A 225,484-nucleotide genomic window follows, 5' to 3' on the forward strand; every position below is an offset into this window, starting at 1 on the left:
GCTCACCGCCAGGCCATCCACGCCCAGGTGGTAGCTGAGCCCGAACTCCTTGAACCAGGACACCCGGTACTCGAGCTGGAACTCCGGGCCGCCCGGCTCGAAGCGCATGTACGCCCACACGCCGAACACGAGGTCCACCAGCATGGCGATGAGCGTGACGGTGCGAATCTGTCCCGACTCGCCCGCCGGCAGCATCAACACCAGCACCGCGAAGATGAGGGGCAGGAAGACGACGAGGTTGAGCAGGTGGGTGTCGAAGAAGCTCATTGCAGCACCTGGATGAGGGCGTAGGCGACTCCGCCCAGCAGGGCGAGGGCCATCACTGCGGCGTAGGCCTGGGCGTCGCCCGACTGGACGTAGCGCAGCGCGCTGCCCACTCGCGCCGTCACCCACGCCGTGCCGCGGACCGCCACGGTGTCGATGAGGAGCGCGTCCACCACGCGGAAGAGGATGAAGCTCATGAACTTCACCGGCCGGATGATGGCCAGCTCGTACAGCTCATCCACGTAGAACTTGTTCTGCGCCGTGCGGCGCACCGCCCGGGCGAACGCGGGAACCGGCTGGCCCACGCGCGCCGGGAAGAAGCGCAGGTAGAGGAAGCCCGCCAGCGCGCCGCCAGAGACGGCGACGAGCCACGCGAAGACGTAGTCGCCCATGGCGGGGACGCTGGTGTCCAGTTCCACCGTCTTGCCCGACGCCACGATGCGGTTCATCGCCGCGAACACCGGGCTCAGGAAGTTCTCGAACACCGGCTGGGGCCGGCCGTCGCCCGGCGCCTTCATCAGCGGCCACGCGTACACCGCGGACACCACGCTGAGCACCGCCAGCACCACCAGGGGCAGCGTCATCTGCCACGCGCTCTCGTGAGCGTGCGCCAGCTTCGCCTCCTTGGAGCGCTGACCCTCGAAGGTCAGCAGGTACACGCGCGTCATGTAGAACGCGGTGCAGGCGGCGATGAGCAGGCCCAGGTAGTAGACGACGCTGGACACCCAGTGCAGCCCTTCCAGGTGGTTGTGGTGCACGCCGTGGAAGATGGCGTCCTTCGAGAAGAAGCCGGACAGCGGGATGATGCCGGTGATGGCCAGCGTGGCGACGAAGAACGTGCCCCACGTCCACTTCATCTCGTGGCGCAGGCCACCCAGCTTCTTGATGTCCGTCTCGTCCCCGTTGCCGTGCATCACGCTGCCGGCGCCCAGGAAGAGGCAGGCCTTGAAGAACGCGTGCGTGACGAGGTGGAGCACCGCCGCCCAGAACACGCCCATGCCCACGCCCATGAACATGATGCCCAGCTGGGACACCGTGGAGTAGGCGAGCACCTTCTTGATGTCGTCCTGCGCGAAGGCGATGAGCGCCGCGAGCAGCGAGGTCAGCGCGCCGATGATGGCCACCGTGGCCATGGCCGTGGGGCTGAGCACCAGCAGCGCGGACATGCGGCTGAACAGGTAGATGCCGGCGGTGACCATCGTCGCCGCGTGGATGAGGGCGGAGACGGGCGTCGGGCCCGCCATCGCGTCCGGCAGCCAGACGTAGAGGGGCAGCTGCGCGCTCTTGCCCGCGGCTCCCAGCAGGAACAGCAGCATCGCCGCCGTCATCACCCCGCCGAACGTGTAGCCCTCCAACGGGCCCGCGGCGATGGGGGTGGACAGCGTCACCTTGCCGCCGCCCTCGGGCAGCGCCTCGGCCATCTTCTGCAGGCCCAGGAAGGTGACGGGGCCCTTGTCCTGGAGCGCGGACGCGTAGCGCTGGCTGCTGCTGCCCGCCACCGTGTAGTCGCGCTCGTCGGCCTGCTTGTTGAAGGCGCCCACCAGGAGCACCATCAGGAACGTGGCGATGAGGAACGCGAAGTCACCGATGCGGTTGGTGACGAACGCCTTGCGGCCCGCCCACGCCTTGGCCGGGTCCGTGTACCAGAAGCCGATGAGCAGGTAGCTGGCCATGCCCACGCCTTCCCAGCCCACGAAGAGCAGGACCAGGTTGTCGGCCAGCACCAGCGTCAGCATCGCCGCGACGAACAGGTTCAGGTACGCGAAGTAGCGCCAGTAGGACTCGTCGTGCTCCATGTAGCTGGTGGAGTACAGGTGGATGAGGAACCCGACGCCGGTGATGACCAGCAGCAGGGTGCCCGACAGGTGGTCCACCATCAGCCCGAAGTTCACCCGGAAGTCGCCCACGGCGAACCAGGTGCCGTAGTCGTGCGCCAGGGCGTAGCGCACGTAGTCGCGCTCGTTGCCGAACGGGTTCACGAGGAAGGACAGGAGCCGGCGGGTCTCCGGGTCCGTGGCGCTGGTGGCCCAGAAGGCCAGCACGCTGAGCACGAACGCGCCGCCTACCGCCGAGCAGGCGACCAGGTTCACGTTGGCCCGGCCCAGCATCTTGCCGAACACGCCGCAGATGAACGCGCCGAGCAGCGGCAGGGCGATGATGAGCCACAGGGAGGGCGCCATCACGTCGGGAGCGACGGGCGCCGTCGTCAGGAATTGCGAGAGGGTCATGACAGGGCTCCTGGCGGGTCCGTCAGTGCTTCATGGTCCGGATGTCTTCCACCAGGACGCTGCCTCGGCTCCGGAAGACGGCGATGACGATGGCGAGGCCAATGGCCGCTTCCGCCGCCGCGACGGCGATGACGAAGAAGGCGGAGACATGGCCAACGCTGTCTCCGTGCATTCGGGCGAACGCGAGGAAGGTCAGGTTCGCGGCGTTGAGCATCAGCTCCACGCACATGAAGATGACCAGCGCGTTGCGGCGCACCATCACGCCAAACATGCCCATGCAGAACAGGGCGGCGGCAAGCAGGAGGTAGTAGGAGATGGGGACCATGGGCCGATTCGGGGCCTCGCGGGCGACGACCTGCGCCGCCATCTAGCACAGAAAGTTGGGGGGAGTCGGCAGCGATCAGATTCGCGACTTGGCCACCACCACGGCGCCCACCATGGCCACCAGCAGCAGCAAGCTCACCGCTTCGAAGGGAAGCAGCCACTGGGTGAAGATGACCTGACCCAGGGTCGCCATGGTGCCGAAGGTCGCCTGCCCCTCCAGGCCCAGCGAGGGCGGCGGCCCGGAAGGCAGCTTCGACAGGGCGATGCCCAGCACCACCAGCAGGCCCACCGTGGAGGCGCCACCCACGATTCGCGCCAGCGTGGGCCGGCCCCGCGTGGGGGACTCGCCCAGGTTGAGCAGCATGATGACGAAGAGGAAGAGCACCATGATGGCGCCCGCGTAGACGAGCACCTGGAGCACCGCCACCGTGTGCGCCCAGAGCAGGATGTACAGGCCCGCCAGGAAGAAGAAGGTGGAGACCAGGGCCATGGCGGAGTTGATGGGGCTCCGCGCGAAGATGACCGTCCCGGCCGACAGCAGCGTCAGGAGCGCGAACGCCCCGAAGAGGATGAGCTCGATGTTCAAGACCAGTCTCCGAACGAACCCCAGGGCTTGTCGCCGAACGGGCAGCGGTGCTCGCGGATGTGGGCCTCGAACTCGTCCTTGTACCGCATCAGGAACGAGTGCGTGGGCAGCGCCGCCGCGTCACCCAGCGCGCAGATGGTGTTGCCCAGGCCGATGGGCGGGTAGGGGGCAATCGAGGATGCCACGTTGGACAGCATCTCGATGTCGCCCGGCTCGCCGCGGCCCTCTTCAATCTTGCGCAGAAGCCGCGTCTGCCACGGCGTGCCCTCGCGGCACGGCGTGCACTGGCCGCAGGACTCCTCCGCGTAGAAGCGCGCCACGCGCCACAGGCTGCGCACCATGCAGGTGGAGTCGTCCATGACGATGACGCCGCCGGAGCCCGCCATGGTCTGCTTGACCTTGAGGGCCTCGAACTCCATGGCCACGTCCAGCTCGTCCGCGCCCAGCACCGGCGCCGAGGACCCGCCCGGAATCACGGCCTTCACCTTGCGACCCGCCGGCAGGCCCCGGCCGAACTTGTCGTCGTAGATGAGCTCCGCGAGCGTGGTGAACATGGACACTTCGTAGACGCCGGGGCGGTTCACCGAACCGGACAGGCAGACCAGGCGCGTGCCGCCCGACTTGTCCGTGCCCAGCTTCGCGTACCAGTCCGAGCCCCCCGTGAAGACGTGCGGCACGCTGGCGAGTGTCTCCACGTTGTTCACCACCGTGGGGCTGCCGAACAGGCCGACCACCGCGGGGAAGGGGGGCTTGAGGCGCGGCCAGCCCTTCTTGCCTTCCAGGCTCTCCAGGAGGGCCGTCTCCTCACCGCAGATGTAGGCGCCAGCGCCACGGACCAGGTAGCAGTTGAGCTCGAAGTCCTTGCCCAGCATCTTCTTGCCGAAGATGCCCGCCTTGTAGGCCTCGTCGATGGCCGCCTGGCAGCGCTCCGCGGGGAACTTGAACTCGCCGCGCAGGTACACGTAGCAGGTGTGCACGCCCAGCGCGTACGACGCGATGGCGATGCCCTCCAGCATCATGTGCGGGTCGTCTTCCAGGATGTAGCGGTCCTTGAAGGTGCCCGGCTCGGACTCGTCGCCGTTGACGGCCAGGTACTTGGGCTTGGGGCTGTCCTTGGGGACGAAGCTCCACTTCAGGCCCGTGGGGAAGCCGGCGCCGCCGCGCCCTCGGAGGTTGGACTTCTTCACCTCGTCGATGATGGCCGCCGGCTGCATCTCCAGCGCCTTCTTGAGGCCCTCGTAGCCACCGCGCTTCTTGTAGCTGTCCAGGGTCCAGGACTGCGGCTTGCCCCAGGCCGCCGAGATGATCGGGTCGATCGTCTTTGCCGTAGCGGTCATGTGATGACGTCCTACCGGAGTAAAAGGGGTGGGCTCAGCTCAGCTTGGCCAGGATGGCGTCCAGCTTGGCGCGGGTGAGGCTCTCGTGATGATCCTCGTTGATCTGCAGGCACGGTGCGGTGCCGCAGGAGGCCAGGCACTCGGTCTCGCGCAAGGTGAACTTCTCGTTGGCTTCACCTGCCTTGAGGCCGAGCTTCTCCTCCAGGTAGGCGAGCATCTTCTCCGCTCCCCAGAGCGAGCAGGACAGGTTCGTGCAGACGTCGATGACGTACTTGCCCGGCTTCTTCAGGTGGTACATCACGTAGAAGCTGGCGACCTCGTAGGCGCGCTCCGGCGTGACTTCCAGGCTCTTGGCGACCAGCCGCAGTCCCTCGGGCGGCAACCAGCCCTTGATCTCCTGGAGCACGCGCAGCGCCGGGAGCATGCCCGCGCTTTTGCGATCAGGGGGGTAGTGGGAGATGATCTCCGCGATACCCGCGTCGAACTTCTTCTGCTCTTCAGGAGTGAACAGGGGCTCCGCCATGGCGGGGGGCTACGTATTGCTCCCATGGCCGCGTTGTCAACATAAACCCTCGACGGTACACTGGGCCGCCATCAGCAAATTGCCGAGCGATTTCAACCCCTTGTTATGACCCCGGGCCCAGAGAACAAGCGCCAGCACCCCCGGATCCCGGCCGTGCTGAAGGTGGAGTACGCGGACGGACGCCATGCGCGTGACGTCACGGAGAACCTGTCCCATGCGGGGCTCTTCGTGCAGACCGAGCAGGCCTTCACATTGGGGGAGGACGTCCGGCTCGCACTTTCTTTCCCGGGACTGCTGGATCCGGTAGAAGTCAGCGGCATCGTGGCCTGGGTCAGGCCGGCGAGCTTCGATCAGCCCGGAGGTGTCGGCGTCCGAGTGGAGCGCGCAGAAGACCGGCGGAGACTGGGTGACATCTTGAGTGCGGCAGGTCCAGACAGCCAGGAGTCCACCGGCGAGCACGAGGGGTACCGTGTGCTCATCGTCGAGGACAACCCGCACATCATCGAGATGTACAGCTACGTCCTGAAGAAGCTGGCCAGCGGGGAGCTGCACGGGAAGGTGCCCCTGGAGGTCCACTTCGCGCCGGACGGTCACCACGCGCTCCTGATGCTGCGCGAGGGCCGCTTCAGCCTCGTCATGACGGACCTGTACATGCCGGTGATGGACGGCTTCGCCCTGGTGGAGCGCATCCGCGAGGAAGAAGCGCTCCGGGCCATCCCCGTCATCGCCATCTCCGCGGGCGGCAAGGAAGCCCAGGACCGCGCCCTGCAGCTCGGCGTCGACATCTACCTGCGCAAGCCGGTGAAGTTCGTCGAGGTGCTGGAGACGGTGAAGCAGCTCTTGCGCATCAAGTAGCCGCCCCCCGGGTTCTGGCAGTCCCACGTTGAGTGAGGACGGGGGGACGTCGTAGAGTCGCCCACCCATGCCGAAGGCCGCCATCAACCGCGACGCCGTCAGTGGCGAGGCGCTGTTCATCCTCCGTAACCTGAGGGAGAACGGCCGACTTGGACGCTCGAACAAGCTGGCCGATGTGAAGGCCGCTCTCGAACCGTCCGTCTCGCTCGAGTTCGACAACTACTTCTTCTTCCTGCGCAAGTTCCACTACATCGCCATGGACCGCGAGGCCCAGCTCAAGCTCACCGACCAGGGTGAGCGCGTGGCGGGCGGGGAACTTGGGGACAAGTTCTCCACGGAGGTGGGCGAGTTCTTCGCCGAGCAGCTCGCCTCCGCCGAGGACGAGCCGCCGGTGGCCCAGGGCACCGAGGAGCCCATGCAGCTGCCGCCGCCCCCGCCAGAGCTGCTGCTGGACGAGGCGGAGGTGGTGCCCACCGGGGCCACGCAAATCGCGCCGCCTCCCTCGCCTCCGTCCATGGCGCCCATGCGGGCCGCGCGCTCGGCCATGCCCGCGCTGGAGTTGACGCCCCCGCCGGGGGCGGCGCAGGTGCCGTCGTCCGTCGGCTCGCCTTCGCCCGTGGCGCTCATCACCCCCGCGGTCCCCGAGCCTCGCCGGGAGACGTCCATCGGCCCCGCTCCCGTCGCTCCCGCGCCGCTGCCCTTCGCTCCTCCTGCGTCGTCCGTTTCCTCCATGCCCCCTCCCGCCGCCACTCCTGTCGCCGCCGCGCCCGTCGCTTCCAAGGGCACCGAGCTGGACCTGCGCTACCAGAAGTTCGACCCCATTGGCACGGGCCCCCTGGGCACCGTCTTCAAGGGTCGCTTCACGGCGCTCGGGCTGGACATCTGCCTGAAGGAGCTCAAGGACATCTTCGGCTACTTCTCCTTCCTGCAGCGTGGGGAGGTGCTCAAGCGGCTGAAGAAGGAGCTGTGCGCGCAGGCCCAGGTGCGCCACCCCGGCATCGTCCAGGTGGTGGATCAGAACGTGGACGCGAGCCGGCCCTACTTCGTGCTGGAGTTGATGAACGGCAGCCTGAAGGAGCGACTGGAGGCGGGCGGTGGCAGCGGCGTGCCGGTGCCCTTCGCGCTGCGCACCTTCCTGCAGATGGCCTACGGCCTGCGCGCCGCGCACGCCACGGGCCTGACGCACCACAACCTCAAGCCGGAGAACGTCCTCTTCGACGCGTACGGCAACGCGAAGCTCGCCGACTTCGGCCTGGGCCGCGTGGTGGAGGTGGACTCCACCAAGGGCATGCCCCAGGTCTTCGTGGGCACCGGCGGAATGCCCTACATGGCCCCGGAGCTGATGAACCGGGGCGCCAAGGAGCCGGGCCCGTCCGCGGACGTCTACGGGCTGGGCATCCTGCTCTACGAGATGCTCACCGGGCAGATTCCCGGCCGCCGCTCGCCCCTGCCCTCGGAGGTGAATCCCGAGGCGCCCAGCGGCCTGGACCAGCTCTTCGACAAGGCCACCCAGGACAAGCGCGAGCAGCGCTACCCGGACGTGGATGCGATGCTCGAGGACTTCTACAAGGCCTTCCCGGACAAGGAGTTCCTCGTCCGGGGCGACCTCGTCCTCTCCTCGGACGCGCCGCAGCCGTGATTCACCGGTGGGCGCGGGCCGCATGAGGCCCGCCCCGCCCGCGCGCGGTCGTGGCATCGTCCGGGGGACATGACCCCGACTTCTTCCGGCTGCGTGCTCGTCACCGTCACGGGCAAGGACCACCCTGGCATCACCGCCCGCCTCACCGGCCTGCTCGCGGAGGCGGGCGCGGAGCTGCTCGACGTGGAGCAGGTGGTGGTGCAGGGCCGCCTCACGCTCTGCCTGCTGGTGCGCCTGCCCGACGCGCATGGCATCCCCAGCGCGCTGCTCTTCGCCGCCCGGGAGCTGGGCGTGGACCTGGACTTCCAGGCGGTGGAATCGCCGGACGCGAGCGCCCCCGCGAAGTCCGCGCCCGCGCGCTACGTCGTCACGGCGGTGGGCCGCGCGCTGGGCGCCCGCGAGCTGCATGCGTTGTCCTCGCACCTGGCGGGGCAGGGCGCGAACCTGGAGCGCATCGTCCGGCTGACGCACACGCACCTGGGCTCGGTGGAGCTGCACGTCACCCTGCCTGACTCCGTGGAGCCGGAGGCGCTGAAGCGCTCCCTGCTGGCGCTGTCCATGCGCGACAACACCTTCGACGTGGCGCTGCAGCGCGAGAGCCTGTTTCGCCGCAGCAAGAGGATGGTGGTGATGGACATGGACTCCACGCTCATCCGCATCGAGGTCATCGACGAACTGGCGCGCGCGCACGGCGTGGGCGAGCAGGTGTCGCGCATCACCGAGCGCGCCATGCACGGGGAGATGGACTACGACGAGTCGCTGCGCCAGCGCGTGGCGCTGCTGGCGGGGCTGGACGTGGCCGTGCTGCACCAGCTCGCGGCGAACCTGCCGCTGACGGAGGGCGCACAGACGCTGGTGCGCGTGCTGCGGCGCCTGGGCTACCGCACCGCGGTCATCAGCGGAGGCTTCTCCGTGGCCGCCGAGGCGCTCAAGGCGCGCCTGGGCATCGACCATGCCTTCTCCAACGTGCTGGAGGAGGAGGGCGGGAAGCTCACCGGGCGCACCGTGGGGCCCATCGTCAACGCGCTCCGGAAGGCGGAGCTGCTGGAGCAGCTGGCGAAAGAGGAGGGCATCCTGCTCGAGCAGGTCATCGCGGTGGGCGATGGCGCCAATGACTTGCTGATGCTGGAGCGCGCGGGGCTGGGCATCGCCTTCCGCGCCAAGCCCCGGCTGCGCGAGGCGGCTGATACCTCCATCTCCGCAGGCGGCCTGGACGCCATCCTCTACCTCTTGGGGCTCACCGGTCGCGAGCTCGAGGAAGCCGGCTGACGACTACAGCCGCATCTTCGCGGCCAGCTCCCGCTGCTGCAGCTTGCCCTTCTCCAGCAGCAGCTCCAGCAGGGCGCGCAGAATCTTGGAGCTCTTCTCCTGGTTCTGCTGGAGCGTCTGCAGGCGCTGCAGGTCCTCGTCCGTCCACTCGGAGGCCGGGACGCCGCCGGCCAGGATTTCATCCAGGATGTCCGCCGCGCTGGAGGAGCCATTGGCCACGGGCGGTGCGGGCTTGTCCGCGGCACGGGGCGCGGGCGCGGTGGCGGGAGAGCCCGGCGGGACGATGTCGGCGATTCGCTTCACCACCGTGTTGCCGCTCATGTCGACGACCTTGAACTCGTCCTCCTCCTGCTGCTCCTCGTCGACGGTGGAGGGCGTGTTGGCGGACTGGCTGCGCGACGGCGCGAAGCGGCTGCTCGCCACCGGCTCCTGGTTCCGGTAGTGCCGCAGGATGGCGTGCTCGATTTCGCGCTCGCCCGCCACCATGGGCACCACGCGAGCGCGGCTGCGGGCCGCCACCTGGTCCAGCGTGGCCAGGTCCGTGGGGTCCGCCATCGCCAGCACCAGCGTCTTGCCGTTGTCCTTGAGCGACACGGGGAAGACCGCCTTCTGCTCGGCCAGGCCCACCTCCACGCGCGCCAGCGCGCTCGCGTCGCGGCTGATGTTGCCCAACTGCACCCGCTGCATCCCCAGGCCCTGGCAGATGGCCTCGGTGACGATGTCCTCGCTGGCCAGCCCCAGGTCCGCCACCACGCGCGACAGCCGCCCGCCCCACTGGTCCAGGGTGGCCATGGCGCTGCGCAGCTGGAGGTCGTCGATGACGCGGGCCTTGACGAGGATGTCACCAATACGATTGCGGGAAGGAGAAGCCATGGCTCGGGAGTCTACCGTCTGAATGCGCGGACGCTCAGTCCGCGACGCAATCGCCCGCTTCGAGGGCGAGGAGGCACCACCATGCAGCCCTTCGCGGAAACCGCCATCCAGCAGTGCCCCTACTGCGGCGAGGAGGTAGAGGTCGACGTGGACCCCATCGGCGCCAGCGCGGAGCACTACATCGAGGACTGCCCCGTGTGCTGCCGTCCCTGGACGGTGCACGTCGCCCGTGACGAGGAAGCCGTCTCCGTGTCCCTGGGCCGCGAGGACGACTGACGCCGCGGTACCCGTCCTGGAAGGCGCCTTCCCGGTGCGCAGGAGGGCAGGCAGGCGGGCTTGTGGGGACGGGCGCGGCGGGGCCGGGGGCGTTGCTTGACACGTCCCGGAGCATGGTTCTCTTGAGTCTTGTGAGGCGGCGCTGGAGTGGAGCCCCGATGGGGCCCCCGAGGCGACCGCCGACTACGACAACGTCTGTGATTCACACACCGTGCACCCTGCCCAGGGTGGCACGCACAGGAGAAGACCATGCAAAGCCGAAACCCGTTCAACTCCGCCGTGGTGGTGAACCCCCTGATGCGCGACTTCGACGCGCTCTTCCGTGAGCTGGGGCAGCCGGGCTTGTTCCGTCAGTCCGCGCGGAGCACCGAGCACGCTCCCGCGGCCGACATCCTCGAGTCCGAGGCCGGCGTCACGTTGCACCTCGACATCCCTGGCGTGGACGTGAAGGACATCCAGGTGACGGTGGAGCGCGACGTGCTCACCGTGAAGGCCGAACGCAAGGCGCAGCCGCTCGCCGAAGGCGTCAGCGTGCGTCGTCAGGAGCGCGGCCAGGGCAGCTTCACGCGCTCGTTCTCCCTTCCGGAGACCGTGGACGCCACCCAGGTGGAGGCGCGCTACGAGCAAGGCGTGCTGACGCTGACGCTGCCTCGGCGCGAGGAGTCCAAGCCCCGAGTCATCGAGGTCAAGGTCCAGAGCTGAACCGCGCGCACACCCCTCCTGGGAGGCCGCTGTCCGCCGAAAACGGCGCGGCTTCCTGCTGACTTCACCCCTGTCGAGGGCTTCCGCGAGGGGGTGGCGGAAGCCCTCCGCGCTTCAGCGCTTGGCGCTGAGCGAGATGGGCACGCGGAACAGCTCCAGCACCTGCTGTACATCCAGCGGCTTGGCGAGGCACGCGAGCGCGCCGGCCTGCTTCGACTGCTCCACCACATCGGCGGTGTGCACGGACGTCATCGTGATGAGACGCACGCCCTCCATCTGCTTGCGCTGACGAATACGACGGCACACCTCCAGGCCATCGATGTCCGGCATGTTGAGGTCGATGATCATGCCGTGCGGCTTCTGCTCGGACACCAGCAGCAGCGCCTCCACGCCACTGGTCGTCGTCTGCAACTCCACCTGCGCCGCGAACGGCTTGAACGCGCGCTTGATGGCGTCCAGCACCGCGCGCTCGTCGTCCACCACCAACAGGCGCACCGTGCCGCTGCCCAACTCCTCCGGCACCGGCATCTGGTGGGTGATGAGGAACGTGCGCAGGTCCGCCGACCGCACCCGGCGGTGACCGCCCGGCGTCCTGAAAGCCATCAGGATGCCCCGGTCAATCCACTTGCTCACCGTGGACGGATCCACCTGAAGCAAGCGACTGATGTCGTGCGTCGTGTAGAGCTGGTCCGTCATCGCCGTACTCCCCTCTTGCTGCATCATTCCGCTGCCCATGGAATCAACCACCTACCTTGAATACGGGGTTTCCTTCAACCTCTCTGCGCACTGCGTCCATCAGTCCCCCTCATCAGACCCACGGCGTTCTCCCACCGTCCACTGGCCTTGAGGCACAGCTCGACGAGCTCTCGGGCGGCGCCACGGCCGCCCGGACTCTGGGTGATGAAGTGAACCTCCTGACGCACCTCGGGAACAGCATCCGCGGGACACGCGGACAAGCCCACCCTCGAAAGAGGGGCCAGGTCATTGTGGTCGTCACCCATGTAGGCACACGCCTCCAGGGGAACGGCCAGTTGCTGGAGCAGCTCGTCCAGTGCGGCACCCTTGTCGCGGCGGCCTTGAAACACAGCCGCCAGCCCGAGCTCCCTCCCGCGAGCCTCCACGATTCCTGAGGTGCGGGCGGTGAGGATGGCGGCGGGCAGGCCCGACAACCGGGCCATGACCAGGGCGTGGCCATCCTTCACATCGAAGCGCTTCATGAGCTCCCCGCCGTCGCCGTAATACAGGCCGCCGTCGGTGAGCACCCCGTCCACGTCGAAGACAAGCAGCCGCACGCGTGCCGCGCGAGACGTCAGCTCTTCCTTTCCAGGCTTGGAAGGTGCTTCCGTCGACATGACTCGCTCGGCTCCTCCCCTCGTCGTGTCCATCAACCGGGCTCGTGTCCCAACACCCGGCGGATGTTCAGCACATTTCGTACCACGTCCTCGAACATCTGTGGATTGAGGGAGCACGGACCGTCACACAGGGCACGATCAGGGTCCTCATGGACTTCCGTGAACAATGCATCAATCCCGGCCGCCGCGGCGGCATGGGCGAGCAGTGAGACGAACCTGCGCTCGCCCCCCGTCACTCCGTCGCCGGAGCTGGGCTGCTGCACGGAATGCGTGGCGTCGAAGCACACGGCCAGGCCCGCCTCGCGCATGTGGGCGAGCCCTCGCATGTCCACCACCAGGTTGTTGTAGCCGAACGTGGACCCCCGCTCCGTGACGAGCACGTTGGGGTTGCCCGACTCGAACGCCTTGCGCGCCGAGTGGACGATGTCCCTGGGGGCTACGAACTGTCCCTTCTTCAAGTTCACGCCCTTCCCCGTGCGAGCCACGGCCTCCACCAAGTCTGTCTGCCGGCACAGGAACGCCGGTATCTGGATGATATCCACAACTTCCGAGGCAGGACCTACGTGGCTGGTTTCATGGACGTCCGTGAGGACCGGGACGCCCACTTCATCCCTGATACGCGCTAGAATACGCAGCCCTTCCCGGAGGCCAGGACCTCGGAAGGACTTCCCGCTTGTCCGGTTGGCCTTGTCGTAGGAGCACTTGAACGCGTAGGGCACGCCCAGTCGGCTGGTGATGCCCTTGAGCAAGTGAGCATGTTTCAGCGCCATCTCCTCGGACTCGATGCTGTCCGGGCCGGCGATGACGAAGAGCTTCTGCCCGGGGCCGACCTTGTAACCACACAGGTTGATGGGGAGGCTGCTGGCGCTCATGCGCGCACCTGACCGGCCGTGGCGTCACGCTGCTCGAGCGCCGCCTTGATGAAGCCGGAGAAAAGAGGGTGAGGAGCAAAGGGCTTGCTCTTGAACTCGGGATGGAACTGGCAGCCGACGAAGTACGGGTGGTCCGACAATTCAATCATCTCCACGAGGTTCAGCTCCGGATTATGCCCGGAGATGACGAGTCCCGCCTCCTGAAGCCGGCCCCGGTAGGCGTTGTTCACCTCGAAGCGGTGGCGATGACGCTCCTGGATGGTGTCCTGGCCATACAGCTGGTGTGCCCGTGAGCCGGGCTTGAGCGCGCAGGCGTAGCTGCCCAGACGCATGGTGCCGCCCTTGTCCTGCACCGTGACCTGGCTCTCCATGAGCGTCACGACGGGGTGCGGGGTGTGCTCGTTGAACTCCAGGCTGTTGGCCGCGGGGAGGCCCAGCACGCTGCGGCTGAACTCCACGACGGCCATCTGCAGGCCCAGGCAGATGCCGAAGAAGGGGATTTTCTTTTCCCGCGCGTAGCGGACCGCGGCGATTTTGCCCTCGGTGCCACGCACGCCGAAGCCGCCGGGCACGAGGATGGCGTCCACGCCCGCCAGGAGCTTCTCCGGGCCTTGCGCCTCCACGTCCTGGCTGTCCACGAAGTGCAGGTTCACCTTCACGTCGTTGGCGATGCCGCCGTGCAGCAGCGCCTCGTTGAGGCTCTTGTAGCTCTCCGTCAGGTTCACGTACTTGCCGACGATGGCGACCTGGACCTGGCCGCGCGCGGGCTCGTACACCTTGCGGATGATGTTCTCCCAGCGCTCCAGGTGCGGCGCGCGGCTCCAGATGTTGAGCACCTCCGCGAGCCGGTCATCCAGACCCTGGCGGTGCAGCTCCAGCGGCAGCTCGTAGATGCTGCGCACGTCCGGCGAGGTGAACACGTTGCCCGTGTCCACGTTGCAGAACATGGCGATCTTGTCCTTGATCTCCCGAGACACCTCGCGGTCCGTGCGACACACGAGGAAGTCGGGCTGGATGCCAATCTCCCGCAGCTTCATCACCGAGTGCTGCGTGGGCTTGGTCTTCACCTCGCCCGCCGCGCCGATGTACGGCAGGAGCGTCAGGTGCACGTAGACGGCGTTCTGGCTGCCCACGTCGTAGCGCATCTGCCGGATGGCCTCGAGGAACGGCAGCGACTCGATGTCGCCCACCGTGCCACCGACCTCGACAATCACCACGTCCGCGTCCTGGGCCGCCTGACGGACGCTCGCCTTGATTTCATCGGTGATGTGCGGAATCACCTGCACCGTCTTGCCCAGGTACTCGCCGCGGCGCTCCTTCATGATGACCGCGTGGTAGATGCGGCCCGACGTGAAGTTGTTGAGCCGGCTCATCCGAGCGTTGGTGAACCGCTCGTAGTGGCCCAGGTCCATGTCCGTCTCGCCACCATCCTCCGTGACGAAGACCTCGCCGTGCTGGAACGGGCTCATCGTGCCCGGGTCCACGTTGATGTACGGGTCCAGCTTGAGCAGCGTGACGGCGAGCCCACGGTTCTCGAGCAGGGCGCCGATGGATGCCGAAGCGAGGCCCTTGCCGAGGGAGCTGACCACTCCGCCCGTCACGAAAATGAACTTGGTTTTCTTGGAGCGCATATCCCGTTCTGCCAAGTAGGGCAGGGATGCGTCAATTATTCTGAGTAGGACGTGCGGCCGGTCGGCGCCCCGGCTGACACCTTCTCAGTTGCCGTCCCAACCACCCGGGCGAGACACGGCGAACTCCCGGACGTCGGGTTGTCCGACCCGGAAGGCGCGCAGATCGCAATTGCGGCAGCTCCACCCCTCCCAGCCGCGCTTGACGACCATGTGCAGGCAGGCGTCGTAGTTGGGGCAGTAGAGGTTGCGCTGCGCATCGACAGCCTCTTCGTCGCGCAGGGCGGTGGGCAGAGGGCTGGGGCACGGGGTGATGGACACGGCGAATCTCCCGGATGGGTACGAAAAGGGTCGGCCACTCCCCCCGGCGGGTCGGAACAGGTCGCTTACGACTCCATTCCCGGGAGAAAGTAAAAGACCCGTCCCCGCGCGAACGCGGAAACGGGCCCTTGAAACCTTCAGCGTCTGCCACCGCCGCGGTGACCCTCTTCAGGCCGCCGTGGCGGAGGTGGACGCCTGATTCTTGCTGTCAATCAAGGCATCACCTCCTTTCTTGAGGATGGAAGAGCTAATCACCGGCTTGATTCCGCGCCACTTTCCAGAGCGATAAGCGCGGGCTCGGGTGGTGGCCAGCCGTTCAGGCGGCGACGAACTGGCGCTCCACCAGCCGGCGGTAGAGGCCTTCCTGGCTCATGAGGCTCGCGTGGGTGCCGCTCTGGACGATGCGGCCGCCCTCCAGCACGAGCACCCGGTCCACGTTGGCCACGGTGGACAGGCGGTGGGCGATGATGAGCGTGGTGCGGCCCTTCATCAGTCGCTCCAGCGCGTCCTTCACCAGGTGTTCGCTCTCCGCATCCAGGGCGCTCGTCGCCTCGTCGAGGATCAGCAGGCGAGGGTCCTTCAGCACGGCGCGGGCGATGGCCACGCGCTGCTTCTGGCCTCCGGAGAGCTGGACGCCGCGCTCGCCCACCTGGGTGCCGTAGGCTTCCGGGAAGCGCTGGATGAAGTCGTGGGCGTTGGCGGCGCGCGCGGCCTCTTCCACCTGGGCGTCGGTGGCGTCCGGCTTCGCGTAGCGGATGTTGTCCGCGATGGAGCAGGAGAACAGCTGCGGCTCCTGCGCCACCATGCCGATGTTCCGGCGCAGCCACTCCGGCTCCAGCGTGGTGAGCGGGTGCCCGTCCAGGGCGACGGCGCCCCCTTGCGGGTCATAGAAGCGGGACAGCAGTGACGCGAGGGTGGACTTGCCCGCACCGGACGGACCCACCACGGCGACGACCTCGCCGGGCCGCAGCTCCAGGTCCAGGCCCTGGAGCACTGGCACGTCGGGGCGCGTGGGGTAGGAGAAGCGCACGGCGCGGAACTCCACATGTCCCTTCACCGAGGCCAGCCGCTCGCCTCCGGCGGGAATCGCGGGCTCGCGGTCCACCAGCTCGAAGACGCGCTCGGCGGCGCCGGTGGCGCGCATGACGTCCGCCCACACCTCCGTCACGGCGCTCAGCGAGAGCGCCACCAACGAGGTGTAGATGAGGAACGACGTGAGCGCGCCGGCGCTGAGCTCGCCGTCCACCACCATCCGGCCGCCGTACCAGAGCATCGCCGCGGTGGAGCCGTACATGGCGATGGAGGCGCTGCCCATGAAGAGCGCCCCCTGCCGCGCGCGCTCCTTCGCGAGCTGGAGCGCCCGGTCCACCGCCGCGCCGTAGCGTTCGACTTCATGGCTCTCCGCGGCGAAGGAGCGCACCGTGCGGATGCCGGAGAGGTCCTCCTCGGCCACCTCGCTGGAGGCCGCGAGCGCGTCCTGTGCCGCCTTGGCGAGCACGCGCACGCGACGGCCATACACCACCGCGCCAATGGCCACCGCGGGGATGAGGGCGAGCATCACCATCGTCAGGCGCGGGGACGTCAAGAAGAGCAGCACCACGCCGCCGAGCCCCTGGCAGGCGTAGCGCAGCATCATGGAGACATTGGTGGTGACGGTGCTCTGCAGGATGCTCGTGTCCGAGGCGAGCCGGCTGGTGAGCTCACCGGTGCGGCGCTCGTCGAAGAAGGCCACCTCCTGGGAGAGCAGGCTCTGGAACAGGCGCTTGCGCAGCCGCGTCACCACGCGCTCGCCCGCGTTGCTGAAGAGGTAGACGCGCAACGCCATGGCCACCGACTGCACGACGAAGACGCCGAACATCACCAGGGCGATGGTGTCGAGCCGCGAGCGATTGCGGGCGCCGAGCGCCTCGTCCACCAGGTCTCCGATGGCGCGCGGAAACACCAGCGTGGCCGCGCTGCTGACGAGCAGGAAGAACGTGCCCACGACGAGCGTGGGGACCTCCGGCTTCGCGAGGGTGAGCAGGCGACCCAGCGTCAACCGCGAGGGGAGATGGGGCTTGGAGGCGGTCGAGGTGGGGGACACGCGCGGAGACTAGCGCGGAGCCCCTCGCTTCGCACGGTCGCGGGCTGTCGGAACGGGTGGGAGGTGCTAATCCTTCGGGGCACGGAGGTAGGCCATGGAGCAGCGCGTTTTCGGCGGCACCGGGAAGCAGGTCCCCGTCCTCGGTCAGGGCACGTGGCAGATGGAGGAGGATGACCGCGAGGAGGCCATCCGCTCCCTGCGCGCGGGGTTGGACCTGGGGCTCACCCACGTCGACACCGCCGAGTTGTACGGCCACGGCCGCGTGGAGGAGTCCATCGTCTCCGAGGCCATCGCCGGACGACGCGAGGAGGTCTTCCTCGTGTCGAAGGTCATGCCCTCCAATGCCACCTACGCGGGCACGCTGACCGCGTGCGAGCGGAGCCTGAAGCGACTGCGCACCGACTGGCTCGACTGCTACCTGCTGCACTGGCCCGGCTCGCACCCGCTGGCGGAGACGGTGCGCGCCTTCGAGAAGCTGGTCGCGGACGGGAAGATTCGCTCCTGGGGCGTGAGCAACTTCGCGGTGTCGGATTTGGACGAACTGCTGACGCTCACGAAGCCCGAGCACATCGCCTGCAACCAGGTCCTCTACCACCTGGAGGAGCGGGCCATCGAACACGCCGTCCTCCCGTGGTGCGAGGAGCAGGGTGTGGCGGTGGTGGGCTACAGCCCCTTCGGCAACGGCCGCTTCCCCAAGCCCCAGAGTCCGGGAGGGCGCGTGCTGGAGGCCATCGCCCGGGCGCATGACGCCACGGCCCGACAGGTGGCGCTCCAGTTCCTCGTGAGGCGGCCCTCCCTGTTCGCCATTCCCAAGGCGAGCCGCGTGGCCCACCTGCGCGACAACGCGGCCGCCGTGTCGCTGAAGCTCTCCGCGGACGAGCTGGCGCGCATCGACGCCGCGTTCCCCAAGGGCGCCTACAGCGACGCGTTGCCCGTCATTTGAGGCCGGAGGCGAAGGCCTTGCGGAAGGCGGACACGGTGGGCTCTCCCTCGCCCACCGTCACCGTGCCCGTCTCGCCCTCCAACGCGGCTCGCATGCCCTTGCCCCGGACGAAGCGCACCGTGGCGATGCGGCGCATCACCTCGCGTCCCTGCTCCTGCGCGAGCGCGCGCAACGCGTGGCCCGTGACATTCACCGCGGCCTCCAGCGCGCGACGTCCGGGCTCGTCATCCAACCCCACCCAGTCCACCTCGAAGCGCAGCGGCCTGCCACCCAGTGCCTTCTCGCCCGGCCAGAACTGCTCGGTGAGGGCGTGCGGCAGCTTCTCCACCAACGTCGCCACGTCCTGACGCGTGGGCGTGGGGCGCACCAGTTGCGTCAGCTCGAGCAGCTTGCTGGCCTGGCCCACCGTCACCGCGACCACCGTCGCCAGGTCCACGTACGTCACCGACTCCGAGCCGAGCAGGCCCTCCTTGCCGAGCGCCAGCAGCACCGAGTCTCGCGGCGCGTAGTCCACCACCGTGCCCGTCACGGTGTGTCCGTGGGCCAGGTGCAGCGTGACGGTGACGGTGGGGACCTCCTCGCCCGTGCGGGCTCGTATCGCGAGCGTCCCGAGTTGCTCCAGCACCCGCTCCACCTTGCGCGACACCAGTCGCTGCACGCCCTCCATCTGGTGTTCCTCGTCGTCCGCCCACTTGCGTCGGCGCGGGTCGTACTTCGGCGTCGGTGCGGGCGCGGGCGTTGGCGCGGGCGTCGGTGCCGCCGCCGCGACGTGGGGATTCGCGGGGACTTCCTTCGCGGGCTCCGGGGGCGTGGCGGCGGGGGCCTCCGGCGTCTCGTCCTTCGCCTTGGTGTCGTTTCCGCCAAACAGGTCCTGGAAGATGCCCATGGCTACAGTCCTTTCTCGCGCATGACGGCTTCAACCTTCGCGACGTCTCCGGGGACATCCACCGCGACCGTGCGCCAGGAGACTCGGGCGCAACGGATGGAGATGCCGTGCTCCAGCGCGCGGAGTTGCTCCAGCTTCTCCGTCTCCTCGAGCGGCGTGGGCGCCAGCTCCGCGAGCCGCAACAAGACGTCCCGCCGGTAACCATACAGGCCGATGTGGCCCCAGCGGGGGACGGGAGTCCCGGTCTCCCGCGCGTGGGGGACGAGGCTGCGGCTGAAGTAGAGCGCGTCGCCGTTGAGCGCGAGCACCGCCTTCACCACATGCGGGCTGTCCGCTTCGTCCACCTCCAGGGGCCTGACGAGTGTGCCCATGCGCACGGTGGTGTCCGTGAAGAGTCCGGCGAGCGACTTGAGCGCCTCCGGGTCCACCAGGGGCTCGTCACCCTGGACGTTCACCCACACGTCCACGTCGGGCCGCTCGCGCGCCACCTCCGCCACCCGGTCCGTCCCCGTGGCGCAGGCGGGGCTGGTCATCACCGCGCGGCCTCCGAAGCCCTCCACGGTGGCGCGGATGCGCTCGTCGTCCGTGGCCACCCAGACCTCGTCGAAGACGCCCGCCTCCTGACAGCGGAGCCACACGTGCTCCACCATGGGCTTGCCGGCGATGAGGACGAGCGGCTTGCCGGGGAAGCGGGTGCTGGCATGACGGGCGGGGATGACGGCGATGGTGCGTGAGGAGGGCATGGCACACTCGGTCTATCAGATTCAGGACGGACGCTGGCTCCGCGGAGGCGAGTCGCCCCGCAGCCACTAGGCATCCGACTCGCCGTGCCTAGCTTGGCTGGCGACATGAAGAAGGTCATCCATATCGTCGGTGCGCGGCCCAATTTCATGAAGGTCGCGCCCATCCACCGGGCCATCGCCGCGCGCACCCCGCTCCAGCAGATCCTCATCCACACGGGGCAGCACTACGACGTCAAGATGAGCGACGTCTTCTTCTCCGACCTGGGCCTGCCCGCGCCAGACGTGCACCTGGGCATCGGCTCCGGCAGCCACGCGCAGCAGACGGCCCGGACGATGGTGGAGCTGGAGAAGGTCTTCCTGGAGCACAAGCCGGACCTCGTCTCCGTCGTGGGTGACGTGAACAGCACTGTCGCCGCCGCGCTCGTGTCGTCGAAGCTGGCGATTCCCCTGGCCCACGTCGAGGCCGGCCTGCGCAGCTACTCCCGGCACCAGCCGGAGGAAATCAACCGCGTCGTCACCGACCGGCTGGCCGACCTGCTCCTCACGCCCTCGCGCGACGCGGATGCCAACCTGCTCAAGGAAGGGCTGGAGCCGGACCGCATCCACTTCGTGGGCAACGTGATGATCGACTCACTGCTCGCCTCGAAGGAGCGGGCGGAGCAGCTGCCCGTGCTGAAGAGCCTGGGCCTTGCGCCTCATGGCTACGCGGTGTGCACGCTCCACCGGCCGTCCAACGTGGATGACCCGCGCGTGCTCGGCGGGCTGCTGTCCGCGATTGCTCACGTGGCGTCCCGAATCCCGGTCGTCTTCCCGGTACACCCGCGCACGCGGAAGATGATCTCCGAGCAGGGACTGGGCTCCGCGTTCGAGCGCAATCCGAACCTGCGCCCCGTGGACCCCATGGGCTACCTGGAGTTCCTCGCGCTGACGTCGCAGGCCCGGCTCATCCTCACCGACTCGGGCGGACTCCAGGAGGAGACCACTGCGCTGGGCGTGCCGTGCCTCACCCTGCGCGAACAGACCGAGCGCCCCATCACCGTCGAGGAAGGGACCAACGAGGTGGTGGGCACCGACCCGGACCGCATCCGCGAGGCCGCCGACCGCGCGCTCAACGGGCAGGGCAAGAAGGGAAGCGTGCCGGAGTACTGGGATGGTCGCTCGGGTGAGCGCATCGCGGACCTGTTCTCGCGCTTCCTCTCCGTCGAGCAGGGCTCGCTTCGCGCTGTCTCCGCTTGATGGAGGTGACGAGGGGCCGCGACACCTGTGTGACGGTGCCTCGTGGCCGTGCTCGTTCCGACTGTGCGTGCTTCCGCTCCATGTTAGAGCTGGGAGGTCATGCGCGGCGATGAGGACGCATCGGCGGAGGTCTCCGCCTCCGAGAAGGACCCGGCCCCCGAGGGCTTCGTCGACATCCCCTTCGTCGTCGAGCCCAACTATGCGGGCTGGCGCCTGGAGGACTACCTGGGCCAGAAGCTGCGCCGCATGCCCCGGGAGCGCCTGGCCGGAATCATCCTGCGCGGTGTCCGGTGCGACGAGCAGCGGCTGAAGCCCTCCACGCCCGTGTATCCCGGCATGGCCTTCCGACTGCGCCGCCCCGGTACCGAAGAACCCGAGACGCCCACGGAGCTCCCTGTCGTCTTCCAGGATGATTGGCTGCTCGTGCTCGACAAGCCCGCGGGACTGCCCATCCATCCCACTGCGCGCTACCACAAGGGCACCCTCGTCTCCATCCTGCGCGAGCGCTTCGGTGAGCGCTTCGCCGAGCCCGCGCACAGACTGGACCGGGAGACCAGCGGGCTCGTCGTCTGCGGACGCACCACCGAGTCGTGCCGGGTGCTGGGACGACTCTTCGTCTCGCGCGACGTGCACAAGGAGTACCTCGCCGTCTGCGAGGGCCATCCCTCCGAGGACTCCTTCGTGGTCGACGCGCCCATCGCCGAGGGCACCGAGCTCATCCGCATCGCCGTGCGCATCGACCCCGTGGAGGGCAAGCCGAGCCGCACCCGCTTCCAGGTGCTCCAGCGCTTCACTCGCGAGGGTGCGCCCTTCGCGCTGCTGCGCTGCTTTCCGGAGACAGGTCGTCAGCATCAGATTCGCATCCACCTGCACGTCGCGGGCTTCCCGCTGGTGGGCGACAAGATGTACGGGCCGGACCCCGGCTACTTTGATCGATTCAGCAAGCACAGCCTGGAGCCCGAGGCGTGGACCCGGCTGCGGCTGCCTCGACACGCGCTGCATGCCGCGCGCATCGTCTTCCCGCATCCCGGCACCGGTGTGGAGGTTGCCTTCGAGGCTCCGCTTCCCTCCGACCTCACGGACTTCATCGCGGGGGCTTCGCTGCCGCCCGCGCCTCCCGTGAAGGGCGGCGGGGAGGTTTAGCCGGGGCCCGCAACTTCCGGGCGGCTTCTGGGTTCCAGAGGGAAACACCCTCCTCGCGTCACTGACGCGTCCACCTCGGGAGCCTTTCATGCGCCGCACCGTCCTCGCCGCCACTGTCGCTTTCTTCCTCGGCGGTTTCGTCAACCAGGCCCAGGCGGAGCGTCAGCCGCGCATGCGTGACGCCATGGTCCATCTGGAGAAGGCGCTCTCCACCCTGAAGAACGCGGCCCCCGACAAGGGCGGCCACCGCGTGAAGGCCATCGGCCTCACCGAGCAGGCGCTCGGCGAGGTTCGCGAGGGCATCCAGTTCGACAACCGCCACTGACGCGCGAAGGGAGTGAGGCGCCTGCCCAGAGGTCTGTGCGCGGCGCCTCGCTGGCGTGGCGTCTCGACTGACGCCCGGAGTGACCACGGCCCTGGTCCATGGGTGAGGGGCCTCGCTGAAGCGAGGTCTCGACCGCCACCTGGAACGAGCAAGGCCCCCGACCCGAAGAGAGGGCAGGGGGCCTTGTGCTGGTACGTCCCGTCAACGCCCGGTCAGGCGGTGAGCTTGTTCGCTTCCGGCGCGGAGGGTGACAGCTCTCCGATGAGGTACTCGCCCGAGAAACACGCCGTGCAGAAGCTGCCTCGGCTGGGGTCTCCCACCGCCGTGCCCAGCCCCTCCAGCGAGATGTAGCCCAGCGTGTCCGCCGTGACGTACTTCGCGATTTCGTCCGTGCTGTGGGTCGCCGCGATGAGCTCCTGACGGCTCGGCGTGTCGATGCCGTAGAAGCAGGGCCACTTCGTCGGCGGCGAGGAGATGCGCAGATGCACCTCCAGCGCTCCCGCGGCCTTGATCATCTTCACGATTTTGCGGCTCGTGGTGCCCCGGACGATGGAGTCGTCCACCACCACCACGCGCTTGCCCTTGAGCACGTGCCGCACCGCCGACAGCTTCAGCTTCACGCCGAAGTGACGGATGGACTGCTGCGGCTCGATGAACGTGCGGCCCACGTAGTGGCTGCGGATGAGGCCCACGTCATACGGAATCCCGCTCTGCTGCGAGAAGCCGATGGCCGCCGCCACGCCCGAGTCCGGCACCGCGATGACCAGGTCCGCGTCGGGCGCCGGCTGCTCGCGCGCCAGCTGCATGCCCATCTGCTTGCGCACCTCGTACACGCTGTTGCCGAACAACACCGAGTCCGGACGCGCGAAGTACACCTGCTCGAAGATGCAGCGCCCCAGGCGCGGAGGCTCCGCGAAGGGCCTGCTGGTGCGCAGCACGCCATTCTCGATGACCAGCAGCTCGCCCGGCTCCAGCTCGCGCACCACATCCGCTTCGATGAGGTCCAACGCGGTCGTCTCGCTGGCGACCACGTACGCGCCTTCCTTCATCCGCCCCAACACCAGCGGCCGGATGCCCAGCGGGTCCCTCACCGCGACCAGCTTGTTCTGCGTGAGCACCAGCAGGCTGTAGGCGCCTTCCACCTTGCGCAGCGCCTCCACGAGCTTCTGCTCGAAGCTCACCTGCTTGGAGCGCGCCAGGAGGTGCATGATGACCTCCGTGTCCGCGTCCGACTGGAAGATGGCTCCGTCGGCCTCCAGCTTCTCCTTCAGCGCTCCCGCGTTCACCAGGTTGCCATTGTGCGCGACGGCGACCTGTCCTCCCGCGTACGCCACGAAGAGCGGCTGAGCGTTCTTGAGCTGGCTGCCACCGGCCGTCGAGTACCGCACGTGTCCGATGGCCGACTGGCCAGGCAGGCCGGCGAGCACCGGCGCGTCGAAAATATCAGCCACCAACCCCATCTGACGGTGCGCCCGAAGACCGTGGCCGTCGGAGGCGACGATGCCAGCGGACTCCTGACCGCGGTGCTGCAGGGCGTGCAGCCCCAGGTACGTCAGGTTAGAGGCCTCGGCGTGTCCCGTGATTCCGAAGATGCCGCACATGGCGCGGTGCCTTACTCCTTTCGGGCGATGAGCGGAACAGGAACGCACGCCCCTCTGGTGGGTATTCCACCCGCCACCGGAGTCGGCCCATGTGGGCACACGAGCCTCGCGGTACGAGCACCGTCCCGTTAGTCTCGCCACCGCATGGCTTCCCCGCGACGAGCCTCCTGGCGTTCCCTGTTTCCCCTGGTCCTGCTCACCGTGGGTGCCGCTTATTCATTGGGTTCATGGAACTGGTGTGGCACCTGGGCAGAGCGCGCGCCCGTGCTGCTGTCTCAGGTGAAAACAGAAGGTGCGTTGCGCGCGGGCGCGGCGAAGGTGCCGCTCGTGCCGCCGTTTCCGGTGGTGGTCGCGGGGTACTCGCCTCCGCGTCCGGATGCGAGCCAGTCCGACCCGCCGCTCCATGCTCGCGCGGTGGTGCTGGAGTCGGGGAACACGCGGGTGGGGTTGGTGTCGCTCGAGTTGCTGCTCGTCACGGATGCGGTGACCGCCAAGGTGCGCGAGCGAGCGCTCGCCGCCGGACTGCAGGACGTGCTGGTGCTGGCCACGCACACGCACTCCTCGCTGGGAGGTTATGACAGCCGCCTGGTGTCACAGCTCGTCGGGACGGGGCGCTACCGGGAGGACTCGCTGGAGGCCGTCGTCGCCGCCGCGAGCGCCGCGCTGCAACAGGCCGCCGCCGCGCTCACCGACGTGACGCTGGAGCTGGGCGAGGCGAAGGAGCCCTCCTTCGTCTACACGCGCAGCGGTGGCACCGCGCCGGATGGCTCCTTGACTCGCGCGGTGCTGCGCGGCGCCTCGGCCCCGGTGGCGGAGTTGCTCTTCTTCGCCGCGCACCCCGCGATGGTGCCCCGGCAGCGCGCGTACGTGGACCCGGACTACCCGGGGCGACTCAGCTCGCTGCGCGAGTCCGAGGGCAGCGGCGTGACGCTGCTGTTGCAAGGCGCGGTCGGCAACGCCTCGGTGGCCTTCTCCGAAGGGCAGGGGCTGGAGCGTGTGTCCGCCTTTGCTCGGGCCTTGTCCGACCTCGCGGGCAAGGTGCCCATGGCTTCCGTGGGGCCTTCGGTCCGGCTGTCATTGGTGCGCGCGGAAGCGGTGATGCCTCGGCCGGATGCGTCGCGGCTGGTGCCGTCATTCACTCGCGCCGCGGGCGACAACCTGCTGTGCGGTTCCTCCGAGCGCGTGGCGGAAGTGGCGGCGTTGGTGCTGGGGCCGCTGGAGCTGGTGACGGTGCCGGGTGAGCCCACCGTCGACGCGGGCGCGGTGCTGGTGGGACGCACCGGGGCCTCGGGGGTGCTGGGGCTCGCGGGTGGATACGTGGGCTATGTGGAGACGCCGGAGTTGGTGCGCGTGAGCGGTGGTGAGTCGCGACGGCAGTACTTCGGTCCCTCGCTGCTGGAGCGACTGGGTGAAGCGGCGGAGCTTGCCGCCAGCACCGCGGGCTTCACGCGCTGACTTTGCCCGCGGTGGTTGGATGCACGGGCCTTGTCGGCGGCCTGTCGGGACGGTCCTGAACGTCCTTTGCTGGACGGCGGGGCGAGCGTGATGGCGTCGCCAGGGCCGCATGGCGGAAACTGGCGCTCCCTTCTTCACCGTGGAGCGCCCCATGAGCCCATCGGATCCTCGCATCACCCTGGAAGTGCGCGGTCACCTCGCCCTCATCGGCATCCACCGGCCGGAGAAGCGCAATGCGTTCGACGTCGGCATGTTGCGGGGACTGTCGTCCGCGGTGACCGAGGCGGACCGTCATCCGGACGTGCGGTGCATGGTCATCTTCGCGGTGGGCGACCACTTCTCCGCGGGCCTGGACCTGGCGAGCGTCGCGCCCGCCCTCTCCAGTGGCGAGCCGCTCTACTCCGAGGGCGCCATCGACCCGTGGGGCATCCAGGGAGCGCTGAGGACCAAGCCGCTCATCGTCGCCGTCCAGGGCCTGTGTCTCACGCTGTCCATCGAACTCATCCTCGCGGCGGACATCGCGGTGGCCTCCGAGGACGCACGCTTCGGACAGATTGAAATCAAGCGCGGCATCTTCCCGTTCGGCGGCGCCACCCTGCGCTTCCCGCAGCGGGCCGGATGGGGCAATGCCATGCGCTGGCTGCTCACGGGCGACGAGTTCGACGCGCGCGAGGCCTACCGGATGGGACTGGTGCAGGAAGTCGTCGAGCGCGGCCGTCACCTGGAGCGCGCGCTGGCCCTGGCGGAGACGGTGTCGAAGCAGGCGCCGCTGGGGGTCCAGGCGACGCTCGCGTCCGCGCGACAGGCGGTGCACGAGGGGCCCGAGGCGGCGGCGCGCGCGCTGCTGCCCCAACTGCTGCGGCTGGCGGGAACGGAGGACGCCGCCGAGGGCGTCCAGTCCTTCCTCGAGCGCCGCGAGGCCCGCTTCACCGGCAAGTGAGGCGGCCCCGGGTGCGGTCCGTCAGAACTTCTCGAACTTGGAGTCCTCTTTGCGCTTCTTGAAGAACAGGGCGGTGCGGCCCAGGAGCTGGGCCTGGTCGGCGCCCGTCCCCTCGGCGATGCGCGCGGAGGCTTCCTGGCGCGTCTCCGGACCGTCGTTGATCTTCACCTTGATGAGCTCGTGGTCATGCAGCGCCTGCTCGACGGCGGCGATGACGCCCTCGGTGACGCCGGATTGACCGACGATGACCACCGGCTCCAGGTGGTGTCCGAGCGCGCGCAGATGGCGGCGTTGCTTCCCGGTGAGCGGCACGTTGCTATCTCCTTCGACTCGTCCGGCGGGGCCCCAGGCCCCTCCCGGACGGGGGGCGCACCCTACTTCTTCTGGGCCGCCATGCGAATCTCCCGCTGCGCGTCGATGTGGTCTGGCTGAAGCTCCACTGTCCGCTTGAAGTGCTTGAGCGAGCCCGGAACGTCCCCCGACAGCTTCGCAATCACCCCGAGGAAGTAGTGCGCGGGCGCACAGCGCTCATTGCGCTTGATGGCGTTCTGGATTTCCCGGAACGCCTCCGGCTGCGCCGCCTTCTTGTCCGCCGCCGTGAAGAACCGCGCATAGCCCCGCCATGCGTAGAACTCGGCCTCCTCCGCGTTGAGCTGGATGGCTTCGTTCAACATCTTCACGGCCTCGGGGAACTTGCGCGCCTTCACGAGAATGCACGCCTTCTGGAAGAGCTCTTCCGCCTGGAGGATGGCGTTGATGTCGACTTCCGCTCCCGCGCCGCCGCTCTTGACCTCCTCCAGATAGGACGCACGGCTCTTGTCGTCGGACAGCATCCGGTAGGCATCGCCGATGTAGGCGAACACCTCGGCCTTGAGCTTCTCCAGCTCCGGAGGCGCGCCCTGCGGCAGCGTGTCCGGGTGGTAGAGCTTGGCGAGCCGGAAGTAGGCGACCTTCACGGCACTCGAGTCCGCTTGCTCCGAGAGCCCCAGCCGCTGGAAGTGGTTCTGCTGCTTGAGCGCCATGACGAGCTGGCGCAGCGACGGAATCTCGTCCGAGCCCGGGGCATTGGCGGTGACGGTGGGCGGCGCCGGACGGGCCGTGCCTGGGCCCGCCGTGGGCGCCGCTGAACCGACGACCGGAGGACCCGCGGGACGGGGCGCGGCTCCTGGGGGATTGCCGGGACGCGCGGCCCCAGCGGCGGCGGTGCCCACGCCGGGAGGATTGCCGGGACGGGCGGCTCCGGCCGGGGCTGCTCCAACGCCTGGAGGATTGCCGGGGCGAGCGGCTCCAGCCGGGGCTGCTCCAACGCCTGGAGGATTGCCGGGACGGGCGGCTCCAGCAGGGGCCGCTCCAACGCCGGGAGGATTGCCAGGAGTCGCCGCTCCCGAAGGGGCGGTGCCGACGCCGGGAGGATTGCCAGGGCGGGCTGCTCCAGCCGGGGCCGCTCCAACACCTGGAGGGTTTCCGGGACGAGGTGCCTGGGCCGCCGTGGGTGCGGGACCGGTCGGGGCGGCTTGTGGACTCGCGGCAGCAGGACCGGGGTGCGCCCCGGCTCCTGGCTGCGGGGCCACGGCGGCGAAGGACACGGCGTCCAGCTCTCGCAGCAGGAACGCGAGGCGCAGCAGGTGGTCGGCGTCCTGCGGGAAGTCGGTGAGGAGCTGGTTCACCGAGCGCACGCCGTCGATGACGGTGAGGGCCCGGACTTCATGCGGGGTGAGGCGCAGCTCGCTCGCGGCGACCATGCCCCCCGACTTCATGATGGGCAGTTGGAGCACCGGCATGAGCCGGCGCTTGAGCTCCGTGGACGGCATGCGGCGCACGGTGTCGCTGAGCACGGCCCACCGGTTTCCGAGCGGCATGGCCTTGTTGCCAGCCAGCTCGCGGACCTCGAAGGTGAACGTGCCCGCCTCGGTGCGCAGGGCCTTGAACAGGATGCTGGCGGCGCGCTGCGCCAGGATGGCGAAGGCGCTGGCGGGTTGCAGCAGTCCCAGACCAAAGAGCGCGGCGAGCAGGTCTCCACCGAAGCGGTCCTTCGCGGACTCGGCCTGCTGGAGCTGCTCGGGCGTGAGCAGTCGCCCCCCCATCAGCGACGTGCCCAGCGCATCCTCGGGATGGGTCGAGTCGACGAACTCCGGGTTGCCCTTGCGGAAGTGAATCAGGGCGACGCGGTCCGAGAGCGTCAGCGTGAGCAGTCCCGTCTGCTCCGCCATGGCGACGCGCCCGTAGAGGTTCAGCGGCGAGGTCTGCTCGAGCTGTCCCTGGGCTGGCACCGCGTAGGGGGCGGCCTCCGTTGTGACGGCCGCGACGGGGCGCGCGCCAGCAGCGGGAACTCCTGCCTGCGGAGCGGCTCCCATGGGAGCCTGCTGCGCTCCGGGAGTCGCGGAGGCCTGCTGCGCTGGTGCCACGGGGCGTGCGCCCGTCGCGGGCACGCCTGCATGCGGAGCGACTCCGGGCGCTTGCGGTGCACCGGCGGGACGGGTGCCCGCGGTGGGAACTCCCGCCTGCGGAGCGACTCCGGGCGCTTGCGGTACTCCAGGCGCAGTGGCCATGGGAGGCCGCCCGGGGGCCGTTGCGACGCCGGGCGGGACTCCCGGGGCAGGACGCGCGGCGACGTTCGGCGCTCCGGGGGCGGCGGCACCCGGAACTCCGGGGCGTGCTCCCTGTTGCGCGCCAACGCCTGGGTTGCCTGGGGCGCGAGGATCTCCAGGCCGCGTCCCGGGCCCTGCCATCGGAGCCGACCCAGGCGTGCTTCTCGCGACCGCACCGGGTCCCGCCATATGCGCGGTGCCCGGACCGGCCATCGGCATTCCGCCAGGATTCGCACCCGGGCCCGCCATCGGCATTCCACCGGGATTCGCACCAGGGCCGGCCATGTGCGCGGTGCCCGGACCGGCCATCGGCATTCCACTGGGATGCGCACCCGGACCGGCCATGGGCATTCCACCGGGGTTCGCACCGGGGCTTGCCATGGGCGCGCTCGGTGCCTGCTGGGGCGCGTCGGGCGCTCCGTCACCCCAGAGCTCCCGGGGGAAGGTGTCGCGGGCTTCGGGGAATCGCCAGGGGAAGGCGAAGTTGCGCCCGTCCTCGGAGACCTGGAGCTTCCCCTTGATGGAGCCGCTGTCGATGAGCAGCTCGATGGTCGGCAGGGTGAGGGGCCCCCACAAGGTGCCCCTGTCGTTGCGAACCCAATATTGACGGACGTCACCCTCCGCCATGTGCGGTTCTACTCCGTTCGAGCTGCGAGAAGATGGAACCCTACCGCTCTCCCCGGAAGGGTCAAAGCAGACGACGGGGCAGAGTGCTCATACAGGGCGTCAGGGCGTGGCGCCGTCGAGGGTGGCCAGCCCCAGCACGGACAGGCACGCCGCGTCCGCCTGCTGCTCGGCCGGGGGGTCGAAGCAGAACACCTCACTGTCGAAGACCTTGCACAGCCCCGCCGGCGTGGACGCACAGGCCGACTTCGAGAACGCGGTGGTGCACCCGTAGCCACACACCGGCCCGGACTCGCTGTTGCGGCACTCGGGCGCGGGCAAGGTGCGCTTCCAGGCGCAGAGCGCGGCCGGAGACGGGTCGAAGCAGGTGATGCGACCACTCGCCATCTTGCACACCCCCGCGGGCGTCTTGTTGCAACGCACCCCCTCCGGGACGTTCAGGCAGTTGTAGCCGCACGTCAGCTCCACGCTGTTGCTGCGGCAGTCCGCGCGGGGCGTGTCCTTGCCGTAGACGGCGAAGACGATGGCCGGCGGGTCGAAGCACTCCACCTCGCCGCTGCGACCTCGGCACACCCCGGCCGGAGACTTCGCGCACTTCACCCGACCCGGCTGCGTCGCGCAGTTGTAGCCACACGCCACCACGCCATCGATGGCCTTGCACTCGGGGTCCGGCAGCGAGGCGCCGTACGCCTTCACCACGTAGGCCGGCGGGTCGAAGCACACCGCCTGGCCGTCCACCACCTGACAGCGCCCCTGAGGCGTCTGCGCACACCGGGCCCGGTTCGAGTCCGACTTGCACCCATAACCACAGGCCACCTGGCTGTTCATGGAGCGGCAGGAGGGGGCGTTGGGGTCCTGCGACGGCGGTGCCGAGGCCAGCGTGAGCGCCAGCAAGGTGACGAGGGAGGCGAGCATGGTGACCTCGGGAGCAGGGGAGTGTCGCGGAGGCATTGACGCCCAAGGCGCGCGGTGACGCAAGAAGCGGGCGGGCGCGACGGCGCTTCGGGCGCGTGGTACCCAGGCGCCGTTCGAGCCGAGGGAGACACCCGGGTGGATTTCATGGTGGACGTCAGTGCGCAGCAACTCCTCCTGCTGTGCGTCGCCGCGCTGGTCGCGGGCCTGGTGGACGCCATCGCGGGAGGTGGCGGGCTCATCACCCTGCCCGCGCTCCTGACGGTGGGGTTGCCGCCCCACGTGGCGCTGGGCACGAACAAGGGCCAGTCCGTCTTCGGCTCGTTCGCCGCGCTGGTCCGCTTCTCGCGCTCGGGGCTGGTGGACTGGAGGCTGGCGCGCGTGACGTTCCCCTTCGGCCTGGGAGGTGCGTTCGCCGGCGCCGCGCTGGTGCTGTTGGTGAAGCCGGAGGTGCTCAAGCCGCTGGTGCTCGTGCTGCTCATCGCGGTGGCCGTGTTCCTCGCGTTCCGGCGGACGCCTGCCTCCGGGGCCAGGACGGAGCCCTCACCCCGGCCGCGCGCGCTCGCCATCGGGTCGCTCATCGCGCTGGCCGTCGGCACCTACGACGGGTTCTTCGGTCCGGGGACGGGCACCTTCCTCATCGTCGGCTTCAACACGCTGCTGGGCCACGGACTGGCCCGCGCCTCCGCCGACGCGAAGGTGGTGAACTTCGCCTCCAACCTGGCGTCCATGGCCCTCTTCGCCCTCAATGGCGTGGTGCTCTGGAAGGTGGCGTTGCCCATGGCCGCCGCGCAGTTCACCGGCGCGTGGCTGGGCGCGCACCTGGCGGTGAAGGGCGGCGACACGCTGGTGCGCAAGGTGGTGCTCGCCGTGGTGCTGGCGCTGGTGCTGAAGCTGGGGCGCGACGTGGTGATGGGCTGAAGTGGGGCTCGCCCCCGATGGCTTCAGCCGATGTGCACCAGCAGCGCGTCCCCGCGCTTGCCCATCTGGGCCATGAACTTCTGGAGCTCGTCGAAGTAGGAGACCATCTCCTCCAGCGGGTCCGAGTCGTCGGGCGGCTCTTCCCACGTGCCGGGGTAGATGTCCTGGGCCTGCATCTCCACCGCGTCGTAGCGGCGGCGCAGCGTGTTCTCGGACACCTCGCGCAGCGCGGAGGCGAGCACCTTCACCTGCTCGGGCGAGAAGACGCGCGCGGTGCCTTCATCCGAGGGGATGTCGCCCACGTCCACGCCGCCGCGCACCAGGAAGTCCAGCGGCGCGCTGCCCTCCCAGGGCGTCCCGGTGAGCAGGTACTGGAGGCCGTGCCAGGCCTCGCCGATGTCCAGTTCCAGGAATGCTCCGCCCTTCGGGTCTCCGAAGTCCTCCTCGTCGTCGAGGAAGTCGTCCAGGCGCTTGGGGGCCTGAAGCAAGGCGTCGCGCTGCGCCTCCGTGACGCTGCGCAAGGTGCAGAGCATCTCCATGCGGGGGACCTCGTGTGCCGCGGAAGCGGGGGGAATCGTGAGCGGCGAGGGACCCTACCAGTCCCGGGTGATGTCGCGGAATTTCGATGCGGGGCCGGGTGCTCCATCGTTCAGCGGAGGGTCAGCAGGGCGCCCGCCACCATCAGCGCCACGCCCGCCCCCAGCTTCCACGAGAGCGGCTCGTGCAGGAGGACGACGGCGAGGAGCACGGTCAGCGGCAGGCTGAGCTTGTCGAGCGGCGCCACGCGCGAGGCCGGCCCGAGCTGGAGGGCGCGGAAGTAGGCCAGCCACGACAGGCCGGTGGCGATGCCCGACAGCGCGAGGAACAGCAGCGTCTTGCGGCTCAAGGATGGCAGGGCGGCGTGTTCTCCCCGGGCCAGGGAGATGCCCCAGGCGAAGACGAGGACGACGCAGGTGCGCAGGGCCGTGGCGAGTGTGGAGGGAACACCCTCGACGCCGACCTTCGCCAGCACGGCGGTGAGCGCCGCGAAGAGGGCGGAGAGCAAGGCATAGACCCACCACGACATGAAGACCTCCCGACCGCGAGCGCACTCTGGAACCGCGATGTTAGTCTTTCGAGCGTCGACCGCCGCGCTCTCGCAATGGTGGTCCCAGGAGAGACCACCGGATGGCACCAGGGGGTCGATGGACTGTCGCCATCGCGGGAGTCGTGCTGTCGCTCTCGCTCGCGGCGTACCTGCGGCGTGAGCTGAGTCCTCCGACGCCGCACCGCGTGGTGGAGAAGGCATCGCCGCCCGTGGAGCCGCCTTCCGACAAGGCGCTTCCCCCGCCTCCGCCGCCCAGGCCGGAGGAGCTGGGGCGCGTTCATTTCCGGGCCCTGAAGAGATGGAGTGGGCATCCGCTGCGAGGCGTGACGGTGGGCATCATGCGGGAGACGAGGCCCCGCGTCGTGCATCCGGAGCAACTGCGGACGGACGCGAACGGCATGGCCGAGTTTGTCGCTGTCCCCTCGGGGCGGTTGACCGTCTGTGCTCGCGGGGCGGGCTACATGGAGTCCTGTTTGACGAGCTCGCTCGCGGCGGGCGGTCTGCTCACCATCGACTTGAGCATGTCGGAGGAACCGGCGAGCGCTCCACTCGCAGTCCCATGAGCACGGCCCCTGAGTGGTAGCCTTCGCGCCCTACAGGCAGCGGGGGTTCCACCCATGTGTGACGTGACGTGGATGCGACGAGCACGGACGTTGCTGCGCCAGACCGCGGTGTCGTTGGGGATGGGAGTGCTGACGCTGGCTCCCAGTGCGCGAGGGGAGTTGCCGGAGCACTACACGCTCCAGCTTCAGGCTCGCACCAACATGTTGGGCAATGCATCCGGTGCCTACAACCTGAAGCCGGGCAATCTGCTCGCGGGGAGTCTTCAGGTCCCGGTGGTCTCGGATGGGAGGGTGGCGTTCCGGTTGTCGATTACTCCCGAGGGGCCCAACGCCATCTGGTGGGGAAGCGACGCCGCGGGCCATCACCGTTATCTGTTGCCGGACCTGGGCGAGGATGCGCGCGCGAGCGACCCGGGGTTCAACTCGGCGGGGCTTGTCGCGTTCGCCGTCACGGGGGCCAGTGCCGTCACGAGCAATGGCATCTATCTGCTGCGCACCGAGGCGCCGAACGACGTGCGCATCATCCGCGAGCCGCTCGGGGCGTCGGACTGGTCCAGCCTTGCGCTCAATGATTCGGGGCAGCTCGGGTTCCGAGCCAACTTCAACTTCGTCGGCCGTGGCTACGTGGTGCTGACGCCGCAGGGGGCGGGTTGGACGACGACGTATCTGGCGAAGGAGAAGACGCTCGACGACACGAGTCCCTACGAGTTCCTCTACTCGCCAGCGTTCAACGACCTGGGACAGATGGCGGGCGTGGGAGACGTGGCGCCTGGAGGGTCTGAGTACTACCAGGAGCTGCGAGTCTTCAGCGTGGATGGCACGTCCCGGCTCATCGCGCAGTCGCGGGGCCGGGATGCGGGTTCGCCCATCTACCGGTTTGCTTCGGTGCAACCCGCGTTCGACAACCTGGGCCGTGTCGCCTTCATCGCGACGGCGAGGGTCGGGGCGGGACCGAACCTCACGACTGTTTTTCTGTGGGATGGGGCGGAGCTGCGGGTGGTGGCGCAGAACGGGCAGGGAGGCATCAAGGAGGTGGAGTTCTTCCCTCCGGACATGAATGACGAGGGGCTCATCGTCTTCCGCGCCATCGACAGCAACAGTCGGCGCGCGGTGTGGGTGAGCGATGGGCGAACGCTCAAGCGGGTGGTGTCGGAGCACGACATCGTCGATTCGGACCAGGGGCCGGCGCGTGTCGACCAGGAGACGCCGAACAACCCGGTGTTCGCGGGAAGCGTGAGCATCAGTCCGAGAGGAGATGTGTCCGTCGTCGCGGGGTTGGCGCCACCGGAGAATGACCAGGAGGAGTGGGGCACCGCCATCTTCGTGGCACAGGCGTACTTCGCGCCGCCCGCGGATGGTGGCGTGGATGCGGGACCTGGCGAAGAACCGGACGCCGGCTGCGACGGAGGCGAATGCCCCGGCGAGGGAGACAGCGGAACTCCAAGCTGCGACGGAGGCGAATGTCCCGGCGAGGGAGACAGTGGCACTCCAAGCTGTGACGGCGGTGAGTGTCCTGGCGAGGGAGACAGTGGCACTCCACGCTGCGACGGCGGTGAGTGTCCTGGCGAGGGAGACGGTGGCACTCCACGCTGCGACGGCGGCGAGTGCCCCGGAGAGGGAGACAGCGGAACTCCAAGCTGTGACGGAGGTGAGTGCCCCGGCGCGGAAGACAGCGGAACTCCAAGCTGCGACGGAGGTGAGTGTCCCAGTGAGGGAGACAGTGGCACTCCGAGCTGCGACGGCGGTGAGTGTCCCGGCCAAGAAGACAGTGGCACTCCGAGCTGCGACGGCGGTGAGTGCCCCGGCGAGGGAGACAGCGGAACTCCAAGCTGTGACGGAGGTGAGTGCCCCGGCCAGGAAGACAGCGGAACCCCACGCTGTGACGGGGGCAGGTGTCCGAGTGGTCCGGACGGCGGAGCCGTGGACGCGGGCGGGGCGGGGCCCAGGCCCGACAGCGGAGGCTGCGGTTGCCAGTCGACGCCTTCCTCCGCGCTCCTGCCGTGGATGTTCCTCGGCCTGGCCTGGTTCGGAGCGCGCCGTCGAAGAGGTCCGCGCGGTCACTGAGACGCTGGGCCTCTTCTGAGGTCATGACGCCACGCCCGGGTGGGCAGCTCACCTCACCCGGGCGGCGGTGCTCCGACTCAGCAGGGCAGCCAGGGGCCGACGCCGCGGTTGCATGAGTCGTAACAGATGGAGATGGCCGCGGCGCACTGCTCGCTCGTCGCCTGACACTGCACCTCGCACCAGGAGTTGGCCTGGTAGCACTCGTCCGCGCAGGACATCTGGGCCTGGGTGGAGGCCTCGCTGTCGGTCGTCTCCGGGCTCACGGGCTCGACCTCGGGAGCGCCCACGCCACAGGCCAGAAGGGCCATCCCAGACAACGAGGCCAGGACGAACGAGCGGATGCGGCGAGCATTCATGGACAGCTCCTTGCTGTGAAAGGGGATCACGGGCTCAGCGTAGCCCGACGTCTCGGTGTGTCGCAGGAGTACCCAGACTGCTCTTGTCTCAACGGAGTTCTGGGACTGAGGCTGCAATTCCAGGACCGGAAGACGTCTCCTCGGCTGTGGCTCGAGCCCAGGTCGGGAGATGGGCTTCATCTGACAAGCATTGGCCCGGCGCCTCCGAGTGGGGCGACCGTGAATGACACAGGCTTTCGTACCCCGACAGTCCCCTCACCGAGGTGTCTCATGACGTCGTTGGTTCGCGCCCGTGTCTGGTTGTTGTCGTGTCTGCTGGGAGGGAGCGTCCTGTCCGCCTGTGACGACACTCCGAAGGGGACCCCCGATGCCGGAGTGGAACCCGGCGCCTGGGATGGGGGCGCCACGCCACTGGAGGAGCATGGCAACTGGTCGGACCGGGGGCCGTACGCGCCCTGTTCCTTGCGTGAGCAGGGGACTCCCCTGCGGTGCGACGGCCTGGGGCTCGGGAGCTTCGACCTGTCGGCTTGTGACTCGGACGCGCTGGCGCTCGTGCCTCAGGAGGGCATCTACCAGGCGGGGCAGCGTTACGAGTCGCGACTGGCGGATGGTGGGACGCAGGTGATGTTCGGCGTCGGCATCGGCTTCAAGCTGGACGGCGCGGGCGGCGGCACGCTGGCTTCGAGGCCGCTCATCACCCGGCAGACCGAGGGCGGCACCTTCTTCATCACCTCGGGCTCGCGAACGGGCACCGCGGTGTCGCGCCTGTATGCCGGTTGCCAGCGGCCCACGCCCGAGACCCTCACCGGGTGCTACGTGACGTGCAACCTCGCGGGGACGGTGAGCCAGAGCGGCACCTTCGAGGCCCATCGCATGACCTGGCCCGTGGGCGAGCCGGAGTCCTCGGGAGGCCTGACGCTCGTCTCGGAGTCGCGCGTGCTGCTCGGCCGGCCGGTGGACATCTACGTCACCAGGAACCACGCCTATGTCGTCTCCGTGTCCGACTCCCTCACCGAACAGCCCGGTGGGCTCACCGTCTTCGACGTGACTGACAAGGCGCACCCGGTCCTCAAGACGTCCATCAGCCTGCCCGGAGACAACTACTGGAACGGCGTCTGGTCGAAGGGAGATGCGCTGTACATCGCCAGCGATGTCGCGGGCGTCATCGTCTATGACATCTCCAAGCCCGCGGAGCCGGTCTTCGTGCGGGGCCTGTGGGCGGGTGACTATGGCGTCCACACCGTCCTGGTCGAGGGCGACCGGCTGTACGCCACGTCCAACGAGGGCCGGACGGAAATCTACGACCTCACCCGTCCCCTGGAGCCGGTGCTGTTGCAGAGCATCTCCCTGTCGGAGGAACTCTCCGCGGGCGGCCCCCACGACACCTTCGTGTACGAGGGGCGGCTCTACATCAGCAACGCGCAGGGGGGCTATTCCATCATGGACATCACCCGGCTCGACGACGTGAAACACCTGGGCCAGTACAGCTACCCGGATGTGTACTCCCACCACAGCGCGGTGGGCCCGTTCGCAGGTCGCACCATCGCCTTCGAGGGAGGAGAGTTCGCAGGCTCCCACCTGCGTGTGCTCGATGTCACAGACCCCGCCCACATCATCAAGATTGGTGAGCACCGCCTGCGGCCCGTGTCCTCCATCCACAACATGATTCTGAAAGGCACGCGCCTGTATATCGCCTGGTATCAGGAGGGCGTGCGAGTGCTGGACGTGGCCAATCCCACCCAGCCTCGGCAGGTGGCGCACTACAACGTCTTCCGAGAGGAGGATGCGACGCGCACGGACAGCATCTTCCAGGGTGCTTTCGGCATCCGCCTTCCGGGAGATGGCTTCATCTACGTCGTCGAGTCCGCACGCGGACTGCTCATCTTCAACGAACTCTGAGCCGCGGTGCCCCACGACGTCCCGGTGAACGAAGCCCGCACCTTCAAGACACTCCCGCCCGCAGCGGAGACAAAACAGGTTTGCGTGTCGGAAATTGACACGGCGAATATTGTGTTTGCATTTTTGATTCCCGCGACTCTTCGAGTGGCGGTGCGGGCTTGGTTGTCTTTGATTCGTGGAGGGCTCGATGCCTGGAAAAGTATCGCCGCTGGGCGCGTCGCGGCTGGGTCGGTTTGGAGTGTTTACGCGAGACGCGGGCTTGTCTGAGCTGTGGGCTCGCCAGGTCGAGGTCCGTCCGGAGGCCATCGCGTTGCAGCAGGGGATGAAGCGCGTCACGTATGACGCGCTGAACCGGCGCGCGAGTCGACTCGCGGGCGCGTTGCGGGAACTGGGGGTGGGGGAGGAGACGCCGGTCGCCGTGGGGCTGAGGCAGGGCATCGAGGCGATTGTCGCGCACGTGGCGCTCTGCAAGCTCGGCGCGACGTGTGTGCCCATCGACCTGGAGCATCCGCCGGAGCGCATCGGCTTCGTGGTGACGGACAGCGGCGCGGAGGTGCTGCTCACCGGGACGCTGGCGGACGAGGCCCGGTGTGGAGAGTGGCCCGCGACGCGGCTGTGTCTGGAGCGTGACGGTGAGCAGGTGGCGCGGCGGTCCGATGTTCTCGTGGCCCCGCTCGGGGACGGAGGGCGCCGCACCCATGTGTTGTACACGTCCGGGACGACGGGCCGGCCCAAGGGCATCGAGCTCGTCGCGCGTGGCATCCGCCGGATGGTGATTGATACGGATTATGTGTCCATCGACTCGACGGACCGCGTGGCGCAGATTTCCAACCATGCGTTCGACGCGGCGCTGTTCGAGGTCTGGGGCGCGCTGCTCAACGGCGCGTCGCTGGTGCTGCTGCCCAGGTCGAGCGTGCTGGATGCGTCCGCGTTCCGCGATGCCCTGCGGGAGACGCACATCTCCGTGCTGCTGATGACGACGGCGCTGTTCAACCTGGTGGCACAGGGTTGTCCGGACGCCTTCGGGACGCTCAAGTATCTGCTGGTGGGCGGCGAGCGAGCCAATCCCCGCACCTTCCGCGCGGTGTTGGAGCGCGCGCCTCCCGCGCACCTGCTGAACCTCTATGGCCCCACGGAGGGGACGACTGTCACCACCACGCACGAGGTGCGGCCGGGGGATGTGCTGTCGGGCTCGGTGCCCATTGGCCGGCCCATCCGGCACACCCAGGTCTTCGTGCTGGGGCCAGACCTGCGTCCGGTGGAGCCGGGGGTGATGGGGGAGCTGTGCATTGGTGGAGAAGGACTGGCGCGCGGCTACCTGAACCGACGGGAGCTGACGGAGGAGCGCTTCCCCGTCGTCCCCGAGCTGGCGCCCGGGCCCCCTCTTCGGATGTACCGGACCGGAGACCTGGCGCGGTGGCGGGAGGACGGCACGCTGGAGTTCCTGGGGCGCGCGGACCACCAGGTGAAGCTGCGCGGCCATCGCATCGAGCTGGAGGAAGTGGCCAGGCTGCTGTTGGAGAGCGGCCTGCTCTGGGATGCGGTGGTGACGCTCCAGGAACGTGAGGATGGAGAGAACTCGCTGGCGGCCTATGTCGTCCCCAAGTCGACGGGCACGGGCTCCGCGCTCCAGGATGCGCTGAGGACGCGCGTGCCGGAGTACATGGTGCCCGCGTGCATCATCGAGCTGGAGCGCCTGCCCACCACGGTGAACGGCAAGGTGGACCGGGGGGCGCTCCCGGTGGAGGTGTCTCCGCGAGGTGCCCCAGGGCTCGCGACGTCGGGCTGGGCTCCGGAGGATGCCGTGGCGTCGGAGGTGGGCGCGGTGTGGGCCGAGCTGCTGGGGCTGAAGTCGCCCTCGCTCGAGGATGACTTCCTGGGGCTGGGTGGCAACTCCCTGCTGGCGGCGCGCCTGGTAATGCGGCTGCGCGAGCTGTATGGCCTGACGCTGTCGGCGTATTCGCTCTACGAGGCGCGCACGCTGGGGGTGTTCCTGGATGTGGTGCGGCGGGCGCGTGCCGGCCAGCAGGACTCCGGGCGCGCGGCGGACGGGCCGGAGGCGTGGCGGGCGGACGCGAAACTCCCCGAGGACCTCCGGCGGGCCCCCGTGCAGCCCGCGCCTCGCGTCGTTCCGCTGGAGTCCATGGAGCTCATCTTCCTCACGGGGGCGACCGGCTTCCTGGGCGCGTTCCTCTTGAGGGACTTGCTGCGCATGACGCGTGCTCGGGTGGCCTGTCTCGTCCGCGCACGAGACGTGGACTCGGGACATGCGCGGCTGCGGCAGGCGCTGGAGAAGTATGACCTCTGGGAGGACTCGTTCGCGGAGCGACTCCGTCCGGTGCTCGGGGACCTGGGCGCGCCCTCGCTGGGCTTGTCGCCCCAGGTGTTCCAGGAGTTCGCCACGCGCGCGGAGGCGCTGTTCCACGTCGGCGCGCACGTGAACTACGTGCAGCCCTACTCCGCGCACCGGGCCGCCAACGTGGAGGGGACGACGGAGGTGCTGCGTCTGGCCATGCAGGGCCGGCCCAAGCCCGTGCACTACGTGTCCACCATCGCCGTGTTCGGCCCCACCGGTTACTTCAATGGCCGTGCGCACGTGCGCGAGGGCGAGGGGCTCGACGAGCACCTGGAGTGCCTGCGCTATGACATCGGCTACTCGGCAAGCAAGTGGGTGGCGGAGAAGCGGGTGTGGGCGGCCGCGTCGCGCGGTGTCGCGGTGAATGTCTACCGGCCGGGCTTCATCATGGGCGACAGCCACACGGGCGTCGGGAACGCCGACGACTTCGTGGCCCGCTTCATCCGTGGCTGCATCCAACTGGGGGCCTGTCCGGACCTGCCGCGTCAGCGCAAGGAGTTCGTCCCGGTGGACTTCGTCAGCCGGGCCATCCTGGGCATCGCCTCACGCGAGGGCGCGGTGGGCAAGGCGTATCACCTGGTGCCGCCGCGTCCGGAGGACTCGGTCGACATCAACGACTTCTACGCGCCGCTGGCCCGGTGCGGGTATCCCCTCCCGCGCGTGCCCTACAAGGAATGGGTGGAGCGGTTGATGCGCGCCGCGCGCGTGGCCGACAACGCGCTCTGCCCGCTGGTGCCCATGCTGTACGAGCAGGTCTACGCGGGCGAGACGACACGCTGGGAACTCTATGAGGACATGCCCGTCTACGACGCCCACAACACGTTCCACGCGCTCGAAGGGCGAGACGCCGGCTTCCGGAAGATGGATGCCGGGCTCCTGGGGCGCTACCTGGCGCACTGGCGACGTCTGGGCCTGCTCGCGGCGCCGGGCTAGCGGCAGATGCTCGACTTCATGGGGCACGGGAAGTCGAAGGTGCCCGCGACCTGGATGTTGCGGACGGTGGCGCCCGGCTTGTTCGCGGAGCTGTGCGTCGTCGCGCTGAACTTGAACGTGCCCGCGACGCCGGTGCCGTCGAACTTCGTGAGCACCAGCACGCCCGGCTTGGTCAGCATGTAGTTGATGCCCTTGAGGCTCAGCGCCACGGGAAGCTCACCGGGCTTCTCGTCGAAGGTCACGAGCGAGTACGTGCCGGGCTTGAAGGGGATGGTCGCCTTCGTGTTCTTGCCAGGCAGGATGCTGAGGCTCGCGGCCATCGCGCCGCGCCCGGGGCTCATGCAGTGCAGGGACAGGGGCCCCGCCATGGTGCCCCCGCGCGCCAGTTGCTTCTCCATGGCGGCCTGGGCCTTCTGGGAGGCCTTCGCCCTGCTGGAGGCCTTCGTGAGGAGCTGGCGCACTTCCTCGGGGGTCATCCAGTGGTCCGAGGCGGCGGCCTGGGTGCCGCCCTTGCCCGTGAAGGTGAGCGGAAGGCCCACGGTCACCCGGACCTCGCAAGTGCCCTCGCGCCTTGCGGCGAGCGCGGGCAGACTGAAGAGGAGCGCGATGGCGACGACGGCGGCGTGTCGCATGACGGCGAGCCCTGAGAAGGGGGCGACCGGGATGGCCCGGTGCCCAGTGGAGTCCAGGACTCTAGAACGTCAGGGCTCCGGTGAGGCGCTCTTCGGGGCGCTTCCATCCGGAGGCCGGTCGATTTCCTCGGCGGGGAAGTTGGCGGCGGCCTCCAGGTAGCGAGGAGGCTGGACCTTGCGGCGATCTCTCCGGTTGAGTCCCTCCGGCTCCACGAACGTCGGCTCCGCTCCGCTGCGTTGCTCCACGCGGGCCCCGTCGCAGAACTGCCATGTGGTGCCGCCGTCCAGGCCCTGGCGCGCGTAGAACACCGTCGCTTCACCCACCTTCGGGTCCGCCGTGCACCAGGTGCCGCGCGCGGTGCTCTCCCGCTGGGGCGACTCCTCCTTCCACTTCTCCTGGGTCGTCCGCACGGCCGCCGCCGCGAGGACCGCGTCGGACTCCGCCAGCCGTGTCCGCGCTTCCTTCAGCAGCTCCTGGCCCCGGCGCGAAATCTCCGGGAACGCGCCCCGGTCCTTGAAGCCGCACCGCGCCAGACCCCGAAGGTTGCTCTCGTGGATGTCCAGCACCCGGGGCAGCGAGCCCTGGGCCTCCTTCACCAGCTCCACCTGCTGCGCGTGCTCGGGCGCCTCCGGCGTGGCGAGCTTCTCCGTGCCGGTGACGAAGCGCGCCAGCAGGCCGTTGACCGCGGTCAGCTCATCCGACAACCAGCGCGGCTCGGCGTCACAGGGGTCGGACTTGGCGCCGCCATAGTCCCGGTAGTCCGCTCGGGACATTCCCAACGAGTAGTGCTGCACCGGGGGCGCGGGCCGTGACGCGCACGCCGACAGTGCCGTGCCCAGGGCCGCGAGCAGGACTCTCCGACGAAATGACTTCATGGCGCTCCACTCTGCCATGTGGTTTGCGTCCAAACAAACCAGGACGGAGACTGGAGCGCCGGCCGTACTGCGAGTGTACGGGAGTGATTAGTACGGGCAGATGATGGGGCCGCCGCGCGAGCAATGGGCGCGCCGCTCGCGAAGGGGGGCCGCTACTCGACGATGACCAGCTTCGCGTTGTTCTCCACGGTGGTGCCTTCCTTGGCGAACAGCTCGGTCACCTTGCCCGCCTTGGGGCTCTTGAGCTCGTTCTCCATCTTCATGGCCTCCACCACGACGAGGCCCTGGCCTTCCTTCACCTCGTCGCCCACCTTCACCAGCACCTTCACCACCTTGCCGGGCATGGGCGCGGTGACGAGCTGCTTGCCCTCCACGGAGAAGGCCGCCGTGCCCGCGCGCAGCCGCAGCCGACGCTCGTCCGCCACGTCGAAGCGGCTCACCTGCCCGCGCAGGAGCACGCCGACCTCGTCGCCGCTCTCCTCGAACTCGGCGCTGTAGGACTGGCCGTCCACCAGCATGCTCATGGTGCCGTGCTCGAGCGCCAGCGCGTCCACCTGATACGTGACGCCGTTGACGGTCAGCTTGTACCTGTCGCCCCCCAGGGCCTCCAGGTCCACCGGCACCGCTTCCTTCTGTCCCTGCTGCTTCGTGAAATAGCGCATGGAAGTCTCGTGAGCTCGGAGGTGGGGTTACCGGCGGCGGGAGCGCAGCGCCAGGCGCCACGGGCTGATGCGACCACTGCTCGCGTCGGCCGCGCCCGCCTTGCCACCGGGCATCGTCCTGGCGCGCTTCGCGTCACGCTGGTGCGCGTACACCGCGCTGGCCAACAGGGCCATCTCGCTCAGCTTCGGGTCCTCCACGCCTTGCAGCGTCGTGTGCTCGCGGCCGAGGAAGCCCGTGTCGTAGTCACCCTCGATGAACTCGGGGTGCGCGAGAATCGCCTTGAGGTAGCGGATGTTGGTGGTGATGCCCTTCACCACGTACTCGGACAGCGCGCGCTGGGCCCGGGCAATCGCCTCGCGCCGCGTGGGAGCCCACACGGACAGCTTGGAAATCATCGGGTCGTAGAAGTTGGGCACCGTGTAGCCGGGGAACACGCCCGAATCGTCACGGACGTTGGGGCCGCCCGGCACGCGCAGGTACGTAATCTTTCCCGGGCTGGGCATGAAGTTGCGCGACGGGTCCTCCGCGTACACGCGCACTTCAATCGAGTGGCCGCGCGGCGTGGGCGCCTCCAGGAGCGGCAGCTTCTCGCCCTCGGCGACCTTGATTTGCAGCGCGACGAGGTCCAGCCCCGTCACCCACTCCGTCACCGGGTGCTCCACCTGGAGGCGGGTGTTCATCTCCAGGAAGTAGAAGTTGCGGTGCACGTCGACCAGGAACTCCACCGTGCCGGCGCCCACGTAGTTGACGGCCTTGGCCGCCTTCACCGCGACCTCGCCCATCTGCGCGCGAAGCTCCGGCGTCAGGATGGGGCTGGGTGTCTCCTCGACGACCTTCTGGTGGCGCCGCTGCGCCGAGCACTCGCGCTCGTTCAGGTGGATGACGTTGCCGTGCGTGTCGGCGAACACCTGGATTTCGACGTGGTGTGGCTTCTCGAGATACTTCTCGATGTAGACGGCGTCGTTGCCGAAGGAGTTGAGCGCCTCGCTCTTGGCGGAGCGCCACGCGGACTCGAAGTCGCCCATGCCTTCCACCCGGCGCATGCCCTTGCCACCGCCACCGCCGGCGGCCTTGAGCATGATGGGGAAGCCAATCTTCTGCGCGTACTCGCGGGCCTCGGCCTCGGTGGCGATGGGCTCGGTGGTGCCGGGGACGACGGGCACGCCGACCTTGATCATGTTGGCGCGGGCGCGGGTCTTCTCGCCCATGGCGTCCATGGCGGCGGCGGGCGGGCCGATGAAGGTGATGCCGGCGGCCTCGCAGGCGCGCACGAAGGAGGCGTTCTCGGAGAGGAAGCCATAGCCGGGGTGGATGGCGTCCGCGCCGGCGGCCTTGGCGGCGTCGAGGATGCGCTGCTGGACCAGGTAGCTCTCGCGGGAGGGCGGCGGCCCGACGAAGAAGGCCTGGTCCGCGGTGCGAACGTGCAGGGCGGAGCGGTCTGCTTCCGAGTACACCGCCACCGTGGCGATGCCGAGTTCCTTGCAGGTGCGCATCACCCGGATGGCGATCTCGCCGCGATTGGCGACGAGCACTTTGCGGATCTTGGGCATGGCCGCCCGTCTACCACGGGCCGACCCGGTTTGCCTGGGTTGGATGGCGTTCACGCCCCTGTCAGGGGCGTGGTCATCCGATGCCCGTGACGACCTACTTCCGGGCGCTGCGGTACTGCTCCATATAGGCGCGCGCCTGGGTCAGCTTGGCCTCGACGAACCGGTCATCCTCGTCCGGCTCCGGGGGCTTGGCCGGAGGGGCGTTCGGCTCGCCACCGAAGTCCACCGCCGCGGCCAGGAGGTTGCGCGCGGTGTTGCCACCTCCCAGCATCCGCGCCAACAAGCCCGTCTCCACGTCCAGCCAACGAGCGGCCTGGCGCATGACGTCCAGCACCTCACCCTCCACGGCCTTGGCGGGCCGGCCCGGGCCGCTGACACACGTGCGGGCGTAGCTGTGCTCCCGGTCCACGAAGATGCCCAGCACGCGCTCCCGGAAGTCCTGGGACAGCGCCTGGGACATGGCGTCGAGCTGCTCCTCCAGGAAGGGCTGCTCGGACTTGCGGGCCTTGCGACCGGGGGCGGGGGGCAGGGCCACCTCGGCGGCGTGCCAGCCGCCATCGGCCAGTCCCTCCGGGGGTGACTCCACCCACTTCACCTCGGGCGTGGGCAGTTCCACGGCCTCGCAGACGCGTTTGAGCGTCTGGCGCACGGCGGTGAGGTTTCCTTCGACGTCGGCGAGAAAGAGAAGAAGTCGGCGGTGGGGCAAATGGGGGTTCCTTTCCTGGCCACCTGAAAGCCCGCGCGGCGCACGAGAATTTCCCGAGCGCCGCGAGCCTGCCTGCTCTCCATCCGGGGGAGAGCAGGCGTCCAGGGGCCTGAAAGGAGCCTACAGCGGGATGTTCCCGTGCTTTCGCGGCGGGTTTTCCTGACGCTTGTCTTTCAACATCTCCAGCGCCCGGATGACCTTGGTGCGGGTCTCCTCGGGGCGGATGACCTCGTCGATGTAGCCCAGCTCCGCCGCCTTGAAGGGGTTGGCGAACTTCTCGCGGTAGTCATTCACCAGCTTCGTGCGCTCGGCGGCGGCGTCCTTCGCCTTGAGCAACTCGTTGCGGAAGATGATGTTGACCGCGCCCTCGGGCCCCATGACGGCGATTTCCGCGGTGGGGTAGGCGTAGTTGATGTCCGCGCGGATGTGCTTGGACGCCATGACGTCGTACGCGCCGCCGTACGCCTTGCGGGTGATGATGGTGATTTTGGGGACGGTGGCCTCGGCGAAGGCGTACAGCAGCTTGGCGCCGTGGGTGATGATGCCGCCCCACTCCTGGTCGGTGCCGGGCAGGAAGCCGGGCACGTCCACGAAGGTAATCAGCGGGATGTTGAAGCAGTCGCAGAAGCGCACGGCCTTCACGCTGGCGTCGATGTCCAGCACGCCGGCGAGGAACGCGGGCTGGTTGGCGACGATGCCCACGCTCTTGCCGTTCATCCGCGCGAAGCCCACGACGATGTTGCGCGCGAAGTGCTCCTGCACCTCGAAGAAGTGCTTGTTGTCGACGACGGCCTTGATGATGTCCTTGATGTCGTAGGGCTTGTTGGGGTTGCTCGGGACAATCGTCTTGAGCGACTCCTCGGCCCGGAACGGGTCGTCGTCACACGGCTGGGCCGGCGGGTCCTCCTGGTTGTTGGAGGGCAGGAAGGAGAGCAGCTCGCGCGTCATGACGATGGCGGCCTGCTCCGTCTCCGCGGCGAAGTGCGCCACGCCGGACTTCTGGTTGTGCGTCAGCGCGCCGCCCAGCGACTCCTTCGACACCTCCTCGTGCGTCACCGTCTTGATGACGTCCGGGCCGGTGATGAACATGTACGAGGTGTCCTTCACCATCATGATGAAGTCGGTGATGGCCGGCGAGTACACCGCGCCGCCCGCGCACGGCCCCATGATGAGCGAAATCTGGGGCACCACGCCGGAGGCCAGGGTGTTGCGCAGGAAGATATCCGCGTAGCCGGCGAGGCTCTCCACGCCTTCCTGGATGCGCGCGCCGCCGGAGTCGTTCAGACCGATGACCGGCGCGCCCACGCGGGTGGCCATGTCCATGATCTTGCAGATTTTCTGGGCATAGGCGCCGGACAGCGAGCCGCCAAAGACGGTGAAGTCCTGGGCGAACACGAAGACCTGGCGGCCCTCGACGGTGCCGTAGCCGGTGACGACGCCGTCACCCGGAATCTTCTTGTCGCCCATGCCGAAGTCGGTGGAGCGATGGGTGACGAACTTGTCCAGCTCGCAGAAGGAGCCGGGGTCGAGGAGCAGGTCGATGCGCTCGCGGGCCGTGAGCTTGCCGGCCTCGTGCTGTTTGGCGATGCGGTCGGCACCGCCACCCAGCTCGGCCTGCTGCTCCATCTGCTGGAGGCGTGCGCGGAGGGGGTCCTTCTCGGAGGTCTCGTCCATGGGCCGCCCTCTAGCACGATTGAGCGGCTCGCGCGCTGTCCGGCTTCGCGTCAAGCCGCTCTGCGAGAGGGGTCCATCTTCACCGGGGGCGCCAGGGCGGGGAGCAGGGCGTCCACTGTTGGCAAATCCAGGCCGAAGCGTTGGCGAACGTCAACAAGGGGGACCTCCCACAGCTCGCGCCAGGGGGTGCCGAACACGGGCCGCGCCAGTCGTCCCAGCACCCAGCCCCGGGTGAGGGCCTGCATGCGCGCGTCGCGCTCGGAGAAGGCGTAGAGCAGGGTGTTGGCGAGGCCCCCGGTGAGGATGCCCAACGCGAAGGGGCTGCCCAGTTGCGCCAGGCTGAAGGCCTGCACGCCCAGCTCTCCGGCCACGTCGGTGCGAAAGCCGGTGAGCACGTGCCAGATGTCGTGCGACTCCAGCAGGTGGGCCCGGACGTAGTCCTCGTCGGTGTGGGCTTCTCGGTAAGGCAGGGCGTTCGGGTCCAGGCCGTTCTGGGTGAGGTGGTCGGCGAACGCGCGGCCGAGGGTGCCTTCGGGCAGCGTGCGCAGCGTGGCGAGTGGAAGCATTCCGACGCGGGGGCGCTCGACGAAGGCGCGCGCGGCGGTGGGGGATTGCATCAGCCGCTCCACGACGCGGCGCATGGCCATGGGCGGTGCGAGGACTCGGGCCAGGTCGATGATGTCCTGGAGACGATTCGGGTCCTGGAGCACTCGCACCATTCTCCAGGCTTCGCGTGCGAGCGTGAGGGGGTTGCGCATGGGTCCTCCGGGGGAAGGCGGACTCGGCCAGGGACCGAGCGGAGGAACGGTAGCCGGCGTTTCGCGCGGCGGGAGCGTGCGTGGTGGTGGGGTGCTCGTCGGTGGACATCCGGGGGCCTGGAGGCCCGGGAGCGGACACTCAGGAGGCAGACGGGCGAACGAGTCATTCCCGGCACCGTGCGCGCATCGGGTGCGGGACGGACCTTGAAGGAGGCGAGCAGGGGGCGCAGGCCGTGGGAGTGCCCTCGCGGTGCTGGCGCCCTTCGCGAGGAGGCGATGATGCGCGAGTCACGGGGTGCATTGAAGGTGGGCTCGCTGCGAGGCATCCCCATCCGGGTCCACTACTCGCTGCTGCTCGTCCTGCCGTTGCTGGCGTATCTGTTCGGCGGAGCGTTCCGGCGGGCGGCGGAGGTGGCCGAGGTCCCTCCGGAGCAACTGATGGGCTCGCCCATGTTGTGGGGGTTGGGCGTGGCGGTGGGGCTGTTCGCGTCGGTCTTCGTGCACGAGCTGGCGCACACGTTCTATGCGCTGGCGCGGGGCGGACAGGTCCGCTCGATTACGCTGATGATGGTGGGCGGGGTGTCGGAGCTGTCGGAGGCGCCGCCCCGGCCTCGGGACGAAGCCTTGATGGCGCTGGTGGGTCCGCTGACGAGTCTGGCGCTGGCGGGATTGTTCGGCCTTGCGACGTGGGGCGTAGAGGGGACGACCTCGTTCAACCTCCAGTTCGCGTGTTTCTATCTGGCGAGCCTCAACCTGTTCCTGGGGTTGTTCAATTTGCTGCCGGCGTTCCCGATGGATGGCGGGCGGATTCTGCGGGCGGTGTTGTCGGGGCGGATGGGGCCGGTGCGGGCGACGCGGGTGGCGTCGCTGGTGGGGCGTGGGTTCGCGGTGCTCTTCGCGTTGTGGGGCGTGGTGTCGTTCAACCCGTTCCTGTTCGTCATCGCCTTCTTCATCTTCATGGGGGCGGAGGGCGAGTCGCGGCAGGTGCGGATGAAGGCCCTGTTGGAGCGGGTATCTGTGTCGGAGTTGATGTCGCCGCGCGGGGCGGGGGTGGAGGCAGGGGCGTTGCTGGAGCAGGCGCTGTGGGATTTGCGCCGCGAGCGGCAGACGGCGCTGCCGGTGACGGAGGACGGGCGGCCGGTGGGGCTGGTGGACGTGGAGGCGGTGCGCGCGGTGTCGGAGGCGGACCGAATCCATCGCCTGACGCGCGAGGTGATGCGGCCCGTGCAGGTGGTGCGGTTGGACGAGGATGGATGGCGGGCCGTGCGACAGCTGGCGGAGAACTCGGCGCAGCTGCTCGCGGTGGTGGATGCAGACGGGCGGCTGGTGGGGACGCTCGACGTCGATGACGTGCAGCGGGGGATGATGCTGCTGCAGACGCGCGAGGAGCGTGCCGAGCGCGATGCGCGGCGCTGGCGGCAGGAGCGGCCGGCGTGACGGAAGGTCGAGCCTCCGAGGTGTTTGTGATTCGGAGGCTCGACGTGCCTTGGGGGGCGGTGGGGCTCAGTCGATGTTGAAGTAAACGTCGTCGATTTCGCCGTGGTACTGGTCGTTGTTGTTGCCGACGCTCTTGGCGCCCACGTTGACGGGCTGGCCCACGGGGTTGATGTCGTAGGTTGCTGGGAGCAGTGCGCTGCCTCGCGCGACGTTGTCGACGAGGATGGTGAGCGTGGTGCTGGTGCGCTGGCAGGCGACCTTGTGCCAGGTGCCGTCGGCGACGCCCACGGACGACTTGACGATGATGACGTCGGCGCCGCCCGTGGTACGCACGACGCAGCTGGGTTTGCCGAGCACGGCGTCATCGAGCTGGAGCTTCCACTGGGCCGTGTTCGCGAGGCCCTTCTGTACGAGGTTGGAGCCGTGGACGGAGGAGAGGTCCGCGAGGGTGAGGCGCACCCGGGCGCCGAAGGTGAAGAGGGCGGTGCCGGGATTGAGGCTGGCTGAGTCGGGGGTGGTGACGTTCGCGAGCGGGCAGCCCGTGCCGTCACACACGGAGGGGAACTTGATGCCCAGGCCGTCGAAGCCCGTCACGGGGACGACGGTGGCGCCGTTCGCCGTCTGCACGGTGCCGGTGCGTCCCTTGCCACTGTCGTCCACCACGGTGGCGACGGGGTTGGTCACCGCGTCGAACTTGTAGCGCAGCTTCTGGCTCACCGCGCCGGCCGCCACGGGGGCCAGCACCAACATCGCGAGCGCGGTCCGCTTCGCCATCCGTCGAGGCTGTGTCGTCAGGGTCATGAGGTGTTCTCGTTGTCCTGTTGGAGTGTGGGTACGACGAGGCGAGGATAGCCTCGCGCACCGGCACACTCGACGCGGGCGCGGTGCAGCGAATGAGGTGCCGCTGTCACCGACGTCAGCATCATCGTCACCATTGGCACTGCCCCGGATTCACGCCGTCCACGCGCATCGCCGTTCTTGTGAGGGTGCCGTACGATGGGCGGGAAAGGCCGCCGCTGAATGAAGGGCGGCGCCCGACGTCCAGAGCCCTGAGGAGCGTTCATGTCCGATGACAGCTGGAGGGGTGGCACGCGCTGGTGGGACCCGAGGGTCATCCTGGGCTGCGTCCTGCTGAGCACGGGGGCCTGGGGGCAGTCCGCCGAAGCGGGGAGGACGGAGGCCGGAGGGCTGGGCCCATCCGGCGCTCCCGATGCCGGGCAGACCGTTTCGGGCGGCCTGGGCCCATCCGAGCCCGCCGACGCGGGGCAGGCCGCTTCGGCCGCACCAGGCCCCGCGGAGACTCCCGACGCCGGGCCGTCGGATGCAAGGCGGGTGGAGGTGACGCTGCATGGCGTGTCCGTCACCGTGACGGCGTCATCGGTGCTGGTGGAAGGGAGGGAGCCCGGTCGCTATGGGCCGGCCAACCTGCTGGACGAGGACCCCGGCACCGTCTGGGCGGAAGGGGCGAAGGGCAGCGGAGCCGGGGAGTGGGTGGAGCTGAGCTTCCCACCGGACACGCCGGTGCATTCCTTCCTGGTGACGCCGGGCAACCCGAAGTCCGCGAAGCTCTACAAGGCCAACGCGCGTCCGAGGAAGGCGCGGCTGGAGTTGAAGCTCGCCGAGGGGCGCAAGCTGGACTACGTGCTGGACTTCCCCCGCGACTTCCCGGCGGGCGGGGCCATCTACGTCCATTACCGGCGCCAGTTCGCCGTGAAGTCCGCGCGGCTGACGGTGCTGACGGTATGGCCTGGGAGTAGGTACCGCGACCTGTGCCTGGGTGGCTTCGTCCCGGTGTTCCGAGGGCCCGAAGAGCGCTTCTTGCCGACGTTCCTGGGGACGCACCGCGAGCTGGCGCCCACCTTGGCGGAGTTCATGGCCAAGCCGAACCTGGTGTTCAAGCTTCTACCGCCTGAAAAAAGCGGGGTACCGGCTCGGCTGCGCGCCTACTCGCGGGTGCCCCACAACGGGCCGCTGCCCCCGCCCGAGGAGGAGTTCAACATGCATCACCTTACGAGCGGGTGGAGTCGCTTTAGCCAAGACCTTGCCGGGAATACCGCCGGCGCGAGCGTGCAGAATGAGCTGTTCCGTCTCGTCCCGGCGCCCGGCGCAAAGGGCTATGTGTTCGACCCCATCGCTCCTCCGAAGAGACCGGACTCGTTCTCCAACTTCCGGGTCCACTGGGCACGTGTCGAGGACGGGTGGTACGTCGTAGGGGTGGATGTGCTGTACCGGGAGCAGACCGCCGATGATTGAGTCTCTAGCGGTCCGGGGGCAGGGTTACTTGGGTGCGCCGGCCGAGGGGGGAGGGGGCTTGTCCTTCTTCCCTGCTGACTTGGAGGGAGCCTGCTTCTTGGGCTTGGGGGATGGAGGTGGCGGGAGGGGCGCATCCTCGGGGAAAAGCGCATTCCAGTCCCGGCCACCCAGCTTCGACACGAAGGCTTCCATGTTGGCCCGGGTTGTCTCGGCGAGCATGTAGTCGAACCTGAAGCCGCACGCGCCGAAGTCACAGGGCTCAAGGCCATCCTTCAGGTACCTCGCGTGCCTTCCATTGATCTGCAGGGTGTGTTGGGCCTTCGCCCAGGCGTCCTTTGTCTCCGTGAGCTTCGTCCGCAGGTTCTCCAGGCCTGTTTCGATGGCCATTTTGAAGGTCTTTTCCAGTGTCTTCTCGAAAGCCCTGGCTTCCTTCGGCACTGGGGGCGGGCCCTCGACGGCTTTCTGGACATCCTCCTCGGGGAGCAGCGCGGCGAGCACCTTTTGTCGCGTGTAACTCTTCAAGAGCGCGAAGTTCTCGGGGGTCTCGTACTTCTTGTTCAGGAAGACCTTCAAGAAGGTCGCTCGCACCTCCTTGTCGAAGTCCTTGTAGGAACGGCTCTCATCCAGGAGCTTCTCGACCGCCACCACGAAAAGTGGGTCGGGTGCGGGCTGTGGAACGACGGCCTTCGGGTCGGGCGCTGCGGGTGATGCGGCGGCCCCGGGCTCCGGTGGTGGTGTCTCGGTGAGGGGAGGGGGAGGCGGGGGCGGGGTGAATGCCACGATGATTGCGTCGCTAGCAGGCCGGGCGAAGACACTGGGACACTTGCCGATGAACTCCGTCATCTTCGGGCCGATGGCCGTCTCGACGTCCTGCACCGTGAGCTTCTCGCAACAGCTCGCCTTGCGAGACGGGCAGTGCGCACGCTTGGACAGCATGGCCATCCGCATGAAGTCACGGAAATCATCGGGCGAGCGGAAGACCTGACACCCCTCGGAGAAGTCGTTCACCTCGCGTCCCCGTCTCCAGGAGCCGTTCTCTCCGTCGACTGAGTAGTGGATGTTGGTGGCGCCGGCGGTGCCGAAGACGACAAGCACCTCGCACTCCGTCAGTCGCAGGGTCCTGGGTGGAGGAGGGGGCGCCGGCTCGGCGGGAAGTCCCGGAGCGTTGGTGAGGACCGGAGGCGTGGGGACCACGGTTGACGCAGGGGGCATGGCGGGAGGGGGCGCCGGCTCGGCGGGAAGTCCCGGAGCGCTGGTGAGGACCGGGGGCGTGGAGACCACGGTTGACGCAGGGGGCTTGGCGGGAGGAGGAGGTGGGGCCTGGAAGACGAGTTGGAGGCCCACCTTCATGGGCGCCTCGTCATCCTCCACCACCTCCAGGCGGGACACCTGATTGTCTTCCGCCTCGAAGTTCTGCGTCTCCGCGCCGCTGGCGTCCTCGAGCCGGATGAGCCTCTCGCTGGCGTCAATCTTTCGCTTCACCTTCAACGCTTCGGAGCCGTTGACCCACGCGTCGAGCGTCTCCCAAGCCTGCTTCTTCCGCTGCTCCGCCACTGGCGCCTCGTAGTGCTCGACGGTCCATGCCTTGAGCTTCTTCGCCACCGCCAGCGCCAGTGCCGCCTTCTGCTTGCCCGTCTTCTTCGGCAGCTTCTTGCCCAGCTCCTCCTCGATTCTCTCCCGCGCCTCCGTCTGGACTTCGGGTTCCTTCCGGATGAGCTCTGCTCGAATCCCTTCGTCTGTCCCCTTGTCGTGCGCGGCCTGCGCGGCGTTCAGGAAGTCGGAGACGGGAAAGCGCCGCCGGGCGGGGATGGAGGGCGCGGCGAACTGGAGCGCGGCGTAGGAGGTGGGCGGGTTGCTCGCGCCCTTGTGGAGACCCACCCGGTAATACCCGGTGTAGATGCCGGGGGCGATGGCCCCCACGTCGTTCGGGAGCAGGGTGGAGTTGTCGAAGTCGGGGAGCGTGTTGCCCTTGTCGTCCTTCAGGGCGGGCTTGTCCTTGTCATAGCCGGGCTCGGTGGTGATGGGCAGGACGGCCACCCGCCAGTGCTTGCACTGCGGACACGAGACATCCACGCCGGGATGGGGCCAGTGCTTCGGGACCGGCCACTCCGTCTCCGCGAGCACGGCATCCACATACGCCTGCGCGTCCTTCAGGTTCTCCGCGCGGAGCCCCTCGGCTTCGAGGACGGTCTTCTCTCCTTCCTTCAACAGGGCCGGGTCGTAGAGCACGACGAGCAGGTCGTCGAACCGGTTGGACAGGGAGCGCTCCCGGCGCAGGCCCACGAGCTGGAGCGTGAGCGGGTTCGTCCGCGCCAACTCCAGCTCCTCGTCATCCTGCAGGTGGAACCGTTGGTTGCCCGGGTCGAGCTCCTTCTGGTTCCGCAGGCTCTCGCTCGCGAACTGCTTCAGCAGGCCCACCGCGCAGTCCGGGCACTTCGTCTCACTCAGCGTCGCATGATGCGCCCGGCGCTCCGGCGCCGTCGCCACGGCCGCCTTCTTGGGCTTGTCCTGCTTCGGAGCGGCCTGCGTGGGCGCGTCCTTCGCGGTCTCCTTCTTCACGGCCTTGGCTGCCATCGGTACCTCTCACGCAAAGGGGTTCAGCTCCCGTGCAGCTCCTCGAGCCGCCGCAGGGTCTCCACGTCCAGGTGGCCGGTGACTTCCAGGCCGCCGCGGTGCTGGAAGGCGCGAATGGCGCTGCGAAGCCCCAGCGTCATCTTCCCCGTCGGCTCCAGCGCATAGCCCAGGTTGATGAGCCGGGACTCCGCGCCGCGGACACCGTGGTCAGGGGTGTCCCTCATGGGACGCAGGGTGCCCAGCGCGAGTTCCCAGGACAGGCCCTCGCACTCCAGCTCCACCTGGCTGACGGTGAAGGGGACCTTCGCCTCGAGGAAGCCCTCGTCATCCGTACTGCCTTCGATGACCTCCTGCTCGAAGGTGAGCAGGTAGGGCATTCCGGAGCGCGGTGCCCCCTCCGCGTCCTTCAGGGCGAGCCGCAGGTGCCGCTCCCCCACCTTGAGGGTGAAGCGGTGGGCCCTTCCGGTGGAGACGTTGGGCTTGTTCTTCGGGGCGCTCACCTCCGGAATGACGACGGTGTCCCCCGGGTAGAGCACGTTGGGGTTGGGGCGCTTCTCGCGCAGCTCCGCGTTGTCCGGGTGTTCGTAGAGGCGCTTGAAGTCCGCGAAGCCATGGCGTCGCGCGATGAGCAGGAGGCATTCGCCCTGCGTGACGATGTGGGTGGTGGGCATCTCCCCCTCCTCGAGCCTTGTCGAATGGTAGTTCATCTCCAACTGCTTCCGTCCAGGTCGGGGAAGGAGACCTGGCACTGCCCCGGATTCACGCCGTCCACGCGGGCGTAGCCGTTCTTGTTGAGGGTGCCCTCTCGAGTGGTGCCGTCCGGCAGCGTCACCATGTAGTGCGCGTTGGGGACGGGCTTGCCCCCTTCGTCCGTCAACTCGATGACCAGCCATGTCGGCTCCTCGATGGACGCCTCCGCGGACTTCTGGATGAACGTATCCGGCCAGGGTGGGGGCACGAGCACGGGGCGCTCCACCTCCAGCGCCACCAGCTCGCCGCGGGTGAAGGCGTCGGCGAGCCGCTGCTTGAGGCGCCGCTCGTACTGGCCGCGCTCCAGTCGGGACTGCCCCAGTGGCGGGCCGCCGCCGAGCGCCTCGTCCATGGCATGCAGCGTGCGCGCCGTGGGCGTCGTCAGCCAGTGGTCGAGAGCGGACGTGACGAAGACGTCCGGCACCTGGTTCCGTTGCGCCTCGCGGCTGGCGGATGGGACGACGACCCAGTCCGAGCCTCGGGCCGGAAACGTCCACCGGCGTTCCCTACTTGGTTGCGACATGACAGCGACCCCCCATCCGCCGGAGGGTACTTGCTGGGACTGACCTGAGGCACCCCTCACTTGATACCGAAGGCTTCGCGGAAAACGGGCTGCTCGCGAATCAGTGGTCGCAACGGGGCCTCAGGCATCATGGCAGGCTGGCCGCAGGGACCACGCCCCGCGTCGCCAGTGAAAGCGACAAGACCCTCTCGGCATGCAGGTCGTCCCCGACGAGTCCGTCGAGGAAGGCATGCACCTTCTTTTCATTGATGGGGGGAGTTCTCACCCGGTACGTGGTGTCGAGGGTGCCCTGCTTTTCGCTCGAACCGGCCGACCTGCGGCGTCCTCGCCAGCTTGCCAAATGAGGGGATGCCTCAGATCGTGCCCTACTACGGGCATCCCATTGCGCCACCGGGGCCCCAGCTTTTCACGGACCCCTGAGCCGTGACCCGAGGTCGGCGAGAGCGAATGAAGTACTTCCGAGTCGAGCAAGACCTGTCGTCGCGCTACTCAGGCGAGCTGAACGCCACGCATCGGTGGGGACTCCCGGGCGTGGAGCCCTGCCCGTTGTGCGGCCTGAGCGGCGCAACGCTGGGTCTCGAATACCCGTGCGTTGACCTGTCGAGTCTTCCACCTGCGGAGCAGGAGCGGTTGTCTGACCCGTCTCCTGTCCCCTTGGATGAACTCAAGCGGTTGCGTGAGCTGGTGCGCCCGCTGGCTCCCGTGAATGCGGTGCTCGATGCCGGAACGGAGCTGGGGCCATTGACGGGAACAGGCTCGGGAAGCTTCGGCCCGTTCTTCCTGCCCGCAAGCTGGTCCCTGTGCATTCGAGAGGACGCGCTGGTCCGGCTCCGCGAGGCGGGCGCTCGGGGGCTCCAGGGGAGCGAGGTCTCGGTGCGCTTCAGGACGAAGAGCCCACCGATGCTGCTGAACCTGCAACTGGATGTGCAGGGCCGGTTTCATCCCGACGCTTTGACCTGGACGCGAAAGCCGCCGTGTCCTCGATGCGGCATCAGTGACGCGGAGGGGCCCCTTCCAGCGCCCATCGCTCTCGACGCGGCGACGCTTCCAGTGGACGTGGACCTGTTCCGGCTGGCGGATGCCCCGGGCATCATCATCGCCACGGAGCAACTGGTGGATGCGGCAACACGGTTGTCGCTGGACGGCGCCGTGTTCCGGGGCGTGGAGGCGCGTTAGCCGCCGTCCCTGCCGCGCATTACTTCGACTCCGGCAGCGTCCAGTCGAAGACGAAGCGGTGGGCGCCTCCAGGCGCGCTGTCCATCCAGCCCGTGATTCGCTCACTGCGCGCCAGCAGCGGGCCCAGCTCCGAGCTGACAGCGAAGAGCGCGGCGAGCTGCTCGTCCGACAGCACGTCCGACAGCGACACCTGGGAGAGTCCCCGCGCGAGCAGCTTCGGGTCCAACGTGAACTCCGCCGCGCGCTCCTGCTTCGCCGTCGTCTCCGGCAGCGCCGCCATCGTCGCCTGCATCACCGTCTCGTCGTTGCCCACCACCAGGTGCTTGCCCTTCTGTCGCACGAGCACGCTGCCGCCCTTCACCGTGAGCGCCCAGCCGTCCTCCAGCGCCTTCGCCCCGGGCAACGTGCCCAGCGGCGCCAGCGCGCTCTTCACCGCCGCCGCGTTCTTCACCTCCGCCGCCAACGCCTGCTTCACGGCGAAGAAGCGCGCCTCCCGCGTCCGCAGCGAACCACGCACCTGCACGTTGCTCATGTTCACCAACATGTTCCCCGTGAGCTGCTTCGCCACGGCGTCCGCCGAGGCCTGCACCTGCTCCTTGGGACATGTCGGGCAGAGGGCCTGGATGCTCGCGCGCAGCGAGCCCACGGCCTGCGACACTCCCGCCGGCGCCACCGCCACGCGCGAGAACAGCAACCCCTCCGGCTTCATCGCCCCATAGGGACTGTTGCTCTTGGCCTGGAACGGCGGCAGCGGCAGCTTCATCGCCGTGCCATCCACCTTCAGCCCGCTCGCCGTGCCATCCAACCCCACCACCGTCCCGCCCGTGGCGAGGAACGCGACCCCAGCGACCTTGCTCAGTCGCGCATCCGGCGCGGGCGCCTTGCCCACCAGCTTCACGGACTCCTTCAACAACACGGCGCCACCTTCATCCGTGGCCCCGAAGGCGCAGACCTCCTGCCCCTTGAGCGCGTAGCCCATCGCCCCGCCCGCGGCGCGCGTCGTGCTCACCGTCGTCACACCCTTCGACGTGACGGGCTTCGCCTCCGCGCCTCCCGCCTCCGTCATGGCCTCCGCCGCCTTCTGCTGGAACACCTTCGCGTCCGACACCCGCATGCAGGACACGCGGCCGTCCTCGCGCAGCGACACCGTGGCCGGCCCCGTCGCATCCAGGCCCACCGCCGTGAGCGTCTCCGGACGCGTGGGGTCGATGGTGAGGAAGGGGTGCAGCTCCGCGCGCCACGCCGAGGGACGCAGCAGCGCGGCGTGCGTGCCCGCGCGCTCCAGGAAGGCGGAGAGCCCCGTCAACGCATCCAGCTTGGGAACGTGGACGACCGTCTGGGCCGACGCGGCGGAGCGAGGAGCAGGAGCAGCCGCCAGCGTGGCGGCGAGGACGAGCGAGGAGAACATGTCCCCCGTGAGAACAGCGCTCCTCCACCCCTGTCAAGACACTCGCGCGCTCACGCGGGCCGGAACAGGGCGGGCCCCCAGCCTAACGGCCAGTGGTGGACGATGGCCCCCCTGGTGACGGTGCGTTTCCGGCGTGCCTGCTCGCCTGGCTTGATGTCGCGGCGGGCCCCGCTAACGTGGGCTCATGTCCCTTCGTTGGCGCGTGGGTGTCGTCGGCTGGCTGAGCATCATCGTGGCTCAAGGGTGCGCTCATTCGACTCCGACCGAGGTGTCGTCCTCCGCGAGTCCCAGGGCCTCCACGACTTCCCTCGTGCCCGCTTCAGCGCGCATCGAGAGTCTGGGCCTGGGGCTCAGTGAGTCCACGAAAGGACGCCGCGAGGACCAGAACTGCGCCGACTTCGTGCTCACGGAACCGCAGGTCCGCGCTTTCTTCGCGCAGTCGCGCGAAGTCACCTGGCGGGAGATTCACGACTCGGAGGACCTGGGCTTCGCGCCCTGTCTCGTCACCGGGCGGCTCGTCTTCGAGGACGGGCAGCAGGTTCGCTTCGCAATCAACCCGTTCCTGGTCGCGACCCTGAGCTACTCGGATGACAGCACTCGCTTGCTGGCCTGCGAGGGCGCCTGTGCCCAGAGCGTGCTCGGTCCTCCGTGAGTCAGCCTGGAAGTCGCTCGGGTCGCTCGTCCACTGGAGCCTCTTCGTAAAGCGCCGGTGGAGCAGAGGCGCGAAAGCCAGTCCGCCCCGCTGCTCCACCGGTCCCCCCTCCCGTCCTCTTCGTCGAGCGAAGACGGGAATGTCTCGTGTGCTGCGCTACAGCCGGCCGATGTTGGCCCACTCCGTCATCCGCTCCGCCAGGTCCTCGGCGTTGCGGCGCAGGTGCGCCAGCTGGAGCATCTGGTCATCCGACTCCGCCAGCGTCATGCGCCGCATCAGCAGATCCGCGAAACGCACCACCTGCGCGATGCTGATGCAGTCGGCGTCCTCCGCCGCCCCGGCGAAGCGCGCGACCTCCGCGTCCACCTCCAACTGCTCGTCCAGCAGCGCCTTCACCAGCGCCGAGCGCGACACCGGCGTCTCGAACTCCTCCGGATTGCGAAGCTGACGCCGCCAGGGCTGCGACTCCCAGCGGACACGCACGGGGTCTCGGAGGACCCGGTTTCGTATCGGCTGAGCGCTCATCATCCCCTGCATGCCGGGCCTGGCCGGCGACCAGAAGCTGAGTTCCATCAGTGCCCCCTCTCCACTACGGGGTCTGTCCACAAGCGTGACCGAGTTCATCGTCTCCAGCCGTCCCTTCCCGTTCCAACCCACCCACCGCATCCCTATTACGGCCGAGGGCTCAAAACTTGATTGGAGCCACGGCGCCAAAGGGTTGCGTTCGCACGCCACGGGTGCGTTGACACAGGGCGGTGAGCCCGGGACAGTCCGCGCGCCATGCCGACCTATCCCTCCTCCCCCCGAGAGGCCTTCCACCTGTTGCGCGCCCTGTCGGAGGACCTGGGGCACCCGGAGCGGCGCGCCCGGGCCCGGGTGGAGCTGCGCGAGCTGGCGGAGCTGTCGCGCGAGCAGCCCGAGTCGGCCCCCCTGCGGCTGGTGACGGTGACGGTGGTGGCGGGCGCGTCCCAGGAGCGCCTGGAGCTCTTCCTGCTCCCCTCCATCTTCGCGCCCGAATCCTGGGCCTATACCTTCATGGAAGGGCTGCTCAGCGTTCCCTTGGACGAGTACGCCGGCAAGCGACTGGTGGAGGTGGGCGCGGGCTCGGGGTGGATCTGCATCGCGCTGGCGAAGTTCACCCGGCTGGCGCACATCCACGGCGCGGACCTCAACCCGCACTCGCCCGTCGTGGCGCGTTGCAACGCGTGGCTCAACGGCGACGAGTCGCTCGTGTCCCGCCTCTCCTTCGCGGAGAGCGACCTGCTGCGCGGCGTGCCCGCGGAGCCCGCGTGGGACTTCGTGGTGGGCTGCATCCCCCAGGTGCTGCGCACGGAGGAGCTGCCCGGCGAGCTGTCTCAGGCGGATGAGCAGGCGCTATACGACCTCTCCAACTACTGCACGTTGCAGAACGTGTACGAGGACCACTTCGGCCTGGGGCTCATCGCCCGGCTGCTCGACGAGGCCCCGGAGCGACTGGCGCCCACGGGCAAGCTGCTGCTCAACCTGGCGGGCCGTCCGGGTCGCCCCATCATCGAGCGCATGTTCACCCGGCGCGGCTTCACCACGCGGGTGCGGGTGGCTCGGCGGGTGCGGCAGGCGGCGGACACGGACATCCGTCCGCTGGTGGCGCTGGAGCAGCGCACGGGGCGCGAGTTCGAGTTCTTCATGGAGGCTCGCAGTCCGGAGCCGCTGCGCGCGGCCACGGCGCTGGGCTGGCTCCAGTCCGGGAACGCGGTGTGGCACGAGGTGGCCGTCTGGGAGGCGCACCTGTCGCGCCCGCGCGAGACGCTGGCCCTGCGTCAGTCCCTGCGCGAGCTGGGCATCCCAACGCTTCAGGAAGAGCTGGACCTGGGCGCCGCGTCGCCCGAGCAGCTCGGCTTTGTCTCCGCGCTGTCGCAGCGGCTGGCGAAGGGGCCGCTGTTGCCGTACGCGCACGAGGCCGGAGATGTGTCGTTCCGAGGCCAGGTGGTGCGCTACCTGGAGCGCTACTTCGGCCTGCGGCTCGCGGAGGAGGAGCTGTTCGTCGCGCCCGAGCGGGAGCAGGCGGTGTACTCGCTGCTGCTCGCCACGTGTGACGTGGGCGACGAGGTGCTGGTGTCGCGCAACCTCCATCCGCTCTACGCGCGGGCGTTGGAGAAGGCGGGCGTGCGCGCCACGGTGACTCACACGACGCTGGAGGAGATTCGCCGGCTGTTGTCCGCGTTCGACGTGAAGATGGTGCTGCTCACGGTGGAGAAGGGCGAGCGCACCAACCTCTCCGTGCTGCGCGACATCATCGCGGAGGCGGCGCGGCGGGGTATCTGGGTGGTGCTGGACGAGAGCGCCTTCTTCAACATCACCGGTGAGGTGGAGCCGCTCACGCTGTTCGAGTTCCTGGCGCGAGAGCCGTATTCGCCCAACCTCGTCGTGCTCTACGGCCTGGTGAAGAACGCGGTGTGGCCGGACCTGGAGCTGACGCTGCTGCTCCCCGTGCCGGAGCCGCTGCGCGGAGACCTGGAGGTGGCGGCGGAGGTGACGTACTCGCGCATCAGCACGCTGGCGCAGTGGTTCTATGAGCGCACGTTCGCGGACCTGCTGTCGTTCCGCATCTCCTTCGCGGAGCCGGAGCCGCCCGGGCCGCGCCGCGCGCCGGTGGCTCCGTTGCCGCGCTCCTCGCGCGTCCATGCGCTGGCGGGCTTCCCCGCCTTCGCGCCCAAGGTGTTCCGCGAGGACGACGCGGAGCTGGTGCGGTTGGACTACGGAGAGAATGAAGGCCCGTTGCCGCAGCCGCTGGTGGAGGGGCTCATCGCCGCCGCCGCCGCGCCGCGCGAGACGGGCGCGCAGACGGGATTGTCCGAGGCGGTGGCGGCCTTCCTCCTGGAGACGCGCGCCGCGCGGTATTCGCCCGAAGAGCTGGTCATGGCGCCGGGCGTCTGGCCGCTCATCCATCACCTGGGTGTGGCCCTGCGCAAACGTCTGGGGCGAGCCCCTCGCGTCTTCGTGGTGACGCCCTGTTACGGCGTGCTGCCGCCGACGTTCGTCTCGGCGGGGTGCGAGGTGGAGCAGGGGACGCTGGCGGAGTTGCTGGCGCGACGAGGCCAGGGCGCGAGTGGTCCGGACGCCGTGGTCATCTCCCAGCCGTCCAACCCCACGGGCGTCTACGTGGCGCGCGAGGAGCTGGTGGCGCTGGCCAACTACGTGGTGGAGCAGCGGTGCCTGCTCGTGTCCGATGAAATCTTCGGACTGGTCAACCTCACCAGCCCCACGGCGGAGACGGTGCACAGCCCGGTGACGCTGGAGGGCGCGGTTCCCGGCGTGGGCGCGCGCACCGTGGTGCTGGGTGGTTTGTCCAAGGAGTTCGCCGCCGGAGGGCTGCGCGTGGGGTGGCTGGCCACGCGAGACAGGGCGCTGGCCGCGGCGATGAGGGAAGGGGGCCCAGGGGTGTTGCACCTCGTCACGGCTCGCGCGGCTGCGTACCTGTACGCGGCCTATGCACGCAGCCCGGATGGACAGCTCCTCTATGGAGCGCGGCACCGCTCGCTGCGGACCTTCCTGACGAAGATGCGGCGCGAGCTGGCGGAGAAGCGCGAGCTGCTGGTGCAAGCGCTGCCCGTGGACGGGCGCTCGGACACGGGAGACACGGGGGGGCTCTTCCTCGCGCCTCGCATGACGTCCTGGCTGGGACGCGAGGTGGACGGCGAGAAGCTCACGCCGGAGAACCTGCCGCGCATCGTGTACGAGCACACGCACGTGGTGCTCAACGGCGGGCCCTGGTGCTCCGACCCCGAGCGTGTGCGCGCCGTGTTCTCCATTCCCCGGGAGAAGCTGGTGAAGGCGTGCGAGCGACTGAAGGCGTTCGGCGCGAAGCTCCTCGCTGGCGACTGAGTCCTTCCGCTTCCCGTTGTGTCGAGTGGGGAGCGTCCTTCCCAGACTGGAAGGTGGCTCGCGGCGAGGGACGTGGGCGGCGACACTGCCCGCTCCTGACGCCGCGCCCGGTCCTCCCGGGTGTCGGCGGCACGGGGGGCGAGACAATGAGCGAGCCTGCGCCGCGCGCGGTCATCGAGCTGGTGGACGTGCACAAGTCCTTCGGCCCGCAGCAGGTGCTGCGCGGAGTCGACCTGGTGGTGCGCGAAGGCACGACCTGCGTGCTGATGGGCGTGTCCGGCTCCGGCAAGTCCGTGCTGATGAAGCACGTCGACGGCTTGCTGTCGCCAGACCGGGGCACCGTGCGCGTGGACGGCGAGAACCTCGCGGACCTGGACACGCAAGGCATGGCGCGCGTGCGTCGGAAGCTGGGCATCCTGTTTCAAGGAGGAGCCCTCTTCGACTCGCTCAATGTCGAGGACAACGTGGCCTTCCCCCTGCGGGAGCTCACCCGACTCCCTGAGCGCGAGGTGCGCGCGCGGGTAGGCCGCGTGCTGGCATTGGTGGGACTTGAGGACGCCGCGACGCAACTGCCCGCGGAGCTGTCCGGCGGCATGCTCAAGCGCGCCGCCTTCGCCCGCGCCATCGTCATGGAGCCGCGCATCCTCCTCTACGACGACCCCACCGCGGGGCTGGACCCGCTGAAGACGCAGTCCGTGGCGGAGGTCATCCTCACCGGCAAACACCAACTGCACGCCACGTCCCTCGTCATCTCCCCGGACGTGGCCACCGCGTTCCAGGTGGGCGACAGCCTGGCCCTGCTGCACGAGGGCCGCATCGTCGAGCACACGACACCCGAGGCCTTCCGGGACTCGCGCCACCCCGCCGTTCGCGCCTTCCTTCACGACTGGCTCGCGCGCCGCTCCCGACATGCGGGCCCCTCCAGCGCGGACGCCCCCATCCCTGGCTGACGCGCTCTGTTCGCTGCTGAACCCGAATGCCTGTTCAAGCGGGGACAGAGACCCAGCCCCTTCGCTGGATGGGCCGGAGCATGGGTTGTCCCGCATGGTTGGTAATCCCGGTTCCGGGGGGCTGCCTGGAGCACGGTGGATTCGACTCACATCTCGGGGGGTGTCATGCCCAATCTGCTCGACCTGCCTCGGCAGGCGTTGATGGACCTTCGTTCTCGCTTGAGCCACCTGCCACTGATGTCCCAGCTGCCGCTGCGCAACGTGGTGCCGGACAGCCTGTCGCTGTCGAGTCCCACTCCGCAAGACTCGGCGCTGGCGGACCCGGCACGGGTGTTGGCCTGGCAGAAGGCGTGTGAGCGTTATGTGAAGCCCGGCCAGGTGGTGATGGACGTGTGCTCGGGGACGGGGCTGCGCACCTTCCTGGCGGCGAGCCGACATCCCCGGCGGCTGTACGCGGTGGATGGCTCGCGACTGCTGGACACCGCGCAGTGGGTGGCGAGGCGCAACGGGCTGGAGCACATCGACTTCGTGCGCTCGCACCCGTGGAACTTCCAGGCCCCGGAGAAGGTGGACGTGCTGCTGCACGACCTCCTGGGCGAGGCCCTCTTCGACGCGGGCCTGGTGCCGAGGATGTTGGACCTGCGCTCCCGGCTGCTGCGGCCCGGCGGGCGCATCCTGCCCAACCGCTTCGAGGTCTTCATCGAGCCGGTGCAGCTTCGCGACGAGGCGTGCCTGCCCTTCATCTGGAGCCAGCGCTTCCCCAGCGTGGACTACAGCTGCCTGCAGACGCTGCGCGAGGCGATGAACCCGTCGTACTTCACGCGCGTCGTCCGCTCGTACGAGGTGGACCACCTGCTGTGTGACCCGGAGCCCGCGTTCGCCTTCGACCTGGAGACGATGGCGGCGGATGGGCTGCCGCACCGCGTGCGCTTCGAGCGCCCCGTGATGGAGGAGGGGCGCGTGGATGGCTTCTGCCTCTTCTACAAGGTGGCCTTCGACGCGGAGCTGTCCTTCACGGTGTCGCCGCTGCGCGGACAGAACCCCGCGGGCATGACGCTGCTGCGCGTGGACCCCCGTGAGTTCGCTCGCTACGAGACACTCGCCTTCGAGCTGGAGCTGGTGGACCCCGGGGATGTGCGCACCTGGCGCTGGCACTTCTGCTGAGGGCCCAGGCAGGCATTGCTCTCGGGTGGACAGCCCACCCGACGCGAGGGCTTCGCCCCGAAGGGGCCGTGCCTAGTTTGCTCCACGGCATGCGCTCCTTTCGTGGGTTCTTCTTCCTGGCGAGTCTGTTGGGCTTCTCCTTCTCCGCGCTGGCACAGGGGGCTTCCGAGCGTCCTCGCACCGTGGCGGGTGTCTGTGGCAGCGCCAACTGGGTGTGCGTGGCCGAGTGCATCGAGCCCGAATGCGTGGACCGGTGTCTGCGCGAGGGCTGTGAGCAGGCGTTGGACCGACTCAAGTCCTGCACCTTGAAGGCGGGGTGTGCGGAAGACGACACCCAGTGCGCGGCGCGCACGTGCGGCCCCACGTGTCAGCGTGCCTTCGAGCCCGCGCCTCCGAGTCCGGAGAAGGAGCTGAAGGACCCCTGCCAGGGCCAGACGGGCTCGACGAAAACCGTGCCCGGCAAGCTGGTGGGAGAGTGGCGGCTGACCGCGGCCAGCCTGCCCGAAATCACGGACGGAGGCTTCACGCGCATCGAGCCCCAGCCCCGCGCCGACTATGCGCGCACGCTGCGAATCACTCCCGAGGGGTGCTTCGTGCTGCGCACCGCGCTGAAGGACGCGACGCTGGGACAGGGCAACGCGCTGGTCGTTCGCGCCTGGGGCATGGTGGAGGTACTGGGTGAGCACCACGTGAAGCTCCTGGCCCGGGACGGCCAGGCCGTGGGGCCGGTCTGCGGCGCCAAACGGGTCATCCCCCTGGCACGCTCGAAGGTGAAGTTCCGGGGCGGCTCGTACCGGTGGGACTTCGAGCAGGGCGCGCTCACGCTGACGCTGGATGATGCGACGAAGCAGACCTTCCAGTTCGAGCGCGAAGAGGGCGTGGCGCCGTAGCGCCCCTGAAAGTCCACCCACCACGCGAGTCCAACCTGCGCCATCATGGCGTGTCCCGGAGTCCTGGGACGCGGTCTGAGCGCACAGGGAGGCACGCGAGGCGATGGCGACACAGGAGCGGATGGCGAGCGTGGATGCGCTGTGGTTCCACATGGAGGAGCCCGCCAATCTGATGATGATTACGGCGGTCCTCTTCTTCGAGGGCCGGGTGGACTTCGAGCGCCTGCGCACGGAGACCCGCACGCGACTGGTGGACCGCTACCCGCGCTTCCGACAGCGCGTGGTGCTGGGACGGTTGGGCCTTCCTCAGTGGGAAGATGCGCCGGACTTCGACCTCGACGCGCACCTGCTGCGCCTGCCTGTCCCCGCGCCCGGAGACCGCGCAGCGCAAGAGGCGCTGGTGAGCGAGTGGATGAGCACGCCGTTGGAGCGCTCGCGGCCCCTGTGGCAGTTCCACGTGCTCGAGGGCGCGCAGGGCGGAGACATCCTGCTGGCGCGGCTGCACCACTGCATCTCCGACGGCATCGCCCTGGCGCGCCTGTTGTTGTCGCTCACGGATGGCGACGCGACGAACACCGAGCCTCCGCGCGAGCACACGCGGGCTTCGTCGGGCGGGCTTGCGCGGTGGGTGCGCGGCGCGCGCGCGGCGGCGGGGACGGCGCGGACGGTGTTGCGCAAGGGCGCGGAGCTGGCGGCCGAGCCCATCCTGGCCGGAGACCTGCTGCGACAGGGGGCGCTCAGCGCGGCGGCGCTCGGCAAGCTGATGGTGATTACTCCGGACCCGCGCACGCCGCTGCGAGGGCCGCTGGGGACACAGAAGCGCGCGGCGTGGTCCTCGCCCATTCCGTTGGAGCGCGTGAAGGTCGTGGGCCGTGCGCTGGGCGGCACGGTGAATGACGTGCTGCTGGCGGTGCTGACGGGCGCGCTGCGGCGCTACCTGGAGGCTCGCAACGTTCCTCCCGAGGACCTGCATGCGCTGGTGCCCGTGAACCTGCGGCCGATGGATGAGCCGGTGCCTCGCGAGCTGGGCAATCGCTTCGGTCTGGTGTTCCTGCGCCTGCCCGTACACATCGAGGACCCGCGTCGTCGGCTGCACGAGTTGTCGCGGCGCATGGGCCTGGTGAAGAAGTCACCGGAGGCGGTGGTGACCTTCGGCGCGCTGGGGTTGTTGGGGTACACGCCGGCCCCGGTGGAGCGGGCGGTGGTGGATGCCTTCGGCACGAAGGCCTCGCTGGTGGCGACGAATGTGCCCGGCCCCCGACAGCCGGTGTCCCTGGCGGGCGTGACGCTGCGAGAGCTGACGTTCTGGGTGCCGCAGGCGGGGCACCTCGGGCTGGGCGTGAGTCTCTTCAGCTACGCGGGCCAGGTGACGGTGGGCGTGGCCGCGGATGTCCTCCGCGTCCCCGACCCGCATGTGCTCATCCAGAACTTCCACGAGGAGCTGGATTCGCTGAGCGAGGCCGCCGCCCAGCAGGCGTGAGCCGGTGGGCTACACCAGCCCGTGCTCCTCCAGCTTGTTGTAGAGCGTCCGACGGCTGATGCCGAGCAGCCGCGCCGCCAGCGTGCGGTTGTCTCCCGCGCGCTTCAGCGCATCCACCATGGCCTGTCGCTCCGTGTCCTTGCGCTGGGACTCCAGCGTGCGTCCAGACTCGGCGCCCGCGGGCTGCGCGCTCGAAGTCGTAGGCAGGGCCGTGGTGCCCTGGGAAGGCGTGAGGACGGGGGCGGAGAGTCCGGGCTGGCGAGCCAGCTCGCGCGAGACGTCTTCACCCGTCAGCGTCTGTCCATCCGAGAGCACCACCAGCCGCTCCAGGAAGTTCTGGAGCTGGCGCACGTTGCCCGGCCAGGGCTGGGCTTGAATCACCGCGAGCCCGTCGGCGGTGAGCGTGAAGGGCGGCTTCCCGTTCGTCCGCGCATGGACGTCCAGGAAGTGTCGCGCCAGGGGTTCGATGTCCTCGGGCCGCTCGCGCAGGGCGGGCAGCCAGAGCGGCACCACGTTGAGTCGGTAGAAGAGGTCCTCGCGGAAGCGCCCCGCCTTCACCAGGTCCTCGAGCGGCTGGTGCGTGGCGGCCACGAAGCGAACGTCCACCTTCACCGTCTGCGTGCCGCCCAGTCGCTCCAGCTCGCGCTCCTGGATGACTCGCAGCAGCTTCACCTGCACGGCGGGCGAGATGTCTCCCACTTCGTCCAGGAACAGCGTGCCCCCGTGGGCCAGCTCCACGCGGCCCGGCTTGCGCGTGGCCGCCCCGGTGAAGGCACCCTTCTCGTAGCCGAACAGCTCGCTCTCCAGCAGCGTGTCCGGGAGCGCCGCGCAGTGCAGCTTCACGAAGGGGCCCGCATGTCGCGGACTGCCGTCATGCACCGCCTTCGCCGCCAGCTCCTTGCCGGTGCCCGACTCGCCCCGCAGCAGCACGGTGGCCATGCCCGTGGCTGCCTTCGCCAGCAAGGCCTGGGCCTCCGCCATCTTCTGGCTGCCACCGACGAAGGCGCTGGGGGTCCGCAGCGGCTCGTGCGCCGCCTCGCCCTGCGCTCGCAGCAGCGCCTTGCGGATGGTGAAGAGAATCTCTTCCCGGTCGAAGGGCTTGAGCACGAAGTCCGCCGCGCCCGCCTTCATCGCCTCCACCGCCAGCGGCACGGTGCCGTGCGCGGTGAGCAGGATGACGGGGACGTCGGGCCAGCCCTTCGCCACCTCGTTCAAGAGCTGCATCCCGTCCATGCCCGGCATGCGCACGTCGCTCACCACCACGTCCACGGGCTTGCGCTCCAGCATGGCGAGCGCTTCCTTCCCGTCGCGCGCCGCGTGCGTCGTCAGCCCCGCCTGGGACAGCAGCGCTCCCAGCACCTTGGCCACCGCCGGGTCGTCGTCCACCAGCAGCACGGTCCCCTTCAACGCCTCGCTCACGCGGCTTCTCCTTCAGTCCCACTCCCGACCTGCCGGACTTCCATCGGCAGGCTCAGGCGCACCACCGTACCGTGCCCCTCGCGGCTTGTCAGACTCACCGTGCCGCCATGTGCCTCCACCACCCGCCGCACGAAGGCCAGGCCAAGCCCGCTGCCCGCGGCCTTGGTGGTGAAGAAGTCGTCGAAGGCGCGCTCGCGGGTGCGCACGTCCATGCCTTCGCCCGTGTCCTCCACCTCCACCGCCACGCCGGGGCCGTCCCGCAGGGTGCGCACCGTGAGGGTTCCACCTCCGGGCATGGCCTCGACGCCATTGCGCACCAGGTTCTCCACGGCGTTGGCCAGCAGGTCGGCGTCTCCGGAGCAGGGTGGCAGGCCCGCCTCCAGCTCGCGGACGATGGAGACCTGACCTGGACTCGCGAAGGCCTGGAGCGACAGGACGCCCTCCACCAGCCGCCCCAGGTCCACGGGGTGGGGGAGGGGTTCGACGCGTGCCAGCCGCTGGTACGTGTCCACCACGCGGCCCAGCCGCTCCACCTGCTCCAGCATCAGGTCCAGGAACTCACCGTGGCTGGCCCACGACTGGCCCCGCGCGTGCTCTTCCTTGAGGTACTGCGCGGCGCCCTTCAGCGCGGCGATGGGGTTCTTCAAGTCGTGCGCCATCTGCGCGGAGAAGCGGCCCAGCGTGGCCAGGCGCTCCATGCGCTCGGCGCGCGTGACGAACGCGGTGACACCTCGGCGCGTGGCGGCCAGCAGCGCGAAGGTGATGGCCGTGGTGAACACGACGAGGGCGCCGACCTGCGCGGCGAAGAGGCGGAAGACGGTGAGGTACGCCAGCACGCCCACGCCCGCGAGGGCCGCCGCGTGCAGGGCCATGCGCGGAGCGCCTTCTCCCTGGTCTCGACCGAAGAGTCCGAAGCGCAGCGACGCCGTGGCCATCACCGGCAGGCCCAGGAGCGTGCCCAGGCTGCCCAGGCGAGGCACCTGCCGCAGGCCCAGCTCCACCGCGAGCTCCGTCAGCAGCAGGGCCACCACCAGCGTCAGGCCGAGCACCATCAGCCCCGCGCGGGCCCGCTCGTCGGAGTGACGTGCTTCGCGCAGGTGGAAGCCGAGCAGCGCGAAGCCGGCACTGAGCGGCGGTGCCACCAGCACGGTGACGAAGATGCCGAAGCGCAACGTCAACAGCCGCGCCGCCAGCGAGGGCGCCCCCAGCGACGCGAGCATCGTCATCGCCAGGGCGCCGAAGATGGCGTAGGTGCCGAACATGGCCCAGGCCGAGCGGCGACGTCGTCCCACGAAGGCGAGGGCGAAGTGCAGGGTGCACGGCACCGTCATCAGCGCGGCGGCGAAGCCCACCAGCCTCCATCCCGGCTCGCCCGAACGCTCGAGCGCGAAGCCGGTGAAGTTCCAGGTGGAGAGCGCGATGGACAGCAGGGACAGGGGCAGCGCCAACGGGCTGCGCCCCACGCGCGCGAGCGCCAGTCCCGCGAGCGCGAGCTGCCCGGCGCAGGCGATGATGCTGATCCACATCCCGCTCGTCATGACGCTCTGTCTCGTGCCCGTGTCACGGACGTCAGCATAGTCCGGGATGGCGGTCGGCTCGGAGCGGGCAGGCGTCCTGGCTCCGAGTCGATTCCGTGTTCGTCACGGGTGCGGGGCCACCCGAGCACGTCCTGGCTCCTGGTCGCGGAGCCCGCGCCCACACGTCATGCCCGAGACGCCGAGCACGTCCTGCGGCAGGGCTTCCCACTCGATGCCCGTATTGATGAGGAGAATGTCATGGTGAATGACGAGAACCCCCTTCGTACCGCGTCCGCTCTCGCCCAGGCAGGCAGGACGGCCGAGGCCATCGCTTGCCTGGAATCCGCGCTGGCTCGGACTCGGCCGGACAAGGAAAGGCCCGCCAATGCATCCATCCTGGCTCGAACAGCGGGCCTCCTCTGCGAGGAAGTCGGAAGGCTTTCGCAGGCAGCGCTCTACTACGAAGAAGCAGTTGCTACCGCGGAAGGCGAGCCACTCCTGCTGCTCGCCCTGGCGGACGTCCGCTGGCGGTCAGGTCAAGCGGACAGCGCGCGTTCGTGCCTGGCAAGAGCCGAGTCCATGGCTCAGTCCTCCGCTGATGCCGATGCCGTGAAAATGGTCGCCAACCTCCGCGCGCGGTGGGCGAACGAGGACCGTTGAGCAGCTCTCGCTCCTCCGGTCTCCCTGCCTGTTTTGTCAGGCACTCTCAGAGCATGCCGAGCCGGCGCGCGTTGGCCGGGTCCACCGCCGCGGCTTCCCAGCGCCGCGCGGCCACTTCGCGCTCCGCCTCGGGGGCGTCCGCGTAGTAGCCGAGCGTGTCGTTGAGCGCGCGGCTCAGCTCCTCGATGGCGGCGAGGCGCACGTCGAGCTCACGGTGGCGCAGCGCGGTGATGAGCCAGTCCGCGCGGCGGCGGCTGCGGTTCTCCAGCCACCACGTCGCCCACTGCTTCGGGCTGAGGCCCAGCGGCATGCGCGTCACTTCACGCAGCGCCTCCGCCGCGGCCTGGGCGCACATCTCGTCGTCGCTGCTCGTGAGCTGGATGAGGCCCTCGACGGCCTCGCGGTCATGCAGGCTGCCCAGCGCCCTCGCGGCCAGCGCACGACGCATCATGTCCCGGCTGGTGAGCTCCTGGCGCAGCTCACGCAGCGCCGCGTCCAGGCGGGGCAACTGCTTGAGCGCGGCGGCGGCCACGCGCGCGGCGCTGGAGATGTCCGGCTCCAGGTCGAACAGCCCGCGCAGCACGCCATCCACCAGCTCCACGTAGGGCAGGTTGCCCGCCGTGAGCAGCGCGAAGTAGCGCGTGTCCGCGTCCTGCGAATCCAGCAGCGGCGACAGGGCCTGCGCCGCCGGACGCCCCAGGCGCGACAGCGCGGCGGGAATCGGTCCCAGCTCGTCCGCCTCGGGCAGCTCGACGACGGGCAGCCGGCTCCAGGCAGTGGGGCCGGGGAAGTGCTGGGCGAGCACGCGGGCGCTGGCCTCGGGCGAGCGCGCCAGCTCCACCATCGCGTTGGAGCGCTGCGCGGCGTCCGGGCCGGTGAGTCGGCGCAGCAGCGGCGCGAAGTCCGGAGGCGGGCGCTCCTCCTGCGACTGCGCGCGAGGCGGCAACGCGGCGGCGCGGCCCATGGTGCCGGAGGTGCCTCGGCCGAAGAAGGGGCCCCAGCCCAGTCCCGCCACCACCGCGGGCGCGGGAACCGGAGCGGCGGCGACCGGCACGTCCACGTCGATGGAGATGTCCTCTTCCGGCGCGCGCGGCTCCGCGGTGACGCGCTGCTTGCGGAACAGGATGAGCTCCTGGAAGGCCGAGGACAGGTCCTGGCAGAACAGGATGTAGTCCGACAGCCGGCGCTGGCTCATCGGCTTCTGGCCGCAATCCCCGTAGAGGATGGCCACCAGCCGACCCTTCACCTCCACCGGGTACAGGAACACGGTGCGCGGCGTCTGCCGACCGAACAGCTCCAGGTAGTGTCGGGTGAGCGCGTCCGGAGGCAACGGGCCCGCGTAGCTTCCCCGCGTCACGGCCACGGTGCGGAAGACGCTGCTCGCGTCGAGCGGCACGGACACCTGGGCGAGCCCTTCACCCGTCATGCCCTCGCCACGACCGTCCCAGCCCACCGCCGCGCCACGCAGCACGGCGAAGGCCGCCACATAGTCGAACGTGCGCCGGCCGAAGCGCAGCGCCACATCCATCAGCCGGTCGCGGTCCTTGGTGGACTCCTTCAGCGCCGCGCGCGCCTGGGCCAGCGTCCAGTCCGGAACGTCCTGGCTGGAGGGCGAGGCGGGCGGCCGTGCTTCCGGCTCGGCCTGACGAGGACGCGCCTGCGCCGGAGCGGACGGCTTGCCCGGGTTGGGGAAGACGATGAACGCGGGCTCATTCGAGCGCGGCGGCTGGAGCGGAACGGGGGCGTCCGGACGCGTTCCCGACAGCGGAGAGCCGAAGCGGAGCGTGGGCGGCGGAAGAGCGTCGGCTGCGGACTGCTGCGCGGGAGGGCCCGGTGGCCAGACCTGGGGCGCCGTACCGGGCTGCGCGGGCGGCGCCGGGGGCCACACCTGAGGGGCTCCCGTCTGCGCTCCAGCGGGATTCGTCGCCGGGCGGGTAGCGGGCTGCGCGCCAGTGGGCGGCGCCGTCGCGGGACGGGTCGAGGGCTGCGAGGTGTCGGCGGGGCGCGTCGCGAACTGCGCGACGTCTGCGGGACGAGAGGCGGGCTGCGCGCCATCGGCGAGACGCGAACCAGGCTGCGCGACGTCTGCGGGACGAGAGGCGGGCTTCGCGCTGTCAGCGGGACGAGAGGCGGGCTGCGCGCCGTCGGCGGGGCGAGAGGCGGGCTGCGCGCCGTCGGCGGGGCGAGAGGCGGGCTGGGCGCCGTCGGCGGGACGCGCGGGCTGCGCGGTCGGAGGCGCCGCGACGGACGGGGCCGCTGGTGTCGTGGTGGAGGCGACACGCGTCGAGGGCGTGGTCTCCGTGGTTCGGGTCGGCGGCGCGACAGGGGCCGTCGCCGGGGCGCCTCGCGGCCCCGGTGCTCCGGCGGGCGGCGTCGCGGTGAGGACGGGCGGCTGGGCCGGTGCGCCGACGGATGGCCGGGTCGGTGCGCCCATGGGGGGCGTCGCGGTGAGGACGGGGGGCTGGGCCGGACGTGTGTCGGGCCTCGACGGCGTCGCCGTGGCGGGGTGCTCGGCCGCCGGCATGTTCAGGCGCAGGGGCGCCCGGACGAACGCGGGAGGCGGTGCGGCCGCCGTGTCGGGCGGAGGCGGCGGCGGAGGCCGCTGGGACGCGGGCGGCGCCTTCGGCGTGGGCCTCGCCTCGGTGGTCAGGGGCTCTCGCGCCACCGAACGGGCCAGCCGCTCCACCATCTCCACCGTGAGGGACTCATCCGGCGGAGGAGGCGGCGGGGGCGTGACGGGAAGCTGCTTCTCGGGGTCCAGCGCGGCGACGAGCTGGACGAAGCGCGGTGCCAGGGGCTGGCGGTAGATGGTGGAAATCCACTCGCGGATTCGCACCTCGGCGGCCACCCACAGCTCGAGCGGCCTGCCCAACAGGAAGCCGACCTCGTCGAGCTCCTTCTTCGGCACCGGATACGCGCAGGCGACGTGCAGCGTCTGCCCATCCAGGGAGAGCGGCACCACGCTGAGCCGCTCGGCGATTTTCGGCGGGATGAAGGAGGCGACCTCGGCGTTCGGCTCGAAGTCGACCAGGTTCACCGGTCTGAAGCCGGCGACGTCCCCGAGCAGCGCGAGTACATCCGTCTCGCTCACCAGGCCCTGCTCCAGCAACACCGTGTCCAGGTGCCCGCCCTGAGCCTGCTGTATTCGCAACAACTCTCCCGCCTTCTCCTGGGAAAGGAGCGTGCGGGAGACGAGAAGCTGGGCGAGGCGGGCGGGCATGTAGGCGCGGCATCTTACGGCCGCGGCCGCAAGGCACAATGAAGCGGTGAATCAGCTGGGTTGAACGACGAAAGTGGACGTCAGCTTGTCATGGAGCGTCTGCCCACGGCGATCAAAGAGCGCCATCCAGAATCCGCCCAGGAACAGGACGAAGGAGACGCTGGCGAGCAGCGCCCGCACGATGGCCCGACCCGGAGCGGGCGCCAGTCCATGCGTGTCCACCAGGCGGAGGCCCAGGAGCAGCCGGCCCAGCGTGCGTCCATTCCAGAGAAAGGCCGCCACCGCGCAGTACACGAGCGCCAGGATCAGCACCAGGAAAAAGCCCGGCAGCAACACCGTGTGCAGCGCGCGCAGCCACGCGACGAAGCCGTCCAGGCCCGTCAGCCCGGCCACGGGCGCCTTCGTCCCCGTCACCGACGAGGCGAGGGTGATGTAGAGCGCCGCCACGCCAGCGATGGCCGCCGTGTCGATGGTGAACGAGAGCAGCCGGCGCCACAGCGACGCGGGACGGGCATGCACTTCCGCGACACCCGGCTGAGACGGAGTCCGGACTGACGGGGGACGCGGCTTCTCCGCGCGAGGCGCGCTCTCCGCCATCACGGGAAGCCCTGGCAGGGTATCCACGGACTCCAGCGGAGGAAGGCTGACGGGGGCCGCGGCCGGGGACTCCATCCGGGGAAGGCCCGGGGCGGGGGCCGCCGACTCCATCCGAGGCAGGCCCGGCGCGGGAGCCGGAGCCGCCGTCCGAGGCAGGCCGGGGGCCGGAGAGGCCACACCAGGCAGGGGGTGCGCCGCCAGTGCGCGCGCCGCCGGCGGCGTGCCGTACGCGGGCGTCAGGGGAGACATGGAGGGCTGCGCCGGAGGAGGCGGGGGCGGCACGTCCGCAGCGAACGCGCCACCACCCTGTGCCCACGCGGGCTGGGCGGCCGGCGGAGGAGGTGCGGCGACAGCCGGGTGGGCGGGCGCGGGCCGGGCGGCGGGCGTCATGCCCGGAGGCGTGGGGCGCTTGACGCCTGGCTGCTGCTGAGGCGCGGCGACACGGGGCGCGGCGGGAGGCGGGAGCGGGCCGGCGAGGGGCGCCACGGACGGCGGCGGCGAGGGCGGGACGAAATCGGCGTCCCGGATGGTGGGCGCCTCATCGCGCTCGCCGGCTCGGCGGTCGATGCGGAGGTCACGGTCCAGCAGGCTCGGCACCGCGGGCACCGCGGGCGGACGAGCTTTGGCGGTGGCGCAGGCTGAGCACTCTCCGACGGGCGGCAGCATGGCACCGCACTTCATGCACTTGGACAACGGACTCCTCCGGGCTGACTACGGCGGGTGCCATGAAAAGACGTCCGCACGCGAGGAGCAAGAAAAGTGGCGAGCCCCCGAGGTCCCTTGGTCGAGGAACCGTCAGGGGCTCGTCAACGCAGGCGCCCACCTGTCCCCTGGGGAACGGCAAGTGTGGAACGCCTCACGCTAGGCGTGGACGCGGCGCCGTCCCACTGCCCCGACAATCAGGAGCACGACGATGGCACCTAGCACCGACATGATGATGCCTGACGGGCGCAAATCGAAGAGGCGGCCATCCCGCGTGAAGAGGGACCCAATCAAACCGCCGAGCAGCGAGCCCACCATGCCCAGCAGCGTCGTCGCCAGCAGGCCCATGCTCTGCTTGCCGGGGAGGATGGCGCGAGCGATGAGGCCCGCGATGAGGCCGATGATGATGAATGCGATGATCCCCATGAACCCTTCTCCTGTTTGTGGGGACCCGAGAGGTCCCAGACGGCACAAACGTAGGAACCGGCAACCGAAGGTGGGAACCCGTGTGGAACGGGCGCTCGACTGGCCCCCTGCTAACCAAGCTCACCGTCGAGGTGCATCATCACCGCCAGGGCGGCCAGGGCGGCCGTCTCCGTGCGGAGGATGCGCGAGCCCAGCGTGACGGGCCGGGCGCCGAGCGCCTTCAGCGCCTCCACTTCCTCGCGCGCCAGTCCGCCCTCGGGGCCCACCACGAGTGCCACCGGCGTGCCAGCGCCCGACGCTCGGAAGGCCTCGCCCAGTGGCACCGCGGACTCCTCCTCGTCCAGCACCAGCACCACCGTGCCCGGGGCCAGCGTCTTCGCGGCCTCGGTGAGCGTGCGAGGGACGTCCACGGTGGGCACGTCGTCGCGGCGACACTGCCTGGCGGCCTCCTCCACGATTTTCGTCCACCGCGCGGTGCGCTCCTGGGCCCGACGGGGCTCCAGCTTCACCACGCTGCGCACGGTGTCCACGGGAAGAAACGCGGTGGCGCCCAGCTCCGTGCCCTTTTGCAGCACCCACTCCAGCTTGTCGCCCTTGGGGAGCCCCTGGAGCACGCTCACGGCGCGGCGCGCGGGAGCCTGCCGCATGGTGCCCAGCCGCACGCGCACGGCTTCCGCGTCCACGCCCGTCACCTGTCCGTCGAAGGAGCGCCCCTTGCCGTCGAAGACCTCCAGCGCATCGCCCACGCCCAGCCGCAGGACATGAACGACGTAGTGGCGGCGGTCACCCGTCAGCGCCACTTCGGCGGGCGCGGGTTCCGGAATGGGGGCGAAGAGGCGGACCACGGGGTGTTCTCCAGCGGGGCGAGGTGAGTGTCTCGAGGCCCCGCGTCAAGGCGGCGACTTCAACAGCAAGCCGCCGTCCGACGCCAGGGCTCGCTGGGCTTTCCAACTTGAGGCACCATGGGTGAGCCGCGCTTTCGCGGCGAGTCCTCGGGCCCGTCGGGTGTGGGGGAGGACGCACCGACGTGACGACGGGTGGACCGGGAGCGCGAGCCCCTGGCCTTGAAGCGGAAGGAAAGGGACTCGCATTCATGGGCCGAAGCGACGAGGTCCTCGTGCCAGGCAGGGACACCGCGGTGGCCCGCTTCGCGTTGAGCCGCGCCAACGAGGAGTTGGTGCTGGCGGAGAGCTCGCTCCGGGGCGAGCGGCGGGTGGCCTGGGTTCGGCTCGCGCTGATGGCGTTGCTGTCGCTGAGCCAGGGCGGCATCGCCCACGTCACCGGGGAGCCGCTTCCGCCGCACGACTTCCAGCGCGTGCTGGCCATCGTGTTGTACGGGCTGTTCTCCGTCGTCGCGCTGCTCGTGCTGCGCCGACAGCGTCCGCACCTGCGTCATGCGCGGTGGCTGCCGGTTCCCACCACGGTGGCGGACACCAGCTTCTTCGCCTTCATGGGGTGGCATGCATGGGCGCGCACGGGCCAGTTCGACGCCGGGATGCTGGGCGCGAGCATGGGCATGGTGCTGGTCTTCTCCGTGGCGCGCTTCTCGTGGCTGCATGTGCTGCTGTCCACGACACTGTCGTCGGTGGGCTATGCGCTCGTCGCGGGCATGTCCGGGCACGGCACCTGGTCCAGCACCAGCTTCGTCGTCTTCTGCTACGTGACGCTGGGGCTGCTCATCGCGATGACGAACGCGGAGGTGGGGAGCATGTTCCTCCGGCTGCGGCGCCGTGATGGGCTTTCGCGCTTCCTGCCGAAGCAGGTGGTGGAGCGGGTGATGCAGTCGGGGGACACGTCGCTCCAGCCCGTGCAGCGCGAGGTCACCATCCTCTTCAGTGACATCCGCGACTTCACGATGTTGAGCGAGACGCTCCCTCCGAGGGAGGTGCTGGAGTTGCTCGACGAGTACTTCGGCCAGATGACCCACATCGTGATGACGCGAGGGGGCATCGTGAACAAGTTCCTGGGGGACGGGATGCTCGCGTGCTGGGGCGTGCCGGACTCGAGCGAGGACCACGCGGAGCGGGCCATGCGCGCGGCGCTGGACATGCGCGAGAAGCTGGGCGAGCTCAACGCGCGTCGGGCGTTGCAGGGCCTGTCACCGCTGCGCATCGGGATTGGGCTGCACACGGGGGTGGTGGCGGCGGGCATGCTCGGGGGCGCGGAGCAGCACGAGTACACCGTCATTGGTGACGCGGTGAACCTGGCTTCACGGGTGGAAGGGCTCACCAAGGTGCACGGCGTGGATATCCTGGTGAGCGAGAGCACCTGGCTGCGAGGAGGAGGAGACTTCACCGGCAGGCGGCTGGGCGAGACTCACGTGAAGGGACGCCGCGAGGCGGTGGTGGTGCATGCGCTGCACGGCCACGTATCGGGTGCGCCCGTCGAGGTTCCGCCGCCTCCCGCGCGCATCGCGAGCGGCTCATAGCGGACGACGCAGCGGCGCCAGTCGCGTGTGTTCACGTAGCACGAGGCTGGCGACACGCCGCTCCGGTCGTGGCGGGCTTCACTTCGCTCGACGCGGTGCCGAGGCTGGCGAATACGCCGCTCCGTCGTTGGGTGCTTCACGTCGTGCGACGCGGTGCCGAGGCCGGCGACACGCCGCTCCGTCGTTGGGTGCTTCACGTCGTGCGACGCGGTGCCGAGGCCAGAGACACGCCGTTCCGTCGTTGGGTGCTTCGCGTCGTGCGACGCGGTGCCGAGGCCGGCGAGGTGCCGCCCCGGCCGTGGTGCTTCACGCCGTGAGCGTCGCTGGCTGAGGTCCGCCTGCCGTGACGCGGGCGTGCAGTCCGCGCTTCAGCCCCATCCCGAAGAGGACGAGGGTGAGCAGGTAGACGGGCTCGATGAAGAAGAGCAGTGGGCCGCCGAGGGACAGGCCGTGGGTCTTCTTCTCGAGGACGATGTGCGCGCCGACGACGAGCGCGAAGCGCACCACCATGACGGAGACGGCGACGATGGCGACGGTGGGGCCCGGCAGGTGGCCCACTCCCAGCGCGGCGTTCAGCGTGGGAATGAGCGGCAGGCTCATGAGGATGCCCGCCGTCCACTCCAGCGAGACGGCGTAGAGCGCCACGGCGGCGACCAGCACATGCGCCGCCGACAGCTCCGTGCCACCCACGGAGAACCGCACGAGGCCGAGCGGCACGAGCAGGGCGAAGATGAACATGTACGCGCCCAGGAAATGAACCGCGCGGCTGACGCGGTTCTCGTGCAGGGGCATCCAGACGCGCAGCTTGTCGGCGAAGCTCATGGGGGCGTGGGGACAGCGGTGCTCAGGCGCGCGCCGGGGCGCCAGCCTGGGGTTGGGGCTTGATGACGTAGTCGCCGAAGAGGACCGCGACGAAGAACAGCGGACCCACCAGTGCGTGGACCAGGTTGGTGAGGAACGACGGGGACTTCTTCTCCCAGACGGCATGGCCCGCCAACTGGATGAGCCAGCCGAACACGGCGATGGCCACCACGCTCCACGTGGGCATCAGCCGGCCGATGGGGAAACAGGCCGCCATGAACGCCACCACCACGAGGCCCAGCTTCACGTCCGCGCGCAGGTACCAGATGGCCGTCAGCGCCAGCGCCACCATGCCCAGCGTCAACACACCACCGGGCAGCACGGGAACGGCCACGAGCTTCACCCAGTCCAGCATCGCGATGATGTGCAGCACGATGACGGGGATGGCGACCTTGTGAGTCAGCCGGTTGATGGGGTGCTGATGCGACGAGTAGTAATCATCGAAGAGGGCGGCGACCTGGGGCTTGAGCATGACGTCCTCCGGACGGGGGTAGGGGCTTTTTGGGAAGTTAGGTGAAGTCGTGACGGGTGTCCTGGCGGCGCACGCCAATCTCCTGGCCGAAGACGCCACGGGTCGGCTGCCCCGCACCTCTCCCACCGCGCGGGACTCAGGGCCGCTCGGTGCTCTCGCGCCAGACGCGCGGCGTCATTCCCGTCCACCGCTTGAAGGCGCGGTCGAACGTGCTCAGCTCGGAGTAGCCCAGCAGGAAGGCGACCTGGCTCACTCCCAGGTTCGCGTCGCGCAGGTACTGGAAGGCCAGCTCTCGCCGCACCGCGTCGACCTCGTCCTGGAATGACGTGCCGAGCTCCGTGAGTCGGCGCTGGAAGGTGCGGGGGCTGACGTGGAGTCCCTTGGCCACATCACTGACTTGGGGCGCCCCGTCCCGCAGCGAGGCGCGGATGACGTCGCGCACGGCCTGGACGAAGCCGGGCGCGTCCGGGGGAGCCGGGGGCGTGGGTGCGCTGACGCCACTGGCGGCGCGCTCCAGGACGGAGAGGAGGGCGGGGTCCGCGCCCACCACGCGCAGGTCGAGCGCGGTGGCGTCCAGCGAGAGGGCGTTGCGTCCTCCGCCGAACGTCGGGGTGACGCCGAAGTGCTCCACCAGCGGCGCGATGTCTGGAGGCGCGGGGTGGGCGAACGCGACGGCGCGAGGCTTCCACGGGCGCTCGGTGAGCTGGCGGCCGACGTGGGTGAAGAGGGCGAGGCCGTACTCACTGGCGTGACGGCCGTACGCGAGCGGGGCTCCGGCGATGCCGTAGGCGAAGGTGCCGCCGCCGTCCGCGTCGTCGGTGAACGACGCGAGCCACGCGGGCTCCAGCAGCGCCATGTACCGCGCGAGCGAGCGGAAGGTGTCGCGCACCGTGGGCGAGGCCCGGGCGATGTACTCGACGAGCCCGTAGTTGCCGCGCGGCACGCGCTGGGCGACGTGGAGTCCGAGGAAGGCGTCCTGGGAGAGGGCCTCCGCCGCGTCCAGGAAGGCGTGCAGGGTGGGGAGCGGGACGCTGACCTCGGGAAGGGTGCCAGCGTCGAGCGGCAGGCCGAATCGCTCCACCAGGGGCGCCGGGTCCAGGCCCGTGGCGCGCAGGTAGGCGAGCAGCGGGCCCACGAGTTGGGAGCGGACCTCGTCCGGGGGCTTGGGCGGCGGATGAGAGGGTGGGGGCTCCACGCGGCGGGGACGCTAGCGCGTTCGGAGCGTGGAGCCCAAGAGACGTTCAGCGCGGCTCGAAGGGGCCGATGAAGTCCTGCTTGCCGATGCGCACTCCATTGTGGCGGAGGATGTCGTAGGCCGTGGTGACGTGGAAATAGAAGTTCGGCAGGCCGAAGGTGAACAGGTAGTCGTCTCCCTGGAAGTCGCGCTTGTAGTCCCCCGCCGTGAGCGTGACGGTGCGCTTCTCGCTGCCCTGGAGCGTCGAGGCGTCGATGGACTTCAGGAAGGCGACGGTCTTCGCGATGCGCGCGTGCAGCTCGTCGAAGGTCTTCTCGGTGTCCGGCATGCGCGGGGCGGGCACGCCGCTCAGGCGCTCGGCGGTGGCCTTCGAGGTGTCGCTGGCGCGCTGCACCTGGGCCACGAGGTTGAGCATGTCCGGCGCCAGCTTCGCGTCGAGCAGGGTCTGCGGGTCGACGCCGTTCTCCTTCGCGTGCTGGGCCCCCTTTTCGAGCAGGGTGGAGAGCACGTTGAGGGCTCGGATGAAGACGGGAATCGACGCCTGGTACATCGAGATGGACATGGAAGGCTCCAGGCCGTCACGGGCGGACGGCGGTTCTTCGAGGCGCGACTGTCTAACGCGTCCCTCATTTTCGTGCCGGGCAGAGAAGGTGACGCGAGGTGTCGAGGTCCGTGTGGGAGTGAAGTACCCTCAAGACGGATGGACAATCTCGCTCACTCGCTGGTCGGAGCCTGGATGGCGGAGGCGGGGCTGAAGCGCTACACGCCGCTGGCCACCGCTACGCTCGTCATCGGCGCGAATCTCCCGGACGTGGATGCGGTCTTCGCCCTCGCGGGCTCGGACGCGTCGCTGTACTGGCGTCGAGGCTGGACGCATGGGGTGCTCGCGCTGTCGCTCTGGCCCTTCGTGCTCACGGGGCTGATGTTGTTGTGGGACCGCTTCGTGCGAAGGCGCCGGCGGCCAGACCTGGCTCCCGCGCGCGTGGGGCCGCTGTTGCTCTTGTCCACGGTGTCGGTGCTGAGCCATCCCGCGCTGGACTGGCTCAACACCTATGGTGTGCGGCTGCTGATGCCGTTCGACGGGACGTGGTTCTACGGAGACACGTTGTTCATCGTCGACCCGTGGGTCTGGCTGCTCGCGGGAGCGGCCGTCATCATGGCGGATGCGCGCACGCGGAAGTCCGTCGCGGGCTGGCTCGTGTTGGGCGTGGCCACCACCGCGCTCGTCACCATTCCAGGTTTCGTTCCCTGGCCCGCGAAGGTGCTCTGGGCCGTGGGTGTCGCGGCCATCCTCTGGCTGCGCTTGAAGGGCACGCAGGTGGTGTCCACCCAGCGCGTGGCCACGGTGTGCGGCGTGGGACTGGTGCTCTATCTGGGCGCCATCCTGCTGGGCTCCCAGGTCGCCGCGCCCAGGGCCCAGGAGTGGCTGAAGGCGCGGGGGCACTCCGTGGAGCGCGTCATCGCGGGGCCGGTGCCCGCGAATCCCTTCGTGCGAGACCTCATCGCCCTGGGGCCGGACCGCTACCACTTCGTTCGCGCGGACTTCCTGCGCGGCGGTGATGAGCATCTTGAAATGAGCGGGCCGACGCTTCCTCGCGAGCCGAACCCCGGGCCCGTCATCCAGGCCGCACTCGCGGCGCCGCATCTGCGTGGCCTCGCCAACTGGCTGCGTTTGCCCACGTATCAGGTGGCACAGACGGAGGCCGGGTGGCGCGTCACGATTGATGACGTGCGCTACTCGCGCTCGCAGAGCGGAGGACTCGGCTCCGCCGTCGTGGAACTCGACAAGGAATTGCGGCTCGTGAAGCGCCCGACCGTCGAGTAACCCTCCGCGCGCGCGGGCGCGTGGCCACACGCTGTCGTGCCCACTCCGCATCGAGGAGTCTCGCCACATCCCCGAAGCCGCCCACTCGCGGGTGAGGACGCCGCGCGAGCCACATCCCTGAAGGAGCCCACTCGCGGGTGAGGACGCCGCGCGAGCCACATCCCTGAAGGATCCCACTCGCCGGTGGGGGCATCGCGCGAGCCACATCCCCGAGGCGGCGCTTCGTGGGCGCCGTACGTCCAGGCTCGCGTGGTCGCCGCACGCGAGCCCTCGCTCGGGCACTTCAGCGCTTCAAATCGATGCGCACCCACTCGCCCTGCGTCGCACCGGGCAGCACGGTGAAGCCCTGGTTGCGGTATGCGGCCTCCACGTCCGCGCGCTGATGAGACAGCACGCCCGCGAGCACCAACCGGTCCTTCGCCTTGAGCGCGATGAGCGGCGCCAACTCGATGAGCGTGTTGGCGAGGATGTTGGCCAGCACCAGGTCGAACGTACCTTCCACCGCCGTCAGTTCCTTGCCGGACACGTCGATGTCGGGCGTGCCGTTGTCCGCCAGGTTCTCCTGCGCCAGCTCCACCGACGTCGGGTCGTTGTCCGTGGCGACGACGCGCCCCGCGCCCAGCTTCTTCGCCGCGATGGCGAGCACACCCGTGCCGGTGCCCACGTCCAGGACGCTCGCGCCCGGATGGTCCGCCATGAACGCATCCACCGCCGCCAGACACAGCGACGTGGTGGGGTGGTCGCCCGTGCCGAAGGCCATCTTCGGCTCAATCACCAGTCGCACCGCCCCGGCGGGGGCATTGCCCACGTCCCACGGCGGCCCCACCCACAGCCGGCCCACATGGACGGACTTGATGAGCGACTTCCACTCGTTGCTCCAGTCCTGCTGGGGCTGCTCGTCCAGGCTGAGCCGGGCCGAGGGGTAGGACTCGGCGACCTCTTCGCGGGCGGCCTCGGCCGTCTCGCGGTCCTCGAAGTAGCCAATGATGATGTTCTCGCCCACCGGCGGAGCCTTCACGCCGGGCATGGGGGGAGTCTCCCGGTCTCGTACCTCGAGGCCGAGCGCACCGGACTCGTGGAGGAGGTCCTGTACGGCCTCGGACGCTTCCTCGGGCAACTCCACGGTGAGTGACAGATAGGTCTGGGACATGCGGGCCCTTTTACCGCGCCGTGCGTAGCGTGGGAGCGCCGTGAGACACCTGTTCATCTTGTGGCCGCTGGCCTGGCTGACCGCCTGCTCCGGCCCAGAAGCGCCCGACGCCGCCGTCTGTCGGGATGTCGTCAACCGCCTCTGCGAGACGTCGGCCTGTCCCGGCGTGGCCGAGCAGCTCGCCGTGGACACCCGCTGCGAGGCCACCCTGTTGGAGCGGACCGGCTGCGGCTCGGAGGACTTCACCTTCTCCGTACCCACTCGGGAGCGGGTCCTGGACTGCCGGGTGCCACTCATCCGGGAGGGGACCACCCCGGGGCGCACGCCCACCTGTGGGGATTCGGCCCGGTTCCTCGTGGACTGTCCGGACGTGACGACCTTTTTCCGGGGGGAAGTGCCATGAAGCGGTGGGTGGCGTCGGCGTTGGTGCTGTCGGTGGGGTGTACGCCCCTGGATATGGAGCGGCGCACCGAGCGAGGCCCCGTCCTGCGCACGTACCTCCAGGAGACGCAGCTCGGGGAGCGCATGCCCTTCGCGCGCACGGAGGTGCGGTGGCCCCAGCTCTCCCTGCGTTTCTTGACGGCGGACATCTGCCGCACCGAACAACACGCCGAGTACACCGAGGACATCATCACCACCCGCTCCGCGCCAGGCGCGGCGGGGGCGGTGAGCTCGGGGGGGGTCCTCACCGCCGTGGGTGGCTTCCTGGTGCTGGGGCGCACGCTCTTCTCCAACACACCGGACAAGGACTCCATCGACCGGAGTGGCCACTACGGTGCCCCCAGTCGCGATGTGGCGACGACGTGGGGCGTGGTGCTGCTGTCACTGGGCGTGCCCGCGGTGGTGGCGGGCATCATCCAGCTCCACCGGGGCGGCGAGACGAAGGAGACGCGCAAGGCCGACGAGATGGTGGCGTTGCGTGAGGTGCCCTGTCAGCCGCAGCCCGCTGATGGCGTGGTGGAGCTGGCGGGCGGCAATGGCCCTCCGCCCGAGCCGCGTGCCACGCTGAATGGGGCGCTGGTGCTGAGCGCCGACGAGATGCGGACGATGAGCTTCTCGGGCCTGCTGTTGGACGGAGCCCCGGTGCTGCTCCATGACGAGGACCGCTCGCGGATGGAGACCTTCCGCACCTGCGCCTCGCTGCTGGCGGCGCCGGTGGACCCGGAGGCGCTGGCCCGCGAGGCCAAGACGCATCCGAACCGGCTTCGCACCAAGCGGGAGCTGGTCCGGGCCTGCACGACGCTGCCGGGGGCTCCGGCGGGTCCGTTGCTGGAGGCCATCGACTCCGCGCTCTCACTGGGGACAGGCGTCGAGCCGGAAGCGAAGCCTTCGCCTTCTCCACCCATGCCAGGCACCGACCTCTGAGTCAGCACGGGTCACCCGCGAGCCCGGAGCGAGAATGCGAAAGGGCCCACCCTCGCGAGAGAGCGGGCCCCTGAGGCTCCGATGAGTTCAGCGTGACGCGGGGCCCACCCTCGTGGAAGAGGGCGGGCCCGCGACTCACGGACCGACGACGGTGAGCACGCTCTTGTCGAAGTCGATGACCTGACGCGCCACCTCGAGCACCTGGTCCGACGTCACCGCGGCGATGTGCTCCGCGTAGTGCAGGAAGTTGTCCAGGTTCAGCCCGTAGACGGTGTCCATGGCCATCATCCCCGCGCGCGCGCCGTTTCGCTGGAGCGCGATTTCGTGCGTGCCGATGAGGTTCTGCTTCGCCCGCTCCAGCTCCTCCTCGGGGATGCGCTCGTCACGGATGCGCTTCAACTCCGCGCGGATGCCGTCCAGGGCCGCGTCCACCTTCTCGGGGCTCGTGCCCATGTACGCGGCGAAGTAGCCCGGCTCGATGCCCTCGACGCCGAAGCTGCTCACGCTGTACGCCATGGAGCGCTTGTCGCGCAGCTCCACGAAGAGCCGGCCGCCCTGCCCTGAAAGCACGCCCGACAACGTCTCCAGCGCGTGGCGCTCCGGGTCGTTGATGCGCAGCCCCCGGAAGCCCATCACCAGATGCGACTGCGCCTTGGCCAGCACGCGCTTCTCCTGGCGCGCGGCCTCCAGCGGACCCTCGGCGGTGACCTTCGGCGCGGCGGCGGCCTTGCCTCGCGAGGCCCCGAAGTACTCCCGCGCCAGCGCGAGCACCTCGTCCACCTTCACGTCACCCACCACGGTGAGCGTGAGCTGGGACGGGTCCATGTAGCGAGCGTGATACGCGCGCAGGGCCTCGGGCCCCAAAGCCTCCACGGACTCCTTCTCCCCGAGCGTCGGCAGCCGGTACGGATGTGTCCGGTACAGCGTCCGGTTGAACAGGTCGAACGCGAGGCTGGACGGCTTGTCCTCGCGGGTGAGGATGTCCTGGAGCATCAGCGCGCGCTCGCGGGCCACCTCCACCTCGGGGAACGAGGGGTTGGACAGCGTGTCCGCGAACAGGCGGAAGGCCGACTCGAAGTGGCGCGAGAGGAACTCGCCCCGCAGGTTCACCGAGTTGCGCCCGCTCAATCCGCCCATGCTGCCCGCGTAGATGTCCACGAGCTGCGAAATCTCCTCCGCGTCCCGCGTCGGCGTGCCTCGCGTCAGGCTGCGCGACAGCAGCGTGGTGAGGCCGTTGTCGGCGGACGTCTCGTAGCGCAGGCCGCCCATGAAGGCCGCGCGCATGGCGAACAGCGGCACCGCGGGCTCCACGCGCACCATGATGGTCGCGCCCGAGGGCAGCTTCTCCGTGATGATTTCGCTGGGGCCCTTCGTCTTGGCCCCCAGGCGCAACGAAGGCTCTCCCACGGAGACCTTGCTCGCCTTGCGCTCCGGAGGCGCGGCGACGGGGCCGCGTTCCACCCGGTCCAACACCGCGTGGACCTGGTCCTCCGTGAAGGTCGTGCCGTGCGGCAGAAGCCCGGTGACGGTGGCGTGGTCGAAGCGCAGGTACTTCTCCGCCGCCGCGCGCACCTGCTCCGCCGTGAGGGAGCGGATGCCCTCGTAGTAGCGCGCCTCCGCCTCCAGGCTGCCCATGCCGGACTGGTAGAAGCCCATCTTCCGGGCGATGCCCTGCACCGTCTCGCGCTGGTAGACGGCCTCCGCCTCCAGCAGCGCCTTCGCCGTGGACAGCTCGTCCGCGGCCACCGGCGTCACGCGCAGCGTGGCCAGCGCCTTCGAGGCCTCCTCCAGCGCCCGCTCGAGGTTGCCCGGCTGCAGCGTCATCGACATCGAGAACAGGCCCGGGTCCTGCGGCGTGTAGGAGAACGCGTGGATGTCGTTGACCAGGTTGTGCTTGCGCTTCACCTCGCGCGTCAGGCGGGAGGCGTCACCCTGGCCGACAATCATCGCCAGCACGTCCATCGCGGGCGTGTCCGCGTGCGAGGCCTCGGGGATGGGGAAGGCCATGTGCAGCCAGGCCTCCTTCACCTCGTCCGGGCGCAAGAGCACGCGGCGGCCGGTGGGCGTGGGCTCCTCGGGACGCTTCCCCGCGCCCTCGTACGGACGGCCCCAGTCCCCGCCGAAAATCTCGTCCACCCACCCGCGCAGCTCCGCCTCGCTCAGGTCTCCGGAGACGGAGAGCACCAGGTTCTTGGGCGTGTAGTAGCGGTGGTAGAACTCCAGCACCTTCTCCCGCGTGAAGCTCCGCACGCTCTCCGCCGTGCCGAGCACCGGCAACCGGTACGGATGCGTCTGGAACACGGTGGAGAACAAGTCGCGCGACGCGCGCCGCGAGGGCGTGTCCTGGCTGCGCTTGATTTCCTCGCACACCACCTCGATTTCGCGCGCCAGCTCCTCGGCGTCGAAGGAGGAGCGGCGCACCGCGTCCCCGAGGATGTCCAGGCCCGTCCGGGCGAACTGGCTGGCGATGACGATGTGGTAGACGGTCTGGTCGTACGACGTCCAGGCGTTGATTTCGCCGCCGTGGGCCTCCACGTCGCGGGCGATTTCGCCGGGGCCTCGCCGCTCGGTGCCCTTGAAGAGCATGTGCTCGTGCAGGTGGGCCAGGCCCGCCTGGTCGGGGCGCTCGTCGGCGCTGCCGACCTTGACCCAGACCTGGAATGCCGCGACCTTGGCGGCGTGGTTTTCGTCGAAGACGACGGTGAGCCCGTTGGGAAGCGCGTAGCGGATGGCCATATAGGAGCGTCCGAAGCTGGCACTCGCCCCCCAGGAGGGCAAGGCGAGGTGTGATGTTTCCCCCACTGGCTAACGCCCGGGGGCCCCGGCGTCGAGGGGTCCGTGCGGCCTCCCAGCGTCCAGGAGCCCGAACCGACCTGTCTCGTCACGCGTCCCTGGTAGGCCGCGCCGCCGGGCGGTAACCTGCGAATGCCCATGCCGTCACCTCCGGAAGAGGTGGATCCGCTCGCGGACCTGCGCGACAGCCTGGACCTGGAGGACACTGGCGTCCAAGCGGCCCCCCCCGCCCCCACCGCCGCTGCCCCCTCCAGGCCCCAGCCCAAGCCCCCGCCCTCGGCGCCACCGCCCGCTGCCCCGCCCCCTCTGCCCCCTCGCCGTCCGGCCGCTTCCGCGGTCTCCGCGTCGGTGGGCACGGGTGCGTCCAAGCCCGCGGCCACCCCGGCCCCGGTTTCGCGGGCGGTGCGGGTGCCCGGCAATGACCCCTTCAACGAGGCGTCCGAGCCCCGGATGCCCATGGGGGGCTCGCCAGAGGACAAGCTGGAGTACTTCCGGGCGGTGGTCCGGCAGAAGACGGAGACCCTGGCCCGCGCCCGCACGCTGTACGCGGAGCGCGACGGGGAGGTGAACGGGCTGAAGCAGTCGCTCACCCAACTGCGCAAGGAAGCGGCGGAGGCGAAGGCGCAGCTGTTGGCGGTGAAGGACTCGCCCGCGAAGCTGGTGCAGACGTCGGAGGCGCTGTCGGGCGCGGAGAAGCGCGCCGCCGAGGCTGAGGCGAAGCTCGCCGGCCTGGAGGCGGAGCTGGCCTCGTTGGAGGCGGACCGCAAGGACCTGTCGCGCGCGCTGGCGGAGGTGGAGTCGGAGATCCCCCGGCTGACGGCGGAGCTCCAGGACGAGCGCGAGTCGCGGGGCGCGGTGGCCGAGGAGCTGGTGGGCGCCAAGGAGGCGCTGTCGCTGGCGCAGGACCGCGTGGCGGAGCTGGCGGCGGAGAAGTCCGAGTCGCAGGGCGCGCTGGAGGCCGTCCAGGAGCAGTACCAGCAGGTCGTCGCGGACGTGGAGCGGCTGGGCGGCGAGCTGGAGGAGATGACGGGCGAGCGCGACTCGCTGAGCCTGCGCGCGGGGCAGTTGGAGACGGCGCTCGCGGAGGCGCAGGGCGCGCTGAGCGCGGTGGAGAGCGAGAGCGACTGGTCCAAGAGCTCGCTGGAAGAGGCGCAGGGACGCGCGCAGACGCTGGAGCAGGAGCGGGACGAGGCGCGCCGTCAGCTCGCGGTGGTGGAGGAAGGGCTGCGCACGCTCCAGGGCCAGACGGCCGAGCTGGAGAAGGCGCTGGCGCTGAAGGACGCCGAAATCGTCGGGCTGCGAGCGGCGCTCACCGCGCGCACCACGGAAGCGGCGGAGCTGCCCGTGTTGCGGCAGGCGCTGGAGGGGCGCGCCTCGGAGCTGGCGCGGCTGACGTCGCGTCTGGAGGCGGAGGAGGCGCGCGCGACGGAGCGTGCGCAGGCGCTCGAAGAGGGGCTGTCGCAGGCCGGTGAGCGGGCGTCGGTGGCGGAAGGGGAGGCGGCGGCGCTGAAGGAGGCGCTGGAGGCGCTGGAAGTCGAGCAGGTGGCGCTGCGCGACAGGATGGAGGCGGACGCGGCGGCGCTGGGCGAAGCGGCTCAGCAGGCCGAGGCCAAGGTGGCCGAGTTGACCTCGGCGCTGGAGGCGGCGCAGGTCGAGCGCGAGGCGCTGAAGAAGCAGGTCGGCGTGGCGGAGATGAAGGCGGCGACCACGGACGCCGAGCGCGTGGGACTGGCCGCGCGCGTGTCGATGCTGGAGACCGCCTCCGGGCAGCGCGAGGCGGAGCTGGCGCGGGTGCAGGGCGTGCTGGCGCAGGCGAAGGAAGACGTGTCGCTGGAGCGCGTGCGTCGCGAGGCGGCGGAAGCCGAGCGCGCGGACGCACAGGTGCGGGCCGCGGAAGAAGAAGCGCGCGCGGACTCGCTGGCGGCGGGGAAGGGCGGCACCGAGGCGGAGCTGGCGGAGCTGCGCGATGAGCTGGAGGCCACGCGCGCGGAGGCGGACAAGGCGGAGCGGCTCCAGCAGCGATTGAAGATGCTGGAGGGCGCGCTGGAGTCGGCCAAGGCGGAGGCCACCAAGGCGGCGCAGGCGGCCCAGGTCGCGCAGGCCGCGAAGCAGAAGGAGACCGAGGCGAAGCTGGCGCAGGTCGAAGCGGCGCAGGCGAGTGCCTTGAAAGAGGCCGCCGAGAAGCTGGCGCAAGCCGAGGCCGCGCAGGAGCGCAAGCTCAAGGACCTCGAAGCGAAGCTCTCCCAGGCCGAGACCGCCCAGGCCAGCGCGCTGAAGGCGGCCGCCGAGAAGCTGACGCAGACCGAGGCCGCGCAAGCGAGCGCGCTGAAGGCGGCCGCCGAGAAGCTGACGCAGACCGAGACCGCGCAAGCGAGCAAGCTCAAGGACCTCGAAGCGAAGCTGACGCAGACCGAGGCCGCGCAGGCGAGCAAGCTCAAGGACGCCGAAGCGAAGCTGACGCAGGTCGAGGCCGCGCAGACGAGCAAGCTCAAGGACGCGGACGCAGCGCGGTCCGCGACGGAAGCGAAGCTGTCTCAGGCGGAGTCTTCGCAGGCGGGCAAGCTCAAGGACCTCGAAGCGAAGCTGGCTCGGGCGGAGGCCGCGCTGGAGGAGTCGCGCGGCGCGAAGGCGGGGCAGGCGAAGGACTCGGACGCGGCGCGAGCGGCGGTGGAGGCGAAGCTGACGCGCGCGGAGTCCTCGCTCCGGACGGAGCAGGAGGCTCGCGCGGCGCTGGAAGCGAAGCTTGTCCAGCTCGAGAAGCAGGCGAGCGGAAAGCCCGCTGGCGGCTCCGGCGACTGGGAAGCCGAGCGGGAGGGGCTCAAGGCGGACGCGGCGAACCTGAAGCGAAAGCTGATGGCGGCCGAGACGGCGCTCGAAGCGGCGGCTGGCTACAAGGCGAAGATCGCGAAGCTCGAAGCGCAATTGAAGGGCCGGAAGTAAAGGTTTGCCCCTCATGCCGTTCGACGCACCAGTGGACCCGCTCACGGGGATGGCCGCGGCCCGCTTCGGGCTGTACCTGCATTTCCCCTATTGCCTCGCGAAGTGCCCGTACTGCGACTTCGCGGTGGCGGTAGCGAAGCAGGTGCCCGAGGAGCGCTATGCGAACGCGGTGCTCGCGGAGCTCGACACGCGGCTCGCGGCGTCGCCCGAGCTGCGCTCGAAGCCGCTGGAGTCCATCTTCCTGGGCGGCGGCACGCCTTCGCTGTGGCACCCCCGCTACGTGGCCCGCGTGCTGGAGGGCATCGCCGCCAGGCTGACGGTGTCGCCCGGCGTGGAGGTGTCGCTGGAGGGCAACCCGGAGCGCGCCGACGCGGAGCGCTTCGCGGGGTATCGGGCCGCGGGGGTGAACCGGCTGTCGTTGGGCGTGCAGTCCTTCCGCCCGGAGACGCTCAAGGCGCTGGGCCGCGCGCACGACGCGGCGCAGGTGGAGCTCGCCGTGGAGCTGGCCCGGCGGGCGGGCTTCCCGGTGGTGTCCATGGACTTCATCTACGGCGTGCACGGGCAGAGCGTCACGCAGGTGGAGGAGGACGCGCGACGGGCGGTGGCGCTCGCGCCGGAGCACCTGTCCACGTATGCGCTGACGGTGGAGCGAGAGGTGCTGGCGGAGGACACGCCGCTGTCCAAGCGCCTCAAGCGCGGCGAGCTGGAGCTGCCCGCGGACGACGACGTGGTGGAGATGGCCCGGGTGGTGCGCGAGGTGTATGGCGCGGCGGGCCTGCGCCGCTATGAAGTGTCCAACCACGCGCGGGAGGGCTTCAGCTCCCGGCACAACGCGCTCTACTGGACGGGGGGCGAGTACCTGGCGCTGGGCGTGGGTGCCACGGGCATGCTGCTGACGCCCGAGCCCTCGCGCTACGTCAACGTGCGCAGCCCGGAGAAGTACCTGGGCGAGGTGGAGGCGGGCCGCTTGCCGGAGGAGGGGCGGGAGGCGCTGGGGCCGGAGGAGCTGTTCGCGGAGCGGCTGTCCATGGGCTTGCGGCTGGTGTCCGGCGTGGACTGGGAAGTGGTGTGCGAGCGGTACGGGCAGTCGGTGGAAGCGCGGCGGGTGGAGGTGGCGCGGCTGGTGGAGCACGGCTTCGCGACGCTTACGGGTGGGCGGCTGGCTTTGACGGAAAAGGGCGCGGACGTACACAGCGCCGTCTGCGCGCGGCTGCTCTAGTCAGCGGCGCGCGCGAGGGATGTCGAGGAGCTTATGAGCAAGTGGATGTTGTGGATGTTCCTGACCCTGCTGACCGGCAGCCCGTTGCTGTCGCTGGGCCTCGTCATCGTCTTCATCTTCGTGGCGGACCGCTTCACGTGGCGGCTCTTGCCCAGCCCGGTGCGCATGTTCAAGCGCTTCCAGCGCGCGGGCGAGCTGGCGGGGACCATCCTCACCAACCCTCACGAGCGGCGCGCGCGGCACGAACTGGCGGACATCCGCGTCGAGCAGAAGCGGTACGACGAAGCCGTGGACATCCTCAAGCCCAACCTGGAGGCGGGCGACGAGGACGTGGACACCCTGTACCTCCTCGGCGTGGCGTACCTGGGCTCCGGGGACGCGCGCCGCGGTGAGCTGCTGTTGGACGAAGCGGCGAAGCTGGACGCGGGCTACCGGCAGGGCGCCATCGACCTGGAGCGAGGCCGCTTCCGGCTGAAGCGCGGCGAGGTGAAGGGCGCGATTGAAGCCCTGGAGCGTTTCTGCGCGGTGCGGCTGGGCTCGGTGGAGGGGCGCTATCTGCTGGCGCGCGCGCTGGCGAAGGACGGGCGCGCGGCGGACGCGGCGCGGATGCGAGAGCTGGCGTGGGGCGAGTACGTGGCGGCGCCGGGCTTCCAGCGTCGCCGCGAGCGCCGGTGGGCGTGGCTGTCGCGCCCCAGCCGGCCGCTCACCTACGCGGTGCTGCTGGCATTGGTGCTGGGGACGGGCGCGGCGGTGGCGAACCAGCTGGGCTTGTTCGCCCCGCGCGCGCACGGCCGCCACGGGTATTACGGCGACCGGTACTCCGGCGAGATGCCCTCGGCCACCGGCCTGGAAGAGGACGTGGACTAGCCTGAAGGTCGCCGCGGGCCCGCGTTGCAATGACAGACCCGGGCGCGCGGCTCGTGAAGCGAGGGCCCGGGTTCAGGGCCCGTCGTAGCAAGCGAAGTTGCAGTACGGCTTGCTCTGGTTGCCGTTGGGTGCCAGGTACCCGGGGCAGCACTGCACGCTGCCGCAGACCACGGTGGGCGCGGCGAGGTCACACGTTGGAACGCAGGTGCCCACGACGCAGGTCTGGGTGCTGGGACATTGAGATTCGTGCGTGCACGGCCGGCTGTGTTGCTCCGTCGTGCCCAGCTCCTGACCGGGGTCCTCCACCGAGCCGCCACAGGCGGCGGTGAGACAGAGCAGCGTGACCGCGATGCTGCGTGAGAGTGACTTCATGGGCGTCCTCCAGGGGTGTGGAGCCCCATCCTAGGCCCCTCCGGGGCGGTGCCCACGCCGTGTTCGAGTGACACAAGGGGCCGTCGCCCCGCGTCACCGTGGTGCCCCGGGCGCACCTGGCCGTGCGAGCCGTCAACGGTTGCATGTGAGGCTTCGTACCCTGGGTGAATCCGCCTTCGCTCGCTGTTCGAATCTCTCCGTGAAAGTACGACTCCCTGGAACATGTCTGGAGTCACTGGACAGCGGGAGCGAGGGGGAGCGTAGGCTTCCGGGGCCAGCCCTTCTCGCGTCCACAGCCGAGGCACCGCTCCATGTTTCCCACCCCGTCGCAGGTGCTCCGCCAGCGCGAGGGCTTGCTCGCCGACACACCGTTCCCCCTGCTGGTGCATGCGCTGATGGTGGAGGAGCGCACCTGCACGCTGGAGCTGAAGGTGCGGCAGCGCGAGAAGCGCATCCTCTTCGAGGACGGCTCGCCGGTGGCGTGCCAGTCCAACCTGCTGCACGAGACGCTGGGCAAGTACCTGGTGGAGAAGGGCCGGCTGACGGAGGCGGACTACCAGAAGTCGCTGGCGGAGAGCGTTTCCACGGGCATGCAGATGGGCGGGCTCCTGGTGCAGAAGGGGCTCATCAGCCCCTTTGACTTGTACAAGCAGCTCCAGGCGAACCTGGCCCACAAGCTCCTGGATTGCTTCCGGTGGGTGGACGCGAAGTACCGCCTCATCGCGGACGCGGAGACGCCGGACGCGAGCGTGCGGACCAACCCCGCGCAGCTCATCCTGACCGGCGTGGAAGGGGTGATGCCCTTCGACGCGGTGGCCACCCACTTCACCTTCACGGACGAGCGGAGATTCGGGCAGATGCCCGGCGTGGAGTCCGGGCCCAAGCTGTCGTCCAAGGACGCGCGGCTGTTGCAGCAGCTCCGGCAGCGGCCCACGTTCAACGAACTCCAGGAGCGCACGGGCTTCGACACGGAGACGGTGCTGCGGCGGCTCTACGCGCTGTGCCTGCTGGGCGTGGCGGGCTTCGTGGAGGACGCGGACGCGAAGGCGGCGGAGCTGTCCGCGCGCGCCGCGCCGGTGCCCGTGGCGCAACCCCCGGAGCCCGTCGCCCCGGAGCCCGTCGCCGCGCGGGGCACGCCGTTCTCCGACGAGGACGTGGCCGCCAGAGACGCCCTGGTGACGGCCTTCCTCGCGCACCGGAGCAAGGACCCGTTCGCCCTGCTGGAGGTCCCCGAGGACGTGCAGCCCCTGCCCCTGCGCCGCGCCTTCCTCGCGTGGGCGGAGCGGTACTCGCCCCTGCGCTTCCAGACGCCGGAGCTGAAGGAGAAGGCGGAGGCCCTGCTGGCGGCCTACGCGAAGGCGTACGGCGTGCTGTCGGACGCGGAGCAGAACCTCTTGTGGCGCAAGCGCCGCGCGGCGCACCGCGAGAAGGAGCGCGCCACCACGGGCCGCCCCAGCACCACCGAACAGTTCCGCATCCGAACCGACCTGCTGGATGCGACCACCCAGTTCGACGAAGCCCGACGCAGGCTCGCCGCGAAGCACTACGCGGGCGCGTTCGAGTACTTCGAATACGCCTGCGACATCGAACCCAAGCCGCTGCATCACGCCTGGCGCGCCTGGGCTCGCTACCTCATGAAGCCGGAGGCCCACGGCCGCCTGGCACTCCAGGAACTCCAGGAAGTCGTGCGTCAGGAGCCCGGGCTGGAGGACGGCTGGGGGTTCCTGGGCGAGGTGGCCCAGGGCGAGGGGCAGTGGGCCCTGGCGGAGGACTCCTTCCGCAAGGCGTTCAAGCTCAACCCCAAGAACCGCCGCTACGTGGAGCTCATCCAGGAGATCGCCCGACGGCGCTGAACCCGGGCACGGGACTCGCTCATCCGCCCGCCATGCGGGCGCGCCCATGGCCATCCGCGTCACTTGCTTTTGCAACCGTTGAGAGTTTTGGCGCGACCCATCGGTCATGTGGCCGCCTGGAGTCTTCTGGCGCGGCTTTTTTCCCAGGGAGAGGGATGCTTCGAGCCTGCGATGACGGCCCGCGAAGTTTTCGTCTCCGCGCCGGCAACATTAGGGTCGTGAATCGCGAGATCAGATTGTCAGTGTAACTTCGTGGTGCTCGGGGCGTGCGGTACCCCCGGCGCCCTTTCGCGAGGCTGGATGCGCTCCCTCACCACAGCGACCCAATCAGGCCAGGCCGCGGTGGAGTCCGCCATCGTCCTGCCGCTCTTCGTGTTCCTCATCCTGGGCACGCTCCAGCTCGGGCTGATGCACCAGGCCCGGCTCCTGACGAAGTACGCCGCCTACAAGGCGGTGCGAGCCGGCTCCCTTCACAACGCCAACGTGAAGACCATGGAGGCCGCCGCGCTCGGGGTGCTGCTGCCCATCCTCAGCAGCCGGGCCGGTGGCGCGGGTGGCATCGAGTACACCCGCCCGGTGGGCAGCGCGCAGGAGTTCGAGACCAAGTTCAACGAGCTGAAGAGCAACGAGATGCCCGGCGTGGACCTGAAGTACGCGGAGGTCACCGTCTGCGGCCCGACGCAGGAAGAGGTCTCCGGAGGGGCGGAGTTCGACTTCGACGACCCCAAGAACACCAGCCCGGCCAACTGGCGGCAGAACCACCGCACCAAGCTGCGCATCCAGCTCACGCTCAACTACCGGCTGCTGATTCCCTTCGCGGACTGGGTCATCTACCAGGCCGCGCGCGGCCGCGAGATGCCGATGCTGATGCGCATGGGGAAGGTGAAGGCGGCGGAGCAGGCCAAGGTCTCCACCCGCCGCTTCGGAGGCGCCGCCACGGGTGAGAGCCCCTACGAGAGCGCCGCCGGCCAGGGCATCTACATCATGCCCATCCGCGCCACGTACACCATGCGGATGCAGTCCAATCTCTATCTCAACACCAACGCCCTGCCAGCGAGCAACGCATGCATCTTCCCGTTCTCCTACTGAGCCGGTCGCGCCGTCGCATCCAGCGGGGGCAGGCCATCGTCCTGGGCTCGCTGTCGTTCCTGGTGCTCGCGCTGATGGTGACGCTGAGCTTCAACCTGAGCCACGCGCTGCGCCAGAAGATGAGCCTGCAGCAGCACAGCGACACCCTGTCGTTCTCCATGGCGGTGCTGGAGGCGCGCGCGCTCAACTACTACGCGGTCAGCAACCGGGCCATCGCCACCTCCTACGTGGCGATGAACAGCCTGCACGCGTACATGTCCGCCGCCAGCCTCACCGGCGAGATGATGCGGGCCTCGTCCAACAACTTCATGCAGATCGCCCTCATCGAGTTCGGTCTGTGTGTCGCGTGCGAGTTCATGTGCGACCACTGCGAGCACATCGCGGAGGCGATCCAGATCGCCAACGACTTCAGTGACGCCGGCGACGACTACGACGACAAGGTCAAGGACTTCGAGTCCAACTTCAACACGGCCATGGAGGGGCTGGACCTGATGGTGGACAACATCCACACCGCCCAGCGCTCGGTCCACGACAAGACCCTTCAGGCGGTGAAGGATGGCAGGAGCCACGGCCTGTCCCAGCTCAAGAGCTACACCGCGCCCAACGCGAGCGAGCTCGTGTCGGCGGTGGGTTCCATCAACGCCAACGAGTTCAACTGCGCCGTGGATGGGATGGAGTGCCAGGGCAGCGAGAGCAACTCCTCACCGGAGGCCCGCGCGCGGGTGATGACGGAGATCGCCAACGCGACCCGCTCCGGATGGCCCGCGACCCGGACGAGCCCGGGAATGGGCTCCCCGATGAACAAGCCCAAGTACCTCAACGCCCAGTTCTTCCAGGAGATGGACGACATCCCGAACAACGAAGCCCAGAAGATGATCAACGGCACCCGGGGGACGGCCAAGACGGTGAAGGACAATGGGCAGCTCACCCAGGGCGGCCAGGAGGGGGGCAACGAGGGCTCCATGGTGGCGGCGCAGGATGAGGGCAACATCACCCACCAATGGAAGCACGGCTTCGGGTTCAGCTCCTTCAAGTCGGAAATCTGGAGCGACGACAGCGGCGGCGACCACAAGGGGGATGGCGCACACTCGGGCCAGCATCGGTTCGAGGGCGTCAACGTCCGGGCGCTCACCGGCTGCGCGGGCTCTGGAAACTGCTTCATGAAGTTCCGCGCCAACCCGGACCCGGACCGGGACTGGGGCCAGCCGCGCGTCTACAGCTACCTGTCCATGCGCTTCCGCGTGGGCGACACGAAGCGCGCGCCCTGGGAGCTCAACTCCTCGGCGCAGGTGAAGCTCACCCATGGCCAGCAAGGCGATGGAAACCTCACCGTCGCGGCGACCGAGGGCATGGCCATGTCCAAGTCGCTCGTCTACTACCACCGCTTCGGCGACGACGGTTGGAAGGAGGCCCCCAACCTCTTCGCGCCCTACTGGCGCGCCAAGCTGCACCCCTACACCAAGGGAGATGCGCAGCAGGTGCTGGAGGCCGCGGGCAACTCGGAAGCCGCCCAGATGTCGCAGGTGGAAGGGGTTGCGCTGTGAGGACTTCCAGACATCGCGCGGCCAGGGGCGCCGCCGCCGTGGAGACGGCGCTGTGCATGTTGGTCATCATCCCCGTCTTCATGTACGCGCTCTTCCTGGACGACCTGCTGAGGCACACGCTGGATTCGCAGGAGACGGCGCTGTCCACTGTCTGGGATTACGCCGTGCAGGACTATCCGACCCCGCCCAAGGACCCGCCCGAGTCCGGCCCGGAGCCCTTCAATGGCTTCACCGGCGCGCAGTACTTCGCGCGGCTCATGTACTGCGACCACGAGTCGGGCCTCGACAGCTTCGGCCCTGGCAAGGGTCCCGAGTGTGAGAACGACGAGGGCCACCACGCGGAGGTGTCCGCGCATGCGTGCTGGCTCAACCCGGGAGCGCAGCAGGTGCAGTGCACGCTGAACCAGGCCGACCCCAATGGCGGCGGTGGTGGCGGTCCCGCGGGCGCGTACAACGTGGACCTGCACCAGTCGTACATGGACCAGTTCGGAAAGGGCGGCGTCATCCGCTGCTCGGCGCGCCTGGGCGTGCAGAACTACCTGCTGCCCAAGTCCTTCCTGCAGGACTTCAGTCAGGTGGGGCTCGCGCGGCAGACGAAGAAGCGCTCCGATGGCATCCACGGCAACGCGACGGGGGGCGACTTGCAGGATGACCCGCGCGGGCTCGAGGGCGACGTCTACCTGCTGCCCTGGGAGCGCATCGCCATCGTCACCGATACGTGGGCGCTCACGAAGGCCGCGAACCAGGGGCCGGGGACGGCGAACGGCGAAGAGGACAACCTCTACGTGCGGCTGGCGCAGGTCTACAAGAACCAGGACAACGCGGGGTACACCCAGATGTCCTCGGCCGCCGAGGCGCTCGTCAGCCAGGCCACGCAGGAAGTGCTCAACAGCGCGATTCGCCTGGACTCCATGCCCCCCGGGGATGACCCGCGCGAGCCCAGCCTCTCCATCAAGCCCTTCCCGTCGAGCGGTGGGCCGGTGCAGACCCTGGATCAGAACGGCGGAAGCGCCAGCTACTTCAACAGCGAGTGGAAGGACTGGGACAAGGACAACAACGAGGCCACGCACAACGCCCGAGGGAACAACTACCTGGGCTGTGCCCAGGCGGAGAGCTGCTGATGTCGCGTGCCTCGAGCCTGGTCATCCGCGTGCCGGCGCTGCTGTTCTCCGTGGCCGTGGTGGGCTCGTTGATTGGCTTTGCCTGGGAGGGCGCCGTCTACGGGCGGCGCGACGCGACGGAGGAGTGGGCTCCTCCGCCCTCGCTCGATGATGCGCCCCCCGCGAAGCCCGCGGGGCGCTCGCCCGAGGAGGAGGCCGCGCTGAAGCGCGCGCTGGTGCACTTCCCCGCGTATCCCCGGGCGAGCCGCGCGGAGCTGCTCGCGGTGGACTACCTGGGCCCGGACGTGCCCATCGCCGTGGCGTGGTTCTCCACGAAGGACACGCCGGAGCAGGTCCTCTCCCACTACCGGCAGGTGCTGCTGGACAACGGGCTGCCGGTGCTCGGCGAGCGCCATGGCGAGCACGGGGGCTGGGTGGGGTACTGGAGTCCGGCGACGGAGGAGATGCGGCTCGTCTCCGTGCTGGCGCAGGGAGGAGAGACGCTGGGCTTCGTGTCGGCGGGGCAGGTGGCGCCGCTGTTGAAGCGGGCCTCGCGGGTGCCGCCCTGGATTCCGCTGCCGCCCGAGCTGGGTCAACCCGTCACGCTCTCCTTCTCCATGGAGGGGGCCTCGCACCACGTCGTCTCCGGCCAGCTGCCGGAGGGCTCTCCGACCTCGGTGGGCGAGCGGTACCGGAACCTGCTCACGCAGCAGGGCTGGGACGTGGGGGCCGTGGAGCCGGTGGATGCGAACGGCATCGCGTTCGAGTTGATGAAGGGCACCACCCTGGGGCGGGCCACCTTGCGCACGCGCGCGGAGGCGCCAGGAGTGGAGCTTCAGGTCTCGCTGCTCCAGCGAGGTGCCGCTCCGTGAACGATAGGAAGGATACAGCGATGGCGAAGTCACCCCGGAGGCTGGGGCTTGTTCGGGCGCGCGGTCAGTCGATGGTGGAGTACGCCGTGGTCACCGCCGCGCTGATGGGCTTTACCGTGATGGGCTGGCCGTTCCTGGTGCAGTTGCTGAACGCACTGCAGCGGTACTTCGGTTCCATCTACTACGTCATCCAGTCGCCCATCCCGTAGGGGCGTGGAGTCGCCCCCGGCATGGGGGCGGGGCCCGTGGCATCGAGGCCAGGACGGAGTCGTGACCCGCGGACGCCGTGAGTGAGGCCGCGCGGGCTTTCCCGTACGTGAGCGCACCGGAACCGCGCCACCTACGTGTTTCCCCCGAAACATCTGCTCAAGCGTGCGAGGGAGGCCTGGCTGCCCCACGGGCCAGCAGGCAGTGCATGGCCTCTCATTCCTCCCAGTAATGTCGGGTGTTTGTCATATCTCTGTGTCGTGGGTTCCCACCATGGAGCATGGCTGTATTTGTCCGGTGCATGTGAGGGCAAGCGGCCAAGGTGGCGGGATTGTGACGAAGGCAACGCCTCGCGGGGAATGATTGTCATTCATGTGCAGGGGGCAACATTGCGGGTTTTGAGTGGAGGTTTTGATTCCCAGGGATTTTGAGGGGGGTGCTGTGGGTGTGGTAGTGATTGGTGTATGCGATGTCGCCTCTGCCTTCGCCTTGCAAGGGCACAGTCTGGACAAGCCGCGGTGGAGTCCGCGATTGTCCTGCCGCTCTTCGTCTTTCTCATCCTGGGCATCCTGCAGTTGGGGTTGATGCACCAGGCGCGGCTCCTGACGAAGTACGCCGCCTACAAAGCGGTGCGGGCCGGCTCCATCCACAACGCGAGCGTGAAGGAGATGGAGCGGGCGGCGGTCGCCGTGCTCCTGCCGATGCTGGCCAAGCGCTCCTCGGGCCCGGACGGCATCGAATATGTCCGCCCGGTGAACAGCGGGCAGGACTTCACGACGAAGTGGAGCGAGCTGAAGAGCAACGAGATGGCGGACACGGACTTGAAGTACGCCGAGGTCACCATCTGCGGGCCGACGAAGGCGGACGTGGGCGGCGGCGGTGGTGAGCTGGACTTCGACGACCCGGACAACGCGACTTCCGACGACTGGAAGCAGAGCCACCGCACCAAGCTGCGTGTGCAGGTGACGTTCAACTACCGGCTCGTCATTCCGTTCGCGGATTGGGTCATCTACAACGCCGCGCGCGCCCGCGACATGCCCATGGTGGTGCGCATGGGCGAGGTGAAGGCGGCGGAGAAGAGCAAGGCCTCCGGGCGGCGGTTCGGGAGCGCCGGCAAGGGCGAGAGCCCCTACGACAGCGCCGCCTCCAAGGGCATCTACATCGCGCCCATCCGCGCCACGTACACGATGCGGATGCAGTCGAATCTCTACCTCAACACCAGCGACCTTCCAGGGAGCAACGTATGCCTCTTCCCGTTCTCCTACTGAGCCGGTCGCGCCGTCGCATCCAGCGCGGACAGGCCATTGTCCTGGGCTCGCTGTCGTTCCTGGTGCTCGCGTTGATGGTGACGCTGAGCTTCAACCTGAGCCACGCGCTGCGCCAGAAGATGAGCCTGCAGCAACATGGCGATGCCATGTCGTTCTCCATGGGCGTGTTGGAGGCGCGGGCACTCAACTATTACGCGGTGACCAACCGGGCCATCGCTGGCTCCTACGTGGCGATGAACAGCCTTCACGCGTACATGGCCACCGCGAGCATCACCGGCCAGATCATGCGCGCGGGGCAAATGAGCTTCCCCCTGATTATCGCGCAGGAGACTGCCAGGTGCGTCGCCTGCAAGGGGACGTGCCCTTGCTGCCAGCACGCGGTGGACGCCGGGCGGGTCATGGAGAAGTTCAGGAAGCAGGGCGATATGTACGACCGGAAGGTCAGGGGGCTGGAGGGGAACTTCAGGAGTGCCATGGAGGGACTGGACCTGATGGTGGACAACATCCACACCTCGCAGCGCTCGGTCCATGAGAAGACCGTGCAGGCGGTGAAGGACGGCTCCAGCCATGGCCTGTCCCGGCTCAAGACCGACGCCGCGCCCAATGTGAGTGACCTGTCTTCGGCGGTGGGTGCCCTCAACGCCAACGAGTTCAATTGCGCCGTGGATGGGATGCAATGCCAGGGCAGTGTGCCGAACTCCTCGCCCGAGGCCCGTGCGCGCGTCGTGACGGAGATTGGCAATGCGAGCCGTTCGGGATGGCCCGCGAACCGGAATATCACTGGGGGTATTCCGACGAATCTTCATCCTGAGTTCGTGAAGGAGGTCCTGGATCTTCCCGGCACGGGGGTGAACACACTGACCCTCCACAAGGGCTCTTCCAAGACGGTGCAGAGTCAGAACAATGTCTACGGAGGCGGTCAGAGTCCGGGCAACCAGGGGTCCACAGTGGCCGCCGCCGAGTCGGGGATCTTCACGCAGGTCTCCTGGCACGAATCGACAGGCCTGCCGTTGCCCTATGACGCCTCCATCTGGAGTGACTCAGGAGGCGGTGGTCACTCCGTCGGTGGGGCGCACCGGGGCCAGCATCGCTTCGAGGGCACCAACGTGCGGGCGCTCACGGCGTGCGCGGGCTCGGGCAACTGCTTCATGAAGTACCGCGCCAACCCGGATGTGAGACGGGACTGGGGTCAGCCGCGCGTCTACAGCTATTACACGATGAAGCTGAACGTGGGTGACCCGAAGAAGGCCCCGTGGGAGCTCAACAACTCCCGGCGCGTGAAGTTCGAGCACGGCGAGCAGGGCGCGGGGGACCTGACGGTGGCGGCTGGCGAGGGCATGAGCCTGTCCAAGTCCCTGGTCTACTACCACCGCTTCAAGCAGGGCGGCTGGTCGGAGCCTCCCAACCTCTTCGCTCCCTACTGGCGCGTGAAGCTGCATCCCTTCACCCCGGCGGAGGCCAAGAAGGTGCTGGAGGACGCGGGCAACAGCGACGCGGCCACCATCGCCGAGGCACCGGAGGTGTCGCTGTGAGGCCCATGAAGAGAGCTGGAACGCGAGTCGCTCGGGGCGCCGCCGCGGTGGAGACCGCCCTGTGCATGCTCGTCATCATCCCCGTGTTCATGTACGCCATCTTCCTGGACGACCTCTTGCGCCACGTGCTGGACGCGCAGGAGACCACGCTCTCCACCGTCTGGGATTACGCGGTGTCGGACTACGCGGCGGAGCCCAAGGGAGGGGATTCCTTCGCGGGCTTCGCCCAGACGCAGGGCCTGGCCCGGCAGATGTATTGCGACCACGAGTCGGGCCTCGACAGCTATGGGCCCGACAAGGGAATCGAATGCAAGGATGACGTGAGCCACCACCAGGAGTTGGTGGCCCACGCGTGCTGGCTGCACCCAGGAGCTCAGCAGGTGGAGTGTACGGTGGAGCAGCAGGCGGTCGGCAGCTACGGGGTCACGCTGCATGCGGCGTACATGACCCGGTTCAACCGGGGCGGGCTCATCCGCTGCTCGGCGCGGAGCGGCGTGCAGAACTACCTGCTCCCCAAGACGCTCTTCTCGGAGTTCAGCGACGTCGACCTGGCCAAGGAGCCGAAGGACAAGGGCGCCAAGGACGTCCACGGGAACGCCAAGAAGAAGCGTGACGTGGAGCAGGACACCTACCTGCTCCCCTGGGAGTACATCGCGCTGGTGACGGACACGTGGGCCCTCACCGAGAGCCAGAGCTTCCAGCCCGGCGACTCGCAGAAGAAGGCAGGCGACCTCTACGCACGCGTGGCGCAGGTGTACACGAACGGCGAGAACGCGGGTTACACCCAGATGCAGACCGCTGCCCAGGCGCTCGTCACGCAGGGCATCAGCAACAAGCTGCTCTCTCCCACGCTGGAGCTCAGCCTCTCGAAGCCCGGTGATGACCCGACCCGGGTCAGCATGTCCATCCGGCCCCAGAACGGTGGCGCGCCGACCCAGCGAATCAATCAGGGCCAGGGCAGTAGCACCTACTTCAACAACGAGTGGCGCGACTGGGACTCCGACAACAACCAGAAGACGCACGACAAGCGCGGCGACTACTACATGGGCTGCAAGAAGCCGGGGGAGTGCTGATGGCGTCGTTGTCGCGTCGCAAGCTGCACGGCCAGTCGATGGTGGAGTACGCCACCGTCACGGCCGCGCTGATGGGCTTCACGGTGATGGGCTGGCCGTTCCTGGTGCAACTGCTCAACGCGCTCCAGCGGTACTTCAGCTCCGTCTACTACGTCATCCAGTCCCCCATCCCTTGAGGACGGGGGACCGGGGCGTCACTACGGCTTCACCGTGGTGACGAACTCCGCCTTGCCGCCGGCGACCTTCAGGACGACGGCTTCCTTCACCGCGTCCCGGTTCGCATCCAGGGTGATTCGCCCCGCCACGCCCGGGAAGTCCTTCGTCGCGGCAATCGCGTCGCGCAGCGCCGGGCCGCTCGTGTCCGGGGCGCGCTTGAGCGCCTCCACCAGCACCCGCGCCGCGTCGTACGACAGCGCCGCCACGCTGTCCGGCACGCTGCCGTACTTCTCCTTGTACCGCGCGAGGAACGACTGCAGCACCGGGTCCGGGTTGCCCGGCGAATAGTGGTTGGAGAAGTAGCTGCCCTCCAGCGCGGACCCGCCCAGTTCGAACAGCTTGTCGGAGTCCCAGCCATCACCGCCGAGCAGCGGCACCTTCAGCCCCACCTCGCGCGCTTGCCGCGCGATGATGCCCACGTCCGTGTAGTACCCCGGCACGAACACCGCCTCCGGCTTCACCTGCTTGAGCGCCGTCAGCTGCGCGCGGAAGTCCGTGTCGCCCTTCGAGTAGCTCTCGTTGCCGACAATCGTCCCGCCGAACTCCTGGAACTTCGCCGTGAAGACTTCCGCCAGTCCTATCGAGAAGGCGCTCTTGTTGTCCGTCAGCACCGCGACCTTCGACAGCTTCAGGTTCTCCCGTGCGAACTTCGCCATCACCAGGCCCTGGAACTCGTCGATGAAGCAGACGCGGAAGATGTAGTCGCCCTTCTTCGTCACCTCGGCGCTCGTCGAGGTGGGCGTAATCATCGGCACCTTGCCCACCTGCGCCTTCTCCGCCATCGCCATGGAGACGGAGGAGGCCGCCTCGCCCAGAATCGCCACCACCCTGTCTTGGGTGATGAGCCGCGTCGCCGCCTGCGCCCCTTCCTCCGGACGCCCCTGGCTGTCGTACACGCGCACCGCCAGCGGACGGCCCCGCACCCCGCCCGCGGCGTTCGCCTCGTTGAGGGCCAGCTCGATGCCGTTGCGCGCGGAGACGCCGAACGTCGCCTCGCTGCCCGTCAGGCTGCCCACCTCGCCGATGAGGATGGCCCCCTTCGAGTCAGGAGCCACGGCCTGTGCGTCCGAAGCCGCGGGCGCTTGCGCGGGTGTGCCTGCCTGGGTGCCAGCGGCCTGCGTGTCGCCAGCCTGCCCGGTGGGCGGAGTCTCGGTGGGGGCGGACTTCTTCTCGCAGCCCGCCAGGGCCAGGGCCAGCGTGGCGAGCAGCAGCAGTGAACGCATGAGCGGATTCCCTCCGGAAATCAGGACTCCCACCCTAGCCCTCTCCCCCTTGCCCTCCAACCCGGCGCATTTGAGCACGCGGCCCAAAATGCAATGTGGACTAAATCGGTCCAGATTACATATGACGCGCCCGGTGGCCATGAGGCCCCGTGGGAATGGACCCAGAGAGGAGAGGCGTCCCGCATGCTCCGGATGAGCAAGATGACCGACTACGGCATCGTGCTGATGACCGAGCTGGCTCGCGCGGAGGGTGGCACCCGCACCACTCGCGAGCTGGCGGCGCGCACCCGTGTGCCATTGCCCTCGGCCAGCAAGGTGCTCAAGGGCCTGCTGCAGGCGGGGCTCGTGGTGTCGCACCGGGGTGCCAACGGCGGCTACGGGCTGGCGCATCCCGCCGCGTCGCTCTCCCTGGCGGAGCTGGTGGCCTCGTTGGAAGGCCCCGTCTCGCTCACGGAGTGTGGCGTCCACACCACCGGCGGCGCGCCCTGTGAGCTGGAGGCCGTGTGCCAGGTGCGGGGCCACTGGCGGCTCATCAATCAGGCCATTCAGGAGGCCCTGGGGCGCCTGACGCTGGCGGACCTCATCGCCCCGGCGCCGCGCATGCCCGAGCGCCTCATCGGCCTGGGCATCCCCGCGCGGGCCGCCCCGGCCGCCGCCGCCAACACCTCGACATCTTCCGCCACGACAGGAGTTCGCTCATGACCACCGACACCCTCCAGGAACTGACGCGCCGCCCGTACGCGGCCGGCTTCGTCTCCGCGGTGGAGGCGGACACCTTCCCGCCGGGGCTGAACGAGGACGTCATCCGCGCGCTGTCGGAGAAGAAGGGCGAGCCCCCCTTCCTGCTCGAGTGGCGTCTGAAGTCCTACCGTCACTGGCTCACGCTGCGCGAGCCCACATGGCAGGCCGTCACCTACAAGCCCATCGACTACCAGGCCATCAGCTACTACTCGGCGCCCCGGTTCAAACCGAAGAAGGACAGCCTGGACGAGGTGGACCCGGAGATTCTCCGCACCTACGAGAAGCTGGGCATCCCGTTGGTGGAGCAGCAGCGGCTGCAGAACGTCGCGGTGGATGCCGTGTTCGACTCGGTGTCCGTGGCCACGACGTTCAAGGACAAGCTGGCCAAGGCGGGCGTCATCTTCTGCTCGTTCTCCGAAGCCGTGCGCGAGCACCCGGAGCTGCTCCGCAAGTACCTGGGCTCGGTGGTGCCGCACTCGGACAACTTCTTCGCGGCGCTCAACTCGGCCGTGTTCAGCGACGGCTCGTTCGTCTACATCCCCAAGGGCGTTCGCTGCCCCATGGAGCTGTCCACGTACTTCCGCATCAACGCCGCGGAGACGGGCCAGTTCGAGCGCACCCTCATCGTCGCCGACGAGGGCTCGTACGTGAGCTACCTGGAGGGCTGCACCGCGCCCCAGCGCGACACCAACCAGTTGCATGCGGCCGTGGTGGAGTTGGTGGCGCTCGAGGGGGCCACCATCAAGTACTCCACGGTGCAGAACTGGTACCCGGGTGACGCGGAGGGCAAGGGCGGCATCTACAACTTCGTCACCAAGCGCGGCATCGCCCACAAGCGCGCGAAGATTTCGTGGACGCAGGTGGAGACGGGCTCGGCGATTACGTGGAAGTACCCGAGCGTCATCCTCAAGGGGGATGACTCGGTGGGCGAGTTCTACTCGGTGGCGCTCACCAACAACCTCCAGCAGGCGGACACGGGCACGAAGATGGTGCACCTGGGGAAGAACACCCGCAGCACCATCGTGTCCAAGGGCATCTCCGCGGGACGCGGGCAGAACACGTACCGCGGGCTGGTGAAGGTGCTCAAGAGCGCGGAGAACGCGCGCAACTACACGCAATGCGACTCGTTGCTCCTCGGAGACAAGTGCGGCGCCCACACGGTGCCGTACATCGAGGTGAAGAACGCGTCGGCGCAGGTGGAGCATGAGGCGTCCACGTCGAAGATTGGCGAGGACCAGCTTTTCTACTGTCGGCAGCGCGGCATCTCTCAAGAGGACGCGGTGTCGATGATTGTGAATGGCTTCTGCCGGCAGGTGTTCAAGGAGCTCCCCATGGAGTTCGCGGTGGAAGCACAGAAGCTGCTCGGAGTGAGTCTGGAAGGGAGCGTGGGGTAGGTATGGCTTTGCTGTCCGTTCGGAATCTGCACGCCCGTGTGGGCGACAAGGACATCCTCAAGGGCATCGACCTGGAGGTGGGCGCCGGAGAGGTGCACGCCATCATGGGGCCCAACGGCTCTGGGAAGAGCACCCTGGCGAGCGTGCTCGCGGGGCGGGATGCCTATGAAGTGACGAAGGGCGAGGTCCTCCTCGATGGGAAGCCTCTCCTGGAGCTGGCGCCCGAGGCGCGCGCCGCCGAAGGTGTGTTCCTCGCCTTCCAGTACCCGGTGGAGATTCCGGGCGTGGGCAACCTGCACTTCCTGCGCACCGCGCTCAACGCGCAGCGCCGGGTGAAGGGGCTGGAGGAATTGGATGCGATGGACTTCCTCCAGATGGCCAAGGAGAAGTCCAAGCTGGTGCAGCTCGACGCGGCCTTCATGAACCGCTCGGTGAACGAGGGGTTCTCCGGTGGCGAGAAGAAGCGCAACGAAATCTTCCAGATGGCGGTGCTGGAGCCGCGGCTGGCCATCCTCGACGAGACGGACTCGGGGCTGGACATCGACGCCCTTCGCACGGTGGCGGGTGGGGTGAACGGGCTGCGCTCGCCCCAGCGCGCCATGGTGGTGATTACGCACTACCAGCGACTGTTGGACTACATCGTCCCGGACAAGGTCCACGTCATGGCGGGTGGGCGCATCATCCGCTCCGGTGGACGCGAGCTGGCGCTGGAGCTGGAGGAGAAGGGCTACGCCTGGCTGGGGCTTCAGGACGGCAAGGCGGCCGCCACGAAGGGCGGGGAGGCACGGCGATGACGCCGGGGCTGACTCGTTATGTGGACGTGGCCTCGCGCTTCCAGGCGCGGGACACGGCGACCACGCCCGCGTGGCTCCAGCGCGTGCGGCAGGAGGGGCTCGCGCACTTCGCGCGGCTGGGCCTGCCCACGACGCGTGACGAGGCGTGGAAGTACACCAACCTTGCGCCCATCGCGGACGGGGCCTTCGTGCCTTCCGCGACGGCGGGGAGCACGGCGGAGCTGGCGGCGGTGGTGGCGCGGCTCGCGCTGCCCGGTCCCCGGCTGGTGTTCGTGGATGGTCGGCTGTCGCCAGAGCTGTCGTCGGTGGCGGGCCTGCCGCGGGGCCTGACGCTGAAGCCACTGCGCGACGCGCTGGTGGAGGACGGGGCGCTCCTGGAGGCGGAGCTGGGTCAGCGAGCGCTCGCGGCGGAGCATGCCTTCACGGCGCTCAACGCGGCGTTGCTGGAGGACGGGGCCGTGCTGCGCCTGGCGCCGGGGGCGCTGAGTGAGGTGCCCGTGCAGCTCGTCTTCCTGACCCGGGGAGACGCGCCGGTGCTGGCCAGTCCGCGCATCCTCGTGGTGGCGGGAGAGGGCAGCGAGGCGACGCTGGTGGAGACATACGCCAGCGCGACGGGCGGCGGCTCGGGCCAGGGCTTCACCAACGCGGTGACGGAGGTGACGCTGGGCGACAACGCCAGCTTGAAGCACTACCGGCTCCAGGCGGAGGGTGACGCGGCGGTGCACGTGGGAGGTCTGCACGTGCGGCAGGGCTGTGACAGCCGCTTCGTGTCGCACACCTTCGCCTTCGGCGGCGTGCTGGCTCGCAACGAGGTGCATGTCACCTTCGCGGGCGAGGGCGGCGATGCCACCCTCAATGGCCTGTACGTAGGGCGCGGGACGCAGCACCTGGACCAGCGGACGGCGCTGGACCACGCGGTGCCCCGCTGCACCAGCCGCGAGCTGTACAAGGGCGTGCTGGATGACCGCGCGCGAGGCACCTTCCACGGACTGGTGAAGGTGCGGCAGGACGCGCAGCGCACGGACTCGCGGCAGCAGAACCGCAACCTGCTCCTGTCGGAGCACGCGCAGGCGGACACCCGGCCTCAGCTCGAAATCCTGGCGGATGACGTGAAGTGCGCGCACGGCGCCGTGGTGGGGCGGCTGGATGCGCAGGCGCTGTTCTATCTGCGCTCGCGAGGCATTCCCCGCGCGGAGGCGGAGCGGTTGCTCACGTATGCCTTCGCCCGGGAGTTGGTGGATGCGGTGCCGGAAGGGCCGGTGCGCGCGAGTGTGGAAGGGCTGCTCGCCCCGAAGCTTCCGGGTTCGCCCCGGACGGAGGTGACGGCATGAGCACGTTCGACGTGCAGCGCGTCCGTCAGGACTTCCCCCTGCTTCACCAAGAGGTGCGGGGCCGGCCCCTGGTGTACCTGGACAGCGCGGCGACGGCGCAGAAGCCGCAGGCCGTCATCGACGCCATCGTCCGCTTCTACCAGCACGACAACGCCAACGTTCACCGGGGGGTCCACGTCCTCTCGGAGCGGGCCACCGAGGCCTACGAGGGCGCGCGCGAGACGGTGCGTGGCTTCCTCAACGCTCGGGACGCGCGGGAAATCGTCTTCGTGCGCGGCACCACCGAGGCCATCAACCTGGTGGCGCAGACGTATGGCCGCAAGCACGTGGGGCCCGGGGATGAAATCCTCATCACCCAGATGGAGCACCACGCGAACATCGTCCCCTGGAAGATGCTCTGCGAGCAGACGGGGGCGACGCTGCGGGTGATTCCGGTGGATGACCGGGGCGAGCTGGTGCTCGACGCGGTGGACGCGCTGCTCACGGAGAAGACGCGCATCCTCGCGGTGACCCACGTGTCCAACGCGCTGGGCACCGTGAATCCGGTGAAGGAGCTGACGCGCCGGGCCCACGCCAAGGGCATCCCCGTGCTGGTGGATGGAGCGCAGTCGGTCACGCACTTCCCGGTGGATGTGCAGGATTTGGGCTGCGACTTCTATGCGCTGAGCGGGCACAAGCTGTTCGGCCCCACGGGCATCGGCGTGCTGTACGGGCGCCTGGAGCGCCTGGAGCCGATGCCTCCGTATCAGGGCGGCGGCGACATGATTCTCTCCGTGACGATGGAGAAGATTACGTACAACCGCGTGCCGCACCGGTTCGAGGCGGGGACTCCGAACCTGGAGGGCGCGGTGGGACTGGCCGCCGCCATCAGCTATCTCCAGGACCTGGGGCTGGACGCCATCGCCGAGCATGACCGGGCGCTGATGGCCTACGCCACGCAGGCGCTGGAGTCGGTGCCGGGGCTGCGGCTGGTGGGCACCGCGCGCGAGAAAGCCGGTGTGCTGTCCTTCACGCTGGAGGACATCCACCCGCACGACGTGGGGACGATTCTGGACCGCGAGGGTATCTGCATCCGCACGGGCCACCACTGCGCGCAGCCGGTGATGCAGCACTTCAAGCTGCCGGCGACGGCGCGGGCGTCCCTGGCGCTCTACAACACGCGCGAGGACGTGGACGCGCTCGTGCGGGGACTGCACAAGGTGAGGGAGGTGTTCCGATGAGCTCGGGCTCGGACGACTTGAAGGACCTCTACCAGGAGGTGGTGCTGGAGCACTCCAAGAGGCCGCGCAACTACCGCGTGGTGGAGGGCGCCAACCACGAGGCGGCGGGGCACAACCCGCTGTGCGGAGACCAGCTCTCCGTGACGATGAAGGTGGATGGAGACGTCATCCGCGACATCGGCTTCCAGGGGCAGGGGTGCGCGATTTCCCGCGCGTCGGCGTCGCTGATGACCGGGGTGGTGAAGGACAAGACGCGCGCGGAGGCGGAGGCCCTCTTCGAGAAGGTGCACAAGCTGGTGACGGAAGGGCCGGAGTCGGTGGACGTGGAGGCGCTGGGCAAGCTCGCGGTGCTGTCCGGCGTGAGCGAGTTCCCCGCCCGGGTGAAGTGCGCCAGCCTCGCGTGGCACACGATGCGCGCGGCGCTGGAAGGGCGAGATGAAGCGGTTTCCACGGAGTAGGGAAGGAGGAAGCGGACCATGCGAGGCGTGACGGCGATGTTGGAGCGGGAGGTTCCCGCGACCATCATTCCCAGTGGTGACAGGGTGGTGCTGCCGGAGGGCGCGGAGCTGCGGGTGATGCAGACCCTGGGCGGCAACATCACGGTGCAGGACCCCTACGGGCAGCTCTTCCGCATCGACGAGAAGGACGGCGCGGCGCTGGGCGCGGAGTATGCGCCGCAGGAGAAGGCCGCCGGGGACGCGAGTGCCTTCCACGAGGAGCAGGTCTGGGAGCAGCTGCGCACGGTGTATGACCCGGAGATTCCGGTGAACATCGTGGAGCTGGGCCTGGTGTACGCGTGCAAGGCGGAGCCGCTGCCGGAAGGCGGCCAGCGCGTGGACATCCAGATGACCCTGACGGCGCCCGGCTGCGGCATGGGCCCGGTGCTGGTGGACGACGTGCGCACCAAGGTGGGCTCGGTGCCGGGCGTGAAGGAAGCCAACGTCGAGCTGGTCTGGGACCCGCCATGGGACCAGGGCCGGATGACGGACGTGGCGCGGCTCCAGCTCGGCTGGATGTGACGCGCGGAGCGGCTGTGCGCATGTGAAGTCGTCGTCGCCGAGCCGTGTGCCCCCGCACGCGGCTCAGGCGTGCGCCCGGGGTACCCTCGTGAGGTCCCCGCTGTGCATGAGGCGCGTCAGCGTGACGCGAGCCTGCGGACGCCGAAGCTCAAGGCCGCCGTGGCGAGGCTCCCCGCGAGCAGCCGAGGCCAGCGGCGCGTCGGCTCCGTCGGAGCATGGTAGCGCGCGGGCGCGGGGTGCTCCCCGGCGTGGCGGATGCGCTCGCGCACCTCCGGCATCTTCTCCTCGAACAGCTCCACCATGGCGCGCTCGAAGAGGGGCAGGTCTTGCGGCCCCCGGCTGGAGACCCAGTTGTCGTCGCGCACCATCGCCTCGTCGCGCCACTGCGCGCCGGAGTTCTTCACATCGTCGCGGATGCCGGGCCACGAGGTGAGCGTGCGCCCCTCGGTGAGCCCCGCCGAGATGAGCAGCCACGGCGCGTGACAGATGATGGCGATGGGCAGGTTGAGCGAATCCGCGTCGTGGATGAAGTCCTTCGCGAGCGCGCTCTGCCGAAGCGTGTCCGGGTTGATGAGACCTCCGGGCAGGAGCACCGCGTCGAAGTCCGCCGCCTTCACGTCCTTCAGCGTCGCGTCCACGCGGACCTTCTTGCCGGGGAGCATGTGGTTCATGCCTCGGATGTGGCCGGGCAGGAGCGACACGAGGGTCACCTCCGCGCCCTGGCGCTCCAGCTTCTTGACTGGCCGCGTCAGCTCCACCTGCTCGAAGCCGCTCGTCGCCAGCACCGCCACCCGCAAGCCCTTCAGCTTCTTCATCGCGCGCTCCTGTCCCCTGGACGCTCCGGACTCTGTGCATGGTGGTGCGTCCCTGCATGACGGGATGGAGCAGGCAGGCGGGCAGGCGCCGTTGTGCCTCCCGGGTCGCCGTGCTACCGACCCGACACCCTGTCCGGGACGTCGGGTGTTGGTGCCACACACGCCTCGTCTCCCGGCTGCCGCTGGAGGTCGCCGAATGTTCGCTTCGCTCCCTTCTCTTCCCCGGAGCCTCGTCGCGGGGACCGCGCTGCTCCTCATTCCCATGGGCTGCACCAGCGCGGAGTCCGCGCGCGTCGATGATGCCCGGCTCACCCAGGAAGGCTCCGCTGCTCGCAAGCCGCGTTGGGGTCTGGTCATCCACGGAGGCGCGGGGGTCATCTCGCGGGAGAACCTCTCCGCGGAGCGCGAGGCCGAGGTTCGCGCCGTGCTCCAGCAGGCACTCCAGGCCGGGCACTCGGTCCTTGCTCAGGGCGGCAGCAGCCTGGACGCGGTGACGGCGGCCATCCGCATCCTGGAAGACTCGCCCCACTTCAACGCGGGCAAGGGCGCGGTCTTCAACCATGACGGCATCAACGAGCTGGACGCCGCCATCATGGACGGAACGACGCGCGCGGCGGGCGCGGTGGCGGGCCTGCGGCACGTGAAGAACCCCATCGAGCTGGCGCGCCGGGTGATGGAGAAGTCGCCACACGTGATGATGATTGGAGAGGGCGCGGAGTCCTTCGCGAAGGCCCAGGGCGTGGAGTTGGTCGACGCGAAGTACTTCTTCACGGAGGAGCGGTGGCAGAGCCTCCAGCGCGCGCTGGAGAAGGAGCGCGCCACGCCCGCTCCGGGACAGCCCTCGTCGTCGCTGCGTCCCGGCCATGATCCGGTGACGGGCGACCACAAGTTCGGCACCGTGGGCGCGGTGGCGCTGGACCAGGCCGGCAACCTCGCGGCGGGCACGTCCACCGGAGGCATGACGAACAAACGCTACGGCCGCGTGGGCGACGCCCCCATCATCGGCGCAGGTACCTACGCGGACCCGCGCTGCGCGGTCTCCGCCACCGGCCATGGTGAGTTCTTCATCCGCTACACGGTGGCGCGCGACATCTGCGCGCGCGTCGAGTACCAGGAGCTCCCCCTGCCCGAGGCCGCCAACGTCGTCGTCCATGACGTGCTGGTGAAGGCTGGAGGCGAAGGCGGAGTCATCGCCATGGACCGCGAAGGCAACGTGGCCATGCCCTTCAACTCGTCGGGGATGTACCGGGGTTATGTGGGACAGGACGGCCAGCCGCACGTGGCCATCTTCAAGGACCCGGCTCCTCCCGCGTCGAAGTAGGCCGCCGTTGTCGGTCTGGGTGGGCGCGTGACGGGGAAGCGCGCCTGGAGTGCAATCGAGTTGCTCCTGTATACTGTGTCCAGGTCCGCGCAATGTCGCGCGGCCTGTGTGTGAGTCGAAAGGAGCATCCTCATGGTGTCACTTCGCAAGCACCTGCCGTGGAGCGTCGCGGCCCTTCTCGCCCTCTTCGCGGGAGTCTTCTCCGCGCTGCCCGCCCACGCGGAATCCACGGAGGAGGCCGTCTGCATCGGCGGTGAGCAGGAGGCGGAGCGTGCCTCGCTCGCCATCTGCCACCAGTCCTTCTGTTCCGACGTGAGTGATTGCTGGGAGGCGTGTCCGAACGCGCGGACGGCGGCCTGTGTCGAAAGTGCGTGCGAGTATACGTATCCGAGCGGGGGTGGCGGTGGTGGTGGCCCTCTCTGCCACCAGCAGTTCTGCTCCGAGGATTCCCAGTGCGTGTGCAACAACGCGCAGGGCTTCTGCGGCGCCGACAGCACCTGCTACTTCTGACGCGCTGAGAGGGGCCTTCGGGAGGCGCCTTGCGTGGCTTCTCAGGGCGCCTGGGTCCGCTGTCGGGTCCGCGACGAAATCGCCGCGGACCCTTTTCAGAAAAGTCCGAGCGCGGTGTCTTGGAGGACATGCGCACGATACTGCTCGCACTGGCCCTCCTGGGATGCTCCGCCTCCGCCTCGGACGTCGAGGGCGTGTCTCCCGACACCACCGAGCTCGCGAATCCCGCCTTGTCGGTGACGGTGCTGGGGTCCGGGCAGGCGGAGGCTGGAGGTCAGCTCTGGCAGTACCATTTGCTGCGGCTCCAGGAGGCCGGCAAGGCGCCCACCTATGCCCAGTGGTTCCCGCCCCGGAACCCGGGCTTGTGGCCCACGATGATGCTCACCCGTCCCTATGACGGAATCACGTGGACGGGCGAGGTGGTGGACCAGAAGTGGGCCCTGCGAGGGCCGGGCATCCATCCAGACGACAGTGAGCCCCACCACCACGCGGGCTCGTCCGCCATCGCCTTCTCCATCAGCCCGCCCGAGTTCATCGCCGCGGAGTCGTTCTTCTATCTGTTCCACGACTTCGGCGTGCTCAACGTCTTCGGTCGCTTCTATGCGGGCGGCGACATCCAGAACGACCGGGACGACATGCACGCGGGCATGCGCTTTCTCGCGCAGGCCCCCGGCGTGGACCGCTCGCGCATCGGTGTCCATGGCGGCTCATGGGGCGGCTTCGAGGCGCTCTACGCCGCGGCGGATGCTCCGGTGGAGGCGCGGCCCAAGGTGGGCGTGGCGCTCTTCCCGCTGTCCGACTTCGCGCGCCAGTACGAATACCTCACGTCCGTCATCCCCGCGCGGGTGTCGGACCCGGTGGTGCGCAACCAGTACGCCACCTTCTTCGAGCCCTACCTGCGCCGCATCAACGCCACCACGGGAGGTGCTCCATGCACGGCGGGGGCGGACTACAGCCGGTGGACGCGCGAGCACCTGGCACCGAAGCTCTCCACGCCGTTCCTCGTCATCCACGAGGACTGGGACACGCTCGTGCCAGTGGAGCAGACGCAGACGCTGGCATCCCTCGTCGGCCCCAGCCTGACGGCGCTGTACCTCTTGCACCTGGACGCGCCGGACTGGAACACGCGAGGGCTGGACCACGGCCTGCTGGTGGGCCAGTACGGCCACGCGGTCAACACCGTGACGCTGGGGCACCTGCTGACGAATCTGGGGGGCCCGTCACAGGTGCTCTTCGTCCCCTTCGTGCAGGACACGCTGGTGGCCTGGCTGTGGGAGGTGCGCGTCCTCCAGTATTACGGCCGGGACATGTCCGCGGTGGCCCCCCGCCTGCGCGAACTGGCGGACCCGCGCGTGGCGCTCTTCGAGCTGACCACGGGTGGGGTCGTGCTCGGCGCGGAGTGGGTGGCCCTGGCGGTGAACGCCCTATGGGGAACGCAGTACACGGCCGCCAACATCCGCGAGGCGCTGTCCGCCGGACTGCCTCCCTGAGAGGACGGCACGAACTCCCGCTGCTACCGATGCGCCGTTGGAGCGCCTGACGTGGCCACGGAGCCGAGTGTTCCGGCCGCCGCTCGCGCCATGGCGCCGACGACCAGGTGATGGAAGGGCCGGATGACGTTGAAGTACACCGGCCCCGCCCAGTTCCGGTAGCGCACCACCGTCACGACGTGGAAGCGGCGCGGGAGGGTGGGGCCGGGCTCCACGCAGACGGCGAGGACCGCATCCAGGTGCGAGTCCTCCGCGCCCACCACCCAGGCGCGCTCCTCCTCCGCGTGGCGCACGGTGAAGAAGGAGGCCGTGGCGCCCCGGCTCATGGGCACGTCCTCCGCGCGCAGACGCCGGGGCTGAGGCACGCCGACCTGTCGCAGACCGAGCAGGCGGACGAAGACTCCGCGCACCGTGAACAGCGCGGTCACCCATGCGGGCTGATACGACATCAGCCGGGCGACGAACTCGCGCAGGGAGAGCTCCGACTCCACCGTCTTCACGTCCACGTGGTGGGCGCCCTCCAGGAACTCGGGCGGCACACCGGGCAGCGCCTTCACGAAGCGGTGCGCCCGCCGGAGCGCGAGCAGGCCCAGCGGCAGCAACACCCAGCCCCCTGTCACCGGCATGGGCACCACCAAGAACACGCCAAGGCCCAGCAGTCCCCAGCCGAAGCTCGCCGGGGGTGGGCGGCCCGTCTCGCGTTCCACCCAGCGCGCCAGGGCACCCAGCAGCATCATTCCCCAGCCAGCGACGAGGAACCAGAAGGCCGCCGCACGGGCGCCCATGTCCTCCGGCACGCTGGCGAGGACTCCCGCGCTCGCCATCTCCCACAAGGGCCCCCGGTAGAGCACCAGCCCCACGACCTGGTGCAGCCCTCCGACGACCATCAGCAGCGTCCCCGTTGTCACTCGCATGCGCGGCCTCCCCTCTGACATACGGCTCCGCATGTCCATACGGTACCGTATGGAGGAGACGTAACAAGGAGAGGGTCCTGGACGCCAGCGGCGCGGTCCGCCAGACTTCGAGGGGCGATGAGCCGCGCTTCTTCCCGCCCGCCGAGTCCTTCCACCTTTCGGACCTTCGAGGAGATTCGCGCCCGGCGCCGGGGCCCTGGGCTGACGGCCGAGGACTGGGCGGACGCGGCGCTGTGGAGCCTCGTCGATGGCGTGGATGCGCTGTCGGTGGAGCGCCTGGCCGGGAAGCTGGGGGTGACGAAGGGCAGCTTCTACTGGCACTTCAAGGGACGCCCGGCATTGGTGCGGGCCGCGCTCGAGCGGTGGGAGCAACTGGCCACCCAGGATGTCATCACCCGCCTGGACGCCCTGCCGACGCCCGAGGCGCGGCTGCGTCAGTTGCTCGTGGTGACGTTCGAGCCCGAGCCCGCGGGCAGAATCGAGGTGGCCATCGCCGCCGCCGCCGCGAATCCACTCATCCAGCCGGTGCTCGCGCGCGTGTCCCGACGGCGCATCGACTATCTGGTGTCTTTGTACCGGGCCATGGGCATGCCACTTCGGGACGCTCGCGCGTGGGCGCTCCAGGCGTATTCCACCTACGTGGGCCTGCTTCACCTGTCCATCGCCAGCCCGGACACGCTGCGCTCCGCGCGGGAGCGCTCCGACTACGTCAAGCACCTCGCCCGGGCGCTGATGCCCTCCACGTGAGGCCTGGCAGGTGGAGGGGCGCTGGCGGTGACTACGGCGACGGCGGTTGATGGACGGTGCCGATGTAGTTGATACGGCGGACCTCTCCGCCGTCCTCGTACGTCGTGTAGTAGAGCGACGTCCCGGTGCTGGAGGGGCCGAAGCGCAGCGATACCGCGGAGCCGCTGCCCAGGCCGGTGGCGAACGCGCTCACCGTCACGGCGCCTCCAGGGACTTGGGTCAGCTTGAACACCTTGCCGCAGACGAAGTCGCTGAAGAAGTACGCGTCGTCATCGTTGGACGCCCACGCTCCCTGCGGCACGAAGGCGCCCCCGGTGATGGAGTTGCAGCCCTGGAAGGGGGAGCCGCCGGGGTTGGCGCCATGCTTGTAGTCGAACAGCGGATTGGTCATCCCGGCGGGAGGTGCTCCGCAGTTCGTGGCGGAAGCGGTGACACAGTGTCCCTCCCGCGTGTTCCAGCCGTAGTCCGCTCCCTCGATGCCTTCGTCTATCTCCTCCCAGACGCTCTGGCCCACGTCGTTGATGAAGAAGCTGCTCGTGCCGGGACGGAACGCGATGCGGAACGGGTTGCGCAGGCCCGTGGCGTAGATTTCCTGACAGGGGCCGGTGCCTGGCGGAACGCCCGCGGGGTTGCCGCAGCGTCGGGCTCCTGGCGCGTCGAACCAGGGGTTGTTCGGGGCCATGTTGCCGTCCTTGCGGACGCGCAGAATCTTCCCGAGCAGGACGTCCAGCCGGCGCGCCGTGTTGTTCAGTCCGCCGCAGCGGCTCGGGTCCCCGAGCTGGCAGCCACCGTCACCCACGCTGATGTAGAGCCGCCCGTCCGAGCCGAAGGCCAGGTCCCCTCCGTTGTGGTTGCCCGCGGTGGAGGGGATGTTGTCCAGCAGCACCACCTCGCTGGCGGGATTGATGGTGTTTCCGTCCGACAGCGTGAAGCGCGAGACGCGGTTCACCGGCACGTTGGGGATGTTCGTCCCGCAGGTGTTGAACTTGTTGAACGTGTAATAGAGGAAGATGTGGGCCGTGTTGATGAAGTTCGGGTCCACCGCGATGCCCAGGAGGCCTCGCTCCGAATCGCTGCACAGCCTGGCGGAGAGGTTCAGTGCCGGCGTCGGCAAGAGCACGCCCCCGGTGAACACTCGCAACTGTCCCCCTTGTGTGGTGATGAGCAGCCGCCCATCCGGCGTGAAGGCGAGCGCGGTGGGCTCCGGGATGTTCGTCACCAGTGCGTCGGTATACGACGGCGGCAGGGTGACGGCGGCGCGCGTGGCACTGACTTCGTCAGGGGCTTCGGCCATGTCGGACGAGGGTTCGGGCGCGCAAGCCACGGACAAGAGGAGCAGGGGCAGTACCCGCGCGAAACGACAGGGCCAGGGGGGCATGGGAGACTCCGAAAGAGGGGCGTGAGGCGCATGGCCCTTGGCGCCGGCGCCGACTTTTCGCGAGCTGGAACGCGGCTCCTTGTCGGTGGGTGAACGGGGATGCCTGGGGCCTCCACCGGGGCTGTCCGCCGGCGCTCAGTGGTGGTGGTCGCCGGGGCGTCGTTCCTGTCCTGCGCGCCGCCGCCGGCGGGCGTCGTGTCCTGTGCACGAAGGCGGTGGCGGGGTACGCCTCGCCCGGGCGCGACTGACTGCGTACGGGAGGCAGCGCTGTCCCGGGCGAGGTGTGTCCTGGACTACTGCTGCTCCACGTCCACGAAGTTGACCTTGTTGTTGGCTGCGCCGCTGCCGTTGGTGAGCGTCAGCCTGCCGTCGGAGACGTTGACGGTGGTCGTCGTGGTGAAGAAGTGCGTGGTGGCGTTGGGCGTTCCGGACAGCGCGGGCTGTCCTTCCAGCGCGAGCGAGAAGACGCTGTCGACGTGGTCCGGGTCTCCAGCGGCAATCGTCACGCGGTACTGGCCGGAGGGCACGGCGAGTTCCCACACCGCGTTCGGGTTCTCCGTCTTCTGCAGGTGCGTGAAGGTGTCGTAGCGCGCGTCCGGCGAGGCCGCGCTGCCCCTCGCGCGGGTCTGCGTGGAGTTGTCCGTGGTCCACCCGTAGGACAGCCCGTTGCCCCGGTCACCGAACGTCAGTCCGGTGTCCGCGACGTAGCCGGAGGGTACGGTCGAGGTGGCGGGCAGGAAGTCCACCCGGGCCGCGAAGCCGTTCTGATAGGTGGCGGAGAGGCTGGAGTTGGACGCGGGCGTCAGGTAGCCGTGCGCCAGCGCGCCGCCGTCGGACCAGGAGGCCCAGACCTTCCACACCCCGCTGGAGTCGGTCTGTGAGGGTGCCGCCACGTTGAGCGTGTAGCGCTCCCAGGACTTGATGACGGTGGGCGTGGTGAAGGAGGTGCCATTGACCTCCAGCGTCAGCCCCGAGGGCACCGAGTCCAGCGCCACGTCGACGATGTGGGGCAGCAGGTTGCGCGTCACCGTGGTGGTGCGGCCCTGGGAGTCGGTGGCGGTGAGCTGCACTTCCACGAAGTTCGTCAGCACCGCGGGCAGGTCTTCCGGCTGGGGCGCGGTGAGGGGAATGTTGTTGCCGTTCGTCGCCGCGAGCAGCGGGTGCGTGTGCTCGTTGTGGTGCAAGAGCGCGCGCCAGGTGAGCTGCGTTGCCGGCAGGGTGCCATCCTCCGCGTCGGTGGCGCTGCCCGTCAGCACCAGCGGCTGGCCCGCGTAGAAGCGCAGGCTCTCCAGGGGACCGGTGATGACGGGCACGGGCGCGGTGTTGCCCGCGTCGATGCGGAGCGTGGCCGCCTGCGCGGACGTGGCGCCGCGCGCGTCGCGCACCGAGAGGGAGGCCGTGAAGGCGCCGCTCGCGGTGTAGACGTGGCTGGTGGTGGCGGCGGTCGTCTCCACTCCGGCGCTGCCGTCCCCGAAGTTCCAGACGTACGTCAGCGCATCCCCGTCCGGGTCGCTGCTGGCGCCGCCGTTGAAATTGACCGTCAAGGGCGTGGCGCCCGCGGTGGGGCTCGCGGACAGCGCGGCCGTGGGTGCCCGGTTGCGCGTGCCGGTGAAGTCGATGCGGCGGACCTCTCCACCGCCCGCGTACGTCGTGTAGTAGAGCGACTGGCCCGTACCGGCGGGGCCGAAGCGCAGCGTCACCGCGGAGCTGCCCCCCAGGCCGGTGGCGAACGCGTCCACCGTCACGGCGCCCCCCGAGCCTCGCGTCAGCTTGAACACCTTGCCGCAGACGTAGTCGCTGAAGAAGTACGCGTTGTCATCCGAGGAGGCCCAGGCCCCGGGAGGCGCGAAGGTGCCACCGGTGATGGAGTTGCAACCCTGGAAGGGCGAGCCCGTGGGGTTGGTGCCGTGCTTGTAGTCGAACAGCGGATTGGTCATCCCGGCGGGAGGCGCCCCACAACTGGTGGTGGAGTTGTTGGCGCAGTGGCCCTCGCGCGTGTTCCAGCCGTAGTCCGCGCCCTTGATGCCCTCGTCGATTTCCTCCCAGACGCCCTGGCCCACGTCGTTGATGAAGAAGGTGCTGGTGCCCGGCTGGAAGGCGAAGCGGAACGGGTTGCGCAAGCCCGTGGCGTAGTTCTCCTGGCACGGCCCGGTGCCTGTCGGCACGCCCGTGGGGTTGCCGCAGCGACGGCTGCCGGAGGCCGCGTACCAGGGGTTGTCCGTGGGGATGGTGCCGTCCTTGCGGATGCGCAGCATCTTCCCCAGCAGGACGTCCAGGCGGCGCGCGGTGGTGTTCTGGCCCGCGCAGCGGCTGGGGTCTCCGAGCTGGCAGCCACCGTCACCCACGCTGACGTAGAGCAATCCGTCCGCGCCGAAGTGCAAATCACCTCCGTTGTGGTTGCCCGCCGTGGAGGGGATGTTGTCCAGCACCACCAACTCGCTGGCCGGGTTCACCACGTTCCCCGTCGACAGCGTGAAGCGCGAGACGCGGTTCACCGCGACGTTGGTGATGTTCGTGGTGCAGGTGTTGAACTTGTTGAACGTGTAATAGAGATACAGATGGCCGGTGCTGCTGAAGTCCGGATCCACCGCGATGCCCAGGAGCCCGCGCTCCGAGTTGGTGCACAGCCTGGCGGCGAGGTTCAGCGCCGGGGTCGCCACCAGGACGCCGCCCGCGAAGACGCGCAGCTGTCCTCCCTGGGTGGTGATGAGCAGCCGCCCATCCGGAGTGAAGGCCAGCGCGGTGGGCTGGGAGACAGCCGTCACCAGCGCATCGGCATACGACGGCGGCAGGGTGATGGCGGCGCTCGTGGTGCCGACCTCGCTCGGGGCTTCCGCCGCTTCGAGCGAGGGCTCGGGCTCACACGCCACGGCCAGCAAACACAGGGGTACCAACCACGCGAAACCACGAATCCAGGATGTCATGGAGCACTCCAGGGGGAGGGTCATGAAGCACCTTGGATTTGCTGTTTAATCTTGATTTTCGCGAGTCTGAACGAGGCTCCTGTCAGCCAGTGAACGGCGGAGGCCGGGGTGCCTCCGCCTTGGGTGCCGGGCGATGTTCAGTGGCGGTCACCACGTCCCCGGCCGCGACCATGGCCATGGGAGCCACCGCCGACGGGCGTCGCGTCATGGGTGCGCGAGCGCTGGCTGGGCGCGCGCCAGCGGTCCTGGCGTCGCGACGGCTGCTGACCCTTCCAGCGGTCATCGCGGTGCGAGCGGTCATTGCCACGGTTGCGCCAGGAGTCATCGCGGTCGTGGTGGCGGGGGCCGCCGCGGTCCCTCCAGTAGCTGTGGTAGGTCGGCGAGCGCCAGACGCGGTCATTCCGGTAGTAGTGGCCGGAGGTCCGCCACGGGCGGTGGTAGTAGTAGCGGACGGCCGGCGCGCGGTACCACGTGTGGGCGAAGTAGTTGGGGTGGCCCCAGCCCACGGTGACGCGCGCGTGGCGGAAGACGGGGATGGTGACATTCACGGAGCCGCGAGGCGCCCAGCCTCCGCCGAGGAAGTGCCACGCCAGTCCGCGCTGCACCCAGCGGGGCGAGACGAAGACCAGGTCGGCTCGCGGCGGCGCGGCCCACGTGCCGTCCACCCAGTCCCAGTTGTTGCCGGACCAGTACCAATAGCCGGGCTCCCACACGAGGTTCGCGGAGGGCGCCGCCGGGCGCATCTCCTGGCGAGGCGCGGGAGGCGCCTGCTGGGTGGAGAGCGTCTCCGCGGAGACGGCGATGGGAATCTCCACCTCCGTCGTGCCCTGGCGCGCCCAGCCGCCGGAGACCCAGTACCAGGAGCCCCGGTCCTCTTCCCAGTAGCCGTTGACGAACTGGTAGCCCGCCATGGGGGCCACCCAGGTGCCGGGGTTGAAGCGCCACTCGCCGCCGTCCCAGTACCAGTGACCGGAGGCCCACACGGCGCCGGCGTAGGGCCGCCGCGACGGCCGCTCCGTGGGCAGCGACGGAGGAGGCTGGGGGGCCATGGGCGCCATCTCCTCGTCGGAGTCCTCGTCGTAGTCGCCGTCGGCGTACTCGCGGCCGTCGTCGGCATAACCCGTGTCCGAGGGCACCGGGGCTGTCTGCGCCTGCACCACCGGGGCCGACAGCAGGGCCACCATCCAGAGCCAGCTTCGAGGACTCATGACGTCGTCTCCGTGTTGAGAATGCCATCCCCCTCGCGAGGGACTTCGATGGGCCTTCAGACGCGAGCGGGCCCCCCGTATTCAACCCGGGAGGCCCGCCGAAGTCGCCTGAAAGGGTGGGACGCCGGGTGGCCAGGCGGGCGACGGAGCGTCCGCTTCCCGCTGGCCAGCTCGGCCTGGACTACGGCTTCACGAGGAACATCTCGCGCGTCTGGATGAGGTCCACGTCGCCGGTGAAGCCGGAGAACTGCTCGTACTGGCGCGGGGCGACGCGTGCGCGGGGCAGCCGCAGCGACTCCGTGATTGTGAGCGTCGAGCCCTCCTGCTTCTCCGTGCGGGTGAAGCGGCCGAACGGGTTCTTCACGTCGAGCGCCGGCTGCGGGTCCGGCAGCTTCCAGCCGGAGGGCAGGGCCACCGTCACCTGCGTGCTGCTGGCCTCCGTGTTGTCGATGTACAGCGGCGTGCGGCGCGAGCTGAGCTGCACGTAGCGCCGGCCGAGCTGCGCGGGGAAGGTGAGGGGCCCCAGCGCCATGCGCTTGTCGCCCTCCAGTCGACCGAAGCGCGGCACGGTGAACTCGTAGCGCAGCACGAAGGGCGCGCCCACCACGTCCTCGTGGTCCAGCTTCACGCTCGACAGCGCCGCGCCTCCGAAGTACCGCGCCACCGCGCCCTGGAGCGCCTGGTTGCGGCTCTCCGCGGACAGCTGGTTGAAGGCCTCGGCCAGCTGCGCCGCCTCGAACCCCAGGTACGTCTCCTCGCCCTTGCCGCTGAGCTTGCCTTCCGCGTCGAGCGACAGCGTCAGCCGCACCTGCTTGCCCGCGGACTCCTTCATCGCGGGCGTCTTCACCACCTCCAGCTTCCGGCCCGGCTCCGGCACCAGGTACGCGTCACGCCCGCCCATGGCGAACTCCGGCAGCTCGCCGAAGGGGCCAAAGCGCACCGACGTATCCACCCACACCGGCTCGCTGCCCGGCACCTCCACGCGCAGCGCCGCGTAGGGCAGCAGGCTGTCGTTGGGGAAGAGGTAGTCGTTGGGGTCCACGTTGAACGTGCGCACCGCCGCCACGCGCGAGGGGATGCCCAGCTCCTCCAGGCCCGCCTTCAGCACCGCCAGCCGGCTGCCCCGGTCCTGCGCCACCGTGGACGCCGCGGACTGGCCCAGCCCGTTGTCCCGTCCGGAGAAGCGCTGCATCACCGCCGCATGCAGCGCCTTCACCGCGTCCAGGCCCTGCTTGCCCTGGGTGGCCTTGCGCGTGAAGTCCACGACTTCCGCCGTGCGCAGCCAGCGGTCCTGGAAGGCGTCGCCGTAGACGCGAATCAGGCCCTCGTTGCCCGTGGCGCCCGCGCCCACCATGACGAAGGGCAGGTACTCGTTGCCGGAGGGAGGGGCGTCCGGCTCGGGGATGAACGGCGGCACGCGGCGCGCCTCGTAGTGGAAGACCTCCTCGTCGCCCTTCACCGTCGGCGGGGGCGCCTTCATCCCGTGCGCGTCCACCTTCATGCCCGAGCCCTTGGGCGCCACCACCGTGTACGTGGTCCACGCGTTGGGCTGGTTGGCGATTTGGAAGTAGAACGCGGACGCCGTGAAGCCCGGCTGCGCGGGGCCGCGAGGGCTCTCCGCGAGCAGGTACTCCACTTCCACGCTGTCGCCCACCTGCACGCCGGGCAGGCTCACCGTGTCCTTGCCCTCGATGTTCTCCGGCTCCAGCACGCGCCCGTCCGCCTTCAGCGTGCGCAGCGCCAGCACCTGCGCGCCGCGCGGCACGTTCACCTCCGCGATTTCCTGCACGCCCGACTGCTCCAGCGCCTTCTGGATGGTGTGGATGCGGTTGACGATGCTGCCGTCGGGGTACACGCGCACCGCCGCCGCATCCAGCACGAACACGGCCGCGCCGCCGGTGACGGGCTCCGCGTCGTAGGCGCGCATCGCCTCACGTCCCTCGATGGCGTGCTCCTGCAAGAGCTCCTTGCCCGTCTTCGCGCGCTCCACCGCGCGCCGCAGCGACAGGTCCTCGCCCTCCAGCGCCAGCGCCTTCTCCCTCAGCGCGAGCGCCTCCGCGCTCTGTCCCGCGTACTCGCGCACGTCCGCCATGCGCTTGAGCAGCTCCGCGTTGCGCGGCCACGTCACCGTCAGGGCCTGGAGCACCGCCAGCGCGTCGTCGTGGCGGCGCAGCCCCACGTAGAGGGTGGCCAGCGACGTGCCCGCGCTCACGCTGGTGGGGTCTCGCGCCAGCATCTCCGCGAAGGCGCGCGCGGCCGTCTCCAAATCGCCGCGCGTGCGCGCGTGGTCGGCCCGCCGCGCCTGGACGCCAGGGCAGTTCTGCTGCGCCTCCACGAGCGCGTCCGAGCGCTCCACCGCGTCGCGCCGCCGCGCCAGGTTGTACTGGAGCCCCAGCGCCTCACACAGGTTGGGCTGAATCTGCAGCGCCGCCGCCAGCGACTCCTCCGCCAGCGCGTCCACGTCCAGCGTCAGCGCCGCGCGCGCCCGCATCAGGAACAGCGGGAAGCCCGGGGGCTGCACGGCCTCGCTCGCCGTCTTCAGCGTCTCCAGCGCGGAGGCGGGCTGGCCGTCGTCCATGAAGAGGTCCGCGCGCAGGAGCAGCGCGCCCACGTTGCCCGGGTCCTTGGGCAGGAGCGCTTCCAAGTCCCGCGTGGCCCGACCGCGCGCCACCTTGGCGGGCACCGTGCGGTCCGCGGCCGCCAGCTCCGCGCGCAGCGACAGCAGCGCGGGCGTCGTGGCCTCCACGTCCGCCATCAACCGGCGCGCCCCGTCCGCGTCGCGCGACAGTCCGTCGCGGGCCGCGAGCACGGTGGACAGCAGGTCTCCGGCCTCACCGGACAGCGCGTCCTTCAGGCTCTGCGTCGTGGGGTACACGCCCACGGCCTCGGACGTCTTCGGCGCGCTGCCCCAGGACGCGGGGGCCGCGCCCGTGGCGGCGGTGAAGCGCACGTTGGAGGGCCGGCCGTCGGCGCGCATCAGCGAGAAGGACAACACGCCGGAGGTCGCGCCCTTGAGCTGGCGGACGATGAAGCGGTGCTTGCCCGCGGGCAGCGTCACGGCGCGGGTGGTGACGGTGCTGGTGGCCCGCTCCCAGCCCCGGCGCTCCATGAGCGGCGCGCCGTCCACGAGGAGCTGGTGGGTCGCGGCGCTCACCGAGCGCGCCACGTAGGTGGCCGCCTCCGGCACCTCCGCGTCGAAGGCCATGAGGTAGACGTCGCCCTCGCCAGGCTCGCCCGCCAGGTCCAGCCGTCCGTCCGGCGCGAGCAGCTTGCGCGGCGTCACCGTCCCGAAGGCGCCGGTGAAGGGGCCCGCGAGCGAGCCGTCCTGCTTCGTGGGGAACGGCTCATCCCAGGACAGGACGTGGAAGGCGGAGAAGGGGCCCACGAGCGTCGCCTCGGACACGCCGCCCAGCTCCCGCAGCACCGCGTCGCGCGCCTTCGTGTCCCCGCGCGCCACGGCGACGGACAGCCGCGCGCCGCGCAGCAGGTAGGCCGTCTCTCCAGTGGCGCCCGCGCCGAGCGCCTGCTGCGCGGCCTTGAGGATGGCGTCATCCAGCGGCGGCGCGGTGCCCACGGTGTCCAGCACGTAGCGCGCGGCGATGAGGGCCAGCGGGTGGGTGGGTGCGCGCGTCACCAGCTCCAGCGCGGCGGTGAGGGCCCGGTCCGGCCGTCCCGCGCGCCGCGCGAGCAGGTGCTGACCGATGAGCGCGTACGGGTCCCCCGGGTCCTTGGCGATGGCCGCGTCGAAGCGCTGCTGCGCCTGGACGGAGTCGCCCGCGAGCAGGTGCGCGTGGAAGCCGGCGAACGCGAGCGTGCGCGCCTCGTCCGAACCGGACTGGGCTTTCTCCGCGGCGGACTCCAGCACGCGCGGCGCGATGCTGGCGGAGGAGGGGGAGTGGGAGCAGCCCGAGAGGCCGGCGACGAGAGCGAACGCGGTCAGGCCGCGGCGGAAGGTGCGCATAGGAGGGTCGAGGGATAATGCAATCCCCCGTCACTGGCCATATTCCCCTGCGAGTCTCTGTCCGCTTCGAGTGCTCGGAAGGGGGCTAGCGGCGCTTGCCGTTCTTCGGCGCGGGCTTGGCGGGCTGCTTCTTGGGGGGAGGGGGCGGCGCCTTCTTGGGCACCACCGCCTTGGCGGGCACCGCGACGGCCACCGTCTTCACCGGCGGGGGCAGCGGGGTGGGCACCGGGGCCGTGGTCCCCCCGGGCGGGGACTGCTTCAGCACGTAGGTGATGCCGGCGACGCGGCAGGTGGCCTCCATGCAGCCGAAGCCGGGGAAGGGCGCGTCGCCGAACTGGTCCATCCAGCCGATGCCGAGCACCAGCGGCTCGAAGATGGCCCGACGGTCCTTGCCGGTGCCCATGAAGGCCTCCAGCCGGCCCTCGGCGTCCACAGCCAGCTCCAGCGACACCGGGCCGCTTCGGGGCGACTCCATGCCCAGCATCGCGCCCCGGCGCTCACCCAGCGCCCACTCCAGGCGCAAGGGCTCGCCCACTCCGTTGTGCACCAGCGCCACGTAGCGGCCGGTGCTTCCCGTCAGCAGCATGGCCACGGTGGGGGGCGCAGAAGGCTGGTACAGGCTGAACATGTCCCGCAGGCGGCGCTCCCAGGTGGGCGGCGGCGCTTCGGTGAGCAACTGGCCCGTCAGGCTGAGGATGTCTCCCTCCCGTCGCGTGACGTCCACGCGCACCCGCCCCACGCCCGTCGTGTCGTCCTGCCAGGGGAACACGAGCGTCTTGTCCTCGAGGTTCACCGGCCTGCCGGCGACCACGAGGCTCTGCTCGGCGAGGCCCTCGCCCAACGTCACCTTGCGGCGCTCGGGACCTGCTTCCTCCCGCCCGGGCACGGGCTGGATTCGCGGCTCGCCCAGGTACGCCATGATGGTGGCGCCCGGTGAGGTGGGAACGCGCCGCTCGCCGCTCAGGTAGAACGCGGTGCCCAGCACGAAGCTCGCCGCCAGCACCATCAGCACGGCGACCGTCTGCATCACGACGCGCACGACCTTGCGCACGCCCGCCTTGACGCGCTGCACGCGCGTGAGCTTCACCGGCAGCATCGACGGCAGGCTGCCAGGGACGAGCAGCTCCAGGTCCGCGATGAGCGCCGCGACCGACGGGTAGCGGTCCTCCGGGTCCGGCTTGAGGCACTTGGTGACGATGCTGTCGACGCGCGGGTCCAGCCCCGGCTTGCGCTGGGACGGCGGGTCGAACGTGCCCAGCGGCACCTCGCCGGTCAGCCACTCGTAGAGGATGACGCCCAGCGAGAAGATGTCCGCGCGCGCGTCCGCGTTCTTCGCGTCCACCCGCTGCTCCGGCGCCATATACGACAGCGTGCCCATGGACACGTGCGTGGACGTCAGCGCGTAGCGCGAGGAGGGACTCGCGTCGTCCAGGAACGAGGCGAGCCCGAAGTCGGACACCTTGGCGATGCCACCCGCCTGCTGGTCCAGCAGGATGTTCTCCGGCTTCAGGTCGCGGTGGATGACGCCTCGGCCGTGCGCGTACTCAATCGCCCGGCAGATTTCGAGCATCCGCCGCAGCGCGCCGAAGATGTCGAGCTGGGGGGCGCGGATCAACTCGCGCAGCGACGGCCCGTCCACGAACTCCATCACCAGGTAGTAGGTGACGTCCGTCTTCCCCTTGTCGACGATGGAGACGACGTTGGGGTGGCTCAGCGCGGCGAGGGCCGCGGCTTCCTTCTGGAAGCGCGCGATGAAGGACGGGTCCTTGGCCAGCTCCGCGTTGAGCAGCTTCACCGCCACCGTGCGGCCCAGCGACAACTGGGTGGCCTTGTGGACCTCTCCCATGCCTCCGGTACCCACGAGTTTTTCGAGGCGGTAACCGCTGATGAGATCCGGGGAACGGGTCCGGCTTATCGCCGTCGGGTCAATGGAGGACATGGCGGTAGGGCAGGGGGGCCGCCAGGGTAACAGAAACGCTCGGCGGAGGTGTCCACGCGCGAGAGAGGGGGTCGCCGATGCCCAGGCTGCCCGGCGACCAGGGGAGCGACTTCGAGTCTCAGTGCCCCGAAGCCGGAGTGCGACCCACCGCCGCGCGCAGGCTGGTGCGGACCTGATCCAACGACGAGCGCATCTGCCCGTGGCGCACCGACGCCGCCACCGCCCGCGCCAGCGACTTCAAGAGCGATACCTCTTCCGGCTTCCACGCCCGGGGACGGCGGCAGTCCTCGAAGACCGCCACACCCCACCACTGCTGGCGCGAGGGGTTGATGGGGCACAGGAGGATCGACTGCGTTCCCTGGCGCTCCAACAAGTCCCTCATCATGGGCGGCGCGTCACGGGTGGGGCACGCCACCACCATTCCCGCCTCCAGCATGTCCACCCAGCCCGGCGCGAAGTCCCGGAAGGAGAAGGCGCGCAGCACGGGGTTGGCCAGCGCGGACGCGGTGGGCGGCTCCGCCCAGGCGTAGCGCAGGTCCGTCACGAACCGGCCGTACGTCTGCTGCGTGCGGTTCTCGAAGATGTACGCCCGGTCCACGCCCAGCGCATGGCCGACCATCCCCAGGGACTCGACGGCGGTGCTGGGCCCGAGCCCCTTCTCCAGCAAGAGCTTCGAGGCTTCCGACACCTTCGAGAAGGCTTCCACCATGGGGTGACTCCAGGAAAAGACGAATTGCAACGGGTTCCGCAAGTATCCGGAACGGACTGTCATCCTCTGAAGTCACATTAAGCGCGATTACTGTGTTTCTGTCAAATCCCAGTTTTACTGAAAGTCAAGAGTTCGTGCCGCAGACAATGACCCAGGAGGGGTGTAGATGACACAGGTGCTTTTCCGAGCAGGCTGGGCCGGCGACGGAGTGTCCGGGGCAGGACAGACCCTGAAAATGCCACGAGGGCGCCCCCTTGGAAGGGCACCCTCGTGTGGATTCCTCAGAACGAGGAAGTCGAGACTACTTGGTCTCGGCGGCGGTCTCGGCCTTGGGGGCCGCCTTCTTGGCCTTCTTGCCAGCCTTCGGCTTGGCCTCGGCGGCGGCGGGCTTGGCCTCCTCGGCCTTCACCTCGGCGGCGGGCGCGGGCTGCGCCTCGGCGGGAGCCGCGACGGGCGCGGCGGCGGCCGGCTTGGCCTCGGCGGCGGGGGCGGCGGCGGGAGCCGGGGTGTTGGCAAACGCGGTGGCGGCGGCGAGCAGGGCGGCGGCGAACACGGTCTTCATGGAAAGCTCCGTTGAGGGGGGACGACGCGAGATTGCGCCGTATCAGCGGGCAGGCGCTTGAGCAGCACGCGTGCCAGCGGCCTCTTCCGAGTGAGGCGCGGCGCTCGCGGGCCGGGTGCTGGGGAGAAACTCCTCAGTTGAAGCTCCAACATTGGGGGCTTGCTCCCCAGACAGGCACTTGTCGCTTTGACGACACCGGGGCACTTGAGCAAGCTTCGCGGCCATCCTCGGCGAGAGGGTATGGGCCCGTGGCACCTCGTCGTCGCGAATCTCTCGCGACCGCGGCGCGGGAGAGACGGTGTATGCGGTTCCTGTGGTTCGCGACGGCTGTGGCGTGGCTGGCGACGGGGTGCGCGCGAATCACGCCTGAGCGCCTGGAGGCGCAGGTCCAGGAGACCTTGCGCTGGCAGCGCGAGTACCAGGTGGAGCGGGAGCGCACCGAAGCGGTGGCGATGCGACTGGCGGCGCTGGAGGCGACCATCGAGCGGCTGACGCAGGAGCGCGCCGAGGTGGAGCAGGGCCGGCTGGCGCTGATGGAGGAGCTGGTGCGCACGGAGGCGGACCGGCACGCGCTGGAGGAGCACAACACGCAGCTGCTCGCGCGCGAGCGGGAGCTGAACGAGCTGCGGGAGATGCACGAGCAGCTCTCCGACGTCTTCTATGAGTCAGCGTTGGAGCGGGCGCGGCGGCGGCTGCCGTCGGCCCGGCAGCCGGACGCCCCTGAAGCAGGCGACGGGACGGCGGTGCCTTGACGGAGGGCTGGGTCCTCGGGCCCGTGCCGCCGTGGTAGAGGTCGGACCCTGGTGAGCTCCCGGACGTCCATTCGCGGTTATCGCGCAGGCTTCTTCTTCGTGGTGGCCCTGCTGTCCGCCGTCACGGCCTTCACGCTGTGGACGGAGGTCCGCACGGGCACGCAGGTGGACGCGCTGGTGCAGGAGGCGCTCGAGCGCGCCAGCCTCATCGGCCGCATCCGCGTGGACGCGCTGTCGCTGGAGTCCGCCATCGAGGCGCACATCCGCGCCACGGACGACGCCGAGCGCAAGGCCGCGGACGCGGTGATGGAGGAGATTCTCACCGACATCCGCTTCGCCTCGGAGGCGTACACGCGCAACCTGCCGCCGGGCGACAAGGCGGTGTGGGAGCGCTTCAACGCGGCCTGCCAGGGGTTGGCGGACCAGGTGCGCGCGGCGGCGGTGTTCTCCCAGCGGCGCGAGGCGGACCGGGCGCGCCGGCATCTGGCCGAGCGCATCCGCCCGGTGGCCGCGCAACTGGACGCGCTGGGCGGCTCGCTGTCGGAGGAGAACGCGAACGAGGCGCGCCGGCTGGTGGGGCGCCTGGCGGACCTGCGCGTGCGCAACACGGCGCTGGGCGCGGGCACCACGCTCCTGGCGATGCTGCTGTCCATGCTGGTGGGGTGGCACATCACCACGCTGCTCAAGCGTCAGGACGCGACGATTCACGGCCAGCTCGCGGAGCTGGGCCGGCACAACGAAGAGCTGGATTCCTTCACGCGTCGCGTGGCGCATGACCTCATCAGTCCGCTGGCGCCGCTCAAGGGCTACCTGACGCTCATCCGTCGCACGGGCGCGGTGAAGGACGCGGGCGCGCTGGAGATGCTGGCGCAGTGTGAGTCGAGCGCGGTGCGCATGGGTGAGCTGATTGAAGCGCTGCTGCGCTTCTGTCGAGCGGGCACGCGCGGCGAGCGCACCGTGGGCGAGCTGGACACGGCGGTGACGACGGTGTTGCTGGAGGTGGCGCAGACGGCGGCGGCGCAGGGCGTGGCGCTGGAGCGGACGCTGCAAGCGGGCGTGGCGGTGGATTGTCCGGGGCAGTTGCTGCAAGTCACGGCGCGCAATCTCCTGACGAACGCGGTGAAGTACACGGCGGGCCGGCCGGAGCCACGGGTGACGGTGAGTGTGTCCACCGAGGGGACGGACGCGGTGTTGGAGGTGGTGGACAACGGCATCGGCATGGGGCCGGTGGCGATGGCCTCGCTGTTCCAGCCGTTCTTCCGCGCGCCGGAAGTCCGCTCGTTGCCAGGGCATGGGTTGGGCATGGCCACCACGAAGCGCGTGGTGGAGGCGCACGGTGGGACGTTGACGGTGCGTTCGGAAGAGGGGAAGGGCACGCGCGTGGTGGTGCGCTTCGCGCGCGTGACGCGGCCGACGGTGGGGAGCACCGTCGAGTCCGTGGAGTCGTCCACTGCTTCCGCGAATCGCAAGGTGGCTTCATGAGTACATCCCGCATCCTCGTCGTGGACGATGACCCTCAGGCGAGGGACTTGCTCCAGCGGTTGCTGGGGCCCCTGGGCGCGGTGTCGCAGGCGGCGCACCCGAAGGCGGCGCAGGAGAAGCTGGCGGAGGGCTCGTTCGACCTGGTGCTGACGGACATGGCCATGCCCGAGCCGGGCGATGGCCTCAAGGTGTTGCAGGAGGTGAAGGCGCACCTTCCGGACACGCCGGTGATTGTGGTGACGGCGTTCGGCAACATCGAGGGCGCGCTGGACAGCATCCAGTTGGGGGCCTTCGACTACCTGGCCAAGCCCTTCGACGTGGACGCGATTCTGCGCGTGGCGCGCCGGGCGCTGGAGCAGAAGCGGTTGGTGGAGGAGAACCGCTCGCTGCGCCAGCACGTGGACCGCAGCGCGCTGGTGGGGCGCAGCCCGGCGCTGCTGGAGGTGTACAAGCAGGTGGCCCGCGCGGCGGCGAGCAACGTGCCGGTGCTGATTACGGGCGAGACGGGCACGGGCAAGGAGATGGTGGCGCGGGCGCTGCACAATCGCTCGCCTCGCTCCAACGGTCCGTTCATCCCCGTGGACTGCGGCGCCATCACCGAATCGCTGATGGAGAGCGAGCTGTTCGGCCATGCGAAGGGCAGCTTCACCGGCGCTTCGGGCGCGCGGCGGGGGGTGTTCGAGGAGGCGAATGGCGGGACGCTGTTCCTCGACGAGATTGGCGACGTGGGGATGAAGGTGCAGTCGCAGCTCCTGCGCGTGTTGCAGGAGGGCGAAATCCGGCGCGTGGGTGAGAGCGTGCCGGTGAAGGTGGACGCGCGCGTCGTCGCGGCGACGAACCGGGACTTAAAGGAGCGGGTGGCGGAGGGAGTGTTCCGCGAGGACCTGCTGTACCGGCTGGACGTGGTGCACCTGCACCTGCCGCCCCTGCGCGAGCGGCGCGAGGACATCCCGGCGCTGGTGGTGCACTTCGCGTCGCGACATGCGCGGGGCGGAGTGAGCCCGGTGGTGACGTCGGAGGCGATGTCGCGGCTGACGGCCTACGACTGGCCGGGCAACGTGCGGCAGTTGGAGAACGTGGTCGCGCGGGCCCTGGCGCTCAACGTGACGGGCGTGCTGGGGCCACAGGACTTCCCGGAGCCGATTGGCGATGCGCCCAAGCGACTGACGGGGCTGGCGGGGGACATGCCGAGCCTCGCGGAGCTGTCGCGGCGGTACGCGGCGCACGTGCTCCAGGCGGTGGGCGGCAACAAGAGCGAGGCGGCGCGGCTGCTCGATGTGGACCGCAAGACGCTCTACAAGCTGCTGGAGGCGTCGGGCGCGGAGGCGGAGTCGTAGGGCCGAGAGGCGTTGCCGCCGTCTGGCTGAGTCGGCGGTGCTTTGCCTCCGAGGGAATCGGAGCGGTGCCGCGCATGGCTCGGGGGCAGCGTTCGTGAGAGGCGAGGCGGAATGCGCGGCTTCGACACTGCCTGAAGGAGTCGGAGCGGTGCCTCGCATGGCTTGGGGGCAGCGTTCGTGAGAGGCGAAGCGGGATGCGCGGCTTCGACACTGCCTGAAGGAGTCGGAGCGGTGCCTCGCATGGCTCGGAGGCAGCGTTCGTGAGGGGCTCCGAGAGGCGGCGAAGCGGGATGCGCGGCTTCGACACTGCCTGAGGGAGTCGGAGCGGTGCCTTGCGTGCCGTGGCGACCGCCTGGTTCGTCACCGTTCAGGTGAGGACCCTTCGGTGCGTGTCATTCCGCTGCGCCTGAGAATGAACGTCGTGGGCGCATGACGTCACGTCGGTGGAGTGCGCCAACGCTGCGATGCGCCTTGTGCTGGGTGGGGCCGGTTTCGCAGACTCCGCGCCGTGAACGCGCGCTCCCTGTCGACGCTGGCTCTTCTCCTTGCTTCCACGCAGACGGCTTGTGTCTCGCAGCAGAAAGGTCGTGAGGACTCACCTTCGGACGAGCCGGGGCCCCCGGCTCGACTGTGGCGGCGCAGCGCCGTAGAGCGCGACTTCGAGCGCTTCACGCGCGAGGGCACCGCGCTCACCGGGGATGGAGCGTTGGTGCTGGACGCGTCGGCGCGGACGGACAGCGTGCCCGTTCCCACGGGACGTAACGAGGACGGTGGCACGCGCTATCACGAGGCAACCTACCGGCTGGGGAGCGCCGTCTCCGAGGTCCAGCTCGTGCCGGGCGGCTTCACCAGCGTGGTGCCGTCCTTCGATGCGCAGACGCCTCCGGGCACCTGGGTGAAGGTGACGCTTGCCGCGCGCATCGAGGGCGCCTGGACGAAGGACTACGAGCTGGGCGTGTGGGCCTTCGACAAGGTGCCCGTGGCCCGGCACAGCGTGGACGGGCAGGGGGACGCGGACGGTCAGGTGTACACGGACACGCTCAACCTCAAGCGTCGCGCGGATGCGCTGCGGATGACGGTGTGGCTGTTCTCGTCGCAGCCGGAGGCCACGCCTCGGGTTCGCGCGCTGACGGCGGCGGTGAGCGACAAGCAAGGTGTCGTCGCGGATGCGTCGTCGGACCGGGCGGCCTGGGGCACCGTGCTGGAGGTGCCCGGCCACTCGCAGATGCTGTACCCCGAGGGTGGCCCCGTGTGGTGTTCGCCCACGTCCACCACGATGTTGCTTGGGTACTGGGGGCGGAAGCTGGGGCGGCCCGAGCTGACCACGACGGTGCCTTCGTCCGCCGACCGGACCTATGACTGGGTCTACAAGGGGACGGGCAACTGGGCCTTCAACACGGCGTATGCCTCCGCCATCGGTGACGGGGCGCTGCACGGCGCGGTGTTGCGCCTGGATGGCTTCGCGCAGGTGGAGCGGCTCATCGCCGCGGGCATTCCGGTCAGCATCAGCATCGCCTACGAGGAGGGGGAGCTCACCGGCTCGCCCGTGCGCAGCTCGGATGGGCACCTCATCGTGCTGAAGGGCTTCACGCCCGAAGGCGATGTCGTGTGCAATGACCCCGCGTTCAAGACCGACGAGACGGTGTCCGTGACGTACAAGCGCGACGAACTCTGGCGCGCGTGGCAGCACTCGCGGGGCGCGGCCTACGTGCTCTGGCCTTCCGGCACGGCGTTCCCCGCGGAGGTCATCGGACTGCTGCGCTGAACCGGTGACCCCGTTCCGGGCAACGCCACGGTCCGGGGCGCCGAGAGTTCATCGCGTCGGGCGCGCGTTCATCGCGTCGGGCGCGCGTTCATCGCGTCGGGCGCGCGCTTATCGCGCCGGGCTCGCGCTCATTGCGCCGGGCTCGCGTTCATCGCGCCTCGTGTCACACGGAGGGCGCGGGCTCGAAGTAGTGGCGCTCGGCGAGGTCGGCGAGCAGCCCCGGATGTGTCGGCTGCCAGCCCAGGAGGTCGCGCGTGTGCGCGCTGGACGTGGGGTTGTCGAGCTGGGCGAAGGCGGCGAGGAATCCGAGGTAATTGCTCGCATCTCCAGTCGAGACGCTCCTGGCCGGTAGTCCGAGGCCACGGCCGATGGCCTCGGCGATGTCGCGAAAAGAGATGCCTTCCTCGGCGACCCCGTGGATGCGAGAGCCCGCGGGCGCGACCTCCAACGCCAGTCGGTAGAGTCGCGCCGCGTCGAGCGTGTGCAGCGCCGGCCAGCGGTTGGCGCCGTCCCCGACGTAGGCGGCGAAGCCGTTCTTTCGCGCCATGGTGATGAGCGACGGGACGAAGCCCTGATGGTCGAGCGAGCTGTGCACCGTCGGCGCGAGGCGGATGACGGAGGACCGGACGCCGCGCTTTCCGAGCGCGACCACCGCATTCTCCGCGTCGATGCGGGGGCCGCCCGCGAGCGCATCATGTTCGGTGCCAGGGCGACCGAGCACGGCATGAGCCAGCGCGAGCGTCCCCGCCGTGCCCACGAACGGCTTGCCGGAGCCCTCGAGCACCGCGCTCATCGCCTCGATGGCGCGGAGGTCGGCCATCACCGCACCCGCATAGTCGCCGGTGAAGGCCACGTCATGCTTGAACGCGAGGTGGATGACGCCATCCGCGGTGGCAGCGGCCTCCCGCAGACCTTCGAGGTCATCGAGGTTGCCTCGCCGCACCTCCGCGCCAGCGGACCTCAGGGCGGCGACCGAGGAGTCGGAGCGGGCGAGCCCGACGACCTGGTGGCCGGCCGAGAGCAACTCGCGGATGACCACGGAACCGATGTGTCCCGATGCACCCGTGACAAAGACGCGCATGTGAACCTCCGATGTCAGAAGCTGACATGACTTCTAACACCTGATGTCAGTCGCTGCAATCAGGTAGGGTGGCGCCATGGGTCGTTGGGAACCGAACGCGCTCGAGCGCCTGCAAGACGCCGCGATGCAGCTGTTCCAGGAGCGCGGGTACGACCGCACGACGGTGGAGGAGATCGCCGCGCGTGCGGGGCTCACCGAGCGGACATTCTTTCGCTACTTCGCCGACAAGCGAGAGGTCCTGTTCTCGCGCTCGAAGGAACTCGAGGCGCTCATCGTCAACGCCATCGCGGATGCTCCGAAAGGGATGGCTCCCATCGATGTTGTCGCCGCCGCGCTCGAGGCCCTCTCGCCGGGATTCGAGGAGCGCCGTGAGCATGCATCCAAGCGACAACCCCTCATCTTGGCGCACGCGGAGCTGCGGGAGCGCGAGCTGATCAAACTCGCGTCACTCGCCTCGGCGATGGCGGAGAGCCTCCGGGGACGTGGCGTCGAGAAGACGGTGGCCAACCTGGTCGCCGAAGCGGGCATCGCCATCTTCAAGAGCGCGTTCGAGCGTTGGGTCGAGGACACGAAGAAGCACGAGCTCGCGCATCATGTGCGCGTGGCACTCGCGGAGCTGCGGCTCATCACCGCCGGAGCGAGCGTGGCTCCTTCCTCGCCACTCCCGACCAGGAAGGCACCGCGACGCAGCCGCTCCACCTCCCGGTAGGCTCGAGGAGCGCGGGGCCGAGTGACGCGGGATATGTCTCACGTGAGACATGTCTCGGGGTATCCGGGGCCATAGGGGATTCCTCTCGTGCGGGAGACGGGCAGGGCCCCTCCATTCCGTTGCATGTGACATCCACCGTCAGGACCGCACGGATTACGCACCCGCGCGGAGTCGCGCGCAGGCGGCCCCACCTCGGACGACGTTGAGCAAGCGGGCGAGCCCTCGTACCGTGTCGTCCACATGCGACGTTGGCTTCAGCTCGCCCTTCTCCTGCCTGGAATCGCCTGCACGCCTTCGTCGAAGACGGAGGATTCCCCCTCTCCCATTGAAGGTGTAGCGCCGAGCCCGTCCCTCCCCACGACAGGCAATCCCTCCGCGCCCACGGAGTTCGTCCAAGAGGGCGGAGGGAAGCACGCAGTCCCGTCGTCTCTCCCCACGGAAGCGCCGACCGTGGCGGGAACCCCGGTGTCGCCTCCTACGGATGCGATCGTCCAGGGGGGGCCAGTGGCGCCCTCGACCGTGGCGGGAGGCGCTGGCGCGCCGACCTCGGGCGGGAGTGTCCAAGCGACTCCGGAGGCATCCTCGGCTCAGCCTCCGACGGTTGCGGGAAGCTCGGTGTCTCCGATCTTGGGCGGGAGTGTCCAAGCGACTCCGGTGGCACCCTCGGCTCAGCCTCCGACAGTCGCGGGAAGCTCGATGTCTCCGACGTCGAGCGCGACCATCCAAGGGGGTGCTGTGTCTCCCATGGCAGAGGTTCCGACCGTCGCTGGAAGCACGGTGTCGCCTCCCTTGGGCGGGAGTGTCCAAGCGACTCCGGTGGCATCCTCGGCTCCGCCTCCGACGGTCGCGGGAAGCTCGATGTCTCCGACGTCGAGCGCGACCATCCAAGGGGGTGCTGTGTCTCCCATGGCAGAGGTTCCGACCGTCGCTGGAAGCACGGTGTCGCCTCCCACGGGAGCGACTGTCCCAATCAGTCCAGCGGCTCCGACGGTAGAGGCTCGGCCCGGTGTGGTGTCGCCCTCCGCGGGGGCGAACGGTGCTCAGGTCGCGGGCACGACGGTTCCCGCGGGAGATGCCGCCGTGCCCGCTCATAGCCCCGTGCCGAACGGGCTCACCTCCGCTGAGACAGTCGGCTCGGAAGACGGTGGCACGCCACGGTCCGGAGTGGCGGGAAGCCAGGCTCCCGTGGCCTCCACTCCGGGAGACCTGCTCGCCGCCTGGAATCGGACCGCGCCCGTGCTCGACACGGATGGGGGCCCCTCGCGTCCGGCTTCCGCCGCGCGTCCAGGCTCGGACTCCCGCGACTCGGAGGACGACTCCTCCGCGCACGACGAGCCCTCGCTCGCCATCGACCCCGCGCTCAGCGCGATGCCCAAGCCCGAGCGCCACGAGGACGCCCCCATCGTGGACCCCGAGGAGTCACCGCCTCCACCCGCCGAGCAGCTCGTCGTCATCCCCGACAAGCGGAACCCGGGCGTGGAGCTGGTGCTCGGCCCGGATGGTGAGCCGCTGGAGGACACCAGCCTCGTGCTCGACGACCCATCCCTGGAGCCCGACGAAGACACCTCCGGCACCCCCACTGCCAGCGGCGCGGACGCGGGCACCGAGCCCGTCGCGATTCCCTATCAGCCCGACGCGGGCTCGCTGCGCGTGCGCCGCTCCATCGCGGTCCGCTCCGCGCCTCGTCAGGACGCGCCTCCCCTGGGCACCGTGGCCCAGGACATGCGCGTGCTCTGGAAGGGCGAGACGGCCATGCGTGGCCCCGAGTGCGAGACCTGGGTGGAAATCCAGCCCCGTGGTTGGGTCTGCGAGCGCTACCTGGAGCGCAACTTCCGCGAGCCTCGCGTCAGGGATTTGCCCCGCCTGCGCGAAGGCGAGCTGACACCCGGCACCTATGCCCGCGTCGTGGGCAAGCGCGTGCGCGCCTACCCGAGCCTCGCCCTGGCCCGCTCGCGCAGACGGGGTGTGCTGCTGAAGGGCTCGGTGACGGTGCAGCTGCGCGGACAGGTGCGCGTGGGTCGACGCACCTTCTGGCGCACGACGGATGGCCAGTACCTGGAGGCCCGCGTCCTGCGCGAGTACCGGCCCTCCGCCTTCGTCGGCGTGGACGCGGACCAGCTGTCGGAGCTGTCCTCGCCCTTCGCCTGGGCCCAGTCGCGCGTGAAGCCCACGGCGCCCATCGAGGTGAAGGTGGCCCCTGACGCGAAGGCCGCTCGGGAGACGGTGCTGCCCCCGCGGACCCTGGTGGCCGTGCGCGAGCTGTCTCCCGACGGCAACTGGGTGCTCATCGCGGAGGACCACTGGGTGGCGCGCGAGGACCTCCACGTCGCCTGGTTCACCCACGCACCCCCCGGTGTGGAGCCCGGCGCGCGCTGGCTCGACGTGGACCTGGATGCCCAGGTGCTCGTCGCGTACGAGGGCGAGCGCCCCGTCTACGCCACGCTCATCTCCTCCGGTAAGCCCGGCACGGACACCCCCGAGGGCCTCTACCGCGTGTGGATCAAATTCGCGGAGGCCGACATGACGGGCAACGGCACCGCGGGCAATGACACCTACCGCGTGGCCACCGTGCCGTGGACCATGTTCTTCGAGGAGGACTACGCGCTGCACACCGCCTACTGGCATGACCGCTTCGGCGAGCCGATGAGCCACGGCTGCGTCAACCTCGCGCCCAGGGACGCTCGGGCCCTCTACGGCTGGGCCGCGCCGGAGGTCCCCACCGGCTGGTCCATGGTGCACGCCACGCCCGAATCGCCCGGCTCCTGGGTGCGCATCCGGGGGCAGGCGCGCATCCCCCTCAAGGAGCGCAAGGTACGCGTCGTCGCCAGCACGCGCGGACTGCGCTGACGCTCAGCCCACCACCGACACGGTGACGCGTCGGCGGTGGGGCGAGGCGCGGTGCTCCCAGACGTAGACGCCCTGCCACGTCCCCAGGCTCGCCGCGCCGTCCTTCACCGGAATGCTCAGCGAGTTCTGCGTGAGCACCGTGCGCACGTGCGCGGGCATGTCGTCGGGCCCCTCCGCGTCGTGCACGAAGAGGGGGTCCCCGTCCTTCACCAGCCGCGCGAAGAAGGACTCCAAATCCCGGCGCACGTCGGGGTCCGCGTTCTCACACAGAATCAGGGACGCGCTCGTGTGGTGGAGGAACACGGTGCACAGGCCCTGCTTCGCGCCGCTGTCCGCCACCGCTTGCTGCACGTCCCGGGTGATGTCCGTGAAGCCGCGCCCCTGCGTGGGCACCGTGAACTCCTTCGCGTGGTACATGCCTCAGTCCCCCAGCCGCGCCTTCAGGAACGCAGCCAGCCGCTCCAGTTCCTCGACGTCCAGCGTGTGCGGTCCATCGAAGGGGAAGAAGTCCACGGACAGCCCCGACTGCACCAGCGCGTCGCGCAGCCGCTCGCCCGTCGCGAAGGGCAGTACGTCATCGTGACGGCCGTGGCCCTGGAACACCGGCAGCCCTTGCCGGGCCTGGGCCTTCTGCTTCCACTCCGCCTCCGCGATGAGTGTGCCCGACAGGATGAACAGCCCGGCCGGCCGTTCCTCCAGCCGCAGGGCCACGTCCGTCGTCACCATGCCGCCCTGGCTGAAGCCGCCCAGGACGATGCGTCCATAGGGCAGCTTCGACGTGGTCGACAACGCGTCCACCACGGACATGAGGGCTCGACGGGCGGCGGGAAGCCCCTCGGGCACTTCCTTCGAGTAGGCCTCCCAATCCCGCATCTGTCCGCGCATGAAGGCCTCGGGCAGGTGGAACCAGGCGCGCCCCTGGGGCATGCCCCACTGGGCCATCGTCAGCGGGCCGGCGGGAACGACGAAGCGCACGCGCTCCGCCAGCACCGGCTCCATGGCCATCAGCTCCGGCACCAGCGACACCAGGTCCGTCCCCGCGGCGCCGAGGCCGTGGCAGAGAATCACCGCCAGGTCCGGCACGGTGCCCTCGGCGAGCCCGTCCACCACCTGGCAGTCCAGCTCGCCCAGGCGCGTGGCCACGCGTCGGAGGTTGCGTCGGTCCATCACTGCGCGCCGGCCGCGTCCGCGAGGGTAATCTTCTGGATGATGACGGGGTCCACAGGGCGGTCGCCCGGGCCCGTGGCGACCTTGGAGATCTTCTCCACGACGTCATAACCCTTCACCACCTCGCCGAAGATGGTGTGCTTGTTGTTGAGGTAGCTCGGCGTGGACGTGGTGATGAAGAACTGGCTTCCGTTGGTGCCCGGTCCCGCGTTGGCCATGGCCAGCAGGCCCGGCTTGTCGAACGTGCGGCCGCTCTGGAACTCGTCCGCGAAGCGGTAGCCCGGGTCACCGCGGCCGGAACCCGTGGGGTCTCCGCCCTGAATCATGAAGCCCGGAATCACGCGGTGGAAGACGACGCCGTCGTACAGCGGCTTGCCCGTCACGCGCTCACCGTTGCGAGGGTCCGTCCACGTCTTCTCACCCGTGGCGAGCCCCACGAAGTTGGACACCGTGTTCGGCGCGTCCTTGGAGAACAGCCGCACGACGATGGGGCCCTGGTTCGTCTCCAGCGTGGCCTGGATGTCCTGGCCGCCGTACGCCTTCTTCATCCACTCGCCCGGGCCTTCCGCTGCGGGCGCGGGGGCCTTGGGGGTGGCCGAGGCGGGGGTGGAACCACCCGTGGATTCCTTCTTCTCGGAGTCCTTGCAGGCGGCGACGGTGAGGCACAGGAGGAGGGCGCTGAGGATTCGGATGTTCATGGGGCGCGCAGATTACCCGACCTCCGCCGGATTACAGGGGGTTACGTCGTCCCGCGCGGGCAGGGCGTTGTCTGGGAGGCAAAATCGCCCGCCAGCGACCCGGGTCGACGCAACATCTGGAACCAGGGCACGATGATCCCCACAGAACACCCTGAATTGCGTCTGGAGTCCTGAGTTGGCGCCCATCGAGCCTCGTCCCACCGCCCCGAATTCCGCTCCCACCGCTCGGCCCGCACAGCCGTCGGCCGCGCCGCCTCCGGCGCCCCGGGCTGACGTCCTGGCGCCGCCCGCCGCGAGGTCGGACCGCTGGGAGCAGCTTGGCAACGAGGTGGCCCGGGGCACCAACGGGGTGAGGCAGTTCTCCGACGCGGTGGGCGCCACCCAGGTGCGTCGCACGCAGGGCCCCATCCGCTTCGGACCGCTCGAGACGGGGCTCACCGGCACCACCGTGGAAGGCGTGAACACCCGAAGCGCCCGCTGGGCCGGCGGCGTGTCCACGGCGGCCAGCGTGGCGCAGCTCCCGGGCGCGGCCTACCTGTCGTTCCGCGACGTGCGCGATGCCTTCCGCAACCCGTCCGGCGAGTCCGCCAACAGAGCGCTCGGCTCCGTGTCGGGCCTCGCGTCCACCGGCCTCAACGTGGCCAAGGGGGGCCTGGACCTCGCGGGCAACGTGAGCAACTTCCGCGCGGCGGCCAACGCGGCGCGCACCGCCTTCACGCAGGCCGCTCCGGAGGCCACGGGCGCGGTGGCGAACCGCGTGGCGACCTCCGCCGCGTCCGAGGCCGCGCAGGGCTCGTCCCGCCAGGTCACGCGTCACGCCGCCGCTCGCGCCGCGGGCGAGGGACTGGAGGACGCGGGCCGTCTGGGCGCCAACGCCGCTCGCACCGCGCTGCAGGGGGGCGGCACGGCCGTGGCCAGGGCCGCGGGCCGCTTCGCGCCGGGCCTCAACGTCGCCATCGCCGCCGCGGACACCGCCGCCGCCGCGAGCACGCTCGCGGACCCGAACGCCGCGGTGGGCAAGAAGGTCACCGCCGGAGTCACCGCGCTGGGCTCCATCGCCGCGGCCACCAACATCCCGGTGGTCAGCCAGGCGGGCGCCGTCGTCTCGACGGTGTCCAGCTTCGTGGGCGCGTTCTTCTAGGCGCCGCGCGCCTCCTCCGCTCTGTGTTATCCGGAGCTTCCGGAGCGGAGGAAGCATGACGTCCCAGAACGACCCGAAGGGTGGCGGTGCGCGCTCGCTGGCCGAGCTGCACGCGCTCGGAATCATGAAGCGCATGCCCGCGTCGCTGTCGCTGGGCAGCACCGAGCCTGTCTCCCTCCCCACCGTGCAGGCGCCGTCCCTGGAAGGGCTGACGGTGGCCGTGGTCGCACCCGGCCCCATCGACGAGCAGGCCCTGGTGGAGCGCTTCGATTCGCTGCGCCGCCAGCATGCCGACCGCCGTGAGCGCCTGGCGGGCGAGGCGGTGGGGCCCGACGACGAGGTGCTGCTGGACGTGCTCGGCTTCGCCGACGGCCGGCTCATCCCCTACTCCGCGCGGGAGAACTGGCGCGCGGAGGTCGCGCCAGACGCGCTGCTGCCCGGCTTCTTCGAGGCGCTGGTGGGCGCGAAGGTGGGCCAGTCCTTCGGCATCGAGCTGAAGCTGCCGGACACCTACGTGGTGGAGTCGCTGCGCGGCGTGACGGCGCGCTTCCTGCTCGACGTGAAGGCGGCCTCCGAGTTGAAGCTGTTGGAGGATGACTCGCCGGAGCTGCTCAAGCGCCTGGGGCTGGGCACCCTCACCGACGTGATGGCCCACCTGGGTGACACGCTCGCCCGCGAGCGCACCGAGGAGATGGACCGGCTCACCCAGGAGCGCGTGCTGGACGAAGTGGTGTCGCGCACGAAGGTGACGCTGACGCCCGCGCTGGTGGACGAGGAGATTCGCCGCCGCTGGGCGGAGACCGAACGGCCCCTGCTGATTCGCAAGGACTTCCAGCCGAACGAGCTTCAGGAGGCGCTGGAGGGTTGGCTCAGGGAGCCCCTCACCCGCGCGGACACGGAGCGACGGCTGACGTTGGCGCTGGCGCTGCGGGCCATCGCCGCGCGCGACCACGTGAAGCTCGCGAAGGGCGCCGTGGACGCGCTGGTGGCCGACCTGGCCGGGCTGTCCGGCGTCTCCCGCCAGGACCTCATCCGCGCGATGAAGGAAGACACCCTGCTGGCCAAGCGGGTGGAGGACCTGGCGCTGCACTTCGCCACCATCGACAGCGTGATGCGGCGCGTGTCGCTGACGCCGCCGACCTGACGTCGCGGCGGTTGTTTCAAGGCGTCTGGAGCGCCAGCGCCACCATCACCTCGGTGACATCGCCGGGGTGGTAGCGGCCCAGTCCCGGGAAGGCGCGCAGCGCGGCCTCCGCGTGGTCCATGTCGTCCAGTCGCACCACGCGCGCGCCGGGCACCTCCGCGTCCAGCGCGGTCACCATGCCGTCGGACGCGTAGCGGTAGCGCTCGTCCAGGTAGCGCTGGAGCGGATAGAGCGACGACAGGCGGGACAGCCGCGAGGTGGCCAGCGACACGGTGGGGATGTCCGCCGGGTAGGGGTGCTGGCGGATGAACGCCATGCGCTGGGGATAGGACAGCTCCTCCACCGAGCGGGACACCCCGTGGAACAGCAGCGGGAAGGCGAAGTCGATGAGCCTGCGCATGTCCGGCGTCGAGGCCAGGTCATGGGCAATGGACGAGCCGCCATAAGGCGCCTGGAGCGTCACCACCGCGCGCACCACCCGGCGCAGCTCCGGGTACAGGGCGAGCACGGCGGTGCACTCGACGCCGCCCTTGCTGTGGCCCACCAGCACCACCGAGCGGCCGAAGTGCTCCGCGTCCAGCAGCGCTTCGCGCAGCACCGCGACGTTGTCGAGCAGCAACCCCTCCGTGTCCACCGACGCCTCGAGCACGTCCAGGCCCCGGCGCTCCAGCCGCTGCACGTTGTCCAGCAGGTAGCCGGGCAGCTCGTCCCCCAGCATCCCGCGCACCAGCACGTACTGATGGCGCCGCGCCTCGTCCGGGAGCACGGGCTCGCCCTCGCGCACGGCTCGCAGCAGGTCGTGGAAGCGGCGGGTCAGGTCCACCGTGGGTGGAGTCATCCCCGCGGGCACGCGCTTGAGCCAGCCGGCCATGCCTCCACAGCCAGGGCCCCACCAGCGCGGCGCCGCGGGCAGTCCTCGGAGCCCCCGCGTCAGCCGGGCGATGGCACCCGGCTCGCGAGGCGGCGAGGGCGTGGAAATGGGGGGAGGGGGCGCGGGGACTTCGGGGGAGGACCGCTGCGTCATTTCACGCGGAAGCGTACCGGCAAGGGGTGGCGCGGCGCCAACATCCGGGGCCCTGGCGCGAGCGGCTTTCGTGCGTCGCCTCTCGTGCTAAGTAGTCCAGCAGAGGCGGGAGGACTTCGAAGCTGACCACCGGACAGGAGTGGCTGGTTGATGCGAGCGGCTGCTCGCCTGGATTGCTCAAGGACGCGGCGGCGTTGGCGGCGCTCTTCGAGGAGCTCCTCGTCCTGCTCGACTTGAAGGTCGTGGGCCAGCCGCAGTGGCACGTATTCCCCGAGCCCGGTGGCATCACCGGACTGACGCTGCTTGCGGAGAGTCACCTGGCCATCCACACCTTCCCCGAGCATGGCTTCGCCGCGCTCAATGTCTACTGCTGCCGCCCCAGGACGCGCCCCGACTTCGAGTCGCTGTTGGCGCGTCACCTGAAGGCGGCCTCCTGCGAGGTGCGGGAGCTGAAGCGGGGGGTGATGGCGTGAGTCAGGGGAGGTGTCCGTCGTGCGGCGCGGATGTGGAGTTCACCGCCGGTTCGGCGCAGGTGGTGGTGTGTGGCCACTGCCAGACGGTGGTGGCTCGCAAGGGCGCTGACTTCGAGGCGCACGGGAAGATTGGCCGCGTCGTCGTCACTGACTCGCCGCTCCAACTGGGCGCGGAGGGTCGCTACGCGCGCACGGCGTTCCAGGTCGTGGGCCACCTCCAGAAGGACCATGGCGCGGGCCCGTGGGACGAATGGTACGTGGAGTTCTCCGACGGCCGCACCGCGTGGGTGAGCGAGTCCGAGGGCGCCTTCCACCTGCTGTTGGAAGCGGGCGTGGAAGAGGGCGTGTCGCTGTCGGACCTGCACCCCGGTGAGCGGCTGCGCCTGCGCAACCGCGTCTGGGTGGTGGAGGAGCGCGGCCACGGCAAGGTGGTGGCCGCCGAGGGGCAGCTCCCCAGCGACGTGGACCCCACGCAGGACTCCTATTACGTCGACGCCACCGGCTCCAAGGGCGCCTTCGTCACGCTCGACTTCGGCACGCGGAACAAGGACCCGGAAGTCTTCATCGGCGAGCGGCTCAAGCTGGAGCAGCTCGGGATTCCCGCCGAGCAGCTCCGCCCGCGTGCCCGCCGCAAGGTGGACCTCCAGCAGGCGCGCTGCACCGAGTGCAACGGCCCCCTGGAGCTGCGGGCCCCGGACAAGTCCCTGCGCGTGGGCTGCCCGTTCTGCGGCGCGCTCCTGGACGTCAGCAAGGGCAAGCTGTCCTTCCTGCGGCTCCTGGAGAAGCCGGACCACGCGCCCATCATCCCCCTGGGGGCGAAGGGCACGCTGAAGAACACCGAGTGGATGTGCATCGGCTTCCTGGTGCGCTCCTGCACCGTGGAGGGCGTGCGCTACCCGTGGGAAGAGTACCTGCTCTTCCACAAGTCCAAGGGCTTCGTCTGGTTGATGCTCTCCAACGGCCACTGGGTGTTCCTGGAGCCGCTGGCGGCCGGTGACGTGGAGCTGTCACCCCTGTCGTCCGCGTACTTCGAGGGCCGCCGCTACAAGGCCTTCCAGAACGTCCACGCCGTCACGGAGAACGTGCAGGGCGAGTTCTACTGGGAGGTGACGGCGGGCGAGTACGCCGAGGCCGCCGAGTACGTGTCCCCGCCGTACTCCATCAACGTGGACTCCACCGAGGACGAGGTGACGTACACGTATGGCGAGTACCTGCAGCCCGAGGTGGTGAAGGAGGCGTTCAAGCTGAAGGAGGTGGGGCCGACGTACGGCATCCTCCCCAGCCAGCCCAATCCCCACGCGGCGGGCATGCGCTCCACCATGCTGTGGTCCTTCCTCTGGCTTCTGGGGCTGCTGGTGCTGTCGGGCATCTTCTCCGTGAACTCGAGGGAAGAGGTGGTGCTCCAGGAGAACGTGACGGTGCCCGCGGACGCGGCCTCTGGGACGCCCGCCGCGATGAAGTTCAGCGCGCCCTTCGAACTGACCAAGCGCGGCAACATGAAGGTGGAGGTCGCCGCGGGCCTCAGCAACGCCTGGATGGGCGTGCAGGGCGACCTGGTGAACCAGGAGACGGGTGACGTGGTGAGCTTCTACCAGGAGCTCAGCTACTACCAGGGCAACGACAGCGACGGTTTCTGGAGCGAGGGCAGCCCGAGCGACAGCCTGTACCTGTCCGCGCTTCCGGCGGGCAAGTACGTGCTGCGCACCACGGCGGCCTTCGACGCGTCACCCCGGCCGAGCGTGCGCAACTACAGCGTGAAGCTGGTGCACGACACGCCCAATGGCACCTGGCTCTGCGTGGCGCTGGTGCTGATGCTGCTGGCGCCGGTGTTCGCCTTCGTCCGCTCCCACGGCTTCGAGACGCGCCGGTGGGCGGACAGCAACCTGACGGAATAGACGCGCATGGCACGACACGGAGGCGCGGCATGAAGTGGTTCGGTGGACTGGTGCTGCTGGGTTACACGGCCATGATGATGTCCGGGTGGTCGCCCTTCACCAGTGAGGAGAGGGACCGTGTGCCGGGCAACGTGCGCCGAGGCCCGGGTGGCATCCTGTTGTGGACCGGTGGTTTTCAGGGAGGGAAGTGATGCTGTTACTCGGCGTCGTCGTGAGCTGGCAGGGTGTGCTGGCGAGCGTCATCTATTCGCTCATTGGCCTGGCGGTGTTCGTGGCGGGCTTCTTCGTCATCCGCCTCATCATGCCGTTCGACGTGCACAAGGAGCTGGAGGTCGACCAGAACACGGCCGTCGGCATCGTCATCGGCTCCTTCATCCTCGGCCTGTCCATCATCGTGGCCGCGGCCATCGGTGGTTGAGGGGCGGGGACTCCCGCTCGAAGAAGAAGTGAAGTGACGACGTGAACAAGACGCTGCTGTACATCACCGTCATCGTCATCGCGACGTGCGGGCTCGTCTACGAGCTCGTCGTCGGGGCGCTCGCCAGCTACCTGCTGGGTGATTCGATTACCCAGTTCTCCACCGTCATCGGTGGCTACCTCTTCGCGATGGGCATCGGCAGCTACCTGTCGCGCTACATCGACAAGGGGGTGGCGCAGCGGTTCGTGGAGGTGGAGCTGGCGGTGGCGCTCCTGGGCGGCCTGTGCGCACCGGTGCTGTTCCTCACCTTCACGCTGACGGACCTGTTCCAGGTGGCGCTGTACGGCAGCGTCATCATCATCGGCACGCTGGTGGGGCTGGAGATTCCCCTCCTGCTGCGCATCCTCAAGGACCAGCTCAAGTTCAAGGACCTGGTCAGCCAGGTGCTGTCGCTCGACTACCTGGGCGCGCTCGCCGCCAGCGTCGCCTTCCCGCTGCTCCTGGTGCCGAAGCTGGGGCTGGTGCGCACCTCGCTCCTGTTCGGCATCCTGAACGCGGCGGTGGGCTTGTGGAGCACGTGGCTGCTCGCGCCGCTGTTGGGCAACCCGCTGCGCCTGCGCGTCAAGGCGGTGCTGCTCACGGTGCTGCTGGTGGTGGGCTTCGTGCTCGGAGACCGGCTCACGACGTTCTATGAGGACCAGCTCTACGCGGACGACGTGGTGCATGCGTCCAGCTCCCCCTACCAGCGCATCATCCTCACGCGCGGCAAGCGGGGCTTCTCGCTGTTCCTCAACGGCAACCTCCAGTTCGCCAGCGTGGACGAGTACCGCTACCACGAGTCCCTCGTGCATCCGGCCATGGTGCGCGCGGGAAGAATCGAGCACGTGCTCATCCTGGGCGGTGGAGACGGGCTCGCCGCGCGCGAGGTGCTGCGCTACCCGGAGGTCCGCTCCGTCACGCTGGTGGACCTGGACCCGGCGATTACCGGCCTGGCCATGGGCTACGGCGAGCTGGCGAAGCTCAACGGGAACGCGCTGACGGATGCGCGCATGCGCGTCGTCAACGCGGACGCCATGCAGTTCCTGATGGAGGGAGACCAACGCTACGACGTGGTGATTGTGGACTTCCCGGACCCGAACAACTTCGCGCTGGGCAAGCTGTACACCACGGGCTTCTACAAGCTCCTGAAGAAGCGGGTGGCGCAGGACGGGGTGGCGGTGGTGCAGAGCACCAGCCCCCTGTTCGCCCGGCGCTCCTTCTGGTGCGTGGAGACGACGCTGAAGGCCGCGGGCTTCTGGACGCAGCCGTACCACGCGCTGGTGCCCTCGTTCGGCGAGTGGGGCTACGTGCTGGTGTCCCACGAGGCCCCCGGCCACCACCGGCCGCTGCCGGAGGGCCTGCGCTTCCTGGACCTGCCCACGCTGGAGTCGCTGACGCTGTTCCCCCCGGACATGAGCCCCCTGCCCGTGGAGGTGAACCGGCTGAACAACCAGGTGCTGGTGCACTACTACGAGGAGGAGTGGCGGCGGTGGAACTGACGCGGCGAGAGCTGGTCGCCGCGTTCCTCGGCTCGGCGGTGGCGAGCGGGTGCAAGCGCGAGCAACCCCGGGCCCCCATTCCGGGCGCTGTCGTCGACCGCGCTGTGGAGGTGGGGCACCGGCTGCGCGGTGGGCCGCTGCCTCGCGCGGAGACGCTCGAAACGGTGGACGTGCTGGTGGTGGGCGCGGGCGTGGCGGGCCTGTCCGCCGCGTGGCGGCTGGCGGGCGCGGGCGTGAAGGACGTGCGCGTGGTGGAGCTGGAGTCGGAGGCCGGGGGCACGTCGCGCTCCGGGAAGAACGCCGTGTCCGCCTTCCCCTGGGGCGCGCACTACCTCCCGGCGCCGCTGGAGGACAGGGGCCCGGTGGTGCGGCTGCTTCGCGAGATGGGCGCGGTGTCCGGCGTGGACGCGCAGGGCCTGCCGACCTTCGAGGAGACGCTGCTCATCCAGGAGCCGGAGGAGCGCCACTTCTACCGGGGCCACTGGTACGACGGGCTCTACCTGCGCGTGGGCGCGACGGCGGAGGACCTGGCGGAGCTGGAGCGCTTCGATGCGCGGATGAATGCCTTCGCCGCCGCCCGGGACGCGAAGGGACGCAAGGCGTTCGCGGTGCCGACGGCGCGCTCCAGCGATGACGCCGAATGGACGGCGCTGGACACGCTGAGCATGGCGGCCTGGCTTGCGCGCGAGGGCTTCCGCTCCACGCGGTTGAAGTGGCTGGTGGACTACGCGTGCCGCGACGACTACGGCGCCACGTCCGAGCACATCTCCGCGTGGGCCGGCATCTGGTACTTCGCCGCGCGCCAGGACGGACAGGGCGAGCGCAGCGAGGGCTTCCTGAGCTGGCCCGAGGGCAATGGCCGGCTGGTGCACCAACTGCTCTCCGCGCTGCCTCCCCGCGCGGTGGAGCGCGACGTGCTGGTGCACACGGTGGAGCCGGGCGAGCAGGGCTGCCGGGTGGACGCGCTGGATGCTCGCACGGGCAAGCCTCGCTCCTTCCAGGCGCGACAGGTGGTGCTCGCGTGCCCGCGCTTCCTCGCGGCGCACCTGGTGGCGCCGTGGCGGACAGCGCGGCCGGCGTGGCTGGATGCCTTCACCTACGCGCCGTGGGTGGTGGCCAACCTGACGCTGTCGTCGCCGCCGGTGTCGAGAGGCTTCCCGCTGGCCTGGGACAACGTGTTCCAGGAGAGCAACAGCCTGGGCTACGTGGTGGCCACGCATCAGCGCCTGCGTCAGGACGAGAACGGCCCCACGGTGCTCACGTGGTACCTGCCCATGGCCGGCGCGGACGTGAAGGCCGAGCGCACCAAGGCGCTCTCCGCCAGCTACGCGGACTGGGAAGCGCTCGTCATGGCGGACATGCGTCCGGCGCACCCGGGCATCGCCCAGCAGGCGCAGCGCCTGGAGGTGCAGCGCTGGGGCCACGCCATGGTGCGGCCGACGCCGGGCTTCATGTGGGGACCGGAGCGCCGGGCCGCGCAGGAGAGCGTGGGGCGCCATCTGCACTTCGCGCACACGGACCTGGGTGGGCTGGCCCTCTTCGAGGAAGCCAACTGGTTCGGAGTGAAGGCCGCGGAGCGCGTCCTGACAGAGCTGGGGCAGGCTTCCGCGAGCTGGCTCTAGCTTCCCTCCTTCCGCGAGGTGCCAGGGGCTGGCGGGCCGGGCCTTGCCTGCTCGGGTCCGTCCCGGGGGCAGCGGTCAGTGTCCGGGGGTGTGCCCATTTCTGACCCTCGGGGTCGGGACGTGTCCGTCTGGAACATCCGACGACGCGCGACGGTGGCCCCAGGGGCACGACTTCGCGGAGGCACACCATGTCGCTCAAGGAATACAAACCCGGCAGCACCTTCCCTGGCACCATCGGCCGGACGTGGGAGCAGTCGTCTCCGGCGTGGCCCCAACCGCTGCGCGCGAAGGCGGGCGCACCCAACGTCCTCTTCATCGTCCTGGACGACACGGGCTTCGGGCACCTGGGCTGCTATGGCTCGCCCATCCGCACGCCGAACCTGGACAAGCTGGCGAAGGGCGGCTTGCTCTACAGCAACATGCACACCACCGCGCTGTGCTCGCCCACGCGCTCGTGCATCCTCACCGGCCGCAACCACCACTCCAACGGCATGGCCACCATCACCGAGGTCTCCCTCGGCTACCCGGGCTACAACGGCACCATCCCCTTCGAGAACGGCTTCCTCTCGGAGATGCTGTCGAAACAGGGTTACAACACGTATGCGGTGGGCAAGTGGCACCTGACGCCCACGGAGCAGACGAGCGCGGCGGGGCCCTATGACCGCTGGCCGCTGGGTCGTGGCTTCGAGCGGTTCTACGGCTTCCTCGGCGGCGACACGCACCAGTACTACCCGGACCTGGTGCACGACAACCATCCGGTGCTGCCGCACAAGACTCCCGAGGAGGGCTACCACCTCACCGAGGACCTGGTGGACCGCGCCGTGGACTTCATCGCGGACTCCAAGCAGGTGGCGCCGGACAAGCCGTTCTTCATGTACTTCTGCACGGGCGCGATGCACGCCCCGCATCACGTCCCCAAGGAGTGGGTGGACAAGTACAAGGGCCAGTTCGACGACGGCTGGGACGAGTTCCGCAAGAAGGTGTTCCAGCGTCAGCTCAAGCTCGGCGTCATCCCTCCCGGCACGAAGCTGTCCCGACATGACCCGGACGTGGCGGAGTGGGACAGCCTGCCGCCCGAGGAGAAGCGCCTCTATGCGCGGATGATGGAGGTCTTCGCGGGCTACCTGGAGCACACGGACCATCACATCGGCCGGCTGCTGAAGTCCCTGGAGGAGAGTGGTGAGCTGGACAACACGCTCATCATGGTCATCTCCGACAACGGCGCGAGCGCCGAGGGCGGGCCCCATGGCTCCGTCAACGAGCTGAAGTTCTTCAACAACACGCCGGAGTCGCTGGAGCAGAACATCGCGGCCATGGACGACCTGGGTGGGCCCAAGTACTTCAATCACTACTCGTGGGGCTGGGCGTGGGCCGGGGATACGCCGTTCCGCCGGTGGAAGCGCGAGGTGTACCGGGGCGGCACGACGGACCCGTTCATCGTCCACTGGCCCAAGGGCATCCGCGCGCGGGGCGAGGTCCGCACGCAGTACTGCCACGCCATCGACATGGTGCCCACGGTGCTGGACTGCCTGGGCGTGGAGCCTCCCCAGGAACTCCGGGGTGTCACGCAGTCGCCCATCGAGGGCGTCAGCTTCCGCCACTCCTTCGACGACGCGCGCGCGGAGAGCCACCACCACACGCAGTACTTCGAGATGTTCACCAACCGCGCCATCTACCATGACGGCTGGCGGGCGGTGTGCCCCTTCCCCGGGCCGTCCTTCACGGAGGCGGGCGAGGCGTTCGGCGAGTCGGCCATCACCGAGGAGCGGTTGCGCAAGCTCGACGCGGAGGGGTGGGAGCTGTACCACGTGGCGGAGGACTGCTCGGAGACGAAGAACCTCGCGCAAGAAGAGCGGGGCAAGCTCATCGAGATGATTGCCCTCTGGTACGTGGAGGCGGGCCGCTACAAGGTCCTCCCGCTCGCGGCGCTGGACCGGGCGGTGTTCGCCGCGGAGCGTCCGCAAATCACCAGGGACCGCAAGCGCTACGTCTACCGGCCGCACACCTCACCCGCGCCGGAGAACGTGGCGGTGCATGTGCTCAACCGGCCGCACTCCATCACCGCGAAGGTGGACGTGGATGGAGACGCGGAGGGCGTGCTGCTCAGCCACGGCGGGATTACGGGCGGCTACACCTTCTTCATCCAGGACCGGAAGCTGCACTACGTCTACAACTTCGTGGGCGAGCGGGAGTTCCACATCGAGTCGGCGATGGAGATACCCGCCGGCCGCACGGAGCTGCGCTTCGAGTTCGAGCCCACGGGGGAGCCGGACCTCGATGCCGGCAAGGGCGCGCCGGGACGCGGCAAGCTCTTCATCGACGGGGACCTGGTCGCCCAGAGCGACATCTCCTCGACGATGCCGCTGCTCATCAGCCTGGGTGAGGGGCTGACGTGCGGGCGGGATGACAACTCGTCGGTGAGCACGATGTACCGCCCACCCTTCACGTTCCGGGGCGGCACGCTGCGCGAGGTGGTGGTGGACGTGTCCGGTGAGCACCTCCACGACGAGCAGAAGGAGCGCAAGACGGTGATGGCTCGGCAGTAGGGGGAGGCGACACGTCGTCGCCTGATGGGGCCCGGCCTCTTCCCAGCGCTTCAGGGAGGCCGGGCCCTCTTTTCTTCAGAGCACCGGGGTGGGCGGGTCGAAGCCCAGCAGGATTCCGCCGGTGAGCTCCAGCGTGGGCCGGGCCACCATGGCGTGCTGGGTGAGGGTGTGGACGTCGCGGAAGCAGCGCTGGAGCGCGCTGGTGTGGAACACGGCGGGGCCGCCCGCGGCCTCATACATCCGGTCCACCGCGCGCGCGGAGCTTCGCGTGGCATGCGTCATGGCCAGGCGCAGGTCGGCCCTGCCGCGCACGGAGACGGGGCCTCGGGTGGCTTCGTCATGGAGGGCGTGAATCGTCTCCAGCAGAAAGGCGCGGGACGCGCGCACCTCGGCCTCCGCTTCGGCGACGGCCTCCTGCACCGCGGGCCGCGCGGCCAGCAGCCTGCGCTCCACCACCACCGTCTTCTGTCGGGCCAGCGCGGTCAGCTCATCGATGGCGCGCCGGGCGATGCCCAGGGCCACGGCGGGGATGCCCAGGCCCAAGAGGCCGAAGGGAAAGCCATACAGCGGGCGCGCGACGTGGGGCGGCGCGAAGAACGAGAAGCCGTGGTCGTCCGGGACGAAGAGGTCCTTCACCTCCATGTCGCCGCTGCCGGTGCCGCACAGGCCGGAGGCGAACCACGTGTCGTGGAGCGTGACGTCCCTGGCGGGGAGGAAGAACAAGCGCGTCTCCGGCACGCCCTCGCGCACCATGCGCGGCTTGCCGCCCTCCGTGACGAGCGCGCCGCCCACGAGCCAATGACAGTGCTGGCTTCCGCTGGCCCAGGCCCATCGGCCGGTGAGCCGGTGGCCACCCTCGACGCGCTCGGCGCGGCCCAGGGGCGCGGCCACGCCTCCGGTGATGATGTCCGGCGCGGAGAAGATGGCGCGGCCCACGGGCTCCGGGAGCCACGCCGCCGTCAGCGCGGTGGCGGAGCCAATCATCGCGCACCAGCCGGTGGCGCCGTCCGCGCGCGAGAGGGCCTCGATGACCTGGAAGGAGAGCGCGGGGTGGAGCTCCAGCCCGCCGTACGTCTCTGGAATCATCATCCGGAAGATGCCGGCGCGATTCAGCTCCGCGACGAGGTCCTCGGGCAGCCGGCGCGCGGTCTCGATTTCGGCGGAGCGCGCGGACAGGCGCGGCGCGAGCTCCACGGCGGTGGCGAGCAGGGGATGGGCGGGGAGTGGGAAGGAACTCGTCATGGCCGACAGCCTAGGAAGTCCTGACTCCTGGTTGCCAGCGGGGAGGTGGAAGGAAGATGGTGGGGCGCCTCGAACCCGGAGCCGCCGATGAGCACCCTCCCGAGCCGTCAAGTCGTCCTCGCGCGCCACATCCCCGGACTGCCCGAGCCGGAGCACTTCCGCGTGGAGCGCGTGGAAGTGGGCGAGCCTGGGGACGGAGAGCTGCGGGTGAGGACGCTGTTCGCGTCCGTGGACCCGGGCACGCTGGCCCGGTTGGGGGGCGTGGACTCGTACGCACCGGCCCTCGAATTGGGTGAGGTCATCGGGAGCGCGACGGTGGGCGAGGTGCTGGTGTCCCGTGACACGCGCTACGCCGTGGGCGACGTGGTGGTGGGAGGCTGGGGCTGGCGGGAGCACGCGGTGGTGAGCGCGCGGGGACTGCGCAAGGTGGACCCTGGACCGGAGTCCGCCTCGGCGGAGCTGGGCGTGCTCGGCATTCCCGGGCTGACGGCGTACTTCGGCATCCTGGAGCTGGGGCGTCCCCAGGCTGGGGAGACGGTGCTGGTGTCCTCCGCCGCGGGCGCGGTGGGCTCCATCTCGGGACAAATCGCGAAGCGTCAGGGCGCTCGCGTGGTGGGCATCGCTGGCGGCCCGGAGAAGTGTCGCTGGGTGGTGGAGGCGCTGGGCTTCGACGCCTGCCTCGACTACCGCACGGAGAAGGACCTGGCCGCCGCCATCCGACGGGAGTGCCCCCAGGGTGTGGGCGTGTACCTGGACAACGTGGGCGGCTCGACGCTGGACGCGGCGCTCACGTGCATGGCGCTGAAGGGCCGCGTGGTGGTGTCGGGGCTTGTCGCGGACTACGGCGTTCCGCCGGAGGCTCGCGCGGGGTTGAAGAACACGCCGTTCCTCATCATCCAGCGGCTGCGCATGGAGGGCTTCGTGGTGTTCGACTACGCCGCGCGCTTCGGTGAGGCGCGGGCGGCGCTGCGTGCGTGGCTCCAGGATGGAACGCTGAAGCACCGCGAGCACGTGGTGGAGGGCCTGGAGTCCGCGCCCGCCGTGTTCGCCGGCCTGTTCCGAGGCGAGAACTTCGGCCGCGCGGTGGTGAAGGTGGGGTGAGGCCGTTGCAGGCCTCACCCGGGAACATCGTTCAGGCCATCTTCTCGCGCAGGTAGGCCTCGAGCTCGGAGATGGCCACGCGCTCCTGGGTCATCGAGTCGCGGTGGCGCACCGTCACGGTGTCCTTCGAGGAAGCGGACTCGCCATCTCCAAGCGTGTCGAAGTCGACCGTGACGCAGAAGGGGGTGCCAATCTCGTCCTGGCGGCGGTACAGCTTTCCGATGGCGCCAGTGTCGTCGTAGACGACCCGCATCGAGCCCGAGGACTGCAACTGGCGACGGATGCCCTTGGCCACGCCCACGATGCCCGGATGGTTCTTCTTCAGCGGGAGCACCGCCACCTTGATGGGCGCCAGGCGCGGCTTGAAGTGCAGCACCGTCCGGTAGAACTCGTCGACGACGGGGTCCACCTGCCCGCGGAGCTTCTTCGCGACCTCGATGCTCTCCGCGCCCGGCATGGAGAGCAGCCCGGTCATGGACGCGAGCCGCTCACCGAGCGCGCCGGCGATTCGCTCACCCTCGGCGAGGAGGGCGTTCTTCGCCTCCACCGGGAGCTTCTCGTTGCGACCGACGGACTTGAGGAAGGCGCCGAGCGCCTCCTCGACGGGCTTCAGGCGCTCCGCCGGAGCGGGCTTCACCTGCTCCTCGGCATACGCCTCGCTCAGCACCGCGAGCACGCCACGGTCGACGCCCGCGGACGGCTCGATGACGAACGGCACCACGTGCTGCTTCGTCTCGGGGTCGAAGTACGTGAGCTTCTCGGTGCTGTGGCCGTTGGGGGACACGCGCGCCTTCAAGCCGAGCGAGCCCTGGTCCTTGCTGTGTGAGCCCAGGTCATAGTCGGTGCGGTTGGCGATGCCTTCGAGCTCCTCCAGCCCATGAGGGAAGCGGTAGAGCAGGTCGACGGTGGCCTTGGCGTAGTGCGCGAGCTCGTCCGGCTTCTGGTGGTACGGCACCAGGTTCTCGCGGGAGAGACCGACGGAAATCCACCAGTTGATGCGGTCCTCGACCCACTTCTGGTGCCAGGCCTCGTCCTCGCCGGGCTTCACGAAGAACTCGACCTCCATCTGCTCGAACTCCCGCACCCGGAAGATGAAGTTGCGCGGGGTGATTTCGTTGCGGAACGCCTTGCCTATCTGCGCGACGCCGAACGGGAGCTTGCGGGAGGTCGAATCCAGCACGTGCTTGAAGTTGACGAAGATGCCCTGCGCCGTCTCGGGGCGCAGGTACGAGAACGACTCGGGGTCTGGCACCGGTCCGACCTGTGTCTTGAACATCAGGTTGAACGGGCGGGGCTCGGTCAGCTCGGTGGAGGCACAGTTCGGACACTTGCCGGCGATCTGGTCCGCGCGCCAGCGCATCTTGCAGCTCTTGCAGTCGACCATCGGGTCCACGAAGGTCTCTTCGTGCCCCGAGTAGCGCCACGTGAGCTTGTTCATGAGGATGGCGGCGTCGATGCCCTCCATGTCCTCACGCTCCCAGACATTGGCGCGCCACCAGGCCAGCTTCAGGTTGTTCTTCAGCTCGACGCCCAGCGGACCGTAGTCGTACGTACCCTGAAGGCCTCCATAGATGGCGGACCCCGGGAAGATGAAGCCCCGGCGCTTACACAGGGAAACGAGCTGCTCCATCGTCTGCGCGGCCATCGGTGTGTGGCTCCTTCGTGAACAGCGAGGCGTCCGAGCCTACACCGGTCATGGCGGGAAACCGTCACCCCGCGGTGTCACCAGGGGCTGGGCTCAGGGGCCTCCCAGGTGGGTGATGTAGCGCATGCGCCCGTCGGGGAGCGCCTCCTGGTGGAGCAGGGGCTCGGTGTCCACCGCGATGATGACGATGTCCCTTCGCTGTCCCAGGGCGACCAGCTCGCTGGGCCGGGGCTCCACGGGGCTCGCACCCCCGCCCACTCCATCGGGGAAGAAGAGGGCATGGCCCTTCTCCAGATAGAGGACGGGGACGTGTGCATCCTCGTCCTCGGGCACGAAGACATGCACCGTGCGCGCGAGCGGTGCCAGGTCCAGTCCACACGAGGTGAGCAGGACGAGCAGTGGGAGCATCCAGAAACGCATGACGGTCCTCCAGGCCTCGGCGCGCGGCCGGGCACTCCGTGAGTCGTGAAGCTCGCGAGTCGCGAGCAGGGCTGTGACGTGACTCGGGCTGGAGCCGGCCACCGAGGACGCGGCCCTCGTCGATGCAAGGGCCGCGTCGGTGCTTCAGTCGGACCGTGCTTCGTCCGAGCCTTCCCCGCTCAAGTCGGCGGCGCGACGTCGCAGCGTCCCGAGGCCTTTTGGGAGAGGTCCTCCGCCACGGTGCGCAGCAGCGTGCCTGTCAGGGTGGAGCGGTCTGTCTCTCCTGCTCCCTCTGTCCGCGAGAGCCAGGAGGCCATTCGTCCCAGGCTGGCCGCCGTCACCACGTTCAGCTTCACCTCCACCTGGACGATGAGGCGCTCACCGTCCTCGGGGCGCGCCTCCAGCGTCCAGGCGACGCGGTCCAGCTCCAGCGTGGCGGGCCCTTCCGGGAGCGGCCTTCCATCCAGCATGTAGCCCTCACGGGTGAAGGCAATCACCTGGGTGAGCCTGGCGCCGTCCACCCGGGTGTTGAACCAGAGCGCGCGGCGCTTCCACAGCGTCAGCTCCACCTCCAGCTTCCCCGCCATGCCCAGTCGCACCAGCCGGTCCAGCTCCGCGGAGAGGAAGGAGAAGGCCTCCGAGCGGGCCAGCACGCGCCGCCCGGAGAGGGTGGCGGTGCAGGTGACGCGCGGCTCCTGTGCCCAGGCCCCGGGCGCGAACAGTGCCGCCGCGGCCACCAGGGCCGCGCCGAGCGTGCGTCTTGTCCGTGTCCCCATTCGTTTCATGGGCCTCAGAAAGTCCGCACGAAGAACAGGCGGGCCTCGGGCGTGGCCGTGGCCTTCTCGTCCGTGCGCCACGCGACATCCACGCGCACGTCGTCGCTGAAGTGGAACGTGCCACCGACGCCCAGCCGCGCGTCCTGCCACTCACCGGCACCGCGCACCGTGCCCAGGTCCGCGAAGACGCCGAAGGAATGCCACCGGTACTCGGCCGTCCCCAGCACCGACACGTCGCCCTTGAACTCCTTGAAGCCAAAGCCTCGCAGCGCGCTCCAGCCACCCAGCGCCTCCCGCTTCTGCTCGGGGAGGTTGTCGCCGCCCGCGCCGCGCAGCCGCAGCCGCAGGCCCGTCTCCCAGCCCGTGGGCACCACCATCGTCACGTCACCCAGGAGCTTCCAGAAGCGCTCGTCCGGACCCGTCGCGGCGGGACCCTCGCCCACCTCCAGCGTGACGAACCCATGCAGGAACGGGCTGCGTCCCCAGTCCTTGTCCACGTGGAAGAGGGGCGTCTCCGGCGTGCGGAACAGCGAGCCCACCTTCGCGTTGCGAGGGCTGCCGCTGGCGTACTCCAGCCGGGCGATGACGGACTGGAAGCGGCCCTCGTCCACCGGTGCGTTGGGGAAGGGAGGCGAGTCGCGGCGGAACAGCGAGAGCGGCGGGGTGAAGCTGCGCAGCGTCTCGTAGCGGTCGGAGCGGTACTCGACGCCCGCGAGCCAGTCCTCGGACCAGCGGAAGGTCGCGAACGCCGCCACGCCCTTGCGGCGGAAGTAGTCGCGGTCCGGCCGGTTGATGAGGGCCGAATAGATGGACGAGTCGATGTCGCTCATCCGCCACCGGTCCAGCGTGTCCGTGAAGTCGTACGCCTGACCGCCCAGCTCCGCGAGCCCCACCGCCGGAACCTCCACGCGCGCTCCGCCCAGCAGGTTGAGTTCGCGCTGCCGCTTCGTGCCCTCGGGGTCATCCGGCAGGCGCTGCCCACCCCAGCGAAGGGGGATGAAGGCGGCGGCGTCCAGCGTGGTGTGGAGGCGGTCCTTCGAATCCCAGATGCGCAGCGAGCCCGCCAGGCCCGGAGCGAACCCCGTCACCTGCGTGTGGATGGGCAGCAGGTCCAGGTCCAGGTCCGGGCGACGCGTGCGCACGTGCACCACGAGGCGCCGTCCCTCCAGCGTGATTCCCTCGCCGTCGTGGCCGTGCCGCCAGGACTCGAACAGCTCGCCCCAGCTCAGGTCGAACTCGACCTGCTCGCGGCGACGGCGCTCCCCGCGCTTCTGCTCCTCCGTCCGGTAGTGGCGCACGCCGTCGGCCGCGCGCTCCTCGACGATGCGCGCGTCGCGTCGGCGCGCGGCTTCGTCGGAGTCCGTGTCCACGCTCGACGCTTGCAGGAAGGGCAGGCGCGACTCCAGTCGCTCCATGGCGCGGCGCGCGTCGCTGCGGAGGAAGACGTCTCCGGCCTTCAGGTCCAGCGCCTCGCGCACCCGGTCCGCGACAGGGCCGTCCACGCCCACCACGTCCACGCCCTCCAGGCGGCCCTCGTCCACGATGATGGTGAGCTGGCCCTTCGGCGTCAGCGTGCCGGACAGGCTCGCGAGCATGTAGCCGTCGCCGCGCAAGTCTCTCAGCGCGCGTTGCAGCGCGGCCGACACCCCTCCGAGGACGAGACCGGGGCGGTACTCCTCACGCTCCATCCGGGCCAGCCACTCACGAGGCGGACGCTGCGGCGGGCACGGAGTGCTGACGACAGTCAGCGTCCCGCGCGCGCCATTCACGCGCACGATGAACTCCTCATCCTCGTCTTCGTCCTCATCGGGGAAGCGGCGCGGGAGGCGGAAGACCTCCTCGAGGATTTCGGTGCGCCGCAGGTCCTGGAGTCCTTCCACTTCCACCGACGTGACGACGGGGTTCTCCTCCAGATGCACTTCCAGGACGACGGGCCCCTGCTCGGGGAGACGCAGGCGCGGCTCGACACGGGCGAACAGGCCGGTGTGCGCCAGGCGGCGCAGCATCCGCTGGAGGTCGCGGGTCTGAAGGGGCGCGGCAGGCTCGGTGGATGGCGAGCCGATGAAGGCGCGCACCTGGTCCTCCGTCAGCCGCTTGAGGCCATGCAGTTCGACGCGCTCGGGCGTGAGCGCGCGGCCATCCACGTTGAGCTCCAGCGGATGGAGGATGGCGAGGTCTTCCACCTCTTCGTCGAGGTAGTCCTCGTCGCACTTCTCCTTCTCGCGCCTGCGCTCGCGCTCGCGCCGGTCCGCTGCCCGCTCGTTGCGCGACTCCGTTCGCGCCGCTGCCCGGGCGTCCTCTTCCTCCTCCTCGCGCTCGTCCGCCGCCTGCTCGTTGCGAGCCTCGGTCCGAGCCTCCTCTTCGCGCCGACTCGCCGCCCGCTCGTTCCGGGCTTCGGCTCGCGAGTCTTCCTCTTCCTCGCTCCGCCAGCGCTCCGACCGCTTGTTACGAGTCTCGTCCCGCGCGTCCTCCTCGCGCTCGGGCGAGGTCTTCGTGCCCTGGGGGAGCGGAAGGGGCAGGCCGTGCTCCTCCTCGGGAGGGGCCACGGGAGCCACGGGGGTGGGGGGCGCGCCGACAACGTGGGTCGGGTCGGGCACGCCCGCGTCGGGCACGGGCTGCGCACCGGCGAGGAGGGAGACGAAGCAGAAGAGAAGCGCGATGCGGTTCATGCGCATGGGACAGAGCACGCTGCGTTCCAGCCGCCGCGTCGGGGCAAGTGCTTGAAAGGACGAGAGCCGTCCAGCCGTGCCGATGTCATGGACACATCCTGATGTCGAATCGAGATGTGATACTGACATCGAGCCCGACGATTGCCGCGAGCCACCAGGTCCCTTCGAAGTGGCACTCCGTGTCCGGGCGGCCCGTGCTGCTGGCGGGCTGGCCTCGGCTCAGTGAGGCGCCCCAGGGAGGCAACGCGGGCTCAGCCGGGCCAGGCGGCCTGGTTCTCACTCCACCACTTCAGCCACCCCTGGCGATTCGCCTCCAGGTTGCCCACCACGCCGTCACCGAACGTGGTGACGCCGGTGATGCGTCGCAGCGCCGCGCCCCAGAAGACGCTGCCTTCGCGATAGCGCTCGATGATGAGCGGCACCGCGGGCCGTCCCAGCGCGACGAGCGCGTCGAACGACGGATGGTCCAGGAACACGTAGGGGTTGGACGACTCCCGGTGTTCCGCGCAGTGCCGCCCCCACTCTTCGGCGAGGGAGTCGAAGCGGGCGACAGGCTCGCTCATGAGGCACTCACGGGGGACTGACGGGGACGCACGTAGACTCGCACGGGCTCACCATACGAAGGGCCGGTGAGGTCGTCAGCGCTGTTGTGACGGATGAGCGGCTGGGTGCCAATCTTGCTCGTGAAGCGGCCCTGCTCGTCCATCAGCGCGCCGTGCGTCACCTCGAGGGGGCCGTTGCCCGTCATCGGCTTGCGCCCGTAGATGACCACCTTCTCCAGGCTGGGGTCGTTGCTCAGGTCCAACGAGTCCATCGGCTTGTAGCCCTGCGTCGCGTAGAGCTTGTCGAAGTCCTCCACGCGCGTGCCCGGCCACACCCACTCGTCGCGCTTGCCCACCGTCCACGCGATGCAGTTGTAGCGCTCCGACGCGGGGCCGATGCCCACGAACTTGTCCGCGCTCAGGTTGGGGAAGCTCTTGCTCTTGAGCAGCTCGTTCTTCCACCCCGGCTCGGCGTCGTCGCGCGTGACGCCGACGGGGAACTTGAAGTTCTGCCCGTTGGCCGAGTCCCACGTGGTGTTGTCGTCCGCCTTGCCCCGGAACCAGACCTGCACATCCGTCGCCTCGAAAGGCACGCGGACCGACGGCAGGAAGTCGCCGCCCGCGTTGCCGGCCTGCCCTGGCTGGAGGTCGAGCGGGAACTCCAGGGGCGGGCCGCCATTGAAGGACACGCAGGCGACGACGTCGGAGGGCGTCTTGCCGCCCGCGAGCGCCTTGAGGCGGTCCTGGTCATACGCGAGCTGGAGCTTGTCACCGGCGCGCAGCGTGCCGTCGACCTGCGTCTTGAAGTCCTCGGTGAAGGACACCGTCGCGCCCTCTTTCGAGGCGACCGACGCGTCGTTGCTCGGGTCCCACTGGTTGCTCACGCGCCCGTCGGCGCCCGTGGTGCGGAACGACAGGCGCACCAGACCCGTGGCGTCGGGAGGAAGCTCGAACGTGCCGGGCTGGATGTTCAGCCGGCCATTCGCATCGCGGCTGCCGTCGGTGAGGGGAATCGCCGTCTCCGTGCCTCCGGGGACCAGCCGCCACACCAACTCCACCTTCTCGGTCTGTGACGAGAAGCGCGCCGGGTCCGCCGTCACCGTCAGCGGCTTGCCCGCCTCCGCGTGGAAGGACGGGCCTCTGCCCGGGCCGGTGGGCAGGTTCACCTGTCCCTGGCCTTCCACGAAGGCAGTGGCCTTCCGACCGCCCTGCTCGAAGCGGGCCTCGTAGCCCGTGGCCTCGTGCAACTGGGGCTGGAGGTCGAGCGACTTCGCGCTCACGGCCGTCGTCGCGGCGGGTCCACTCAGGAGGGATGCACTGACGTGGGGGCGCGTGGCGCGGGACTCGAACTGGTCGACCTGCGAGTGGCCCTGGTTCGCCTTCTCACCCGGGGGGCGGGCCGCTCGCTCACGCTCCGCGCTGATTCCAGGCTGGGTGGCGGGGACGAAGGTGGGGCGGCCGATGCGGTTCGACATGGGGCGGCTCTTCCTGAAGGGGCGACCTGGGGGTGGGTCCGGAGGGATTATCGCACCCAGGGCTTTCGGGGTTTCCTGCTCGCTGAGAATCGCGCGGGGAGTGTGGGTGCGGGTGACTCTGGAACCCGGCTTCACTCGGGCTTGTGGCAGGCTGCCGGGCCCTCTTCCAGCAAGGAGCTTCACCGTGAATCGCAGTGTTCCCACCCGGTTGGCCCTGGCGTGCGCGTTGCTGCTCATGCCCCTGGGCTGTGCGCATGTCGACCATGCGAGGGACGAGCAGGCCATCCGCCAGATGGTGGACGTGCAGACCCAGGCGTGGAACCGCCAGGACGCGGTGGTGTGGTCCCAGGACTTCGCGCCCGACGCGGACTTCATCAACATCGTCGGGACGCTGTACGAGGGCCAGCCGCAGATTCAGGAGCGCCACGCGGCCATCTTCCAGACGCTCTTCAAGGGCAGTCAGAGCAAGGTCACCATTCGTCGGGTCGCCTTCCCCGCGAGCGACGTGGCCGTGGTGGACACCACGCATGAGGTGACGGGGCACCAGGGCCTGCCTCCCGGCGTGCAGAACACGGAGCCGGGACTGCTGCGGACCCAGATGCGGTACGTGATGAATCGCGTGGGCGGCACGTGGCGCATCGTCGCGGCGCAGAACACCGACGTGAAGCCCCGGCCGTAGCGCGGGGAAGGTGTCGAGGCGCTCAGCTCACGGGGAGCCCGAGCGCCTTGATGCGTCGGTAGAGGTTGCCCCGGTCCACCTGCAACAGCCTCGCGGCTCCGGCGATGCTCTCGCCTTCGAGGAGCGCGGCGCGGATGAGGTCCCGCTCGAAGTCCTCCACGTGCTCGCGGTAGCTCTTCTCTCCGAGGCTGGGGCGCGCGGCTGTCGCGGGGGCCTGGGGCGAGGAGACTGCCTCGGGGCCGAGCGTCAGCGGGCCGCCGCCGCGCAGCAGGTTGAGCCGCTCGATGACGTTGCGCAGCTCGCGCACGTTGCCCGGCCACGGGTACGCACGCAGCGCTGTCTCGGCGCCGGGAGCCAGCACCAGCGGGGCTTCCGGTCCGGCGAACTCGGCCGCGAAGGCGCGCGCCAGCGGGAGCAGGTCCTCGGGGCGCTCGCGCAGGGGAGGGATGTGCAGGGGCATGACGTTGAGGCGGAAGAAGAGGTCCTGACGGAAGCGGCCCTCCTTCACCGCGCGGGCAAGCTCCTGGTGTGTCGCCGCGAGGATGCGCGCGTCCACGGGCACGGGCACCGAGCCACCCAGTCGCTCCACTTCGCGCGTCTCCAGCACGCGCAAGAGCTTGGCCTGGAGCTCCAGCGGCATGTCTCCAATCTCGTCGAGGAGCAGCGTGCCGCCGTGGGCCTGCTCGATGCGCCCCGCGCGTCGATTCACGGCGCCGGAGAACGCGCCCTTCTCATGGCCGAACAGCTCGCTCTCCAGCAGCGTGGCGGGAATCGCGGCGCAGTTGACGGCGACGAGCCGGCCCTTGCGTCCCGACGCCAGGTGCAGCGCCCGCGCGACGCGCTCCTTGCCCGTGCCTGTCTCGCCGGTGATCAGCACAGCCGTGTCGCTGGGGCCCACGCGTGTGATGAGCTGTCGCAAGGCTCCCATGGCGGGGCTGTCGCCCACGAGATGACCCGGGCGCGCGAGCGCATCCAGCAGTCGCTCGCGTTCCTCCTGGAGCGCGCCGAGCGCCAGGGCGTTGCGCAGCGCCGTGACGAGTCGCTCGGGGGATGGCGGTTTCTCCACGAAGTCCGTGGCGCCGAGCTTCAGGGCCTGCGCGGCCTCTGATGGTGACGCCTCGCCTGATAGCACGACGACGGGCACGGGCAGCGGACGCGGCAGCCGCGCGAGGAACTCCAGGCCCGTCTCGCCCGGCATGCGCAGGTCGAGCAGCATCATCGCGGGGAGGCCCTCGGGTGCTTCGAGGACGCGGGTGGCCTCGGCGGTGGAGCGGGCCTCCACGGAGGTGAAGCCCTCGTCGCTCAAGAGGCCGCGCAGGGCCTTGAGGACGCCAGGGTCGTCGTCGACGACGAGGATTCGGGGGCCGGGCTTCATGTCGTGGGCACGGGGGACGAAGGAGGAAGGAGGGGCAGCTCCACGCGCGCGAGCGTACCGCCGCCGGGCGCGGGCTCCAGTCGGAGCGTGCCGCCATGTTCGTGGGTGATTTTCTGGGAGATGGGCAGCCCCAGCCCACTGCCTTCGGGCTTGGTGCTGAAGAGACCGCGTGTGAGGGCCGCTCCCTCCAGCACGGTGGGCACGCCGCTGCCGCCATCCGTGACGGTGATGCGCACGGCGCTCTCCGTCGCGGGCTCCAGCGCGACACGGACGGGTGGCGCGCCTTCGGGGGAGGCCTCGGTGGCGTTCTTCACGAGGTTGCCGAACAGCCGGCGCAAGCCGTCCGGGTCCGCGCGCAGCGAGACATCTGGACCGGGCAGCAGCTCCACCGGCACGGGCGAGGTCTCCGCGTACAGCGCGCAGATTTCCGAGAGCAGCGGGCGCAGGGGCACGTCCTGGAAGCGCGGCGCGGGCAGGCGCGCGAAGGTGGAGAAGCTCTGCGTCATCCGCATCAGCAGATCCACTTCCTCCTGGAGCAGGGCGACGGACTCGGTGACGCGCGTGGCGTCAGAGGGCGAGCCTGTGTCCGCGCGAGACAGCCTTGCGAGCGAGAGCTTCATCGCGGTGAGCGGGTTCTTCAGCTCGTGGGCGAGTGAGCGGGCGACGTCCTGCCACGCGGCGATCTGCTCGGCGGACTTGAGCCGCTCGCGCTGGGCGACCAGTTCCTGGCCCATGCGGTTGAACTGGCCCAGGAGGAACTGGAGTTCGTCGCGAGGCGGGTCCGTGGCGGGCAGTCGCACGGAGAGGTCTCCTCGTGCATAGGCCCACATGCCCTCGGTGAGTGTCGTCACAGGGCGGGTCAGCGCACGGCCGAGCAGCACGGCGGCCACCGCCAGGACGCCGCCCGATACGAGGACGAGGAGGGTGATGAACGCGGGCACTCGCCGCACCAGGGCCCGACGTGTCAGCTCCGCCTGGGCCAGATGCAGCCGCGCTTCATCCAGGGAGCCGCGAGGCAGGCCCCGGCGCTCCAGGTCCAGGGACACGTCATCCAGTACTGCTTCCACGGGAGCCACGGAGACGGACAGCACCCGCTCCAGCGCGCCCTGGGCCACGATGCCCAGGAGCACGAGAGGGACGAGCCCCGCGAGCAGCATCACCGCCAGCAGCCGGCGACGGAAGCGAGGGGGCGGGGGAGTCGAGGACATGGCGGACGCGGGTGGGCTCACGGCAAGAGGGCGACAGGCGCACTACGCGGGACGCGCGCCGCGCTTGCCTCGGGTTGTACCGCTCCGGCGGCCCGTCGCCCAACCTGGGCATGAGTGCTGATAGCCTCACGGGCCGGATGCCCCGCTTCCTCGCGCCCTCTCAGAGCTGGTTGTTCGGTCCGCGCGTGGACCTCGCCGTCTTCGCCGGCAGTTCGCTCGTCTCCGTGGCCATGGTGCTCGCCGCGCCCTGGCTGGGGGCCGTGGGTGACACGCCTCTCTGGGCGTGGCTCCTGCTCGTCGTCTGCGTGGACGTGGCCCACGTCTGGTCCACGCTGTTCCGCACCTACCTGGACCCGGACGAACTGCGCCAGCGGCCCGGCCTGTATCTGGGCGCGCCCCTTGTCGCCTGGGTGGTGGGCGTGCTGGCCCACCACGTGTCACCGGGCGCGTTCTGGACGCTGTTCGCCTACGTGGCCTTGTTCCACTTCGTCCGTCAGCAGTACGGCTGGGTCGCGCTGTACACGCGCAAGGCGCGAGCCTCCGACGTCGAGCGCCGCCTGGACGCCGCCGCCATCTACGCGGCCACCGTGGGCCCCGTCGTGTGGTGGCATGCGAACCTGCCGCGCGCGTTCTGGTGGTTCGTGGAGGGCGACTTCCTCCCGGGCCTTCCCACATGGATGGGCACGCTCGCGCTGGCGCTGCACGCGGTGGTGCTCGTGGCGTGGGTCGCCTTCCAGGGACTGCGCGTGTCGCGCGGCGAGGGACTCCAGGTCGGCAAGGTGCTCCTCGTCGGCGCCACGTGGGTGACGTGGTTCGGCGGCATCGTCCTCGCGCGCGATGACTTCACCTTCACGGTGATGAACGTGGTGCTGCACGGCGTGCCGTACTTCGCGCTGCTGTTCCGCTACTCGCGCGGGCGTGCAGAGGAGGGCGGATATGGCGCCGCGGGCACCGTGCTGCGTGCGGGGCTGCCCGGCTTCCTCCTGTTCCTCGTGGCGCTGGCGTTCACCGAGGAACTGTTGTGGGACCGCTTCATCTGGCATGACCGCCCCGGCCTCTTCGGAGGCGCGGACGAGGGGCTCTCGCCGGACCTGCTGGCGCTGGTGGTGCCGCTGCTCGCGTTGCCGCAGGCCACGCACTACGTACTGGATGCGTTCATCTGGAAACCGGGCCGCCAGCCCGCATTGTTGGCCCGGCTCGGTTGGGCGCCGCGCTCCGTGCAAGAGGGTCCACCAATCGCCACCTCGCGCGATTCGACGATGGTCATTCGCGGAGGGAGTGAATAAGGGTCAGAGGCTCTATGCCTCGACTCCTGCTCGTCTCCAATCGTCTCCCTGTCACCGTCAAGGTGGAGAAGGACAGCGTCGCCGTGGTGCGCAGTGCCGGCGGACTGGCCACGGGATTGCGCCGACCCCATGAGCGCTCCGGCGGCCAGTGGATTGGCTGGCCCGGGGACATGTCCCGGCTGTCGGAAAGCCAACGGACGCGCGTGGAGGAACAGTTCGCCGAGCAGCGCTACGTGCCCATCCACCTCACCGCGAGCGAGGTGAGCCGCTACTACGAGGGCTACTCCAACCGGGTCCTCTGGCCGCTGTGCCACTACATGCTGGACCGCATCCCCCGTCAGGACCGTGACTGGGAGGTGTACCGCAAGGTCAACGAACGTTTCGCGGACCTCACCGCGAAGCAGTACCAGCCGGGCGACACCATCTGGGTGCATGACTACCAGCTCATGCTGGTGCCGGGGATGTTGCGCGAGCGGCTCCCCGAAGCCCGCATCGGGTACTTCCACCACATCCCGTTCCCCTCGTCGGAAATCTTCCGGACGCTGCCCCGCAGGGAGGCGCTGCTGAAGGGCCTGCTCGGCGCGGACCTCATCGGCTTCCACACGGTGAGCTACGTGCGGCACTTCTCCGGCTCGCTGTTGCGGCAGCTCAGCCTGGACACGGATGTCGACAGCATCATGTGGCAGGGGCGGCAGGTGCGGGTGGGCGCCTTCCCCATGGGAATCGACTCCGACTCCTTCGACTCGCTCGCGAAGGAGGTGAGCGTGCTGGAGGAAGTGGCCTCGCTGCGGCGCACCGCGGAGGGACAGCGCATCCTGCTGGGCATCGACCGGCTCGACTACACCAAGGGCATCCCCCGCAGGCTGCTGGCGGTGCAGCGCCTGCTGGAGCGCGAGCCCGCGTGGCGCGGACGCCTGCGGTTCATCCAGGTGGCCGTGCCCAGCCGCACCCAGGTGGAGGCGTATGCCACGTACCGCGAGCAGGTGAACGAGCTGGTGGGCCGCATCAATGGCCAGTACGGCAGCGTGCAGAACGTGCCGGTGCATTACCTCTACCGCTCCTTCAACGAGAAGCAGCTCGCCGGGCTGTACCGCGCCGCGGACGTCATGCTGGTGACGCCCGTGAGGGATGGCATGAACCTGGTGGCCAAGGAGTTCTGTGCCTCCCGGCCGGACGAGGACGGCGTGTTGGTGCTCAGCGAACTCGCCGGCGCCGCCGACGAGCTGAACAAGGCGCTCACCGTCAACCCGTACGACGTGGAGGCGACGGCGGACGCCATCGAGCAGGCGCTGGAGATGGGCGAGCACGAGCGCCGCGAGCGCATGCGCGCCTTGCGCGCGCAGGTGAAGGCCCACGACGTGCACTGGTGGGTGTCCCACTTCCTGGGCCGGCTCCAGGGGCTGCCCTCGGTCTCCGTGCGTGACGTCAAGGGCGGCGATGAGGCGCTGGAGGTGATGAAGTCGGCGGAGCGCCTGTCGCTGATGCTCGACTATGACGGGACGCTGGTGGGCTTCGCGCCACGGCCGGAGCTGGCCGCGCCGGATGATGCCCTGCGGGCGTTGCTGGCGAAGCTGGTGGCGAGGCCGAACACCACGGTGAGCGTGGTCAGCGGCCGGCCCAAGGAGACGCTGGAGTCGTGGTTCGGGACGCTGCCCATGGGGCTGCACGCGGAGCACGGCCTGTGGTCCCGCTCGAGGCCGGGGGATGCGTGGCGGATGCTCGACGGGGTGACGGCGGAGTGGAAGGACGCCGCGCGCCCCATGCTCGACGAGTTCGCCGCGCGCGTCCCCGGCTCGTTCGTGGAGGAGAAGTCCGCGTCGCTGGCGTGGCACTACCGCCAGGTGGACCCGGAGTTCGGCGCGCTCCAATCCCGTGAGCTGCGATTGAAGCTGGCGGAGACCTTCGCCCGGCGGCCCGTGGACATCCTCCCCGGCGACAAGGTGGTGGAGGTGCGGCCTCATGGCGTGAACAAGGGCCGGGTCGTGGACGCGGTGACTCGCCAGCTGGAGCCGGGCACACTGGTGGTGGCCGTGGGGGATGACCGCACGGACGAGGACATGTTCGCGGCCATGCCCGAGGGCGGGCTCACGATTCACGCGGGCAACAAACCCTCGCGCGCCACGTATCGCGTCAGCGGCCCGGAGGAAGTGCGCAAGTTGTTGGCCGCGCTCGTGGAGACCTGACCGCGCATCCTCCGCACCCGGGGGCGACGTCGAGGCCGGGGCTCGACGGTTTCGTTGGCAAGTCGTAGGACATTCCACGAAATGCCGAGGAGTCGGGTGACAGGCTCCCTCTCCGCTGGTGTTCTGCTTCCGGGCCGGATTTTCACGGGGAGATGGAACATGGATGTCCCGCGCCGTGGTCTGCGGGTGGGTGCAGCGGTGCTGGTGGTGAGCTTCTCCGGGGCGGGATGTGGCCCGGGTGACGATGCCGTCGCCAACGAAGTGGAGACCAGTGAACAGGGCCTGGACTGGGAGCAGTCGCTCCTGGCCCCCCTGGACCGGGATGCGCTGCGACAAGCCATCGCCGGCTTGCCGGACGCGAGGACGACAGCGGCGCAGGTCCGCATCAATGGCACCGCGGGACGCTGGCTCGGCGCGTCCGGTGTCGCGGATGTCCACGCGGGCACGCCTGTGCCCACGGATGCGCGCTTCCGCATCGGCAGCATCACCAAGACGTTCACCGCCACCGTGGTGCTGCAGCTCGCCGCCGAGCGCCGCGTGGACCTGGACCGCCCGGTGCAGCACTACCTGCCCGGGCTGCTGCCCCCCAACTTCGGCCTCATCACGGTGCGTCAGCTCTTGAATCACACGCACGGCCTGCCCAACGTCCCGCTGCCGTCGAAGGACCCGGAGTGGTTCTTCGACAACCGGTTCCGCCGCTGGTCGCCCCGCGAGCTCGTCGCGCTGGCGCTGCCACCCGGGCCCCGCTTCGTGCCGGGCACCCAGCAGGAGTACGGCAACATCGGCTACCTCGTCGCGGGGCTGCTCATCGAGAAGGTCACCGGCAGGCCCTACGCCCATGCGGTGCGCGAGCGCATCCTCACGCCGCTCGACCTGCGGGACACGTCCGTGCCCGGCAATGACCCGACGATTCCCGGCCCTCATGCCAGGGGCTACGAGGCCGTCACCAAGGCCGACGGTACGGTGCACCTGGTCGACATCACCGAGGCGAACCAGTCCATCCCCTGGGCCGCCGGGGAGATGATCTCCACCACGGCCGACCTGGACACGTTCCTCTCCGCGCTCTTCCGGGGCCGGCTGCTGCCACCCGCGCAGCTCCAGGAACTCTTCACCGTGCCGGACGTGCCCACCCTGGGCGGAGGGCGCGCGAGCTACAGCGCGGGCCTGACGCGCTTCGAGGTCAACGGCCTGACGCTGTGGGGCAAGAGCGGAGACCGGCACGGCTACAACAACGGCATGGGGGCCACGCGGGACTTGCGCCGGCGCCTGGTCTACTCCGTCAACACGCTGCACATGGGACAGGAGCGGCCGGCCATCGCCGACCGCATCGTCGCCACCACCTTCGCCGCCCGTTCCCCCCGTCCCTGAACGAAGCGCACGGCCTCCGCGCGCGTGAAGCGAGCGGAGGCCGCGGCGGATGACTACCGCACGAGGGACGCGGTGCGACCGCCGGGGCCCTGGATGATGACCCGGCGCGCGAAGGCGCGGTCCACGCGGCCGAGGAAGTCCCTGAACGCCGGGTACTCGTCCGCCTTCACGCGCGCGACGGAGAGCTTCACCTCACCCTCGGCGACGAGCTTGCCCTCCTCCACGCGGTAGGTGAGCTTGAGGCGGCCGAACGCGTTCGTCTCCTCCACCGCCTGCGGCAGCTCCGTCACGGACCAGCCCGCGGGCAGCGTGTAGCGCAGGTTGAAGCTGTTGACCCACGGACTCTGCATCACCAGGTCGAACCGGCGCTCCGCCAGCGGGGCGAAGGCCTGCTGGTAGGTGCGGCCCGTGCCGAAGGGCAGGAAGCGCACCGCGTTGGGCATCACCTCCGCGTAGCGGGGGATGCTCATCCGGAAGTCCATGGACACGTCGTCGTCCAGCTTCGTGGTGTCGCTCAGTGACACCTCGTTCACCGTCAGGCCCGGGAAGCTCTGCGCCCACGCCCGCTCGAAGGTGGACTTGCGAGTGGCCTCCGGACGGTACGCCCGGCGGTACTCCGGCGCACTCTGGCCGCTCACCGTGCTGGCGCCCGTCACTTCCGCGCTGCCATCCGCGCGCAGCGCCACGTCCATCTTCAGGCCCGTGGCGTTGTCCTCCGCCCTGGCCTCCGGCGTGGTGAGGAAGGTGCTCTTGCCGTCCGGCTCCACCACCAGCACGTTGGCGACGCGGTCCGCGCTGGGCAGCTCCTTCGCCCCGTGGAACTCCGCCGTGCCATCCAGGTACAAGTCGAACTTGGGGACATACGCAATCGCGTGGTTGAAGGCCGCGAGGCTCGCGGGCTCCGCGTCCAGCGCGCCCAGGTTGCGCATGCGCAGGAGCACCAGCCGGCTGTCCACGCCCGCCACCCGCAGCATGGCGTGGATGAGGCTCGCCTTGTCCTTGCAGTCACCGAAGCGCCGCGACAGCACCCGGTCCACGCGGTACGGCTTGAAGCCGTGGATGCCGAACTCCAGCGCGACATAGCGCGTGTTCGTCACCACGAAGTTGTAGATGGCGCGCACCACCGCCAGCTCGTTCTTCCGGTCCACGCCCGTGAGCACCTGGTCCACCGTCTGCTTCAGCTCCGAGTTCGGCTGGAGCTGGTCCCTCACGAGGCCCCACCAGTAGCGGCCCACCTGGTCCCACGTCTGGTAGGTGGAGACGTGGAGGTTCTGGGCGACTTCCGCCCAGCCCGGCATGCCCGGCTCCGGCACCACCTTGGCCACGTGCTTCGCGTTCCAGCGGTACAGCACGCGCCCGCCGTCCACCGACTCCTGCGCGCTCTCCACGCCCTGCAGCCGGCTCTTGTTCCAGTAGAGCGGGCGCTCCTTGGGCATCTCCACCAGGTACTGGAAGCGCAGCTTGGGATAGACGCCCTGCACGCTCTCCACGTCACCCCAGTAGTCCGACAGGAGGTTCTCCTGCGCGGTGTCGTCCAGGCGGTACGTCACCTCCAGCGTGTCGCCGGCGGCCAGGGACGGGAAGGAGAGCACCTTGGCGCGGGCGTCGTAGTACATGCCCGTCCACGGCTCGTTGATGTTGCGGTCGTTCTCCCCGTAGCTCTCCACCACGGAGCCGTCCGTCTTCGTCACCCGGGCGCGCAGCACGCGCACCTCCTGGCGGTCCGGCGAGTAGGTGATGGGCATGGTGCGGAAGGCGTCCACGCCGCGCGCGTTCTGCACCTTCACCACCATCTGCATCAGCCGGCTGGACAGGCCGCTCTTCTGGACGTGCACGAAGGTGTTGTCGACCAGGTAGATGGCGTCCTCGTGGACGTACGCCTCGGCCTCCTTCGCCAGGGGCCTGGCGTCCACCACGTGCTGCATGCCGGCGCCGGCGCCCTCGCCCTTGAGGGCGCGCAGGGCCTCCTTCAGGCCGGGGTTCTGCGGACGCAGCACCAGTGAGCGCTCGAAGGCGGCCAGCGCGGGCTCCCGGCGGCCGGCGGCGAGCAGCGCGCGACCCTCGCGCTCGTAGACCTCCGGCTCATCCGGGGACAGGGCACGGGCCTCCGCGAACAGGGCCACCGCCGGCTCCACCGCGCCGTTGCTGGCCTTCAGCTCCGCGAGCCTCACGCGGGCGCCGTTGTCGAACGGGTTGAGGGCGACCAGCTGCGAGTACTCGCGCTCGGCGGCCTCCACCTGACCGGAGTCCGCCAGCAGCGCGGCCAGCGCGCGGCGCGTGCCGGTGTCGTCGAAGCGCAGCGCCAGCACCACGCGCATCCGGTCCATGGCCTCGCGATGGCGGCCGAGCTGCCGGGAAATCTGCGCCGCGGTCCGCACCGCGCGCGGCTGCCGGGGCTGATGGCGGAAGGCCTCCTCCACCAGCGCGTGCGCGCGCGGACGCTCACCCAGGGCCTCGTAGGCGCGGGCCAGCGCCAGCCGGGCGGAGGCCTCCTCGGGCGTCTTCTCCAGCACGGGCGCCACCAGCGCCATGACGCGCTCCGGGTGTCCGCGCTCCATCTCATGGTCCGCCAGGGCCACGCGGGCCTCGGGCAGCGTGGGGTCGGCGGCCACGGCGGCCTCCAGGAAGCGCCGGCGCTCGTTCAGGTCATCCCGCTGGAGGCTCGCCGCGAGCATCTGCAGGCGCGCGTCCTTGGGCGCGAGCTCCGCGGCGCGCGTGGCCTCCACCGTGGCGGTGTGCTCGCGGTCATCGAAGCCCCGGTAGAAGCCGAGCACCCGCGCGTAGTCCCCGTGCAGGGTGGCGTCGTTGGGGTTCTTCTCCACCAGGGTGCGCAGCGCGGACGTCAGCGTGGGCAGCGTCTGCGGAGCGGGGGCCGCGCCGCGCTCGATGGCGGGCGCCCTGGCCGGCAGCGACGCGCGCACGGACGGCGACTCCTGGCGCAGGTAGAAGCCCAGCGGGCCCGTCTCCTGGCACACCTTGAGGAGCACGCGGTTGAGGCCCTTGCGCAGCTTCACGGACACGCGGGACTGGTCCGGGCGCGGCAGGTTGTAGCGGTCCTCCTTGGCGGCCAACTGCCCGTTCACCCACAGGCGGAAGGCGCCGGAGGTGCCCAGGCCGAGCGCCACGCGCGTCTCCTGTGAGGACTCCAACCAGGTGACGGCGTAGGCCACGGCCTCGCGGTTGGGGCGCACGGCGGTGGCCAGGTCCACGTAGCCGTCCGCGGTGGTCGCGGTCAGCTTGCGCCAGGACACCTGACGGCCCTTGGCGCCCGCGTAGTTGGCGGCCAGGTCCAGGTTGGCGGCCTCCGGGCCGAAGTCCGTGTCACACCCGGACTTGCCCTCGTTGTCGAAGCCGCCGACGACGTAGTAGTCGCCGAGGAAGCCCATCCACTGCTTCACCTCGCCCGCGCGCGTCAGCCGGCCCCGGGCGCGCTCGGTGTCCAAGAGGAGCAGCTGCGCGGTGGCGCGCGTGTTCGCGTCGAACTGCCGCCGCGAGGCCACGTAGGAGTAGGTGCTCACCAGCGGCGTGAGGTCTTCCACCTCGTCCACCAGCGAGTGCAGCCGGAGGAGGCCCGCGGCGCCCCGGGGCGAGGAGGCCTGCTTCAGCGCCTCGGCCGCGTACAAGCGGGCCGTCTCGTCCGCCGCGGGCCGGGCCTGCACCCAGAGGGGGCAGGTGAGCACGAAGACTGCGGCCAGCCATGTGAAGCGGGACATCCGTTCTCCTCGGTGCGACATGCGTGTAGGGCGAAGGCCCCGCGCATTCCGGGGCCGCCAACGCCGATGAACAGGCGGGCCCTTTGGGGCCTTCCCCTGCATGCGGCCCTGGATGGCGGACAGGCAACCGAAAACGTCACCCGGCGTGCGGAGGGGAACGGGGTAGGTGCGGGTGGGTTTGGAGTGGCGCGGGGCAAGTCAGGGGCTTGGGGTCTCGAAAACCCCGCCTACACTGCGGCTCCCGGCGCCCCCGAGGAAGCCCCTGGAGCGCCCGACTTCGTCCTCACACCCCCCGGAGCCCCCCATGCGTCGTCTCGTCATCCTGCTCACCGCGCTGAACCTCGTGGCCTGTGCCCACGGAGGGAGCGCCTCGGAGCCGGCCGCTCCGGAGGCCGCCTCCGCGAAGCCCCCGGCACCCAAGCCCGTCGCCACGCCGGAGGCGATGAAGGCGGCCTCCGAGGGGTATGCGCTGTCCCGGAAGGGCGACAACGCGGGCGCGCTGGCCCTGTTCCGGACGGCCTGGGAGGGCGGGGCGCGGGGCAGGAGCCTGGCCTACACCGCGGCTTGCGTGGCCTCCCTCGCGAAGGTGAACGAGGAGGGGCTGGTCTGGTTGGAGCGCGCCGTGGACGAGGGCTTCAATGACGCGAAGCACCTCGCGAAGGACCCGGACCTGGACAACATCCGGAGCCTGCCTGGCTTCGCGCCGCTGGCAGAGCGAGTCGCCGCGGCCGACGCGAAGCAGTACGAGGCCGCGGACCCGGCGCTGCGCGACGAGCTGCTGAAGCGCGCGGACGAGGACCAGGACGTGCGCAAGCTCCTCGTGGCCTCGAATTTCAAGGACGAGGCCGTCAAGACGAAGATGCGCGAGGTCGACGCCAGCAACACGGCCTTCCTCAAGGACGTCATCGCGAAGCGGGGCTGGCCGGGCAAGGCCCTGGTGGGCGCGCGCGCCACCTTCAGTGCGTGGCTGATGGTGCAGCACGCGGACCAGGACGTGGCGTTCCAGGAGCAGGTCCTGCCGATGCTGGAGCAGGCCGTGGCGCGAGGCGAGGGTTCGGCCAAGGAACTCGCGTACCTCACCGACCGGGTGCTGGTGAACACCGACAAGCCGCAGCGTTACGGCACCCAGTTGGAGCCGGTGGACGGGAAGATGGTGCCCAAGCAGTTGGAGGACCCGGCGAACGTGAACGCGCGTCGCGCCGCCGTGGGCCTCGACTCGGTGGAGGAGTACATCCAGAGCGTCGAGCGGATGAAGGCCGCGATGAACAAGCCGTAAGCTCGCGCGGGCCCTAGAGCACGACGCCGAAGTATTCCGCGAGCGCCCGTCGGCGGGAGTCCTCGTCCAGCACGGTCAGCTCGCGGCGCTCCTTCCCCTCGGTGATGACGAGGGCGCCTTCCTTGAGGGTGACGCGGCCCTTCGGCGTCGCCTTCGTGCAAAGCCGTCGCTGCGTGAAGATGGACTCCGGCGAAGTCTGGTGGTGGTGGCACATGCCGGTGAAGTCCTCCAGCGCGCGCGGGACGAGGGAGAGCGCGTACTGCGCCTCCCAGCCCTGCTCCGAGTCGCGCCACAGCAAGAGCCCCGCGCCGTCGGCGGCCAGCCGGTAGTCGCGTCCGGCGCGTGTCTGCACTCCCCGCTCGTCCAGGCGCAAGGGCTCCAGGAAGCCCTCTCCGAAGCCGACGTCGACGAGCCACTGCTCGCCCCCGTCCTCCACCTGGAGCGTCAGGTGGTCGAACTCCGGGCCGAACGTCCCGTCCCTGGCGTCGGAGGCGACACGCGCGGACAGCGGCGTGACGCTGTAGCCACGCGCGGTGAGCAGCCGGGAGAACAGGCCGTTGAGCTCGTAGCAGAAGCCGCCGCGCCGGCGGGTGACGACCTTGTCGAAGAGGGCGTCCGTGTCGAGCCGGATGGGGCGGCTCAGGTGGATGTCCAGGTTCTCGAACGGCACCGACTCAAGATGCGCCCGGTGCAGCGTGGCCAGCGACGCGTCGGCGGGGGCCTGGATGCGTTCCATGTATCGCGCGGCGTCGAACATGGCGCATGTCTAGCGCGGTCCACCCGGTGGGTGGAACGGGCTTTCCGGGCGGGCGTTGTCGGCCTGACGCGGCGGGAGGCTCCCTCAACTGACGAGGGAGCCTCTGCGGTGAATCCTACTTCGCCGGAGTGCTGGTGACGGGAGGCGGGCGGCGCAGGAAGGACCGCACGCTTTCGAGCTGCAGGCGGTCCGACTCCACGCACAGGCGGATGGACTCCAGCGCCCGGGCGTAGGCGCGCGGCGCGCCCTCCAGCTTGTCGACGCGGGGGCCAAGGAAGGCCTCCAGCTCCGCGCGGTGCTTGTCGTCACAGAGCGAGCCCGTCATCGCGATGAGCCAGCCCAGTTCGTCCGAGCGGACGCGGGTGGCGAGCGTGTCGAAGTGCTCGCGGTAGAAGCTCCACGCCACCTCGCGCGTCTCCGGCTCGGAGAAGGCCCCGGCGAACAGCGGGCGCGCGTCGCGCACGTCGAACTCCGTCATGGCCAGGGTCAGGTTCTCTTTCACCAGGGCCGGGTCCCGGAAGCTGGCGAGCACGTTGATCATCTGGCTGCGCTCGTTGCGGTCCTCCGCCTTGCGCGCGCGGGCGAGCAGCGTGTCGTAGAGGGCGCGGTCGGCGTTGCGCGCGGCCACCGACAGCACCAGCGGCACGGCCTCCGGGTCCACGCTGTCTCGCTTCGCGAGCCACTGGGTCGCCAGGCCCTGGGCCTCGCGCACCAGGGCGGGGTGGTGTCCCGTCATCGTCGCCAGGGCGAGGTGCAGCGAGCGCGTCTGCTTCAGTTCGTCGCTGTCGTTCTTCTTGGGCAACCAGCCCAGGGCCTTGGCGCGAGCGCCGTAGAGCTGCCCCACCCAGGTGCGGAAGCGTGCGCGCTCGGCCGGGGTGAGGTGGTCCTCGTTCACCAGGTAGAGCAGGCGGGCGCCGCCCATGACGAGGGAGCGGCTCGCGTCGGACGCGGTCGCCGGCACCATCTTCAGCGCCTCGCCGAGCGGCAGGTCACCCCGGCGCACCGACGCCTCCACGTCCGCGAGGAGCGCCAGCCGCTCCGGCACCGACAGCGTCTTCTGCGTCGCGGCGAGCACCTGGGTGAGCTGCTGGGACGAGTAGCCCGCGCGGTAGTAGCCCATGCCGCCCGCGTTGAGCAGGACCCACTGGGGACACTTCTCGAGCGGCAGCTCCAGCTCTCCAGTGCTCTCGGAGAGCAGCTGGCAGACGCGCACGTCCTCCGCGCCGACACCCGCGCGCACGCACACGGGGACGGACCAGGTCTGGTCCTTGGAGGCGTTGGAGCCCGCGGGCAGGTAGCGCTCCTGGGACAGCTTCAGCTTCGGCCGCTTGCCGGCGTCGCACTGCACCTGGGCGGAGACGCGGGGGGCGCCCGGCTGGTCGATGAAGCTTCGGAAGGAGCGGGCGACGTCGGGGCCCGCGGTCTCCGAGAGCGTGGTGGCGAAGTCGTCGGACGTCGCGGTGCCCCACTCGTGCTTGCGCACGTGGGTGCGCAGCATGTCGCGCATCTTGTCCGGTCCCAGCCAGGACTCGAACATGCCGATGATGGCCGAGCCCTTGGCGTAGGTGGTGGAGTTGTCGAAGGAGCCGATGACCTCGTCATGCGTCGTCGCGGGCTTGCGCACCGGCAGCGCGGCGGCGAGCTCGTCCGCGCTCATGGCGCCGGACAGCGCGTGGGTGCTGGCGTCCTGACCGAAGCCCCAGCTCGGGTCGAACCCGTCCATCTGCTTGCGGTCCAGCCACGACGTCAGCGACTCGTTCAGCCAGATGTCGTCCCACCAGCGGCAGGTGACGATGTTGCCGAACCAGTAGTGGCCCAGTTCATGGCCCGCGATGTTGACGTACCACTTGCGGCGCTGGAGCGTTTCCTCGCCGGGGCGGATGAGCGTCAGGGGCTGACCCAGGGCGACGAGGCCCGGGTGCTCCATGGTGCCCCAGTAGCGAGGCACCACCGCGACGTCGAGCTTCTCGTACGGGTAGGCCTGGTCGAAGAAGTCCTCGAGCACGGTGACGATGCGCGGGGTGACGCTCGCCGCGTACGCCGTCTCCGGGCCGCGACCCTTGGGGACGATGAAGCGCAGCGGCACCTTGTTGCGGCCGGTGGTGCCCGCGTCCACCACGTCGAAGGGGCCCACGACAAAGGCCACGAGGTAGCTGGGCATGGGCTTGCTGTCGCGGAAGGTGATGCGCTGGAGCCCGTCGGGCAGCGTCTCCTTCGCCTCGATGGCGTGGTTGGCGAGCGCCACGTCACCGGCCTTCACGGTGAAGCGCAGCCGCCAGGGTACCTTGAAGGTCGGCTCGTCGAAGCAGGGGAAGGCGCGGCGCGCGTCCACCGGCTCGAAGAAGGTGTAGAGGTAGTTGTTGCCGCCTTCCTCCTGCGAGTAGATGCCCCGGCTGCGCTCGGCATCCACCTTGCCGGAGAAGGTGATGACGATGCGCGCGCGTCCAGGCGCGAGCGTCTCCGGCAGCAGCAGGCCGAGTCGTCCGTCGCTCGCGGTGACGGCCCGGGCCTCCAGCGTGAGCGAGTCCTTCTCCACGCGGGCCGCGCTCACGTCCAAATCCTGTCCGTGCAGCCAGACCTGGCGCACCGGCTCGCGCACGTCCACGTCGATGGTGACGGTGCCCGAGTACGTCGGCTCCGAGGACAGCAGCTTCAGGTCCAGCGTGTAGTGGGTGGGCTGGACGGTGTCCGGGAGCCGCAGCGCGGGGGGCTGGGCTTCGGGCCACTCGGGCGTCGCCGCCGCCGTGGCCTCGGGCTTGGAGGGGACGGTGGTCTCGGTGGCGTGGGTACAGTGAAGCGAGACCAACGCGGGGACGAGGAGGAGGAGGTGCCTGCGCATGCCGCGAGGCTACCGCGCCCCTCGCGTTTGGCTACCGAGAAGGGCGCGGCGATGCGTGTCTATGAATTCCGCGTGGGTGCCGGCAGAGCCGGATTCCATCAGAAGCGGCAGAGGAACGCGTCGTAGCCGCCGGCGCTGGGGTTGCCCGCCAGGCCGCCGAAGGTGAATCCGGTGACGTACGTGTTTCCCGAGGCATCCACGGCCACACCCCGTCCGATGTCCGAGCGGTTCGTGCCGAGCGTGCGGGTGCCAATCTTGCTGCCGAAGGCATCGAAGCGGGAGAGGAACACGTCCTGGGAGCCCGCGTAGGCGTTGCCGTCCAGCGAAGCGGTCGTGTAGCCCGTCACCTGCACGGTGCCATTGGGGGCGACGGCGACGCCGAACGCGTAGTCGGTCTGCGTCCCGCCGAGCAGGCGGCTCCACTCGCGATTGCCGGAGGCGTCATAGCGCGCGAGCAGCACATCGATGAGGCCATTGTTGGTGTTGCCGTCGAGCGTGCCGAACGTCTCACCCGCGATGTAGACACCGCCGTCCGCGCTCACGGCGACGCCCTTGGCGTCGTCGAGGTCGGAGCTGTCGACCTGGCGGACCCACTGCTGGGTGCCGAGGATGTCGAGCTTCATGAGGAAGATGTCGGTGCCCACGGGCGTGGTGACGCCGTCGAGGCTGCCGAACGTGTTGCCCACCACGTAGACTTCATAGGTGGACGTCACGGCGATGCCGCGCGCCATGTCGCTGCTGGGCGAGCCGAGTTGCTGGAGCCAGTACGGGTTGCCGCCGTCGTCGTAGAGCGCAACGATGATGTCGTAGTTGTTGGGGTTGCCGCCGTTGGCGAAGCTGCCGCCGGTGTAGCCGGAGATGAAGACCTTGTCGTTGTCGGCGACGGCGATGCCGGTGGCGAAGTCATCCATCTGCGTGCCGTTCTGCCGCAGCCACTGCTGGTTGCCCTGCGCGTCGTACTGGGTGACGAAGTAATCGAGCCCGCCCGCGTTCGCGTAGAAGCCGAAGCCGCCGAAGGTGTGGCCGGTGACATAGACGTTGCCGGCCGCGTCGGTGGCCACGGCCGTGGCGCGGTCATCCTGCGCGGTGCCCAGCTGGTGCACCCACTGCAACGTGCCGGCGGTGTCGTACTTCGCGAGGAAGACGTCCAGGCCACCGGCCTTCGGCTCCGGGCCAAGCTGGCTGGAGGTGTGGCCCACGACGTAGACGCTGTTGCCGGAGACGGCGACAGCCTGGGCCTGCTCATCGATGTTGGCGCCGAGCTGGCGGACCCAACTCGGAGGAGGAACCTGGGCCTCGGCGGAGGAGGGGGCGCCCAGAGCGCAGACGGCACCAGCCACGGCGAACGTGCTCAACAGGGGGTGTTTCATCTCGGACTCCATTCTCAGTGGGGGAACTGAGCCGTGGAGCGGATGGGAAATCTGTCACCACGGCAAGTATGCAAGACCACGGGACGCGTGCGCGTGGAAGATGGGTAATGAAAGACAGCCCGAAGCTGTGTTTGACCCGGGCGTGAGTTGTTGTTGACCCCGTTGCATATGACGCGGTGTGACAGCTTCAGCACGGGGTGGTCTGGTGACGTGCGGGTGTCTCAACGTGACACGTGGGTTTCGGGCGGCTCGCTCAGGTGAGGGTGAAGGCGCGCGCGAGCGTCAGCACTTCGACGCGGGTGGCGCCAGCCGCGTGCAGGGCGATGGCCGCGGCGCGGGCCGTGGCGCCAGTGGTGAAGACATCGTCGAGCAGCAGCACGTCATGTCCCGTGACGTCGGACGACGCGGTGAAGGCCTCCGCGACGTTGTCGGCGCGCTCCGCTTCGGTGAGACCCACCTGTCGCTGTGTCTCTCGCGTGCGTATGAGCCAACCCACCGGGGCTTGTCGGCCCACGCACTTCGCCAGCGAGCCCGCGAGCAGCTGGGCCTGGTCGTACTTGCGCGAGTGATATCGGCGCGTGTGCAGGGGGAGGGCCACCACGCGGTCCGGAGCCCGGGAGAGGAAGCTCCTCGCCTCGTCCGCAAGCAACTCCGCGAGGGGCTCGGCGAGTTCCGGATGGTCCTCGTACTTGAAGCGGTGGATGGCTCGCGCCAGGGGGCCCTCGTGCGCGAAGGGGGCCCAGGCGCGGGAGAAGGGTGGAGGGTGGGCCCGGCAGCGCGGGCATGAGCCGCCAGGGAAGGTGCCGGGCTCGGCGCAGGTGCGGCAGCACCCGGGAGGCAAGCGCTCCAGGGCCGTGTCACACGTCTCGCAGAAGAAGGCCCCGGGACCGGGAAGGACTCTCGCGCAGGCGATGCATGCGGGAGGGTAGAGGACGTCCAGCAGGGCTCTGAGCATGCGGGGCGTGCCTTGCAGCGAGGGTGCCACGCTGTCGAGTCAGGAGTTGGCGGTGATGCCCCCGCACTCGGGGGGATGTTGACGCGCCACCGGGTTCCTCGACATCGTTGCGGAGCGCATGACGTTGCACGGCGTCCCGATGAACTTCATCCCAGGGAGACGCAGATGAGCGGTGGGCGGGTCTGGCAGGGGAACTGGAGGGTTCGCCTGTATGCGCGGGTCCGCGAGCGGGGTTACGACTCGCTGACCGCCTTCGCGGATGCACGGCCCGCCGTCTCGCTGATGGGACTGGCGGATGAGCTGGGGAAGGGAGAGGTCGCCGGTCTCCAGATTTTGAGCGTGCTGCGCTCCGAGGCGGAGTCCCGCGAGCAGGTCACCCGCTTCGTTCGGGACGCGCTGGTGCGCAACATGGCCGAGTACCTTCCGAATGGCTGGCCCGAGGTCATGGACGACGAGTCCCGCTTCGTGGTCGCCAAGCTGCTGACCTTCTGGTCCACCGACATCCCGGAGACGCACCGCAAGCGCGTCGAGAACGCCCGCGTGTCGCTTCGGACGTCTCCACCACCCTCTGGCTGGCGCCCGCTCGGACCCGACGACGCGTTGCTGTGCACGCTGCTGCCCGATGACGAAGCGCGTGGGTGAGCGAGCCCACGGCCAGCGTCTGGTTCGACGCTCGGTGCCATCCACGAGGGGCTCGCGGTCGAAGGGCCTTTCTGTCCGGGGACCCGCCGCGGTGACGGACTGTCCCTGACTCAGTCACCGAGCCGGATGACGACCTTGCCGACGAGTCCACGCTTCTCGGCGACCTCGAAGGCGCGCCGATGGTCGGCGAGCTCGAACACCTGCGTGGGGCCAGGAGTCAGCTCGCCCGCGTCGAAGTGCCGGCCCAGTTCCTCGAGGGCGGCCGTGGTGGACTGGGTGATGACGAAGCGGTGCTTCTGGGCGCGGAACGGGTTCTGGACGGCGGCGCTGGCGAGCTTCGCGGGGCCCGGCTCGAAGTCGACGTAGACGCCGTGGGGCTCCAGGAGGGCGCGAGCCTCGCTGAAGGGAAGCCGCGCGGAGAGGTCGAGCACCGCGTCGAAGGTCTTCCCTGACGCCAGGATGGAGTCGCGCCGGTAGTCGATGACCGTGTCAGCGCCGAGTTCGTGAGCCAACGCGACGCCGTCGGTGCCACTGACCGCCGTGACGTGTGCCCCCGCCCGTCTGGCGAGCTGGAGGGCGTACGGCCCCAGCCCTCCGCTGGCGCCGTTGAGCAGCACGTGGTCACCCTCCTTGACGCGCGCGACGGCTCGCACGGCGGTCCGGGCCGCGAGTCCGACGACCGCGACGGCCGCGGCCTGCACGGCGTCCAGCGACCTGGGCACCTTCGCGACGACTCGCGCCGGGACGGAGATGTGCTCGGAGAGGTAGCCCGCCTTGAAGGAGCCCATGCCGCCGAAGACGTCGTCCCCGACGCGGAAGCCGGACACGCCCTCGCCCACCTGCTCCACCACACCCGCGAAATCGAGGCCCGGGGTCTTCGGGAACCTCGTGCCACTGAGCAGCCGGGCATCGCCGCGCCGAATCTTTCCGTCGAGCGGGTTGATGGACACGGCACGCACGCGCACGACGAGGTGCCCGGCGCGAGGAGCCGGCGGGGCCACGTCGGAGAGGGTCAGGACGTCAGGACCACCAAAGCGTTCGTAGGTCACGGTTTTCATGCGGAAAGGAGTAAGTCCACTGAGCCATTCGCGGAACTTGATGTTCGGAAGGCCTATGCTTCATGAAATGAATGTCTCGACGTTCGACCTGAATCACGCGCGTGCACTCCACTTCCTGCTGGAGGAGGGCCATGTCGCCCGGGCCGCGCGGAGACTGGGAATCACGCCCGCGGCGGCGAGCAATGCGTTGAGAGGTCTGCGCCGTGACTTCGATGACGCGCTGCTGGTCCGGACAGGGCGGACGCTCGCGAGGACCGCTCTGGGGGAGCAGCTTCGCGGGCCCGCGCGTGAAGTCCTGGCCGCCGCGGAGCGCCTCTTCGTCGTGGGCGTGCCGTTCGAGCCGAGCGCGTACGACGGCGAGCTCATCCTCGCGACCTCGGACCGCGTGGCGGAGGTCCTGCTATCAGCGCTCGATGGGTTGCTGACCGCGCGGGCTCCACGAGCGCGTCTCTCCGTCCACACGATGACGGTCGACCTCGCGGCGTTCCTGCGAGAGAACGACGGCCTGGCCATCATGCCGGGGGCTGCCCGGGAGCGGGGACTCTCGTCGGAGAAGCTGTTCCTGGACGACTTCGTCTGCGTGCTCCGCAAGGGGCATCCGCTCCTCAAGGGGCCGTGGACGATTCGGCGCTTCGCGGCGGCCGAGCACCTCCTCGTCGCGCCCCTGGGGCGGACTCAGCGGGGCGCGGTGGACGCGCTGCTCGAAACGCAGGGACTCACCCGGAGGATAGCGCGCGTCGTGAATTCGTTCGCGCTGGCGATGCCCCTGCTCGCCGCCTCGGACCGAATCACCGTCCTGCCGCGCAGCTTTGCCCAGGCGCGAGCCCGGGAGTGGGGCATCGTGGTGAGACCGGTTCCCTTTGAGCTGCCCAACATCGAGATGGAGCTGTCGTGGCACCCGAGGCATGAGCGGGACCCGAAGCACGTCTGGTTTCGGGCCCTCCTGCAGGAATCCGTGCGCGTCTCGGGGCTCCCGCGCCCCGCGACGCGATAGGCCTCACGGCAGCACGCCCTGCCGGTTCATCTCCTTGGACTGGGGCAGGCCCATCACCTTGCACAGCGTGGGGGCGATGTCCGCGAGGATGCCGGGGCGCAGCTTCTGCCCCCGGAACGCGGGATGGATGAGGTGGAACGGCACCGGGTTGAGCGTGTGCGCGGTGTGCGGCTCGCCGGTGATGGGGTCCACCATCTGCTCGCAGTTGCCGTGGTCCGCGGAGATGGCCATCACCCAGCCGTTGCGCTCGCACGCCTTGCCGAGCACGCCCAGGCACTCGTCCACCACGCGCACCGCCTGCATCGCCGCGTCCAGCCGGCCGCTGTGTCCCACCATGTCCGGGTTGGCGAAGTTCGCCAGCGCGAAGTCATACGTGCCCGAGTCCAGCCGACGCACCAGCTCCGCCGTCACCTCGCGCGCCGACATCTCCGGCTTCAAATCGTACGTCTTCACGTCACGCGGACTGGGCACCAGGTGCCGGTCTTCTCCCGGGTAGACGACTTCGCGCCCGCCGTTGAAGAAGAACGTCACGTGCGCGTACTTCTCCGTCTCCGCCGTGCGGAACTGGCGCAAGCCCTGACGCGACAGCAGCTCCGGGAAGATGTCCTGCGGCTGGTCCGGCGCGAAGACCACCGGCAAATCGAACGTCTCGTCGTACTGGGTCATGCAGACGTAGCGCCCCAGCCGCAGCCCACCCCGGTCGAAGTCCTTGAAGCTCGGGTACGCCAGCGCCTGCGTCAGCTCCCGCGCGCGGTCCGCGCGGAAGTTGAAGAACAGCACCGTGTCCCCATCCTGGATGCGGCCCACGGGAGTGCCGTCCCCACTGGCCAGCACCGTGGGCTTCACGAACTCGTCCGTCACCTTCTCCGCGTACGACGCGCGAATCGCGCTCAGCGCGTCCGGAGCCTTGGGCCCCTTGCCGTACACCAGCGCCTCGTACGCGAGCTGCACGCGGTCCCAGCGCTTGTCCCGGTCCATCGCGTAATAGCGCCCGCTCACCGTGGCGATGCGCCCCGTGTGCGTCTCGTGAAGGAATCGCTCCAGCTCCTCCACGTAGCCCAGCGCGCTCTGCGGCGGCGTGTCGCGCCCATCCAGGAACGCATGCACGTAGACGTGCGCGACGCCCCGCTCACGCGCGGCCTTCAGCAGCGCGTACAGGTGCTCCATCGACGAGTGCACGCCACCCGGAGACACCAGCCCCAACAGGTGCAGCGCCTTGCCGTCCGCCTTCACGCCGTCCATCGCGGCGCGCAGCACGGGGTTTCGCGCCAGCTCCCCGGACTCCGCCGCGCGGTTGATGCGCACCAGGTCCTGGTAGACGATTCGGCCCGCGCCGATGTTGGTGTGGCCGACCTCCGAGTTGCCCATCTGCCCCTCGGGCAGGCCCACGGCCAATCCCGAGGTCTGTAGCTCGGTGAACGGGTAGGGGCTCGTCAGCTTGTCGAGGTGCGGGGTTCCGGCCAGGAGGATGGCATTCGCCTCTCGCTCGTGACGGATGCCCCAGCCATCCAAAATGCAGAGCAGGACCTTGTGCGCGGCAGTCATGCCCGAACCCTAACCACGCAGGCGCCGGACGGAGAGGGCAAAAAGCACCGGACCACCCCGTTTCCAGGCCTGGGCTCGGGCTCGGGGCCGCGCTACTCCTCGCGGGAGCGCGTCTTGTACGTCAGCACCGGCGCCAGGGTGGCCACCACCCGCACCAGCCCCGCCTCCACCAGGTCCGTCACCACGCGGTCAATCGGCTTGTACGCGGGCGGCGCCTCCTCGAAGAGCAGGTCCTTGTTCTCGCAGACGACGTGACTCTTGAAGGGGGTGCGCGTGAGCGACTCCGCGGTGAAGCGCTCCTTCATGCGCTCGCGTGCGGCCGTGCGCGTCCACTTGCGGCCCGCGCCATGCGCCAGGCTGTACGCGCTGCCCGTCCCATCCCCCAGCGGAACCACCAGATAGCTCAGCGCGCCACGGCTGCCCGGAATCACCACGGGCCCCTCGTCCGAGGGCGCCGCGCCCTTGCGGTGCAGCCACCGTGTGCCACCCGCGTCCCGCCGAGGCGTCACGCTGTTGTGGCAGACATCCAACACCCGACGGGCCGGAGCGCCAATCCCATCCAGCACCCGCCGCGCCACCAGCGCACGGTTCGCCCGAGCCCACGCCACCGCGTGGTCATGCCGCGTCAGATACGCCCGCGCATCGTCCGAGTCCTCCGCCAACCCGCCCGCCGCATGCCGGTCCACGTGGGCCCGGAGAATCGCCTCGCCCAGTCCACGTGAGCCGGAGTGCACCAGCAGGAGCAACCGGTCCGCCGCCAGCCCCAGCGCCGCGAAGCCCTCCGCGTCGTGCACCGTGTCCACCCGCTGCACCTCCGCGAAGTGGTTGCCGCCGCCCACCGTCCCCAGCGCCGCCTCGAACCCGGAGGCCTTCACGCCTTCTTCCGCCAGGAAGCCTTCCGCGTCTCCGCTCCAGGCACCCTCGACGTCCAGCTTCGCCGCCCAACGCTCCGCCTTGGCCTTGCGCGCCAACATCCCCACGTCCCACAGCCCCATGCCACAGCCGATGTCGCTGCCCACCAGGTACGGATAGAGGATGCCTTCCGAGGTGAAGGCGGCACCCACCGGCGCGCCCTTTCCCGGGTGCAAATCCGGAAGTCCCACCGCGTGCCTCATGCCGGGCAGACGCGCCACGGCCTCCAACTGCCGCACCGCCTCTCCCTCCACCCACGATTGGGGCGAGGCGATGATGCGGACGGTCGCGGGTGGAGACGTCAGGGGGGCCTGGGTGCCGGCGGTGCTCATGAGGCCCGTTGACGCCCCCTGTCTGGTGGGCCTGACGCAGGCGAGCGCGGCAGGGACCGGAGTCCCGCTCCCGCCGCCTGCTCGCCTGGTGGGCTACTTGTGGTACGGCTCGCCCTTGAGAATGGTGAACGCGCGGTAGAGCTGCTCCACGAGCACCACGCGCGCCAGCCGGTGGGGCAGCGTCATCTTTGACAGGGACAGCGTGAGGTTCGCCGCGTCCCGCACGCTCGAGTCCAGCCCCTCGTCACCACCGATGACGAAGAGCAGGTCCTTGGCGCCCGTCTGAGCCTTGCCCACGTAGCGGCTGAGCTCCACCGAGTCGAGCAGCGAGCCACGCTCGTCCAGCGCGATGACCCAGTCCTGCGGCTTGCGCTTGGAGAGAATCGCCTCCGCCTCGGCGGCCTTCGCGTCGCCCGGCTTGAGCTTCTTTCCGCTCGCCTCGGTCAGCTCCACCAGCTCGAAGCGGGTGTAGTGGCCCAGGCGGCGGGCGTACTCCTGGACCGCCGGCTCGTAGAGACCCGAGCGGTCCTTGCCGATGGTCAGGAGGCGGACCTTCAGGAGACCTTCTCCCGGTTCGCGTCCGCCCAGAGACCTTCCAGGTCATAGTGCGCGCGCAGGTCCGCGAGGAACAGGTGCGCCACCACCTCGCCGTAGTCGAGCAACACCCACTGGCCCGTCTCGACGCCCTCGGTGCCGAGCGCGCGCACCGGCTGCTCGCCCTGCTTGAGCTGCACGTGGACGTTCTCCGCCATCGCGCTGACCTGACGGTCGCTCTCGCCGGAGGCGATGACGATGTAGTCCGCGTAGGACGTCATGCCCCGAACGTCCAGGATGACGACGTCCAGCGCCTTCTTGTCGAGCAGCAGCTGGGCCATGCGCCGCGCCAGCGCCTGCGCCTGCGGGTTCTCCGCCGGGCCCGCCTTCTGTTGGGCGGCGCCTGGCAGCTTCGCCTTCTTCTTCGCCCTCAGGGGGACCTTGCCCGGGGTCTTCTTGCGAGCCGGCGCCTTCTTGGGAGCGGGAGCCTTGCCCTTGGGGGCCGTCCTGCCCGTCGCCGTCTTCTTCTGCTTCCGCGCCGGGGCCTTGGCCTTGGTCGCGCTCTTCTTTCGTGGGGTCGTCTTCTTCTTCGTTGCCATGTGCGGCGCACCCTACCGCACCCTTGGCAACACGGCATGGGTCCTCTATGGGGTGTTGTCCATGAGCGACGCCCGCCTGGAACAGTTCAAGAAGATGGCCGCTGACTTCCCGGACTCCCCCATGAGCCACTTCTCCCTGGGGAAGTTGTACCTGGAGCGAAAGCAGTACGCCGAGGCGGCGTCTGCCCTGGAGGCGGCCGTGCGCCTGGACCCGACCTACGCCGCGGCCCTGGTCTCCCTGGGGGACGCGCTCTCCGGGGCCGGGCAGGTGGCGCGGGCCCGCGAGGTGCTCACCCAGGCCCGTGAGCACGCCCTGGCCCAGGGCCACCCGGGGCTCGCCGAGGAAATCGACGAGCGCATCTCCGACCTGTGATGAACACGAGGGCCTTCGAGTCCTCGCCGGGCCTGCTCAGTCTCGCCAGGTGAAGCCGACGCCGAACACCTGTCGCGAGTAGGAGAGCTGATTGCGGGGCAGCCGGGTGCTCCACAGGCCCCAGGACACCTCCAGGTCCACCCGCTCCGACACCGGGCGCGCCAGCTTCAGGGACAGGGAGTTCTGTCCCTCGTCCTCCTCGACGAGGATGATTTCGGGCGACAGGTAGATGCCATCCGGATAGCGGGTGATGCCCAGTGAACCCTGCGCCAGCAGCGTCACCTTCCAGGGCAGGCGCACCCCCGCGTTGCCCGTCACGCGGTGGCGCAGCACCGTCTCCCCGAAGCTGTTGGACGTGACTTCCTGGTACGCGTACGTCAGCCCCAGCGTCACCGGGCCCCGGTAGTTGTAGCTGGCGCCCGCCGTGAGCGCGCCGTCCTCGCGCCGGCCCAGGGACGAAGCACCGGAGGCGCCGGGCCTGGGCCGCGCCAGGGGACCGTAGCGGCGCGCGCCCCAATCACCGAAGAGCGACAGGCTGTGGCGCCGGTCGAAGCGGTAGCGGCCCACCACGCCCAGCTCCGCCCCGCCGAAGTTGGCTGTCTTATCCGGCCGATACACGAAGCGACGCGCGCCTGCCCGCACCCGCAGCGCCAGTCGCACGTCCGGCGCGTACTCGGCGAACACGCTTGCTCCCAGGTCCGAGTACGCCCGCGTGCCGCCCCGCCGGTCCTTCGCGTGTCCCTCCGCCCCCAGGCCGAACTCGGTGCCCAGCGCCAGCGACGCCTCCAGGGCCCCGGTCTGGATGAGCGTGTCCTCATCCGAGAAGCCCACGTACTTGCGCGCGCCCAGCTCGTAGCGGCCCACCAACTGGGTGCGCTCGAACGTCGCGCGCCCCTCGGCCGAGCCCAGCACGCTCAGCGCCGGGTCCGCTCCAGGCGAGGGCGTGCTGCCGTCGGAGAAGTCGCGTGGCGCGTTGGTGTCCACCAGCAGCCGCGCGGTGCCCTTCAGCGCGCCCTCCCACTCGACCGCGGACGCGGGCCGAGCGGCGAGCAACACGAGGAGGACCAGGAGGGTAGGGCGGGAGCGGGACACGACGCCGGGCAACATAGCCGGCCTCGTGCCTGCACGCCCCACTCGCGGGAGGGCGGGCCCGTTCGCCAGGTTGGCGGCAGTGACGTCACGCCGGCCGCCCGGTACATTGGTGGAATGCGCCCTGTCTCACTTCTCGCGGCGGCGGTCGGCTTGGGACTCGCCGCCTGCGCCCAGTCCTCGTTCATCACCGAGGTGAGGGGCGAAACCACCGTGCCCGCGACCCTGCCCGGCGGAAGCACGGAGCTCAACGCCTTTCCCCCCATCAGCAGCCTGGCGGGGATGGACTTCGACCAGAACCAGGACTTCAAGAACCAGGGGCTTTCCAAGGACGAGGTGACGTCCGTCCACGTCGACTCCCTGTCGCTCCAGATTCTCAGCCCCAACGACGTGGACTTCACCTTCCTGGACAACGTGGAGTTCTTCGTCCGGGCGGGAGACCGGGAGTCGCGCATCGCCTGGAAGAACGACCTGGCGCGCTCGAATCTCCGTCCGCCCAACCCCACGCTGAGGCTGGATTTGGGGGACGTGGAAATGCAGCCCTACGTGTCCGCGCCGACGATGAGCATCATCATCCGCGGCAAGGGCCGCACGCCGGAGCGGGAAGTCCGCCTGCGCGCGGTGGTGCGGTTGGAAGTCGAGTCCGGACTGCTCTAGGGCGTCGCCAGTTCCTGGGCGCGGTGCTCCAGCGCGCCGGCCCGGCCGTCCAGCTCGTGGGCGAGGGCCTCCAGCCGCTTCGCCTCCGCCTCCATCGCCGCCAGGTCCACCGGGCCACCAGCCGCGAGTGTCTGGGCGCGCACGCCGTCCACCTGCGGGCGACGGTCCGTGGCACGCGCGGGCTCGGGCTCCGGAAGCGCGGGGTCCCTGCCGGTGCCTGTGCCAGGCTGGGGCGTGGTGGGAATGCCCGGGGTGTCGGTGCCCTCCCCTGGCGGCGGGCCCCCGGAGACATCCGCCTCTCCGGCGAACATGCCTCCGCCCCGGTCGCTGGGCGCCACGCGGAGGTTCCCCGAGCGCATGCGCAGCCGCAGCCGACGGTCCTGCTCGTCGAACATGGATTCCTCGCCGAGGAAGTCGCTCATGCGCCGGTCCAGGTCCTTCTCCTCGCGCACCTCGGTGATGCGCGCACGCAGGGACTTGAGGCGCTCGCGCACCTTGTCCTCGGCGTCACGCAGCGTGTCCGCCTGCTCCAGCAGGTCCTCCGGGTCATCTCCGCCGGCGGTGGCCTTGTCCATCATGGGCACCCGCGAGGCAGGCAGCGCCGCGCGCACCGCGTCCCGCTCCGTGCGAGTGGTGCGCAGCGCCTCCAACAGCGTGGCGCGCTGGCCCCGGTCCGCTGTCTGGTCCCAAGCGCCGCGCAGCCGCGCCAGTTCGTCCGACAGTGCCTGATGCAGCGCCAGGTGCGCGCGCTCCGACTCGCCCTCCGCCGTGGACACCGACTGCGCCAGTCCGGTGAGCGAGCCGCTCAGCTCCTGCGAGCGCCGCAGCGCCGCCTCCAGCTCCGTGCCCGTCGTCAGCCGACCCTTGCGCTCCGCCTTCAGCGCCTCGATTCGCGCGGCCACGCCCTGCAGTTCGTCCCGCAGCGCCTGCTGCTGGGTGCGTAGCGAGCGCGCCTCCGTCCTCGCCGCCTGCGCCCGCGAGCGCGCCGCCTCCAGCCCGGACGCGGCCCAGACGGGCACGGCGCAGAGCAGGCACAGCAAAAGCGCGAGGGGGCGGGGACTCATCAGCGGCCTCCCTTGAGCAAAGCGGATGCCAGCCTGCTCTGTCCTCTCCTCCACCGGAGCCCGGGAAAAGCCCTGGGATTCCAGGCGCCTGGACACACCAGGTGGGGGCAGGTGGGGGAGGGGTGGCGGTGGAAAGTCACGGGGAGGGGACCCTGGGTCACGGATTTTCGAGACTACCCCTCGTCGGGTGGCGTGCCCTTGGGGAGGAAGCCGTACTTCTCCAGCTTGTAGTACAGCGCGGACGTCTTGATGCCCAGCAACCGGGCGGTCTCCGTCTTCACGCCCCCCGCCTTCTCGTAGGCGCGGGCGATCAGCTGCCGCTCCAAATCCTCCAGGATGTCTGGAAGGGGTCGGTCTCCATGGGGCACGGGCAGCCCCGCGTCCATGCGCGGCGCGGCGCCGGTGAGGTGCGAGGGCAGGTCCGTGACGGTGAGCACGTCGCCCTCGGCGAAGACGAGCGCCTGCTCCACGACGTTCTCCAGTTCACGCACGTTGCCGGGCCACACATGCCGGGCCAGGGCGCGCAGCGCGCCTTCATCCATGCCCGTCACCCGGCGGTTCACCCGGGGGGCGTGCTTGGCCACGAAGTGCCGGGCCAGGGAGGTGATGTCCTCGGGGCGCTCGCGCAGGGGCGGCAGCATCAGCGGGACGATGTGCAGCCGGTAGTAGAGGTCCTCGCGGAAGCGGCCCGCCTTGACCTCGGCCTGGAGGTCCCGGTGCGTGGCGCTCACCACGCGCACGTCCACCTTGAGGGTCTCCTCGCCGCCCACGCGCTGGATTTCCTTCTCCTGCAGCACGCGCAGGAGCTTGGTCTGCACCGAGTGGGGAATCTCTCCGATTTCGTCGAGGAAGAGGGTGCCGCCGTCGGCCAGCTCGAAGCGGCCCAGCTTGCGCTTCACCGCGCCGGTGAAGGCGCCGCGCTCGTGGCCGAACAGCTCGCTCTCCAGCAGCGTCTCCGCCAGCGCCGCGCAGTGCACGACGACGAAGGGGCCGTCCTTGCGCGGGGACTCCTGATGCAGCATGCGGGCGATGAGCTCCTTGCCGGTGCCGCTCTCGCCGCGCACCAGCACCGTCGCGTTGCTGTGCGCCGCCTTGCGTGCCTGGCTGAGCAGCCGCTGCATGGGCTCGCTGTCGCCCACCATGCTGCCGTGGGAGAGCGCCGCGTCCGCGTCATGCGCGGCGGTGCGCGCCTCCAGCTTCTCCACCTTGCGCCGGGTGCTGGCCAGCTCCAGGCCCTTGTCCACCTTGGCGCGCAGCACGTCGGGCGTGAAGGGCTTGGTGATGAAGTCGTAGGCGCCCTCCTGCATCGCCCGCACGGCGGTCTCAATGGTGCCGAAGGCCGTCACCACCATGACGACGGCGGAGGCGTCCAGCGCCTTGAGCGCCTGCGTGACGGCGATGCCGTCCAGGCCGTCCATCTTGAGGTCCGTGACGACCAGGTCGAAGGGGGCCTTGCGGTATGCGGCCAGGCCGTCCGCCCCGCCTCGGACAGCGGACACGGCGTGGCCGGAGCGCGTGAGGGTGACGGTCATCCCCTCGCGCAGCGTGTCGTGGTCGTCGATGACGAGAATGCGCGCCATGGTGTTTCGATTTCCTCATGCCACGGGGGCGCCGGCCGCCCGGGTGCGTCCGCATGAGAGCACACCCGGGGCGGCACCCTACACCGGACCGTGGCGGTCGGCCGCTTCCAGAAGGCGCTGGCGCGCGAGGGCTCCCCAGGGGTACGTGGGCGCGCATGGAATCCCCGAACGCCGCCGCCCTGCGTGAATTGCTCGCGCGCCATGTCCCCCAGGACGACAAGGAGCGAGAAGATCTGGAGCGCATGCGCCACCACGCGGCCACGCTGCCGTCTCCCTTCTCCCGCGCGCAGCCCGAAGCGCACTTCACCGGCAGCGCCGTGGTGGTGGACCCGGAGGGCGCGCGCGTGGTGATGGTGCTGCACGGCAAGCTCAAGCGCTGGCTGCAACCAGGCGGGCATGCGGACGCCGTGGACGCAGGCCTGATGGAGACCACCGCGCTGCGCGAGGCCCGCGAGGAGACCGGCTGCCGCGTCACGCTCCACCCCCGAGCGCCCCGGCCGCTCGACGTGGACATCCACACCATCCCCGCCCTGCGCGACGAGCCCGAGCACCAGCACCTGGACGTGCGCTACCTCGTCGTGGCGGAGGACCCCGCGTCGCTCGCGCATGACCCCGCCGAGTCCACCGGCGCGCAGTGGCTCACCTGGGACGAAGCGCTCGCCCGCGCCGATGAAGCGCCCTTGCGCCGCATGCTCGAGAAGGCGCGCCACGCGGTGGCCCGCACGCCGTGAGCCATGCCCGCCCGCCCGCGACATGCGGGCGGCCTCGCGTGTGGAAGGGGAAACACAGACGCCGCGGTGCGACAGACCCCTCGGGGTGCTCCAGAGCGAATTCTGAAACATGGCGGTGAGAAAAGCGTCGCATGCGAACAGTTGCATGGCCGCGTGCAGGTGCTGTCACCACTATGGGCCGCTCCGGCGGGTGAGGGGGGGCCATGTCGGTCTGGCACCCGCCGCGAAAAGGAGCGTCCTGGAGCCATGTCGTCGACCAGCCTGGAAGTGAATGTTCCCTCGTTCGAGCCACTCGTGCGTCGCTATGGGCCTCCGCCCCTGAAGCCCTCGCCGCATCCGCGCTGGCTGGAGTCGATGCTGGAGTCGACGCGCGCGGACTGGAACGCGGCCTGTTGGCCTCCGCTGTTTCGCGACACGGCGGAGGGACGTCGCCCGCCGCTGGGGTACTGGCGGCGCGTGCTGTCGCAGTTCTTCCTCATCGTCGAGTCCTTCCCCAAATACATGGGCCTGTCGCTCGCGAAGACGACGTATGGGCGGCATGAAGGGGACGCGAGCATCCGGCGCTGGCTCCTGCAGAATCTGGGCGTCGAGGCGAAACACGCGGAGTGGTTCATCGACTGGGTGCGTGCCATCGGCATGGAGCCCGACTCGCTCTTCTCCGTGCGCCCGTTGCCGGAAATCCAGGCGCTGCACGCGCACCTGCGCGACACCTGCGCGCGCGGCACGCTGGCGGAGGGCATCGCCGCGTCCAACTGGGCCATCGAGGGCATCACCGGTGTGTGGACGAAGGAGGTGGTGGAGCCCTTCCGGGGCTACGCCTCGGATGGAGCGCGCATCGACGCGAGCGCCATGATGTGGCTCAAGGCCCACGCCCGCTACGACGACCTGCACCCGGTGGAAGCGCTCGAAATCCTCAAGCTCTCCGTGGACTCGGAGAGCACCGAGCCCGCCCGTGTCGCCGCCGCCGCGCGCAAGTCCCTGCGCCTGTACTCCGCGGCCATTCGCGCCTGCTGCGCGGACTGAGCTCGACCGCCTCCTCGCCCTTGTTTGCTTGGGGAGGAGGTTTTCCTGGATGTGTATGTCTTTCAACAAGCTCTGGCATGACGGTTGTGCAGTGTCTGGAACCGGGCGCGGCCCTCTCGCTTTCCACTCGATGACGTGCGGAGAATGGTGTCTGGAGCCATCCCGTCAGCATGGATTCTTCGTGGCCGCATGACGCGGGAAAGCGACCGGTATGAGCATCGAAGACAAGGTGATTCGCGAGTATCGGTGGCGTGCGCTCAAGGTGTTCATGGCGTGGGTGGTGCCAGCCGCGCCCATCGCCGCGTACCTCAATGGCATGTCCATGGGGGTGGCGGGCTGGGAGGGTGTGAAGGCGGTGGCGTGGGTGTTGCCGCCCATCCTCGTGGGCCTGGGGATGATCTACCCCGCTGTATTCATGCGGTGGCTGGTGGGCAGCGCGCTGCGGACGTACGCGGGTGACAGGCCGGGTGCGCGGCTGGAGCGCATCCTCCGACTCCCGTGGCGCGTGGCGGTGGGAACGTCCTGGGTCGGATGGACGCTGGGAGGCTTCTGGTTCAGCCTCCACGTGTGTCTGACCTGGCACAAGGATTTGGGCCTCGTCGTGCTGGGCACCATCATCGGCGTGTGCTGCGGCGTGCTGCTGGGCTTTCCCATCAGCGTCTCGCTGGAGCGGATGCTGCTGCCGCTGGCGCTCGAGGAGCAGCGCAAGGACCCGACGGTGGTGCTCCAGGGCGGCGGCTTCTCGTGGCCCCGACAGGCGTGGTTCCTGCCCTTCACTTTTGGAGGCTCCATCGTCGCCGCGCTGGTGCTCAGCGGCTGCGTGGTGATGGTGAAGCTGGAGGGCATTCGCGACACGCTTCATCTGGAGCTGGTGGCGGAGGGCGCGCAGCGCTCGGCGCGGATGCTGATGGAGCTGGGCGGCGTGCTGGCGGGAGAGCTGGCCTTCAGCCTGGCGTGGGTGGGTGGGCTGCTGCTGCTGCCGGGCATCACCACGTGGATGCTGGCGCGCCGTCAGGCGCGGGCGGCGGAGGCGGTGGGACAGGCCATCGAGTCCGTGGCGGCGGGACGCGTCGTCGCGCCCGCGTGGGTGTCCACCGACGAGGTGGGGGACTTGGCGGCGGGGATGAACGCGGTGCTGGCCCGGCTGCGACAGCTTCCGCTGGCGCTCCAGGCGTCGGCCGCGCGGCTGGGCGAGGCGGGCAGCCACCTGCGCACGGCCAACGACGAGCAACAGCAGAGCTTCACGAAGCAGGCCGCCGCGCTGCATGAGGCGCAGGTGACGTCGGAGGAGATTCGTCGCACGTCGCGCATGGCGGCGGACCGGGCGGACGCGGTGCTCCAGGTGGCGAAGCGCGCGGAGGAGCTGGGCCTCAAGGGCGAGGCGGCGGTGGAACTCAGCGTGGCGGGGCTTGCGGACATTCGCGGCGCGGTGGACGGAATCCAGCAGCGGCTGGCGAAGCTGGCTGAGAGCACCACGCAGATTGGCGACATCACCGAGACGGTGAAGGACCTGGCGGCCCAGTCCCACCTGCTCGCCGTCAACGCGGCCATCGAAGCGGCGCGCTCGGGAGAGCAGGGCAAGGGCTTCGCGGTGGTGGCCCGGGAAGTCCGCGCGCTGGCGGACCAGTCCATCCAGTCCACGCAGCGCATCCGGCGCATCCTCCAGGAAATCACCGAGGGCATCCGGGACGCGGCGAGCATGGGTGAGCAGGGCGTGCGCACCATCGGCACGGGGTTGGACCAGATGCGCTCTTCGGGAGACTCGCTGCGGGAGCTGTCGCTCATGTCCCAGGAGAACTCGGCCGCGGCTCGGCAGATCGCCGCCGCGGTGACGCAGCAGAACGCCGGCATCTCCCAGATTTCCATCGCCATCGCCGACCTGTCGCAAATCATGGACGCGACGATGAAGCGGCTGGAGTCCACGCAGGAGGCCACGCGCTCGCTGGCCCATGTCTCGGGCGAGGTGGGGCAGATGGCGCGTCAGTTCAACGTGGCGAGCTGACGCCCGAGGGCCTCAAGGGCAGCGTCAGGGTGAACGTCGTGTCGCCCGGCGCGGACGTCAGGTGCAGCTCTCCCCCGTGCGCGCGGGCAATCTTGCGCGCCAGGGGCAGGCCCAGGCCGGTGCCCTTCTCGCGGGTGGTGAAGAAGGGCTCGAAGATGCGCTCGCGCTCGGCCTCCGGCACCCCCGCGCCGGCGTCGTGGACGCGGATGGCATAGCGCCCGTCGTGTTCGGCGCCGGAGATGCGCACGCGGCCTCCGGAGGCGGAGGCCTGCACCGCGTTCTTCACCAGGTTCAGCAGCGCGGCGGTGAGCAGGCTGCCGTCGGCCTCCAGCACGGCGGGCGTGGCGTCCACCTCCAGCGTCACGTCGCGGATGCTGGCCTCCGCGGAGGACAGCTCCTGGACGACGGAGAGCAGGGCGGGGGCCTCCACGGGGGCGCGGGCCAGGGGCTGCTCGCGCGCGAAGGCGAGGAAGTCCTCGACGATGCGCTGGAGGAAGGCGACCTCTCGCTGGATGCGCTCGACGTGCTCCTGGGCCTCCTCGTGGGCGCCCGCGCGCAGGTCCTCCTGGAGGATGCCGGAGAACAGGGCGATGCCGCCCAGGGGGTTGCGCACCTCGTGGGCCACGCCCGCGAGCATCATCTTCAACTGTCGGTCCCGACTCTCCAGCGCGCCGCGCATCACCTCCAGCTCACGGGCGAGCACGCCGATTTCGCGCGTGGGCTCCGGAGGCACGGGCGTGGTGAGGTCTCCCCGGCCGATTCTCAGCGCGGAGTCCATCAGCCGGCCGAGCGGACGCGCCAGCCCCCGGGCGGTGAGCAGCGCGATGATGGCGAGCGCGGTGAGGGCCAGCGCGCCCATGATGACGAACGTGCGCGACAGGTGCTTGAGCGGGCCGAAGAACGCGGCGCTGCCCTCCACGCCCACCGCGCCCACCACCTTCCCGGCGTGGACGATGGGGGCATAACCCGTCTTGTACAGCCGCCCATCCGAGCCGGTGAAGAGGACCTGACTGGCCGCGTGCTCGCCCGCGAAGACCCGCGCCAGCTCCAGCCTGTCGCGCGCCAGCTCCGGCACCTCCGAGCCCACTGGCAGGCCGCCGCCCACGTCCGCGCGCACCCGGCCCTGGACGTCCACGGCGAAGACGCGGCGCGCGCCGCTGGCCTCGCGCACGCCTTCCAGCAGGCGCACCAGGTTGCGCCACGTCCGGGTGCCACCCGAGTCGTCGCCGGCCTCAATCGTGAGCATGCGCTCTCCGTTGAGCTGGCTGGCGGTGGCGGCGGCGATGTTGGAGAGGCTGGTGCCCAGCTCCTCCTCGAGGATGGAGCGCGCCAGTTGGTAGACGGCCGTGCCCGCCACCGCGACGAAGAGCAGGGTGGGGACGAGGAACGCCGCCAGCAGCCGCGTCGACAGCAGGCTGGGGAGCTCTCTCCAGGGGAAGGCGTTTCGTCGCTCCGCGCTCATGCGTGGCGCGGACTCTAGCCGAGCGCCCCCGTGCGCGGTCCGTCTTCGAGCGGACGTCCCTCATCTGGTAGAAGCCCGAGGCACCCCCGCATGCGCTCTCTTTCTTCGCCCCGTCTCCGTGAGCCCCTGGTCGTCCTGGGTGCGTCGGTCGTCGCCACGCTGCTGTTCTTCCACCGACTCCTCTCGACGGGAGGCGCGCTCTGCGAGCGGGACATGCTGCGGGTGTTCGCCCCGGCCAAGGCGTACTGGGCGCACGCGGTGAGCCAGGGCGTCTGGCCCGGTTGGTATCCCTTCAACGCGCTGGGACAGCCCTTTGCGGGCGCCACCGTCACGGGGGTCTTCCATCCAGCCAACGTGCTGGCGCTGCTGTTCGACGGGCCCGGCGCGCTGACCGCGATGGCGCTGCTGTGCTACCCACTGGCCGCCACCGGGACGTACCTCTTCCTGCGGGCCCGTGATGCTTTCCCCTTCGCCGCCGCGCTGGGCGCCCTGGCCTTCGCCCTGAGTGGGTACCTGGTCAGCCTCACCAACAACCTGCTGTACCTCCAGGCCGCCACCGCCTTGCCCTGGCTCCTGCTCATCGCGGACTCGGTGCTGGCACGCGGCTCCTGGTCGATGGCGGGCGCGCTGGGATGTGTCCTTCCGACGGTCCTCTTCGCGGGAGACCCGCAGGGCTTCACGGTGTGCGGCGCCACGGTGCTCCTCGTCGTGGTGCTGTGTCCGCTCGGTGTTGGTGTGACGCGTCGTCGGGTGCTGCTCGTCACGGGGACGGGACTGCTGCTCGCGGCGCTGGTGGCCACCGCGCAGCTCTGGGCCTCCGCGTCCGTGCTGGGGGAGACCTTCGCGGAGCGCCGCACCGCCGAGTCCGCGCAGCTCTGGTCGGTGCATCCGCTGCGGTTGCTCGACCTGGCGGTGGGCAATGTCTTCGCGCTGGAGCCGCCCCTTCGCGGCCCCGTCGCCCAGGGACTGCTGGGCATGCAGACGACGGACTTCTGGGCGCGCTCGCTCTATGTCGGGCTGCCGGTGTTGTTCCTGGCGGGCGTGTGCGTGGTGGCGCGTCGCCGGGAGCGCTGGGTGCAGGTGGCGGTGGGCTTCTCGGTGCTGGGGTTGTTGCTGATGTTCGGCAGACACACGCCCCTGTATGGCTTTGTCTATGACCTGGTTCCTCCGTGGCGGGCCTTCCGCTATCCGGAGAAGCTCACGGTGCATCTGTCCTTCTGGCTGGCGGTGCTCGCGGCGTGGGGGGCCCAGGACCTGTTGGACCGCGCCAGGGGCGGACGTCGTCGCGCGGGCTGGGGACTGGTGGGCCTGGGCGCCGGGATGCTGCTGCTGGCGCTGACGGGCGCGGGGCTGTGGCTGGCGCAGGCGCTGCGAGGCTTCTATTCGGGGCCGGACGCGTCCTGGGCGGAGCTGTCGCGTCAGGTCGGGGAGCGGCTCACGGTGGACGCCGCCTGTGTGGCGGTGACCTGTGTGGGGATGGGCCTGTTCGCCCTCTTCGCGGCACACCCGAGGCAGGTGGGCCTGGGCTGGGTGTTGCTGCTCGCGGCGGACCTGTATCGCGTCAGCGAGCCCATCTATGTCTCGTGTGACCAGCGGCTGCTCACCACGGCGCCGCCGTTCGTGGAGGAGCTCCAGCGTCGCGAGGGCCCGTCCCTGCCAGGCCGCGCGCGTGTCTACACCGCGTCGGGCATCGCCCTGCCGGAGACGGTGGAAGGGCTGACTCCGGATGAGGCGCAGGTGGCGGGCACGCGGATGGTGCTCGCGGCGGACAGCGCGTCGGCGTGGGGCGTGGAGAGCGCGAACTGGTACCTGCCCGCGTTGTCCGCTCGCGTGGCGGACCTCCTGAAGGATCAGCGTCAGTGGTGGAACCGGTATGGGCCGCTCGCGGGCGTGGGCTACTTCGTCGCGGATGAGACCCAGGTGGAGGAGCGCCGGCTGCGGAACAACGTGCTGTCCACGAGCGAGCCCTTCAAGGTCTCCCTGCTCGCGCATCCCCGACCCCTGCCGCGCGTCTACCTCGCCCCGCCTCGGTGTGTGTCGGGCCCGGAGGAGAGCCTGGCCGTCATTGCCTCGCCCGACTTCGTCCCCGGCCAGCAGGCCGTCGTCGAGTGTCGCGAGCCCTTGCCCACGGCGCCTCCGGGAGGTGACTCCGGGAAGGCCACGCTCACACGGTACGGAGTGGACGAAGTGGAGGTGGAGGTCGATGCCACGCGTCCCTCCGTCCTGGTGCTGTCGGACGCGTACTTCACGGGCTGGAGCGCCACCGTGGATGAGGTCCCGACGGAGGTCCTTCCCGCGAACCACGCGCTGCGCGCCGTGGCTGTCCCCGCGGGAGCACACCGCGTGGTGTGGCGGTATGCCCCTCCCGGTGAAGCGGCCTCCCTGGCGGTGAGCGGACTGGGCCTGCTGCTCTGTCTGCTCACCTGGGTGGCCGCGCCACTGCGCAGGCGGCTGCGTCGCGAAGGGCCCGCATCCTCCGAGCCCCCGCGCGCGGCGACGACGCCCTGACGCACTCACACCAGGGCGTCAGGGTGCCGCTAGTTACATGAGAACGTGTACGTGGCTGGCGTGCTCCAGGTGCCGTCCGCGTTGATGTTGCGCACGGTGTAGCCGCTGAACGGATACGTCGTGGTCCAGCAGTCGCGAGCGCGCACGTCGTTGCGGACGGCGGCGGAGAGGTCCCAGTTGCCCCTGCGACGCAGCTTCTCGTACGCGGCGATTCGGTCGATGGCGTCCACCCACGTGGAGTCGGCGGCCAGCACGTCGCGGCGCTTCTCGATGAACTTCTGGAGCCACGCCGACTCGGTGATGCCGTTGTAGCCCACCGAGGGCGCCACCTGCCCGGTGTTGCCCAGCGCGATGTTCGTCGCGCGCGTCAGGCTCTTCACGCCGGACTCGCCGTGGTTGATGTACGCGTCATACAGCGCCATCTTCGACAGGGCCTGGGTGGCGCCCCACTTGTTCGCCTCGTTCATCGCCGGCGTGTAATAGAACTGGTCGCTGACCTGGTCCTGGCATGCCTTGAAGTCCGCGCGAGTCGTCGTGTTGTTGTAGCTGGTGGCCCAATCCGCCGTCCAATTGCCGATGACATCCAGCTCCGACGTGGATGGCTGGGATTGACCCGTGGACAGGAAGCGGTTGTTGATGGTCGTCAGCCCCGGCATGTACTTGGCCATGATGTTGCCGTTGGCCGCGCTGCGCCGGGCGTTGTAGCACTGGATGACCTGGATGGCGTCGCCCGTGCCCGTGCAGAAGCCCGCGCGTCCATTCGTGTAGCCACGCCCGTCCTGGATGTTCTCCGAGTACGCATAGTCGATGGTGGGCGTGTCGTTCTCCCAGATGCTGGTGAGCGCCTCCGCCACCTTCTTCTGGTTCGCCGTGAGCCCCGTCACCGGCGGCACGGTGCCCCCACAGCTCGGGTCGCTGATGACGACGTTCGTCGCGGTGAACGACGTGTTCGTGTTCGTCGAATAGTAGAACGTGTACGACGCATTCACGCCCACGGTGAGCCCCGACGTCCGCGAGTACGTACACGTGGAGCCGCTCTGCGTGTGCGTCCAGCCCGGCTCGTCGTGGTCACACGTCACGCCGCTGGGGACGCCGAACGCAATCGTCGGACTCGTCATCGCGCTGGTGCCCGTGTTCTGGAACACCAGGGTGCCCCACCAGTCCGCGCCCACGTAGGTGTTCGTCGTAATCACATACGAGCAGGCCGCAAGCCCCTGCTCCGCCTGTCCCACCTCCGCCCCGTCCTCACCCGCCTCCGGTGCGCAGCCGGCGACCGCCGCTCCCACCCACACCAGCATTCCCCACTTCATCCACAATGAATCATTCCGACGCTGTCCCATGCGCGCTCTCCTTGGCTTCGGCCGGCTCCGACACCTGGAGCGGCTGAAGCTTCAGCTACCTCTGGAAGAGCAGAAAGTCAGTTAAATCCGGTCGGACGCCTTCTTGCTTGTCTTGCGAACGACCTGGCTTCCAGCCGAGCGCGAACCGGCGTGCTTATCCTGTCTTCAGGTCACTTCAGCGCGAGGAGGGACGTGATGTCTTTGGAGACGATTCTAGTGTGGGCGGTCATCGGCCTCATCGCCGGATGGTTGGCGTCGGCCGTCGTGGGTGGTGGCTATGGCATCATCGGAGACATCGTGGTGGGTGTGGTGGGCGCGTTCCTGGGTGGTTTCATCTTCCGCGCCCTGGGGGCGGGGCAGCCCTTCGGTGGAATCGCGGGGACCATCTTCGTGGCATTCATCGGAGCCGTCGTCCTGCTGCTCATCTTGAGAGCCATTCGTTCGAGCACCGTCCGCAGAACATGAGTGGGCGGTGTCAGGTGCTGCGCCAGCCTTCGATGGCGGTGACGACGGCGGCGAGCATCATGAGGCCACCCACGGCTTGGCCGACGCGCGCGCTGGCGGAGGGACGTGACTCCAGCCAGCCGCGTGCGCGGTCCGCGGCGAGCGCGACGGCGCCATACACCGCGGCTTGAGTGAGCGCGATGATGGCGCCGAGCGCCAGGGCCTGGAGCCAGATGGGCCCATATTCCGGCCGCAGGAACTGCGGGAAGACGGCGAGCATGAAGACGTACGCCTTCGGGTTGAGCAGGTTGGTGAGGGCTCCCTGACGGAACGTCGCCGCCGCCGAGCGCTGCCCCGACTGTGACGACGCGGAGAACGCGGCCGGGCTGCGCACGAGCGACAGGCCCATCCAGGCCACGTACAGCGCGCCCACCCACAAGAGGGCATTGAACGCGGCGGGCATGACGGTGAGCAGCACGGCGACGCCTGTCGCGCCGACCAGGACGTGGCACGCGGCCCCGGCGATGATGCCTCCCACCGCGGACAGCCCCGCGCGGCGGCCTCCCACCAGGGAGCTGGCCAGGACGAACGCCATGTCCAGCCCCGGGAGGATGACGATGCCAAACACCAACACGAAGAACAGCCACAGGTGCGAGGTCTGCGTCATCGGATTCCGCGAGCCTTTCCGTCAGCGCCAGCGCGCCCGGAGGGGGGCGAGGCCATGAATGGCACCGTACGGGGCATGTAGGGCGGAATCGGTCCTGATTCGGACAGGGCTCCAGCGTGAAGCCGAAGTCCGTCCCTGCTCGGTCCAGCGGTGCCGCGAATCGGGGTGACGCCTAGCCGGAGTGGCTGCTCCCAGAGCCCGGCCCGTTGTCGCTGCTCCCAGAGCCCAGCCCGTCGTCGCTGCTCCCAGCGCCCGTTGTGGTTGCTCCCGGAGCCCAGCCCGTCGTCGCTGCTCCCAGCGCCCGTTGTGGTTGCTCCCGGAGCCCAGCCCGTCGTCGCTGCTCCCAGCGCACGGCCTGTTGTCGCTGCTACCGGAGCCCGGCCCGTTGTCGCTGCTCCCAGAGCCCGGCCCGTTAGGGCGGGCTCCGATGCATCGGTCCTCCCGGTCGGTGACGGGGGTGTGTGCGAAGTCCCCTCACGACGAGTGTGGGACGCCGACCCGGGGCCCTTCTGGTTTTAATTCACCTGGAGTGAATGCGAGCGGGCTTCGTCGGACTTCGGGCGCCCTGGGCATTAGGTTCGCGCCCCATGTCCCGTCCCACCACGCGTGTGCTCACCGTGCTCGAGCTGTTGCAGACGCATGGGCGGATGAGCGGCTCGGAGCTGGCGCGGCGGCTGGAGGTGGACCGGCGCACGGTGCGTCGCTACATCCTGAAGCTGGAGGAACTGGGCATCCCCATCACCGCCGAGCGCGGACGCGACGGCGCCTACATGCTGGTGGCGGGTTTCAAGCTGCCGCCCATGATGTTCACCGATGACGAAGTCCTGGCGCTGTCCGTGGGCCTGCTGGCCGCACGGGGCATGGGACTGTCGGAAGCGGCACCCGCGGTGGCCAGCGCCCAGGCGAAGCTGGAGCGGGTGATGCCCGCGCCGCTCAAGCGGCGGGTGAGGGCGGTGGACGAGTCGGTGACGCTCGACATCTCCGGCTCACGGGCGACGCTGGACAACACCGCGCTCGTCGCGCTCAGCGCCGCGGCGCAGCAGCGGCAGCGCGTGCGCCTGTCCTACCGCGCCGCACGGGACGAGGACACCGAACGCGAGTTCGACACCTATGGCCTCGTCTGGCGCGGCGGACGCTGGTACGCGGTGGGCGTCTGCCACCTGCGCCAGGGGCTGCGCACGTTCCGGTTGGACCGCGTGCGCGCCGTGCAGTCGCTCGACATGAGCTTCGAGCGGCCCGACGGCTTCGATGCGCTGGCGCATGTGACGCTCGCGGTGGCCAGCCTGCCGCGCGCGCACGCGGTGGAGGTGCGGCTCGACACGGACCTGGCGACCGCGCGGCGCGCCATCTTCGCCACGCTGGGCGTGCTGGAGCCGATGGACGGAGGCGGCGTGCGGCTGCTCGGACAGACCGAAGACCTGGACTGGTTCGCCCGCGAGCTGTCGCGGCTGCCCTTCGCCTTTCACGTCCAGCAGCCCGAGGAGATGCGTGCCGCGCTGGAGGCCCAGGCCCGCAGGCTCCTGGCGCTGGCTCGGGCGACCTAACGGGTGTCCGCGCGCTGGCGCCGACGGAACTCCGCCACCTTGGCCTTGTTTCCACAGCCCGCCATGGAACACCAGCGCCGCTGACCGGAGCGAGAGGTGTCGACGAAGAGCAGGGCACAGCCCTCCTGCGAGCAGTTGCGGATGCGCTCCGCGAACGGGCCTCCCAGCAGCTCCGCGGCGTCGCGCGCCACCGCCGCGAGCTGTCCCCTCACGCCCGCGCCCGTCCACAGCAGGCCCCGAGGCCCCAACTGCGGCGCCGGAGGCGGCTCTGCGGCCCATCGATTGAGGATGGCGCGGTCCCTGGCGGAGAAGCTCTCGCCCCGCGCGCGCGCCATGCCCAGCCGGTAGATGGCCTCGCGCAGTTCTCGCGCCTGCGTCAGCTCTTCCGCCGAGGGCTCCTGCATCTGAGTGGCCAGTCCCGCGGCCACCAGCCACCGTCCCAGGTCCGCCGGCGCCTGGAGCAAGTCCCTCGGCACGTCCTGGAGTCGCCCGGCCAGGGTGGCCGGCAGGTCCAACGACAGCCGCCCCGAGCGGAACTTGAACCCGTCCCTCAGCTCTCCCTTCGGAACAGGGGGATGCGCGGGAGTGGGGCGATGCCTGGCGGCCATGGGGACCTCGGTGAAGTTCGAAACCACATTGACAAGTTATATGGAACGGGCGCGGAAGCACGCTCGAAGTTCGTAACCTGTCAATGGGGTTGCTGTGTCTGGCCGACGAGTCGCACGTAGGGTGCTTGCGGGCTGACGAAGTGGGGCGCCCCGGTCGCGGACGCGCGACGTTTTCAGCGGTTCCAGAGGAAGTCGACGAGCACGGCGTAGTGCGTGCTGGCTCCGGCGATGACCAGGATGTGGAACACCTCGTGGTAGCCGAAGACGGCGGGGCTGGGGTCCGGCCACTTGCGCGCGTAGACGACGGCGCCCACGGCGTAGAGGCCGCCGCCGAAGAGGAGCCACGAGGCCCGCTCGGCGCCAATCACGCCGGGCAGCCGCAGCATCACCGGGGCCGCCATGGCGCCCAGGAGGGTGTAGAGCACCGAGCGGACGCCGCGCGGCCCGGAGATGCCCAGCAGCGAGAGCCCCGCGCCCGTGAGCGCGCAGGCCCACATCACCCCGAGCAGGTATTCCGTCCAGGCGCCCGGGGCATCAAGCGTGGCCAGCGGGGTGAAGGTCCCCGCGATGAGCAGGTAGATGGCCGCGTGGTCCATCCGCCGCAGGCGCTGGTACGCGACAGGGCTCCAGGTGGGCAGGTGATAGGCCGCGCTGGTGCCGAACATCAGGACCAGGGAGAAGCCGAAGACCCCATCGGCCAGTTGCTGCGTGCCCTGGGCGGGGGCGATGGCGAGCACGAAGCAGCCCCACAGCGCGGCCAGGAAGGCCAGGGCATGGGACACGCCTCGCAGCCGGGGCTTCACGTCCGCCAGGAGGGTGCGGGTCTCGGGTGGGTCGATGGACGCCATGCCCCTGTCCTAGTCACGGCAGGTCATCGCCGCGTCAGCGCGCGAGGCGTCGCGTCAGCCCGTGGACGGGACTCCCGCCGCAAGCGTCGACTGCTCCTCAATCGTGTGACGCGAAGGTGCCCGCGAGCCCACGAGCGCGTCCGGATGTCGCTTCCGGCACGGTTGATATGAGATTGGGGTGCGAGCGCTCGGTTGATTGCCAGGGTTCATGTCTGGATTGATGAGGAATTGCCCGCCGCCCCAGGGTTGGCGATGTTTGCAGGAGTATCCGGCTTCGAGCGGTGTAGGCGGTGAATTCGGTGTTTCATCCGGGTCTGCCTCCACCCATTTGAAGCCATGTGAGGATTTGGGCATATCCTTTCGAAAAGCTCCGGTATCGGGCCGTTCACGCTGTTCTCCCTGACACACGGTCCGGGCCTCCTCGCCCCATGAATCAGTCGCAACCGCAGTCCCAGGTCGTCGAAGTCAACCTCGAGCGCCTCGAGCGCATCCGAGACGTGCTGGCGATGATTTCGCTCGGGGAGTTCAACCCGGACCAGCACCTCATCCCGCTGGAGAACGACGATGCGTTCTCCTCGTTCGAGGAAACCATCAACCTCTTCGCGCGCCAGCTCCACGCGTCCGTGCACGAGAACGAGCAGTCCATCCGGAAGCTCGACGTCGCGCGGCGTGAGCTGGAGGAGAAGCTCTCCACCATCGAGCGGCAGCGACTGGCCATCCGAGACCTGTCCACGCCCATCATCGAGCTGTGGGAGGACGTGCTGACGCTCCCCATCGTCGGCGTGGTGGACACCCAGCGCTCGCTGGAGATGACCGAGCGGCTCCTGCACCGCATCTCCCAGGGCAAGGCCCGGTGCGCCATCATCGACATCACGGGCGTGGAGGTGGTGGACACCTCCACCGCGAACCACTTCGTGAAGATGGTCAACGCCGCCCGCCTGCTCGGCACCTACTGCGTCGTCACGGGCATCAGCCCCGTCATCGCGCAGACGCTGACCCAGATTGGCGTGGACCTGCGTGATGTGAAGACGCTCGGCAGCCTGCGGGATGGGTTGAAGGAGTGCTTCATGTATCTGCGCAACCACACCGCCCACCGTGCCTTCGAGTCCAACGGTCGGTAAGGCCGAACCCTCTTCAGGAACCTCTCAACATGTCACAAGCTTCCTATGAGCCCGGCATCACCGTCACGGGCCTGAGCGTCGTTTCCATCGTCGAGGCCATCCAATCCTTCTCCGTGCTGGTGAATGCCCTGCTGGACGTGATGAAGGTCCAGGCGCGCGGCGCCGGGGGGGAGCGCGCGCTCGACCCCAGTGCCTGGTACCCGCTGGAGGACTACCTGCTGGCGTACAAGAAGATCGACACCCTGCTGGGCGGGCGCGGCCTGGAGAAGGTCGGGTCGATGATTCCGAAGAACGCCGTGTTCCCGGCGGACATCACGGACATCCACAAGGCCCTGGCCTCCATCGACGTGGCCTTCCACATGAACCACCGGAAGAACGGCAAGGACATGTTCAACCCCGCCACGGGGGAGATGCTGGAGGGCATTGGCCACTACGCCTACACCGCCATCGCCGGGAAGAACGAGGGCTATGTGGTGTGTGGCAATCCCTATCCGTGTCGGTTCGACCAGGGGCTGGTCAAGGGCATGGCCCAGCGCTTCATGCCCAACGCCACGGTGACGCATGACCCGGCGCACGGCTGTCGGCAGAAGGGCGGGGCTTCCTGCACCTTCGTCGTCAACTGGTAGTTCGCGCGTGACTGCCCGAGCCTCGCGCCCCTTCGAAGCTGGAAGGGGCGCGGGAGGGGGCGTGCTTCAGGGGGTGCGGCGCAGGGGCAGCAGCGCCCTCAGGCGCGCGTCCCGCAGGAACAGGCCCGCCCAGGCGAGGACGCCCAGGATGATGGGCGCGATGAACGGGTCCGCCACGCGCACGTGCGTCGCCGTCGCGCCGCCCAGGTAGCCGGTGACGAGGATGGCGCCGAGCACCGCCGTCTGGGGTACCGCGTAGAGCAGCGCGACCAGGAGCTCGACCACCCCGATGGTGACAATCACCGACGCGGGATAGCCGAAGTGCTCGAAGCCCTTGATGACGTCGGGCGACTGGCTCACCTTCATCACGGCGCTGAAGCCGAGCCCGGCGACGGTGAGCGCCGAGAAGGCGCGACCCAGCCAGAGAGCCCAGGGCTTGGAGGGGGTGGACACTGCGGTGGAGGAGGCGGCGGTCGTCATGGGGGACTCCCTGAAAGGGAAGTGGGTTCCGAAAGGTGCGTCGGTTACAACAGGTAACCGGCGAACCAGTAACGGTCCGCGCATTTCTCCACAAGGAGGCACATCCATGTCACCAGGGTCCGTGAAGTCTTTGGAGCCCTCCGCGAGGCCTGATCCAGCGTCGGAGTCCTGCCTGGCCGTCCGGGATGTGCTCACCCGGGTGGGCGACAAGTGGAGCGTCCAGGTGGTGGGGAGCCTGGGAGAGGGGCCCCTGCGCTTCAGCGACTTGAAGCGGGCCATCGAGGGCATCTCCCAGCGGATGCTGACGCTCACCGTGCGCGGCCTGGAGCGCGACGGGCTCGTCACCCGCACCGTCCATCCGACGGTGCCTCCCCGGGTGGAGTACGCGCTGACGCCGCTCGGCCGGACGCTGCTCGAGCCCGTCACGGTGCTGGGCCAGTGGGCCGTCCAGCACCGCGCGGAAATCCAGGCGTCGCGCGGCAGCTACGACGCGCGCCCGGAGCCTGTGCCCTTCACGGTGGTCGGCAAGAAGTAGGGGCCTTCAGTCGAACATCGCGCGCAGCGCGTCGCCCAGCGTCTCCACGCCCACCACCTTCAGCTTCGTGCCCTCCATGCGCCGGGCGCTGCCCGCGGGCATCACCACGCGCTGGAAGCCCATCTTCGCGGCCTCCACGAGCCGGGGTTCCATCTGCCCCACCGCGCGCACCTCGCCCGCGAGGCCCACCTCCCCCAGCACCAGCGTGTGCGGGTCCATGGGCCGGTTCTGGAGGCTGCTCACCAGCGCCGCGCAGACGGCCAAATCACACGCGGGCTCGTTGAGCTGCATGCCGCCCGCCACGTTGACGAAGAGGTCGCAGCCCACCAGCGGAATCTCCTCCTTCTTCTCCAGCACCGCGGCGAGCAGCGCCACGCGGTTGCCGTCCACGCCGATGGCGGTGCGCCGCGCCGTGCCGTAGCCGGTGGGCGCCACCAACGCCTGCACCTCCACCAGCAGGGGACGGGTGCCGTTGAGCGTGCTGGTGACGACGCTGCCGGACTTGCCCACGGGGCGCTCGGACAGGAAGAGGGCGGAGGGGTCCGAGACTTCCACCAGGCCCGCGCCCTTCATCTCGAAGACGCCAATCTCGTTGGTGGAGCCGAAGCGGTTCTTGTGCGCGCGCAAGATTCGGAAGGGGTGGCCGCGCTCGCCCTCGAAGTACAGGACGGTGTCCACCATGTGCTCCAGCACGCGGGGGCCGGCGATGGAGCCCTCCTTCGTCACGTGGCCCACGATGAAGGTGGGCACCCCCGTGCGCTTGGCGTAGGCCATCAGCCGGCCGGCGACCTCGCGCACCTGGGTGATGCTGCCCGGCGCGTTGCCCAGCTCCGGCAGGTACATCGTCTGGATGGAGTCCACGACGAGCGCCTGCGGCTTGAGCGACTCGGTGGCCGCGAGCACCCGCTCCGCGTCCGTCTCCGCGAACAGGTGGATGGCGTCTCCCTCCACGCGCAGCCGCTCCGCCCGCATCTTCGTCTGGCGCAGGCTCTCCTCACCGGACACGTAGAGCACGGGGCCATGGCGGGCCAGCCTGTCCAGCGCGGCGAGCAGCAGCGTGGACTTGCCGATGCCCGGGTCTCCGCCCAGCAGCACGACGGAGCCGCTCACCACGCCCCCGCCCAGCACGCGGTCGAACTCCGCGATGCCCGTGCGACGGCGCACCTCCGTCTCGCCGCTGACTTCCTTGAGCAGCATGGGCTTCGCCGCGCCGCCCGAGGCGCCCCACGCCGGGCGCTTCTCGTCCTGCTTCGCCCCGGCCTCTTCCAGCAACGAGCTCCACGCGCCGCAGTCCGGGCACTTCCCCAGCCACTTCGCCGTCTGGTACCCGCAAGCCTGGCAGGTGTAGTGCGTCTTCGCCTTCGCCATGGGTTGTGTGTGTATCTCGGAACCCTGACGTTCCGGCGGGCTGTCGAGCAGGCACGATTGGTGAGCAGGCAGGCGCGATGTCAATCCCCATGCCAGCGAGTTGTACGAAAGGGAGGGGCGACCCAGCTTCATTCCCACGGGCGGCGCGGAGACGCGCTGGCTCAATCACAAGCCAGGTGGGCGCCGCTCCGTGCGCCCCCTTCACCACTCATAGTGAGGTCCGTCATGGGGATTATCGCTTTCCTGGTCATTGGCCTTCTCGCTGGTCTTCTTGCTCGCGCCCTGATGCCGGGGAATCAGTCCATGGGGCTGGTGGCCACCACGCTGCTGGGCATCGTCGGCTCCTTCGTGGGCGGCTTCATCGGCTCGCTGTTCCGCAGTGACGGCCGCATCTTCGACCTGCACCCGTCCGGTCTGCTGTTCTCCGTGCTGGGTGCCATCGCCGTCCTGTTCCTGGTGGGACTGGCCGGTCGGCGTCGCGTCCATGTCTGACGCACCCCTTCCCGTCTAGGGAAGGGTCACGGCCGGCGCTCCGGGTCTCCCGTGGGCGCCGGTCGTCTTTTCAGAGGGACGGGTGGGATGTTGTCAACCTGTCCGCGCTGAGGCGTTGACAAGTTTCCGCCGCCCGCGCAGCTTCGCGCTCCTCACGATTTCGAGGAGCCCATGTCCGACACCGCCGCTTCCAGCGAGTCCTTTCACGGCCATGCCCACCATGCCGCGCCCGCGCCCGAGGGCGTCGCCGTGCGCCATGACTGGGAGCTGGCCGAGGTTCGCGCCATCTACGCCATGCCCCTGTTGGACCTGGTGCACCGCGCGCAGACGGTCCACCGCGCCGTGTTCACGGACAACAAGGTGCAGCTGTGTTCGCTCCTCTCCATCAAGACGGGCGGCTGCTCGGAGGACTGCGCGTACTGCCCCCAGGCGGCCCGCTACAAGACGGGCGTGAAGGCGGAGAAGTTGATGGCGGTGCCGGAGGTGCTGGACGCCGCGAAGAAGGCGCGCTCGGCCGGGGCCACCCGCTTCTGCATGGGGGCCGCGTGGCGCGAGGTGAAGGACGGCCCGCAGTTCGACAGCGTGCTGGAGATGGTGAAGGGCGTGCGGGCCATGGGCATGGAGGCGTGCGCCACGCTGGGCATGCTCACCGACAACCAGGCGAAGCGGCTGAAGGAAGCGGGCCTGTCCGCGTACAACCACAACCTGGACACCTCGCCCGAGCACTACGGCGACATCATCTCCACCCGGCTCTACGATGATCGCCTGCGGACGCTGGGCCGCGTGCGCGACGCGGGCATCTCCGTGTGCTGCGGCGGCATCATCGGCCTGGGCGAGTCGGTGGATGATCGCTGCAACCTGCTGCGCACGCTGGCCAACCAGGACCACCACCCGGAGTCGGTGCCCGTCAACGCGCTGGTGGCCGTGGAGGGCACGCCCCTGGCCGAGCAGCCCCGCGTGGACACGGTGGACATGGTGCGCACCATCGCCACTGCCCGCATCCTGATGCCCCAGTCCATGGTGCGCCTGTCCGCGGGCCGCCAGCAGATGAATGAGGAGGCGCAGCTCATGTGCATGATGGCGGGCGCCAACTCGCTGTTCTTCGGCGAGAAGCTGCTCACCACCGGCAACCCCCAGTACACCCAGGACATGGCGCTCTTGGAGAAGGCGGGCATCCGCCCCCTGGAGCCCCGGCAAGAGGGGTAGGGCGGCGCTCGTGAGTGACGTGAAGCAGGAGGGCGTCGGGGCCTCGTCGGCGCCGGCGTCCGGTTGGGCCCGGGAGGAGCTGGCGTCGCTCCAGGCTCGTGGCCTGCGCCGTTACCTGGAGCCGCTGGATTCGCCGCAGGGCCCGGTGGTGCGGGTCGGCGGCGAGACGCTCGTCAACTTCTCGTCGAACGACTACCTGGGCCTGGCGGCCTCCGCCTCCGTGCGGGCCGCCGCCATCGCCGCGGTGGAGCGGTACGGGCTGGGCACGGGTGCCAGCCGGCTGGTGGTGGGTGACACCGCCGTGCATCACCGGCTGGAGGCGCGGCTGGCGGCCTTCGAGCGGGCCGAGGCCGTGCTGCTCTTCAACAGCGGCTATGCGGCCAACACCGGCATCCTGCCCGCGCTGGTGGGACCGGGGGACGCGGTGTTCTCCGACGCGCTCAACCACGCCTCGCTGGTGGATGGCTGCCGGCTGTCGCGCGCCCGCGTCGTCGTCTATCCGCACGCGGACGTGGAGGCGCTGACGAAGGCGCTGGAGGAGACGCCCGCGCGGCGCAAGCTCGTCGTCACCGACACGGTGTTCTCCATGGATGGGGACGTGGCGCCGCTGCGCGAGATTGTCGCGGCGTGCCGGGCGCACGGGGCCGCGTTGATGGTGGACGAGGCGCACGCCACGGGCGTCCTGGGGGCGCGAGGCGCGGGGCTGTGCGAGGAGCTGGGCCTGGAAGACCAGGTCGACCTGCGCATGGGCACGCTGAGCAAGGCGCTGGGAGGGCAGGGCGCGTACGTGGCCACGTCGCGCGTGGTGGCGGACCTGCTCATCAGCCGGGCGCGGCCGTTCATCTATTCCACCGCGCTGCCGGCGGCGATGTGCGCCGCGGCGGAGGCGGCGGTGGAGGCCGTGGAGAAGGACCCGGAGCTGCGCGAGCGGCTGTGGCGCAACATCCGGCGCTTCTCGGACGGGCTGCGTTCCATGGGCCTGCGCGCGGAGCCTCGCAGCGCGGTGTTCCCGGTGGTGCTCGGCGGGCCCGAGCGCGCGCTGGAGGCGGCGAGGAAGCTGCGCGAGGCGGGGGTGCTGGTGAAGGCCATCCGCCCGCCCACGGTTCCCGAAGGCACGAGCCGGTTGCGCTTCTGCCTGTCGGCGGCGCACACGCTGGGCCACGTGGACCTGGCGCTGGAGTCCCTGCGCGGCGTGGGAGTGCACCAGCGTGGAGAGGAGTAGGCCCTCACGGGCCTGCGATGCACGCTCGACTCCCACGCCTCTCACGGAAGTTGCCCCGGCGAAGGGCTCGGCCCTCGGGGCGGCTCGTTCTCGCGACACCCCGAGGTCGCGGCGCCGATGGATGGGCCCGCGCATCCTTCTTCCCATGACCTGGTGAGCACGTCATGTCCAAGCCGTTCCAGATTTTCGTCACGGGTACCGACACGGGCGTCGGCAAGACGCAGACGTCGCGGGCCCTGCTGTCCCTGCTGGTCGACGCGGGCCTCTCCCCCGAGGGCTTCAAGCCCTACGAGAGCGGGTGCGCCTCCCTTCGGGCTCCGGCGGATGCGCTGTCCCTGCGCGAAGCGGCGAGGAGCACGCTGCCCCTGGACGTCCTCTGTCCGCACCGCTTCCGCGCCCCCGTGGCGCCGGGCGTGGCCGCCGCTCGCCTGGGCCGGGAGCCGGACTGGAACGTCACCCTGGCCGCCTGGGCGCGCCTGAAGCACGGGCCGGCGGTGGTGGAGGGGGCCGGCGGCCTCTTCGTCCCCCTGGACTCCCGCCACGACGTCATCGACCTCATCCAGACCCTGCGCCTGCCCGTGTTGCTGGTGGCGCGCGCGGGGCTGGGGACGCTCAACCACACCGCGCTGTCGCTCCAGGCGCTCGCGGCCCGCCGCATCCCGGTGCGCGCCGTGCTGCTGTCGCGCTCTTCCCAGGAACGGGACACTTCCGAGCGCGACAACCGCGCGCTGCTGGAGGCGCGGCATGGCGTTCCCGTGCTCGGCCCGGTGCCGTTCGAGGCCGACGCCCGGCGCCGGCACTCCGCGTTCCGCCGCGCCCTGCGCCCTCTGGTGCCGTGAGCGCCGAGGCCGAGAATTCGGCCTCCCGCGCGTTCCGCCTTCCACGCGAGTGCTACAGGTCGCGCAAGTTTTCGGGTGACGCGGCCGTGAAATGGACGCGCCGTTTTTTCCGCGCGAGAACGCCTTCACGAATGGCGGACATCATCGACCTCACGTTCCTCGCGGACGTCCGACGCTTCTTCCACAAGCTCCTCGACCAGAGAGGGTTGTCCTACTTCCTCCAGAAGGACGGGGCCCGGCTGTTCCACATCGAGCCTACGAAGGTAGAGCTCGTCCTCCGCACCGCCCTGCGAGCCAGGGACCCGGAGCTTCCCAGGCCTCATGACAAGGCCATTGAACATTGCAGGAAGGAAGTGCGCCGCGAGCTCATCCGCCGCGTCGCCAACGCCATGCTCCAGACGGGGCTGTGAGCCGCTTCTCCTTCCGCACCGACTTCTCCCGCACCCCCAATCCCCTGGCGGAGGCGCTCGCTCGACACCGCGGCCTCCCTCCGCTGGACCTCACCGTCTCCAACCCCACCCGCGTGGGGCTCCCGGCGCCTGACGCCGGACTGCTCCACCCTCCCGGTGCGCTGGACTACGCACCGGAAGCGCTCGGCCTCCCCTCGGCTCGCGAGGCGGTGGCCGCCCACCTCTCCTCCCGGGGGCCCGTCATCTCCCCTGGGCACCTGGTGCTGTCCGCCAGCACCAGTGAGTCGTACGGCTGGCTCTTCAAGCTGCTGTGCGAGCCCGGTGACGACGTGCTCGTCCCGGCCCCCTGCTACCCCCTCTTCGAGCACCTGGCCCGACTGGAGGGCGTGGGCACGCGTCCGTACCGCCTGCCACTCGCGCATGGCTTCGGCCTGGATGCGGGCGCGGTGGAGGCCGCGCTCGGCCCGCGCACCCGCGCCGTGCTCGTCGTCAATCCCGGCAACCCCACCGGCCACTTCCTGCACGAGGGGGAGCTGGCCGCGCTGGCGGACGTCTGCGCGCGCCACGGCCTGGCCCTCCTCTGCGACGAGGTGTTCTCCGATTACGGCTGGGACGTGGAGCCGCACCGCGTGGCCAGCGTGGCGGGGCGCGAGTTGCCCATGCTCACCTTCAGCCTCTCCGGCCTCTCCAAGGTCTGCGGCCTGCCCGGCCTGAAGCTGGGGTGGACGCACGTGGGCGGCCCTCCCGCCGCGCGTGACGAGGCCCTGGCGCGCCTGGAGTGGGTGGCGGACACGTACCTGTCCGTGGGCACCCCGGTGCAACTGGCCCTGCCCTCGCTCCTCGCCCACGCGCCTGTCTTCCAAGAGGCGCTGCTGGAGCGGGTGAGGGGCAACCGCCGTCGCCTCGTCGCCGCGCGTCCCCCCGGTGCTCCGTGGGACGTGGTGCCCGCGCACGGAGGGTGGAGCGCGGTGCTGCGGATTCCGAGGGAGCCGGGAGACGAGGCGACGTGCCTCGCGCTCCTGGACGCGGGCGTGCTCGCGCAGCCCGGCTACTTCTACGACTTCGACTCGGGGGCGTTCCTGGTGCTGTCCCTGCTGCCGCCGCCCGAGGTGTTCTCCGCCGCCCTGGGCCCGCTCACGCGGGTGCTGGGGGCGGCGGAGTAGAGCGCGTGCGGCTCAGGTCTGCGGCGGGATGATGAGCTCCACCGTCTTGAACGCCCCGCCTTCCACGCGGAACAGCTCGTACTCGGACGGGGCCTCGCCGGTGGCGTCGAAGTCCAGCGCGCCGCTGGCGCCCTGCACGTTGATGACCTTGCCGGTGCTGACCTCGTTGCGCGCGTCGGTGAAGCGGCTGAAGCCCAGGGGGTAGGTGGTGGCCTGCGTGCCCGAGGGCGGCGTCAGCTTCGACAGGCCCACGGCGATGCGGTCGCCGGTGATGGGCTGCGGGTTGTTGACGTCCGCCCCCGCGGCGTAGGCCGCGCCCAGCGCCACCAGGTACATGGCGTCGTACGCGTGCGCGGTGAAGGAGAACTGGCCCGGGTCGGTGTTGTTGTTGGCCGAGCGGAAGCGCTCCTTGAAGGTGTTGTACACGGTGTCGCCCAGGCGGGCCTGCGCGGGAGAGGTGCCGTAGGCGCCTTCAATCTGGGTGCGCGCCGAGCCCAGGGCCGTGAAGAGGCCCGAGTCCTTGCTGGCATCGGTGAAGAAGTACATCTGCCCCGTGCGGCCCCGCGTGACGGCCTGGCTGATGATCTTGGCGTTGTCCTCGGAGAAGCCCGCCATCACCGCCACGTCGGGCTTGCCGTCGACGAGGCGGGTCACCGCGGCGCTCACGTCCCCGTTGCGCTGGTACGGCGCGGAGGACGGCACCCGGTCGGTGCCCAGCCGGGTGAGAATCGTGTCGAACAGGCCCTGGCCGTAGGCGTCGTCCACGTAGACCAGGCTCACGGTGCTCACCGTGGCGAAGGGCCGGCTGCTGTCGGCCAACGGCCGGGCGTTGCGCACCAGGTCGGCGATGATGCGGCCCTGGAGCAGGTCCGACGGAGCCGTGCGCCACACGAGGCCCACGTCGCCGGACGCCGCCGTCTTGTCGCTCAGGTTGGCGATGTCCGCGCTGGTGGAGGTGTGCGTCATCAACAACACGTTGTTGGCGATGGCGACGCTGCTGACGGCGATGGTCTGCGCGCTGCCGGAGGTGAAGATGGCCGGCACGCCCTTCTCCGTCACCAGCCACTCCGCCTGCGTCTTGGCCCGCGCCGGGTCGGAGCGGGTGTCGCAGATGAGGAGGTTGAAGAACCGGCCGCCAATGCCCTCGCGCTGGTTGATTTCCTCGAGCGCCAGCTTGATGGCGTTGAGCGCCTGGACCTCGGACTCGTCCGGGCCGCCCGAGTTCGTCAGGGGCAGCGCCGCGCCCAGGAGGATGGGCCGTCCAGTGGTGGTGCCCACCACCTCGCCGCAGCCCTCCGGCTGGGGCAGGCAGAAGCCGGACGCCGAGCAGACCTGATTGGTGTCGCAGTCCGCGCTCGACTCACACTCGGTGAGGCCGCTCGCGGTGGTGAAGCTGCAGCCGGCCAGCAGCGCCGCGCAGCACGTCATGAGTCCCAGGGTCTTCATCAGAAGCTGACCTCCAGGCCCGCGCCGGTTCCGCGAGGCGCCAGCGTCAGCCGGACCTCGCCCTCCACGGGGGGGCCGTCTTTCGGATACAGGATGATGGCGGTGATGGCGCCGGCCAGGCCCACGCCGAAGCCGATGTCCGCGAGCAGCGCCTTGCTCTTGGTGCTGTCCGCGAAGCTCTGCTTGGTGTCTTCCGTGCGCGCCGCGTCGAACTTCTCCCGCTCGTCGGAGGCCTGCATGCCGAAGAGCACGCCGGCGCCCACGCCCACAACGGCCACGCCGCCAATGGCGAACGCCGCGATTTTCTGCCGCTGGTAGGACTTCATCGCGCGCGCGAACTCGGCCTGCCGCTGCCGCTCGTTCTCCTCCTCCGCGCGCTTCGTCGCCAGCTGCTCCTCGTCCGCGCGGCGCCGGGCCGCCTCGGCCTCCTCCTGGAGCTTCTGGCGCTCGGCGTCCGCGGACGCCTGGGCCTGGTTCTCCTTGTCGAGCAGGAGCCGCAGCTTGTCGATGCTGCGCGCGCTGCGCTTGAGCAGCGCCGGGTCCGTGCCCTCGGTGTTGCCGACGTACTGCTGGTACCAGGAGAGGGCCTCCTTCAGCTCGCCCGCGTTCTCCAACGACACGGCGATGTTGAAGATGAGGCGCGGGTTGGGCTGGGCCTCGTGGGCCTTCTTCAGCACGTCCGCCGCTTCGGCGTACTTGCCTGCCTGGTAGAGCCGCTCGCCGTCCTTGATGAGGGCCGCTGGATTCTTGGCGCCGCGCTGGGCGAGCGCCACCGGGGGCGACAGCACAAGGGCCGCCGACAAAACGAAGACCAGTCTCATGATGGACACAAGCCTATCGCTAAGCCGGCCTTCGGTCGAAGAGGGCGACCTCACTCTTCGTGAAACGAGTCGGGGCCGCTCCCACCCAGTGAATGGGTCAGGAAGCGGCCCCGACGGGTGATTCAGGACGCTACAGGCGGGCGACTAGTTCTCCAGCCGCGAAATCAGCAGCTTGCGCTGGAGCGTCAGCGCCTCCGGGGCCTTGGTGCCCAGCTGCTCGAAGAAGACCTCCTGGCTCTTCAGCTCGGTCTTCCACTCGTCCTCCTTGATGGAGGTGGCCTCCGCGATGACGTCCGCGGGGACGTCCAGGCCCTTGAGGTTGAGGCCCTCGTCGGCGCGCGGCACCCAGCCCAGGAGCGTCTCCTTCGTGGGGACGCGGCCATGCACGCGGTTCACCACCCACTCCAGCACGCGCATGTTGTCGCCGAAGCCCGGCCACAGGAACTTGCCGTTCTTGTCCTGCCGGAACCAGTTCACCTGGAAGATCTTCGGCAGCTGGGGAATGGTCTTCTGCATGTCCAGCCAGTGCTGGAGGTAGTCGCCCATGTGGTAGCCGCAGAAGGGCAGCATGGCCATGGGGTCGCGGCGCACCACGCCCACCTTGCCGGTGGCCGCGGCCGTCGTCTCGCTGCCCATCGTCGCGCCCAGGAACACGCCGTGCGTCCAGTTGAAGGCCTGGATGACCAGCGGAACCGTGGTGGAGCGACGGCCGCCGAAGATGAGGGCGGAGATGGGCACGCCCGTCGGGTCATTGGCCTTGGGGCTCAGCGCCGGGTTGTTGGACATGGGCGCGGTGAAGCGGCTGTTGGGGTGCGCCGCCTTCTCCGGGCTGCCCTTCTTCCAGGGGCGACCCTGCCAGTCGGTGAGCTCCTCCGGGACTTCGCCGTCCTTGCCCTCCCACCACACGTCGCCGTCGGCCGTCAGGGCCACGTTCGTGAAGAGGGTGTCCTTGGAGATGGTCTCCATGGCGTTGGGGTTCGTCTTGTAGTTGGTGCCGGGGACGACGCCGAAATAGCCGGCCTCCGGGTTGATGGCGTACAGGCGGCCATCCGGGCCCGGGCGCATCCAGGCGATGTCGTCGCCGACCGTCTCCACCTTCCAGCCCTTGTACTCGGCGGGCGGAATCATCATCGCGAAGTTCGTCTTGCCACACGCGGACGGGAAGGCGGCGGCCACGTAGGTCGTCTCACCCTTGGGGCTCGTCACGCCGAGGATGAGCATGTGCTCGGCCAGCCACCCCTCCTCGCGGCCCAGGTAGCTGCCGATGCGCAGGGCGAGGCATTTCTTGCCCAGCAGCACGTTGCCGCCATAGCCCGAGCCGAAGCTCCAGATGGTGTTGTCCTGGGGGAAGTGACAGATGTAGCGGCGGTCCGGATTCACATCGCCGGTGCTGTGCAGGCCGCGGTTGAAGTCGTCGCTGTCGCCCAGCATGTCCAGGGCCTGCTTACCCATGCGCGCCATGATGCGCATGTTCAGCACCACGTAGACGCTGTCGGTCAGCTCCACGCCGATCTTCGTGAAGGGGCTGCCGATGGGGCCCATGGCATAGGGCACCACGTACATGGTGCGGCCCTTCATGCTGCCGGCGAAGTGCTGCTCCAGCTTCGTGTACGCCTCTTCCGGCTCCATCCAGTTGTTGGTGGGGCCCGCGTCCGTCTTGTTGGGCGTACAGATGAACGTGAGGTGCTCCACGCGCGCCACGTCGTTCGGGTTGGAGCGGTGCAGATAGCAGCCCGGCCGCTTCTCCTGGTTCAGCGGGATGAGGATGCCCTCCTGCACCGCCTGCTCCGTGAAGCGCTTCTTCTCGGCCTCGGAGCCGTCGCACCAGACGATGCTGTCCGGCTGGGTCATCTTGGCCATCTCGGCCACCCAGGCCAGCAGCGTGGGGTTCTTCGTGGGGGCCACAGAGGCCGCCGCCGCCACTTGCGTTGAAGCCATGGAAGTTTCCTTGTGTTGTCTCAAGAGAGGGGCTCCCTATCCTGGTGAAAAAGGGCGAGCACCCTACCAGCGGGAGAAAGGTCAAAACTTCTGGAAGGGGCGCCCAAAAGCAACTGGCGTCCGGCAGTCAACCGCCCCCCCAGGCGGGGCTCTACTAATTCCACTTATCAGCGGCCGGGCATCTAGTAGTTGACGGCGCGGTGCGGCAGGGACTCACCGTCCGCACCCGGAGGGTACAGGTTGGGGCCCCTCCGGGTTTTATGACCATCGCCATCGTCCTGGGCATCGTCGTCGTCGCGCTGGTGCTGTTCTCCATCGACACCATTCCTATCGAGGTCAGCTCGCTGGTGGTGGTGTGCTTGTTGGCGCTGACGGGAGTGCTGACGCCGGCGCAGGCGTTCGAGGGTTTCAGCAACGACACCGTCATCTTCATCTTCACGCTGCTGGCGATGACGCAGGGGCTCGCCTCCACGGGCGTGGTGCAGCTCGTCGGGCAGCGGCTGGCCTTCTTCGCGCGCTTCGGCCACCAGACCTTCGTCATGGCGATGATGACGGTGGTGGCGGTGTTCTCCTCCATCATCTCCAACACGGTGACGACGGCGGCGTTCCTGCCGGTGGCCATTGGCGCGGCGAACCGGGCCAAGGTGCCCAAGAGCAAGGTGCTGCTGCCGCTGGCGTACGCGTCGATGCTGGGCGGCATGGTGTTCCTCTACGGCACGTCCACCAACCTCGTGATGTCCGCGGCGTTGGAGCGCATGGGGATGCGCGGCATCGGCGTGGCGGAGCTGGCGCCGGTGGGCCTGCCGGTGGCCGTCATCGGCATCCTCGTCGTGGTGGTGCTGGGGCCCCTGCTGTTGCCCTCGCGCGAGGGCAAGGCCGGCGAGGAGGAATGGGTGCTGCGCGACTACCTCACGGAGGCGGTGTTGCCGGAGGGCTCGCGCTACATCGACAAGCCGCTGGCGGAAATCACCGAGGGCCTGGGGCTGCGCGTCATCGGCATCGTCCGGGACGGGCGCGCGGCGTCGGCCGAGCCCACGCAGTTGTTGCGTGGCGACGAGCGGCTGCTGGTGGAGGGCAGTCGCGAGGACATCCTCCGGGTGAAGGACCTGCGGGGCATCGAAATCCGTCCGGACCTGCGGCTGGCGGATGAGGACCAGCTCGACAAGGACACCGCGCTGGTGGAGGCCACGGTGCCGCCGGGCAGCGCGCTGGTGGGCCGGAGCTTGAGGGAGTCGCTCTTCGTGGAGCGCTACGGGCTGGTGGCGCTGGCGCTGCACCGTCACCCGAGCATCCAGCGCGTCACCAAGCTCCAACTGCTGGGTCGCATCTTCGGCGAGCGGCGCATGTCGCTGCTGCCCCTGGCGGTGGGGGACGTGCTGCTCCTGCGCGGGCCCCGGCAGAAGGTGTCGGAGCTGGCGGAAGGGGGCCAGTTGGTGGTGCTTGGGGGCCATGACTACCAACCGCCGCGCTATGGCAAGGCGCTGCTCGCGGTGGTGCTCTTCCTGAGCGCGCTGGCCGCGGGCTCGCTGGATATCGTCCCGCTGTCGGTGGCGGGGCTCACCGGCATGCTGGCGATGATTGCCACCCGCTGCGTGGACGCGCGCAACGCCTTCCGCGTGGACTGGCGCGTGGTGTTGCTCATCGGGTCGATGATGGCGCTGGGGCTCGCCATGGAGGTGAGCGGCGCGGGGAAGTACCTGGGGCGGCACGTGGCGGAGCTGGGCGACTTCGGCGGGCCCCGCACGGTGCTGGTGGCGCTGATGCTGCTCACCATCCTCCTGTCCGCGCCCATGTCCAACCAGGCCGCGGCGCTGGTGGTGTTGCCAGTGGCCCTCAACGCGGCCACCCAGCTGGGCGTGGACGTGCGCCCCTTCGCCATGGGCGTGACGCTGGCGGCCAGTTGCTCGTTCATCACCCCGCTGGAGCCCAGCTGCGTGCTCGTCTACGGGCCGGGGCACTACCGCTTCACGGACTTCTTCCGGCTGGGCACGCCGCTCACCGCGCTCTTGCTCTGCGTGCTGACGGTGGCGGTGCCGTGGGTGTGGCCGTTCGAGGGGAAGGCCGCGAAGGCGTCAATGGATGGCGGCGCGAAGGCCGACCTCGTCCAATACGCGCGCTTCGTGGCCGAGCATCCACTCCAGTCGCTCGCGCACGGCGGCCTCGTTGCCTCCGTTGGCGGTGACCGCCAGACGGAAGAAGAGCGACTGGTGCCCGTCCTCGGACTGGGCCAGCTCTCCGTAGAAGCGGGCGAGCGCCGGGTCCGTGAGCCCTTCGGCGAGCAGTGACAGCCGCTCGCAGGAGCGCGCCTCGATGACGGCGGCGACGAGCAGCCTGTCCAACCTGCGCTCCAGGGCGGGCGTGCGCACCAGCTTCTGGAGGCCCTGGGCGTAGGGGTCTCCCGCGTCCTTGGTGAGCGTCAGCCCCCGCGCTTCCATCAAGTCCAGCACGCGGGCCAGGTGCGCGCTCTCCTCGCGCGCCAGCCGAGCCATCTGCGCCGGCAGGCCCGGCAGGTCCGGGTACGCCTGGAGCATGGAGAGGGCGTTGGCCGCGGCCTTCTTCTCGCAGTGGGCGTGGTCCACCAGCACCGCGTCGAAGTGCTCGAGCGCCAGCGGCAGCCAGCGGGGGTCCGTGGCGCGGTGGAGGATGACGGGGCCCTCTCCAGAGAGGGGACGGCGGGAAGGCGTGGGACGGCTCATGGAGGGCGCGGACCGTACCGCATCCGTACCTGGGGCCGCGAGCTACTCCACCAGCACCAGGCGCCACGTGCGGCCGGCCAGGTAGCCGACCTTGCGGGCGATGCGCGCGGTGCTCTCGTCGCGCTCGTCGATTCGCATCGTCAGCCGGGGCAGCGAGGACAGCAGGTGCCGGGAAATCTGTCCCAGGCACAGCGTCGCGTGGCCCTTCTTGCGCTCGGCGGGCACGGTGTACAGGCCCTCCAGCTCCGCGCCGTACTGGGAGCGGCTGCCGATGTCGACCTTGAGCACCAGCGCGTTGTTCTCCTCCAGTACGTACGTGCGGCGCTGGCGCACGCGCTGCTCGACGCGCGCCTCGTAGCCGCTCGGGTCCTCCGACAGCGGGTCTCTCTCCAGCGCCTCGCGCACGTAGCCCTGCGCGAGGGGGAGCAGGCGGGGCAGGTCCTCTTCGCGGGCCAGCCTCAAGAGGGGATTGGTGAAGGGCCCCAGGTCATCCGCGGACACGGAGAACAACCGCTGGGTGCGAGACAGCCTTGGCTTGCCGGGGGACAGGCTGCGCAGGAGCGCGTCCACGGCGGACTTGTCTCCCACGGTGGCCCGCAGGCGCAGCGAGGAGGCCAACGCGTCCGCGATGACGCTGGTGGCGCCCGCGTCGCTGGCGCTGGGGACGACGAGGCCCCCTTCACCCCCCACGAAGACCGCGGCGGTGAGCGCCTGGTTGTCGAAGCGGCCGTAGAAGGCGAAGGGGATGCGGCCCCGCGCGGCGATGCCGAACTCCTCCAGCAACCCCAGCAGGTAGAGGTTGTGGACCGGGTCCTTCGAAAGCAGCGCCCGCAGGGCGTCCGCGTCCTGGGGGCCAAGCTGTTCGACGGAGACGGGCATTGAGGGGCGTGAGGGCCTCGGGACCATACGCAAAACCGGGGCTCACGGGCCAGCCTCCATGGGTACGCGGAATTCGAAGGGATACACCACCGTCGCTTTTCCACCCCGGGAAGGGGTGGGGAACCCGATGTCCAGGAGTGAATCCACGACGCACGCCTGCACCATCGGGTCCGGAATGGTGCTCACCAGCAGCTCGCCCCCCCTCATCTCCCCGGTGCCCCCACCCCGGGCCTCCACGATGAAGCGCAGCTTCACGGCCTGTGGGCCCCGGTTCCGCTGTGCGGAATCCTCGAAACATTGCTGCACGAGCGGAGTGACGGCCTTGATGGCGGCCTCGATGTCCTCCGGGCGGAGGTCACCGTCGACGGACTCGATGACGGGCTCGGTGGTGATGACGCGGCGCAGGTCCGGCTGGTCGGGGCCGGGGAGGACGGGCACGGCGGACTGAGGGGAGGGGAAGGCGGGGGGCGGCACCACCGGGGGCGGCCGGCGCGCGGGCGGAGTGGGCTCCGGGCGGACGGGGGCCTCGACGGGCGGGGGGGGCTCGTCCGGAGGCGGTGCGTCACCGGGCTGGGTGAGCCAGAAGGCCACGGCGGCCAGGAGGACGAGGATGCCCAGGCAGACCAGGGGGAGGACGACCCAGCGGGTGGCGGAACGCTGTTGGGACATACACGCTCTTGGGGTGCGGGAAGGGCGGGGGAGGATATGCCGGGGGTCGACGCCCGTGGGCGCTCAGTCGCAGGAGCGCTGGTCGGGCTTGCCGTCCGTGCATTGGCCCACGGGGGCGAAGCGGGACTCGGCCTCCGCGACGACTTCGTCCACGGGCCGGGCGCACTCGGCCTCCGCGAGCGTGCCGCGAATCTCGAACAGGCGCAGCACCTCCGCGCACCGCTGCTGGAAGGTCTTCACCCCGTCCTTGAAGAGCGGACGCATCACCCGCGGCGAGAAGGCATAGCCGCTCGCCGTCGCCAGCGACGACTCCGGACGGAACATCCACGAGGAGCGCCAGCTCGACGCCACCTGCTCGAAGCGCGCCGGCCCCATCCACATGCTCGTGGCGGCCTGGAGTGAGCGTGGCTCCGTTGGCACGAAGCCCGTGCCCGTGCGACGGCAGTAGGTGGGCACCGCGGTGGAGTCCTCCACGTTCGCCAGCCGCAGCGTGCAGACGTTGTACTCCGCGAAGCGCCGGCCCACGGCGGCCAGCTCCGCCTGCTGCACCTCGCCCACGCGCGGCTGCGCGACGAACAGGTCGATGGTCCGCAGCAGCGTGCTCACCGCGTTCTCCGGCGGAGGCTCGGGCGTCGGCTCCAGGCCGCCCGTCGAGACGACGAGCACCCGCTCCGCGCCGCGCTGCACGGCCTGGAGCAGCGGCAGCCCCGAGCGCACTCCGCCGTCCAGGAACGTGCCCTGGTAGCGCCCCGAGCGCGAGGGAATCCACGGCACCGGCTCCGCGAGCACCGGCTCGACGATGGACGCCACCACCGCGTTGATGAGGCCGT

The 225,484-nt window shown here is 69.6% G+C and carries 193 protein-coding genes and 1 pseudogene (2 of these 194 cut by a window edge); 95 read left to right on the forward strand and 99 right to left on the reverse strand.

All coding sequences use genetic code 11. From position 1 onward, the window contains the following. The 6 genes from HUA74_RS11360 to nuoE all read right to left on the reverse strand — a co-directional run. Positions 1-267 carry the 5' end (the start) of a NuoM family protein gene (locus tag HUA74_RS11360; protein WP_174454579.1) on the reverse strand. The gene continues 1,464 nt to the left of window position 1, outside the view, so the window shows 267 of its 1,731 coding nt (coding positions 1-267); the start codon lies at positions 265-267; the stop codon falls past the left edge of the window. Continuing rightward, positions 264-2,492, reverse strand: a complete 2,229-nt coding sequence (gene nuoL, locus HUA74_RS11365; RefSeq protein WP_141643159.1) for an NADH-quinone oxidoreductase subunit L — start codon at positions 2,490-2,492, stop codon at positions 264-266. The genes HUA74_RS11360 and nuoL overlap by 4 nt, the downstream gene beginning before the upstream one ends. A gap of 22 nt (positions 2,493-2,514) precedes the next feature. Further along, positions 2,515-2,817, reverse strand: coding sequence for an NADH-quinone oxidoreductase subunit NuoK (nuoK, locus tag HUA74_RS11370; protein WP_141643162.1), 303 nt, complete (start codon positions 2,815-2,817; stop codon positions 2,515-2,517). A gap of 75 nt (positions 2,818-2,892) precedes the next feature. Then, complete coding sequence (locus tag HUA74_RS11375) at positions 2,893-3,402, reverse strand: NADH-quinone oxidoreductase subunit J (protein WP_141643158.1); 510 nt, start codon at positions 3,400-3,402, stop codon at positions 2,893-2,895. Next, the gene (gene nuoF, locus HUA74_RS11380) at positions 3,399-4,739 is read right to left on the reverse strand and encodes an NADH-quinone oxidoreductase subunit NuoF (protein ID WP_174454580.1); all 1,341 of its coding nucleotides are present in this window, start codon (positions 4,737-4,739) and stop codon (positions 3,399-3,401) included. The genes HUA74_RS11375 and nuoF overlap by 4 nt, the downstream gene beginning before the upstream one ends. 34 nt (positions 4,740-4,773) lie before the next feature. Then, entirely contained in the window at positions 4,774-5,262 is a 489-nt protein-coding gene (gene nuoE / locus HUA74_RS11385; RefSeq protein ID WP_141643156.1) for an NAD(P)H-dependent oxidoreductase subunit E, read from the reverse strand. Positions 5,263-5,367: 105 nt separating this feature from the next. Between nuoE and HUA74_RS11390 the strand changes: the two genes are divergently transcribed. From HUA74_RS11390 to serB, 3 genes are all read left to right on the forward strand, one after another. Then, positions 5,368-6,117, forward strand: a complete 750-nt coding sequence (locus HUA74_RS11390) for a TIGR02266 family protein (protein WP_141643155.1) — start codon at positions 5,368-5,370, stop codon at positions 6,115-6,117. Positions 6,118-6,184: 67 nt separating this feature from the next. Beyond that, positions 6,185-7,756 carry a serine/threonine-protein kinase gene (locus HUA74_RS11395; protein WP_174454581.1) on the forward strand — a complete coding sequence of 524 codons (1,572 nt, stop codon included), beginning with the start codon at positions 6,185-6,187 and terminating at the stop codon, positions 7,754-7,756. A 69-nt stretch (positions 7,757-7,825) separates the two neighbouring features. Next, the gene (gene serB / locus HUA74_RS11400) at positions 7,826-9,025 is read left to right on the forward strand and encodes a phosphoserine phosphatase SerB (protein WP_174454582.1); all 1,200 of its coding nucleotides are present in this window, start codon (positions 7,826-7,828) and stop codon (positions 9,023-9,025) included. A 3-nt stretch (positions 9,026-9,028) separates the two neighbouring features. Here serB and HUA74_RS11405 read toward each other — a convergent pair whose 3' ends face one another. Next, positions 9,029-9,898 carry a general secretion pathway protein GspE gene (locus HUA74_RS11405; RefSeq protein WP_141643152.1) on the reverse strand — a complete coding sequence of 290 codons (870 nt, stop codon included), beginning with the start codon at positions 9,896-9,898 and terminating at the stop codon, positions 9,029-9,031. Between the two features lie 81 nt (positions 9,899-9,979). Between HUA74_RS11405 and HUA74_RS11410 the strand changes: the two genes are divergently transcribed. After that, positions 9,980-10,174, forward strand: coding sequence for a CPXCG motif-containing cysteine-rich protein (locus HUA74_RS11410; RefSeq protein ID WP_141643151.1), 195 nt, complete (start codon positions 9,980-9,982; stop codon positions 10,172-10,174). 249 nt (positions 10,175-10,423) lie between these two features. Then, the gene (locus HUA74_RS11415; RefSeq protein WP_174454583.1) at positions 10,424-10,876 is read left to right on the forward strand and encodes an Hsp20/alpha crystallin family protein; all 453 of its coding nucleotides are present in this window, start codon (positions 10,424-10,426) and stop codon (positions 10,874-10,876) included. Between the two features lie 114 nt (positions 10,877-10,990). Here HUA74_RS11415 and HUA74_RS11420 read toward each other — a convergent pair whose 3' ends face one another. From HUA74_RS11420 to HUA74_RS11445, 6 genes are all read right to left on the reverse strand, one after another. Continuing rightward, the gene (locus HUA74_RS11420; RefSeq protein ID WP_015346747.1) at positions 10,991-11,611 is read right to left on the reverse strand and encodes a response regulator; all 621 of its coding nucleotides are present in this window, start codon (positions 11,609-11,611) and stop codon (positions 10,991-10,993) included. A 35-nt stretch (positions 11,612-11,646) separates the two neighbouring features. Continuing rightward, the gene (locus HUA74_RS11425; protein WP_141643149.1) at positions 11,647-12,228 is read right to left on the reverse strand and encodes an HAD family hydrolase; all 582 of its coding nucleotides are present in this window, start codon (positions 12,226-12,228) and stop codon (positions 11,647-11,649) included. 32 nt (positions 12,229-12,260) lie between these two features. Beyond that, complete coding sequence (gene kdsA / locus HUA74_RS11430; RefSeq protein ID WP_141643148.1) at positions 12,261-13,100, reverse strand: 3-deoxy-8-phosphooctulonate synthase; 840 nt, start codon at positions 13,098-13,100, stop codon at positions 12,261-12,263. After that, a complete protein-coding gene (locus HUA74_RS11435) occupies positions 13,097-14,731 on the reverse strand; it encodes a CTP synthase (RefSeq protein WP_141643147.1) in 1,635 nt (544 codons plus the stop codon). The genes kdsA and HUA74_RS11435 overlap by 4 nt, the downstream gene beginning before the upstream one ends. Before the next feature lie 84 nt (positions 14,732-14,815). Continuing rightward, the gene (locus HUA74_RS11440) at positions 14,816-15,049 is read right to left on the reverse strand and encodes a hypothetical protein (RefSeq protein WP_141643146.1); all 234 of its coding nucleotides are present in this window, start codon (positions 15,047-15,049) and stop codon (positions 14,816-14,818) included. 316 nt (positions 15,050-15,365) lie between these two features. Next, the gene (locus tag HUA74_RS11445) at positions 15,366-17,132 is read right to left on the reverse strand and encodes an ABC transporter ATP-binding protein (RefSeq protein WP_141643145.1); all 1,767 of its coding nucleotides are present in this window, start codon (positions 17,130-17,132) and stop codon (positions 15,366-15,368) included. Between the two features lie 94 nt (positions 17,133-17,226). Here HUA74_RS11445 and HUA74_RS11450 point away from each other — a divergent pair, with 94 nt between their 5' ends. Continuing rightward, positions 17,227-18,075, forward strand: coding sequence for an aldo/keto reductase (locus HUA74_RS11450; protein WP_174454584.1), 849 nt, complete (start codon positions 17,227-17,229; stop codon positions 18,073-18,075). Here the strand turns inward: HUA74_RS11450 and HUA74_RS11455 are convergent. Both HUA74_RS11455 and kdsB read right to left on the reverse strand, forming a co-directional pair. Then, positions 18,068-18,961 (reverse strand): hypothetical protein, encoded by an 894-nt coding sequence (locus tag HUA74_RS11455; protein ID WP_174454585.1) that lies wholly within the window; start codon positions 18,959-18,961, stop codon positions 18,068-18,070. The two genes, HUA74_RS11450 and HUA74_RS11455, sit on opposite strands and share 8 nt — an antisense overlap. 2 nt (positions 18,962-18,963) lie before the next feature. Continuing rightward, on the reverse strand, positions 18,964-19,704 hold the full coding sequence (gene kdsB / locus HUA74_RS11460) for a 3-deoxy-manno-octulosonate cytidylyltransferase (protein ID WP_174454586.1): 741 nt from the start codon (positions 19,702-19,704) through the stop codon (positions 18,964-18,966). 105 nt (positions 19,705-19,809) lie between these two features. Between kdsB and wecB the strand changes: the two genes are divergently transcribed. The 3 genes from wecB to HUA74_RS11475 all read left to right on the forward strand — a co-directional run bounded on the left by wecB (position 19,810) and on the right by HUA74_RS11475 (position 22,408). Continuing rightward, positions 19,810-20,940, forward strand: coding sequence for a non-hydrolyzing UDP-N-acetylglucosamine 2-epimerase (gene wecB, locus HUA74_RS11465; protein WP_174454587.1), 1,131 nt, complete (start codon positions 19,810-19,812; stop codon positions 20,938-20,940). 99 nt (positions 20,941-21,039) lie between these two features. After that, positions 21,040-22,083 (forward strand): RluA family pseudouridine synthase, encoded by a 1,044-nt coding sequence (locus HUA74_RS11470; RefSeq protein ID WP_174454588.1) that lies wholly within the window; start codon positions 21,040-21,042, stop codon positions 22,081-22,083. An 88-nt stretch (positions 22,084-22,171) separates the two neighbouring features. Beyond that, entirely contained in the window at positions 22,172-22,408 is a 237-nt protein-coding gene (locus HUA74_RS11475) for a hypothetical protein (protein ID WP_174454589.1), read from the forward strand. Positions 22,409-22,620: 212 nt separating this feature from the next. Here the strand turns inward: HUA74_RS11475 and purF are convergent, their stop codons facing one another. Then, positions 22,621-24,009 carry an amidophosphoribosyltransferase gene (gene purF / locus HUA74_RS11480; RefSeq protein ID WP_174454590.1) on the reverse strand — a complete coding sequence of 463 codons (1,389 nt, stop codon included), beginning with the start codon at positions 24,007-24,009 and terminating at the stop codon, positions 22,621-22,623. A gap of 144 nt (positions 24,010-24,153) precedes the next feature. On the opposite strand from purF, the gene HUA74_RS11485 reads away from it, so the two are divergent. Continuing rightward, the gene (locus HUA74_RS11485) at positions 24,154-25,464 is read left to right on the forward strand and encodes a neutral/alkaline non-lysosomal ceramidase N-terminal domain-containing protein (RefSeq protein WP_141643137.1); all 1,311 of its coding nucleotides are present in this window, start codon (positions 24,154-24,156) and stop codon (positions 25,462-25,464) included. A 151-nt stretch (positions 25,465-25,615) separates the two neighbouring features. Next, the gene (locus tag HUA74_RS11490; protein ID WP_141643136.1) at positions 25,616-26,404 is read left to right on the forward strand and encodes a crotonase/enoyl-CoA hydratase family protein; all 789 of its coding nucleotides are present in this window, start codon (positions 25,616-25,618) and stop codon (positions 26,402-26,404) included. Positions 26,405-26,425: 21 nt separating this feature from the next. On the opposite strand, the gene yhbY is transcribed toward HUA74_RS11490, so the two are convergent. From yhbY to HUA74_RS11505, 3 genes are all read right to left on the reverse strand, one after another. Then, positions 26,426-26,716 (reverse strand): ribosome assembly RNA-binding protein YhbY, encoded by a 291-nt coding sequence (gene yhbY, locus HUA74_RS11495; protein ID WP_141643135.1) that lies wholly within the window; start codon positions 26,714-26,716, stop codon positions 26,426-26,428. Positions 26,717-26,778: 62 nt separating this feature from the next. Then, on the reverse strand, positions 26,779-28,758 hold the full coding sequence (locus HUA74_RS11500; protein ID WP_371817227.1) for a DnaJ domain-containing protein: 1,980 nt from the start codon (positions 28,756-28,758) through the stop codon (positions 26,779-26,781). Between the two features lie 960 nt (positions 28,759-29,718). Beyond that, positions 29,719-30,531 carry a hypothetical protein gene (locus HUA74_RS11505; RefSeq protein ID WP_141643133.1) on the reverse strand — a complete coding sequence of 271 codons (813 nt, stop codon included), beginning with the start codon at positions 30,529-30,531 and terminating at the stop codon, positions 29,719-29,721. Positions 30,532-30,675: 144 nt separating this feature from the next. Between HUA74_RS11505 and HUA74_RS11510 the strand changes: the two genes are divergently transcribed. Next, positions 30,676-31,449 carry a TSUP family transporter gene (locus HUA74_RS11510; protein WP_174454592.1) on the forward strand — a complete coding sequence of 258 codons (774 nt, stop codon included), beginning with the start codon at positions 30,676-30,678 and terminating at the stop codon, positions 31,447-31,449. Between the two features lie 23 nt (positions 31,450-31,472). Here the strand turns inward: HUA74_RS11510 and HUA74_RS11515 are convergent, their stop codons facing one another. After that, positions 31,473-31,988 (reverse strand): YfbM family protein, encoded by a 516-nt coding sequence (locus tag HUA74_RS11515; protein WP_141643131.1) that lies wholly within the window; start codon positions 31,986-31,988, stop codon positions 31,473-31,475. A 110-nt stretch (positions 31,989-32,098) separates the two neighbouring features. Then, positions 32,099-32,515: an EamA family transporter gene (locus HUA74_RS11520; protein WP_141643130.1), complete on the reverse strand. Its 417-nt coding sequence runs from the start codon at positions 32,513-32,515 to the stop codon at positions 32,099-32,101. A gap of 101 nt (positions 32,516-32,616) precedes the next feature. On the opposite strand from HUA74_RS11520, the gene HUA74_RS11525 reads away from it, so the two are divergent. Together HUA74_RS11525 and HUA74_RS45545 are read left to right on the forward strand one after the other, a co-directional pair. Continuing rightward, positions 32,617-33,099 carry a hypothetical protein gene (locus HUA74_RS11525; RefSeq protein WP_174454593.1) on the forward strand — a complete coding sequence of 161 codons (483 nt, stop codon included), beginning with the start codon at positions 32,617-32,619 and terminating at the stop codon, positions 33,097-33,099. A 72-nt stretch (positions 33,100-33,171) separates the two neighbouring features. After that, on the forward strand, positions 33,172-35,163 hold the full coding sequence (locus HUA74_RS45545) for an MXAN_5453 family MXYO-CTERM-anchored protein (RefSeq protein WP_254625017.1): 1,992 nt from the start codon (positions 33,172-33,174) through the stop codon (positions 35,161-35,163). 77 nt (positions 35,164-35,240) lie between these two features. On the opposite strand, the gene HUA74_RS11535 is transcribed toward HUA74_RS45545, so the two are convergent. Further along, positions 35,241-35,519 (reverse strand): hypothetical protein, encoded by a 279-nt coding sequence (locus tag HUA74_RS11535; protein WP_174454594.1) that lies wholly within the window; start codon positions 35,517-35,519, stop codon positions 35,241-35,243. A 270-nt stretch (positions 35,520-35,789) separates the two neighbouring features. On the opposite strand from HUA74_RS11535, the gene HUA74_RS11540 reads away from it, so the two are divergent. Further along, on the forward strand, positions 35,790-37,418 hold the full coding sequence (locus HUA74_RS11540; RefSeq protein WP_174454595.1) for an LVIVD repeat-containing protein: 1,629 nt from the start codon (positions 35,790-35,792) through the stop codon (positions 37,416-37,418). A gap of 259 nt (positions 37,419-37,677) precedes the next feature. Next, a complete protein-coding gene (locus HUA74_RS11545; protein ID WP_174454596.1) occupies positions 37,678-40,707 on the forward strand; it encodes an amino acid adenylation domain-containing protein in 3,030 nt (1,009 codons plus the stop codon). Here the strand turns inward: HUA74_RS11545 and HUA74_RS11550 are convergent. The 7 genes from HUA74_RS11550 to HUA74_RS11580 all read right to left on the reverse strand — a co-directional run bounded on the left by HUA74_RS11550 (position 40,704) and on the right by HUA74_RS11580 (position 47,566). Next, positions 40,704-41,339, reverse strand: a complete 636-nt coding sequence (locus tag HUA74_RS11550) for a hypothetical protein (RefSeq protein WP_174454597.1) — start codon at positions 41,337-41,339, stop codon at positions 40,704-40,706. The two genes, HUA74_RS11545 and HUA74_RS11550, sit on opposite strands and share 4 nt — an antisense overlap. Positions 41,340-41,408: 69 nt before the next feature. Beyond that, a complete protein-coding gene (locus HUA74_RS11555; RefSeq protein ID WP_174454598.1) occupies positions 41,409-42,215 on the reverse strand; it encodes a hypothetical protein in 807 nt (268 codons plus the stop codon). 152 nt (positions 42,216-42,367) lie between these two features. Next, positions 42,368-42,877, reverse strand: coding sequence for a biotin/lipoyl-containing protein (locus tag HUA74_RS11560; RefSeq protein WP_141643121.1), 510 nt, complete (start codon positions 42,875-42,877; stop codon positions 42,368-42,370). A gap of 27 nt (positions 42,878-42,904) precedes the next feature. Continuing rightward, a complete protein-coding gene (gene accC / locus HUA74_RS11565; RefSeq protein ID WP_174454599.1) occupies positions 42,905-44,428 on the reverse strand; it encodes an acetyl-CoA carboxylase biotin carboxylase subunit in 1,524 nt (507 codons plus the stop codon). Positions 44,429-44,522: 94 nt separating this feature from the next. After that, positions 44,523-45,134, reverse strand: a complete 612-nt coding sequence (locus HUA74_RS11570; RefSeq protein ID WP_141643119.1) for a hypothetical protein — start codon at positions 45,132-45,134, stop codon at positions 44,523-44,525. Positions 45,135-45,254: 120 nt separating this feature from the next. Then, complete coding sequence (locus tag HUA74_RS11575) at positions 45,255-46,808, reverse strand: acyl-CoA carboxylase subunit beta (protein ID WP_174454600.1); 1,554 nt, start codon at positions 46,806-46,808, stop codon at positions 45,255-45,257. Between the two features lie 50 nt (positions 46,809-46,858). Beyond that, on the reverse strand, positions 46,859-47,566 hold the full coding sequence (locus HUA74_RS11580; RefSeq protein ID WP_174454601.1) for a Coq4 family protein: 708 nt from the start codon (positions 47,564-47,566) through the stop codon (positions 46,859-46,861). A gap of 276 nt (positions 47,567-47,842) precedes the next feature. On the opposite strand from HUA74_RS11580, the gene HUA74_RS11585 reads away from it, so the two are divergent. Next, a complete protein-coding gene (locus tag HUA74_RS11585; RefSeq protein WP_246137215.1) occupies positions 47,843-49,003 on the forward strand; it encodes a site-2 protease family protein in 1,161 nt (386 codons plus the stop codon). Positions 49,004-49,069: 66 nt separating this feature from the next. On the opposite strand, the gene HUA74_RS11590 is transcribed toward HUA74_RS11585, so the two are convergent. Further along, positions 49,070-49,804, reverse strand: a complete 735-nt coding sequence (locus tag HUA74_RS11590; protein ID WP_174454602.1) for a laminin G domain-containing protein — start codon at positions 49,802-49,804, stop codon at positions 49,070-49,072. A gap of 261 nt (positions 49,805-50,065) precedes the next feature. Between HUA74_RS11590 and HUA74_RS11595 the strand changes: the two genes are divergently transcribed. After that, entirely contained in the window at positions 50,066-51,256 is a 1,191-nt protein-coding gene (locus HUA74_RS11595; protein ID WP_174454603.1) for a hypothetical protein, read from the forward strand. 24 nt (positions 51,257-51,280) lie between these two features. Here the strand turns inward: HUA74_RS11595 and HUA74_RS11600 are convergent, their stop codons facing one another. Genes HUA74_RS11600 through HUA74_RS11610 form a run of 3 tightly spaced genes read right to left on the reverse strand, consistent with a single transcriptional unit; the run spans position 51,281 to position 55,103 of the window. Continuing rightward, positions 51,281-53,830 carry a hypothetical protein gene (locus HUA74_RS11600; RefSeq protein ID WP_174454604.1) on the reverse strand — a complete coding sequence of 850 codons (2,550 nt, stop codon included), beginning with the start codon at positions 53,828-53,830 and terminating at the stop codon, positions 51,281-51,283. 23 nt (positions 53,831-53,853) lie between these two features. Further along, entirely contained in the window at positions 53,854-54,501 is a 648-nt protein-coding gene (locus HUA74_RS11605) for a peptidoglycan-binding protein (protein ID WP_174454605.1), read from the reverse strand. A 32-nt stretch (positions 54,502-54,533) separates the two neighbouring features. Continuing rightward, a complete protein-coding gene (locus HUA74_RS11610) occupies positions 54,534-55,103 on the reverse strand; it encodes a carboxypeptidase-like regulatory domain-containing protein (RefSeq protein WP_174454606.1) in 570 nt (189 codons plus the stop codon). A gap of 447 nt (positions 55,104-55,550) precedes the next feature. Here HUA74_RS11610 and HUA74_RS11615 point away from each other — a divergent pair, with 447 nt between their 5' ends. Continuing rightward, positions 55,551-56,279 carry a double-CXXCG motif protein gene (locus tag HUA74_RS11615; RefSeq protein WP_174454607.1) on the forward strand — a complete coding sequence of 243 codons (729 nt, stop codon included), beginning with the start codon at positions 55,551-55,553 and terminating at the stop codon, positions 56,277-56,279. A gap of 19 nt (positions 56,280-56,298) precedes the next feature. Here HUA74_RS11615 and HUA74_RS11620 read toward each other — a convergent pair whose 3' ends face one another. Beyond that, on the reverse strand, positions 56,299-57,687 hold the full coding sequence (locus tag HUA74_RS11620) for a hypothetical protein (RefSeq protein WP_174454608.1): 1,389 nt from the start codon (positions 57,685-57,687) through the stop codon (positions 56,299-56,301). A 184-nt stretch (positions 57,688-57,871) separates the two neighbouring features. Between HUA74_RS11620 and HUA74_RS11625 the strand changes: the two genes are divergently transcribed. Next, complete coding sequence (locus HUA74_RS11625) at positions 57,872-58,339, forward strand: hypothetical protein (protein WP_174454609.1); 468 nt, start codon at positions 57,872-57,874, stop codon at positions 58,337-58,339. A gap of 156 nt (positions 58,340-58,495) precedes the next feature. Here the strand turns inward: HUA74_RS11625 and HUA74_RS11630 are convergent, their stop codons facing one another. Further along, entirely contained in the window at positions 58,496-58,912 is a 417-nt protein-coding gene (locus HUA74_RS11630; protein ID WP_174454610.1) for a hypothetical protein, read from the reverse strand. Positions 58,913-59,119: 207 nt separating this feature from the next. Between HUA74_RS11630 and HUA74_RS11635 the strand changes: the two genes are divergently transcribed. The 5 genes from HUA74_RS11635 to HUA74_RS11655 all read left to right on the forward strand — a co-directional run bounded on the left by HUA74_RS11635 (position 59,120) and on the right by HUA74_RS11655 (position 66,687). Further along, positions 59,120-62,203: an aminotransferase class I/II-fold pyridoxal phosphate-dependent enzyme gene (locus HUA74_RS11635; protein WP_174454611.1), complete on the forward strand. Its 3,084-nt coding sequence runs from the start codon at positions 59,120-59,122 to the stop codon at positions 62,201-62,203. 146 nt (positions 62,204-62,349) lie between these two features. Next, on the forward strand, positions 62,350-63,153 hold the full coding sequence (locus HUA74_RS11640) for an ABC transporter ATP-binding protein (RefSeq protein ID WP_174454612.1): 804 nt from the start codon (positions 62,350-62,352) through the stop codon (positions 63,151-63,153). Positions 63,154-63,318: 165 nt separating this feature from the next. Beyond that, on the forward strand, positions 63,319-64,317 hold the full coding sequence (locus HUA74_RS11645; protein WP_141647116.1) for a class I SAM-dependent methyltransferase: 999 nt from the start codon (positions 63,319-63,321) through the stop codon (positions 64,315-64,317). A 68-nt stretch (positions 64,318-64,385) separates the two neighbouring features. After that, entirely contained in the window at positions 64,386-65,207 is an 822-nt protein-coding gene (locus HUA74_RS11650; protein ID WP_371746189.1) for a hypothetical protein, read from the forward strand. 103 nt (positions 65,208-65,310) lie between these two features. Then, positions 65,311-66,687, forward strand: a complete 1,377-nt coding sequence (locus HUA74_RS11655; protein ID WP_174454613.1) for a wax ester/triacylglycerol synthase family O-acyltransferase — start codon at positions 65,311-65,313, stop codon at positions 66,685-66,687. A gap of 9 nt (positions 66,688-66,696) precedes the next feature. On the opposite strand, the gene HUA74_RS11660 is transcribed toward HUA74_RS11655, so the two are convergent. Then, on the reverse strand, positions 66,697-68,106 hold the full coding sequence (locus HUA74_RS11660) for a sigma-54 dependent transcriptional regulator (RefSeq protein ID WP_174454614.1): 1,410 nt from the start codon (positions 68,104-68,106) through the stop codon (positions 66,697-66,699). Next, positions 68,103-69,644 carry a nitrogen regulation protein NR(II) gene (locus HUA74_RS11665; RefSeq protein ID WP_141647114.1) on the reverse strand — a complete coding sequence of 514 codons (1,542 nt, stop codon included), beginning with the start codon at positions 69,642-69,644 and terminating at the stop codon, positions 68,103-68,105. Before HUA74_RS11665 ends, HUA74_RS11660 begins: the two co-directional genes overlap by 4 nt. Positions 69,645-69,881: 237 nt before the next feature. Between HUA74_RS11665 and HUA74_RS11670 the strand changes: the two genes are divergently transcribed. Next, positions 69,882-70,283 carry a tetratricopeptide repeat protein gene (locus tag HUA74_RS11670; protein ID WP_174454615.1) on the forward strand — a complete coding sequence of 134 codons (402 nt, stop codon included), beginning with the start codon at positions 69,882-69,884 and terminating at the stop codon, positions 70,281-70,283. Positions 70,284-70,329: 46 nt separating this feature from the next. Here the strand turns inward: HUA74_RS11670 and HUA74_RS11675 are convergent, their stop codons facing one another. The 4 genes from HUA74_RS11675 to HUA74_RS11690 all read right to left on the reverse strand — a co-directional run bounded on the left by HUA74_RS11675 (position 70,330) and on the right by HUA74_RS11690 (position 76,073). After that, on the reverse strand, positions 70,330-73,503 hold the full coding sequence (locus tag HUA74_RS11675; protein ID WP_174454616.1) for a HEAT repeat domain-containing protein: 3,174 nt from the start codon (positions 73,501-73,503) through the stop codon (positions 70,330-70,332). Positions 73,504-73,554: 51 nt separating this feature from the next. Beyond that, complete coding sequence (locus HUA74_RS11680) at positions 73,555-74,766, reverse strand: RDD family protein (RefSeq protein ID WP_174454617.1); 1,212 nt, start codon at positions 74,764-74,766, stop codon at positions 73,555-73,557. A 195-nt stretch (positions 74,767-74,961) separates the two neighbouring features. Further along, positions 74,962-75,228 carry a GlsB/YeaQ/YmgE family stress response membrane protein gene (locus HUA74_RS11685; protein ID WP_141649274.1) on the reverse strand — a complete coding sequence of 89 codons (267 nt, stop codon included), beginning with the start codon at positions 75,226-75,228 and terminating at the stop codon, positions 74,962-74,964. Between the two features lie 110 nt (positions 75,229-75,338). Beyond that, positions 75,339-76,073 carry a 16S rRNA (uracil(1498)-N(3))-methyltransferase gene (locus HUA74_RS11690; RefSeq protein ID WP_174454618.1) on the reverse strand — a complete coding sequence of 245 codons (735 nt, stop codon included), beginning with the start codon at positions 76,071-76,073 and terminating at the stop codon, positions 75,339-75,341. A gap of 248 nt (positions 76,074-76,321) precedes the next feature. Between HUA74_RS11690 and HUA74_RS11695 the strand changes: the two genes are divergently transcribed. Further along, positions 76,322-77,656, forward strand: coding sequence for an adenylate/guanylate cyclase domain-containing protein (locus HUA74_RS11695; RefSeq protein WP_174454619.1), 1,335 nt, complete (start codon positions 76,322-76,324; stop codon positions 77,654-77,656). Positions 77,657-77,962: 306 nt separating this feature from the next. Here the strand turns inward: HUA74_RS11695 and HUA74_RS11700 are convergent, their stop codons facing one another. From HUA74_RS11700 to HUA74_RS11715, 4 genes are all read right to left on the reverse strand, one after another. Next, the gene (locus HUA74_RS11700) at positions 77,963-78,478 is read right to left on the reverse strand and encodes an Mpo1-like protein (protein ID WP_141649277.1); all 516 of its coding nucleotides are present in this window, start codon (positions 78,476-78,478) and stop codon (positions 77,963-77,965) included. A gap of 22 nt (positions 78,479-78,500) precedes the next feature. After that, a complete protein-coding gene (locus HUA74_RS11705; RefSeq protein ID WP_141649278.1) occupies positions 78,501-78,989 on the reverse strand; it encodes a DUF962 domain-containing protein in 489 nt (162 codons plus the stop codon). A 136-nt stretch (positions 78,990-79,125) separates the two neighbouring features. Continuing rightward, on the reverse strand, positions 79,126-80,184 hold the full coding sequence (locus tag HUA74_RS11710) for an AraC family transcriptional regulator (RefSeq protein ID WP_174454620.1): 1,059 nt from the start codon (positions 80,182-80,184) through the stop codon (positions 79,126-79,128). 46 nt (positions 80,185-80,230) lie between these two features. Beyond that, the gene (locus tag HUA74_RS11715; protein WP_141649109.1) at positions 80,231-80,746 is read right to left on the reverse strand and encodes a DUF1993 family protein; all 516 of its coding nucleotides are present in this window, start codon (positions 80,744-80,746) and stop codon (positions 80,231-80,233) included. A gap of 138 nt (positions 80,747-80,884) precedes the next feature. Between HUA74_RS11715 and HUA74_RS11720 the strand changes: the two genes are divergently transcribed. Next, positions 80,885-82,009, forward strand: a complete 1,125-nt coding sequence (locus HUA74_RS11720; protein WP_174454621.1) for a metal-dependent hydrolase — start codon at positions 80,885-80,887, stop codon at positions 82,007-82,009. Between the two features lie 283 nt (positions 82,010-82,292). Here HUA74_RS11720 and HUA74_RS11725 read toward each other — a convergent pair whose 3' ends face one another. Next, the gene (locus HUA74_RS11725; RefSeq protein ID WP_174454622.1) at positions 82,293-83,159 is read right to left on the reverse strand and encodes a 50S ribosomal protein L11 methyltransferase; all 867 of its coding nucleotides are present in this window, start codon (positions 83,157-83,159) and stop codon (positions 82,293-82,295) included. A 40-nt stretch (positions 83,160-83,199) separates the two neighbouring features. Here HUA74_RS11725 and HUA74_RS11730 point away from each other — a divergent pair, with 40 nt between their 5' ends. After that, positions 83,200-83,562, forward strand: coding sequence for a hypothetical protein (locus HUA74_RS11730; RefSeq protein ID WP_141649112.1), 363 nt, complete (start codon positions 83,200-83,202; stop codon positions 83,560-83,562). Beyond that, positions 83,559-84,524: a hypothetical protein gene (locus HUA74_RS11735; protein ID WP_174454623.1), complete on the forward strand. Its 966-nt coding sequence runs from the start codon at positions 83,559-83,561 to the stop codon at positions 84,522-84,524. Before HUA74_RS11730 ends, HUA74_RS11735 begins: the two co-directional genes overlap by 4 nt. A gap of 135 nt (positions 84,525-84,659) precedes the next feature. Here the strand turns inward: HUA74_RS11735 and HUA74_RS11740 are convergent, their stop codons facing one another. Then, entirely contained in the window at positions 84,660-87,260 is a 2,601-nt protein-coding gene (locus HUA74_RS11740) for a pitrilysin family protein (protein WP_174454624.1), read from the reverse strand. Between the two features lie 195 nt (positions 87,261-87,455). On the opposite strand from HUA74_RS11740, the gene HUA74_RS11745 reads away from it, so the two are divergent. The 3 genes from HUA74_RS11745 to HUA74_RS11755 are packed head-to-tail and all read left to right on the forward strand — an operon-like array spanning position 87,456 to position 92,343. Next, positions 87,456-90,257: a plectin 1 isoform 8 gene (locus HUA74_RS11745; protein ID WP_174454625.1), complete on the forward strand. Its 2,802-nt coding sequence runs from the start codon at positions 87,456-87,458 to the stop codon at positions 90,255-90,257. Between the two features lie 13 nt (positions 90,258-90,270). Then, positions 90,271-91,476, forward strand: coding sequence for a radical SAM family heme chaperone HemW (gene hemW, locus HUA74_RS11750; RefSeq protein ID WP_174454626.1), 1,206 nt, complete (start codon positions 90,271-90,273; stop codon positions 91,474-91,476). A 33-nt stretch (positions 91,477-91,509) separates the two neighbouring features. Continuing rightward, positions 91,510-92,343: a hypothetical protein gene (locus tag HUA74_RS11755; protein ID WP_174454627.1), complete on the forward strand. Its 834-nt coding sequence runs from the start codon at positions 91,510-91,512 to the stop codon at positions 92,341-92,343. Positions 92,344-92,415: 72 nt separating this feature from the next. On the opposite strand, the gene HUA74_RS11760 is transcribed toward HUA74_RS11755, so the two are convergent. Further along, entirely contained in the window at positions 92,416-92,715 is a 300-nt protein-coding gene (locus HUA74_RS11760) for a hypothetical protein (RefSeq protein ID WP_141644464.1), read from the reverse strand. A gap of 311 nt (positions 92,716-93,026) precedes the next feature. Here HUA74_RS11760 and HUA74_RS11765 point away from each other — a divergent pair, with 311 nt between their 5' ends. From HUA74_RS11765 to HUA74_RS11810, 10 genes are all read left to right on the forward strand, one after another. Then, a complete protein-coding gene (locus HUA74_RS11765) occupies positions 93,027-94,568 on the forward strand; it encodes a DUF4388 domain-containing protein (protein ID WP_174454628.1) in 1,542 nt (513 codons plus the stop codon). Between the two features lie 300 nt (positions 94,569-94,868). Then, positions 94,869-95,657 carry a TadE/TadG family type IV pilus assembly protein gene (locus HUA74_RS11770; RefSeq protein WP_141644462.1) on the forward strand — a complete coding sequence of 263 codons (789 nt, stop codon included), beginning with the start codon at positions 94,869-94,871 and terminating at the stop codon, positions 95,655-95,657. After that, a complete protein-coding gene (locus HUA74_RS11775; RefSeq protein WP_174454629.1) occupies positions 95,633-97,201 on the forward strand; it encodes a hypothetical protein in 1,569 nt (522 codons plus the stop codon). The genes HUA74_RS11770 and HUA74_RS11775 overlap by 25 nt, the downstream gene beginning before the upstream one ends. Positions 97,202-97,257: 56 nt before the next feature. Then, a complete protein-coding gene (locus HUA74_RS11780; protein ID WP_174454630.1) occupies positions 97,258-98,322 on the forward strand; it encodes a hypothetical protein in 1,065 nt (354 codons plus the stop codon). Continuing rightward, the gene (locus HUA74_RS11785) at positions 98,322-99,173 is read left to right on the forward strand and encodes a hypothetical protein (protein ID WP_174454631.1); all 852 of its coding nucleotides are present in this window, start codon (positions 98,322-98,324) and stop codon (positions 99,171-99,173) included. The genes HUA74_RS11780 and HUA74_RS11785 overlap by 1 nt, the downstream gene beginning before the upstream one ends. 20 nt (positions 99,174-99,193) lie before the next feature. Then, entirely contained in the window at positions 99,194-99,382 is a 189-nt protein-coding gene (locus HUA74_RS11790) for a hypothetical protein (RefSeq protein WP_141644460.1), read from the forward strand. A gap of 462 nt (positions 99,383-99,844) precedes the next feature. Continuing rightward, a complete protein-coding gene (locus HUA74_RS11795; RefSeq protein ID WP_174454632.1) occupies positions 99,845-100,648 on the forward strand; it encodes a TadE/TadG family type IV pilus assembly protein in 804 nt (267 codons plus the stop codon). Next, entirely contained in the window at positions 100,624-102,180 is a 1,557-nt protein-coding gene (locus HUA74_RS11800) for a hypothetical protein (RefSeq protein ID WP_174454633.1), read from the forward strand. The genes HUA74_RS11795 and HUA74_RS11800 overlap by 25 nt, the downstream gene beginning before the upstream one ends. A 5-nt stretch (positions 102,181-102,185) precedes the next feature. Further along, the gene (locus HUA74_RS11805; RefSeq protein ID WP_174454634.1) at positions 102,186-103,253 is read left to right on the forward strand and encodes a hypothetical protein; all 1,068 of its coding nucleotides are present in this window, start codon (positions 102,186-102,188) and stop codon (positions 103,251-103,253) included. Continuing rightward, positions 103,253-103,429, forward strand: coding sequence for a hypothetical protein (locus HUA74_RS11810; RefSeq protein WP_174454635.1), 177 nt, complete (start codon positions 103,253-103,255; stop codon positions 103,427-103,429). The genes HUA74_RS11805 and HUA74_RS11810 overlap by 1 nt, the downstream gene beginning before the upstream one ends. 21 nt (positions 103,430-103,450) lie before the next feature. Here the strand turns inward: HUA74_RS11810 and HUA74_RS11815 are convergent, their stop codons facing one another. Then, the gene (locus HUA74_RS11815; RefSeq protein WP_174454636.1) at positions 103,451-104,692 is read right to left on the reverse strand and encodes an ABC transporter substrate-binding protein; all 1,242 of its coding nucleotides are present in this window, start codon (positions 104,690-104,692) and stop codon (positions 103,451-103,453) included. A gap of 183 nt (positions 104,693-104,875) precedes the next feature. Between HUA74_RS11815 and HUA74_RS11820 the strand changes: the two genes are divergently transcribed. The 7 genes from HUA74_RS11820 to sufT are packed head-to-tail and all read left to right on the forward strand — an operon-like array spanning position 104,876 to position 111,191. Further along, positions 104,876-105,394 (forward strand): SUF system Fe-S cluster assembly regulator, encoded by a 519-nt coding sequence (locus tag HUA74_RS11820; protein ID WP_141644454.1) that lies wholly within the window; start codon positions 104,876-104,878, stop codon positions 105,392-105,394. Beyond that, a complete protein-coding gene (gene sufB, locus HUA74_RS11825; protein WP_141644453.1) occupies positions 105,391-106,827 on the forward strand; it encodes a Fe-S cluster assembly protein SufB in 1,437 nt (478 codons plus the stop codon). The genes HUA74_RS11820 and sufB overlap by 4 nt, the downstream gene beginning before the upstream one ends. Positions 106,828-106,829: 2 nt before the next feature. Then, positions 106,830-107,621 (forward strand): Fe-S cluster assembly ATPase SufC, encoded by a 792-nt coding sequence (gene sufC / locus HUA74_RS11830; protein WP_174454637.1) that lies wholly within the window; start codon positions 106,830-106,832, stop codon positions 107,619-107,621. Next, the gene (gene sufD, locus HUA74_RS11835) at positions 107,618-108,952 is read left to right on the forward strand and encodes a Fe-S cluster assembly protein SufD (RefSeq protein WP_174454638.1); all 1,335 of its coding nucleotides are present in this window, start codon (positions 107,618-107,620) and stop codon (positions 108,950-108,952) included. Before sufC ends, sufD begins: the two co-directional genes overlap by 4 nt. Next, the gene (locus HUA74_RS11840; RefSeq protein WP_174454639.1) at positions 108,949-110,172 is read left to right on the forward strand and encodes a cysteine desulfurase; all 1,224 of its coding nucleotides are present in this window, start codon (positions 108,949-108,951) and stop codon (positions 110,170-110,172) included. The genes sufD and HUA74_RS11840 overlap by 4 nt, the downstream gene beginning before the upstream one ends. Then, positions 110,169-110,630 carry a Fe-S cluster assembly sulfur transfer protein SufU gene (gene sufU / locus HUA74_RS11845; RefSeq protein ID WP_141644449.1) on the forward strand — a complete coding sequence of 154 codons (462 nt, stop codon included), beginning with the start codon at positions 110,169-110,171 and terminating at the stop codon, positions 110,628-110,630. Before HUA74_RS11840 ends, sufU begins: the two co-directional genes overlap by 4 nt. A gap of 18 nt (positions 110,631-110,648) precedes the next feature. After that, the gene (gene sufT / locus HUA74_RS11850; RefSeq protein ID WP_141644448.1) at positions 110,649-111,191 is read left to right on the forward strand and encodes a putative Fe-S cluster assembly protein SufT; all 543 of its coding nucleotides are present in this window, start codon (positions 110,649-110,651) and stop codon (positions 111,189-111,191) included. Positions 111,192-111,307: 116 nt separating this feature from the next. Here sufT and HUA74_RS11855 read toward each other — a convergent pair whose 3' ends face one another. Beyond that, positions 111,308-112,006, reverse strand: coding sequence for a type 1 glutamine amidotransferase domain-containing protein (locus HUA74_RS11855; RefSeq protein ID WP_141644447.1), 699 nt, complete (start codon positions 112,004-112,006; stop codon positions 111,308-111,310). A 196-nt stretch (positions 112,007-112,202) separates the two neighbouring features. Between HUA74_RS11855 and HUA74_RS11860 the strand changes: the two genes are divergently transcribed. From HUA74_RS11860 to HUA74_RS11870, 3 genes are all read left to right on the forward strand, one after another. Next, positions 112,203-113,327 (forward strand): isoaspartyl peptidase/L-asparaginase family protein, encoded by a 1,125-nt coding sequence (locus HUA74_RS11860; RefSeq protein ID WP_174454640.1) that lies wholly within the window; start codon positions 112,203-112,205, stop codon positions 113,325-113,327. A 132-nt stretch (positions 113,328-113,459) separates the two neighbouring features. Beyond that, positions 113,460-113,837 (forward strand): hypothetical protein, encoded by a 378-nt coding sequence (locus HUA74_RS11865; protein ID WP_174454641.1) that lies wholly within the window; start codon positions 113,460-113,462, stop codon positions 113,835-113,837. Between the two features lie 128 nt (positions 113,838-113,965). Further along, positions 113,966-115,327: a S9 family peptidase gene (locus HUA74_RS11870; RefSeq protein WP_174454642.1), complete on the forward strand. Its 1,362-nt coding sequence runs from the start codon at positions 113,966-113,968 to the stop codon at positions 115,325-115,327. A 23-nt stretch (positions 115,328-115,350) separates the two neighbouring features. Here the strand turns inward: HUA74_RS11870 and HUA74_RS11875 are convergent, their stop codons facing one another. Further along, entirely contained in the window at positions 115,351-116,241 is an 891-nt protein-coding gene (locus tag HUA74_RS11875) for a DUF6463 family protein (RefSeq protein ID WP_174454643.1), read from the reverse strand. A 117-nt stretch (positions 116,242-116,358) separates the two neighbouring features. Here HUA74_RS11875 and HUA74_RS11880 point away from each other — a divergent pair, with 117 nt between their 5' ends. Beyond that, the gene (locus tag HUA74_RS11880; RefSeq protein ID WP_141644442.1) at positions 116,359-116,988 is read left to right on the forward strand and encodes a TetR/AcrR family transcriptional regulator; all 630 of its coding nucleotides are present in this window, start codon (positions 116,359-116,361) and stop codon (positions 116,986-116,988) included. A 31-nt stretch (positions 116,989-117,019) separates the two neighbouring features. On the opposite strand, the gene HUA74_RS11885 is transcribed toward HUA74_RS11880, so the two are convergent. The 7 genes from HUA74_RS11885 to HUA74_RS11915 form a co-directional block, all read right to left on the reverse strand. Continuing rightward, on the reverse strand, positions 117,020-118,366 hold the full coding sequence (locus HUA74_RS11885; protein ID WP_174454644.1) for a sorbosone dehydrogenase family protein: 1,347 nt from the start codon (positions 118,364-118,366) through the stop codon (positions 117,020-117,022). A 293-nt stretch (positions 118,367-118,659) separates the two neighbouring features. Then, the gene (locus HUA74_RS11890) at positions 118,660-121,290 is read right to left on the reverse strand and encodes a PQQ-dependent sugar dehydrogenase (protein ID WP_254625018.1); all 2,631 of its coding nucleotides are present in this window, start codon (positions 121,288-121,290) and stop codon (positions 118,660-118,662) included. Positions 121,291-121,427: 137 nt separating this feature from the next. After that, positions 121,428-122,498, reverse strand: a complete 1,071-nt coding sequence (locus HUA74_RS11895; protein ID WP_174454646.1) for a YXWGXW repeat-containing protein — start codon at positions 122,496-122,498, stop codon at positions 121,428-121,430. A 181-nt stretch (positions 122,499-122,679) separates the two neighbouring features. After that, positions 122,680-126,459, reverse strand: coding sequence for a tetratricopeptide repeat protein (locus HUA74_RS11900; RefSeq protein ID WP_174454647.1), 3,780 nt, complete (start codon positions 126,457-126,459; stop codon positions 122,680-122,682). Between the two features lie 85 nt (positions 126,460-126,544). After that, positions 126,545-128,398 carry a serine/threonine-protein kinase gene (locus HUA74_RS11905; protein WP_174454648.1) on the reverse strand — a complete coding sequence of 618 codons (1,854 nt, stop codon included), beginning with the start codon at positions 128,396-128,398 and terminating at the stop codon, positions 126,545-126,547. 118 nt (positions 128,399-128,516) lie between these two features. Next, positions 128,517-129,107, reverse strand: coding sequence for a GAF domain-containing protein (locus tag HUA74_RS11910; RefSeq protein ID WP_141647437.1), 591 nt, complete (start codon positions 129,105-129,107; stop codon positions 128,517-128,519). Between the two features lie 301 nt (positions 129,108-129,408). Beyond that, positions 129,409-129,669, reverse strand: a complete 261-nt coding sequence (locus HUA74_RS11915) for a hypothetical protein (protein ID WP_141647436.1) — start codon at positions 129,667-129,669, stop codon at positions 129,409-129,411. Positions 129,670-129,971: 302 nt separating this feature from the next. Here HUA74_RS11915 and HUA74_RS11920 point away from each other — a divergent pair, with 302 nt between their 5' ends. From HUA74_RS11920 to HUA74_RS11935, 4 genes are all read left to right on the forward strand, one after another. Next, positions 129,972-130,421: a hypothetical protein gene (locus tag HUA74_RS11920; protein WP_141647435.1), complete on the forward strand. Its 450-nt coding sequence runs from the start codon at positions 129,972-129,974 to the stop codon at positions 130,419-130,421. Positions 130,422-130,469: 48 nt separating this feature from the next. Beyond that, positions 130,470-131,903 carry an ATP-binding protein gene (locus tag HUA74_RS11925; protein ID WP_174454855.1) on the forward strand — a complete coding sequence of 478 codons (1,434 nt, stop codon included), beginning with the start codon at positions 130,470-130,472 and terminating at the stop codon, positions 131,901-131,903. Further along, positions 131,900-133,240 (forward strand): sigma-54 dependent transcriptional regulator, encoded by a 1,341-nt coding sequence (locus tag HUA74_RS11930; RefSeq protein ID WP_141647433.1) that lies wholly within the window; start codon positions 131,900-131,902, stop codon positions 133,238-133,240. The genes HUA74_RS11925 and HUA74_RS11930 overlap by 4 nt, the downstream gene beginning before the upstream one ends. Positions 133,241-133,748: 508 nt before the next feature. Then, entirely contained in the window at positions 133,749-135,005 is a 1,257-nt protein-coding gene (locus HUA74_RS11935; protein ID WP_174454649.1) for a peptidase C39 family protein, read from the forward strand. A gap of 163 nt (positions 135,006-135,168) precedes the next feature. Here the strand turns inward: HUA74_RS11935 and HUA74_RS11940 are convergent, their stop codons facing one another. Then, positions 135,169-136,086 carry an SDR family oxidoreductase gene (locus tag HUA74_RS11940; protein WP_174454650.1) on the reverse strand — a complete coding sequence of 306 codons (918 nt, stop codon included), beginning with the start codon at positions 136,084-136,086 and terminating at the stop codon, positions 135,169-135,171. A gap of 76 nt (positions 136,087-136,162) precedes the next feature. Between HUA74_RS11940 and HUA74_RS11945 the strand changes: the two genes are divergently transcribed. Next, positions 136,163-136,795 (forward strand): TetR family transcriptional regulator, encoded by a 633-nt coding sequence (locus tag HUA74_RS11945; RefSeq protein WP_174454651.1) that lies wholly within the window; start codon positions 136,163-136,165, stop codon positions 136,793-136,795. A gap of 1,080 nt (positions 136,796-137,875) precedes the next feature. Next, positions 137,876-139,642, forward strand: coding sequence for a L,D-transpeptidase family protein (locus HUA74_RS11950; protein WP_371817228.1), 1,767 nt, complete (start codon positions 137,876-137,878; stop codon positions 139,640-139,642). Positions 139,643-139,645: 3 nt separating this feature from the next. Here the strand turns inward: HUA74_RS11950 and HUA74_RS11955 are convergent, their stop codons facing one another. The 3 genes from HUA74_RS11955 to HUA74_RS11965 are packed head-to-tail and all read right to left on the reverse strand — an operon-like array spanning position 139,646 to position 141,507. Continuing rightward, positions 139,646-140,059 carry a secondary thiamine-phosphate synthase enzyme YjbQ gene (locus HUA74_RS11955; RefSeq protein WP_141647429.1) on the reverse strand — a complete coding sequence of 138 codons (414 nt, stop codon included), beginning with the start codon at positions 140,057-140,059 and terminating at the stop codon, positions 139,646-139,648. A 3-nt stretch (positions 140,060-140,062) separates the two neighbouring features. Next, positions 140,063-140,809, reverse strand: coding sequence for an alpha/beta hydrolase (locus tag HUA74_RS11960; RefSeq protein ID WP_174454652.1), 747 nt, complete (start codon positions 140,807-140,809; stop codon positions 140,063-140,065). Further along, entirely contained in the window at positions 140,809-141,507 is a 699-nt protein-coding gene (locus tag HUA74_RS11965) for a peptidylprolyl isomerase (protein WP_141647427.1), read from the reverse strand. The genes HUA74_RS11960 and HUA74_RS11965 overlap by 1 nt, the downstream gene beginning before the upstream one ends. Before the next feature lie 175 nt (positions 141,508-141,682). On the opposite strand from HUA74_RS11965, the gene HUA74_RS11970 reads away from it, so the two are divergent. Next, positions 141,683-142,648, forward strand: a complete 966-nt coding sequence (locus HUA74_RS11970) for a hypothetical protein (RefSeq protein ID WP_174454653.1) — start codon at positions 141,683-141,685, stop codon at positions 142,646-142,648. A 55-nt stretch (positions 142,649-142,703) separates the two neighbouring features. Beyond that, entirely contained in the window at positions 142,704-143,792 is a 1,089-nt protein-coding gene (locus HUA74_RS11975) for a peptidylprolyl isomerase (protein ID WP_174454654.1), read from the forward strand. A 16-nt stretch (positions 143,793-143,808) separates the two neighbouring features. Here HUA74_RS11975 and HUA74_RS11980 read toward each other — a convergent pair whose 3' ends face one another. Further along, positions 143,809-144,663: a lipase gene (locus tag HUA74_RS11980; RefSeq protein WP_254625019.1), complete on the reverse strand. Its 855-nt coding sequence runs from the start codon at positions 144,661-144,663 to the stop codon at positions 143,809-143,811. A 326-nt stretch (positions 144,664-144,989) separates the two neighbouring features. Here HUA74_RS11980 and speD point away from each other — a divergent pair, with 326 nt between their 5' ends. The 7 genes from speD to HUA74_RS12015 all read left to right on the forward strand — a co-directional run bounded on the left by speD (position 144,990) and on the right by HUA74_RS12015 (position 153,308). Next, on the forward strand, positions 144,990-145,289 hold the full coding sequence (gene speD, locus HUA74_RS11985; protein WP_246137686.1) for an S-adenosylmethionine decarboxylase: 300 nt from the start codon (positions 144,990-144,992) through the stop codon (positions 145,287-145,289). Continuing rightward, the gene (locus HUA74_RS11990) at positions 145,286-147,184 is read left to right on the forward strand and encodes a DUF4178 domain-containing protein (protein WP_174454656.1); all 1,899 of its coding nucleotides are present in this window, start codon (positions 145,286-145,288) and stop codon (positions 147,182-147,184) included. The genes speD and HUA74_RS11990 overlap by 4 nt, the downstream gene beginning before the upstream one ends. Positions 147,185-147,213: 29 nt before the next feature. Further along, the gene (locus HUA74_RS11995) at positions 147,214-147,375 is read left to right on the forward strand and encodes a hypothetical protein (protein ID WP_174454657.1); all 162 of its coding nucleotides are present in this window, start codon (positions 147,214-147,216) and stop codon (positions 147,373-147,375) included. Continuing rightward, a complete protein-coding gene (locus HUA74_RS12000) occupies positions 147,375-147,602 on the forward strand; it encodes a DUF350 domain-containing protein (RefSeq protein ID WP_141647619.1) in 228 nt (75 codons plus the stop codon). The genes HUA74_RS11995 and HUA74_RS12000 overlap by 1 nt, the downstream gene beginning before the upstream one ends. A gap of 41 nt (positions 147,603-147,643) precedes the next feature. Continuing rightward, on the forward strand, positions 147,644-149,140 hold the full coding sequence (locus tag HUA74_RS12005) for a polyamine aminopropyltransferase (protein ID WP_141647618.1): 1,497 nt from the start codon (positions 147,644-147,646) through the stop codon (positions 149,138-149,140). Then, positions 149,131-150,762, forward strand: a complete 1,632-nt coding sequence (locus tag HUA74_RS12010) for an FAD-dependent oxidoreductase (protein ID WP_174454658.1) — start codon at positions 149,131-149,133, stop codon at positions 150,760-150,762. The genes HUA74_RS12005 and HUA74_RS12010 overlap by 10 nt, the downstream gene beginning before the upstream one ends. Before the next feature lie 188 nt (positions 150,763-150,950). Beyond that, positions 150,951-153,308, forward strand: a complete 2,358-nt coding sequence (locus HUA74_RS12015; RefSeq protein ID WP_174454659.1) for an arylsulfatase — start codon at positions 150,951-150,953, stop codon at positions 153,306-153,308. Between the two features lie 75 nt (positions 153,309-153,383). Here the strand turns inward: HUA74_RS12015 and HUA74_RS12020 are convergent, their stop codons facing one another. Further along, positions 153,384-154,550: an acyl-CoA dehydrogenase family protein gene (locus tag HUA74_RS12020; protein WP_174454660.1), complete on the reverse strand. Its 1,167-nt coding sequence runs from the start codon at positions 154,548-154,550 to the stop codon at positions 153,384-153,386. Between the two features lie 87 nt (positions 154,551-154,637). Here HUA74_RS12020 and HUA74_RS46395 point away from each other — a divergent pair, with 87 nt between their 5' ends. Then, positions 154,638-155,651 carry an NADP-dependent oxidoreductase gene (locus tag HUA74_RS46395; protein WP_174454661.1) on the forward strand — a complete coding sequence of 338 codons (1,014 nt, stop codon included), beginning with the start codon at positions 154,638-154,640 and terminating at the stop codon, positions 155,649-155,651. A 31-nt stretch (positions 155,652-155,682) separates the two neighbouring features. On the opposite strand, the gene HUA74_RS12030 is transcribed toward HUA74_RS46395, so the two are convergent. From HUA74_RS12030 to HUA74_RS12055, 6 genes are all read right to left on the reverse strand, one after another. Continuing rightward, the gene (locus tag HUA74_RS12030; protein ID WP_141647613.1) at positions 155,683-157,296 is read right to left on the reverse strand and encodes a glycine--tRNA ligase; all 1,614 of its coding nucleotides are present in this window, start codon (positions 157,294-157,296) and stop codon (positions 155,683-155,685) included. A gap of 93 nt (positions 157,297-157,389) precedes the next feature. Continuing rightward, positions 157,390-157,716 (reverse strand): hypothetical protein, encoded by a 327-nt coding sequence (locus HUA74_RS12035; protein ID WP_174454662.1) that lies wholly within the window; start codon positions 157,714-157,716, stop codon positions 157,390-157,392. Between the two features lie 179 nt (positions 157,717-157,895). Beyond that, on the reverse strand, positions 157,896-158,492 hold the full coding sequence (locus tag HUA74_RS12040) for a hypothetical protein (protein WP_254624068.1): 597 nt from the start codon (positions 158,490-158,492) through the stop codon (positions 157,896-157,898). A 14-nt stretch (positions 158,493-158,506) separates the two neighbouring features. After that, complete coding sequence (locus HUA74_RS12045) at positions 158,507-161,179, reverse strand: hypothetical protein (RefSeq protein ID WP_174454664.1); 2,673 nt, start codon at positions 161,177-161,179, stop codon at positions 158,507-158,509. Between the two features lie 233 nt (positions 161,180-161,412). Next, the gene (locus tag HUA74_RS12050) at positions 161,413-161,724 is read right to left on the reverse strand and encodes a hypothetical protein (protein WP_174454665.1); all 312 of its coding nucleotides are present in this window, start codon (positions 161,722-161,724) and stop codon (positions 161,413-161,415) included. Then, positions 161,721-163,178, reverse strand: coding sequence for a DUF6209 family protein (locus HUA74_RS12055; RefSeq protein ID WP_174454666.1), 1,458 nt, complete (start codon positions 163,176-163,178; stop codon positions 161,721-161,723). Before HUA74_RS12055 ends, HUA74_RS12050 begins: the two co-directional genes overlap by 4 nt. A gap of 184 nt (positions 163,179-163,362) precedes the next feature. Here HUA74_RS12055 and HUA74_RS12060 point away from each other — a divergent pair, with 184 nt between their 5' ends. Then, a complete protein-coding gene (locus tag HUA74_RS12060) occupies positions 163,363-163,857 on the forward strand; it encodes an SgcJ/EcaC family oxidoreductase (protein WP_371746186.1) in 495 nt (164 codons plus the stop codon). A 22-nt stretch (positions 163,858-163,879) separates the two neighbouring features. On the opposite strand, the gene HUA74_RS12065 is transcribed toward HUA74_RS12060, so the two are convergent. Together HUA74_RS12065 and HUA74_RS12070 are read right to left on the reverse strand one after the other, a co-directional pair. Then, the gene (locus tag HUA74_RS12065) at positions 163,880-165,232 is read right to left on the reverse strand and encodes a sigma-54 dependent transcriptional regulator (protein ID WP_174454667.1); all 1,353 of its coding nucleotides are present in this window, start codon (positions 165,230-165,232) and stop codon (positions 163,880-163,882) included. Then, on the reverse strand, positions 165,229-166,440 hold the full coding sequence (locus HUA74_RS12070; RefSeq protein ID WP_174454668.1) for a PAS domain-containing sensor histidine kinase: 1,212 nt from the start codon (positions 166,438-166,440) through the stop codon (positions 165,229-165,231). Before HUA74_RS12070 ends, HUA74_RS12065 begins: the two co-directional genes overlap by 4 nt. Positions 166,441-166,577: 137 nt before the next feature. On the opposite strand from HUA74_RS12070, the gene HUA74_RS12075 reads away from it, so the two are divergent. The 3 genes from HUA74_RS12075 to HUA74_RS12085 all read left to right on the forward strand — a co-directional run bounded on the left by HUA74_RS12075 (position 166,578) and on the right by HUA74_RS12085 (position 171,277). Then, positions 166,578-167,726: a hypothetical protein gene (locus tag HUA74_RS12075; RefSeq protein WP_174454858.1), complete on the forward strand. Its 1,149-nt coding sequence runs from the start codon at positions 166,578-166,580 to the stop codon at positions 167,724-167,726. A gap of 14 nt (positions 167,727-167,740) precedes the next feature. Continuing rightward, positions 167,741-169,909 carry a bifunctional alpha,alpha-trehalose-phosphate synthase (UDP-forming)/trehalose-phosphatase gene (locus HUA74_RS12080; RefSeq protein WP_174454669.1) on the forward strand — a complete coding sequence of 723 codons (2,169 nt, stop codon included), beginning with the start codon at positions 167,741-167,743 and terminating at the stop codon, positions 169,907-169,909. Between the two features lie 159 nt (positions 169,910-170,068). Then, positions 170,069-171,277 carry a serine hydrolase gene (locus HUA74_RS12085; RefSeq protein ID WP_174454670.1) on the forward strand — a complete coding sequence of 403 codons (1,209 nt, stop codon included), beginning with the start codon at positions 170,069-170,071 and terminating at the stop codon, positions 171,275-171,277. A gap of 53 nt (positions 171,278-171,330) precedes the next feature. Here HUA74_RS12085 and HUA74_RS12090 read toward each other — a convergent pair whose 3' ends face one another. Further along, the gene (locus tag HUA74_RS12090; RefSeq protein ID WP_141642190.1) at positions 171,331-174,990 is read right to left on the reverse strand and encodes a DUF3857 domain-containing protein; all 3,660 of its coding nucleotides are present in this window, start codon (positions 174,988-174,990) and stop codon (positions 171,331-171,333) included. A 304-nt stretch (positions 174,991-175,294) separates the two neighbouring features. On the opposite strand from HUA74_RS12090, the gene HUA74_RS12095 reads away from it, so the two are divergent. Next, complete coding sequence (locus tag HUA74_RS12095) at positions 175,295-176,266, forward strand: DUF6624 domain-containing protein (protein WP_174454671.1); 972 nt, start codon at positions 175,295-175,297, stop codon at positions 176,264-176,266. Between the two features lie 13 nt (positions 176,267-176,279). Here HUA74_RS12095 and HUA74_RS12100 read toward each other — a convergent pair whose 3' ends face one another. The 4 genes from HUA74_RS12100 to HUA74_RS12115 all read right to left on the reverse strand — a co-directional run bounded on the left by HUA74_RS12100 (position 176,280) and on the right by HUA74_RS12115 (position 182,187). Further along, entirely contained in the window at positions 176,280-177,023 is a 744-nt protein-coding gene (locus HUA74_RS12100) for an arylamine N-acetyltransferase (protein WP_174454672.1), read from the reverse strand. A 115-nt stretch (positions 177,024-177,138) separates the two neighbouring features. Continuing rightward, positions 177,139-179,862, reverse strand: a complete 2,724-nt coding sequence (locus HUA74_RS12105; protein ID WP_174454673.1) for a M1 family metallopeptidase — start codon at positions 179,860-179,862, stop codon at positions 177,139-177,141. Between the two features lie 98 nt (positions 179,863-179,960). Continuing rightward, complete coding sequence (locus tag HUA74_RS12110; protein WP_174454674.1) at positions 179,961-181,232, reverse strand: SBBP repeat-containing protein; 1,272 nt, start codon at positions 181,230-181,232, stop codon at positions 179,961-179,963. Between the two features lie 253 nt (positions 181,233-181,485). Then, positions 181,486-182,187 carry a ComF family protein gene (locus tag HUA74_RS12115; RefSeq protein ID WP_174454675.1) on the reverse strand — a complete coding sequence of 234 codons (702 nt, stop codon included), beginning with the start codon at positions 182,185-182,187 and terminating at the stop codon, positions 181,486-181,488. Between the two features lie 165 nt (positions 182,188-182,352). On the opposite strand from HUA74_RS12115, the gene HUA74_RS12120 reads away from it, so the two are divergent. Continuing rightward, positions 182,353-182,829, forward strand: a complete 477-nt coding sequence (locus tag HUA74_RS12120; RefSeq protein WP_174454676.1) for an NUDIX hydrolase — start codon at positions 182,353-182,355, stop codon at positions 182,827-182,829. Between the two features lie 110 nt (positions 182,830-182,939). On the opposite strand, the gene HUA74_RS12125 is transcribed toward HUA74_RS12120, so the two are convergent. Then, positions 182,940-183,887 carry an NAD(P)-dependent alcohol dehydrogenase gene (locus HUA74_RS12125; RefSeq protein WP_174454677.1) on the reverse strand — a complete coding sequence of 316 codons (948 nt, stop codon included), beginning with the start codon at positions 183,885-183,887 and terminating at the stop codon, positions 182,940-182,942. A 55-nt stretch (positions 183,888-183,942) separates the two neighbouring features. Here HUA74_RS12125 and HUA74_RS12130 point away from each other — a divergent pair, with 55 nt between their 5' ends. Further along, positions 183,943-184,881: a LysR family transcriptional regulator gene (locus HUA74_RS12130; protein ID WP_174454678.1), complete on the forward strand. Its 939-nt coding sequence runs from the start codon at positions 183,943-183,945 to the stop codon at positions 184,879-184,881. Positions 184,882-184,884: 3 nt separating this feature from the next. Here HUA74_RS12130 and gpmI read toward each other — a convergent pair whose 3' ends face one another. From gpmI to rsfS, 4 genes are all read right to left on the reverse strand, one after another. Continuing rightward, on the reverse strand, positions 184,885-186,426 hold the full coding sequence (gene gpmI / locus HUA74_RS12135; RefSeq protein WP_174454679.1) for a 2,3-bisphosphoglycerate-independent phosphoglycerate mutase: 1,542 nt from the start codon (positions 186,424-186,426) through the stop codon (positions 184,885-184,887). A gap of 92 nt (positions 186,427-186,518) precedes the next feature. Beyond that, the gene (locus HUA74_RS12140) at positions 186,519-187,670 is read right to left on the reverse strand and encodes an RNA ligase RtcB family protein (RefSeq protein ID WP_174454680.1); all 1,152 of its coding nucleotides are present in this window, start codon (positions 187,668-187,670) and stop codon (positions 186,519-186,521) included. Between the two features lie 93 nt (positions 187,671-187,763). Next, the gene (locus HUA74_RS12145) at positions 187,764-188,228 is read right to left on the reverse strand and encodes a 23S rRNA (pseudouridine(1915)-N(3))-methyltransferase RlmH (RefSeq protein ID WP_141642232.1); all 465 of its coding nucleotides are present in this window, start codon (positions 188,226-188,228) and stop codon (positions 187,764-187,766) included. Next, entirely contained in the window at positions 188,225-188,803 is a 579-nt protein-coding gene (gene rsfS / locus HUA74_RS12150) for a ribosome silencing factor (RefSeq protein WP_174454681.1), read from the reverse strand. The genes HUA74_RS12145 and rsfS overlap by 4 nt, the downstream gene beginning before the upstream one ends. 61 nt (positions 188,804-188,864) lie before the next feature. Between rsfS and HUA74_RS12155 the strand changes: the two genes are divergently transcribed. Continuing rightward, positions 188,865-189,176, forward strand: coding sequence for a tetratricopeptide repeat protein (locus HUA74_RS12155; protein WP_254625020.1), 312 nt, complete (start codon positions 188,865-188,867; stop codon positions 189,174-189,176). Positions 189,177-189,212: 36 nt separating this feature from the next. Here HUA74_RS12155 and HUA74_RS12160 read toward each other — a convergent pair whose 3' ends face one another. After that, complete coding sequence (locus HUA74_RS12160) at positions 189,213-190,283, reverse strand: hypothetical protein (protein WP_141642234.1); 1,071 nt, start codon at positions 190,281-190,283, stop codon at positions 189,213-189,215. 99 nt (positions 190,284-190,382) lie between these two features. Here HUA74_RS12160 and HUA74_RS12165 point away from each other — a divergent pair, with 99 nt between their 5' ends. Next, positions 190,383-190,922, forward strand: a complete 540-nt coding sequence (locus HUA74_RS12165) for a hypothetical protein (protein WP_141642235.1) — start codon at positions 190,383-190,385, stop codon at positions 190,920-190,922. On the opposite strand, the gene HUA74_RS12170 is transcribed toward HUA74_RS12165, so the two are convergent. Beyond that, entirely contained in the window at positions 190,919-191,986 is a 1,068-nt protein-coding gene (locus HUA74_RS12170; RefSeq protein ID WP_174454683.1) for a TetR family transcriptional regulator, read from the reverse strand. The two genes, HUA74_RS12165 and HUA74_RS12170, sit on opposite strands and share 4 nt — an antisense overlap. Positions 191,987-192,159: 173 nt before the next feature. Further along, the gene (locus HUA74_RS12175) at positions 192,160-193,566 is read right to left on the reverse strand and encodes a sigma-54 dependent transcriptional regulator (protein WP_141648476.1); all 1,407 of its coding nucleotides are present in this window, start codon (positions 193,564-193,566) and stop codon (positions 192,160-192,162) included. A gap of 155 nt (positions 193,567-193,721) precedes the next feature. Here HUA74_RS12175 and HUA74_RS12180 point away from each other — a divergent pair, with 155 nt between their 5' ends. The 3 genes from HUA74_RS12180 (at position 193,722) to HUA74_RS12190 (ending at position 197,322) form a co-directional block, all read left to right on the forward strand. Then, entirely contained in the window at positions 193,722-194,297 is a 576-nt protein-coding gene (locus tag HUA74_RS12180; RefSeq protein ID WP_174454684.1) for an NUDIX hydrolase, read from the forward strand. A gap of 246 nt (positions 194,298-194,543) precedes the next feature. Then, a complete protein-coding gene (locus tag HUA74_RS12185) occupies positions 194,544-195,320 on the forward strand; it encodes a TenA family transcriptional regulator (protein ID WP_141648474.1) in 777 nt (258 codons plus the stop codon). Positions 195,321-195,531: 211 nt separating this feature from the next. Continuing rightward, complete coding sequence (locus HUA74_RS12190) at positions 195,532-197,322, forward strand: methyl-accepting chemotaxis protein (protein WP_141648473.1); 1,791 nt, start codon at positions 195,532-195,534, stop codon at positions 197,320-197,322. Here HUA74_RS12190 and HUA74_RS12195 read toward each other — a convergent pair. Next, entirely contained in the window at positions 197,306-198,784 is a 1,479-nt protein-coding gene (locus HUA74_RS12195) for an ATP-binding protein (protein ID WP_174454685.1), read from the reverse strand. The two genes, HUA74_RS12190 and HUA74_RS12195, sit on opposite strands and share 17 nt — an antisense overlap. Before the next feature lie 90 nt (positions 198,785-198,874). Between HUA74_RS12195 and HUA74_RS12200 the strand changes: the two genes are divergently transcribed. Beyond that, positions 198,875-201,292 carry a YfhO family protein gene (locus HUA74_RS12200; protein WP_174454686.1) on the forward strand — a complete coding sequence of 806 codons (2,418 nt, stop codon included), beginning with the start codon at positions 198,875-198,877 and terminating at the stop codon, positions 201,290-201,292. Positions 201,293-201,321: 29 nt separating this feature from the next. Here HUA74_RS12200 and HUA74_RS12205 read toward each other — a convergent pair whose 3' ends face one another. Continuing rightward, positions 201,322-202,632: a chitosanase gene (locus HUA74_RS12205; RefSeq protein WP_174454687.1), complete on the reverse strand. Its 1,311-nt coding sequence runs from the start codon at positions 202,630-202,632 to the stop codon at positions 201,322-201,324. A gap of 195 nt (positions 202,633-202,827) precedes the next feature. Between HUA74_RS12205 and HUA74_RS12210 the strand changes: the two genes are divergently transcribed. Then, positions 202,828-203,097 (forward strand): GlsB/YeaQ/YmgE family stress response membrane protein, encoded by a 270-nt coding sequence (locus tag HUA74_RS12210; RefSeq protein ID WP_141648469.1) that lies wholly within the window; start codon positions 202,828-202,830, stop codon positions 203,095-203,097. Positions 203,098-203,107: 10 nt separating this feature from the next. Here the strand turns inward: HUA74_RS12210 and HUA74_RS12215 are convergent, their stop codons facing one another. Further along, a complete protein-coding gene (locus tag HUA74_RS12215; RefSeq protein ID WP_141648468.1) occupies positions 203,108-203,743 on the reverse strand; it encodes a LysE family translocator in 636 nt (211 codons plus the stop codon). A 587-nt stretch (positions 203,744-204,330) separates the two neighbouring features. Here HUA74_RS12215 and HUA74_RS12220 point away from each other — a divergent pair. After that, entirely contained in the window at positions 204,331-205,287 is a 957-nt protein-coding gene (locus HUA74_RS12220; protein WP_141647144.1) for a YafY family protein, read from the forward strand. Here HUA74_RS12220 and HUA74_RS12225 read toward each other — a convergent pair. Together HUA74_RS12225 and HUA74_RS12230 are read right to left on the reverse strand one after the other, a co-directional pair. Next, on the reverse strand, positions 205,284-205,895 hold the full coding sequence (locus HUA74_RS12225) for an ABATE domain-containing protein (protein WP_141647143.1): 612 nt from the start codon (positions 205,893-205,895) through the stop codon (positions 205,284-205,286). The two genes, HUA74_RS12220 and HUA74_RS12225, sit on opposite strands and share 4 nt — an antisense overlap. Positions 205,896-206,068: 173 nt before the next feature. Beyond that, complete coding sequence (locus HUA74_RS12230) at positions 206,069-206,743, reverse strand: hemolysin III family protein (protein ID WP_174454688.1); 675 nt, start codon at positions 206,741-206,743, stop codon at positions 206,069-206,071. A 428-nt stretch (positions 206,744-207,171) separates the two neighbouring features. Between HUA74_RS12230 and HUA74_RS12235 the strand changes: the two genes are divergently transcribed. Both HUA74_RS12235 and HUA74_RS12240 read left to right on the forward strand, forming a co-directional pair. After that, complete coding sequence (locus HUA74_RS12235; RefSeq protein ID WP_141647141.1) at positions 207,172-207,864, forward strand: STAS domain-containing protein; 693 nt, start codon at positions 207,172-207,174, stop codon at positions 207,862-207,864. A gap of 29 nt (positions 207,865-207,893) precedes the next feature. Next, entirely contained in the window at positions 207,894-208,490 is a 597-nt protein-coding gene (locus tag HUA74_RS12240; RefSeq protein WP_174454689.1) for a hypothetical protein, read from the forward strand. Between the two features lie 66 nt (positions 208,491-208,556). Here HUA74_RS12240 and HUA74_RS12245 read toward each other — a convergent pair whose 3' ends face one another. Further along, entirely contained in the window at positions 208,557-208,970 is a 414-nt protein-coding gene (locus tag HUA74_RS12245; protein WP_174454690.1) for a DoxX family protein, read from the reverse strand. A gap of 106 nt (positions 208,971-209,076) precedes the next feature. Between HUA74_RS12245 and HUA74_RS12250 the strand changes: the two genes are divergently transcribed. Beyond that, positions 209,077-209,505, forward strand: coding sequence for a helix-turn-helix domain-containing protein (locus HUA74_RS12250; RefSeq protein ID WP_174454691.1), 429 nt, complete (start codon positions 209,077-209,079; stop codon positions 209,503-209,505). 6 nt (positions 209,506-209,511) lie between these two features. On the opposite strand, the gene radA is transcribed toward HUA74_RS12250, so the two are convergent. After that, a complete protein-coding gene (radA, locus tag HUA74_RS12255) occupies positions 209,512-210,873 on the reverse strand; it encodes a DNA repair protein RadA (protein ID WP_174454692.1) in 1,362 nt (453 codons plus the stop codon). A gap of 225 nt (positions 210,874-211,098) precedes the next feature. Between radA and HUA74_RS12260 the strand changes: the two genes are divergently transcribed. From HUA74_RS12260 to HUA74_RS12285, 6 genes are all read left to right on the forward strand, one after another. Continuing rightward, positions 211,099-211,365: a GlsB/YeaQ/YmgE family stress response membrane protein gene (locus tag HUA74_RS12260; RefSeq protein WP_141647136.1), complete on the forward strand. Its 267-nt coding sequence runs from the start codon at positions 211,099-211,101 to the stop codon at positions 211,363-211,365. A gap of 171 nt (positions 211,366-211,536) precedes the next feature. Then, positions 211,537-212,571 carry a biotin synthase BioB gene (bioB, locus tag HUA74_RS12265; RefSeq protein WP_174454693.1) on the forward strand — a complete coding sequence of 345 codons (1,035 nt, stop codon included), beginning with the start codon at positions 211,537-211,539 and terminating at the stop codon, positions 212,569-212,571. A gap of 10 nt (positions 212,572-212,581) precedes the next feature. Then, positions 212,582-213,793: an 8-amino-7-oxononanoate synthase gene (gene bioF / locus HUA74_RS12270; protein WP_174454694.1), complete on the forward strand. Its 1,212-nt coding sequence runs from the start codon at positions 212,582-212,584 to the stop codon at positions 213,791-213,793. A 164-nt stretch (positions 213,794-213,957) separates the two neighbouring features. Continuing rightward, on the forward strand, positions 213,958-214,632 hold the full coding sequence (bioD, locus tag HUA74_RS12275) for a dethiobiotin synthase (protein ID WP_174454695.1): 675 nt from the start codon (positions 213,958-213,960) through the stop codon (positions 214,630-214,632). Between the two features lie 131 nt (positions 214,633-214,763). Beyond that, positions 214,764-215,042, forward strand: a complete 279-nt coding sequence (locus tag HUA74_RS12280; RefSeq protein WP_141647132.1) for a hypothetical protein — start codon at positions 214,764-214,766, stop codon at positions 215,040-215,042. Further along, positions 215,039-216,205: a pyridoxal phosphate-dependent aminotransferase gene (locus HUA74_RS12285; protein ID WP_174454696.1), complete on the forward strand. Its 1,167-nt coding sequence runs from the start codon at positions 215,039-215,041 to the stop codon at positions 216,203-216,205. The genes HUA74_RS12280 and HUA74_RS12285 overlap by 4 nt, the downstream gene beginning before the upstream one ends. Before the next feature lie 12 nt (positions 216,206-216,217). On the opposite strand, the gene HUA74_RS12290 is transcribed toward HUA74_RS12285, so the two are convergent. From HUA74_RS12290 to HUA74_RS12300, 3 genes are all read right to left on the reverse strand, one after another. Continuing rightward, positions 216,218-217,651, reverse strand: coding sequence for an ABC transporter substrate-binding protein (locus HUA74_RS12290; RefSeq protein WP_174454697.1), 1,434 nt, complete (start codon positions 217,649-217,651; stop codon positions 216,218-216,220). Further along, positions 217,651-218,472 (reverse strand): tetratricopeptide repeat protein, encoded by an 822-nt coding sequence (locus HUA74_RS12295; RefSeq protein ID WP_174454698.1) that lies wholly within the window; start codon positions 218,470-218,472, stop codon positions 217,651-217,653. The genes HUA74_RS12290 and HUA74_RS12295 overlap by 1 nt, the downstream gene beginning before the upstream one ends. Before the next feature lie 144 nt (positions 218,473-218,616). Continuing rightward, positions 218,617-220,410: a phosphoenolpyruvate carboxykinase (GTP) gene (locus HUA74_RS12300; protein WP_141647128.1), complete on the reverse strand. Its 1,794-nt coding sequence runs from the start codon at positions 220,408-220,410 to the stop codon at positions 218,617-218,619. A 260-nt stretch (positions 220,411-220,670) separates the two neighbouring features. Between HUA74_RS12300 and HUA74_RS12305 the strand changes: the two are divergent. Continuing rightward, a pseudogene (locus tag HUA74_RS12305) lies at positions 220,671-222,482 on the forward strand (SLC13 family permease); the annotation flags it as partial. On the opposite strand, the gene HUA74_RS45560 reads toward HUA74_RS12305, so the two are convergent. From HUA74_RS45560 to HUA74_RS12320, 4 genes are all read right to left on the reverse strand, one after another. Beyond that, complete coding sequence (locus HUA74_RS45560; protein WP_254625021.1) at positions 222,483-223,106, reverse strand: tRNA-(ms[2]io[6]A)-hydroxylase; 624 nt, start codon at positions 223,104-223,106, stop codon at positions 222,483-222,485. 42 nt (positions 223,107-223,148) lie between these two features. Beyond that, positions 223,149-223,985 carry a GNAT family N-acetyltransferase gene (locus HUA74_RS12310; protein WP_174454700.1) on the reverse strand — a complete coding sequence of 279 codons (837 nt, stop codon included), beginning with the start codon at positions 223,983-223,985 and terminating at the stop codon, positions 223,149-223,151. A gap of 42 nt (positions 223,986-224,027) precedes the next feature. Continuing rightward, on the reverse strand, positions 224,028-224,654 hold the full coding sequence (locus HUA74_RS12315) for an AgmX/PglI C-terminal domain-containing protein (RefSeq protein WP_174454701.1): 627 nt from the start codon (positions 224,652-224,654) through the stop codon (positions 224,028-224,030). Positions 224,655-224,717: 63 nt separating this feature from the next. After that, positions 224,718-225,484, reverse strand: partial view of a patatin-like phospholipase family protein gene (locus HUA74_RS12320; RefSeq protein ID WP_174454702.1) — the final stretch only. Its footprint extends 1,072 nt past the window's final position; 767 of the gene's 1,839 nt are visible here — the last part of the coding sequence; its start codon lies beyond the right edge, outside the window; it ends in the stop codon at positions 224,718-224,720.

This window comes from Myxococcus sp. CA051A (assembly GCF_013336705.1).
In the GTDB taxonomy this organism is placed as follows: domain Bacteria; phylum Myxococcota; class Myxococcia; order Myxococcales; family Myxococcaceae; genus Myxococcus; species Myxococcus llanfairpwllgwyngyllgogerychwyrndrobwllllantysiliogogogochensis.

What these genes read in the sequence shown, in the direction of transcription:
- nuoL (WP_141643159.1), bottom strand. Translation starts at nt 2,492, where the DNA reads ATGACCCTCTCGCAATTCCTGACGACGGCGCCCGTCGCTCCCGACGTG.
- nuoK (WP_141643162.1), bottom strand. Translation starts at nt 2,817, where the DNA reads ATGGTCCCCATCTCCTACTACCTCCTGCTTGCCGCCGCCCTGTTCTGC.
- nuoF (WP_174454580.1), bottom strand. Translation starts at nt 4,739, where the DNA reads ATGACCGCTACGGCAAAGACGATCGACCCGATCATCTCGGCGGCCTGG.
- nuoE (WP_141643156.1), bottom strand. Translation starts at nt 5,262, where the DNA reads ATGGCGGAGCCCCTGTTCACTCCTGAAGAGCAGAAGAAGTTCGACGCG.
- HUA74_RS11390 (WP_141643155.1), top strand. Translation starts at nt 5,368, where the DNA reads ATGACCCCGGGCCCAGAGAACAAGCGCCAGCACCCCCGGATCCCGGCC.
- HUA74_RS11395 (WP_174454581.1), top strand. Translation starts at nt 6,185, where the DNA reads ATGCCGAAGGCCGCCATCAACCGCGACGCCGTCAGTGGCGAGGCGCTG.
- serB (WP_174454582.1), top strand. Translation starts at nt 7,826, where the DNA reads ATGACCCCGACTTCTTCCGGCTGCGTGCTCGTCACCGTCACGGGCAAG.
- HUA74_RS11405 (WP_141643152.1), bottom strand. Translation starts at nt 9,898, where the DNA reads ATGGCTTCTCCTTCCCGCAATCGTATTGGTGACATCCTCGTCAAGGCC.
- HUA74_RS11410 (WP_141643151.1), top strand. Translation starts at nt 9,980, where the DNA reads ATGCAGCCCTTCGCGGAAACCGCCATCCAGCAGTGCCCCTACTGCGGC.
- HUA74_RS11415 (WP_174454583.1), top strand. Translation starts at nt 10,424, where the DNA reads ATGCAAAGCCGAAACCCGTTCAACTCCGCCGTGGTGGTGAACCCCCTG.
- HUA74_RS11420 (WP_015346747.1), bottom strand. Translation starts at nt 11,611, where the DNA reads ATGGGCAGCGGAATGATGCAGCAAGAGGGGAGTACGGCGATGACGGAC.
- HUA74_RS11425 (WP_141643149.1), bottom strand. Translation starts at nt 12,228, where the DNA reads ATGTCGACGGAAGCACCTTCCAAGCCTGGAAAGGAAGAGCTGACGTCT.
- kdsA (WP_141643148.1), bottom strand. Translation starts at nt 13,100, where the DNA reads ATGAGCGCCAGCAGCCTCCCCATCAACCTGTGTGGTTACAAGGTCGGC.
- HUA74_RS11435 (WP_141643147.1), bottom strand. Translation starts at nt 14,731, where the DNA reads ATGCGCTCCAAGAAAACCAAGTTCATTTTCGTGACGGGCGGAGTGGTC.
- HUA74_RS11450 (WP_174454584.1), top strand. Translation starts at nt 17,227, where the DNA reads ATGGAGCAGCGCGTTTTCGGCGGCACCGGGAAGCAGGTCCCCGTCCTC.
- HUA74_RS11455 (WP_174454585.1), bottom strand. Translation starts at nt 18,961, where the DNA reads ATGGGCATCTTCCAGGACCTGTTTGGCGGAAACGACACCAAGGCGAAG.
- kdsB (WP_174454586.1), bottom strand. Translation starts at nt 19,704, where the DNA reads ATGCCCTCCTCACGCACCATCGCCGTCATCCCCGCCCGTCATGCCAGC.
- wecB (WP_174454587.1), top strand. Translation starts at nt 19,810, where the DNA reads ATGAAGAAGGTCATCCATATCGTCGGTGCGCGGCCCAATTTCATGAAG.
- HUA74_RS11470 (WP_174454588.1), top strand. Translation starts at nt 21,040, where the DNA reads ATGCGCGGCGATGAGGACGCATCGGCGGAGGTCTCCGCCTCCGAGAAG.
- HUA74_RS11475 (WP_174454589.1), top strand. Translation starts at nt 22,172, where the DNA reads ATGCGCCGCACCGTCCTCGCCGCCACTGTCGCTTTCTTCCTCGGCGGT.
- purF (WP_174454590.1), bottom strand. Translation starts at nt 24,009, where the DNA reads ATGTGCGGCATCTTCGGAATCACGGGACACGCCGAGGCCTCTAACCTG.
- HUA74_RS11485 (WP_141643137.1), top strand. Translation starts at nt 24,154, where the DNA reads ATGGCTTCCCCGCGACGAGCCTCCTGGCGTTCCCTGTTTCCCCTGGTC.
- HUA74_RS11490 (WP_141643136.1), top strand. Translation starts at nt 25,616, where the DNA reads ATGAGCCCATCGGATCCTCGCATCACCCTGGAAGTGCGCGGTCACCTC.
- HUA74_RS11500 (WP_371817227.1), bottom strand. Translation starts at nt 28,758, where the DNA reads ATGGGAGCCGCTCCGCAGGCAGGAGTTCCCGCTGCTGGCGCGCGCCCC.
- HUA74_RS11505 (WP_141643133.1), bottom strand. Translation starts at nt 30,531, where the DNA reads ATGCTCGCCTCCCTCGTCACCTTGCTGGCGCTCACGCTGGCCTCGGCA.
- HUA74_RS11510 (WP_174454592.1), top strand. Translation starts at nt 30,676, where the DNA reads ATGGTGGACGTCAGTGCGCAGCAACTCCTCCTGCTGTGCGTCGCCGCG.
- HUA74_RS11515 (WP_141643131.1), bottom strand. Translation starts at nt 31,988, where the DNA reads ATGGAGATGCTCTGCACCTTGCGCAGCGTCACGGAGGCGCAGCGCGAC.
- HUA74_RS11520 (WP_141643130.1), bottom strand. Translation starts at nt 32,515, where the DNA reads ATGTCGTGGTGGGTCTATGCCTTGCTCTCCGCCCTCTTCGCGGCGCTC.
- HUA74_RS11525 (WP_174454593.1), top strand. Translation starts at nt 32,617, where the DNA reads ATGGCACCAGGGGGTCGATGGACTGTCGCCATCGCGGGAGTCGTGCTG.
- HUA74_RS45545 (WP_254625017.1), top strand. Translation starts at nt 33,172, where the DNA reads ATGCGACGAGCACGGACGTTGCTGCGCCAGACCGCGGTGTCGTTGGGG.
- HUA74_RS11535 (WP_174454594.1), bottom strand. Translation starts at nt 35,519, where the DNA reads ATGAATGCTCGCCGCATCCGCTCGTTCGTCCTGGCCTCGTTGTCTGGG.
- HUA74_RS11540 (WP_174454595.1), top strand. Translation starts at nt 35,790, where the DNA reads ATGACGTCGTTGGTTCGCGCCCGTGTCTGGTTGTTGTCGTGTCTGCTG.
- HUA74_RS11550 (WP_174454597.1), bottom strand. Translation starts at nt 41,339, where the DNA reads ATGCGACACGCCGCCGTCGTCGCCATCGCGCTCCTCTTCAGTCTGCCC.
- HUA74_RS11555 (WP_174454598.1), bottom strand. Translation starts at nt 42,215, where the DNA reads ATGAAGTCATTTCGTCGGAGAGTCCTGCTCGCGGCCCTGGGCACGGCA.
- HUA74_RS11560 (WP_141643121.1), bottom strand. Translation starts at nt 42,877, where the DNA reads ATGCGCTATTTCACGAAGCAGCAGGGACAGAAGGAAGCGGTGCCGGTG.
- accC (WP_174454599.1), bottom strand. Translation starts at nt 44,428, where the DNA reads ATGCCCAAGATCCGCAAAGTGCTCGTCGCCAATCGCGGCGAGATCGCC.
- HUA74_RS11575 (WP_174454600.1), bottom strand. Translation starts at nt 46,808, where the DNA reads ATGGACGAGACCTCCGAGAAGGACCCCCTCCGCGCACGCCTCCAGCAG.
- HUA74_RS11580 (WP_174454601.1), bottom strand. Translation starts at nt 47,566, where the DNA reads ATGCGCAACCCCCTCACGCTCGCACGCGAAGCCTGGAGAATGGTGCGA.
- HUA74_RS11585 (WP_246137215.1), top strand. Translation starts at nt 47,843, where the DNA reads ATGATGCGCGAGTCACGGGGTGCATTGAAGGTGGGCTCGCTGCGAGGC.
- HUA74_RS11590 (WP_174454602.1), bottom strand. Translation starts at nt 49,804, where the DNA reads ATGACCCTGACGACACAGCCTCGACGGATGGCGAAGCGGACCGCGCTC.
- HUA74_RS11595 (WP_174454603.1), top strand. Translation starts at nt 50,066, where the DNA reads ATGTCCGATGACAGCTGGAGGGGTGGCACGCGCTGGTGGGACCCGAGG.
- HUA74_RS11600 (WP_174454604.1), bottom strand. Translation starts at nt 53,830, where the DNA reads ATGGCAGCCAAGGCCGTGAAGAAGGAGACCGCGAAGGACGCGCCCACG.
- HUA74_RS11605 (WP_174454605.1), bottom strand. Translation starts at nt 54,501, where the DNA reads ATGCCCACCACCCACATCGTCACGCAGGGCGAATGCCTCCTGCTCATC.
- HUA74_RS11610 (WP_174454606.1), bottom strand. Translation starts at nt 55,103, where the DNA reads ATGTCGCAACCAAGTAGGGAACGCCGGTGGACGTTTCCGGCCCGAGGC.
- HUA74_RS11615 (WP_174454607.1), top strand. Translation starts at nt 55,551, where the DNA reads ATGAAGTACTTCCGAGTCGAGCAAGACCTGTCGTCGCGCTACTCAGGC.
- HUA74_RS11620 (WP_174454608.1), bottom strand. Translation starts at nt 57,687, where the DNA reads ATGTTCTCCTCGCTCGTCCTCGCCGCCACGCTGGCGGCTGCTCCTGCT.
- HUA74_RS11625 (WP_174454609.1), top strand. Translation starts at nt 57,872, where the DNA reads ATGTCCCTTCGTTGGCGCGTGGGTGTCGTCGGCTGGCTGAGCATCATC.
- HUA74_RS11630 (WP_174454610.1), bottom strand. Translation starts at nt 58,912, where the DNA reads ATGGAACTCAGCTTCTGGTCGCCGGCCAGGCCCGGCATGCAGGGGATG.
- HUA74_RS11635 (WP_174454611.1), top strand. Translation starts at nt 59,120, where the DNA reads ATGCCGACCTATCCCTCCTCCCCCCGAGAGGCCTTCCACCTGTTGCGC.
- HUA74_RS11640 (WP_174454612.1), top strand. Translation starts at nt 62,350, where the DNA reads ATGAGCGAGCCTGCGCCGCGCGCGGTCATCGAGCTGGTGGACGTGCAC.
- HUA74_RS11645 (WP_141647116.1), top strand. Translation starts at nt 63,319, where the DNA reads ATGCCCAATCTGCTCGACCTGCCTCGGCAGGCGTTGATGGACCTTCGT.
- HUA74_RS11655 (WP_174454613.1), top strand. Translation starts at nt 65,311, where the DNA reads ATGGCGACACAGGAGCGGATGGCGAGCGTGGATGCGCTGTGGTTCCAC.
- HUA74_RS11665 (WP_141647114.1), bottom strand. Translation starts at nt 69,644, where the DNA reads ATGACGAGCGGGATGTGGATCAGCATCATCGCCTGCGCCGGGCAGCTC.
- HUA74_RS11670 (WP_174454615.1), top strand. Translation starts at nt 69,882, where the DNA reads ATGGTGAATGACGAGAACCCCCTTCGTACCGCGTCCGCTCTCGCCCAG.
- HUA74_RS11675 (WP_174454616.1), bottom strand. Translation starts at nt 73,503, where the DNA reads ATGCCCGCCCGCCTCGCCCAGCTTCTCGTCTCCCGCACGCTCCTTTCC.
- HUA74_RS11680 (WP_174454617.1), bottom strand. Translation starts at nt 74,766, where the DNA reads ATGCTGCCGCCCGTCGGAGAGTGCTCAGCCTGCGCCACCGCCAAAGCT.
- HUA74_RS11685 (WP_141649274.1), bottom strand. Translation starts at nt 75,228, where the DNA reads ATGGGGATCATCGCATTCATCATCATCGGCCTCATCGCGGGCCTCATC.
- HUA74_RS11695 (WP_174454619.1), top strand. Translation starts at nt 76,322, where the DNA reads ATGGGCCGAAGCGACGAGGTCCTCGTGCCAGGCAGGGACACCGCGGTG.
- HUA74_RS11700 (WP_141649277.1), bottom strand. Translation starts at nt 78,478, where the DNA reads ATGAGCTTCGCCGACAAGCTGCGCGTCTGGATGCCCCTGCACGAGAAC.
- HUA74_RS11705 (WP_141649278.1), bottom strand. Translation starts at nt 78,989, where the DNA reads ATGCTCAAGCCCCAGGTCGCCGCCCTCTTCGATGATTACTACTCGTCG.
- HUA74_RS11715 (WP_141649109.1), bottom strand. Translation starts at nt 80,746, where the DNA reads ATGTCCATCTCGATGTACCAGGCGTCGATTCCCGTCTTCATCCGAGCC.
- HUA74_RS11720 (WP_174454621.1), top strand. Translation starts at nt 80,885, where the DNA reads ATGGACAATCTCGCTCACTCGCTGGTCGGAGCCTGGATGGCGGAGGCG.
- HUA74_RS11725 (WP_174454622.1), bottom strand. Translation starts at nt 83,159, where the DNA reads ATGTCCCAGACCTATCTGTCACTCACCGTGGAGTTGCCCGAGGAAGCG.
- HUA74_RS11735 (WP_174454623.1), top strand. Translation starts at nt 83,559, where the DNA reads ATGAAGCGGTGGGTGGCGTCGGCGTTGGTGCTGTCGGTGGGGTGTACG.
- HUA74_RS11740 (WP_174454624.1), bottom strand. Translation starts at nt 87,260, where the DNA reads ATGGCCATCCGCTACGCGCTTCCCAACGGGCTCACCGTCGTCTTCGAC.
- HUA74_RS11745 (WP_174454625.1), top strand. Translation starts at nt 87,456, where the DNA reads ATGCCGTCACCTCCGGAAGAGGTGGATCCGCTCGCGGACCTGCGCGAC.
- hemW (WP_174454626.1), top strand. Translation starts at nt 90,271, where the DNA reads ATGCCGTTCGACGCACCAGTGGACCCGCTCACGGGGATGGCCGCGGCC.
- HUA74_RS11755 (WP_174454627.1), top strand. Translation starts at nt 91,510, where the DNA reads ATGAGCAAGTGGATGTTGTGGATGTTCCTGACCCTGCTGACCGGCAGC.
- HUA74_RS11760 (WP_141644464.1), bottom strand. Translation starts at nt 92,715, where the DNA reads ATGAAGTCACTCTCACGCAGCATCGCGGTCACGCTGCTCTGTCTCACC.
- HUA74_RS11765 (WP_174454628.1), top strand. Translation starts at nt 93,027, where the DNA reads ATGTTTCCCACCCCGTCGCAGGTGCTCCGCCAGCGCGAGGGCTTGCTC.
- HUA74_RS11770 (WP_141644462.1), top strand. Translation starts at nt 94,869, where the DNA reads ATGCGCTCCCTCACCACAGCGACCCAATCAGGCCAGGCCGCGGTGGAG.
- HUA74_RS11775 (WP_174454629.1), top strand. Translation starts at nt 95,633, where the DNA reads ATGCATCTTCCCGTTCTCCTACTGAGCCGGTCGCGCCGTCGCATCCAG.
- HUA74_RS11780 (WP_174454630.1), top strand. Translation starts at nt 97,258, where the DNA reads ATGTTGGTCATCATCCCCGTCTTCATGTACGCGCTCTTCCTGGACGAC.
- HUA74_RS11785 (WP_174454631.1), top strand. Translation starts at nt 98,322, where the DNA reads ATGTCGCGTGCCTCGAGCCTGGTCATCCGCGTGCCGGCGCTGCTGTTC.
- HUA74_RS11790 (WP_141644460.1), top strand. Translation starts at nt 99,194, where the DNA reads ATGGCGAAGTCACCCCGGAGGCTGGGGCTTGTTCGGGCGCGCGGTCAG.
- HUA74_RS11795 (WP_174454632.1), top strand. Translation starts at nt 99,845, where the DNA reads ATGCGATGTCGCCTCTGCCTTCGCCTTGCAAGGGCACAGTCTGGACAA.
- HUA74_RS11800 (WP_174454633.1), top strand. Translation starts at nt 100,624, where the DNA reads ATGCCTCTTCCCGTTCTCCTACTGAGCCGGTCGCGCCGTCGCATCCAG.
- HUA74_RS11805 (WP_174454634.1), top strand. Translation starts at nt 102,186, where the DNA reads ATGAAGAGAGCTGGAACGCGAGTCGCTCGGGGCGCCGCCGCGGTGGAG.
- HUA74_RS11810 (WP_174454635.1), top strand. Translation starts at nt 103,253, where the DNA reads ATGGCGTCGTTGTCGCGTCGCAAGCTGCACGGCCAGTCGATGGTGGAG.
- HUA74_RS11815 (WP_174454636.1), bottom strand. Translation starts at nt 104,692, where the DNA reads ATGCGTTCACTGCTGCTGCTCGCCACGCTGGCCCTGGCCCTGGCGGGC.
- HUA74_RS11820 (WP_141644454.1), top strand. Translation starts at nt 104,876, where the DNA reads ATGCTCCGGATGAGCAAGATGACCGACTACGGCATCGTGCTGATGACC.
- sufB (WP_141644453.1), top strand. Translation starts at nt 105,391, where the DNA reads ATGACCACCGACACCCTCCAGGAACTGACGCGCCGCCCGTACGCGGCC.
- sufC (WP_174454637.1), top strand. Translation starts at nt 106,830, where the DNA reads ATGGCTTTGCTGTCCGTTCGGAATCTGCACGCCCGTGTGGGCGACAAG.
- sufD (WP_174454638.1), top strand. Translation starts at nt 107,618, where the DNA reads ATGACGCCGGGGCTGACTCGTTATGTGGACGTGGCCTCGCGCTTCCAG.
- HUA74_RS11840 (WP_174454639.1), top strand. Translation starts at nt 108,949, where the DNA reads ATGAGCACGTTCGACGTGCAGCGCGTCCGTCAGGACTTCCCCCTGCTT.
- sufU (WP_141644449.1), top strand. Translation starts at nt 110,169, where the DNA reads ATGAGCTCGGGCTCGGACGACTTGAAGGACCTCTACCAGGAGGTGGTG.
- sufT (WP_141644448.1), top strand. Translation starts at nt 110,649, where the DNA reads ATGCGAGGCGTGACGGCGATGTTGGAGCGGGAGGTTCCCGCGACCATC.
- HUA74_RS11855 (WP_141644447.1), bottom strand. Translation starts at nt 112,006, where the DNA reads ATGAAGAAGCTGAAGGGCTTGCGGGTGGCGGTGCTGGCGACGAGCGGC.
- HUA74_RS11860 (WP_174454640.1), top strand. Translation starts at nt 112,203, where the DNA reads ATGTTCGCTTCGCTCCCTTCTCTTCCCCGGAGCCTCGTCGCGGGGACC.
- HUA74_RS11865 (WP_174454641.1), top strand. Translation starts at nt 113,460, where the DNA reads ATGGTGTCACTTCGCAAGCACCTGCCGTGGAGCGTCGCGGCCCTTCTC.
- HUA74_RS11870 (WP_174454642.1), top strand. Translation starts at nt 113,966, where the DNA reads ATGCGCACGATACTGCTCGCACTGGCCCTCCTGGGATGCTCCGCCTCC.
- HUA74_RS11875 (WP_174454643.1), bottom strand. Translation starts at nt 116,241, where the DNA reads ATGCGAGTGACAACGGGGACGCTGCTGATGGTCGTCGGAGGGCTGCAC.
- HUA74_RS11880 (WP_141644442.1), top strand. Translation starts at nt 116,359, where the DNA reads ATGAGCCGCGCTTCTTCCCGCCCGCCGAGTCCTTCCACCTTTCGGACC.
- HUA74_RS11885 (WP_174454644.1), bottom strand. Translation starts at nt 118,366, where the DNA reads ATGCCCCCCTGGCCCTGTCGTTTCGCGCGGGTACTGCCCCTGCTCCTC.
- HUA74_RS11890 (WP_254625018.1), bottom strand. Translation starts at nt 121,290, where the DNA reads ATGACATCCTGGATTCGTGGTTTCGCGTGGTTGGTACCCCTGTGTTTG.
- HUA74_RS11895 (WP_174454646.1), bottom strand. Translation starts at nt 122,498, where the DNA reads ATGAGTCCTCGAAGCTGGCTCTGGATGGTGGCCCTGCTGTCGGCCCCG.
- HUA74_RS11900 (WP_174454647.1), bottom strand. Translation starts at nt 126,459, where the DNA reads ATGCGCACCTTCCGCCGCGGCCTGACCGCGTTCGCTCTCGTCGCCGGC.
- HUA74_RS11905 (WP_174454648.1), bottom strand. Translation starts at nt 128,398, where the DNA reads ATGTCCTCCATTGACCCGACGGCGATAAGCCGGACCCGTTCCCCGGAT.
- HUA74_RS11910 (WP_141647437.1), bottom strand. Translation starts at nt 129,107, where the DNA reads ATGGTGGAAGCCTTCTCGAAGGTGTCGGAAGCCTCGAAGCTCTTGCTG.
- HUA74_RS11915 (WP_141647436.1), bottom strand. Translation starts at nt 129,669, where the DNA reads ATGAAGACCGTGTTCGCCGCCGCCCTGCTCGCCGCCGCCACCGCGTTT.
- HUA74_RS11920 (WP_141647435.1), top strand. Translation starts at nt 129,972, where the DNA reads ATGCGGTTCCTGTGGTTCGCGACGGCTGTGGCGTGGCTGGCGACGGGG.
- HUA74_RS11930 (WP_141647433.1), top strand. Translation starts at nt 131,900, where the DNA reads ATGAGTACATCCCGCATCCTCGTCGTGGACGATGACCCTCAGGCGAGG.
- HUA74_RS11940 (WP_174454650.1), bottom strand. Translation starts at nt 136,086, where the DNA reads ATGCGCGTCTTTGTCACGGGTGCATCGGGACACATCGGTTCCGTGGTC.
- HUA74_RS11945 (WP_174454651.1), top strand. Translation starts at nt 136,163, where the DNA reads ATGGGTCGTTGGGAACCGAACGCGCTCGAGCGCCTGCAAGACGCCGCG.
- HUA74_RS11955 (WP_141647429.1), bottom strand. Translation starts at nt 140,059, where the DNA reads ATGTACCACGCGAAGGAGTTCACGGTGCCCACGCAGGGGCGCGGCTTC.
- HUA74_RS11960 (WP_174454652.1), bottom strand. Translation starts at nt 140,809, where the DNA reads ATGGACCGACGCAACCTCCGACGCGTGGCCACGCGCCTGGGCGAGCTG.
- HUA74_RS11965 (WP_141647427.1), bottom strand. Translation starts at nt 141,507, where the DNA reads ATGAACATCCGAATCCTCAGCGCCCTCCTCCTGTGCCTCACCGTCGCC.
- HUA74_RS11975 (WP_174454654.1), top strand. Translation starts at nt 142,704, where the DNA reads ATGACGTCCCAGAACGACCCGAAGGGTGGCGGTGCGCGCTCGCTGGCC.
- HUA74_RS11980 (WP_254625019.1), bottom strand. Translation starts at nt 144,663, where the DNA reads ATGGCCGGCTGGCTCAAGCGCGTGCCCGCGGGGATGACTCCACCCACG.
- HUA74_RS11995 (WP_174454657.1), top strand. Translation starts at nt 147,214, where the DNA reads ATGAAGTGGTTCGGTGGACTGGTGCTGCTGGGTTACACGGCCATGATG.
- HUA74_RS12000 (WP_141647619.1), top strand. Translation starts at nt 147,375, where the DNA reads ATGCTGTTACTCGGCGTCGTCGTGAGCTGGCAGGGTGTGCTGGCGAGC.
- HUA74_RS12015 (WP_174454659.1), top strand. Translation starts at nt 150,951, where the DNA reads ATGTCGCTCAAGGAATACAAACCCGGCAGCACCTTCCCTGGCACCATC.
- HUA74_RS12020 (WP_174454660.1), bottom strand. Translation starts at nt 154,550, where the DNA reads ATGACGAGTTCCTTCCCACTCCCCGCCCATCCCCTGCTCGCCACCGCC.
- HUA74_RS46395 (WP_174454661.1), top strand. Translation starts at nt 154,638, where the DNA reads ATGAGCACCCTCCCGAGCCGTCAAGTCGTCCTCGCGCGCCACATCCCC.
- HUA74_RS12030 (WP_141647613.1), bottom strand. Translation starts at nt 157,296, where the DNA reads ATGGCCGCGCAGACGATGGAGCAGCTCGTTTCCCTGTGTAAGCGCCGG.
- HUA74_RS12035 (WP_174454662.1), bottom strand. Translation starts at nt 157,716, where the DNA reads ATGCGTTTCTGGATGCTCCCACTGCTCGTCCTGCTCACCTCGTGTGGA.
- HUA74_RS12040 (WP_254624068.1), bottom strand. Translation starts at nt 158,492, where the DNA reads ATGGGGACACGGACAAGACGCACGCTCGGCGCGGCCCTGGTGGCCGCG.
- HUA74_RS12050 (WP_174454665.1), bottom strand. Translation starts at nt 161,724, where the DNA reads ATGAGCGAGCCTGTCGCCCGCTTCGACTCCCTCGCCGAAGAGTGGGGG.
- HUA74_RS12055 (WP_174454666.1), bottom strand. Translation starts at nt 163,178, where the DNA reads ATGTCGAACCGCATCGGCCGCCCCACCTTCGTCCCCGCCACCCAGCCT.
- HUA74_RS12065 (WP_174454667.1), bottom strand. Translation starts at nt 165,232, where the DNA reads ATGAAGCCCGGCCCCCGAATCCTCGTCGTCGACGACGACCCTGGCGTC.
- HUA74_RS12070 (WP_174454668.1), bottom strand. Translation starts at nt 166,440, where the DNA reads ATGTCCTCGACTCCCCCGCCCCCTCGCTTCCGTCGCCGGCTGCTGGCG.
- HUA74_RS12075 (WP_174454858.1), top strand. Translation starts at nt 166,578, where the DNA reads ATGCCCCGCTTCCTCGCGCCCTCTCAGAGCTGGTTGTTCGGTCCGCGC.
- HUA74_RS12080 (WP_174454669.1), top strand. Translation starts at nt 167,741, where the DNA reads ATGCCTCGACTCCTGCTCGTCTCCAATCGTCTCCCTGTCACCGTCAAG.
- HUA74_RS12085 (WP_174454670.1), top strand. Translation starts at nt 170,069, where the DNA reads ATGGATGTCCCGCGCCGTGGTCTGCGGGTGGGTGCAGCGGTGCTGGTG.
- HUA74_RS12090 (WP_141642190.1), bottom strand. Translation starts at nt 174,990, where the DNA reads ATGTCCCGCTTCACATGGCTGGCCGCAGTCTTCGTGCTCACCTGCCCC.
- HUA74_RS12095 (WP_174454671.1), top strand. Translation starts at nt 175,295, where the DNA reads ATGCGTCGTCTCGTCATCCTGCTCACCGCGCTGAACCTCGTGGCCTGT.
- HUA74_RS12100 (WP_174454672.1), bottom strand. Translation starts at nt 177,023, where the DNA reads ATGTTCGACGCCGCGCGATACATGGAACGCATCCAGGCCCCCGCCGAC.
- HUA74_RS12105 (WP_174454673.1), bottom strand. Translation starts at nt 179,862, where the DNA reads ATGCGCAGGCACCTCCTCCTCCTCGTCCCCGCGTTGGTCTCGCTTCAC.
- HUA74_RS12110 (WP_174454674.1), bottom strand. Translation starts at nt 181,232, where the DNA reads ATGAAACACCCCCTGTTGAGCACGTTCGCCGTGGCTGGTGCCGTCTGC.
- HUA74_RS12115 (WP_174454675.1), bottom strand. Translation starts at nt 182,187, where the DNA reads ATGCTCAGAGCCCTGCTGGACGTCCTCTACCCTCCCGCATGCATCGCC.
- HUA74_RS12120 (WP_174454676.1), top strand. Translation starts at nt 182,353, where the DNA reads ATGAGCGGTGGGCGGGTCTGGCAGGGGAACTGGAGGGTTCGCCTGTAT.
- HUA74_RS12125 (WP_174454677.1), bottom strand. Translation starts at nt 183,887, where the DNA reads ATGAAAACCGTGACCTACGAACGCTTTGGTGGTCCTGACGTCCTGACC.
- HUA74_RS12130 (WP_174454678.1), top strand. Translation starts at nt 183,943, where the DNA reads ATGCTTCATGAAATGAATGTCTCGACGTTCGACCTGAATCACGCGCGT.
- gpmI (WP_174454679.1), bottom strand. Translation starts at nt 186,426, where the DNA reads ATGACTGCCGCGCACAAGGTCCTGCTCTGCATTTTGGATGGCTGGGGC.
- HUA74_RS12140 (WP_174454680.1), bottom strand. Translation starts at nt 187,670, where the DNA reads ATGAGCACCGCCGGCACCCAGGCCCCCCTGACGTCTCCACCCGCGACC.
- rsfS (WP_174454681.1), bottom strand. Translation starts at nt 188,803, where the DNA reads ATGGCAACGAAGAAGAAGACGACCCCACGAAAGAAGAGCGCGACCAAG.
- HUA74_RS12155 (WP_254625020.1), top strand. Translation starts at nt 188,865, where the DNA reads ATGAGCGACGCCCGCCTGGAACAGTTCAAGAAGATGGCCGCTGACTTC.
- HUA74_RS12160 (WP_141642234.1), bottom strand. Translation starts at nt 190,283, where the DNA reads ATGTTGCCCGGCGTCGTGTCCCGCTCCCGCCCTACCCTCCTGGTCCTC.
- HUA74_RS12165 (WP_141642235.1), top strand. Translation starts at nt 190,383, where the DNA reads ATGCGCCCTGTCTCACTTCTCGCGGCGGCGGTCGGCTTGGGACTCGCC.
- HUA74_RS12170 (WP_174454683.1), bottom strand. Translation starts at nt 191,986, where the DNA reads ATGAGTCCCCGCCCCCTCGCGCTTTTGCTGTGCCTGCTCTGCGCCGTG.
- HUA74_RS12175 (WP_141648476.1), bottom strand. Translation starts at nt 193,566, where the DNA reads ATGGCGCGCATTCTCGTCATCGACGACCACGACACGCTGCGCGAGGGG.
- HUA74_RS12180 (WP_174454684.1), top strand. Translation starts at nt 193,722, where the DNA reads ATGGAATCCCCGAACGCCGCCGCCCTGCGTGAATTGCTCGCGCGCCAT.
- HUA74_RS12185 (WP_141648474.1), top strand. Translation starts at nt 194,544, where the DNA reads ATGTCGTCGACCAGCCTGGAAGTGAATGTTCCCTCGTTCGAGCCACTC.
- HUA74_RS12190 (WP_141648473.1), top strand. Translation starts at nt 195,532, where the DNA reads ATGAGCATCGAAGACAAGGTGATTCGCGAGTATCGGTGGCGTGCGCTC.
- HUA74_RS12195 (WP_174454685.1), bottom strand. Translation starts at nt 198,784, where the DNA reads ATGAGCGCGGAGCGACGAAACGCCTTCCCCTGGAGAGAGCTCCCCAGC.
- HUA74_RS12200 (WP_174454686.1), top strand. Translation starts at nt 198,875, where the DNA reads ATGCGCTCTCTTTCTTCGCCCCGTCTCCGTGAGCCCCTGGTCGTCCTG.
- HUA74_RS12205 (WP_174454687.1), bottom strand. Translation starts at nt 202,632, where the DNA reads ATGGGACAGCGTCGGAATGATTCATTGTGGATGAAGTGGGGAATGCTG.
- HUA74_RS12210 (WP_141648469.1), top strand. Translation starts at nt 202,828, where the DNA reads ATGTCTTTGGAGACGATTCTAGTGTGGGCGGTCATCGGCCTCATCGCC.
- HUA74_RS12215 (WP_141648468.1), bottom strand. Translation starts at nt 203,743, where the DNA reads ATGACGCAGACCTCGCACCTGTGGCTGTTCTTCGTGTTGGTGTTTGGC.
- HUA74_RS12220 (WP_141647144.1), top strand. Translation starts at nt 204,331, where the DNA reads ATGTCCCGTCCCACCACGCGTGTGCTCACCGTGCTCGAGCTGTTGCAG.
- HUA74_RS12225 (WP_141647143.1), bottom strand. Translation starts at nt 205,895, where the DNA reads ATGGCCGCCAGGCATCGCCCCACTCCCGCGCATCCCCCTGTTCCGAAG.
- HUA74_RS12230 (WP_174454688.1), bottom strand. Translation starts at nt 206,743, where the DNA reads ATGGCGTCCATCGACCCACCCGAGACCCGCACCCTCCTGGCGGACGTG.
- HUA74_RS12235 (WP_141647141.1), top strand. Translation starts at nt 207,172, where the DNA reads ATGAATCAGTCGCAACCGCAGTCCCAGGTCGTCGAAGTCAACCTCGAG.
- HUA74_RS12240 (WP_174454689.1), top strand. Translation starts at nt 207,894, where the DNA reads ATGTCACAAGCTTCCTATGAGCCCGGCATCACCGTCACGGGCCTGAGC.
- HUA74_RS12245 (WP_174454690.1), bottom strand. Translation starts at nt 208,970, where the DNA reads ATGACGACCGCCGCCTCCTCCACCGCAGTGTCCACCCCCTCCAAGCCC.
- HUA74_RS12250 (WP_174454691.1), top strand. Translation starts at nt 209,077, where the DNA reads ATGTCACCAGGGTCCGTGAAGTCTTTGGAGCCCTCCGCGAGGCCTGAT.
- radA (WP_174454692.1), bottom strand. Translation starts at nt 210,873, where the DNA reads ATGGCGAAGGCGAAGACGCACTACACCTGCCAGGCTTGCGGGTACCAG.
- HUA74_RS12260 (WP_141647136.1), top strand. Translation starts at nt 211,099, where the DNA reads ATGGGGATTATCGCTTTCCTGGTCATTGGCCTTCTCGCTGGTCTTCTT.
- bioB (WP_174454693.1), top strand. Translation starts at nt 211,537, where the DNA reads ATGTCCGACACCGCCGCTTCCAGCGAGTCCTTTCACGGCCATGCCCAC.
- bioD (WP_174454695.1), top strand. Translation starts at nt 213,958, where the DNA reads ATGTCCAAGCCGTTCCAGATTTTCGTCACGGGTACCGACACGGGCGTC.
- HUA74_RS12280 (WP_141647132.1), top strand. Translation starts at nt 214,764, where the DNA reads ATGGCGGACATCATCGACCTCACGTTCCTCGCGGACGTCCGACGCTTC.
- HUA74_RS12290 (WP_174454697.1), bottom strand. Translation starts at nt 217,651, where the DNA reads ATGAAGACCCTGGGACTCATGACGTGCTGCGCGGCGCTGCTGGCCGGC.
- HUA74_RS12295 (WP_174454698.1), bottom strand. Translation starts at nt 218,472, where the DNA reads ATGAGACTGGTCTTCGTTTTGTCGGCGGCCCTTGTGCTGTCGCCCCCG.
- HUA74_RS12300 (WP_141647128.1), bottom strand. Translation starts at nt 220,410, where the DNA reads ATGGCTTCAACGCAAGTGGCGGCGGCGGCCTCTGTGGCCCCCACGAAG.
- HUA74_RS45560 (WP_254625021.1), bottom strand. Translation starts at nt 223,106, where the DNA reads ATGAGCCGTCCCACGCCTTCCCGCCGTCCCCTCTCTGGAGAGGGCCCC.
- HUA74_RS12310 (WP_174454700.1), bottom strand. Translation starts at nt 223,985, where the DNA reads ATGCCCGTCTCCGTCGAACAGCTTGGCCCCCAGGACGCGGACGCCCTG.
- HUA74_RS12315 (WP_174454701.1), bottom strand. Translation starts at nt 224,654, where the DNA reads ATGTCCCAACAGCGTTCCGCCACCCGCTGGGTCGTCCTCCCCCTGGTC.